Source organism: Janthinobacterium kochi (genome assembly GCF_051380715.1).
Lineage (GTDB): Bacteria > Pseudomonadota > Gammaproteobacteria > Burkholderiales > Burkholderiaceae_D > Janthinobacterium.
On record NZ_JBNYXO010000005.1, the window covers coordinates 111,527 to 296,968 of the forward strand.

Here is a 185,442-nt window from a genome sequence, read left to right on the forward strand (position 1 = left end):
CCCTGTGTCCCGACGTCATCGTGCTCGACGCCGATCTTGGCTGTGGCGGCGCCTGCGCCATCGATTATCTGCCGGAGCTGCTGGGCAATGGCGTGTCGCGCGCATTGCTGTTCAGCGGCACGCAGGACCAGGCCGAATGCGGGCGCGCCGTGCGCAGTGGCGCACGTGCGGTGGTGGGCAAGGAAACGCCGGTCAAACAAATGGTCGACGCCATCGCCCGCCTGCATCAAGGCGAATTGTGCCTGGATCCGGCACTGCTCGACAGCATGCTGGGAGTGCTGAACAAGCCGGAAGCGGTGCCCGATCCGGAAGAGCAGCGGATCGCCAGGCTGACGCTGAAGGAGCGCAAGATCGTTGCCATGATGGTGGAAGGAAATGGCGCGCTGAACCGCGCGATAGCCCAGCGCGCTTTTATTTCGGAGCAAACCTTGCGTAATCATCTGACATCGATCTACAGCAAGCTCGATGTCACCAACCGCCTGGAATTATATGTGTACGCCACGCGCAACCGGCTGGCCGAGTCCATGCCTGCGGAATAACAGTACATATGTCCTGGTTGTGAGCAAAAAATTAAGATGTTTTGTACTGCGCACAAAATGACTTTTCTCTGATTCGACTTAACGTTTGTTTATATAAAATACATGCATCAGAAATTGGCAAATAAAAACAAAGATAATGTTTTTATTTTCAGACTGTATTTTCAGTTTTTATCATGTTTAAAACTTGACCTGAAAGGGAATAATATGAATTTCATTAAAAACTTTATCGCCGAAGAAGATGGCGTGACTGCCATCGAATATGCGTTGATTGCTGCGCTGGTGGCTGCGGCGCTGGTAACGGCCGTCGGCTATTTCACCACCGGCCTCGATACCGCCTTTAAGGGAATCCAGCAGACGTTGGAGGGCAAGAAGCCCTAAGGCGCCTGCCCACCGCGCTGCACCCCGACAGGCCGGCTGCCCATGCGCACCGGCCTGTCGACTTCCCGCCCAACGATGCGCATGCAGTCATGCGCTCGGCTTGCATCAGGTACACGATGGACCCTCATTCTTTCTGGACGTTCAGCCCCGCCATAGTCTTGTGGGGGCTGCTGGCTGCGGCTGTCTGGCATGACGTGCGCTGCCGGCGCATCCCCAACCGGCTGGTGTTTTCCGGCGCCTTGCTTGGCGTGCTGCTCAACAGCCTGGCCTTGCCCGGGGTTGCGCCGGCCGGGCCGTGGCTGGCGCTGGGTGGCCTGGCCGTCGGCCTGGGCTTGCTGCTGCCCATGTATGCGATGAAGGCGCTGGGCGCAGGCGACGTCAAGCTGATGGCGATGGTGGGGGCGTTTCTGGGCCCCCGCTCCGTCGTGTTTGCCTTGCTGTGCAGCCTGCTCGCGGGCGGCGTGCTGGCGCTGGCCGTCGCCCTGTGCCAGGGCACGCTGCGCCAGGCGATCGCCAATGTCTGGCAATTGCTGCTGCAAGGCTGGCTGCGCGCCGCAGCAGGCGAGGTGCCGCAGGTCGGCGCGCCCGCCGCGCCGGGCGGCAACTTGCCGTACGCGATCGCCATTGCCGCCGGTACCGCCATCTGGCTGGCCCTGGCGGCCGGCGGCCATGCATGACGCTCCGGGCACTGATCTGGCCGCGTACGCCCGGAAAACCATGCTTCATCGCGAAGATAAACATCGAGAGGATAAAGAATGAGAAATAGCCGCGTTGCGAGCGTGCTGCTGCTGGCGTTGCTGATGGCGGGGGGCGCCGTGCTGGCGGCGGCGCGCTGGATGTCAGGACAAGGCGCGCCGGCCAGCCAGACGGTGATGGTCGCGCTGGTCGATATCGGTGTGGGCGCGAAGGTGACGCCGGCCATGCTGCGCCGCATGGACTGGCCGGCAGGCGCCTTGCCGCCCGGGACCTTTGGCGAGGCCGGCGCGCTGGACGGGCGCGTCACGCGCACCGCCGTCAGCATGGGCGAGCCTGTCCTGGAAAGTAAACTCGCGCCGCCCGGCGCCACGGGCGGCCTGTCGGCCATCGTGGCTGCCGGCAAGCGCGCCATGACCGTGCGCGTCAATGACGTGGTGGGCGTGGCCGGCTTCGCCCTGCCGGGCAATTTCGTCGACATTCTCGTGCATACGCAGGATGACCGCGCCAAACCGGCGGGTGGCGGGCCGCTGGCCATTTCCAAGATCGTGCTGGAACGCATTCTGGTGCTGGCAGTGGCGCAGGAGTCCGGCCGCGATGACAACAAGCCAAAGGTGGTCAATGCCGTGACCCTGGAGCTGACGCCGGAGCAGGTGGAAAAGCTGGACCTGGCGCGCAGCGTGGGCAGCCTGTCCCTGGTGCTGCGCAACCAGGTCGATCCGGCGCCCGTCAATACGGATGGCGCCACCAAGGAGTCGCTGCTGGAACTGAAGGCGCTGGCGCCTGCGGCCGCGCCGGTGCGCGCGGCGCGGCGCCAGACGGCCCCGTCCCGTGCCCCCGCACGCGACAGCATCACCGTCATCAAGGGCATGGATACCAGCGTCCAGCAATTTTAAATCAGCAGGCAAGCAAGGATGATCGATGAACAAATTTCGTAAGCACGCCTCGAGTACGGGCATGCGCCTGGCCCTGATGCTGGGCAGCGCGGCGGCTGGCCTGGCCTGGCCTGGCAGCGCCATCGCTGCGGCGCCAGGCAGGCAGGCCGTCATGTCGCCAGTCGCGGCGCCGGCCATGTCGCTGGGTGCCGATATCGCCCGCCTGGGCGCGCCCGTGCGCATTGCCGTGGGCAAGTCCACTTTGCGCAAGCTGAGCTTGCCGGTGTCGCAGATCGCCGTCAACGATCCGCGGGTGGCTGGCGCCAGGATGCTGGGCTCGTCCAGCCAGCTGTTCGTCTGGGGCCTGGCCCCGGGCAGCACCAACCTGATCCTGTGGGACCGGCAGCAGCGCCCCGTGATCGTCGATATTGAAGTCGAGATCGATGTCGAAGGCTTGCAGGCGCAGCTGGCCTATGTCTTCCCTGGCGAGAGCGCCGTCAAGGTGGGTGCGGCTGGTGGCAGCATCGTGCTGTCGGGGCAGGTGAGCGACAGCGTCAAGGCCAGCCAGATCCTGGAGATGGCGCAGGCCTATGCGCAGCGCGGCGCCGGAGAAGCAGCCGCACCTGCCGCTCCGGCCGACGGCGCCGCCAGTACGGGCGGCACCGTCAAGGTCATCAATATGCTGTCGATCGCGGCGCCGCAACAGGTCATGCTGGAAGTGAAAATCGCCGAAGTGTCGAAGACGCTGGTTGACCAGCTGGGCGCCAGCGTGGGCATCAGCGGCACGCGCGGCAACTGGACGTATGGCCTGTTGTCGAACCTGCTCAGCGGCAATCCCAGCCAGCTGGGCGCCTTGAACGGCAAGAATGGCAACGGGCTGACGCTCGATGCGCAAAAGCGCGACGGCCTGGTCAAGGTGCTGGCCGAACCGAACATCATGGCCATCAGTGGCCAGGAAGCCAGTTTCCTGGCGGGCGGCAAGATTTTCATTCCGGTCGCGCAAGACAGCACCAGCAACAAGATCACGCTGGAGGAAAAGGAATTCGGCATTGCCGTCAAGTTCACGCCTACCGTGCTGGAAGGCGGACGCATCAACCTGAAGGTGGCGCCGGAAGTGTCGGAGCTGAACCGCGAAGGCATCGGCATCACCACCGGCGGGGGCGCCGGTGCCAATGCGGTGCTGCCGGCCTTCACCACGCGGCGCACTACCACCACGGTGCAGCTGTTCGATGGCCAGAGCTTTGCCGTTGGCGGCTTGATCAAGAACAATGTGACGACCAATATCAAGGCATTGCCTTTCCTGGGCGAGATTCCGGTGCTGGGCGCCCTGTTCCGCAGCAGCGATTTCCAGACCGACCGCACCGAGCTGGTATTCATCATCACGCCGCACCTGGTCAAGCCGCTCGACAGCGCGCTCGACGGCGACATCGTGCTGCCGACCGATGCCTATGTGGCGCCCAGCCGCGGCGAGTTCTTCTTGCACGGAAAAATGGAAGGCGCCGCCACGCCACGGCCACGGCAGGAAGCAGCAGCGCAGACACCACCGGCTGGCCCGGACATTCACTAGGAGCACATCATGCAGCATTCCCTTTTCCTTCCCGTGCTGTTGGCCACCCTGGCCGCCAGCGGCTGCGCTTCCACCCCGAACCTGGATCGCCAGTTCGGCGACAGCGTCCAGCAGCTGCGTGCGCGGCAAGTGCTGTCGCCGCAGGCGGGCACGAACCGCGACCCTGTGGCCGGCATGGACGGCAAGGCCGCCCAGGCCGCCTACGCGGCGTATCAGAAAAGCTTTGCCGCGCCCGCGCCGCAAGCGGCCGCCTTTACCATCGGCGTCGGGGCGCGTCAGTGAGCCTGGCATCGTCTCCACAGAACAAGCAAGGCATATCGTGAAAATCGCCATCAATTCCAGGGATGAAAAAACGCTGTCCGAACTGGGCCGGCTGCTGCGTAGCCGCAACCGGCTCGACGAGATTAACGCAGGCGGCGAAACATTCGAGTCGCTGCAGGCGGCGCAGCCCCTGCCTGACGTGCTGATCTTCGACCGTCCATCGAACGACGGCGCCGACCTGGCCGCCATTGAGCGCCTCAGCAACCTGCATCCGCGCATGGCCTTCATCGTGCTTTGCCATCAGCAGCCGCCTGAATTCCTGCTGCAGGCCATGCGCGCAGGCGTGCGCGACGTGCTGCCGTTTCCTGCCACGCCGGCCACCCTGTATGCGGCGCTCGAACGCATCGAGGAAAAGCTGGAACGGCGCGAGCATGGCAATGGCAAGGTGCTGGCCTTCATCTCCTGCAAGGGCGGCAGCGGCGCCACCTTCATTGCCAGTAACCTCGGTTATGCGCTGGCCGCCGACGGCCAGCAGCGCGTTGCCCTGATCGACATGAACCTGCATTTTGGCGACGCCTCGCTTTTTGTTTCCGAGAACAAACCGCTGGCCACCTTGTCCGACGTCACGCGCGACATCCACCGGCTTGACCCTTCGTTTCTGGGGTCGAGCATGCTGCATATCCTGCCCAACTACAGCGTGCTGGCCGCGCCCGAGGACCCGGCTCACGCCAGCGAAGTGGCGCCCGAACACATCGACGCCATCATCAAGCAGGCTAGGCGCCAGTACGATTTCATCGTGCTCGACGTGGGCCGCAACCTCGATGCCGTCAGCGTGCGCGCGCTGGACCATGCCGACATGATCTTTCCCGTTTTGCAGACGACCTTGCCATATATCCGCGATGGCAAGCGACTACTGGGCATGTTCCGTTCGCTCGAATACGCCAAGGACAAGGTGCACATCATCGTCAACCGCCACGACAAGGGCGGCGAAATTCGCCTGCGTGACCTGGAAGCGGCCTATGGCACGGCGATCTACCGCACCGTGCCCAATCACTATGCTTCAGCCGCTGCCTCGGTCAATCAGGGCGTGCCGATTTTGCAGCTCGACAAAGCCAGCCCGATCACCCGCTCGCTGCAAGAGTTCGCCGCCAGCCTGGCCGGCGGCGCGCCCAGTACGGCGCGCCAGGGCTGGCTGGGCCGCGTCCTGCGACGCGCTTGATCCCCAACCCAGAACAGGAGCATTTCATGGCTAGTTCCCCCATCGCCGTCTTGTCCATCCGCGAACGGCTCGGCAGCGTCAAGATCGCCGCGCTCGCGCCGCAACGCACGGCAGCCATCGACAACCACGGCTACCGAGACCTCAAGCGGCGCATCCATGGGCTGCTGCTCGAACGGGTCGACCTGGAAAGCATGCAGCGCCTGTCGCAGGAGCGCATCCGCGAAGAGTTGCGCGGCCTGGTCGAGCACCTGCTGGACGAAGAGGCGGTGGTCATCAACGACGCCGAGCGCAAGAGCCTGACGCGCGACATCCAGCACGAGATGCTGGGCTTCGGGCCGCTCGAAACGCTGCTGTCGGATGCCAGCGTGTCGGACATCCTGGTCAATGGCCACAAGCAGGTTTATGTGGAGCGTGCCGGTCGCCTGGAACTGACTGACGTCAGCTTCGACGATGATGCTCACCTGATGAAAATTATCGACAAGATCGTCTCCAGGGTGGGGCGGCGCATCGATGAATCGAGCCCCATGGTCGATGCGCGCCTGCCAGATGGTTCGCGCGTCAACGCCATCATTCCGCCGCTGGCGATCGACGGCCCTGTGATGTCGATCCGGCGCTTCTCCGTCGACCCGCTGCGCCTGGCCGACCTGGTCGCTTACCACAGCATGACGGCCGAGATGGCCGAGGTGCTGCAGGGTCTCGGCAAGGCCAAGATGAATATTCTCATTTCCGGCGGCACGGGCAGCGGCAAGACCACCATGCTCAATGTGCTGTCCGGCTTTATCGGCCAGACCGAACGCATCGTGACGGTGGAGGACGCGGCCGAGCTGCAATTGCAGCAGCCGCACGTGGTGCGCCTGGAAACGCGCCCCGCCAATATCGAAGGCAAAGGGGAGGTGAGCCAGCGCGCGCTGGTGCGCAATGCGCTGCGGATGCGCCCGGACCGCATCATCCTGGGCGAGGTGCGCGGCGCCGAGGCGCTCGACATGCTGGGCGCGATGAACACGGGCCATGAAGGCTCGATGGCGACCATCCACGCCAACACGCCGCGCGACGCCATCACGCGGCTGGAAAACATGATCAGCATGGCGGCTGCCAACCTGCCCAGCAAGGCCATCCGGCAGCAAATCAGCTCGGCCGTATCGGTGGTGGTGCAAGTGTCGCGCCTGATCGATGGCAAACGCAAGGTGACGTCGATCCAGGAAATCACGGGCATGGAAGGGGAGGTTATCACGATGCAGGAAATCTTCAGTTTCAGGCAGACCGGCGTGGCCGAGGGCGGCGCGGTGGTGGGGTATTTCTCGGCCAGCGGCATCCGCCCGCGCTTCCTCGAGCGCCTGAACAGCTTTGGCATCGGCGTGTCGGGCGCCCTGTTCGAGCCCACTGCGGCGGGACGCTGACACACCATGCTTTCCTACCTTGTTTATCTGTTTCTCTTTCTGGCCGTCCTGTTGCTGGTGGCTGGCGTCTGGCTGGCGTGGCAAGCGGCGCGTGGGCCGGGCGCGGCGCGGGTGGCGCGGCGCCTGCAAGCCATGTATACGGCCAGCGGCGGCGAACAAGCCCTGTCGATCACCAAGCAGCGCCCGCTGAGCGCCAACCCGCTGCTGCAAGGCATGCTGGAAGGCTTGCCCGGCGCGCGGCGCCTCGATCAGTTACTGCTGCAGGCGGGCATGCGCTGGCCTGTGGCCACCTTCCTTGGCTATTGCGTGCTGGGTTGGACGGCGGGCTTGCTGCTGGCCAGCGCGCTGCCCCTGCCATGGTATGTGCGCCTGGGCATGAGCGTGGGCGGCGCCGCGCTGCCCTATCTGCTGGTGTGCCGCGCCAGGAGCAAGCGGCTGGTGCGCATCGAGCAGCAACTGCCGGACGCGCTCGACCTGATGGGCCGCGCCATGCGCGCAGGCCATGCCTTTCCCACCGCGCTGAAAATGGTGGGCGAGGAGATGACGGGGCCGTTGGCCGAAGAGTTTCGCGCGGTGTTCGACGAAGTCAGTTTCGGCGTCGCGATGGCCGATGCGCTGAGCAACCTGGCCGCGCGCGTGCCCAGCACGGACTTGCGCTATTTCGTCATCGCCGTGCTGATCCAGCGCGAAACGGGCGGCAACCTGACTGAATTGCTGAGCAGCATCAGCGCCATTATCCGCGACCGCCTGAAATTGCTGGGACAGGTGCGCGTGCTGTCGGCCGAAGGGCGCATGTCGGCCTGGGTGCTGGGCCTGCTGCCGTTTGGCGCGGCGCTGATGATGCACTTGATGAATCCGCAGTTTATTGCCGTGCTGTACACGGATGCGGGCGGGCGCAAGATGGTCGGCGTGTCGCTGGGCTTGCTGATGGTTGGCGTGCTCTGCATCAGAAAAATTATCAATATCCGGGTGTAATATGAAGGAAAAGATACGATGAGCAGCATGAGTGCGGCGCAGTTGGCTTTGTTGGGCCTGCTGTTCCTGATCGTTTTTGCGCTGGCCTTGCTGGTACTGCGCCTGTTCGCTGGCAGCGTGGTGCAGGAGCGGCTGCAGGCGCTGGGCGATGCCAGCGCCGCTGGCGATGGCGGGCGCCATGCCAGGCGGCGCTGGCTGGCGCATGCCGTCAGCCTGACTCGCCCGCTGGCCAGGCTGTCGCTGCCGGACGAGGGCTGGGAAAGTTCACCCATCCGTAGCCGCTTCGTGCATGCCGGCTGGCGCAGCCAGGCCGCGCCCGCTCTGTTTTACGCGGCCAAGACAGGCTTGTTCGTGGGCTTGCCGCTGCTGGCGTATTTTCTGCTGCGTCACGGCGGCCATAATATGCTGTTGTGGCTGGTCGCGGCGGCCGCCCTCGGCTATTACCTGCCCAATGTATGGTTGTCGCACTGCGTGAAACAGCGTCAGCGCGAAGTGTTCGAGACCTTTCCCGATGCGCTGGACCTGATGACGGTGTGTGTCGAAGCGGGGCTGGCGATGGATGCCGCACTGGCGCGCGTGGCGCAGGAAATCGGCCTGAAAAGCGCGGTCCTGGCCGAAGAGCTGCAACTGGTGACGCTGGAGCTGCGCGCCGGCAGCGCCAAGGAAAAGGCCTTGCGCAACCTGGCCCTGCGCACCGGAGTGGAAGATGTGGACGCGCTGGTGACCCTGCTGATCCAGGCCGAGCGCTTCGGCACGAGCATCGCCGCGTCGCTGCGCGTGCAGTCCGACCAGCTGCGCACCAAGCGGCGCCAGCGCGCCGAGGAAACGGCGGCCAGGATCGCCCTCAAGCTGCTGTTTCCGCTGATCTTCTTTATCTTCCCCTCGCTGATGGTGGTGCTGATGGGACCGGCGTTCCTGCAGATTTACCGCGTACTGCTGCCTGCCATGAGGGGTAGCTGAGGGCCGGGGCCAAAAAAAAGCTGCCGGAGTCATCTCCGGCAGCTTTCAGGTCAGTTCAGGTTGGCTGGCGATCAGGCGAAAGGCGTCAGCAAGGTGATCATCTGGCCAAAGATCTTCGGGCTGGCGGCGATGACGTCGCCCTTGTACAGGTAGTCCGATTCGCCGGAAAATTCACCGACGATGCCGCCCGATTCCGTGATCATCAGGGCACCGGCAGCGATATCCCAGGGCTTCAAGCCTTTTTCGTAGAAGCCGTCCAGGCGGCCGCAAGCGACGTAGGCCAGGTCCAGCGCGGCCGAGCCGGCGCGGCGTACGCCCTGGCTGCGTTCGCCCATGATCGCGTACATCTTCAGGTATTCGTCCAGCGCGCGGGCGCTGCCGGCCACGTAGCCGGTGCCCAGCAGGGCGTTCGAGATGCGGTCCAGCTTGGTGACGCGGATGCGTTTTTCGTTCAGGTAGGCGCCAGCGCCCTTGGTGGCCGTAAACAGGTCGTTGCGGACCGGGTCGTAGATGACGGCTTGCGTGACGACGCCGCGATGCGCGAGCGCGATCGAGATGCAGTATTGCGGGAAGCCGTGGATAAAGTTGGTGGTGCCATCGATCGGGTCGATGATCCATTGATATTCATTCTCGTCGTGCGAGTTGGCGGAAGCTCCCGATTCCTCAGCCAGGAACGCGTGGTCCGGGTAGGCTTTGGACAGCACCTCGATGATGGCTTGTTCGGCCGCCTGGTCGACGTCGGTGACGAAATCGTTATGTTGTTTTTCCGTGACGACGACGCGGTCGAGGTCAAATGAGGCGCGATTGATGACGGCGGCGCCGCGGCGGGCGGCTTTGATCGCCGTGTTGAGCATTGGGTGCATGTGAGCTTCCGTTAAAAGCACGCGACCGCCCATGGCCGCCTTGCGGCGCCGGTACGATAGAGTGCAAGAATGAATTAAAGAGCGGAGCGGTGCCGAAGTGGTTAAAATCCCGGCCTGGCGTCAGCGTTTTGTGACTCCGTTTCCCGAAATTTCCTGTATCGATACCGCGCAATAGCGCTATTTTAAATGAATCTGCCCGAAATCAACACGTCTCTTTTCAAACGCCTGCGATTTATTCTTGTCGAAACTAGTCGTCCTGGCAACATTGGCGGCGTCGCGCGCGCCATGAAAACGATGGGTTTTTCCGATCTGGTGCTGGTCAATCCCCGCTTTCCCGATGCCTTGACGGATGCGGAAGCGGTGGCCTTCGCCAGCGGCGCGCAGGACATTCTGTCTGGCGCGCGCATCGTCGGCTCGATCGCCGAAGCGCTCGAAGGCTGCAATTACGCGGCCGCCGTGTCGGCCAGGTTGCGCGAATTCTCGCCGCCCGTCACGGCCCCGCGCGCCATCGCGGCCCAGCTGGCCGCCAGCGCAGACTTGCACGCGGCCGTCATCTTCGGCAACGAGCGCTTTGGCTTGCCCAACGAAATCGTCGAGCAGTGCAATGTGCTGATCAACATTCCCGCCAACCCCGAGTATTCCTCGCTGAACCTGTCGCAGGCGGCGCAAGTCGTCGCCTATGAATGCCGCGTGGCGGCCCTCGGCGATGGACAGCTCGCCAGCCCCGTCGGTTTCCATGGCGACGCGGCCAGCCTGGCGCAGGTCGACGGCATGTACGATCACTTGCAGCAGGCGCTGGTGGCCATCGATTTCCTCGACGCCGACAACCCGAAAAAGCTCATGCCCCGTTTGAAACGCCTGTTTTCGCGCACGGGGCTGGAAACGGAAGAGGTCAACATCCTGCGCGGCATCGCCCGGCATATCCTGGCGATGAGCAAAAAAAGCCCATGATCGAGACCCGGCTGCTGCGTCAGTTCATCGCCGTCGCCGAGGAACTCAATTTCCGCCGCGCGGCCGAACGGCTGCACATGGCGCAGCCGCCCTTGTCGCAGGCGATCCTGCGCCTGGAAGAGGCGCTGGGCTACCCTGTTTTCGAGCGCACGAACCGCAAGGTCAGCTTGAGCCCGGCCGGCAGCGCTTTTCTTGCCACGGCGCGCCAGGTGCTGGCCAGCCTGGAAGAGGGCGTGGCGGCCACGCGCCGCGTGGCGCAGGGTATCGAGGGCCACTTGCGCCTCAGTTTCATCCACATCACGCCGTATGCCCACGTATTGCAAGCCTTGCGCGCTTTCCGCGCCGCTTCGCCGGCCGTGCAATTCACCTTGCGCGAAGCGTCGACGCAGCAACAGGTCGAGTGGCTGGAGCGGGGCGAGGTCGATATCGCCCTGCTGCGCACGCCCGGTCGCAGCACGCCGGGCTTGCGCTTCGAGCGCCTGTCCGGCGAAGACATCCTGGTGGCACTGCCGTCCGGCCACCGCTGTGCGGCGCAGGCGAGGGTGGATCTGGCGGACCTGACCGATGACGATTTCGTCGCCTCGCCGCGCGACCTGGGCCAGGGTTTCCACGATCAGCTGGCCAGCCTGTGCCTGCATGCGGGCTTCGTGCCGCACGTGGTGCAGCAGGCGCGCCGATTGCAGACGGTGCTGGGCCTGGTGGCGGCCGGTTTCGGCGTGGCTCTGCTGCCGGCCAGCCTGGCCGTGTCCATGCCAGCGGGCGTGGTCATGCTCCCGCTGCACGGCGCTGCGCCTGAAGCCTTGCGCCAGCTCGACCTGTACATGGCCTGGGACCCGCAGCGCACGTCTCCCGTGCGCGAGCGGCTGCTGGCGCAGCTGCGGCTGTCTGCCACTCAGTGAGACTTTGAGGGTCTCATTTCAAGATAAATAAGATATTTTACAGATGATGGCTCAGGGGCCAGCATGACGTTTTTGATTGTCAGGAACTGTCATGTCCACCATGTCCTCGCGCACAGTGCTGCCGTCCGCCACGCTGCCATTCTCCATTTATCTGCTCTCCCTGTGCAGCTTTGCCTTCGGTCTGTCCGAATTCATCGCCGCCGGCCTGTTGACCCCCATGGCGCGCGACTTGCACGCCAGCGTGGCAGCCGCCGGCGGCGCCATCGCCGCGTATGCGCTGGGGGCGGCCATCGGCGCGCCCATCTTGACGGCCATACTGGCGCGCCGGCCCACGCGCCAGGTCCTGGTGGCCAGCATGCTCGTGCTGGCGGCCGGCAGCGTGGCCATGGCGCAAGCGCCGGCACTGGGCGCGCTGCTGGGCGTGCGCTTTGCCGTGGGCCTCGCGCATGGCGTGTTCATGGCAGTCGCTTCCCATGCGGCCACCAGTTTGGTCGACCCGTCCCGCGCGGGACGGGCCCTGTCCATCGTCTGGCTGGGTTTGACCCTGGCGCTGGCCGGCGGCGTGCCGCTGGGGACGTGGCTGGGCGCCGTCTCGTCGTGGCGCTGGGTATTCGCCGCCATCGGCGTGCTGGCCCTGTGCGGCGGCGCCGGCTTGCGCTGCGCCATGCCGGCCGCGCGCCAGCAGGCGGTTGCCGCCTCGCCGCTGGCCAGCCTGCGCGCCATCGTGCAGCTGCCCCTGCTGCTGGCGGCCGGCGTGGCGGCGCTGGTCAGCGTGGCCACCTTCAGTTTTTTCACGTATATATCTCCCTTCCTGCTGCAGCTGGGCGGACTCGACGCGGGCTGGCTGGGCGTCGCCATGCTGTGTTTTGGTGCGTGCGCCATCGGCGGCAACCTGCTGGGCGGCTGGTGCGCGGATCGCGCTGCCGCATTGAGTTCCACCATGCTGGCCCTGGCCGCGCTGGCGCTCAATCTGCTGGGGTTTTATGTGCTGCGCACCCAGCCACAGGCCATGCTGGCCCTGTGTGGCACGCTGGGCTTGCTGTTCTTTGCCCTCGTCACCCTGTCGACCATGCGTTTGCTACGCTTGGCGCAGCGGCATTGCCCGGGCAGCGATGCCGTGGCGGCGGGCTTGAATATCGCCGCCTTCAATGCGGGCACGGCCGCTGGCGGTGCGCTGGGCGGCGCGCTGATCGTCGCCTTCGGCTTGCCCAGCATCGCCATCGGCGGCGCGCTGGCGGCGCTGCTGGCCATGCTGCTGTTATGGTTTGCGTCGAAAAAATAGACGCGACGCTCTAGGTTTTGCGTGCGGACAGCCAATGCCTTTGGCGTACACTGGCCTGCAAAAGGCCGTACAAAACAAGGGGAGACAGGGTGGTGGAGACATGCTGATGCGACGCAGATCGTTTCTGAAACTGGGCTTGCTCGGCGCCTGTGCGCTGGCCGCCGGCGGCGCCGCATACCGCGCGCTGCGGGGGCCGGCGGCGCCTGGCCGCTTCGCGCTCGATGGCGAGGCGCGCGCGGCGCTGGCGGCCATCGTGCCGGCCATGCTGGGCGAGGCCATGCCACAGGGGGCAGATGCGCGCAGCAAGGCGCTCGATGGCGCCATCGCCGGTGTGGACACGGCCATCCATGGCCTGCCCCTGGCGGCGCAGCAGGAGGTGCAGGACCTGTTTGGCCTGCTGGCGCTGGCGCCCGCGCGGCGCTTCGTCGCCGGCGTGCATGGCGGCTGGCCCGAGGCCGACCCGGCGCAGGTGGCCGCCTTCCTGCAGTCGTGGCGTACGCACCGCCTGGCCACCCTGCAGACGGCCTATCTGGCCCTGCATGACCTGATCCTCGGCGCCTGGTATGCCGATGCCGCCCACTGGGCCGCCATCGGCTATCCGGGACCGCTGCCCGAACTGAGCGCATAAGGCATCCATGAGCACATCCCCCATACCCGACCCCATCGCCATCGGCCTTGCAGCCGGCTGGAACGTCACCGACGCCAGCGCCCTGGCCGCCGACCGCACCCTGGAGGCCGATGTCGTCGTCATCGGCAGCGGCGCCGGTGGCGGCGTGACAGCGGAAATCCTCGCGCTGGCCGGCCTGAAAGTGCTGATCGTCGAAGAGGGCGGCTTGAAATCCTCGCAAGACTTCAAGATGCGCGAAGCGCAGGCCTATCCCACGTTGTACCAGGAATCGGCCGCGCGCAAGACGCGCGACAAGGCGATCAATATTTTGCAGGGGCGCACCGTAGGTGGTTCAACCACCGTCAACTGGACCTCGAGTTTTCGCACGCCGCCCGGCACCCTGGAATACTGGCACAAGCACTTCGGCCTGGCCGGTTACTCGGCAGACGCCATGGCGCCGTGGTTCGCCATGATGGAAAAACGCCTGCACGTGAGCGACTGGGCCGCGCCGCCCAACGAAAACAACGATTTATTGCGCCGTGGCGCCGCGGCGCTGGGCATCCCCACCGCCGCTATCCGGCGCAATGTGAACGGCTGCTGGAACCTCGGCTACTGCGGCATGGGCTGTCCGACCAACGCCAAGCAGTCGATGCTGGTGACGACGATCCCGTCGGCGCTGGCGCTGGGTGCGGGCCTGCTCGTGCATGCGCGCGCCGAGCATTTCGTCTTCAATGGCGAGCGCATCGACAGCCTGCAGGTCACCGCGCTGGACGCTGCCGGGCTGGCGCCCACCGGCGTGCGCCTCACGCTGCGTGCCAAACATTTTGTGCTGGCCGGCGGCGCCATCAACTCGCCGGCGCTGCTGCTGCGCTCGCAGGCACCCGACCCGCACGGCTTGCTGGGCCGGCGCACTTTCCTGCATCCGACGGTGATCTCGGCGGGCCTGTTCAAGCAGCGCGTCGACGCCTATGCGGGCGCGCCGCAGACGATTTATTCCGACCATTTCCTGCACACGGCACCCATCGATGGTCCCATCGGCTACAAGCTCGAAGCGCCGCCGTTGCACCCGCTGCTGATGGCCACCACCATGGGCGGCTTCGGCGATGAACATGCGCGCACCATGCGCGAGTTCCCCCATGCGCATGGCTTGCTGGCCCTGCTGCGCGATGGCTTTCACCATGAGGCGGCGGGCGGCAGCGTCTCCATCGACAGCTTTGGCGCGCCCGTGCTCGACTATCCGCTCACGCCTTTCATCTGGGATGGCGTGAGGCGCGCGCTGCTGTCGATGGCGGAAATCCAGTTCGCGGCCGGCGCGAAAAGCGTGTATCCAGTGCACGAGCTGGCCAGCCACTATACGAGCTGGGCGCAGGCGAAGCAGGCTATCGGCGATTTGCCGATGAAGGCCTTGCTGGCGCGCGTGGTGTCGGCCCACGTGATGGGCGGCTGCGCCATGTCGGACGATGCGCGCCTGGGCGTGACGGGGGCCGATGGCCGCTACCACGGCGTGCGCAACCTGTCGGTGCACGACGGCTCGCTGTTTCCCACGTCGATCGGCGCCAATCCGCAACTGACGATTTATGCGCTGGCCGCGCGCCTGGCCAGCGGCCTGGCGCAAGCGGTGACGGGCAAGCCCGCGCCCGTTCCCGTTTCTGCTGCGACGACGGCATGATCGCGCGCATTCTCAAGTGGCTGATGCTGCTGCAGGTGCTGGCCGTGCTGGGATTTGCCTGCCTGGCCATGCAGGCGTGGGGCGTTGCTTCGCCCGTCATGGCCCTGCTGCTGGCGGTCGCCATGCTTCTGGCCGTGCGCGCGCTGATCGTGGCGCGCAATTTCTGGCAGAGCCGGAGTTTTGGCAGCCCCGTGCCACAGGAATATCAGTTGGGTGTGCAGGGCGCCACGCGCCTGTTCCTGGGCGAGTTGCGCGCCACCCTGTGGACGTCGTCGTGGGGCATGCTGCGGCCGCGCCTGCATGCGCTGGACGCCGCCAAGCCGTCGCAGGGTTTGCCGGTGCTGCTGATCCACGGCTATGTGTGCAACCGTGGCTACTGGACGCAGCTGAGCGGCCAATTGGCGCGAGCCGGCATCGCGCATGACGCCGTCGACCTGGAACCGATCGGTGCCGACATCGAGGAGTTCGTGCCGCAAGTGGAACGGGCCATCGCGGCGCTGTGCGCCCGCACGGGCAGCAACCGCGTCACCATCGTCGCCCACAGCATGGGCGGTCTGGTGGCGCGCGCCTGGCTGCGCCAGCATGGCGCGGCCCGCGTGGCCCGCATCATCACCATCGGCACGCCGCACCACGGCACGGCGCTGGCCAACCTGGCGGCGGGGATGAATGCGCGGCAGATGAGCCGTATCCATGGCGCACCGAGCGGATGGCTGGCGCAGCTGGCCGCCAGCGAGACGCCGGAAACGCGCGCCCTGATCACCTCGATCTATTCGCATCACGACAATATCGTCGCGCCGCAATCGTCCGCCCAGCTGCCCGGCGCGCGCAATCTCGCCTTCGGCGGCATCGGCCACGTGGCGCTGGCTGGCGATGCGCGCGTGCTGCGTCTAGTGCTGGAAGAAATCACTATCAAGAACGAAGTCGCCCAGCCCCCTTCCGCGCCCCATTTCGCTTGACTCCTGTTGTGTTTTGTCTGCATGGCAAGACTGTCTCTTTTGACTCTGCTGTTGCCCGTGTTTAACAGCGCAAGGGGCAGAAAATGCTGTTTTCCACCAGCGTACTGTATTAAGCTAACGCCAGAAGACAACTGGCGGAAATTTGTTCCTGAGGCCGCTTGCGCCGTTCCGCAGGCATCCAGCGGGCAGCTATTTCTCAGGAAGTATGGCAAGATGTTGTAGGATTGTTATGTGGTCCGCGCAATCGGAAAGATGAACGCAGGCAGAAAATGAGTCCATGCAGTTTTTATTGGGGGCGCTAATTGTCCGCACGTATCCTGATTATCGAAGATAACGCCACCAATATGGAATTGATGGTGTACTTGCTGCGCGCCTTCGGGTACACGCCGCTGGCCGCCTATGACGGCGAAGAGGGCGTGCGCATGGCGCGCAGCGAATTGCCGGACTTGATCATCTGTGACGTGCATTTGCCCAAGCTCGATGGCTATGGCGTGGTGGCGGAACTGAAGAAAGACCCGCAACTGTGCAATATCCCGGCACTGGCCGTGACGGCGCTGGCCATGGTGGGCGACCGCGAACGCCTGCTCGAAGCGGGCTTCAATGGCTACATCGGCAAGCCTATCGAGCCGGACCTGTTCGTTGCCGAGCTGGAGTCTTTTTTACCCGGGGCGCCGTCGACGCCAGTTAAAAACGACATAGCTACGATATTGATCGTTGACGATCATGTGCTGAACCGCGAGTTCCTGACCGCGCTGCTGGGCTACGGCGGCCACCGCCTGCTGGAGGCGGCGAATGGCGCCGACGCGCTGGAAATCCTGCGCACCGAGCGGCCGGACCTGATCATCTCCGATATCCTCATGCCGAACATGGACGGCTACGAATTCGTCACGCGCGTACATGCCGATCCCGCGCTGACCGACGTGCCCATCATCTTTTATACGGCCACCTACCGCGAGCAGGAAGCGATCCTGCTGGCGCAGGCGTGTGGCGTGCGCTGGGTGCTGCCCAAGCCGTCCGACCCCGAGGTCATCGTGCGCACGGTCAACGAGGCGCTGGGACTGATGCCGGCGGCGCACGACGCGGGCGGCGATGTGGCGCCTCCCGCCACTGGCAAGCTGGCCGGCATCGAACACCAGGTCAGCGGCTACCTGGACGAAGTCGAGTCCAGCAGCCAGCAGATCTCGCAGCTGGCCAGCCAGCGCGAAGGCCATGCCGCCATGCCTGAAGACTTGGGCATCATGACGGAGCGCCTGTCGCGCTCTCTGTCGAGCCTGCAGGCAGTGAGCCTGCGCCTGACGGCCCTGATCGAGCTGGGCATCGAGCTGGGCGCCGAACGCGATCCGCGCGCCTTGATCGAGGCGGGCTGCAAGGTGGCGCAGAATATCTGCGTCTCCAAGTACGCCTGCATCGGCGTGCTGGAAGAGGGGGCCGAAAAGCTCAGCTATTTTTCTTCCTGTGGCACCGAGAAACACCTCGAGCGCATCGCCAGCGCGCCGCGCACGGGCATCCTGAACCGCTTGCTGGAACAGCGCCAGCCCTACCGGGTCAATGGCCTGAAAGGTAACCCCGGCGCACTGGGCCTTCCCGACACGCATCCGCCCGTGCACTCCTTCCTGGGCGTCGCCATCGCCTCGCGCGAGCGCAGCCACGGCTGGCTGTACCTGGTCGACAAGCTGGGGGCGAACGAGTTTTCCGAAGTCGACGAGCGGGTGGCCGCCACGGTGGCGGCGCAGATCGCCGTGGCCTACGACAACCTGCTGCTGTACGACGAGATCAAGCGCCACCACGAGCAGCTGACCCTGGACATGGCGGCGCGCATCCGTCTCGATGAAGACTTGCGCCGTTTCCGCCTGGCGATGGATGCCACGGCTGACGCGATTTTTCTTGTCGACCGTGCCGGCATGTGCTTCGTCGACGTCAACCAGACTGCCTGCCGCATGCTGGGCTTTGAACGCGAGGATTTCCTGCGCGTGGGGCCGGGGCGCGCGAACGAGGGCGAGACCAAGCTGGAAGAGCTGTACAACAAGCTGCTGGCGGGCGATCAGGGCGGTTCGATGACGGAATTGCAGCTGCAGCGCAAGGATGGTTCGCCACTGTCGGTGGAAGTGCAGCGGCGCACCCTGCGCTCGGGGCAGAGCTGGATTCTGGTGGCCGTGGCGCGCGACATCACCGAGCGCAAAGATGCCGAGCAGCGCCTGATGAAGCTGGCCCATTTCGACACCTTGACGGGCTTGCCGAACCGCAGCCAGTTTTATGCCTCGCTGACTCATTCGCTGTCCCAGGCGGCCGAACACCAGTGGGCCGTGGCCGTGCTGTTCATGGACATCGACCGCTTCAAGAATATCAACGATACCCTGGGCCACACCATCGGCGACGACCTGTTGCGCCAGTTTTCCAGCCGCCTCGTCGACTGCCTGCGCGTGCGCGATACCATCGGCCGCTTTGGCGGCGATGAATTTGCCACCATCCTGGTGCTGCCCGATGGCGCCCAGCATGCCGTGGGCGTGGTCGACAAGATCCGCGAAGCGATGCGCAAGCCCTTCGAGCTGCAGGGCCACGAGGTGACGGTGACGGTCAGCATCGGCATCTCCGTGTACCCCGACGATGGCGTCGATGCGGACACCCTGATTCAATATGCCGACACGGCCATGTACCGCGCCAAAGAGGCCGGGCGCGATGCCTTCCGCTTCTTCACGGCGGAAATGAATGTGCAATCGATGGCGCGGCTGGACATGGAAAATGCCCTGCGGCGCGCCATTGACAACCAGGAATTCGTGCTGTTCTTCCAGCCCAAGGTGAATATCATCTCGGGGCGCATCAGCGGCGCCGAGGCGCTGATACGCTGGCGCCGCCCCGGCCACGGCATGGTCTCGCCGGCCCTGTTCATCCCACTGCTGGAAGAAACGGGGCTGATCGTGCGCGTCGGTAACTGGGTGCTCGACGAAGCGTGCAAGAAGATCAGCGAGTGGGGCGCCAGCAGCATCGGCCCCGTGCACCTGTCCGTGAATGTGTCGGGCATTCAGTTTTTCGTCGGCGGCCTGGAAGAAGAGGTGCTCAAGGCGATCAGCAAGTACGATATTGCGCCCGAGCTGCTGGAGCTGGAGCTGACGGAAAGCTCGCTGATGTCGAACGCCGAGGAAACCATCGCCGTGTTGCGCAACCTGAAGGCGCTGGGCATCCAGATTTCCATCGACGATTTTGGCACCGGTTATTCCAGCCTGGCCTATCTGAAGCGCTTCCCCATCGACAAGCTGAAGATCGACATCGCCTTCGTGCGCGAAGTGACCAGCAATCCGGACGACGCGGCCATCGTGCTGGCCATCATCAGCATGGCGCACAGCATGAAGCTGGAGGTGATCGCCGAAGGCGTGGAAAACGATGCGCAGCTGGCCTATTTGCGGCGCCACGGCTGCGACGAGATGCAGGGCTATTATTTCAGCCGCCCCGTGCCGCAGGAAGAATTCGAGCAGATGCTGATGAAAGGCAAGCAGCTGCAGGCGCCCCAGGATGCGGGTATCGAAGAGCAGCAGACCTTGCTGATCGTCGACGACGATGTCTTCATGCTCGACGTGCTCAGCGACTTCCTGGCGCAGGACGGCTACCGCATCCTCACGGCGCAGACGGCCGCCGAGGGTTTCGACATCCTGGCGCGCCACAAGGTGCAGGTGATCCTGTGCGACCAGTGCATGCCGCTCATGAGCGGCACCGAATTCATGGAGCGGGTCAAGCACCTGTGCCCCGACACCTTCCGCATCATGCTGTCGGCTTTTGCCGACCTGACCCCCATCATGGCGGCCATCAACCGTGGCGCCATCGACCGCTTCTATACCAAGCCGTGGAAAGGCGCCGTGCTGCGCGAGAACATCCGCGAAGGCTTCCGCCTGCATAAGCTGCTGCATGGCCCGGTGAAAGCGGCCGCCTAGGCGCTTGCCACTGGGTGCGCTGGCGCACGTTTGGAAGCAGCTTTCTATCGAATTAGACTCCCGTCTCTAGTTTTGCTCTCTAGAATAAAAAGCATCCATGAAGTGGCATGGCCTTTCATATGACGGGAGCGGGCGATGGTGAAGAAATTGAAGGAGTTGACGCAAGACAAGGAATTGGCGAGCGCCGTGCGCTCGTCCGCGCAGCAGATCTGGCAAGCGGGCCTCGGTGCCTTCGCCAAGGCGCAGGAAGAAGGAGGGCGCGTGTTTTCCAAGTTGGTGCAGGAGGGCACGGAATTCCAGAAGCGCGCCGAAGACAAGGTGGCCGATGTCAGCGACAGCGTCAGCAAACTGGCCGATGGCGTGGGCAAGCAGGCCAGCGGCTCCTGGGACAAGTTGGAACAGGTGTTTGAAGAGCGCGTGGCGCGTGCCCTGGCCACCATCGGCGTGCCGATGCAAAACGATATCGCCGCGCTGCATGCCAAGATCGATGCCTTGAGCGTGCAGGTGGCAGCGCTGTCGGCCAAGGCCGCGCCGGCGCCCAAACCGAAGGCTGTGGCCAAGCCAGCCGTGAAGGCGGTGCCGAAAACCGCGCTGAAAGCAGCACCGAAGGCGGCCGTCACCAGGGTCCCGGCCAAGCCGGCAGCCAGGGCCGCGCCGCGCGCCGCAGCCAAGTCAGTGAGCAAGCCAGCGAGCAAGCCTGCTGCGAGAGCGGCGGCGAAGAAAAAAGCAGCGCCGGCCTGAGTTGGTGCAGCATGTCTCCAGCCTGCTCGCGCAGGCTTTTTTTTGCCTGTGTTTTTCGCCGGCGTCGTGGGGCCGAGTGTTTCATTGCGGCTATCTTAGGTGGTATGCTTGCGGCAGAATACAGAGAGATTGCCCGCCATGCTACAAAAAGCACCACGCCGTACCCGCGAACGCATCCTAGAGTTGTCGCTGCGCCTGTTCAATGAGTTTGGTGAGCCCAATATCACGACGACCGTGATTGCGGAAGAGATGAATATCTCGCCGGGGAACCTGTATTACCACTTTCGTAACAAGGACGACATCGTCAATTCGATCTTCGTCCAGTTCGAGGCGGAAATCGAACGCATCCTGACCGTGCCTGACGGGCGCCGTTCGAATATCGAGGATGTCTGGCTGTACCTGCACCTGATGTTCGAACTGATCTGGCGCTACCGCTTTTTCTATCGCGACCTCAATGATTTGCTGTCGCGCAACCGCAAGCTGGAACTGCACTTCAAGCTGATCCTGGCGCACAAGATCAAGGTGGCCACGCAGCTGTGCGAAGATTTGCGCAGCGAACAGTCGCTCGAAGCGTCGGACATGGAAGTGGCTGCGATGGCGACGAATATGGTGGTCGTTGCCACCTACTGGCTGTCGTACGAATATGTGCGCAACCCACGCAAGTACAGCGAGCAGCAGTCGATGTCCGATGCGCTGGCGCGTGGCTGCTACCAGGTGCTGTCTCTGATCGGGCCGTATTTGCGCAATGAAACGCATTTGCTGTTTCGCAAACTGTCGGAAGAGTATGTGACGAAACTCAAGAACGACTGACGCGGCTGCTGGCGCCACGTCGTCCATTACAGGAGAGATGTATGGCTTGGAAACAATTCCCCTATCCGGACGCAGCATATGTCTACACGCCGCAGACCCTGGAAGCGGCCTGGGCGCGCCTGCATGCGGGTGACGTGGAGCCTTTTCCCACGCACTCTGCTTTGGTGCAGGCCTGGCTGGCCTTCCATGCGGGCGACTTCGAGCGTGCCGTGAAGCTGGGCCTGGCCGTTGGCGTGCCCGGCTATGCGGTGGCGCACAAGGCGACCTGCATCTATGCCACGCACCTGGAAGTGAGCGACAGCCAGAAACTCGACATGTACGAAGAAGTGGCGGAGCGCTGCGAGCGCCAGCAGAACGAGCAGCCGGACAACCCGGCCGGCTACTACTGGCATGCCTACAGCCTGGGCCGCTATGCACTGGGCACCTCCGTCGTCAAGGCCCTGGCGCAGGGCATGGGCGCGCGCGTGCGCAACAGCCTGGACCGCACGATGACGGTGGCGCCCATGCATGCGGAAGCGCATATTGCGTTTGGGATTTATCATACGGAAATTATCGACAAGGTCGGCGCCATGATCGGCAGCCTGACCTACGGCGCCAACAAGGAAGACGGCTACCAGCATTTCAAGACGGCGCTGGCCCTGACGCCGTATTCGGCGCTGGCGCACAGCGAATATGCGCGCGCCTTGAACATGCTCGACGGGAAGAAAAAGCTGGCGGAAGCGCTGGCCCTGTATGAAAAGGCGGCCGACTGCGTGGCACTGGACGCCAAGGAACGCCTCGAGGTCGAGGCGGCGATCGATGAATTGAAAGAATAAGGACTACTGTGATCAAGGCTTTATGTGTGTACTGTGGCGCCAACGCGGGCGTCTCGCCGGACTATGCCGTGGCGGCGCGTGAACTGGCGCGCGTGCTGGTGGCGGAAAATATTTCACTGGTGTATGGCGGCGGCAAGGTTGGCCTGATGGGGGTGATCGCCGATGAAGTGTTGCGCCTGGGCGGCGAGGTGACGGGCGTGATCCCCACCCAGTTGGTCGAGCGCGAAGTGGGCCACACGGGCTTGACGCGCCAGTTCATCGTGAAGGACATGCATGAGCGCAAGGCGATGATGGCCAGCCTGTCCGATGCCTTCATCGCCATGCCCGGCGGCTATGGCACCCTGGAAGAGCTGTTCGAGATGCTCACCTGGGCCCAGCTGGGCTTGCACGCCAAGCCCATCGGCTTGCTCAATGTCGACCGTTTTTATGATGGCTTGCTGGCCTTCGTGGAAAACGGCAGAGAGCAGGGCTTCATCCGCCCGCAGCACGCGGCTTTCCTGAACGCCGATGCCGATCCTGCAGCGCTGGTGCAGCGCCTGAAGGAGTGCGCGCCCTAGCGCCGTCGATGCCATGCGATACAGCCATGCCCTGGAAAGTGCATGGCTTTTTTTATTTCCGCACGGGAAAATTGATTAAGCTCAACAAATCAATTAATAAAAATATGGCTACAATATTTCTTTTAATCCATGTTTTTTTGAAAATGAAGATGCATTTTATGCATGAGTGTGGTCTACTGGCATTGTTCAAAAGACAGGCATGTCGAACACCCAGCGCCGCGCCTGCCGCTACGACGCCTCGGTATTGCAAGTTGCCACAGCCACGCTACTTCATCATCTCGAAAGGATACTATTTTGAAACCTATGACCCTCTTGCGCGCGACTGCTGTCGCTGCCCTTCTCGCCGCTGGCGGCGCCCACGCGCAAACCACCACCATCGGCTTCGATGGGCTGGAACAGCCGGGCATCCTCGGTTCCGTCTTCAATTCCTATTCCGAAGGCGGCTACGATTTCGACAGCAGTTTCCTGGGTCTGTTGAGTTCTGCGCATCAAAGCAACTTTGCCTATGCGGGTTCGGCCGGCCTTGGCGCCACGTTCCTGTCGACAACAACGCTGAGCCGTACCGACGGCGCCGCCTTCTCGCTGAGCTCGATCAGCCTGGCGGACTTCGTGAGCTTGCCTGGCTCCTACGACGTGACGTTTGTCGGCCATCAGGTGGGCGGCAGCACGGTGACCCAGACCTTCAGTCTCGATGGCAGCCATACTTTCAGCGATTACACGTTTACGGGCTTCAACAATCTGCTGTCGGCATCGTGGAAGGAAGGCGCCTTGCACACTTTTCAGGTCGATAATATCGCCGCCAGCGTGAGCGCCGTGCCGGAACCGGCCACGTACGGCATGCTGCTGGGCGGCCTGGGCCTGCTGGCCTTCCTGCGCCGCCGCAAGAACGCCGCCTGAGCCTGAACATGGCGCCGGCCACGCCGGCGCATACGCGCATACGTTTAAGCCGCCAGTTTTACCAGGCGGCTATGCTGACAGGCTGACGCACGCGAGCATCGCCCCCGTGCAACTGCGGGAGGCCTGCGTTACGCGCGCGTCATGACCACAGGCGCTGACCCGACAGGTCGAGCTGCGTCAGGTACAGGCGCACGTCGAATTCGTACTGGTGGTATTGCGGTTCCATATACGCGCACAGCTTGTAGAACGCCTTGTCATGTTGCTTTTCTTTCACATGCGCCAGTTCGTGTACGGCGATCATGCGCAGGAATTCCAGCGGCACTTCCTTGAACATGGTGGCCACGCGGATTTCATGCTTGGCCTTGAGCTTGCCGCCTTGCACGCGCGAGATCGAGGTATGCAAGCCCAGCGCATGCTGGATCACATGGATCTTGCTGTCGAACGCCACCTTGTTGATGGGCTCGGCATTGCGCAGAAATTCATTTTTCAAGTCTTGCACGTACTGGTACAGCGCCTTGTCGTTGCGCACATCGTGCGCGTTCGGGTAGCGTTTTAACAGGACTTCGCCCAGCTTGTCTTGTGCGATCAGTTGTTGCACTTGCGCCTGCGTTTGTTCGGAATAGGCGCTCAGGTATTTCAGGGATGGCTGCATGCGGAGAAGGGCGGGGCGGGGCGCGGAGGTGTCAGTAAGGCGAGAATGTACCATACCGCCGCGCCCCACGCTGTGCCAACCCTTGCACGGGGCCGCCAGGGCCGCCCCGTGCCGCCGTCAAGCGGCGCGCGCAGGTCAGCCCTAGCCCTCGCCTTTGTCGTCCTCGTCCTTGCTGCCTTGCCGGCTCGCCTTGGCTTGCTGCTCTGCGCTGCCGCTGCGTGCCGTGCTACTGTTGCGGCTTTCATTGGCGCGCTGGGCCGATTGCCGGCTTTCGCCGCCCTTGCGGCCGATTTCCGCCATGTGTACACGGTTGCGGCTGACGGCTTCACCGCCTTTCTGCCCGGCCCGGCGTGCTTCTTCCGAGTCGAATTCATGCGCCGTGCCCTTTTGATGGGCTGCCTGACCGCCCTTGCTGGCAATTTCGCGTTGCTGCTCTTCGTTCATGGCGGCGAAACCACGTTTGCTCGTGCCTTTGGCACTGCCCGCTTCACCGACTTTCTGGCTGCTGCCAGCGCCTTTGCCCTGCTCATTGCTGTTAGCCATGTCGCTCTCCTTGCTGTCGAGTGGGAATCAGATGCTCAATGCGCCTGATCGGATTGCTTGCCGGTCTCGCGGCTGCGGCCCGCACCATCGTGGCGGCCCGTGGCGTGCATTTTTTCGATCATTTCACGCTGGCGCTGTGTGGCTTTTTCCGTTTCTTCGGCCGTCTTGCGCACCACTTCATCGGCGAAAGCCACGGCCGTACGGCTGGCTTCGGGCAGGTGGTTCTCTGCCGTGCGGTTCATCTCGACATGGGCGTTGGCGACGAGATTGCCGAGTTGCTGCTGGTACTGGCGCAGCTTGTTGCTGCCCGGCTGCAACTGGGCAGCGGCCAGCGACATGAACTCGCCCGCGTCGCGCGCGCACAGCAGTTGCTGGCTGGCGCTGTTCCATTCCTGCAGCAGGTCTTGCGCCAGTTGCAGATGCAGCTCGCCCAGTTGCTGCGCCGTATCGAACAGCTTGCGCGATAGTTCTGTGGCGAAATTGCACTGGGTCTCCAGGTGGGACTTCAGGGCGGGGCTGAGACTTTGGGGGATACTGTTGGTGAACATGTTCTACCTCAATGAAAATCTGGTCCGAGAAACACCCGGTGTACCGGATGCGACGTGTGCTGAAACAAGCAAAGAGATAGACGCCGGATGGCGTGCCAGGTTCCACGCCGGATGCCGGTTTGGTGCGAGAATGGCGTCTGGCAGGCGGAAAATCGCGATGACTTTGCGCCAGATCAAATGAACGTGAATCGGCTTGCCGTCGCGGGCAGCCATGCAGCTTGTGTGGAAAATGCCGGCTTACAGGCCCGGCCGTGCGACAATAGCTGGCTCGCGGCAGCGCAGCCGATGGCCGGTGCGCGTGGCTGAGCCGAGCATAGCCCACCTTTTTTGCCTTATCCCGCGACCATGACGCATCCCGAATACATCCTGACCCTGTCCTGCCTGGACCAGCGCGGCATCGTGCACCGCGTGTCCGGCTTCCTGGCCGAACACGGCTGCAACATTCTCGATTCCGCCCAGTTCGGCGACCAGCAATCCCAGCTGTTCTTCATGCGCGTGCATTTCGCGCTGGAAGACGGCGCCGTCAGCGACGCCCAGTTGCGCAGCGACTTTGCCGACCTGTCGCAAGTCATGCAGCTCAATGGCCAATTGCACGATGCGCGCGTCAAGCCGCGCGTGATGCTGATGGTGTCGAAGATCGGCCATTGCCTGAACGATTTGCTGTTCCGCTACAAGAGCGGCTTGCTGAACGTGGAAATTCCCGCCATCGTCTCGAACCACATGGAGTTCTACCAGCTGGCGGCCAGCTACAATATTCCCTTCCACCACCTGCCGCTGGCGGCCGGTGCGCCGGAAACGGCCAAGCTGGCGCAGGAAGCGAAGATCATCGAGCTGATAGACACACACAAGATCGACCTGGTGGTGCTGGCGCGCTACATGCAAATCCTGTCGCCCGGCCTGTGCCAGGCGCTCGACGGCCGCGCCATCAATATCCACCATTCCTTCCTGCCCAGCTTCAAGGGTGCCAAGCCGTATGCGCAGGCGCATCACCGCGGCGTCAAGCTGATCGGCGCGACGGCCCATTTCGTCACCGGCGACCTGGATGAAGGCCCGATCATCGAGCAGGATGTCGAGCGCGTCGACCATGCGATGGATGCCGACACCCTGACGGCCATCGGCCGCGACGTCGAGTGCGTGGTCCTGGCGCGCGCCGTGAAATGGTTCGTCGAGCACCGCATCCTGAAAAATGGCGACAAGACGGTAGTTTTCCGCTGATACCGCCACCCGTACAATATTGACATCCACTTTACCGAGACAGAAATACGATGGCCCTTAAAGCAACAATTTTCAAAGCCGATCTGCAGATCGCCGACATGGACCGCAATTACTACCAGGATCACGCGCTGACGCTGGCGCGCCACCCGTCCGAAACGGACGAGCGCATGATGGTGCGCCTGCTGGCGTTCGCCATCCATGCGGATGAAGCGCTGACCTTCACCAAGGGCTTGTTCGATACGGAAGAGCCTGACCTGTGGCAGAAAGACTTGACGGGCGCCATCCAGCTGTGGATCGAAGTGGGCCAGCCCGATGAAAAACGCATCCTGAAGGCTTGCGGCCGTTCGGAACAGGTGATCGTCTACAGCTATGGCGCAACCAGCCACATCTGGTGGAAGCAGATCGCCAACAAGCTGGAACGGGCGAAGAACTTGACCGTGATCAACCTGCCATCCGAGGCGGCGCAAGACATGAGCAAGCTGGCGCAGCGCAACATGCAGCTGCAATGCACGATCCAGGATGGCCAGATCTGGCTGACCGACAGCGTCAACACGGTCTTGATCGACCGTGAACCGGTGAAGCCGGCGCGCTGATTTTAATTGTTTGAAACGCAAAAAGCCCGGAGCGATCCGGGCTTTTGTCATTGCGGGCGTTCAATTGGGTGTGCTGCCAAGCCGTTTGATGCTGCTCGAACGCTGCATGCTGCGGCTGATGCGCGGGTCGCCGTAGTAGCTCACTTCGCCCGAGCCGCCGATGCTGATGGTCAAGTCATCCCTGGCCCACACTTGTGCCTCGCCCGAGCCGCCGATGCTCACCTGCACCTCGCGCGCGGCCAAGTGGCCTGCCTGGATATTGCCCGAGCCGCCGATCGATGCCGTCAGCTGCTCCGTCTTGCCGCTGGCCTTGAAGTTGCCGCTGCCGCCGATGGCCACGGACACCATGCGACTGTCGAGGTCGCGCGCGTTGATGGAGCCGGAGCCGCCCACGTCGAAGCGCAGCTTCTCGGCGCGCAAGCCCGTTGCCGTAATGTTGCCCGAGCCGCCCACGCTGACGCGCTCCACCTGGCGCGCCTGGATGACGATGGTCAGGCTGCTCTGGCGGAAGTTGGCGTTGCGTTTGGCGGGCCGGATGCGCAGGGTGCCGTTTTCCACCGCCGTCTCGATCAGCGGCAGGATATTGTCGTCGGCCTCGATGCTGACGCTGTCCGTGTTGCCGATGCGCAGTTCGACCGTACCCGGCACGTTCAGCGCCACGGCATGGAAACTGCCCACTTCGCGCGTCTGCTTTTGCAGCTTGCCGCTGCCCTGGATGCTGTTGCCGGAAATCCAGTCCAGCGGCGAGGCCAGCGCCGGCGCAGCCGGGATGGCCAGGGCGCAGGCGGCCAGCAGCAGGGTGGTCACGGCGCGGGCATGGCGGGGTTGGAAAATTGCGTGTGTCATTCTTGCTCCCTGTTTTGAATTGGACTGTGTGCATGGTATGCCAGCCGGTCACGCCTGCGTACCGCGCTGCGACAGACGGCAATGCTGACGGGACAGAATGCAGGAGGATGCGACTGGATGGCATGAGGTATCATGTCGGTGGGACATACGACGACCGGCACGCGCCGGGCACACTACTGGAATTACATGCTGATCATCACCATCAAACAGGGCAAGGAAAAGAGCTTGCTGGGCCAATCGTGGATTTACGCGTCCGCGATTGAAAAAGTCGAAGGCAAGCCGCAGGAAAAAATGAAGCCCGGCTCGACGGCCATCGTGCAGACCTCGGCCAAGCAATTCATCTCCCGCGCCGCCTACAATTCGAAGTCGCAGATTCGCGCGCGCATCTGGAGCTTCAAGGAAGACGAACCGGTCGACCACGCGCTGATCAAGCGCCGGGTCAAGGCCGCCATCGAGAAAAAGCTGCCGGCCATCAAGAAGGCGGGCGAGAACCAGCTGTTGACCCTGATCAAAGGCGAAGACGAGGGTTTGCCGGGTCTGGTGGTGCAGCTGTTTGGCGGCATGCAAGGCTATCTGATCTGCGAATTCAATGCCGGTGGCGTCGATGCGTGGAAAGTGGCCATCGTGCAATCGTTGATGGCGTCCACCGGTTGCGCTAACGTGTACGAGCGCTGCGACGACCTGATGCGCAAGGGCGAAGGCCTGCCCCTGATCGACGGCGCCCTGGCCGGCGAGGAGCCGCCCGATGAAGTCATGCTGACGGATAATGGCGTGCGCTATGCGCTCGATTTGAAGACGGGGCATAAAAGCAAGTTCCGTTGAGAACGGCTGCCTGACGTGAAAAAAACCGGCCCAGGCCGGTTTTTTCATGTCTGCTACTCCAGGGGCACGCTGCGGTATTTGTTTACTTCTAATGCATAAACCGCCGGCGCATCATTGCCCCACGAAGCGCGCAGATACGTCACCACGGCCGCCACCTCGGCGTCATCCATGACGGGGCCGAACGGCGGCATGCCATAGGGGCGCGGGTTGCCGCTGGTTCCCGGCGCAAAGCCGCCGTTGAGCACGAGGCGGATGGCGTTGACGGCCGAGTCCGTCGTCAGCGCGCGGTTGCCGGCCAGCGGCGGATAGCCGGGCGGCACGCCCTTGCCGTCGGCCTGGTGGCAACTCGCGCAATGCGCCTCATACAGCTTTGCGCCCAGGGCCAGTTGTTGCCTGGCTTGCTCCGACGTCTCGCGCGGCGCCCGTCGTGCGGGCTGCGCCGGGCCGGGCAAGCTTTTCAGGTAGACGGCCATCGCTTGCACGTCGGCCGTGCTCATGTGCTGCAAGCTTTGCCGCACCACCTCGGCCATGGGGCCGAACACGGTGGCGCGCGGCGAGACGCCCGTTTGCAGCAACTCCACGATATGCGCCGTGTCCCAGTCGCCCAGGCCCGCTTCCGCGTCCGACGTCAGCGACGGCGCGTACCAGCCCAGCACGGGGATCAGGCCGCCCGACAGGCCGTCGTCGCTGCCGCCCAGGGTGGTGCGGCTGCTATGGCAGGCGCTGCAGTGGCCCAGGCCTTGCACCAGGTAGGCGCCGCGGTTCCATTCCATGCTTTGCGTCGTGAGCGGCTGATACACGCCCGGCCTGAAGTACAGCGCGCGCCAGGCGGCCAGCGCGATTTGCTGGTTATAAGGGAAGCGCAGCGCGTGCGGCGCGTTTGCCTGCCTGTGCGGCGGCACGCTCTGGAAATACGCATACAGGGCGTCGCTGTCTTCGCGTTGCACCTTGGTGTAGCTGGTGTACGGAAAGGCCGGATACAGCAGCCGGCCATCTTTCGACTTGCCGTTGTGGATGGCGCGCCAGAAATCGTCGGCCGTCCAGCTGCCGATGCCCGTTTCCTTGTCGGCCGTGATGTTGGGCGAGAGCACCTTGCCGAACGGCGTTTGCAAGGCCCGACCGCCAGCGTACGGCACGCCGCCGCGTGTCGTGTGGCAGGCCATGCAGTCGCCCGCCTTGGCCAGGTAAGCGCCGCGCGCGACCAGCTGTTGCTGGCTCAGGGTGCTGGCAAGGGCGGGCGGACCGATGTCGTCGTCCGGGTACAGCAGGAATTTGGCGCTGCCGCCGGCGATCAGCACCAGACCGGCCGCGATCATCCATTTTTTCATGGCGCCACCTGCGCGCTGGAGCCCGGCACGCCGCCGCAGTGCAGCGGCAAGGGCAGGGCGATGTTGCTGGCGGGACGTGCGTCGGCGCTGGCCACTTGCGTGCCCAGCCAGGCGGAGACGGCGCCCACGTCCGCGTCCGACAGGCGCTGCGCTACTTGCGCCATGCAGTCGGGGGCATGGGCGCGGCGGATGCCATTCTTCCAGGCGCCCAGCTGGGCGTTGATATAGTCGCGCGGCAAGCCCAGCAAGCCGGGAATGGCGGGCGCCACGCCGGCCAGCTGCTGGCCATGGCAAGCGATACAGGCCGGGATTTTTTTCGCGCTATCGCCTTGCAGCACCAGCTGCTTGCCCCGCGCCAGGGCTGTCGTGCCGGCGCTGCTGGGCTGGGCCGGCGGCGCGGCGGGGTGCTGGGCCGCAAAATAGTCGGCGATCTCGCGCAGGTAATCATCCGGCAAGTGCTCGACCATGTAGTTCATCATCGGATACTGGCGCCTTCCCTCGCGGAAATTGAGCAGCTGGTTGTACAGGTAGCCGGCCGGCTTGCCGGCGATGCGGGGAAAGAAGGCGTCATGGCCTTCCTTTTGCGCATGGCAGGCGGTGCACGCCTTGATGCGCTGTTCCAGGCTGTCGTGGCCGGCTGGCAGTGTGGCCGGTGCGGCCGTTGCCATGCCGGGCAAGGCAACGGCCAGGGCCAGGGTCAGCACCGGCACGAGGGGGGAATGCAGTAGCATGGAAAGTCGCATGGGAAATGGCATGGGAAATAAGCTGTCTCGTCGGTCGGGATGGCGTGCCGGTGTTGCTGCCCGGATGTTGTTACCCTAGCATATACCGGGCACTGTCATTGTGACAGGATCAGTTGTGCAATAAAACTACGGATCAGTTTGAGGAGCAGGCTTGAAACGATATGAAGAATTGGCGGAAGAAGTCGCCGTCATGATCAGCACGCAGCTGTTGTTGCCTGGTGATAAATTGCCCTCCGTGCGCCAGCAGCATGCGCGCAGGGGCGTGAGCCCGTCAACGGTGTTCCAGGCATATTATTTGCTCGAAGCGCGCGGCATGATCGTCTCGCGGCCCCGCTCCGGTTATTACGTGGCGCCACAGCGCGCCGCGCTGGCGCCCGAGCCGGACAGCTCGCGTCCGCTCGACGCCAGCACCACCGTCGATGTCAGCGACCTCGTCTTCGAGGTGCTGGGCGCCGTGGGCGCGCGCGATATCGTGCCCTTTGGTTCAGCCTTTCCCAGCCCCCATCTGTTTCCGATGGAACGGCTGGCGCGGGCCGTGTCGGCCAGCATGCGCCGCCTCGACCCGTGGAGCACGGTCACGGACTTATCCCTGGGCAATGCGGAATTGCGCCGCCAGATCGCCCTGCGCTACCAGCTCGATGGCGTGCTCGTCTCCAGCGATGACATCGTCATCACGAATGGCGCGCTGGAAGCCCTGAACCTGTGCCTGCAAGCTGTCACGCGGCCTGGCGACACGGTGCTGATCGAGTCGCCCAGTTTCTATGCCTGTTTGCAGGCGCTCGAGCGGATGGAGCTCAAGGCCGTCGAGATCGCCACCAGCCCGCGCGACGGCGTCGACCTGGCGGCGTTGGAAGAGTTGCTGCAGCGCCACCAGCCCAAGGCGTGCTGGCTGATGACGAGTTTCCAGAATCCCCTGGGCAGCCTGATGCCGCCGGAAAAGAAGCGCGCGCTGGTGGAACTGCTGGCGCGCCATGGCGTGCCGCTGATCGAGGATGATGTGTATGGCGAGTTGTACTTTGGCAAGCAGCGTCCCGGCCTGACGAAAAGCCATGACAGCGCGGGGCTGGTGATGCATTGCAGTTCGTTTTCCAAGATCCTGGCGCCTGGTTTCCGGTTGGGCTGGGCCGTGGCGGGCCGCTACGCGCGCCAGGTCGAGCGTTTGAAACTGACCACCAGCCTGTCGGCGCCCATCCCGCTGCAGATGGCGCTGGCCGATTACCTGGCGCAGGGCGGCTACGACCGCCATTTGCGCCAACTCCGGCTGACCCTGGCGGCGCAGCAAAACACCATGCTGCAAGCCATCGCCGTGCATTTTCCGCCTGGCACGCGGGTCACGCGGCCGCAGGGCGGTTATTTTGTATGGGTGGAGATGCCTGCCGGCGTCGATGCGCTGGCCTTGCACCGCAGCGCGCTGGCGGCCGGCATCAGCATCGCGCCCGGCCCCATCTTTTCCGCCACGCGCGCGTTTCGCCATTGCATCCGCCTCAATTACGGCCACCCGTGGAGTCCGCAGCTGGAAGAGGCCATCGCCACGCTGGGGCGGCTGGCGCTGGCGGCGGCAAGCGGCGCATGAAAAAAGTCGGCTCTGTTCCCGGTAACTAGGGGAAATGCCGGAATCTTCCCGCTGCGCAGCTGTCTGACTCTGCATACTCGCCACGCAGGAGCGAATCCTGCGACCAGCCGAATGGAAGGCGACACTTGGAGCATTGCCCACATCTGATGGTGACATAGCCAAAAAAGTCCCTTGCGCCAGCAAGTGTTTCATTTCAAAAAGAAATATTGCTGTTATATTGATGTATCTATAACTAATGATGGGAATAATAATGGATAACACGCAGCCGGAAGTGACGCGTACGCAAGATACGACGATCGCCATCCTGTCTCACGTTGGCGGCCTGTTTACCAGCTGGGTGGCGCCGCTGATCATTTATTTGATCAAGAAAGATGATGCGGATAAATTTTCGGCCGAGAACGCACGCGAAGCGCTGAATTTCCAGATCACCCTGATCATCTGGTATTTCGCCTGTTTCATCCTGTCGTTCGTGTTGATCGGCCTGTTCATGTTCTGGGTGGTGGCGCTGGCCAACCTGGTGTGCTCGATCGTCGCGGCCGTCAAGGCCAGCAATGGCATCACCTACCGCTATCCCTTGACCTTGCGCCTCGTCAAATAAGGCAGCGCCGGCCGCCGGGTTTCATCCCGGGCGGCCGGGCAGCGCCAGCAATACTGCGGAAAGGCGCGCCAGCTCAGGCGGGTGCGGGCGGCGTGGCCGGCGGCGTGCTGGCGCGCGGCGCTTTTTGTGGCGCTACCTTGCCGCCGTCGGCGATCCAGCGGCGGTACACGCGCAGGGCGACTTGCGCATCGTCGGCCGCGTACAGGATCTGCTTTTCCGTCAGGCGCGACGTCGCCCAGTTGGTGGTGGAAATCTTTTTCGACTTCTGCAGGTGCAGGCCGAAGAACTTGGCCACGGCCGTCTTGGCGCCCAGGTCGTTGCGCTGGCCGCCGCGCAGGGCCACGGACAGGTCCAGCACTTGAGCTGGAACAATGCCCAGCTTGTTGCGCAGGCGCTTGACGTCGTCGGACAGGCCAAAGCCCACCTTCAGGGTGGTGGTCGATTCGAGGATGGCTTTCAGTTCGGCCAGGGGCGGCGTGGCGCCCACCTGGAACAGGTAGGCGATGTCGTCGGTGGCCAGCTGGATCAGGTGCGGCCCCGTGGAGGATTCGCCCTTGACGAACGTCGGCTTCGATTCCGTATCGAAGCCGATGGCGTCCGCTGCCAGCAGGGCGGCCATGGCTGCCCTGGCTTCGTCATTGGTGCGTACCAGCTTGACGTGCTCGAGTGCAATGCCTTGATAGGGGGGCAGTGGCGGTGCGGCAGCTGTGTCCATGAAACCGGATCAACCTTTGCGCGAGAATTTCGCGGTCAGCTGATTCAGTTTTTCCAGGCGCAAACGGTTCGCTTCTTCGGCGGCGGCCGCATCGCGCTCGGCTTTCTTGCGCTCGGCTTCCTTCTTGAAGCGCTGCTGCAAGACTTGCGTGGCGTGGTCGCGGTGCGTTTGCGTCACTTCCGCGCCGGCCGTGCCGTCGAGGTCGTAGCGGATCTTGGCTTTTTCCATCACGCGCAGGTAACGCAGCGAACCCGTGTGGATGCCCAGCGCCGTGCGCATCAGCTTGCGGTCCAGGTCCGGCAGGCGCGCCAGGATCTGCTTGTCGATACCGATCGACAAGGGCAGGCTATCGCGGAATGGCGGGAATTGCTCCTGGAACTGCTTGAGCAGGGCGCGCGCGGTCAGGCCGGCAGGTGCCGGCGTGGTCGCTGCGACCGGTGCCGCCGCTGGGGCTGCATCGACTGGCGTGTCAGGAGTGGTGGCTTGCTGGTCTGGCGTGGAGCTGGTCATCGACATCATTGGTTGGGCTATAAAAGGGGAGCATAGCACGCGCCACAGGCAAGTGCATTGTCTTTTTTGGCAACTTGCACTGAGATAAGCGGGGCCGTACTACAGTGCGCGCTGCGCGAAATGCGGGAAATGTGTATAATGTCGGCTTGCGCTGATGACTGGACCCCGTATTTGACGGTCTGGCTCAGGTGTGCAGGGGATAGGAGCAGTGCGGTGCAGGGCCATCATTATTGATATTTTTGATATCAGATATTTTGCTTATCAATTATCCAGATAACTGGCCTTCGTGCATAATCTTGCTCTCCGCTGTGTCTTCACTGAACAACAATAGATTCAAGCCCGTTCTGGTACGGGCTTTTTTTCATTCCGCAATGTACATCGCTTATTTATCTGATCCGGCTTCGGCCCCGCCGCTCTCGTTACGGGATGCGCGGGCTTTGAGCGCCCCGATAGACAGGCGCCGCTGCCTTTGACGGCAGCCGCAACAACACGCTCCATCGAGTCCGGTTTCGCAGGCTTAGGTGGAATCATTCACTTCGCGCCGACACCATCTGGTCTCGCATTAAGAGATATCTCATGAAGAATACGCCAAAAACTTTAACGTTGTCCGCCAAGGCGCCACGCCCAGCTGCGGCGCCACTTGCCGTACCCAAAACGACTTTATCTTACTTCATCGATAATGCGCAAGCGAATCCGGAAGCTACCGTGACGACGGCGCCCACCGTCGTCACCGTGGTAAAGAAAAGCCGTTCGCGCCTCGCTGCCGTACCACCGGCCGAGTCGGCTGCGGAAGCGCCCGTTGCCGCACCGGCTGCCGAAGCCGTTGCCGAGGTCGCCGAGGTCGCCGATACTGCACCGGCCAAGGCCCCAAGCGTGAAGATCGCCCCTGGCGCCAAGGCCCCGGCCGTGCCACGCAAGGTCAGCGAAAGCGCCGCCACGAATAAAGTGGTGACGGCAGCCCGTTCGAAAGTCGTGCGCGCCAAGCCCGAAGCGGCGCCCGTGACCATCATCACCGGCGCGCAAGTGGTCAGCAAGACCACGGACGCCGATGCCCTGGCCGCCATCGATACCTCGAATTACTTCCTGCCGACCGTCAAGGTACCCGGCCGCCGTGGCCGCAAGCCAAGCGAATTCACGCCGGAAAACGATGAAGTGGCAGCGCTCAACGCCGTCGAGCGCGCTGAACTGAAGGCCGTGTCGAAAGCGCGCGACCGCAAGGCCAAGGGCGGCCTGGCCGATGCGCTCGGCGATCCGGAAGCCTCGGCAGCAGACCTGGAACGCCGCCGCAAACAGATCACGGGCTTGATCAATATGGGCAAGGAACGCGGTTTCCTCACCTATGCCGAGATCAATGACCAATTGCCGGAAAACATCATCGATCCGGAAGCCATCGAGGGCATCATCGCCACTTTCAACGACATGGGCATCGCCGTCTACGAGCGCGCCCCTGACGCGGAAAGCTTGTTGTTGACCGACAACGTCGCCACCGTCACCAGCGACGATGAAGTGGAAGCGGCTGCCGCTACCGCCCTGTCGACCGTCGACTCCGATTTCGGCCGCACCACCGACCCCGTGCGCATGTACATGCGTGAAATGGGCGCCGTGGCGCTGCTGACGCGCGAAGGCGAGATCGAGATTGCCAAGCGCATCGAAGGCGGCTTGAAAGACATGATCCAGGCAATTTCCGCCTGCCCCACCACTATCGGCGAAATCGTTGCACTGTCGCAAAAAATCGCGCGCGACGAAATCAAGGTCGATGAAGTGGTCGACGGCTTTGTCGATTTGAACGAAAGCAATGCCCCGGCACCCGCCGCCGCTCCCGCGCCTGCCGCCGCCAGCGGTGACGACGATGAAGAGGAAGAAGAAGCCGAGGAAGAAGATGGCGACGCCAATGGCGGCGCGGCCGGTTTCTCCAGCGAGCAATTGGCGCAGCTGAAAAAGAATGCGTTGGAGAAATTCAACGTCATTTCGACGCAGTACGACAAGATGCGCAAGGCGCCCGAGGGCTACAACTCGAAAGCCTACATCAAGGCGCAGGAAGCCATCTCGCAGGAACTGCTGGGCATCCGCTTCACGGCCAAGGTCGTGGAAAAGCTGTGCGACACCCTGCGCGGCCAGATGGAAGAAGTGCGCCACATCGAGCGCGCCGTGCTGGAACTGTGCGTGAACAAATGCGGCATGCCGCGCGCCCATTTCATCAAGGTGTTCCCGGGCAATGAATGCGATCTGGAATGGGTCGACCGCGAAGTCGATTGCAAGTATCCGTACAGCGCCATCCTCAGCCGCAACGTGCCTGCCGTCAAGGAACTGCAAAAGAAGATGATCGACCTGCAAGCGCGCGTGGCCCTGCCGCTGGCTGACTTGCGCAAGATCAACAAGCAGATGGCTGCCGGCGAAAAGCGTGCGCGTCACGCAAAACGCGAAATGACGGTCGCCAACTTGCGTCTGGTCATCTCGATCGCCAAGAAATACATCAACCGCGGCTTGCAATTCCTCGATCTGATCCAGGAAGGCAACATCGGCTTGCTGAAGGCTGTCGATAAATTCGAATACCGTCGCGGCTACAAGTTCTCGACCTACGCTACCTGGTGGATCCGCCAGGCCATCACGCGTTCGATCGCCGACATGGCCCGCACCATCCGCGTGCCGGTGCACATGATCGAAACGATCAACAAGATGAACCGCATCTCGCGCCAGATCATGCAGGAAACGGGCAGCGAACCGGACTTGGCGACCCTGGCCGTCAAGATGGAAATGCCGGAAAACAAGGTGCGCGAAATCATGAAGATCGCGAAAGAGCCGATTTCCATGGAAACGCCGATGGGCGAAGATGGCGATTCGCAACTGGGCGACTTCATCGAAGACAACACCACCCTGGCGCCGCTGGACGCTGCACTGCATGCGTCGATGCGCAACGTGATCAAGGAAGTACTCGATTCGCTGACGCCGCGCGAAGCGAAAGTGCTGCGCATGCGTTACGGCGTGGAAATGTCGAACGACCACACGCTGGAAGAAGTGGGCAAGCAGTTCGACGTGACGCGCGAGCGCATCCGCCAGATCGAAGCGAAAGCCATGAGCAAGCTGCGCCAGCCTTCGCGTTCGGATAAATTGAAAACCTTCCTGACGCAAAACTAAGCGTATGGCAAGAAAAAAAGAGGCGCAAGCCTCTTTTTTTTCGTCTTGGAATTGTCCTAAGTAATCATCAGGAAATTATTGTGAATTTATGACGAACAGAACCGGATGCTATGCAAGGCGCCCGCTGCGACGCAGTGCGAGCACTGCTAGCAGCGGGTAACGCCGCAGAGCGCCGGATATGGAAGCCAGAAATCACAATAATTTATTGGGGGTTACTTAGGCTTCGATGGGCTGGCTTCTGGCGACGGGCAGGTGGATGGCCAGCGCCGTGCCCCGGCCCGCCTGGCTGTCGATGCGCAGTTCCCCGCCCAGCGCGTGGACACGTTCGCGTATGCTTTTCAGGCCGAAGGCGGCCCGCTTGCCGTGGTCGCCCGGCTGCATGCCGATGCCGTTGTCGCTGATGCGCAGCACGATGGCGTCCGTATCTTGCGCCAGCGCCACTTCCACCTCGCTGGCCTGAGCGTGGCGCACGATGTTCGACAGCGATTCCTGCAGCACGCGGAAGATGGCCGACGTCTGGCGCTGGTCCAGGCCCAGGTCTGGCGCCTCGCTGTCGAGCGTGAGCCGGTAGCGGATGGCGCTACGGCCCTCCATCTGGCGGATCAGCCATTCGGCCGCCGGGCCCAGTCCCAGCTCCAGGGTACTGGGATGCAAGTCATTGATGATGGTGCGCACCGAGCGGATGGTGGCGTCGATGGTGTCGAGCACGCGCTGCGCATGGCGGTGCAGGCGCGGGTGGGTCCTGGCCGTGCGCGCATGCAGCAGCGACACGTCGATGCGCAGTACCATCAGGTTCTGGCCCAGGTCGTCATGAATGTCGAGCGCGATGCGGCGCCTTTCCTCTTCCTTGATGGTCTGCTGGTGGTCGGTCAGTTCGCGCAGCTGGGCCAGGGTGCGCTGCAGGTTTTCCTCGTTGCGCTTGCTTTCCGTGATGTCGATGCCCATGGCGATGATCATTTGCGGCCGGCCTTGCGCATCAAACACGGGCTTCTTGTGCGTCTGCACCCGGCGATTTTCCTGCAACTGCGCGTTCCACACCAGTTCTTCGCGGATCACCACCTGACGGCTGGCAAACGCTTCCTGGTCCGCCGCGTGGAATCCCTGGGTCTGGTCCGCAGGAAAGTGCTGCAGGTCGCGTCCTTCGGCAATATCCTGGAATCGCACGCCCCATTGCTGCTCGCAGGCCTGGTTCATCAGCAGCATGCGCGAATCGGCATCCTTGAGGAACAGCGACAGGGGCATCATGGAAATGATGTCCTGCAGCCGCTCTTCGCTGCGCGCCAGGGCCGCTTCCGTTTGCGCGCGCATGGCGATTTCCGCAGACAGCTGGAGATTGACATCGAGCAACTGGGCCGTACGCAGGGCCACGCGGCTTTCCAGCTCCGCATGGGCCAGGCTCAACGCGTGCTCGGCCCGCTTGTGTTCCGTGATGTCGCTGGCCATCACCAGCGCGCCCGTCAAGGCGCCGCGCCGGTCGTACAGGCGGCGTCCGCTGAGCATCGCCCAGCGCTGTGTGCCGTCGCCATGGCGGTACTGCAGTTCTCCCATGCAGCTATCCTTCGCCGTCTGGCGCAGCGGACACAGGCGCAGCAAGGTGGCCTCGTCGTGGAATTCCGCCATGGAGTGGTTCAGCAACTGCTCGGCGGGGATGCCCAGCATGTCGCACAGGCGCTGGTTGACGTACAGGATGCGGCCGTGCGCGTCCGTTTGCCACATGCCGTCCTGCGCCGTTTCGCTCAGGTGCTGGTAGCGCATGAGGCTGGCGTCCAGCTGCAAACGCGTGCTGGCGAGGTGGGCGCGCAGCTTGCGCATCAGCCACATGGCCGTGCTGGCGGCGGCCAGCAGCAGCAGGGCCAGCCAGACATGCTCCCAGAAGTCGAGCTCCGGCCAGGCTGCGCCCGCCAGCCAGCCCAGAATGATCAGGATGAGTGCGGCGCATGCCGCACTCAGCGTTTCAATCGACCATTTGCTCATCCGCGTCCCTGGCGTCATGGTCGGCCGCTGCGGTGCGCATGGGGCCGGAGTAGGAAAGGTGTCAACCGCTAGTGTAATGCCAATTGTTGCTTTCTTGAGAATATTTTGCCATTGAACAAGCAAAAGGGCCGGCCCTTGCGGTGCCGGCCCCTGCCTGCCAAAGGCAGCCTGGCGCGATCAGCCCGTGTTGCGCAGGCCGGCCGCCACGCCGTTGATCGACAGCTGGATGCCACGGTGGACCCTTTCGTCGATCTTGCTTTCCGCCGACAGGGCGCGGTTGCGCTTGATCAACTCCACCTGCAAGTGGTTCAGCGGGTCGAGATAGGCGAAGCGGTTCTGGATCGAGCGCGCCAGCAGCGGGTTGCCCGCCAGGCGCTCGGTATTGCCAGTGATCAGGTCCAGGCAGCGCAAGGTGTTGCCATGCTCGTCCGTGATGCGTTTGTAGATGCGTTCGCGCAAGTCCTGGTCCGCCACCAGTTCCGCATAGCGCGAGGCAATCGCCAGATCCGTCTTGGCCAGTACCATGTCCATGTTCGACAGCAGGGTGGCAAAGAACGGCCATTCGGCGTACATGGCGCGCAGGGTGGCGATCTTGTCATCTTTCGCGGCGCCCGCGCCATCGTTGATCCACGCCTCGATGGCGCTGCCGAAGCCGAACCAGCCCGGCAGCAGCAAGCGGCACTGGCCCCAGGAAAAGCCCCAGGGAATGGCGCGCAAGTCTTCGATGCGCTGGTTGGCCTTGCGCGAGGCGGGGCGCGAACCGAGGTTCAGTTCGGCGATTTCCGCAATCGGCGTGGCCGAGAAGAAATACTCGGTAAAGCCCGGCGTTTCATATACGAGGTGGCGGTACGCGTGATAGGCGAGGTCCGACAGCTGCGCCATCACGGCTTCGAACTGCGCCAGCTGGCCGTTGCGGGCCGGATTGGCTTCCTGCGGCGCCAGGCTCGCTTCCAGGGTGGCGGCCACCAGCAACTCCAGGTTGCGCCGGCCGATTTCCGCGTTGGAAAACTTCGAGGCGATGATTTCGCCCTGTTCCGTCAGGCGGATCTGGCCGTTGACGGTGCCAGGCGGCTGGGCCAGGATGGCTTCGTAGCTGGGGCCGCCGCCGCGGCCCACCGTACCGCCGCGGCCATGGAACAGGCGCAGCTTGACGCCGGCCTTCCGGAAATCCGCCACCAATGCCAGTTCGGCCTTGTACAGTTCCCAGTTGGAGGTCAGGAAACCGCCATCCTTGTTCGAATCGGAATAGCCGAGCATGACTTCCTGCAATTGTCCCTGCTTGGCGATCAATTGCTTGACCAACGGCAAGGCCATGACCTCGCTCATGATGCCGGCCGCGCGCTGCAGGTCGGGTATCGTCTCGAACAGGGGGATGACCATCAGCTCGCACGTGCTGTCGCCGCCTGCCGCCTTCCAGTCGGTGCGCAGCAAGCCCGTTTCTTTTTGCAGCAGCAATACTTCCAGCAAGTCGGACACGGTTTCCGTGTGCGAAATGATGTAGTTGCGGATGGCCCGCGCGCCGTAGCGCTGGCGGATGTCGCGCGCCGCGCGCAGGATCGCCAGCTCGGAATCCGTTTCCGTGGCGTAGGCGATGTAGGGCGAGTACAGCAAACGCGGCTGGGCCAGTTCATTCAGTAGCAGCGCCTGCTTATCTTCCTCGGACAGGGCCGTGTAGTCGGCGGCCACGCCGCTTTTCGCGAACAGGTCGGCCAGCACCCGTTCGTGCACGTCGGAAGTCTGGCGCATGTCCAGCGACGCCAGGTGGAAGCCGAAGATGTCGGCCGCGCGCGCCAGGGTGGCCAGGCGCGGACGCACGAGGGCGATGCCGTGGTGCGATTCGAGCGAGGCGACGATGGTGCGCAAGTCGGCGACAAACGCGGCCGCGTCCGGATAGGCGGCGGCCGGCCCCACTTCCTTGCGCAGGATGTTGGTGGCGCCCAGCGCGCGGGCGGTGGCGGCCAGGCGCGCATAGATGCCGATCAGGGCACGGCGATACGGTTCGTCGCTGCGGTGCGGCGAGGCGTCCGGCGACTGGTCGGCCAGTGCTTGCAGTTCGGCGCTCACGCCCACCATCAGGGTCGAGACGGACAATTCCGCGCCCAGCGCGTGCACTTCGTCGAGGTAAAAGTCGAGGATGGTGGTGGCGTGGCGCGCCAGCGCGTGCTGCATGGTGCCCGCATTCACGTTGGGGTTGCCGTCGCGGTCACCGCCGATCCAGCTGCCCATCTGCACGTAGGCGGCGTTGATCGGTTCGATGGTGCCGTCGCCGTTCGGGTACTCGGCGGCGATGTCGTCCTCGATATCGTCATACAGGCCCGGCAGTTCGCGCAGGAAGGTGATGCGGTAGTAGGACAGGGCGTTTTCGATCTCGTCGGCCACGGTCAGCTTCGAGTAGCGCAGCATGCGCGTCTGCCACAGGGTGGAAACGCGCGAGCGCAGCAGCTGCATGTTGGCTTGCCGCTCTTTCGGCGTCTGCGGCACGTCGCGCTCGGCCAGCAGGCGGGCGATGTCGTGCTCGGCGTCGAGTATGCTCTTGCGCTGCACTTCCGTCGGGTGGGCCGTCAGCACGGGGGCGATCAGGGCGTCCTGGAAGAAGGTGTCGACCGTCTTGCGCGGCACGCCGGCGGCGCGCAGTTTTTTCAGCGCGAAGCTGACGCTGCCCTTTTGTGCCGGCGAGCCGGCCAGCAGGTGGGCGCGGCGGCGGCGGATGTGGTGCTGGTCTTCCGCAATGTTGGCCAGGTGCGAAAAGTAGGAAAAGGCGCGCACCACGGAAATCGTCTGTTCGCGGCTCAGTTCCTTGAGCATGGCATCGAGTTCCAGCGCGGCGCCCGCGTCCGCTTCGCGGCGGAAGCGCACGGACGTCTGGCGTATGGTTTCCACCACATGGAAGACGGCGTCGCCTTCCTGTTCGCGCAGCACGTCGCCCAGCAGGCGGCCCAGCAGGCGGATGTCTTCTTTCAGTGGCGCGTCCTTGTCGGAGGCGGCCGCTGGAACTATTTCTGGTGCTACTGCGTCATTGAGCATAATAAAGAACCAAAGTAAGTGTAAAAGCAAGGGAATGTGCATCGCACCGGGCGTTTGGCCGCAGAGGGGAGGGGGCGCATGATAAAATTTGTGGTCTTCAACATGGACGCTAGCCTGACTTGGCCTTCTAGGCCAAGGGATAACGATTATAGCGACGCCGGGTGCCTTTTCGATATAAATTGATATCGGACGGGCGAATTGGCAACGATAATGACAACGACAGCCACAGCGAAAGAACTTGTTTTGAAAGCATCCGAATTGACCCCGAACGAATTGAATATTCCTGCCCGCCTGGTGATCGCCACGCGCGAGAGCCGTCTTGCCATGTGGCAAGCTGAACACGTGCGTGCGCGCCTGGCCGCCCTGTATCCGCAGTGTAGCGTCGAAATTCTCGGCATGACCACACGCGGCGACCAGATTCTGGACCGCGCCCTGTCCAAGGTAGGCGGCAAGGGCCTGTTCGTCAAGGAGCTGGAAGTGGCGATGGAAGAAGGTCGCGCCGACCTGGCCGTGCATTCACTGAAAGACGTGCCGATGGAGTTGCCGGAGGGCTTTGCCCTGGCCGCCATCCTCGAGCGCGAAGACCCGCGCGACGCATTCGTGTCGAACGATTACGCCAGCCTGGCCGAGTTGCCGCACGGCGCCGTGGTCGGCACCAGCAGCCTGCGCCGCCAGTCGCTGATCGCCGCGCGCTATCCGCACCTGACGATCCTGCCCCTGCGCGGCAACCTCGATACGCGTTTGGGCAAGCTGGACCGTGGCGATTACGCCGCCATCATCCTGGCTGCCGCCGGCCTGAAACGCCTGGGCCTGGCGTCGCGCATCCGCGCCGTGCTGGCACCGGAAGATAGCTTGCCGGCCGCCGGCCAAGGCGCCATGGCGATCGAAATCCGCAGCGGGCGCGTCGACGGCGCCGACCTGGTGCGCCTGCTGGCGCCGCTGAACCACACGGCCACGGCGCAAGCCGTCACGGCCGAGCGCAAGGTATCGAAGATCTTCGGCGGCAGTTGCCAGATTCCGCTGGCCGCGTTCGCCACCGTCGAGGGCGAACAGATGCGTTTGCGCGCCATGGTCGCCACGCCGGACGGCGCGCGCATGGCCAGCGCCGACGTCAGTGGCCCGGCTAGCGCGCCGGAACTGTTGGGCGAGCAAGTCGCTGAATTGCTGCGCGGCCAGGACGCCGCCGGCATCCTCGCCTCGTGCGCCGTCACACCCGACAACCATGAAGGCCTGGCGCCGCATGCCTGACAGCGTGGTGATCACGCGGCCTGCGGCGCAAGCGGGGCCGCTGGCCGCCCGCATCGCGGCGCTGGGCTGGCCTGTGACCTTGCTGCCGCTGCTGGAAATCCACGCGCTCGATGGCGCGGAGGAATGCGCGCAGCTGCAAGCCGTGCTGGCGCGCCTGAGCGACTACGACCTGGTGGCGTTCGTCTCGCCCAACGCCATCGATTGCGTCTTTGCGCACTTGCCCGCCTGGCCGCCAGGCGTGCCGCTGGCCGTGGTGGGCGAGGGCAGCAAGATGGCCTTGGCCGCGCATGGCGTCACGCAGGCCAACGCCAGCATCACCAGCCCGTTTGACACGGCGCGCAGCGATTCCGAACATCTGTTGCTGGCGCTGGACTTGCCGGCCCTGCGCGGCAAGCGCGTGCTGATCGTGCGCGGCGACGGCGGACGCGACTACCTGGCTGACGGCTTGCGCGCGGCCGGCGCCGAAGTCGAGTTCGTCACAGCCTACCGCCGCAAGGTGCCAACGCTGACGCCGGCCTTGCGGGCGACCCTGGAAAAGCTGTTGCAGCATAATAATGACTGGATTATCACCAGCTCGGAAGCGTTGCGCGGTTTGCTGGCGCTGCTGGGTGAAATGGGCGATGGAAAGATGGTTGTTGCAAAAATGCAACAGCAGCATTTGATCGTGCCGCACGCGCGCATTGCACAAACGGCGGCGGCCTTGGGTTTTGCCCGTGTCACCTTGACAGGATCAGGCGACGCAGGAGTGCTCGCCGCGTTACAATCACGACCATGAACGAAATGCCTACACTCTCCGAACCGAATGCAACGCCTGGCAGCGCCGTGAAGACGGCGCCGCAGGCGGCCGACCAACCCGCTGGCCGCGCGCCGAGCTTGCTCGAACAGCTGCAAAAGCCCATGAGCATCGCCGTCATCGTGCTGGCCGTGCTGCTGGCTGCGCAAAGCTGGTCGACCAGCAAGCAGATCCGCAACCTGCGCGAAGAAGTGGCCAAGCGCTTGCAAAAGGGCGATGTCAGCAACGCCGAAACGGGCGTGCTGGCGCGCAACGTGCAAGAAGGCACGAAAGAGCTGGAAATCAAGGTGGGCGCGCTGGAAAACCGCCAGAGCGAAACACAAAGCCAGCAGCTGGCCCTGGAACAACTGTACAACGACTTGTCGAAGAACCGCGACGAGTGGGCACTGACGGAAATCGAGCAAGTGCTGTCGACGGCCAGCCAGCAGCTGCAGTTGGCCGGCAACGTGCCCGGCGCGCTGATCGCCCTGCAAAATGCCGACCGCAGCCTGTCGCGATCCGACAAGCCGCAATTCATCACCATCCGCCGCGCCATCGGGCGCGACATGGAGAAACTCAAGGCCCTGCCCAGCGTCGATTCGACGGGCGTGGCGCTGCGCCTCGATGCCGTGATCGCCCAGGTCGACTCCCTGCCGATGCTGTCCGACGAAACGCCGGCCTTGCCGGCCGCGCCGGAAAAGCCGGGCAAGGCCAAGGCCGGTGCCAAGCCCGTGCGCGATGCCAGCGGCAAGCTGGTAGGACCGCCGGCGCCGGAACCGTTGCTGCAAAAAGTGCGCGATGGCTTCAATACCTGGAGCGGCGACATGTGGGCCGACGTGCGTCAATTGATACGCATCCGCCGTGTCGATACGCCGGAAGCGCTGATGCTGTCGCCAACGCAATCGTATTTCTTGCGTGAAAACGTCAAGCTGCGCCTGCTCAATGCCCGCATGGCCTTGTTGTCGCGCAATGAAACCGCCTTCAGGAATGATTTGATCGCCGCGCAGGATGCGCTGGCCAAGTATTTCGACACCCGCGCCAAGAGTACGCAGACGGCGCAAGCCCTGCTGCGCCAGGTACAGGGCAGCAACCTGGCCATCGAAATGCCAACCTTGTCCGACAGTCTGGCGGCTGTGCGCAACTACAAAGCGAAGTCCTGAGCCCATGCGTCTATTTCTCTGGTTACTCGCCCTGATGGCCGCAGCGATCGGTATCGCCGTGACGGCCCGTTTCAATCCCGGCAACGTGGTGCTGTTCTATCCGCCATACCGCATCGACTTGTCGCTGAACTTCTTCCTGCTGCTGCAGGTCGTGCTGTTCGTGCTGCTGTACCTGCTGGTGCGCGCCGTGCGCGCCACCGTGCGCATGCCGGCCCAAGTGGCGGCCTACCGCCAGCGCAAGCGTGAGCGCGATGGCAACAAGGGCTTGCGCGAAGCTTTGAAAGCCCTGTTCGAAGGCCGTTTCGGCCATGCCGAGAAGGCGGCCTTGCGTGCCGCCGAGCTCGATGAAAACGCCGGCCTGGCCGCGTTGATCGGCGCGCGCGCCGCGCACCGCATGCGCCAGTCCGAACGCCGCGACAGCTGGCTGGCCCGCGTCGAAGGCGATGCCAGCCTGAAAACGGCCCGTTTGATGACGGTGACGGAATTGCTGGTCGACGACCACCAGCCGGAAGCGGCACTGGCCGCCGTGCGCGAACTCAATGCCAGCGGCACGCGCCATATCCATGCCTTGCAATGGTCGCTGAAAGCCGAGCAGCAGGCGAAGAACTGGCCGGAAGTGCTGCGCCTCGTGCGTTCGCTCGACAAGCACCGCGCCCTGCATCCGGCCCTGTCGTCGCGCCTGCGCGAGCTGGCCTACGACCATTTGCTGTCCGATCCTTCGCATGACGCCGAATCGCTGATGCGCGTCTGGTCCACCGTGCCCAGCGCGGACCGCGTCAAGCCGTACATCGCCTGCCGCGCCGCCACGGCCCTGAATGCGCGCGGCCTGCACGACGAAGCGCGCCTCGTGTGCGAAGAGTCGCTGGCCGCCGACTGGGACGAGCGTGTCGTGCGCGCCTACCGCGAAGCGGCGGCCCCGAGCGGCACGCCAGCCCTGCTGCTGCAGATCGAGCATTGCGAGCAATGGATGAAACAGCGTCCGCTGGATGCGGAACTGGCCCTGACTCTGGGTACCCTGTGCCTCAAGCAAAAACTATGGGGCAAGGCCCAGCGCCACCTGGAGCAAGCCCTGTCGGACGCCAGCGAGCCGCACATGGTGCGCGACGCCCACCTGAAGCTGGCGCAGATGCACGATGCCTTGCAGCAAACGGAACAGGCTGCCGCGCATTACCGGCAGTGCGCGCTGGCGACCATCCTGTAATGTGAGTATTCAGACGTAAAAAAGCCGTTCAGTGCAGACTGAACGGCTTTTTTTTATGCGCACTGCATGGCGCAGTGCGCTGCTGCCTTACTTCTTCGAGCTTTACTTCTTCGTTACTGCAGTGCCTTCCGGCAAGGCATACGCGACCAGGGTGTCGCTCATCTTCGTGCCCAGCGAACCATGGCCACCGGCCATGACGACGACGAACTGGCGTCCCGACTTGTTCGACACATAGCTCATCGGGGTGGCCTGGCCGCCGGCTGGCAAGCGGGCTTTCCAGAGTACTTTACCGTTGCTGACGTCATAGCCGCGGATGTAGTAGTCGAGCGTGCTGCTGAGGAAGGTCACGCCACCGCCCGTGGTGACCATGCCGCCCAGGCTGGGTACGCCCAGTGGCAGCGGAATCGGCACGGGGCCGCTATCGCGCGTGGTGCCGTTCTTGTGCATCCACACTTTTTTCATGGTGCGCAGGTCGACGGCGGCCACATAGCCCCACGGCGGTGCCTGGCATGGGAAGCCCAGCGGCGATAAAAAGGCCTTGATTTCCACGGCGAACGGTACGCCCGTCTGTGGCTGCAAGCCCATTTCGCCGCCCGTGCCGCCCTTGGCCGTCGTTTCGGCGCGTGGCACGAGTTTTTCCAGGAAGCCCATGTAGTCAGGGTTGACGATCAACAACTGGCGCACGGGATCGATGGCCGCGCCGCCCCATTCGAAGATGCCCAAGGGACCCGGCGAGATGACGGCGCCCTTGCCAGCCGTTTGCGGCGTGAACGGGCCTTCATAGCGGCGTTCCTTGAAGATGATGCGGCAGGCGAGCTGGTCGAACGGCGTGGTGCCCCACATGTCCGCTTCGCTGATATTGCGCTCTGGCAAGAAGGTCAGGGCCGAGAACGGCTGCGTGGGCGACAAGGTGTCGCCAGCGGCAGGATTGCTCGTCGGCACGGGTTTTTCCGGCGCCGGCACGACCAGGCTGCCATCGCGGCGGTCGATCACGTAGATGTCGCCGCGTTTCGTCGTGGCAACAACCGAGGGAACTTTGCCTTTCGGCGTGTCGATGTCGACCAGCGAAGGTTGTCCGCCGATATCCATGTCCCAGATATCGTGGTGCACGGTCTGGTAGACCCAGCGCACTTTACCGGTCGCCAGGTCCAGCGCGACGATGGCGCTGTTGAATTTCTCGCCATTCTTGTTGCGGTTGCCGCCCCAGGTGTCGGGGGTTTCATTGCCCATCGGAATGTACACCATGCCCAGCTTTTCATCGATGCTGGCCACGCCCCACGAGTTGGGCGAGTTGTTGGTGTAGTTCTTGCCTTCAGGGAAGGGCTTGGTATCTTCCGGCGTGGCCGGGTCCCAGTTCCACAGCAGCTTGCCGCTGACGGGATCGTAACCGCGGATCACGCCCGATGGCTCTTCCGTCGAATGGTTGTCCGTCACGCTGGCGGCGATCACGGCCACGTTTTGCGCCACGGCCGGTGGCGAGGTTGGCATCAGGAAACCGCGCTTGATCATGGCCATGTTTTTATACAGGTTGACGACGCCGTTGTTGCCAAAGCTCTTGCACGACTCGCCCGTATCGGCGTTGACGGCGATCATGGTGCCGTCCATGGTCGGCGCCAGGATGCGGCGCGGGCATTCCATGCTGGCAGCTTCGGGGGCGGGATTGTTTTTGGCGCGGCCCGCGTTGACGTCCCAGTAGGCCACGCCACGGCAGATCATGTGCTGGTAGCTGGCCGCATCGCGGTTGATCTTCGGATCGTGGCGCCAGATTTCCTTGCCCGTGTCCGGGTTCAGGGCGATGACGATATTGTGCGGCGTGCACAGGTACAGCATGTCATTGACCTTCAGCGGCGTGACTTCGTTGGCGATCTCGCCCGGGTCGTTTGGACCCTTGAAGTCGCCCGTGTGGTAGGTCCAGGCTTCTTTCAGGCCGGAAATATTGGCCGGCGTGATTTGCGCGGCGGGCGCGTAGCGGTCGCCATAGCCGGAGCGGCCATACGCGGACCAGTCGTTGTGCTCGACGCCGGGCGCGAAATCGCCGGTGGCGGTGGCGGCCATGTTTTCGGCCGGCACCTCGCCATGCAGGTCATGGTAGTCCTGGAACAGGGCGATGACGCCAGCGATGACGGTCAGGGCCACGGCGGCGCAGAGGGCCGTCTTGCCCGCTTGCGGCTGTTTCTCGGCGGCAGGCGGGGCCAGGCGGCGGCTGACGACGGGCAGCAGCAGCCAGACGGCGGCGACAAACCAGATGTCGAGGCGCGGCAGCAATTGCCACCAGTCGAATTTCACTTCAATCACGGACCAGATGAGGGTGGCGATCAGCAGCAGCGCCATGAACGCTTGCGCGCTGCGCTTGCCTTTGAAGACGAGCACGCCGGCAACGAGCATGCCGATGCCGGCCAGCAAGTAGTACCAGGAGCCGCCGAGCGTGGCCAGCCAGATGCCGCCGCCCAGCAGGGCGAGGCCGAACAGAACGAAAATAACGCCGGTGACCTTTAATAAAGGACCGGGCCGGAAAGAGGGAATCATCATATTCCTTTTTGCAAGGATTTATCGGTGGCGCGTTGATGCGCCATATTGAATTCAGGGAGAGCGTCGATTGCAGAATATACAAAGTTTGGAATCACCAGAATGTTGCAGTTTATCAGAATTGATGATTGTCTTCTGGTCGCGCCCTTTTTTGGCTGGGGCGCTATTTGAATCAAATACATGCTTCAAATAAGCGCAAATATTATGCTGGAAGAGTGGATTGCCGGGCTGCGTAGGCGTTCGGCGTAGCATATTGAAGCGCCTGCGTCATTATGCGAAGACATCGCGGGATTAATGATGGTGAAATTGTTGTTATAAATCGCTGCAATAAATGCAATTCGGCTTATAATAACCATACCTGCTGCAGGGTGATATTGAAATGAAAATACACAGCTATTCAAGGTATTATCTATGGACTGATCGTAGTATTACTTAAGTGTTTCTACTTATTGTTTCCGGCGGCCTGTTTATTCTTTCGCTGGCAGGCTGCGGGTACCAGCGGAGCGTGCATGCCACTGTTGTTGGCTTGTTGCGCAAAATGCCGGCGGGCCGCTGCTGCATCGCACAAGCTGCCTGTACTTCGCTATAATTACGCGGTTAAAACACCATCCGCTAATGAGGAACCCCCATGAGTTTGAATAACGTCTCTTCCGGCCGCGACTTGCCGAACGATTTCAACGTCGTCATCGAAATCCCGATGAACGCCGATCCGATCAAGTACGAAGTCGACAAGGAAAGCGGCGCGATTTTCGTCGATCGCTTCATGGGTACCGCCATGCACTACCCGTGCAACTACGGCTACGTGCCGAACACCCTGTCGCCGGACGGCGACCCGGTTGATGTGCTGGTCATCACCCCATTCCCGCTGATCCCGGGCGTAGTCGTGCGCTGCCGTCCTATCGGCGTGCTGAAAATGACCGATGAGTCGGGCGAAGACGCGAAAGTGCTGGCCGTGCCAGTCGACAAGGTCCTGTCGATCTACAGCCACTGGCAAAAGCCGGAAGATCTGAACGAACTGCGTTTGCGCCAGATCCAGCATTTCTTTGAGCACTACAAAGATCTGGAAAAAGGCAAATGGGTCAAGATCGACGGCTGGTATGGTCCTGACGTAGCCAAGGAAGAAATCCTGAACGGCGTCGCAGCCTACAAGGCAGATGCTGCAAAAGCATAAATAACGGGGCGCTACACTGCCGCTCACCGTTCAAAGCGCTCCCCGCCAGCCATGGCCGGGAGCGTTTTTTTATGCGCGAAACGGGCTGTGCTCGTTCAATTCATCGAGGTAGGCATCGATGCCGCCCCGTTCGCGTTCCAGGAAGCGCTGCACGGCGTCGGCAAAGGCCGGGTGCGCCAGCCAGTGGGCCGACCAGGTCTTTTGCGGCAGGAAGCCCCGTGCCATCTTGTGCTCGCCCTGGGCGCCCCCTTCGAAGGTGGCGATGCCGTTGGCGATGCAAAATTCCAGCGGCTGGTAGTAGGCCGTCTCGAAATGCAGGCAGGGCACGTGTTCGAGTGCGCCCCAGTAGCGGCCATACAGGGTGTCCTTTGTATAGATCACCAGCGAGGCGGCAATGGCCCGGCCTTCGCGCTCGGCAATCACCAATAAAATGTTCTGCGGCATGCTGGCACCGATGCGTAGGAAGAATTCCAGCGACAAATAGGGCGAAGACCGGTGTTCCGCATAGGTATTGCTGTAGCAGCGGTGGAACAGTTGCCAGTCGGCATCAACAGCATCCATCCCGCGCACCTGGCGCATGACGACGCCAGCATCGGCCACCTTGCGCCGCTCGGCGCGGATATTCTTGCGTTTCTTGTGTTCCAGGGTGGCGAGGAAGTGTTCGAAATCGGCGTAGCCGGGATTGAGCCAGTGAAATTGCACGCCACTACGCATCAGATAGCCGGCTTGCTCCAGCTGGCGCGCCTCGCTTTCCGGCGGGAACAGGATGTGGCAGGACGATACTTCGGCCGCTTGCTGTTGTACCTGCAGGAAGGCCAGCAGGGCGGCGCGTGCCGCGCCATCGCGGGCCAGCAAGCGCGCGCCGCTGACGGGCGTAAACGGTATTGCGGACAACAGTTTCGGGTAATATTCAAGGCCATGCTGCTGATAGGCCTCGGCCCAAGCCCAGTCGAATACGTATTCGCCATACGAGTGCATCTTCAGGTACAGGGGCAGGGCGGCGGCCAGGGTCTCGCCTTGCCACAGCACCAGGTAATTCGGTTGCCAGCCGGTGTCCGCGCTGGCGCAGCCGGACTCGTGCAGCGCATGCAAAAAGGCGTAGGAAAGGAAGGGATTGGCGTCCTGCTGGCTGGCCAGCAGTTCAGACCAGGCCGCTTCGCCAATTTCAGCCAGGGTAGAGACGATAGCCGTGCGATAATTCATTGTTGTAGTGTGCATTCATCACTCTCGGGGCGCCGCCGTCGGCCTGCGTGCCCCTGTCTTGTTTAATAGAACGAAATATCCATCATCATCATGACAGTCAAAGTCGCAATTGCTCAAATGAATAGTACGGTCGGCGATCTGGCCGGCAACCGTGCCAAGATCTTCGACCTTTCCCGCCGTGCCTTTGAAGCGGGCGCCGATATCGTGCTCACGCCGGAACTGTCGCTGGTCGGCTATCCACCCGAGGACTTATTACTGCGCAATGCATTCTACGCAAAAACGCAGGAAGCGTTTGCGGGACTGGCTGCCGACTTGGCCCAGTTCACCGATTTGCACGTGGTGGTGGGCTTGCCCCTGCAAGACGAGAAGGGCGTGCGCCACAATGCCGCCTCCGTGCTGTTGAACGGCGAAGTGCTGGGCACTTACCGCAAGCACGACTTGCCGAACACGACCGTGTTCGATGAAAAGCGCTACTTTACGTCGTCGTACCAGGCTTTCGTGTTTGGCGTGAAGGGCGTGCGTTTCGGCCTCAATATCTGCGAAGACACTTGGTTCGAGCATGCGCCCATGCGCGCCCGCGCGGCCGGCGCGCAAGTGCTGCTGGTGCCGAACGGCTCGCCCTACCACATGAACAAGCAGCATCTGCGCTATGAAACCATGCGCAAGAACGTCAGCGCGCAAGGCATGGCCCTTGTGTACGCCAACCTGGTCGGTGGCCAGGATGAGCTGATTTTCGATGGCGACTCGTTCGTCATGGATGCGGCCGGCACGATTTGCGCCCAGTTGCGCCATTTCGAGGAAGACTTGCAGCTCGTCGAGTTCGACGGCGCCAGGCCCGTGCCGCAGCCGCTGGCCGCGCCGTTGACGACGGAGGCGCAGGTGTACCAGGCGCTGGTGCTGGGCGTGCGCGATTATATCGTCAAGAATGGCTTCCCTGGCGTGCTGATCGGCATGTCGGGCGGCGTCGATTCCGCGCTGACCCTGGCCATTGCCGTCGATGCGCTGGGCGCTGACAAGGTGCGCGCCGTGATGATGCCGTCGCAATTTACGGCCGATATCTCGTGGATCGATTCGCGTGACATGGTAAAACGCCTCAATGTGCGCTACGATGAAATTCCGATCAAGCAAACCTTCGACGCTTTCCGCGCCACCCTGGCTGACGAGTTCGCGGGACTGGCGGAAGACGCGACGGAAGAAAACATCCAGGCGCGCATCCGCGGCACCCTGCTGATGGCCCTGTCGAACAAGCATGGCAGTATCGTGCTGACGACCGGTAACAAGAGCGAGATGGCGGTCGGCTATTGCACCCTGTACGGCGACATGGCGGGCGGCTTTGCCGTCATCAAGGATATCGCCAAGACGCTGGTGTATCGCCTGTGCGCCTGGCGCAACAGTGTGTCGGATGTGATTCCCGAGCGCATCCTGACGCGCGGACCGTCGGCCGAGTTGCGCGCCGACCAGCTGGACCAGGATTCGCTGCCGCCGTATGACGTACTCGACGGCATCATGCAGCTGTACATGGAAGAAAACCGGCCGATCGCCGAGATTATCGAGGCTGGCTACCCGCCGGCCGATGTGGCCCGGGTCACGCGCCTGATCAAGATCAATGAATACAAACGGCGCCAGTCGCCGGTGGGCATCCGCGTCACGCACCGTGGCTTCGGCCGCGACTGGCGTTATCCCATTACCTCCAAGTTCTACGAATAAGGAAGGGGACTCCGCCAACCCCGGTGTTGCGTGGTCCCGTTAAGCCAGCTAATGAAGAACTGACGATTATCAATAAGGAGAAAGCCATGAAACAGATTACCGCCATCATCAAACCATTCAAGCTCGACGAAGTACGCGAGGCCCTGGCCGATGTGAACGTGACGGGCTTGACCGTGACGGAAGTGAAGGGCTTTGGCCGCCAGAAGGGTCATACCGAGCTGTACCGTGGCGCCGAGTACGTGGTCGACTTCCTGCCGAAAGTCAAAGTCGAAGTGGTGGTGGACGACAGCGTGTCGGAACTGGTGGTCGATGCCATCATCAAGGCAGCCCGCACGGGCAAGATCGGCGATGGCAAGATCTTCGTGCGCGACGTGGAGCAAGTCATCCGCATCCGCACGGGTGAAACGGGTCCGGACGCGGTGTAAGTCTGGGTCAACAATGTTGTCGGATTACGGTCCTTCAGACCTAATCCGACCTACGTGTAGCAATGTGTGTCATGCCGTAGGTCGGGTTAGCGCGCCAGCGCGTAAGCCGACGCTGCTGAGCCACCAAAGCTGCCGGATTGCGCAGCAGCGCGCTTCACCGCCCCAGCCGCATGTCGAATTTCCAGCATATCAGGCGCAGAATCGTGATGCCGCTGGCGCTGGTCCACAGCGCGAAGTCGTGCTCGGCGCCGAAGTGCATCTGCAGCAGGTAGGCCCAGCAGCCGAAAAACGCGCAAATGGCGTACGGTTTGCCGTCGCGAAATACCATCGGCACTTCATTGCAGACGATGTCGCGCATCACGCCGCCAAAAATCCCCGTAATCACCCCCATCATCGACGCGATGAAGAGCGGCATGCCGGCGCGCGTCGCTTCGGCCACGCCCGCGATGGCGAACATGCCAAGGCCGATGGCGTCGGCAATGACGATCAGGCGTTCCGAGACGATCTGGCGCAAATGCTGGATCAAGGGCGCGGCCGTCAGGGCCAGTACGAAGATGAGAATCGCGTATTCCTGGTGCGAGACCCAGAACAGGGGCCGCTTGTCGAGCAGGATGTCGCGCAAGGTGCCGCCGCCAAACGCCGTAATGAATGCCACGACGAATACGCCGACGAGGTCCATGCGCTTGCGGCGCGCTTCGATGAAGCCGGAAAACGCGCCCACCAGGATGGCGATGACCTCGATGATCTTGATCAAGGAGCCAGGCGGCAATTGGGGTGGCATCATGGGCGGAGCGCTTGAGCAGGAAATAATTGTCACAGGTTAACATGACACGGCCCCGAATGGTGACAAACGGGGCCGTGTGCAGGGTGTAACTTGTGACTGAATTGTGTTTTCTTGCTGGCAAGCTCAGCGAATGGGTTGCAGCGCGGAAGAAAGCAATACCACCAGCGCGCCATCGCCCCCTTCCGAGCGGCGCGCCTGGCAAAAGGCGACGACTTCATCCTTTTGCACAAGCCAGCTATGCACCATCGACTTCAAGACCGGTTCCTGGCCTTTCGAGCCGAAACCCTTGCCGTGGATCACGCGCACGCAGCGCAGCTTGCGCCGCGTCGCCTGGTTCAAAAAGGCGCCGATGCCGTCGCGCGCCTCGTCGCGGCGCAAGCCATGCAAGTCCAGCTCATCCTGGATGGGCCAGTGGCCCTTGCGCATCTTTTTGACCACGTCTGGTCCCACGCCGGGGCGGGCGTAGTTCAGGGCCGGATCGTTTTCCAGGTAATGGTCGACCTCGAACAAGTCCGACAGCGACTCGCGCAGCACGGCCGCATCGTCCTCGTCCGGCGTCAGCTTGCGCGCCGGCTGCTGGGGCGCCATGGCTCCCGCCTTGGGCAGGCTGGGCACGTAGCGGTCCGACTCGGGCAGGCGCTTGACGCCGCCGATGCTGGCCTTGAACAGATTGCTTTCCACGGCCTGCACCTTGACCTGCTGGGCGCGCTCAGCCGCGGCTTGCGCGCGAGCGTCCGCCTGTTCCTTGAGCTGCTTGCTGACCGCTTTCAGGTCGGCGAAGTCTTTCATCGACGCCATGCGACGCTTACTCCTGGCCTTCCAGGTAGCGCTGGGCGTCCAGTGCTGCCATGCAACCCGTGCCGGCGCTGGTGATGGCCTGGCGGTAAATATGGTCTTGCACGTCGCCGGCGGCAAACACGCCCGGTGCGCTGGTGGCGGTGGCCATGCCTTCCAGGCCAGTTTTCGTTTTGATGTAGCCGTTGTGCATCTCCAACTGGCCTTCGAAGATGCCCGTGTTCGGCTTGTGGCCGATGGCGATGAACACGCCGTGCACGCTCAACGCTTCGACCTTGCCGTCGATGGTCGACTTGATGTTCAAGCCCGTCACGCCGCCTTCATTGCCCGTTACTTCGTCCAAAGTGTGGTTATATTTCAACACGATCTTGCCTTCGGCAACCTTGGCGTTCAGACGGTCGATCAAAATCGCTTCCGCGCGGAACTTGTCGCGGCGGTGGATCAGCGTGACTTTATTGGCGATGTTCGACAGGTACAGCGCTTCTTCGACGGCCGTATTGCCGCCGCCGACGACGGCCACTTCCTGGTTGCGGTAGAAAAAGCCATCGCAGGTGGCGCAGGCGGACACGCCCTTGCCCATGAATTGCGCTTCCGATGGCAGGCCCAGGTATTGCGCGGACGCGCCCGTGGCGATGATCAGCGTGTCGCACGTGTATTCGTGGCTGTCGCCCTTCAGGCGGATCGGTTTTTCGTTGAGGAAGGTGGTGTGGATGTGGTCAAACACGATTTCCGTATTGAAACGCTCGGCATGCTGCAGCAAGCGCTGCATCAGGTCCGGACCTTGCACGCCCATCGGATCGCCTGGCCAGTTTTCCACGTCCGTGGTGGTCATCAGCTGACCGCCTTGTTCCACGCCGGTGACCAGCATCGGGTTCAGGTTGGCGCGGGCGGCGTAGACGGCGGCGCTGTAGCCGGCTGGGCCGGAGCCGAGGATCAAAACGCGGGCGTGTTTGGTAGTGGTCATGGGAGGCTTCTCTATGAGTGGGGTCTATCCGAATTGGGGGCATACGCGCGAAGAACAAGGGTGTATTGCGCTTGCGCAAGCAATCCACGATTATAGACCAAGCCGCCTGTAGCGACGAATCGTGGGGCCGTCCGGGGCATATATGGCTTAGAATACTTCCTTATTATGGGAACTTCCCTTTCAGAAACATTTTTCACCTTGCAGCGCTTCCCAGAATGACTAAACCAGCCCAGGCCAATCAAAATAGCTACACCCGTAAACCGGTCGAACGCCGGCCCCTGCCGAACCGGCTGGTGCGGCTGCTGTCCGAGGCGCGCTGGTTCGCGCTGGCCGCGTTTGCCCTGTATTTTGTGCTGATACTGGCCAGCTTCAACAAGCTCGACCCTGGCTGGTCGCATGCGACCTCCGTTGACAAGGTGGCCAACCTGGGCGGCAAACTGGGCGCGACCTTCTCCGATTTGTTGCTGTATATCTTCGGCTTTTCCGCCTGGTGGTGGTGCATCTGGCTGCTGCGCACGGTGTGGAATGGCTATCGCCGCCTGAGCAAGCGCTTCCTGCTGGAAGAGGAAGAGGTGGAGCGCGAGCACCATGTCGAGATGCTGATCCGCATCGTCGGCTTCTCCATCATGCTGATCGGCAGCATGGGCCTGGAATACCTGCGCATGGCGAAAAGCCTGCACGTCCAGCTACCGCGCGAGCCGGGCGGCGTGCTGGGCCAGCTGGTGGGGCACTCGGCCCACGTGGCGTTCGGTTTCACGGGCGCTACCTTGCTGCTGTTGCTGCTGTTCGGCCTGGGTTTCAGCCTGTTCTTCCATGTGTCCTGGCTGCAAGTGGCCGAGCGCATCGGCGGCGCCATCGAAGATGCCTTCAACTGGTTCGTGCTGCGCTACCAGGACCGCGAAGACCGCCGCCAGGGCGAAGTGGCTGCCGTGCGCCGCGACGAAGTGGTGGTCATCGAACGGGCCAAGCATGTGGAAAAACACGTGGCCGCGCCGCCCGTCAAGATCGAGCCGCAAGTCGTCACCGTGGTGAAATCGGAGCGCGTGGAAAAGGAGCGCCAGGCGCACCTGTTTGAAACCCCGGGCGACGGCAAGCTGCCGCCTTTGTCACTGCTCGACGAAGCGCCGCCCGTGGTGGAAACGGTTTCCGTGGAAACGCTGGAATTTACGAGTCGCCTGATCGAAAAGAAATTGTCGGACTTTGGCGTGGATGCCAAGGTAGTGGTCGCTTACCCCGGCCCTGTCGTCACGCGTTACGAAATCGAGCCGGCCACGGGCGTCAAGGGTAGCCAGATCGTGGGCCTGGCGCGCGACCTCGCCCGTTCGCTGTCGCTGACCTCGATCAGGGTGGTAGAAACCATTCCCGGCAAGAACTATATGGCGCTGGAACTGCCGAACAGCAAGCGCCAGATCGTGCGCCTGACGGAAATCCTCGGCTCCAAGGTCTACAACGATGGCGTGTCCAGCCTGACGATTGCGCTGGGCAAGGATATCGCCGGCAAGCCCGTCGTGGCCGACCTGGCGAAGATGCCCCATTTGCTGGTGGCCGGTACCACCGGTTCTGGTAAATCGGTCGGCATCAATGCGACGATTTTGTCGCTGCTGTACAAGTCCGACCCGCTCGACGTGCGCCTGATCCTGATCGATCCGAAGATGCTGGAAATGTCCGTCTATGAAGGCATTCCGCATTTGCTCGCGCCCGTCGTCACCGACATGCGTCAGGCCGGTCACGCGTTGAATTGGGCCGTAAACGAGATGGAACGCCGCTACAAGCTGATGAGCAAGATGGGCGTGCGTAACCTGGCCGGCTATAACGCGAAGATTGCCGACGCGAAAAAGCGCGAAGAGCACATCCCGAATCCGTTCAGCTTGACGCCGGACTCGCCCGAGCCGCTGGAAAAACTGCCAACCATCGTCATCATCATCGACGAGCTGGCCGATTTGATGATGGTGGTGGGCAAGAAAGTCGAGGAATTGATCGCGCGTATCGCGCAAAAGGCGCGCGCCGCCGGTTTGCACTTGATTCTGGCCACGCAGCGCCCATCTGTAGACGTGATCACGGGCCTGATCAAGGCGAATATTCCCACGCGCATCGCCTTCCAGGTGTCGTCGAAGATCGACTCGCGCACGATTCTGGACCAGATGGGGGCGGAAGCCTTGCTGGGCATGGGCGATATGCTGTACATGCCGCCCGGCACCGGCTTGCCGATGCGCGTGCACGGCGCGTTTGTTTCCGATGAAGAAGTGCACCGCGTTGTCAGCTATTTGAAGCTGCAGGGCGAACCGAATTACATCGAGGGCATCCTCGAAGGCGGCACCCTGGAAGGCGATGGCGCCGAAGGCGGTGCGCCGGGCGAGGGCGGCGGCGAGGCCGATGCCCTGTACGACCAGGCGGTAGCGGTGGTGCTGAAAAACCGCCGCGCCTCGATTTCGCTGGTGCAGCGTCATTTGCGCATCGGCTACAACCGCGCCGCCCGTCTGCTCGAGCAGATGGAGCAGAGCGGGGTGGTATCAACCATGCAATCCAATGGCAACCGGGAAATCCTGGTGCCGGCGGCCAGTAGCGAACAAGGGTAAAACAGAATGAAGAACACGACTTTCGCAACAAAAATGATCATCGGCGCGGCCAGCGTCGCCTGCAGCCTGCTGTTCGCGGCCAGCGCCTCGGCCAGCGCGCTCGAGCAATTCAAGAGCTTTGCCGCCGGCACCAAGTCGGCCAAGGGCGAGTTCGTGCAGCGGCAAGTCAAGAAGGCGGACGCCAGCGGCAAGGCCAAAGTATCGACGCCGGCCAGCGGCACGTTCGAGTTTGCCCGTCCCGGCAAGTTCATCTGGACCTATCTGAAACCGTACGAGCAGCTGCTGCAAGCGGACGGCGACAAGCTGTATATCTATGACAAGGACTTGAGCCAGGTGACGGTGAAGAAACTGGGCGACGCGCTCGGTTCCTCGCCGGCCGCGATTTTGTTTGGCAGCAACGACCTGGAAAAGAATTTCACCTTGGCCGAAGCGGGTACGCGCGATGGCCTGGAATGGCTGAAAGCGACGCCGAAGGCCAAGGACACGACGTTTGATGAAATCACCATCGGCCTGCGCAATGGCGTGCCCGAAGCGATGGAATTGCGCGACTCGTTCGGGCAGACGTCGGTGCTGGCGTTCAAGAACTTCCAGAAAAATCCAGCCTTGTCTGCCAATCACTTTAAATTTGTCATGCCCAAGGGCGCGGATGTCATCAATAATTGATTATTGAACTCCTGTTGTTGACCGGCCTCGCAGCGATGCGGGGCCTTTGCATTCTTACATGGTAAATATTATGGCGGATCTTTTTTCCACCGCACCGCGCCAGCCGCTGGCCGAAGCCTTGCGGCCAGCTACCCTCAACGAGGTCATTGGCCAGACGCATCTGCTGGGCGTGGGCAAGCCGCTGCGCCTCGCTTTCGAGGCGGGCAAGGCCCATTCGATGATCTTGTGGGGGCCGCCCGGCGTGGGCAAGACCACCCTGGCGCGGCTGATGGCGAACGCCTTCGACAGCGAATTCATCGCCCTGTCGGCCGTGTTCGCGGGCGTAAAAGATATCCGCGCAGCCATGGACCAGGCCCGCCACAGCCTGGACCAGTTCGGCAAGCACACTCTGCTGTTCGTCGACGAAATCCACAGATTCAACAAGTCGCAGCAGGATGCCTTGCTACCCTTCGTCGAATCGGGCCTCGTGACCTTCATTGGCGCGACGACGGAAAACCCCAGCTTCGAGGTCAATTCGGCGCTGTTGTCGCGCGCGCAAGTGTATGTATTGAAATCGCTCAACGAAGACGAGATGAAGCTGCTGCTGGCCAAGGCGCAATCGACGGCGCTGACGCACCTGAGCTTCGACGAAGCGGCCGCCGACACCCTGATCGGCTACGCGGATGGCGATGCGCGCCGCTTTTTGAACTTGCTGGAACAGGCCGAGACGGCCGCCAGCTCGACGGGCACGACGAAGATCGACGCGGCCTTTGTCGACAATGCACTGACCTTGAATTCGCGCCGCTTCGACAAGGGCGGCGACAATTTCTATGACCAGATTTCCGCGCTGCACAAGTCCGTGCGCGGTTCGAACCCGGATGCAGCCCTGTACTGGTTTTGCCGCATGATCGATGGCGGCGCCGACCCGCGCTATTTGTCGCGGCGTATCGTGCGCATGGCCTGGGAAGATATCGGCCTGGCAGACCCGCGCGCGCTGACCATGGCCAACGACGCGGCGGCAACCTATGAACGCCTCGGGTCGCCCGAAGGCGAGCTGGCGCTGGGGCAAGCCGTGATTTACCTGGCGATTGCCGCGAAGAGCAATGCCGGCTACAACGCGTTCAACACGGCGATGGCTTTCGTCAAGAAAGATAAATCGAAGGAAGTGCCCGTGCACTTGCGCAATGCGCCGACGAAACTGATGAAGGAACTCGGTTACGGTCACGCCTATCGCTATGCGCATGATGAGCCGGACGCTTACGCGGCCGGCGAAACCTATTTCCCGGATGGCATGGCCGAGCCGGGCTGGTACCAGCCCGTACCGCGCGGCCTGGAAAGTAAAATAGCCGACAAGCTGGCCTGGCTGCGCGAGCTGGACAGGAAAGCAGGAAAACCAGCCGGCAAGGGCTGAGGCTACAGACCCAGCAGGCTAAAACCGTCGTCCTGCGGCGCGTAGCCGACCAACTGGCGCGTCGCTTCGATGGATAGCCGTTTGTAGCGGTTGTCCGACACGCCATGCACGACGTGGTAGCCGGCCGGCACGTCCGCTGCCACGCAGCGGGCCAGCAGCTGCACCACATCGCGTTCGCTGATGAAGGCGGCGATGTCGCGCGCGCTGTGCTGTTGACCTGGCGCAAAGCGGGCCACGTTGGCGATGCGCACGGCAATCGCCGTCATGCCATGCTGGTGCGCGAACGCCGAGGCCACGCCTTCGCCAAAGGCCTTGCTGGCGCCATACATGTTGGCGGGCCGCGCGGGCATGTGCTCATGCACTTGCATATCGAGCGGATAGCCCTCGATGGCTTGCGCGCTACTGGCAAACACCACTCTTTTTACTCCCTGCGCCTGCGCCGCGCGGAAGATGTTGTGCGCGCCGATGATGTTCGGCTGCAGCAATTGCGCATCGAAATCGGCGCTGGCGTGCGGCACGCCGGCCAAATGCAGCACCACGTCGATGCCGGCGCAGGCGGCCAGGCAGGCGGCATAGTCGCTGACATCGAGGGGCAAGGACGGGCAGGGCGCTGACGCCAGCCCGTCAGTGTGCAGGTCGGCCAGGCGCAGGGAGAATTGCCCGTGCCGGCGCTTCCAGAAAGCGGTGCCGATGATGCCGGCGGCGCCCGTGACGAGGATGCGCAGTGGTTCTTGAATCATGTATTCCTTGTATTGAGTGTGTGAGGCAGTGCCAGGTGCAGCCAGCGCAGCAGGGCGGGGCGGGGTGCGGCGCTCCCATGCACGCGGATGTGTCCGCTACCCACGGCTTCGACCAGCACCAGGCCATCATTCGGTATCGTGTAGCGTTCACCGCTGCGCAGCACGCAATCCTCGAACTGGGCATAGGCCGTGATCCACGCCATGCCAGACAGGCATTCGATGACCTTGGCGTGCGCTTTTTCCAGGCGCAGGGGGCGTTCGCCGCGTAATTCATGGTCGGTATGCATGGCATCGCTCCTGTTGTGCTGACAGAAACAGCTTAGGCGCTTGCGGTGAAGCATGACAGATGCAGGAAAACGAAATTGTGATGCATACAGTACATTTCGTCGTAGACTGTGCTTGTCAAAAAATCGGGCAACTGTATCTGTGCGTGCCGCGCGCGGCAGCCGCATACTGAAGGGATGAACATGAGCGCGCATTTGAATCTGTACGAGCACCTGGCCAACGAGCTGGGCGCCCTGATCGACTCGCGCGTGTTTGCGCCCGGCGACCGCCTGCCGTCGATCCGCCACCTGGCGCAGCAAAAGCGCATTTCCGTCAGCACGGTGATGCAAGCCTTGCGCCTGATGGAAGACCGGGGGCAAGTCGATGCGCGCCCCCAGTCCGGCTATTTCGTGCGCCACCGGGCGCCGCGCCGCCCATGCAGTGCCGACGCCCAGCATTTGAAGGAGCCGGCCTTTGTCGGCATCAACAATCTGCTGATGCGCGTGCTGAAGGATAACGAAACGGCGAATATCGTGCAGTTGGGCACGGCCTGGCCGCCGGACGAGATACTGCCCGTCAAACGCATGCAGCGCACCATCAGCGCGGTGGCGCGGCGCGAACCTGCTTTATTGAGCAAGGTCAGCTGCTACGACGTCAGCGAAGGCAATTTCTTGCGCCAGGTTGCGCGCCGCGCGCTGGACTGGGGCAAGCTGGACCCGCACGAGATCGTCGTGACGAATTCCTGCACGGAAGCGATCAGCCTGTGCCTGCGCGCCGTGGCCAAGCCGGGCGATACCATCGCCATCGAGTCGGCCACGTATTTCGTGCTGTTGCAGATGATCGAAAGCCTGGGCATGAAGGCGCTGGAAATCCCCACCGACCCGAAGACGGGGCCGTCGCTCGATGCGCTGGAGCTGGCCCTGCGCGCCGGCCTCGTGCAGGCGTGTTTGTTCGTGCCGAACGCGAATAACCCGCTCGGCTGCGTCATGCCCGAAGCACACAAGAAGCGGCTGGCGGGCCTGCTATCGGAATTCAATATCCCGCTGGTGGAAGACGATGTGTATGGCGACCTGTGCTTTGCCCCGCAGCGTCCCTGGCCCGTGAAAGCTTACGATACGAGCGGCAACGTTTTATTGTGCTCCTCGTTTTCCAAGGCGATTACGCCCGCTTCGCGCGTGGGTTACGTACTGGCTGGACGCTTCGCGCAGGAAGTCGCCCTGCTGAAGACCGTGTCGAGCGGCGCCACCAGTCATTTCTTCCAGGCGGTGCTGGCCGACTTTTTGGAGGGCAGCAGCTACGACCAGCAGCTGCGCAAGATGCGGCGCACCCTGGTGCAGCGCATCGCGCGCATGTCCGACGCCGTGGCGGCCAGCTTCCCGGCGGACTGCATGCTGTCCGAGCCGCAGGGCGGTTTCGTGCTGTGGGTGCAGATGCCGCTGCAAGTCGATGCGCTGGCCCTGCACGGCCAGGCCATCGCCGACGGCGTGGCGTATATGCCGGGCCAGCTGTTCTCGGCCTCGGGCAAGTTCGGCAATTATCTGCGGCTCAATTGCGGCAATGCCTGGACGCCGCGCATCGAGCAGGCTATTAGCCGGTTAGGGCGCCTCGTCAAGGAAGCCTTGTAACTATTCTCCACGCTTCAATCCCCGTTTTTCACCGTTCGCTCCCTGTTTTTTGCTGCTGGTCGCAAGCCGGTGGCGTCGTTCGTCGCCGTTGGCTAAAGTACCACCATACCAGCAGCAGTCAACGACGCAAACTAACCAGGAGTCACATCATGCACGCACTGAAAAACATGGAAATCACCTTTGTCGCCGCCGCCATCATCGCCATCGGCGCCAGCTTCGCCACCGCAGGCGCGAATACGCTGGAAGTGAGCGCCAGCAGCACCGTGATCGCCCAGGCTGCCGACAGCACGATGCCTGTCGTTACCGTCAGCGCCCGCCGCCTCACCGCTGCCGAAAAAGCCGCGTTTATTTAAGCACTAGGCTAAGCAATGAATGTAAAGCGGGCGCGAGTGCCCAGCCATGCTGCCATGACGATGGCCAGCCTTGTGCAAAACTCATAAAGAACTGAACGGGTCTTGGTACAATGAGTGCTTTCGATACATCGGCACCGCCATCCACCCATGATAGATATCCAACTTCTCCGTAAAGACATCGCCACCGTCGCAGAACGCCTGGCGACGCGCAAATTCCAGCTCGACGTGGCAGGTTTTACCGCCCTCGAAGCCGAACGCAAGGCGATCCAGACGCGCACCGAAGAGCTGCAGGGCAAGCGTAACGCGCTGTCCAAGCAAATCGGCATGTTGAAAGGCAAAGGGGAAGACACCTCGGCCGTGATGACGCTAGTGGCCGGCCTGGGCGATGAGCTGAAAGCCGATGAGGCGGCTCTGACCCTGGTGCAAGCCAAGCTGAGCGACTTCATCATGGCCGTGCCGAATTTGCCGCACGAATCGGCGCCGGTAGGCACGGACGAGTCGGGCAACGTGGAAGTGCGCAAGGTCGGCACGCCGCGCGCCTTCGATTTCGAGGTCAAGGATCACGTCGACGTGGGCGCCCCGCTGGGCCTCGATTTCGAAGTAGCCACCAAGCTGACCGGTTCGCGCTTCTCCGTCATGAAAGGTGGCATCGCCCGTCTGCATCGCGCGCTGGCGCAATTCATGCTCAATACGCACGTGGACGAGCACGGTTACACGGAATGCTATACCCCGTACATGGTCAACGCCGATTCGCTGCGCGGCACGGGCCAGCTGCCGAAATTTGAAGCCGATCTGTTCTCGGTGAAAAAGGGCGGCGCGGAAGGCGAGGGCGAGACCTTCTACCTGATCCCCACCTCGGAAGTGTCGCTGACCAACATCGCGCGCGACGAAATCCTGGCGCTCGATCAATTGCCACTGAAAATGACGGCCCACACGCCATGCTTCCGCTCGGAAGCGGGCAGCTATGGCCGCGACACGCGCGGCATGATCCGCCAGCACCAGTTCGACAAGGTGGAAATGGTGCAAGTTGTGCACCCGGACACGTCGTACCAGGTGCTCGATGAAATGGTTGGCCATGCGGAAAGCATCTTGCAACGCCTGGGCCTGCCATACCGTGTGATGTCGCTGTGCACGGGCGACATGGGTTTCGGCGCCACCAAGACGTTCGACCTGGAAGTGTGGCTGCCGGCGCAGAACACCTACCGCGAGATTTCCTCGTTGTCGAACTGCGAAGCCTTCCAGGCCCGCCGCATGCAGGCACGTTTCCGCAACGCTAGCGGCAAGCCGGAGCTGGCCCACACCCTGAACGGTTCGGGCCTGGCAGTGGGCCGCACTTTGGTGGCCGTGCTGGAAAACTACCAGCAGGCAGACGGCAGCGTCGAGATCCCGCCAGTGCTGCGCCCGTACATGGGCGGCCTGACGCATTTGAAGGCTTAAAATAGTCCTTTTCTTTTTGTCGCGGGCTGCTATAATCTTGCCTTCCCGCAGCAATGCGGGGAAAGACCGCAGTAAATGGAGAGGTGGCAGAGTGGTCGAATGTACTTGACTCGAAATCAAGCGTACGTTAAATCGTACCGTGGGTTCGAATCCCACCCTCTCCGCCAGAACAAATAGAGAAAGCTCCCGCAAGGGAGCTTTTTTTATTTGTGCCGGCGAAGAGGAGTACGCCCGCTGCGGGGCGTACGCGTGGGATTCGAAGCCCCGCGCATATTTGCGCGGGGCTCTCCGAATCGCCAAATTGGGTTTTACGCGTGCGCCAAGGCGGCAGGTTCAAAGACGAGGGCGTACTCGCGCGAGGCTCCCCGAATCGCCCAAATGGTTTTTGCTTTTCCAAAGCAAGATCAGCAACAAACCCCTACCCAACCCAACAACACCCATGCTAAAATAGCGCCTCGTTCAAACCGGCACGCCAGTTTGAACGAATAGACCGCAGTAAACGGAGAGGTGGCAGAGTGGTCGAATGTACTTGACTCGAAATCAAGCGTACGTTAAATCGTACCGTGGGTTCGAATCCCACCCTCTCCGCCAGAATACATAAAAAAAGCTCCCGAAAGGGAGCTTTTTTTATACCCACCACATATGCAAGCCACCAGCGCAACAAGGCAGGTAGAAAAACCGCCCAAAGCGCGCAGCGCAAGGCGTTTTTTCCTCCATTCAGGCAGTAACTGCCAGCGCCCCCGCCACCTTGATCTCCCCCAGCCATGGTAATCTACCCGATCCCCATCCTGCCCCCCATACCAAAGTAATGAGCAAAGCAATGAGCCGATTCTGGAGCAACATCGTCAGCGAGCTGACCCCCTACATCCCCGGCGAGCAGCCAAAACTGCCCGACCTGGTCAAACTCAACACGAATGAAAATCCCTACGGCCCGTCGCCGCAGGTGCTGGCCGCGCTGCGCGAAGCAGCCAACGACACCCTTCGGCTCTACCCCGACCCCTCAGCCAGCGAACTCAAGCAAACCCTGGCCGCCTACCACGGCTTGACCAGCGCGCAAGTGTTCGTCGGCAACGGTTCCGACGAAGTGCTCGCGCTGGCCTTCATGGCCTTGCTCAAGCACGATGCGCCGCTGCTGTTCCCCGACATCAGCTACAGCTTCTATCCCGTGTATTGCAAGCTGTACGGCATCGATTACCGCACGGTAGCGCTCGACGAGTCCATGCGCATCCGCCCGCAAGACTACCAGGGGCCATGCGGTGCCATCATCTTCCCGAATCCCAACGCGCCCACTGGCGTGGACTTGCCGCTGGCCGGCGTGGAAACCCTGCTGCGCGACCATCCCGACGCCGTGGTAGTGGTCGATGAAGCGTATGTGGATTTCGGCGGGGAAAGTGCAGTGGCCCTGGTCGAGCGTTATCCGAACTTGCTGGTGGTGCAGACGTTCTCGAAATCGCGCTCGCTGGCCGGCTTGCGCGTGGGCTGCGCCTTCGGGCATCCTGATCTGATCGAGGCGCTGGAAAGAGTGAAGAACAGTTTCAACTCGTATCCGCTGGACCGGCTGGCGCTGGCCGGCGCCGTGGCCTCGCTGTACGACGAAGCGTATTTCCAGCAGACGCGCCAGGCCGTCATCGCCAGCCGCGAACAGCTGACGGTGGAGCTGACGGCGCTGGGCTTCGAGGTGCTGCCCTCGGTGGCCAATTTCATCTTCGCCCGCCACCCGCAGCATGACGCGGCGCAACTGGCGGCCGGCTTGCGCGCCCGCTCCGTGATCGTGCGCCATTTCAATGCGCCGCGCATCAGCCAGTATTTGCGCATCAGCATCGGCAACGTGGACGAATGCGCCGCCTTGATGGCGGCGTTGCGCGCAGTGCTGTGACGCCATGCTGACCTTCGTGCCTGCCAGCCTGGCCGATGGCGAAGCGCTGGCCAGCTTGCGCGTGGCCGCCATGCGCGAAAGCCTGGAGCGCATCGGCCGCTTTGACCCGCAGCGGGCGCGCCAGCGCTTCCTCGCCACGTTCGATCCCGATTGCACCTGGCAGTTGCGCCATGGCGGCGCGCTGGCCGGCTTCTATGTGTTGCGCCCGCATGCGGACTATTTACTGCTCGACCACCTCTATCTGGCGCCGGCATGCCAACGGCAAGGCATGGGCGCGGCTGTGCTGGCGCGCGTGTTTGCCGAGGCCGATGCGGCCGGCAAGAGCGTGCGCGTGGGCGCCTTGCGCGGCAGCGAGGCGAACCGCTTCTATGTGCGTCATGGCTTCGTGCCGGATGGCGAGGAAGTGTTCGACCTGTATTATCGGCGCGCCCCCGCGCCTTGATGCTGCCGGCGGCGGCTGTTTGTGCAACAATAATCGGATTCATTCATCGACAGGACGGGCAAAATGGCAAAAGTGGCATTCATCGGTTTGGGCGTCATGGGTTTCCCCATGGCAGGTCACCTGGCGGCGGGCGGGCACGACGTCACCGTGTACAACCGCAACCCGGCCCGCGCGGCAGCCTGGCTGGCGCAGCACAAGGGCAACAGCGCCGCCACGCCGGCCGCCGCTGCAGCGGGTGCCGAGTTCGTCTTCACCTGCATCGGCAATGATAACGACCTGTATCAAGTCATCCTGGAAGAGGGTGGCTTGCTGTCCGCCATGGCGCCGGGCAGCATCCTGATCGACCATACGACGGCTTCCGCCGAAGCGGCGCGCACCATTCACGCGGCGGCGCAAGAGCAGGGCGTGTTCTTCCTCGACGCGCCCGTGTCCGGCGGCCAGGCGGGCGCGGAAAATGGCAAGCTGACGGTGATGGTGGGCGGCGATGCGCAAGCGTATGCACGCGCCGAACCCGTCATCACCCTGTTCTCGCGCGCCGTCACCTATATGGGGCCGTCCGGTTCCGGCCAGCTGACGAAGATGGTCAACCAGATCTGCATCGCGGGCCTGGTGCAGGCGCTCAGCGAAGGCATCGCCTTCGCGGAAAACGCGGGCCTGGACGCGGCGCTGGTCGTCGACGTGATTTCCAAGGGCGCGGCGCAGTCGTGGCAGCTGGAAAACCGGGGCAAGACCATGATAGAGCGCAAGTTCGACTTCGGTTTCGCCGTCGACCTGATGCGCAAGGACCTGGGCATCTGCCTCGCCGAAGCCAAGCGCAACGGCAGCGATTTGCCAGTAACGACATTGACGGACCAGTTCTATGGCGAAGTGCAGCAGGCGGGCGGCAACCGCTTTGATACGTCCAGCCTGATTACCCGTCTGAACAAAAAGTAATCTTTCAAGCACCAGCAACGGCGGCGCGTCCCTGCAAAGGGCCGCGCCGCTCGTCGTTTACGGCGCCGATATCATTAAAACGTCAGTTTCCGGAACATCCAGTTTCGATTTTCATGGAAAAGCATGGACTTCGCTAGCTCATGGTGTATTATTAAAAAACGAGATGAAATGTCCCAATTTTTAAAACATTATGAGCGGACCCGCATGAAAACCAACTCATCAGCGATAACACGCGTTGTCGACAAGAACATTCCCTACCTGTCTTCCGCCGTCGCCATCTGGCGTCCCCGCGCCGTGCTGCGCAGCTGGCCCGGCGTGGCCATCGCGCTGGTGATCGCCCTTTCGGCCACCTTTATTTCCAGTAATTACGGCGGCCCCCAGCTGCTGTACGCGCTGTTCTTTGGCCTGGCCTTCCACTTTCTCGCGTCCGACCCCACCTGCAAGCCCGGTATCGAGTTTTGCAGCAAGGTGTTGCTGCGCACGGGCGTGGCCCTGCTGGGCGCGCGCATCACTTTCAACCAGATCGCCTCGGTCGGCGTGACGCCCCTGCTGATCGTCGTCGGCGGGCTGATCGCCACCCTGGGCTTCGGCTACCTGCTGGCCAGGTGGCTGAAACGTCCGATCACGGAAGGCATTTTGTCGGGCGGCTCGGTCGCCATCTGCGGCGCCTCGGCCGCGCTGGCCATCTCGGCCGTGCTGCCGCAAACCAAGGAAAACGAAAAGTTCACCCTGCTGACGGTGGTGGGCGTGACGTCGCTGTCGACCCTGGCCATGATCGTCTACCCGCTGCTGGTCAAACTGCTGGGCTTTGACCCGACGGAAGCGGGCGTGTTCATCGGCGGCACCATCCACGACGTGGCGCAAGTGGTGGGCGCCGGCTATCTGGTCAGCAACCATACGGGCGACGTGGCCACCTTCGTGAAACTGACGCGCGTGGCTTGCCTCGTGCCCGTCGTGCTGGGCCTGTCGATCATGTTCAAGCGCAAGGATGGCAAGAGCGAAGTCGATGCGCCGCCGCTGGTGCCATTCTTCCTGATCGGCTTTGTCTGGCTGGTCATCACCAACAGCCTGGGCCTGATTCCGCAGGAAGTGAATGGCTGGATCAACAATGCCTCGCGTGCCTGCCTCGTCATCGCCATCGCCGCGCTGGGCGTGAAAACGTCGTTCCAGTCGCTGGCTTCGCTGGGCTGGCGTCCCGTGATCATGCTGGTGATGGAAACGGTGTGGATCGCCGCCTTCGTCGCCATTGCCGTGCTGCTGACGCGCTAAGCGAGTCGGGGCCGCGATGAAAATCCTTGTCCTCGGCGCCGGCGTGGTCGGCACGGCATCGGCCTGGTATTTGCGCCAGGCGGGCCACGACGTGCGCGTGCTCGAGCGCCAGGCAGGCGCCGCGCAGGAAACGAGCTTCGGTAACGGCGGGCAGATTTCCGTCTCGCACGCCGAGCCATGGGCCAATCCCGCCACCCTGCGCAAGGTGCTCACGTGGCTGGGCAAGGACGACGCGCCGCTGCTGTTCCGGCCCCGTCTCGATACGCTGCAATGGCAGTGGGCCTTGCACTACCTGCGCGAATGCCTGCCATCGCGCGTGTCGCGCAATATGCGCCAGATCGTCGCCCTGGCCGAGTACAGCCGCCAGAGCCTGCAAGCCTTGCGCCGCGAAACGGGCGTAGCCTACGACCACCTGGAACGGGGCATCCTGCATTTCTATACGGACCAGCAGGAGTTTGATAAATCGCAAACGGGCGCCGCGTTCTTGCGTGAACTGGGCTGCCCGCGCAACACCGTCAGCGCCGATGACGTGATCCGCATCGAGCCCGCCTTGGCCCATGCGCGGGACCGCATCGTCGGCGGTGACTTCACGGCCAGCGACGAGTCGGGCGACGTGCATCTATTTACCACGGCGCTGGCCGCGCGCGCAGCCAGGGCGGGCGTGGATTTTCAGTACAGCACGACGGTGACGCGCTTGCTGGCAGATGGTGGAAGAGTCACGGGCGTGGAATGCATCGATGCGCAAGGGCGCCACCGCCTCGAGCACGCGGATGCCGTGGTGGTTGCCATGGGCAGCTTTTCCACACCGCTGCTGCAGCCGCTGGGCATCCGCCTGATGCTGTATCCGGGCAAGGGCTACTCCGCCACCTATCCGATTGTCGATTCCGCTGCCGCACCGACCGTATCGCTGACGGACGATGGCCACAAGCTGGTGTTTTCGCGCCTGGGATCGCGCCTGCGCGTGGCGGGCACATGTGAGCTGAACGGCTACACGCGCGAACTGAACCCCGTGCGCTGCGCCGCCATCACGCGCCGTGTGCAAACGCTGTTTCCTCACGCCTGCGATTACAGCGACCCCGTCTACTGGGCCGGCCTGCGTCCCCTCACACCGTCGAACGTGCCGTATATCGGCGCCACGCGCTATCGTCAGCTCTATCTGAACACAGGCCACGGCACCCTGGGCTGGACCATGGGCTGCGGCGCGGGCAGGGCGCTGGCCGACCTCGTGTCCGGGCGGCGGCCGGAAGTCGATTTTGCGTTTTGCGGGGAAACCCAAGGAAAAAGGCTGGGGTCGGACCCTCAGGGTCCGACCCCGGATTTTGCTTCTGGTTTAAATGAATTGCACAGGAGATCACGATGAGAGACGACGCCACCCCCAGCCAGCCATCCGGCGGCCTGACACTGGCCGGCACCACCTACCAGTCGCGCCTGCTGGTGGGTACCGGTAAATACAAGGATTTCGAGGAAACGCGCCTCGCCATCGAGGAGAGCGGCGCCGAGATCGTCACGGTCACGATTCGCAGGGTCAACATCGGTCAGGAGAAGGGCGAGCCGAATCTGCTCGACTTCATCCCGCTGTCGCAATACACGATTTTGCCCAACACGGGCGGCTGCTACAACGCGCGCGACGCCGTCTATACCTTGCAGCTGGCGCGCGAGTTGCTGGGCGGGCACCCGCTGTGCAAGCTGGAAGTGCTCGGCGATGAAAAGACGCTGTTCCCGAACATGCCGGAAACATTAAAAGCGGCGGAGCAGCTGGTGAAGGATGGCTTCCAGGTGATGGTGTATTGCAGCGACGACCCCATCCAGGCGCGCATGCTGGAAGACCTCGGCTGCATCGCCGTCATGCCGCTGGCGTCCCTGATCGGCTCGGGCATGGGCATTTTGAATCCATGGAATCTGTCGCTGATCATCGAGCAAGCCCGTGTGCCCGTGCTGGTCGATGCGGGCGTGGGCACGGCGTCGGACGCGGCCATCGCCATGGAACTCGGTTGCGACGGCATCTTGATGAATACCGCTATCGCGGCGGCGCGCGAACCGATACGCATGGCGCGCGCCATGAAACTGGCAGTGCAGGGCGGACGCGAGGCTTACCTGGCCGGACGCATGCCCCGGAGAGCGGGCACCATGAGTGCTACGCCCTCGTCGCCGATGGCCGGGCTGATCGCCTGAGCCGCCGTATTACTGCATTTGCAGCACCGTTGTTGATTCCTGTTTGAAGCACGATAAAAACCACAATACCTGGAGATGACATGAAACACACACTCGTAGCGGCGGCCGTCCTGGCCACACTCTTCGCCGGCAGCGCCAGCGCCCAATCGTCCGTCACCGTGTACGGCTTGCTCGACGCGGGCCTGACGTCCGAACACGGCGGCGCGGAAGGCTCCGTCACCAAGCTGGCCACCGGCGTGCAGTCGGGCAGCCGCATCGGCTTCAAGGGCACGGAAGACCTGGGCAACAACTTGAAGGCTAATTTCTTGTTGGAAAATGGCCTCGACCTCGATACGGGCGCTTACCGCCAGGGCGCCCTGTTCGGGCGCAAGGCTTATGTGGGCCTGTCGGGCGGCTTCGGCGCCGTGAATATCGGCTTGCAGCACAACCCGCTGTTTACCGCGCTGGACAATATCGACCCCTTCGAGACGGGCATGACGGGCGCCTCGATCAACCTGATGAGCGCGGCCAGCCTGCGCACGAAAAACGCCATCATGTATGAAACGCCGAAGGTGAACGGCTTGTCGGCCGCCGTCATGGTTGGCCTCGGTGAAAAGCCGGACAGCAACACCCTGGGCCGCACCATCGACTTTTCCATCGACTACGCCAACGGTCCGCTGGTGCTGACCCTGGCGCATGACAAGCGCAAGGACACGCCGCTGAACACGGCAAAAGTGACCTTGCTGGGTGGCACCTACGACTTCGGCCCCGCCAAGCTGCATGCCGCGTATGAAACGGACAAGGACGATGCGGGCACGGATTTCCGCGACTACATGCTGGGTGTATCGGCCCCCGTGGGCGCGGCCGGCAGCGTGATGGCCTCGTACATCCGCAAGGATGACCGCACGAACCTACGCCGCGGCGGGCGCCAGCTGGCCATCGGCTATACCTATGCCTTGTCCAAGCGCACCAACCTGTACACCTCGTACGGCCGCATCAACAACGATGGCGCGGGCAGCAACTTCGTCGGCGACGCATCGAGCGGCGGCAGCGTACCCTTGCCTGGCCATAACTCGAGCGCCTTCACGGCCGGCATGCGTTTGAAGTTCTAAGCACGGCGATGCAGGGAGCGATGGCGGCTTGTCTGTTGCGGATAAGCCGCCATTGTTGTTTCAGGAGTGGACCTAAGTCACGGATTCCGGATTCAGGAATGAAACAGTCCGATTTTTCATGAATTTTCATTGACAGTCCATTTTGCAACCGTTAAATTGAATATGTATTTCAAATATCGGAACAAAATATACCGATTTTTCATAAAACTGTAAGGAGACTGAGCTATGACCGATTTGTCCGACCAAAAAGCCGCCGCCGCTGCCGCAGTGAACCCTCCTGCTCCAGTGGGCCCGCAAAAGATGACGCCTTCCGAAGCGTTCGTGGAAACCCTGGCCGCCAATGGCGTGACCGACATGTTCGGCATCATGGGCTCGGCCTTCATGGACCCGATGGATATCTTCGCCCCCGCCGGCATCCGTTTGATTCCCGTCGTGCACGAGCAGGGCGCCGGCCACATGGCCGACGGCTATGCCCGCGTCTCGGGCCGCCACGGCGTCGTCATCGGCCAGAACGGCCCCGGCATCAGCAATTGCGTGACGGCGATTGCCGCCGCCTACTGGGCGCACACCCCGGTCGTGATCATTACTCCTGAGACCGGCACGATGAGCATGGGCCTGGGCGGCTTTCAGGAAGCGAACCAGCTGCCGATGTTCGAGGAATTTACGAAATATCAAGGCCATGTGACCAATCCGGCCCGCATGGCGGAATTCACGGGCCGTTGTTTTGATCGCGCCATGTCGGAAATGGGTCCGACGCAACTGAACATCCCGCGCGACTATTTCTATGGCGAAATCAAGGCCGAAATCCCCAAACCGAACCGCCTGGACCGCGGTGCCGGCGGCGAACAAAGCCTCAACGATGCTGCAGAACTGCTGGCCAAGGCCAAGTTCCCCGTCATCATCTCGGGCGGCGGCGTGGTCATGGGCGAAGCGATTGAAGAGTGCAAGGCCCTGGCCGAGCGCCTCGGCGCGCCAGTGGTGAACAGCTATTTGCATAACGACTCGTTCCCCGCCAGCCATCCGCTGTGGTGCGGTCCGCTCGGTTACCAGGGTTCGAAAGCGGCCATGAAACTGATCGCCCAGGCCGACGTCGTCGTCGCCCTCGGTTCACGTTTGGGACCGTTCGGCACCTTGCCGCAGCACGGCATGGATTACTGGCCGAAAAACGCCAAGATCATCCAGATCGATGCGGACAACAAGATGCTGGGCCTGGTCAAAAAGATTTCGGTGGGCATCTGCGGCGATGCCAAGGCAGCCGCTAAAGCCATCCTGGCGCGCCTGGATGGCAAGAGCCTCGACTGCGACGCCACGCGCGACGCGCGCTATGCCACCGTGCAAGCCGAGAAGGCCGCGTGGGAAGAGGAATTGACCAACTGGACGCATGAAAAGGATGCGTACAGCCTGGACATGATCGAAGAGCAAAAGAAAGAGCCGGGCAGCTATCTGCACCCGCGCCAAGTCTTGCGCGAGCTGGAAAAAGCCATGCCGGAAGACGTGATGGTGTCGACCGACATCGGCAACATCAACTCCGTGGCGAACAGCTATCTGCGCTTTGAAAAGCCGCGCAGCTTCTTTGCAGCGATGAGCTTTGGCAATTGCGGTTATGCGTTTCCGACCATCATCGGCGCCAAGGTTGCCGCGCCGCACCGTCCAGCCGTGTCGTATGCGGGCGACGGCGCCTGGGGCATGAGCTTGATGGAAACGATGACCTGCGTGCGCCACAACATTCCCGTCACGGCCGTGGTGTTCCACAACCGCCAGTGGGGTGCGGAAAAGAAAAACCAGGTGGATTTCTACAACCGCCGCTTCGTCGCCGGTGAGCTCGACAACCAGAGCTTTGCCGAGATCGCGCGCGCCATGGGCGCCGAGGGCATCACGGTCGACAAGCTGGAAGACGTGGGTCCGGCCTTGAAAAAGGCGATCGACATGCAGATGAATGAAGGCAAGACCACCATCATCGAAATCATGTGCACGCGCGAGCTGGGCGACCCGTTCCGCCGCGATGCGTTGAGCAAACCGATCCGTCATCTGGATAAATACAAAGATTACGTTTGATTGCTGAGCCAGCGGCAAAAAGCCGGGGTCAGTCCCTGCGGGATTGGAACGCGCTCCATTGGAGCGCATTCCCCCGGCGGGTCTGACCCCGGAATTTAGCCTTGGCCCGGCGTAATCCGACACCACCCTGACCGATCCTTGTATGACCCCGGCAATCGCGCCGGGTTTTATGTGCCGGAATCATTGCTTCATATTTTCTACCTTATGCTGCCATGGTTCCGGCATTTTTTTACCGAATTGGAGTCGCCATGAAAGCCCTGCACCGCATCATCGCACAAGCCCGCGCCGTGCCGAAAAACATCGTCTTGTGCGAGGGCGACGACGCGCGCGTACTGCAGGCGGCAGCGCGGGCAGCTGCCGAAGGCCTGGCGCATATCACCCTCGTCGGCAAGCCGGCCGCCATCCTGGCCCTGGCGCGCGAACACGCGCTGGACCTCGATGCCGTGCGCCTGGTAGATCCGGCAGAGTCAAGCGAGTCGGAACACTATGCCCAGCAATTGTTTGTGCTGCGCCAAGCCAAGGGCATGACGGTGGAGCAGGCGAGGATCGCCGTGCAAGACCCGCTGTGCTACGCCAACCTGATGGTGCGCCTGGGCGACGCCGACGGCTGCGTGGCGGGGGCCGTGCACACGACGGCCGACGTGGTGCGCAGCGCCATCCAGATCATCGGCGTCGATCCGGCCTTCAAGCTGGTGTCGAGTTTTTTCCTGATGATGCTGTGCGAACCTTTCCATAGCCTCAAGGGCGGCTTCATCTTTTCCGATTGCGCCCTGGTGGTCGATCCGAAGGCGGAAGAATTGGCCGACATCGCCATGGCCGCCGCCGACAGCGCGCAAGCGTTGCTGATGGAAGAACCGCGGGTCGCCATGCTGTCGTTTTCCACCAGCGGCAGCGCTCACCACGCGGCCGTCGACAAGGTGCATGCGGCCACGGAACGGGTCAAGGCCCAGCGTCCGTTGCTGGCCATCGATGGCGACGTGCAGCTCGACGCGGCCATCGTGGCCGAGATTTCGCAGAGAAAAGTCAAGGATTCCGTCGTCAACGGTCGCGCGAATGTGCTGGTGTTCCCGAACTTGGACGCCGGCAATATCGGCTACAAACTGGCCGAACGCATGGGCGGCGCTGTCGCCATCGGCCCCTTGCTGCAAGGCTTGAAGAAGCCCGCCAACGATTTGTCGCGCGGCTGCAGCGCCGACGACGTCTACAACGTGATTGCGGTCACGGCCGTGCAGGCCCAGGGTGGACGCTGACTTCCTGTTCAGCTTACCCGTGCTGGCGCTGCTGGGCGTGGTGGCGGCGGGCACATACTTTCAGACTGTCACGGGCTTTGGCCTGGGCATGATCGTCATGGGCGTGGCAAGCGGCCTGGGCCTGGCGCCCGTGCCCGCGCTGGCGGCCCTCGTCAGTTTGTTATCGCTGGCCAATTGCCTGGTGGCTTTGCCGGGCGCCGTGCACCACCTGGACTGGCGCGCTATCCGCGCGGCCAGCATCGGCTTGCTGCCGGCCATGGCGGCCGGCGTCTTGCTGCTCGGCTACCTGGACCAGGCATATGCGCCCGTCCTGAAACTGTTGCTGGGCGCGGCCATCATGTATGGCGGCGTCAGTATCTTGCTGCAGGCGCCGCCGGGACCGGGGGCGGCCGACAAGCGCAGCTTCTTCATCAGCGGCGTGTGCGGCGGCCTGTTCTCGGGCCTGTTTTCGCTGGCCGGGCCACCGCTCGTGTACCAGTTTTATCGCCAAGAAATGAGTTTAAAGACCATCCGCTACAGCTTGATCTTCCTGTTCGCCATCAGCGCGGGCGGACGCTCGCTGATGGCGGGCAGCCAGGGTCAGCTCGACGCGAAAGTGTTACTTTTGTGCATGCTGGCCCTGCCCGTGGGCGTGCTGGCCACCATGGCCGGCAAGCGCTACCCGCCACCCATCGCCCAGCGCGGCATGCGCCGCATCGCGTTTGCCGTGCTGACCTTGATCGGCCTGTCGCTGATGGTGGCGGCGGTGCCGCAATTGCTGGGCTAATCGTGCGGCGCTTGCAAAATATGCACACAGCCTTTATATTCGCGGTTCTTTCTCGAACCTCTTCCTTATTGGAGCCAAAAGTGCCTCGCTTCTTCGCCATCACCTGCTAACGCTGACGAAATGCTCTTGCAGCATCGTTCGGCGCGTTGACGCCCCCGATTGCTGCGGCACTGCTCTTTCCGCACACGTATCCGTGACGCTAGTCTCGATCGTACACGCCCGAACACGTCGTCAGTATCCCTGACCCTGTATGGACACGCCCCGGTGAACGCGGCGTGGGACGCTATGTTTTTACAATCTTTACCCTTATTCAAATACCCGCGCACGCCGCACCTGGAAGGCTCGCGCCTGCAGGACGGCGACGACGGCTCGGACCAGATGCCCCTGAAAAAGCTGGCCGGCCAGTACGTCGTCATCGAGGAAAAAATCGATGGCGCCAACTCCGCCGTGTCGTTCAGCGATGCGGGCGAGGTGCTGCTGCAGTCGCGCGGCCACTACCTGGCGGGCGGCGGCAGCGAGCGCCAGTTCAACCTGCTCAAACCGTGGGCGCAGGCGCATGAACACGCCTTGCTGCATCTGCTGGAAGATCAGTATGTGCTGTTTGGCGAATGGTCGTACAGCAAGCATTCCGTGTTTTACGACCGGCTGCCCCATTACTTCAACGAGTTTGACGTGTATTGCCGGCGCAGCCAGATGTTTTTGTCGACGGCGCGCCGCCACGCCATGCTGGCCGGCTCGCCCGTGCTGTCCGTGCCCGTGCTGTATGCGGGCTTGATGCCGACGTCGCCGAAACAGCTGTGGCTGCTGCTGCGTCATTCGCTGGCCAAGTCCCGCCTGTGGCGCGACGCTTTTGAACAGGCGGTGGCGCGCGAACGCCTGCCGCTGGACCTGTGCTGGAAACAGACGGACAAGTCCGACCACGCGGAAGGCCTGTACCTGAAAGTGGAAGACGACGAGCAAGTGCTGGCCCGCTACAAGCTGGTGCGGCATGACTTTACGCAAACCATCCTCGACAGTGGCTCGCACCACAGCACGCGGCCCCTGATCCCCAACCAGCTGGCTGACGGCGTAGACCTGTACGCGCCGCAGCCGCTGGTCACGTGGGAAAGCCTGGGCTTGCACACCTGCCAGTCGCTCGATGAACTGGCTGCCTACTCAAGGAGTACAACATGATGCACTGGAAAACCCTGCAACAACTGGTGCCGCCAGCGGGCCAGTCGCCCGATTTCAACGCATGCCTGGCCGCTTTCCCGCAGCTGGAACTGGCCAAGACGACGCCGCAAAACCCCGTGTATCACGCGGAAGGCGATGTGTGGACGCATACCATGATGGTGGTGGAATCGCTGCTGGCCATGCCCGACTATCAGCAAGCCACGCGGACGGAACAGGAAATCGTGTTCCTCGCCGCCTTGCTGCACGACGTGGCCAAGTGCAGCACCACGGTGATCGACCCGGTGACAGGCGCCATCGGCCAGCCCGGCCACTCGCGCAAGGGCGCCCTCGATGCGCGCATCGCCCTGTGGGATTGCGACGTGCCGTTTGCCGTGCGCGAGGAAATCTGCCGCCTGATCAATGTGCACCAGGTGCCGTTTTTTGCGCTGGAAACATCGCGGCGCGGCGTCACGCCCGAATTTACCGTGCGCGAACTGTCGTGGCAAGTCGATATCCGCCTGCTGGCCATGCTGGCCGAGGCCGATATCCGCGGCCGGATCTGCCCGGACCCGCAGCGCATACTCGATGCCATCGAGCTGTTCCGTGAACTGGCGCGCGAGGAAGGCTGCTATGGCCAGCGCAGGGTCTTTGTCGACGACCACACGCGCGTCAAATACTTTCGCGGCGCCGAGGCGCATCCCGATTATCCCCTGTTCCAGGAAGCGGGATCGCACGTGATCGTCATGTCGGGCTTGCCCGCGTCGGGCAAGAATACGTGGGTGGACAAGCACCATCCGCGCCTGCCCGTCGTGTCGTTTGACGATGCGCGCATGGCCCTGGGCTTGAAGCACGGCAAGAACGAAGGCCAGGTGGGCGACTACGCGGAAGAGCGGGCGCGCGAGCTGTTGCGCCGTGGTGAACCGTTCGTGTGGAATGCCACGCATCTGTCCAAGCTGATGCGCGAAAAGACGCTCAACCTGCTCTATAAATACCACGCGCAGGTGGAGCTGGTTTACCTGGAGCAGCCGCGCAAGGAATTGCTGCGGCGCAACGGCCAGCGTGACACATCGCTCAGCAACAAGAAGCTGCAAGCGATGTTGTGGAACTGGGAAATCCCGCTGCCGATGGAAGCGCACGCCGTGCGCTACGAGCTGGCTTGACGGTCTAGCGTTTCTGTCCGTCCAGCAACTGCGCGATCTCGCTGAACAGCTCATTGTTCAGCGAGGCGGGCAGGGTGGTGGCCAGGCTGCGGCTGTAGTAGGCGCCCAGGTCCAGGCCCAGTCCCAGGCCGCAAATTTCCACGGCGCCCTGCGCTTCGCGGCGCGCCACCACTTGTTTTAAATGTTGCGCCAGATAAAACTCGTCGTTGGCCAGATTCGTGGCCGTATCCATCGGGCAACCGTCGGAGACGACGAGCAGGATGCGCCGCCGTTCCGGGCGCGCCAGCATGCGGCGACACGCCCAATCCACGGCTTCGCCGTCGACGCCTTCGCGGTACAAGTCCGCCTTCAGCAGGGCCGCGATGTCGGGCCGCGCGCGGCGCCAGCGCGTGTCGCCATCCTTGAAGACCATGTGCACGAGTTCATTCAGACGGCCCGGATTCGCCGGAGAGCGGGCGCGCATCCAGTCACGCCTGACTCTGCCCCCATTCCACGCACCCGTCGTAAAGCCCAGCAATTCCGTGGCAATCCCCGCCTGGTCCAGTGCGCGCAATACAATGTCGAGCAGCACGGCGACCGATTCCGCATGCGTCTTCATGGAGCCGGAGCAATCGACAAGGAAGGACACCAGGCAATCGGCTTGCGGCAGGAGTTGTTCCTTGCGAAACAGCCTGCGCTCGGACGGCGAGCTGATCAGCTGCGCCAGACGGCGGCCATCGATATAACCTTCTTCCTCGCCAAACGACCAGCCTTCGCGCTCGGGTACGGCCAGCAATTGCGTGAAACGCCGCGCCAGGCGGGCCGTGTTGATGCCCAGGCTGGCGATGCGCGCATCCATGCGTTCGCGGTAGTCGAGCAGCAGGGCGCGGCGCACCAGCTCGCCCGCTTTTTCTTCGCGGTCGTAGGCCGTAGAGTAAGCCTTGTAGGCGCCATCGCTGTCGCGCAAGGCGCGGCTCTCGCCCAAGGGAGCCGCATCGGGAAGGTTGTCGTTGTCGCTGTCGAAATCGAGCAACAGCTTGAAGGCTGTCTGCGCCTTGGCGTCCCCGGCCGCGTTTTGCTGGTCATCCTGGGGCGCCTGCGCTTCTTTCAGCATGGCATCGACGGCATGGGCGATGGCCAGCGCGTGGCGCGCAAAGGCGGCTTGGTCCGTGCGGTGGCGGCGCAGACCCGCCAGGTCGCCGCTCAATTGTGACGAGACTGACCAGCGCGTGGCTTCGATAAAATCTTCCGTCTTTTCCAGCACGGGCCGGGCTGTCAGTCGCGACCAGCACATCTGGAACACTGTATACAAGAGCAGGCCCGACGCGCCCTCGGCCAGGCCGGAATCGTAAAACGCGTGCGACCAGGCAGTAAAACGGTGACGCAGGTTGTGGATCACGCCTGCATGTTGATCTGGCGCAAGTGTTTCCACTCTTAATTGTTCCAGCAATTCGAAGACCAGGCGCGCCACGGGTTCGACCGGACACAGCGACTTGTGCAGGGCGGCATCCGTGTGCAGCAAACGCAGGGCCACGCTGTCGGCCGCGCCGCGCAGCGAGGGTAAATCCTGCAGCGCTGCATCGGTCTGCAGATGGGCTGCGTGAATGGGCAGCGGGCGGTGGCCATCGTGCAGGCGCCGGCCCCGGTAGCGTATCGTTGCTTGTCCGCTCAGAGCGCGGATGGCGCCCGCGCACAGTTCATCCGTTTCCTGCTGCTCGCGCGTGTAGGCGGCAGGCGCAGTTGCTTCCGCGTTCATGGCGCCGTCGCCAGCAATTCCTCGTTGAAACAGCGCTGGTAATACTCGGCCACCATGGGCCGCTCGGCCTCGTCGCATTTGTTGAGGAAGGACAGGCGGAAAGCCAGGGCCGGGTCGCGGAAGATCTGGCAATTCTCCGCCCAGGTGATCACCGTGCGCGGCGACATAAGGCAAGCCAGGTCGCCCGCCGCATAGCCGTGGCGCGTGAGGCTGGCCACGGCCACCATGCTGCTTGCCAGCTGGCGGCCCGCTGCATCGTTCATGGCAGGGACTCTGGCCAGCACGATTTCCGTTTCTTCCGCCTGCGGCAGATAGTTCAGGGTGGCAACGATGTTCCAGCGGTCGATCTGCGCGTGATTGAGCACTTGCGTGCCGTGGTACATGCCGTTCAGGTTGCCCAGGCCCACCGTGTTCGAGGTGGCGAACATACGGAAGTGGGGATGCGGCGTGATGACCCGGTTCTGGTCGAGCAGGGTGAACTTGCCGTCGCGTTCGAGGATGCGCTGGATGACGAACATCACGTCGGGGCGGCCCGCGTCGTACTCGTCGAAGATCAGGGCCACAGGGCGCTGCAAGGACCAGGGCACGATGCCTTCCTGGAATTCCGTCACTTGCTGCTGTTCGCGCAGCACGATGGCGTCCTTGCCGACCAGATCCAGGCGGCTGATGTGGCCGTCGAGGTTGACGCGCACGCAAGGCCAGTTCAGGCGCGCCGCCACCTGCTCGATATGCGTGGACTTGCCCGTGCCGTGCAAGCCTTGCACCATCACGCGGCGGTTATGCGTGAAGCCGGCCAGGATCGCCAAGGTCACATCCTGGTTGAAGCGGTAGGCGGGATCGATGTCGGGCACGTGCGCGTCGCGTTCCGTAAAGACGGGCACGAGCAGGTCGCTGTCGATATTGAACAGGCTGCGTACGGACTGCAAGGTTTGCGCCGCTGCGGCGGGGGGATGTTGGCGTGAATCTGGCACCTTGTTCTCCTGTGAAACCGCAGCATGGGCGCTACGGCGGTTATGAATGACCGGTTTGTAATGCGTCGTCGTCCCCGCCCGTCGTCGGCATGGTTTCCGATTCGATGGCGGCCAGGGCTTGCGCGGCGCGTTGCAATGCTGGCAAGAAATGTAAAGCCTTGTCGTGCGTCAAACGGATGATGGGCGCCTGGATCGCCACGGCCAGGTTCGAGCGGCCGTTCGGGTTGGGCACTAGCACGGCCACGCACAGCAGGCCGGGCAGGAATTCCTCGTCGTCCAGCGCGTAGCCGTTGCGGCGCACCAGTTCCAGTTCGCGTTCCAGCTTGACGGGGTCCGTTTCCGTCTTGTCCGTAAAGCGCGTCAATTCCATGTGGCCCAGCAGGCGGCGCCGTTGCACGGGCGTCATTTGCGCCAGGAACAGCTTGCCGCTCGACGAGCAGTGGGCCGGCACGCGCGAACCTGGATGCAGATAGAAGCGCAGTGGTGCCGCCGTTTCCACCCGGTCCAGGTACACCACTTCGCTGCCGCTGAAGGCCGTCAGGTTGCAGCTTTCGCCCACTTCCTCGACCAGCTGGCGCAAGACCATGCGGCGCGCGCCATGGAACGTGTTGTTAATCAAGAGGTTCGACGCCAGGCGACGCAGGCGCACGCCGGTGCTGTAGTGGCGGCCATCGCTTTCGCGCTGAAGCACGCCCACGCTTTCCAGCTGTTGCAGCATGCGGTGCAGGGTGGGCTTCGGCAGCCCTGTCTCTTCCACCAGCGCTTGCAGCGACAGCAACTGGTCTTTCTCGGCAATCACTTCCAGCAAGGCAAACAAACGCATCGTGGGCGTGTCGCCTTCCAGTTTTTCCGGCTCAAGTTTTGGGGATGAAATCATGTCCATGGTGGCCTCGGTTGGGTAGCTATGAGTGTTACTTCAGCTTATTTCATTTTCGAACTCAAATTGTACCGTTTCCTTGAAAATCTGTTTGACTTTTGATTCCCGAACGCTTAAATTGAATTGTATATCAAATTTCGGAACAAAATATACCGATTTTTGATAAATAAGTTGATCACTACACTGCAGTTCATTACAACAGACCAGGAGACACCCATGAATGACATGACCGAGCAAAAAGCCGCCGCAGCCGCGATACCTACCGGCCCGCAAAAGATGACGCCTTCCGAAGCGTTCGTGGAAACCCTGGCCGCCAATGGCGTGACCGACATGTTCGGCATCATGGGCTCGGCCTTCATGGACCCGATGGATATCTTCGCCCCCGCCGGCATCCGTTTGATTCCCGTCGTGCATGAGCAGGGCGCCGGCCACATGGCTGACGGCTACGCCCGCGTCTCGGGCCGCCATGGCGTGGTCATCGGCCAGAACGGCCCCGGCATCAGCAATTGCGTGACGGCGATTGCCGCCGCCTACTGGGCGCACACCCCGGTCGTGATCATTACTCCTGAGACCGGCACGATGAGCATGGGCCTGGGCGGCTTCCAGGAAGCGAACCAGCTGCCGATGTTCGAGGAATTTACGAAATATCAAGGCCATGTGACCAATCCGGCCCGCATGGCGGAATTTACGGGCCGCTGCTTTGACCGCGCCATGTCGGAAATGGGCCCAACGCAACTGAACATCCCGCGCGACTATTTCTATGGCGAAATCAAGGCCGAAATTCCCAAACCGAACCGCCTGGACCGTGGCGCCGGCGGCGAACAAAGCCTCAACGATGCTGCAGAACTGCTGGCGAAAGCCAGGTTCCCCGTGATCATCTCGGGCGGCGGCGTCGTCATGGGCGAAGCGATTGAAGAGTGCAAGGCCCTGGCCGAGCGCCTCGGCGCGCCAGTGGTGAACAGCTATTTGCATAACGACTCGTTCCCCGCCAGCCATCCGCTGTGGTGCGGTCCGCTCGGTTACCAGGGTTCCAAGGCGGCCATGAAACTGATCGCCCAGGCCGACGTCGTCGTCGCCCTCGGTTCACGTTTGGGACCGTTCGGCACCTTGCCGCAGCACGGCATGGATTACTGGCCGAAAAACGCCAAGATCATCCAGATCGATGCGGACAACAAGATGCTGGGCCTGGTCAAAAAGATTTCGGTGGGCATCTGCGGCGATGCCAAGGCAGCCGCTAAAGCCATCCTGGCGCGCCTGGATGGCAAGAGCCTCGACTGCGACGCCACGCGCGACGCGCGCTATGCCACCGTGCAAGCCGAGAAGGCCGCGTGGGAAGAGGAATTGACGAATTGGACGCATGAAAAGGATGCGTACAGCCTGGACATGATTGAAGAGCAAAAGAAAGAGCCGGGCAGCTATCTGCACCCGCGCCAAGTCTTGCGCGAGCTGGAAAAAGCCATGCCGGAAGACGTGATGGTGTCGACCGACATCGGCAACATCAACTCCGTGGCGAACAGCTATCTGCGCTTTGAAAAGCCGCGCAGTTTCTTTGCAGCGATGAGCTTTGGCAACTGCGGTTATGCGTTTCCGACCATCATCGGCGCCAAGGTTGCCGCGCCGCACCGTCCAGCCGTGTCGTATGCGGGCGACGGCGCCTGGGGCATGAGCTTGATGGAAACGATGACATGCGTGCGCCACAACATTCCCGTCACGGCCGTGGTGTTCCACAACCGCCAGTGGGGTGCGGAAAAGAAAAACCAGGTGGATTTCTACAACCGCCGCTTCGTTGCCGGTGAACTCGACAACCAGAGCTTTGCCGAGATCGCGCGCGCCATGGGCGCCGAAGGCATCACGGTCGACAAGCTGGAAGACGTGGGTCCGGCCTTGAAAAAGGCGATCGACATGCAGATGAATGAAGGCAAGACGACCATCATCGAAATCATGTGCACGCGCGAGCTGGGCGACCCGTTCCGCCGCGATGCGTTGAGCAAGCCGGTGCGTCATCTGGATAAATACAAGGACTATGTTTAAGTAAGCCAAGGTCGCAAATGCTGGGGTCGAACCCTGAGGGTTCGACCCCGGTACTTGCATCCGGGTTTGGTTGGGTTATGACGAAATTCTCACACATTGTCACTTCAATAGCGCAATTTCAATAAAGAATACAAGGCGTCCCGTTTTTTGGATTATTTGATTTGACAAGGCCAGGCTTAAGGCTTAAATTCAATAAAAGACAAAAAACGGAACGTAGCGTATCAAAAACGATTTACGGAGACCACCATGAACCACCCTGTACCGCACACCGACGCCGTGACTACTGATTTCCTGCAAGCGTTCGGCGATGCCTGGAACCGCCACGATATCGAGGCCCTGATGGCGGCGATGGCCGACGATTGCGCATTCCACGCCGTGGCCGGTCCTGACTTGCTGGGCAAGAGTTTCATCGGCCGCGATGCCGTGCGCGCCGGCTTCGAGCTGGCCTGGCAAACCTTCCCCGACGCCGCCTGGCTCAATCCGGAACACTTCGTCAGCGGCGAGCGCGGCGTGACGGAGTCGACCTTTGCCGGCACCAAGGCGGACGGCACGCGCATCGAAGCGCGCATGGTCGACATTTTTACTTTCCGCGATGGCAAGATCGCCGTGAAGAACGCCTTCCGCAAGGATCGCCCACCGGTCGCTACCGGCAACAAAGCCTGAGCCAGCACGTTCACCGGGAATGATCATGAACAAACCTGTCGACACCCCATCTGACGTACTGGGCAACAGCACCGCCGCCCGCACGCCTTACGATCCCGCCTTCGATCCGCTGGTGGCCCAGCGTCCCGGCCACGGCAATGCCTACGCGCCCACCTACTGGATCGGCACGGCCGGCGAGCCGCCCGCCGACGACGGCCCCATCACGCATGACATCGACGTCGATGTGGCCATCATCGGTTCCGGCTTCACGGGCCTGTCGTGCGCCATCTTCCTGGCCCAGGAACACGGCATCAAGGCCACCGTGCTGGAAGCGAACCGCGTCAGCTGGGGCTGCAGCACGCGCAACGGCGGCCAGGCGCAATGTACGACGGGCCGCCTGAAACGCTCGCAGTGGATAGACCGCTATGGGCTGGACACGGCCCTGAAACTGCACGTGGAAGTGTGCGACGCGATGGCAACGTTCAAGAAGATCACGGCCGAGATCGATTGCGAGCCGCAGCCGGGCGGCCACCTGTACATCGCCCACAAGGCGAAAGCCATGCCTGCGCTGGAAAAAGAAGCCAAGGTCATGCGCGAGATCTTCAAGTATGACGCCCGCATCCTCGACGCCGACACCGTCAGGCGCGAATTCGTCGACGACAAGGAAGCGGCCGGCGCGCTGCACGAGCCGGAAGGCATAGGCATCCATGCGGGCAAGCTGGCTTTCGGCTACCTGCGCAAGGCGCGCGCGCTTGGCGCCAAGGTGCACCCGTCCAGTCCCGTGATGGGCTGGGAAACGCGCAATGGCGTGCATTATCTGCAAACGCCGGGCGGCGTGGTGCGCGCCCGTGCCGTGGCCGTGGCCACGGGCGGCTACACCTCACCCCATCTGCATCCGCAAGTGAAAAACCGCTTGCTACCGATTTTGTCGAACTCGCTCGTCACGCGTCCGCTGACCCCCGCGGAAATCGAGGCGTGCAACTTCCGCACCCACCAGGTGATCACGGATACGCGCATCCTGCGCCACTACTACCGCTTGATGCCGGACAATCGCGTGCAGATCGGCAGCCGTAGCGCCATCACGGGCGCCGACGCGCCGGACGACAAGTACAAACAGTTTTTGATCAACGATCTGCACCGCAAGTTCCCCGCGCTGACCGGCATCGCCATCGATTATTCGTGGTGGGGCTGGGTCGACGTCAGTCACGACATGATGCCGCGCATCGTGCAACCGGACCCGAAGCAATCGATTTTCTATTCGCTCGGTTACGGCGGCAACGGCGTCATGTACTCGGCGCAGGCTGGGCGGCGCATGGCCGAGCGCATCGCGGGCAAGGCCAGCGACACGGGCTTGCCGATCTTCAATTCCAAATTGCCGTATCCCAACATGATGGAACTGGTCGAGTCGCAAGCGTTCGCCCCGTTCCGCCGCCTGGGCCAGCGCTTCCTGTACCGCTGGTATCACTTGAAGGATGAGGTTTTCTAAAAGCAGCACTGCAGTTCAAGTCGCCGCATGAGCTGGCATAGACCGGCCAGCGGCGCCTCCCGAAAGGGATGAGATTGCCCGCACGTTCACACATAACAATACACTTGGAGTGAGACATGAACACATACACGAGCAAAACGGTATTTTCAATGATGCGCCGCGCCGTCCTCGGCACCCTGGTGCTGGGCGTCGCCCTGGCGTCCAGCGGTACGGTCTTTGCGCAAGGCAAGGAAGTGACGATTGCCTACCAGGAAATCAACGGTCCCTTCCTGGTGGCGATTGCCAGCGGCGAAGTGGAAAAGACCACCGGCTATAAAATCAACTGGCGCAAGTTCGATTCGGGCGCCAAGGTGGCCACCGGCATGGCTTCCGGCGACGTGCAGATCGGCGTCATCGGTTCCAGCCCCCTGACGGCGGCGGTCAGCCGCGGCGTCGATCTGCAGCTGTTCTGGATCATCGACGACATCAATGAAGCCGAAGCGATGGTGGCCCGCAATGGCGCCGGCATCAGCAAGCCCACGGACTTGCGCGGCAAGAAGATCGCCGTGCCGTTTGTTTCCACCACGCACTTCCACACCATGTTCGCGCTGGAAACGTGGGGCATCAAGCCTGCGGAAGTGAAATTGCTGAACATGCAGCCGAACCAGATCGCCGCTGCCTGGGAACGGGGTGACATCGACGCCGCCTTCGTGTGGGACCCGGCCTTGAGCAAGCTTAAGCAAAACGGCAAGGTGCTCGTCACGTCCGGCGAACTGAGCAAGAAGGGCAAGGCCACGTTTGACGGCATGGCCGTCGAGCGCGCCTGGGGCGAAGCGAACGCGGACTTCATGGCCAAGTTCGTCAAGGTGATGGCGGCCTTTGATGCCGACTACCGCGCCAATCCGAAGGCGTGGACCATCGATTCCCCGCAAGTGAAAGCCAACGTCAAGCATTCGGGCGCGGCTGCCAAGGACGTGGCCGCTTCCGTGGCCCTGTACGCCTACCCATCGTTGCAGGAGCAGGCCTCGCCGGCCTGGCTCGGTGGCGGCGCGAAGGGCGGCGTGGCACAAGCTTTGCTGGCCACGGCGCAATTCTTGAAGGGCGAAGGCAAGATCGACACCCTGGCCACCGACTACAGCAAATATGTCACGCCCCGGTATGCACAGGCCGCCAGCCTGCTGAAGTAAACGTTGTGCGATGGCGCGCCTGCGGGCGCGCTGACTGAACAGATGCGTTGAACTGAAGTACTACATATGCGGGGACATCATGGAAAATCTGTACGTCAAGGATGTCAGCGTGATTTATCCGGGCAAGACGGCCGGTGAACGCGTACATGCCTTAAATAATATCAACCTGACCATCAATAGCGGCGACTTCGTCGTCGCGCTGGGCGCTTCGGGCTGCGGCAAGACCACCTTGCTGAGCCTGATGGCGGGCTTTATCGCCCCGTCCAAGGGCGAGATCATGTTGGGTGAGAACAAGGTGGAGGGACCGGGCGCCGACCGTGGCGTGGTGTTCCAGAAACATGCCTTGCTGCCATGGCTGAACGTAATGGAAAACGTGGAATTCGGCCTGAAGCTGCAAGGCGTGCCGAAAGCCGTGCGGCGCGAACAGGCGGCCAAAAACCTGGCGCTGGTGGGCTTGAAGGACTTTCACGACAATATGATTTATCAATTGTCGGGCGGCATGCAGCAGCGGGTGGGCATCGCCCGCGCCCTGACCAGCAATCCCGCCATGCTGCTGATGGATGAACCGATGGCGGCGCTCGACGCGCTGACGCGTGAAACCATCCAGGAATTGCTGCTCGCTATCTGGGCCAAGTCCAGCACCATGTTCTTCTTCATTACCCACAGCGTCGACGAGGCGCTGTTCCTGGCGAACCGGCTGATCGTCATGTCGCCCCGTCCGGGCCGCATCACGCACACGTATGAACTCGATTTCAACAAGCGCTTCCTCGAATGCCGCGATGCGCGCGCCGTGAAATCGAGCCCGGACTTCATCAAGATGCGCGAAACAGTGCTCAACATCATTTATGGCGACGAGCGCGCAGTCAACAAAGAGCTGGAGGTGTCCCATGCATAGCCCATCTGTCGTGGGATTTCCTCCCACCACCGCCAAGCGCGCCGGTTTCTTTGGCCGCCTGTTCGCTCCCCGCTGCGCCATGCCAGGCGAAGCGTTCGGCGCGCCGGGACAGGGCAATTCCAGCCGCATAGCCACCGTTACCGTCATCGCCGTGCTGTTGCTGTGGTTAGCCGTGACGGCCAGCGGCATGGTGAAACCCTTGTTTTTACCTTCGCCGCAAGCCGTGTACGAGAAATTCATCATGGCGGCCACGACCGGTTTCGGCGGCGCCACCCTGTGGGAACACACGGTGGCCAGCCTGGTGCGCGTGTTTGGCGCCTTTGGCCTGGCCTGCCTGCTGGCCATTCCCATCGGCGTGATGATGGGCGTCAACCGCGTGGCACGCGGCATCTTCGATCCCTTGATCGAGTTCTACCGTCCCTTGCCGCCGCTCGCTTACTTGCCACTGGTGATCATCTGGTTTGGCATCGGCGAGTTTTCGAAGGTCTACCTGATCTTCCTGGCCATCTTCGCGCCGATGGCGATCGCCGCCCGCGCCGGTGTCAGCTCGGTGTCGCTGGAGCAGATCCACGCGGCCTATTCGATGGGGGCCACGCGCTTCCAGGTCATCGTGCACGTAATTCTGCGTGCCGCCATCCCGGAAATTCTGACCGGCATGCGCATCGGCATCGGCGTGGGCTGGACCACCCTGGTGGCGGGCGAGATGGTGGCAGCCACGCGCGGCCTCGGCTACATGGTGCTGAGCGCCTCCGAGTTCCTGGCCAGTGATGTGGTGATCATGGGCATTATCGTGATCGGCTTCTTCGCTTTCCTGTTTGATTTGATGATGCGCTACCTCGAACGTACCCTCGTGCCATGGAAGGGCAAGGTGTAAGACGTTCCCGGGAGTGGCGCGCACGCCACAAGTGTTGCCGCCGCTCCTCTTTTTAAACCGCCATACCTCGTACGTATCCTCCAGCGCGCCTGTCTCTTGGCTGCCGCGCCGGGCCGCTGCATTTCCAGATTGACTTATGGCATGCAGCCAACCAGACTGATTTGATGATGTATCGATGCTGCTTGACGGTGTTGCCCAAATAAAACAAAGCCGCGCGGCAAGAACAGGCCGCAGCAGGCAGGGCGCACCGAGCTTCAGAGATTTTCAGGAGACAAAACATGATTAGCGAATCGCATAACAGTACCGGCTTGCAGCACTCGCTCAAGCAACGCCACATGAGCATGATCGCCATCGGCGGCGTGATCGGCGCCGGCCTCTTTGTCGGCAGCGGCGTGATCGCCAAGGCCGCCGGCCCGGCCGCCATCCTTTCCTTCTTGCTCACGGGCGGCCTGGTCGTCCTGATCATGCGCATGCTGGGTGAGCTGGCCTCGTCCCTGCCCGTGGTCGGCTCCTTCTACGAATACGCGCGCCTGGCCTTCGACGACAAGCCGAAAGTGTCGAAATTCCTCGGCTTCATGAGCGGCTGGATGTACTGGTATTTCTGGGTTGTTGTCGTCGCGCTGGAGGCCATCGCCGGCGCCAAGCTGGTCAACTTCTGGCTTCCCGAGGTGCCATCGTGGGCTATCAGCCTGGTGCTGCTGGTATCGATGACCATCCTGAACCTGTTTTCGGTGAAAGCGTTTGGCGAATTCGAATTCTGGTTCGCCTCGATCAAGGTCGTCGCCATCATCGTCTTCCTGTTCGTCGGCGCCCTGTTCATCACGGGCAGCTTGCCCAACAGCATCCCAAGCCTGGGCTTTTTGACCAGCAATGGCGGCTTCATGCCGCACGGCTGGGGCCCTGTATTGAGCGGCGCCGTGGCCGCCACGGCCTTTTATTCGGGCGCCGAGATCGTCACCATCGCCGCCGCCGAAACGTCGGACCCGGCCAAGGCCATCGCCCGCGCCACCAATTCCGTCATCACGCGCGTGCTGATGTTTTATGTGGGGTCCATGTTTGTCGTCGTCTGCATCGTACCCTGGGATTCGCCGGCCATCGCCACGCCGTTCGTCAGCGCCCTGACCGTGATGAACATCCCGTAAGCGGCCCACATCATGAATGCCATCATTTTGACGGCCGTGCTGTCGGCCTTGAATTCCAGCCTGTATGCCTCGTCGCGCATGATCTTTGCGCTGACGCGCCGCGGCGATGCGCCCACGGGCCTGGTCAAGCTGAGCAAAAACGGTGTGCCCATTCGCGCCATCCTGTTCAGCACCTTGTTCGCCTATTTCGCCATTGCCGTCTCGTATGTGTCGGCCGACCTGGTGTTCCCCTTCATCGTCAATTCCTACGGCATCCTGATCCTGTTTGTGTACCTGCTCATTGCGATATCTCAATTGCGTTTGCGCCGCCGCCTGGAACGCGAATGCCCGGAACGCATCAAGGTGCGCATGTGGCTGTTCCCCTACCTGACGTATTTCACCATCATCGCCATGCTGGTGATCCTGGGCGCCATGAGCGTGTCGTCCGATACGGAGCAGCGCGTGTCGTTCTGGTTCGGCCTGCTGAGCGTGGTCATCATGAGCGTCATGTACTACATCAAGAAGCTGGTCAACGATGACCGCAACGGCGGTGAAGCGGCCGACACCAAAGTGGAGCTCAAACATGTGTGATGCGATCTTGTTGCCTGCAGGCCGGCGCCGCTTCCTGCGCCAGCCGTCCGCCCCAGCTGGAAACGCCATTCAGCGTCTTCAATCAAGGCGCGATTACCCCCAACGACGCGTTTTTCGTGCGCTACCACTGGAGTGGCTTGCCCACCAGCATAGACGGTGACAGCTACCGTCTGCGCGTAGCCGGCCTCGTCAAAGCGCCTTTGGCGCTGTCGCTGGCGGAATTGAAACAGCTGGCCGAACCCGTCGACATGATGGCCGTGACGCAATGCTCGGGCATTAGCCGCGGCTTCTTTGCCCTGCGCGCGAATGGCGGGCAGCAGGGCAATGGTGCCATGGGCAATGCCCGCTGGACGGGCATCCCCCTGAAAACCGTGCAGGAAAAGGCCGGTATCGGGGCCAGTGCCGTGCAAGTGGCTTTGAATGGCCTGGAAACGTCGCCCGTGGCTGACGGTCTCGACTTTCAAACAGCCTTGTCCGTCGAGCACATCATGGCCGGCGACGTGCTGCTGGCCTGGGCCATGAATGGCGAAGACATTCCCTTCCTCACCGGCTACCCGCTGCGCCTGATCGTGCCGGGGTTCTATGGCACCTACTGGGTCAAGCACCTGAGCGACATCACAGTGCTCGACAAACCTTTCGACGGCTTCTGGATGAGCACGAGCTACCGCATCCCCGATAACGGTTCCGGTTTCATCGAGCCGGGTACAGCCGTGGACAAGACGACGCCCATCAACCGCCTCAACGTGCGCTCTTTCGTGACTAGTGTGCAGGATGGCGCGCAAGTCACGGCGGGGCGCGACCTGGCCCTGCGCGGCATCGCTTTCGATGGCGGCCAGAACTGGCAGGAAGCAAAGCTGGGCAAGGACCTGGGACGTTTCTCGTTCCGCGAGTGGACGATGGTCATGAAAGCGCCGCGCAAGGGCAAGCATGTGCTGATGGTGCGCGCCGTCAACCGCATCGGCCAGAGCCAGCCGATGAAAGCCCTGTGGAATCCCATGGGTTATATGCGCAACGTGGTGGAAACCACGCGCGTCCAGGCAGTCTGAGGAGAACCATATGAAAATCCTGTTTGCCGCGCTGGCACTGTCGGCGGCGGGCAGCGCGTGCGCGCTGGAAATCCATTTGCCGCCGGAAACGGCGACCTACAAACCCAGCGAATTGCCCGGCTACCAGCTGGTGCAGCGCAACTGCATGACGTGCCACGCTTCCCAGTATGCATCGAGCCAGCCGCCCGCGTCGCCGCGCGCCTACTGGGAAGCGACCGTCAAGAAGATGAAAAAGCCGTTCGGCGCCCAGTTTGACGACGCGGACATGCCAGCCATGGTCGATTCCCTGCTGAAAGCCTATGGCGCGGAGCGGGGCACAGCAGTACGTGCCGCGGCCGTGGCCAGGCTAGCCGCAGCGGCTGTCCCGGCCACCGGCGGCAAGGATGTCAAAACCTTGCTGGCGGCGCATGGTTGCATGGCATGCCATGCCCTCGACCAGAAAGTGGTCGGTCCGGGTTTTACCGAGGTGGCAGCCAGATACAAAGGCAAGGACAGTGTCGCTGCCGTGGCGGCCAACATCCGCAGCGGCGGCGCCGGCAAATGGGGCCCTGTGCCCATGCCGCCATTCAGCCAGCTGAGCGAAGCGGATGCGGCGAGCCTGGCGAAATACGTGCTGTCCAGGTAGCGCTTGGCCAGTTCAGCACGGTAACGCACGTCCGCCCGTCTTCCTCTCCACAGGCGCCGGTGTTCCCGGCGGAAATTCAACCAGCCGCCCCTCCCCGTACCGCATCGTCAAAAAAAATAATTCATCCATATCAATATTCCTATATTAGAAATTTATTTTTGCAAGTGTGTGACATACCAAGGCGCATAAAGAAAGTGTGTCGTGGAAGTCGTATCCTCGTATGGAAAAATAACATTGTTTTGTATTGCGGTAATGCCAATTTCCTGCTCATTTTCCAGACGTGGTGCGTGCGAGGAATAGCATGTAGATAGTGATAATATTGCAATATTGTTGCGTTAAGACAACGAATTTTTTCAATTGGAAGGCGCATTTTTATGGGTTTTTTGGGATTTCAGGGCTGTCGCTATTGAGGTCGTATCAATGTGTGAATGAGGCCATCAGATAGGTATTTTTTCGTCTGGCAAGGGGATAAAATGGATCAATGTTGCTGAGCGGAACTTGATTTCTCAGTTGCCATCAAATTTAACATTGATGTCAAAAAATAATCCCGTTTCAGCTTTTGTATTCCCTCGTTGGTGCAGCCGGAAGCGGTGTGTCTGGCGTGGGCGCGCCGCCAGAAAGGATGATCTTGAACACTAAATTACTTCCCCTGACCTTGCTGGTTCTGATCCAGTCCGCCTGGGCCGTCGATCCTCCCAGCGCAGGCAGCCAGTTGCAGCAGATTCCCATCGCGCCGCAATTGCCGAAAACGCCGCCAGCCATCCGTGTGCAGCAGGGCAGTGTGCCGGTGACCACGGTGGGCGACACCACGCGCATCACCGTGCAGCGCCTGCAGATCGAGGCGCCGCCCGTTTTCACCGAGAGTGAACTGGTCGCTGCCACGGGTTTTATCCCGCGCAGCGAGCTGACCTTGGGCGAGCTGCGCGCCATGGCATCCAACATCGCCAGCTATTACCAGAACCGTGGCTATTTCCTCGCGCAGGCGTATCTGCCCGCGCAAGACATCCACGATGGCGTCGTCGCCATTCACGTGCTGCCGGGGAAGTATGGCCAGGTGCAGTTGCGCAACCGGAGCAATCTGTCCGACGGCCTGGCGGGCGCCGTGCTGGCCGGACTCGACGGGCAAGTGATTTCCACGCCTCCGCTCGAGCGGCGCTTGCTGCTGCTGTCGGATTTGCCGGGCGTGCAGGTCAGCTCGACACTGGCGCCGGGGGCGTCCTTGGGCGCGTCCGACCTGATCGTCGACGTGCAGCCGGGCTCGCGTTTCAACGGCAGCATCGACGTCGATAACCAGGGCAACCGCTACACGGGCCGCAACCGCATCGGCGCCACCCTGAATATCAATGAACTGGCCGGTATCGGCGACGTGGCCACCATGCGCGCGTTCACCTCGGCCGATGGCTTGAACTATGGCCGCCTGGCCTACCAGGGGCAGGCCGGCTTGCTGCGCCTGGGCGGCGCCTACACGTATATGGACTACAAGCTGGGCAAGGAATTTGCCGTGCTCGACGCCAAGGGCACGGCGAAGATCGCCAGCGCCTACGGCAGTTATCCGCTGATTCGCTCGCGCAGCAACAACCTGTATGCGCAGCTCAGCTATGACAGCAAGACCTTCCAGGACCGCACGGAATCGACGGGCAGCGTCAACGACAAGAAAGCCAAGGTGTGGATGCTGAACCTGAATGGCGACGCCAAGGATGGCTGGGGCGGCGGTGGCGCCAGCACCTATTCCGTCACCTACACCACCGGCAAGATCGATATCGAGACGCCGGTAGCCTTGCTGATCGACCAGCTGACGGTGAAGAGCAACGGCCACTTCAACAAGCTCAGCTTCAACGCGGCGCGCGTGCAAAGCCTGGGCGGCGAGACGAGCTTGTTCGGCGTGATCAGCGGCCAGGCGGCGTCGAAAAACCTCGATGTGTCGGAAAAGATGGGGCTCGGCGGCGTGGGCGGCGTGCGCGCCTATCCGGGTGGCGAGGCGTATGGCGACCAAGGCTACGTGCTGAACCTGGAACTGCGCCAGAACGTCACGCCCTTTACGGCCTTTCCCGGCCAGCTGCAGGTGCTGGCGTTTGCCGACACGGGCACCGTCAAGCTGAATCGCGACGCCTGGAGCGCCGGCGAGAACCGCCGCACCCTGAGCGGCGCCGGCGTGGGCGTGGCGTGGACGGGCGCCAATGCGCTCGTCCTGAAGGCGTATTACGCGCACAAGCTGGGCAATGCCAAGGCGACCTCGGCACCGGATGCGGCGGGCCGTTTCTGGCTGCAAGCCATCAAATATTTCTAAATTACTACATCAATAAAAACATCAGGACATTGCCATGAACCGCATCTACCGCTCCATCTGGAACCAGGCCACCGGCGCTTACGCCGCCGTTTCCGAAAACGTCAAATCCGCCGGCAAGCGCTCGATGCCAGGATGCAGCGCGGGCGGGGCGCATTTCGCCTTGAAGAGCATGGCGGCGGCGCTGATGCTCGGTTACGGCTCGCTGGCCCTGGCGGGGCCGGCGGGCGGCACGGTAGTGGCGGGCCAGGCAACGATTAACGGCGCGCCGGGCGCCACGGTGATCAAGCAGGGCAGCCAGAACGCCGTCATCAACTGGGCCAGTTTCAATATCGGCAAGGGCGAGGCGGTGCAGTTCCAGCAGCCCAACAGCAACGCGGTGGCCCTGAACCGGGTGCTGGGCAGCGACGGCACGACTATCCTCGGCAACTTGTCGGCCAACGGCAAGGTGTTCATCGTCAACCCGAATGGCGTGCTGTTCGGCCAGGGCGCGTCCGTTAACACGGCGGGCCTGGTGGCGTCCACGCTGGATATTTCCAACGCCGACTTCATGGCCGGCAAGTACCAGTTTTCAGGCAATGGCACGGGCAAGGTCTTGAACCAGGGCAGCATCAACGCGCCGGGCGGCTATGTGGCCTTGCTGGGTGCCAATGTGTCGAACGAAGGCACGATCCAGGCACGCCTGGGTTCGGTGGCCCTGGCGGCGGGCCGCGCCATCACCCTGGACGTGGCCGGCGACGGCTTGCTGAACGTGGCGGTGGACCAGGGCGCCGTGGGCGCGCTGGTCAAGAACGGCGGCATGATCAAGGCCGATGGCGGCAGCGTGGTCTTGACGGCGCAAGCGGCGGGCGACCTGCTGAAAACCGTCGTCAACAACACGGGCGTGATCGAGGCGCACAGCATCGACACGCGCGGCGGCACGATCAAGTTGCTGGGCGACATGCAAAGCGGCACGGTGCTCGCGGCCGGCACGCTGGACGCCAGTGCGCCCGCTGGCGGCAATGGCGGCTTCATCGACACCTCGGCAGCGCACGTGAAGATCGACGATGCGCTGAAGGTGACGACGGCCGCACCACACGGCCTGTCCGGCACCTGGCTGATCGACCCGACCGACTTCAATATCGCCGTGTCCGGCGGCGACATGACGGGCGCCTTCCTGAGCAACTCCCTGAAATCGGGCAATGTGCAGATCCAGAGCGTCTCGGGCGGCAGCGGCACGCAAGGCAATATCAACGTCAACGATAACGTCAACTGGACAGCCAACAAGCTGACCCTGACGGCGCAAAACAATATCAACATCAACAAGGCCATGCGCGGCGCGGGCACGGCCAGCCTGGCGCTCGAATATGGCCAGAGCGCGGTCGCCGCCGGCAATCTGTCCACGTACAACGTCAAGGCGGAAGTCGATCTGCCATCGGGCGACAATTTCAGCACCAAGCTGGGCAGTAACGGCGGCGTGACCGTGTACCAGGTCATCAACAGCCTGGGCGCGTTCAACAGCACGACCGGCAACGATGTGCAAGGCATGCAAGGCAATCTGTCCGGCAACTATGTGCTGGGTAGCAATATCGACGCGCGCGGCACCTCCGGCTGGGATGGCGGCAAGGGGTTCGCGTCCATCGGCAGCGAGGCGACGCCATTCACGGGCACGCTCGATGGCCTGGGCCATGAAATCGTGGGATTGACGATCAACCGCCCTGAAGTGCCCGTAGGGATGTTCGGCAATATCGGCGCCGCCGCTGCTGTGCGCAACCTGAGCTTGAGCGGCGTGAGCGTTGCAGGATCGGCCGCCACCTATAGCAGCACCTATGCGGGCATAGGCGCGCTGGCTGCCGTCAACAACGGCAAGATCGATAATGTGTATAGCAGCGGCGCCGTGAGTGGCTCCGGTTACGTCAATCTGGGTGGCCTGGTCGGCATCAATGCCGGCACGATCAGCAATAGCCGCGTCTCCGGCACCGTGGTCTCGGCCGGTGATCCCGGACCGGGCGGCTATGGCGCTGCAGGCGGTTTTGTCGGCCTCAACGCTGCGGGCGGCTTGATCAAGAGCAGTTCCAGCTCCGCCACCACCAGCTCCACGCGCTACGTTGCTGCCGGGCTGGTTGTCAACAATTCCGGCACGATCAGCGATAGCTATGCAACGGGCACCGTTAACGCGGGAGCCAACTATGGCGGTGGCCTGGTCAGTTTTAACAATGCCACGATCACCAATAGCTATGCGACAGGCGCCATGAACGCCTCGGGCAGTGCCGGCGGCCTGGTAGGAATCAACAACGACGCCGGCGCCATCATCAGCAATAGCTATGCGACAGGCAAGGTGACTTCCACCGGCGGCTATGTCGGCGGCCTGGTGGGGCTGTTGCGCGGAACCTTGAACAACAGCTACGCGACGGGCGACGTGCAGACCACCGGGCTGGCAGGCGGCATCGTCGGCTATAACGTGGGCGGCACCATCACGAATGTGTATACCACAGGCAAGGTGACGGGCGGCGGCGCCAGCGTCGGCGCCATCGTCGGCGAGCACAATTCGGGCTCCGTCAACCGCGCCTATTTTGACAGCACGATTAATTCCGGCCTGAATGGCATCGGCCAAAGCTTCAATGGCGCCACCTCGAATGCGCAAGGGCTGAGCACGGCGCAGATGCTGGTATCGAGTAATTATGTGGGCTTCAATTTCACGACCACGGGCGGCGCGACGGGCAACAACTGGGTCCTCGTCAGCGGTGATGGCACGATCAATGGCGCGACTGCCGGCACCCGCCCCATGCTGGCGTCGGAGTGGTCGAATACCATCCATTCGGCGCACCAGCTGCAATTGATGACGATGAATAAATCGGCCAGCTACACCCTGGGCAGCAGCTTCAGCGCCGCCACGACGGCGGCCAATGGCAAGGATGTATGGGGAACGACAGGTTTCATTCCCGTCGGCACGGCGGCTTCGGCCTTCACGGGCAGCCTGGACGGCAGCGGCCATATCATTTCCAGCCTGAACATCGCCAAGGCAGGCGTGAGCGATGTGGGCCTGTTCGGCGCCATCGGCAGCGCGGGCACGGTGGCGAATGTGGGCCTGTCCGGCGGCAGCGTGGCGGGCGGCAGCAACGTGGGCGCCCTGGCCGGCAGCAATGCGGGCACGATCAGCGGCAGCTTTGCCTCCAGCGACGTGACGAGCACCTCCACCGGCGGCGGTCTGGTGGGCAGCAATACGGGCACGGTCGTCGATAGCTATGCCAGCGGCGCCGTAAGCGGCACCAGCGCCGTCGGCGGCCTGGTGGGTAGCAATGGCGGCAGCGTCGCCAACAGCTACGCGAACGGCAGCGTGAGCGGTTCCAGCAATGTGGGCGGCCTGGTGGGCGCCGGTGCGGGCAGCGTCACGGGTAGCTACTGGGACACGGTGAGCAGCGGCCAGGCGGCCAGCGCAGGCGGCACGGGCATGACGACGACGCTGTTGAAGAACTTGTCGAATTACACGGGTGCCGGCTGGGAACTGGCGCAGATGTGGGTGGTCTACGATGGACAGAGCGCGCCTTTCCTGCGTTCCTTCATGAAGCAGATCGCCGTGCGCGTGTCCTTCGACAGCAAGGTGTATGACGGCGTGGCCTATGCTGGCGGCAGCAACAGCGTCAGCTACTCGAACACGGTGGCAGGCGCCAGCCTGCTGGGCACGCCTGTGTATGCGGGCAATGCCGCTGGCGCCGTGAATGCGGGCACGTATGGCGTGTCGGCCAGCGGCCTGTACTCTTCCGGCGGCCAGGGCGGCTATGCGATCAGCTATATCGATGGCGGCCTGGTGATCACGCCGAAAGCCCTGACGGTGACGGGCGCGACGGCGGTGGACAAGACCTATGACGGCAACGCCACGGCGGCGATCACGGGCGGCGCCTTGAGCGGGCTGGTGAATGGCGAAACGCTGGTCTTGAACAGCGCCAGCGGCGTTTTCAATAACCAGAACGCGGGCAATGGCAAAGCTGTCACCATCACCGGCGGGAGCCTGGGCGATGGCACGGGCTTGGCCAGCAACTACACGGTCGGCAGTTCGTCGGCCGGAACGGCGAACATCACGCCGAAGGCCCTGACGGTGACGGGCGCGACGGCGGCGGACAAGACCTATGATGGCAGCGCCACGGCGGCGATCACGGGCGGCACCCTGGACGGTCTGGTCGGTGGGGAAACGCTGGTCTTGAACAGCGCCAGCGGCGTCTTCAATAACCAGAACGCGGGCAATGGCAAGGCCATCACCGTCACGGGTGCCAGCCTGGGCAACGGCTCGGGGCTGGCCAGCAACTACACGGTCGGCAGTTCGTCGGCCGGAACGGCGAACATCACGCCCAAGGCCCTGACGGTGACGGGCGCGACGGCGGCGGACAAGACCTATGACGGCAATACCACGGCGGCGATCACGGGCGGCGTCCTGAGCGGTTTGGTGAGTGGCGAAACGCTGGTCTTGAACAGCGCCAGCGGCGTCTTCAATAACCGTAACGCGGCCAATGGCAAAGTCGTCACCATCACCGGCGGGAGCCTGGGCGATGGCACGGGCCTGGCCAGCAACTACACGGTCGGCAGTTCGTCGGCCGGAACGGCCAGCATCACGCCGAAGGCCCTGACGGTGACGGGCGCGACGGCGGCGGACAAGACCTATGACGGCAGCGCCACGGCGGCGATCACGGGCGGCGCTCTGAGCGGCCTGGTGAGTGGCGAAACGCTGGTCTTGAACAGCGCCAGCGGCGTCTTCAATAACCAGAACGCGGGCAATGGCAAGGCCGTCACCGTCACGGGTGCCAGTCTGGGCGATGGCACGGGCTTGGCCAGCAACTACACGGTCGGCAGTTCGTCGGCCGGAACGGCCAGCATCACGCCCAAGGCCCTGACCTTGACGGGCTTGAGCGGCAACAATAAAGTTTACGACGGCACAGCCGGTGCGAACCTGACCGGCGGCACCTTGAATGGCCTGGTCAATGCGGAAACCCTGGGCTTTACCGTGCAGGGCGCCAGCTACAGCGACAAGAACGCGGGAACGGGCAAGACCATTACGATCGGCGGCGTGACCTTGAGCGATGGCAGCGGCCAGGCCGGCAACTATACGCTGAGTGCGCCTGGCGGCCTGACGGGCGATATCGCGAAGGCAACGATTACCAGCATCACCGGCTTGAGCGCCGATGACAAGGTCTATAACGGTAACTTCAGCGCCAGTCTTAGTGCCAGCTTGGCCGTGATCAATGGCAAGATTGCTGGCGATGACGTGCAGTTGTCCAGTGCGAACGGCATGTTCACGGACAAAAACGTGGGAACCAACAAAGCCGTCAATATCAGCAATATCACCTTGTCCGGCAGCGATCTGGTCAATTATGACTTCCTCAATAATACGGCCAGCGCCACGGCCAGTATCACGCCCAAGGCCGTCACGCTCTCCGGTGTGACTGCAGGCAATAAAGTCTACGATGGCACGACGGCGGCAGTCTTGTCGGGTGGTACCTTGAGCGGCATGGTCGCGGGTGAAACGCTGAACTTCATCGGCGGTGTCGGCACCTTCAGCGACAAGAATGCCGGCACGGGCAAGATGGTCACGATCAGCGGCACGACCTTGCAGGATGGCACTGGCCTGGCCAGCAACTACACGTTCGCCAGTCCGGGCAACGTGAACGCCGACATCAGCAAGGCCAACATCAGCGGCGTGACGAACGTGGGCGTCAACAACAAGACGTATGATGGCTCGGCCACGGCCACGCTGAATGGCACGGCAACCTTCAACGGCATCATCGGCGCCGACAGCCTGAGCGTCGCCGGCAATGGTGTGTTCAGCGACAAGAATGCCGGCACGGGCAAGGCCGTGGCTGTCAACGGCATCACCCTGACTGGCGTGGACGCGGGCAATTACAATTTGCTCGGCACGACGTCCAGCGGCGTGGCCGACATCGCCAAGGCCAGCATCGGCAGCGTGACGAACGTGGGCGTTGACAACAAGACCTATGATGGCTCGGCCATGGCCACGCTCAACGGCGCGGCGACCTTCAATGGCATGGTGAACGGCGACAGCCTGACGATGGCCGGCAGCGGCGCCTTCAGCGACAAGAATGCGGGCACGGGCAAGACCGTCAATGTCAGCGGCATCACCCTGGGCGGCGCGGATGCGGGCAACTACACGCTGGTCAGCGCGACGTCCAGCGGCGTGGCCGATATCACGCCGAAAGCCTTGACGGTGGCGGGCCAGGTGGCGGGCAACAAGGTCTACGACGGCAATACGGTGGCGCAACTCATCGGTGGCAGCCTGGCTGGCCTGGTGGGCAGCGAAACCCTGGCCATCGGCGGCCAGACGGCGGCGTTTGCCGACAAGAACGCGGGCAATGCGAAAGCCGTGACGGTCAGCGGCACGACCTTGCTCGACGGCTCCGGCTCGGCCAGCAACTACACGGTCAGCAACCCGACCGGCTTGACGGCCAGCATCACGCCGAAAGCCTTGACGGTGGCGGGCCAGGTGGCGGGCAACAAGGTCTATGACGGTAATGCGGTCGGGCAGCTGATCGGCGGCAGCCTGGTCGGCCTGGTGGGCGATGAAACCCTGGCCATCGGCGGCCAGACGGCGGCGTTTGCCGACAAGAACGCGGGCAATGCGAAAGCCGTGACGGTCAGCGGCACGACCTTGCTCGACGGCTCCGGCGCGGCCAGCAACTACACGGTCAGCAACCCGACCGGTTTGACGGCCAGCATCACGCCGAAAGCCTTGACGGTGACCGGCCAGGTGGCGGGCAACAAGGTCTACGACGGCAATACGGTGGCGCAACTCATCGGTGGCAGCCTGGCTGGCCTGGTGGGCAGCGAAACCCTGGCCATCGGCGGCCAGACGGCGGCGTTTGCCGACAAGAACGCGGGCAATGCGAAAGCCGTGACGGTCAGCGGCACGACCTTGCTCGACGGCTCCGGCTCGGCCAGCAACTACACGGTCAGCAACCCGACCGGTTTGACGGCCAGCATCACGCCAGCCTCCATCAGCGCCATTGCCGGTATCGTGGCGGCGAACAAGGTGTATGACGGCGGCACGGCGGCCAGCCTGAACGTGGCGGGCGCCAGTTTCAATGGCATGGTGGCCGGCGATGCCTTGAGCCTGGCCAGTGGTCCCGTGGTTGGCACGTTCAGCGACAAGAATGCAGCGGCCGGCAAGACCGTGACCATCAGCGGTCTGGGCCTGGCCGGCGCCGATGCGGGTAACTATGTGCTGGCAAGCAACCAGGCCAGCACCACGGCGGATATCACGCCAGCGACCTTGACGGTCAGCGCCAGCGGCGTCAACAAGGTGTATGACGCCACCACGAATGCCGTCGTCTCCCTGCGCGACAACCGTATCGGCAATGATCAGCTGAGTATTGCCAGCAACGGCGCCAGCTTCAGCGACAAGAATGCGGGCGTGGGCAAGACGGTGACGGTGGCGGGCATACGCCTGAGCGGCGCGGATGCGGGCAATTACGTGGTCAACGGCACCGCCAGCACCACGGCCACGATCTCGCAGGCGGCGCTGACGGTGAAAGTCGATAACGCTGAAAAAGACCAGGGACGCGCCAATCCCGATTTCCGCGCCAGCTACAGCGGCTTGCTCGGTGGCGATACGCTGGCGTCTGAAGTGAGCGGCAACCTGGCCTTCAGCACGCCGGCGACGACGGCTTCCGCTTCTGGCAACTATCTCGTATCGGCATCGGGCCAGGCGTCGAACAATTACGCCCTGAACTATGTTGACGGCGTGCTGAAAGTCAATCCGACGGAAGCGCTGCAAAGCGCTGTCGCGAATGTGATCGCGGCTGTCGCCGTGGCGCCATCGCAGGGCAATATGGTGCAGGCCGACATGATCGTCAGTGGCGAGACGGCGCCAGGCAAGCCTGGCGCCACGCAGGATGCGCCGCGCGAGGTAGAGAAGGGCGGCGCAGGCAGCGCGCCGGCGGTGCAGCTGGCCGGCAATGTCGTCAACAATGTCCTTCCGGGGCTGCGTCTGAGCGTGGTCGATAGCGGCTTGCGTTTGCCGGTCGAGGTTTCCGTCGGCACGCGCCAGGATAGCCAGTAAGGCACGCGGCGTCACCGCATGGTGGCGCCGGAGATGCCGCTTCGTGTTCCGAAGCGGCATTTTTTTATCGGTGCGTTGTTGCCGCGCTCTTATAATTGCTGCACCCACTCCTTCTGAATAGCAGCGCTGAACAGAAAGTACAATCGCATGACATCCCATTTCATCGGCGTGGCCGGCCTGCCACGCGCCGGTTCTACTTTGCTGTGCCAGTTGCTGGCGCAACATCCTGACCTGCATTGCGAAGGCAATAGCTCCCCGCTGTGCAACGCCTTGCTGGGCATGCGGCGCATGGTCAGCGACGACGCCTTTTTCCTGTCGCAGCTCGATAGCACCTTCGATGCCAGCTACGACCATCTGAAAACGGCCATGCAGGGCTTCTTGCGCGGCTGGTACCAGGATTGCGGCAAGCACGGTGTGGTCGACAAGAACCGCGCCTGGCTGCATTGCGTGGAAATGCTGCTGCAACTGGCGCCGGAAGCGAAAATCATCGTCTGCGTGCGCGAGCTGGGGCAAGTCTACGGCTCCATCGAAGCGCAGCACCAGCGCACCATCCTGCTCGACTTCGTCGACCACCTGGCCGATTTCGACCGCCTGGGCCGTGCCGACATGCTGTTTGCCAAGGACCGCACCATCGGCGCTCCTTTGAGCTCTCTGCATGCCGTGCTCGACCTGCCTGTCGAAGTGCAGCAGAAACTGTACTTCGTGCGTTTCGAAGACTTGATGGCGCGGCCGGTGGAGTGCATGTCGCACCTGTACGTGTGGCTGGGTCTGGCACCGTTCCAGATCGACCCGCACGATCTTGCCGTGGGCATCCAGGAGAGCGACAGCCATTACCGGATGAAATACACGCACCGCCAGCAGGCGACCATCAGCGCGCCCAGGCCGCATGCGATACCGCCCCGCATCCAGGCGCAGATCGAAGATGCGTATGGCTGGTTTTATGAGCTGTATTATCCGCGACACCAACGCGCGACAACGCCAGCGGCCTGAAAACACGTGCGGCAGTGCCAATACCACTTGCCGCACCGCTGCCGGCGCGGTATTGCCGTCAGTTGGCGCAAATCCTCCTTTTTTTCCTTCCCTGACTCTTCACCTGGCGCACCGTGGCCGGACCGCATGAAGTCACTGGTATTGTAAAAAACACCGTTGCATAAAACCACTTGACTACCAATTTCGGGCGTCGCATTCTCTGTGCAGAAAGCCGACGCTTCGCTGTGCTTTCTTTACGTACAACATAAAAAGCTACTTCGATAGTTTTCGTATAACGTTCAGGAGACATTGTGAAGACACGGCACATTAGCCGGCTGGCCTCGCCTTTGATGGCTGGCCTGCTGGGCAGCGCGCTGCTCGCTTGCGGCGGCAATTCCACCACCGAACCCCCATCGACCTTGCTGGCCGCCTCGGCCGCCAGCGACAGTTGCGCGGCCTGGAGCGCCAGCGCCGTCTATACGGCGGGGCAGTGCGCCGTCTACGACGGCAAGGTGTACCGGGCCAAATGGTGGGTGCAGGGCACGGCGCCGAGCAACGACCAATGGGGACCGTGGAGTCTCGATAGCAGCCCTCCCACCCCGACACCTACGCCCACTCCGACACCGACTCCCACGCCGACTCCCACGCCGACTCCAGGCGTGCCCACCAAGGCCCAGGCCGAGGCCAACGAGGCGGCGTTGACGAACAACGATTTCTTCCGCAAGGTCAAGGCCTCGATCCGCACCCTGGGCAACACGGCCGTCGAGGCCGTACAGCCTGGCCTGGCCGGCAATCCGCTCAACGTCAAGCGGGTCGAGCGCCTGCTGCCGGCGGCGAAGTGGGATTACTATTTTGCCTCGCGCGACGCCAGCTACACGTATCAACGTTTCCTGCAAGCCGTGGCGAAATTCCCCGCCGTGTGCGACGACTACGGCGACGGGCGCAATGCGGATGCCATCTGCCGCCACAGCCTTGCCACCATGTTTGCTCACTTCGGGCAAGAGACGGGCGACCATAACGCCAGCAGTCCGCTGCCGCAATGGCGCCAGGGCTTGAAGTATTTGCGCGAGCTGGGCTGCGACGAGACGGGCGCCGGCTGCGGCTACAACATCGAGTGCGCCGATCCCGTCTTCAACAAGGTGTGGACCTGCGGCAAGAACGCCGACGGCAGCTTCAAGAAGTATTTCGGCCGCGGCGCCAAGCAGCTGTCCTACAACTACAACTACGGTCCATTCTCGCAAGCCATGCATGACGGCGACCAGTCCGTGTTGCTGAAGAACCCGGACCTGGTGGCGTCGACCTGGCTGAACCTGGCGTCGGCCACGTTCTTCTTTGTCTATCCGCAACCGCCGAAGCCGTCGATGCTGCATGTGCTCGACGGCACGTGGGTGCCGAACGCGGCCGATACGACGGCGGGCGCGGGCAATAATTTCGCCACCACCATCATGATCATCAACGCCGAATGCGGGCAGGGCACGGAAAAGCAGGCAGCGCAAAACCGCATCGATTACTACAAGCAGTTTGCCGCCGACATGGGCTGGGATTATTCCGGCGAACAATTGTCTTGCGCCAACATGCAGCGCTTTACCCCGGCCAGTTCCGCTTCCTACAACATTTATTGGGAAAAGAACTGGAGCGCCGGTGGCGACAAGCAATGCCAGCTGGTCAGCTATCAAACCCCGTACAGCGCCTTACTGGCCGGGAACTACGTGAAATGCGTGGAAGCCAACTGGAATGTGAAGTTGCTGTAGCACTACATGCAGGACTAGCCGGCCAGGGATAACGGTTGACAAGAGCCCCTTCAGGGGCCTGCAACAGCTCTCGATGTATAACCATAACGGAGACAAACACCACATGAAATCGAATGCATTATTGATGGCCTTGCTCAGCGGCGTGCTCGTCGCTTGCGGCGGCGGCCAGGAAGGCACGACCGCCACGCCAAACACCTTGCTCGCCGCCGTCGAAGCGTGCGCCGTCTGGGATGCCGCCACCATCTACACGGGCGGCCAGTGCGTGCTTTACCAGGGCGTCACCTACAAGGCCAAGTGGTGGACGCAGGGCAATGTTCCCAGCGCTACCGACCAGTGGGGAGCATGGGCCGTGACGGATACCCCAACGCCAACGCCGACCCCAACACCGACGCCGACGCCAACGCCGACGCCGACCCCGACCCCGACCCCGACCCCCTGCCGTCCCGACGGCTTGATCTCGGCCGTGCCGAATGTGCCGTATTGCAAGGTGTACGACGCGAATGGCCGCGAAGTGCTGAGCAATGGCTTGAACCGGCGCATCGTCGGCTACTTTGCCAGCTGGCGCACGGGCGTCGATGGCAGCCCAACGTATCTCGTGAACAACCTGCCGTGGGATAAGATCACGCACCTGAACTATGCGTTCGCTTCCGTCGACCCGGCCACCTCGAAGATCGCCATCGGCAGCGGTGCCGCCAACCCCGACACGGGCCTGACCTGGCCGAACGTGCCTGCGGCGGCCATGGACCCGTCCCTGCCGTACAAGGGCCACTTCAACTTGCTGTCGCAATACAAGAAGAAGTATCCGGGCGTGAAATTGATGATTTCCGTGGGCGGCTGGGCCGGCAGCGGGGGCTTTTACACGGCCACGACGAATGCGGACGGCAGCGTGAACACGGCCGGCATCAATACCCTGGCCGATTCCATGGTGGCGTTCGTGCGCCAGTACAACTTCTTCGATGGCGTCGATGTCGATTACGAACACCCGACCACCAACAATGAAGCGGGCAATCCGAACGACTTCGCTGTCTCGAAACCACGGCTGGCGGGCCTGATGACGAGCTACAACGTGCTGTTGAAAGTGCTGCGCCAGAAGCTCGACGAAGCGGCCGTGCAGGACAATAAATACTATCTGCTCACCATCGCCGGTTCCGCCTCGGGCTGGGTCTTGCGTGGCGAGGAAAACATGTCCGGGTTGAAATACCTCGATTACGCCAGCCTGATGAGCTATGACTTGCACGGCGCATGGAACCAGTACGTGGGACCGAACGCGGCGCTGTTTGACGATGGCAACGATGGCGAATTGCGTGCCGGTAACGCCTACCAGTTCCAGAACATCGGCTACCTGAACACGGACTGGGCTTACCGCTACTACCGTGGAGCCATGCAGGCGGGGCGCATCAATATCGGCGTGCCGTTCTACACGCGGGGCTGGAAGGATGTGACGGGTGGCACCAACGGCCTGTGGGGCACGACGCCACTGATCAGCTCTACGGTCACCTGCGCCGGTACCAAGTCCTGCGGCACGGGCGCCACCGGCATCGACAACGTGTGGTACGACCTCGACTCGCAAGGCAAGCCGACGCCGGGCGGTGGCAACCCCATCTGGCATGCGTTGAACTTGCAAAACGGCATCGTGCCGAGCTACCTGGACGCGTATAAAGTCACCGACAAGGCGCTGGTGGGCACGTATGTGCCGCATTACAGCAGCACCATGGTGGCGCCGTGGTTGTGGAATGCGACCAAGAAAGTGTTCATTTCCACGGAAACCACGCAATCGATCGCGGCCAAGGCCCAGTACATCGTCAATAACCATATCGGCGGCGTAATGATCTGGGAAATGGCGGGCGACTATGCCTGGGATGCCACGCGCAATGGCGGCAAGGGCGAGTACTTCATGGGCACCACCCTGACGGACGTGCTGTACCAGGCCTTCCGCACGGCTGGCGTATATGGCAACAAGCGCGCCGAAATCGCCATGCCGGGCACGGCGGCCAATGTCAGCATCAGCCTCGGTGGCTGGAAGCTGGGTGACAATAACTTCCCCATCAACCCGGTCATGACGGTGAAGAACAACACCACGTCGACCTTGCCGGGCGGCACCGTGGTGGAGTTCGATTATCCCGTGTCGGCACCATCGGACATGAGCGACCAGTCCGGCTTCGGTTTGACGGTGATCAGTGCCGGCTACACGGGGCCGAACAATATCGGCGGCTTCACGAAGAACTACAACCGGGCACGCTTTGCGATTCCCGCCTGGCAATCGCTGGCGCCGGGCGGTTCCGTGGCGCTGACCCTGAACTACCGCTTGCCCATCTCGGGGCCGGCCAACTACACGGTCACCGTGGGCGGCACCAAGTATGCGCTGACGCAAGAGTACCCGGAATTGCCGGTGGCCTTGCCATAAGTTGCATCCGGTAGTGTAAACAGGGAAGGGCGGAACCGCAGTTCCGCCCTTTTTTTCGGGGGGCAGACCCCAGCCTTTGCTGCTGGGTTGTTTCAGCCTAAAACCACGTCTCTACCTGGAAACCATAGGAGGTGCCGCTGGTATTGTTGTTGTAGATCGGGCCGCCGTTGTTCGACGCATTGACCGAGGCGGTGGCCGCATCGTTCCATTTGCCGTACGTCACGAAAGCGCGCAGTTCAGGACGTGACCACAGGCCAGGACCGGCGGAGATCGTCGGTGCGATGGTCAGCTTGGTCAAACGCTTGGCCGGCAGGCCGCCCGCTTGCGTCACGCGGTCCGTGCCCAGTTCGCCCACCAGCTTGAAGTTGTCGGTGAAGGCGTACACAGGACGCACGCCGACCGAGGTCCAGGTCGAGGAACCGTTGGCGTTCGACTCGTCTTTTTGCCACAGGGCGACGAATTCCATGCCGAAGTTGGCCATCGGCTGGATCGCCATGTCATTGAAGACGCGCGTGCGCTTGCGGTCCGAACCGTAGCCGGTGTCGCCCGAGGCGCCGAACTGGCCGTTGCCCGCGCCACCGACACCAGGACCGACGCCGTACTGCACGCCGAAGGTGTTGCCGCCGCCGAAGACTTTCGCTTGACGGTGGAAGGCCGACAGCTGCCAGCCGTTATTGCGCTTGCCCAGGATGGCGTCATCCTTGCCTTCGCCGATGATGTAGGTCGCGGCCAGGTCCAGCGTGCCGTTGTTGTTGACAGGAATTTCACCGTAGATGAAGTTCTGGCGCACGGCCGATTTGGTGCCCAGGTAAGCACCCGGTACGCCGCTGCGCGTGCCTTTGTCGTCATCGCGCTGGGCGATATCGTTGTCCTTGAAGAAGGCATACGAAAATTTACCTGGGCCCGCAGGAATGCGGTCCAGGCCGGCGCCCGTGCCGTTCATGTTGATGTATTGCAGATCCAGCATGTGGATGTCAGGACGGTAGTAGAAGCGTTTGCCGATCCAGGCCGTGCCGCCGTTCAGGAAATCGAGTCCCTGCGCTTCGACATAGGCCTTGACGATGCCCAGCTTGTTGTCGCCGAAATCGGAATTCGGTGCGTAGGCGTTGACCCAGATGGTGGCCAGGTAGTTCACGCCGCCGGACTTGGCGACGGACTTGGTGTAGCCGAATTCCGTGTAGGCGTCGCACTCATTGCCCAGACGATACTTCATGGTGTTGCCACCCAGGCCGAAGCAGCCTTGCGAACCGCCACCGCCGGAGGTATTGCTGCCGGCGCCAGCGCGCAGGTAGCCATGGAAGCCTTCGGCATCACCTGGGTACATGGGGTCGGCAAGGGCGGAAGCGCTGGCGATGGCCAGGAGCAGGGCAGGTAAGGTTTTCAGTGCAGTGCGGTTCATGCGGTCTCCAGAAAGATGTAGGTGGTAGCGGCGGCGCCCCGGGAGGCGGCCACCGCACACGGTCTAATGCCGAAAATCAAGTCTAGCAGCGCTTTTTTGACCAGCCTGATACAAAACGAACAAGTGACGATACTTTCTTTCAAAGTGTTGTTTTTACTTAATATCGATACTCTGATGCATAGAGGGCCTGCAAAAGAGTATCGAATTGCGGTTTTGGAGTATCAGAAAGTATCAAAGTCCGGTGCTACATTGTGGTCGTGGTGCCAAGTACCTGAGCATTGCCAACGACAAAAAACACTGGAGACACACAATGAAACGTTCCGCCATTGCCGCGCTGATCGCCGGCTGCCTCAGCTCGTCCGCTTTTGCCGCCACCGACCTGGTCATTGCGACCGTCAACAACGGCCACATGATCGAAATGCAAAAGCTCAGCAAGTTCTTCGAGCAAGCCAATCCCGATATCAAGCTCAAATGGGTGACCCTGGAAGAGGGCGTCTTGCGCCAGCGCATGACCACCGATATCGCCACCAAGGGCGGCCAGTTCGACGTGATGACCATCGGCCTGTACGAAACCCCCATATGGGGCAAGAAAAACTGGCTGATCCCCATCAAGCCAGACGCCAAATACGATATCGACGACTTGTTGCCGGCCATCCGCGAGGGCCTCTCCGGCGATGGCAAGCTGTACGCGTCGCCGTTTTATGGTGAAAGCTCGATGATCATGTACCGCAGCGACCTGGTGAAAAAAGCCGGCATGACGATCGAAGACCGTCCTACCTGGAACCAGTTGCGCGACGTGGCGGCCAAGCTGCATGACCCGGCCAACGGCGTGTACGGCATCTGCCTGCGTGGCAAGCCGGGCTGGGGCGACAACATGGCGCTGATCACCACCATGGCCAATTCCTTCGGCGGCCAGCTGTTCGACATGCAGTGGAAACCGCAATTTACCAGCAAGCCGTGGAAAGACGCGGTCACCATGTATGTCGACTTGATGAAGAAATACGGCCCGCCGGGCGCAGCCGCCAACAGCTTCAATGAAAACCTGGCGCTGTTCAACCAGGGCAAGTGCGGCATCTGGATCGACGCGACGATTGCCGCCTCCTTCATCACGGACCCGAAGCAAAGCAAGGTGGCCGACAAGGTGGCGTTTGCCCAGTCGCCCGTGGGCGTGACGGAGCGGGGCGCCAACTGGCTGTGGATCTGGTCGCTCGCCATCCCAGCGAGCTCCAAGCACCCGAATGAAGCGCAGCGCTTCATCAACTGGGCCACGTCGCCCGACTACGTGAAATTGGTGGCCAAGGAAACCAGCTGGGCCAACGTGCCAACGGGCACGCGCAAATCGACGTATGCCAGCCCCGAATTCCAGAAAGCGGCGAAATTTGCCGCCGCCGAAGGCAAGGCCCTGGCCACCACGCGCGCCGTACAAAGCACCATGTTGCCGTCGCCGTACGTGGGCGTGCAATTCGCGTCCATCCCCGAATTCCAGGTGATCGGCGTGGCCGCTGGCCAGCAGATGGCGGCAGCGCTGCTGGGCAAGGTGACGGTGGACCAGGCGCTGGAATTGTCGCAGCAGACGGCTGAGCGGGAGATGCGTAAAGGTGGCTACTACAAGTAGGCCTGCTGCATAGTTTGCGTACCCCAATAGTGTAAAGCCGGGGTCAGTCCTTCGGATCGGAATGCGTCCCATTGGGCCGCATTCCCCCGCCGGGTCTGACCCCAGATTTCCCCTTGCCCCAAGAGAACATTATGAAACGCATTATCCCCCGGGCTTTGCTGACGCCGGCCGTGGTCGCCGTCTCCGTCATTTCCGTCATTCCGCTGCTGATTACCCTGTTTTACGCGTTCGTGCGCTATTCCATGCTCGATCCGAGCGGCCATCCTTTCCATGGGCTGGCCAACTTTCACTTTTTCTTTACCGATGCCTCGTTCCTGCCGGCCTTGCAGAACACGTTTACTTTGCTGTTTTCCGTCATGCTGATCACGGTGGTGCTGGGCACGGCGCTGGGACTGCTGATCAATGAAGCGTTCCCCGGGCGCGCCATCGTGCGCGTGCTGCTGATCTCGCCGTTTCTCGTCATGCCGGCCGTGAACGCCCTGATGTGGAAGAACATGCTGCTCAATCCGATTTACGGCCTGTTCGCGCAAATCAGTATCTTCTTTGGCGCCACGCCCGTCGACTGGCTGTCGGCCCACCCGCTGTTTTCCATCATCATGATGGTGTCTTGGCAATGGCTGCCGTTTGCCTGCCTGATCTTCATGACGGCCCTGCAATCGATGGACCGCGAACAGCTGGAAGCGGCCCGCATGGATGGCGCCACCTATTTGCAGCAGTTGCGCTACCTCTACATTCCCCACCTGGGCCGCGCCGTTTCGGTGGTGCTGATGATCGAGATGATCTTTTTGCTGTCGATCTTTGCGGAAATCTTCACCACCACGGGCGGCGGTCCCGGCTTTGATACGACCACCATCACCTTCATGATTTACCAGCAGGCACTGCTGTCCTATGACGTGGGGGCGGCCTCGGCCGGTGCCCTGTTCGCCGTGCTCATCGCCAACATCGCCGCCTTCTTCCTGATGCGCGTCATCGGCAAGAATCTGTCGAAATAAGGAGACCTTGATGCATAGCAAACTCAATTTGTATGGCCGCACGGCCGCCGCCTGGCTGTGCGCGCTGCTGCTGTTCTTTCCCATCTTCTGGCTGGGCCTGATGGCTTTCAAGACGGAAGGCCAAGCCATTTCTACGCCGCCGCTGCTGTTCTTCACGCCGACCTTCGACAGCTTCCGCGAAGTGCTGGCGCGCGACAATTACTTCGGTTACGCGTGGAACTCGCTGTTTACCAGCGTGGTCTCGACGGCCATTGGCCTCTTGATCGCCATTCCGGCCGCGTATTCGATGGCTTTCTTTCCCACGGGCGGCACCATCGGTTTGCTGAAATTCATGCTCAGTTCGCGCTACATGCCCGGCGTGGGCGCGCTGATGCCCATCTATATCTGCTACCAGTACTTCGGCTTGCTCGACACGCGCATCGGCCTGACCATCATGTTCATGCTGATGAATCTGCCCATCATGATCTGGCTGCTGTATACGAGCATGAAGGAGCTGCCGCGTGAAATCCTGGAAGCGTCGCGCATGGATGGCGCCACCGTGTGGGATGAATTCCGCCACGTCGTGCTGCCTCTGTCCGTGGGCGGCATCGCTTCCACGGCCCTCGTGTGCATGGTGTGGTCGTGGAATGAATCGTTCTGGTCGCTGAATCTGGGCGCCTCCAACGCGGGCACCCTGGCCTGGCTGATCGCCTCGTATTCCAGTCCGGAAGGACTCTTCTGGGCCAAATTGTCGGCCGCTTCCCTGATGGCGATCGTGCCCATCATGGCGCTGGGCTGGTTCTGCCAAAAACAACTGGTCCAGGGTATGACCTTTGGCGCAGTCAAGTAGCATCGAAAAACAAATCAGAAATGAGACAATCATGGCTTACCTTCAACTGAGCAATATCGAGAAATTCTTTGGCGAACACCGCGCTATCAAGGGCATCGACCTGGACATCCAACAAGGTGAATTCGTCGTCTTTGTGGGGCCGTCAGGTTGCGGAAAATCCACCTTGCTGCGCCTGATCGCGGGCCTGGAACCGATCGACGGCGGCAAGCTGTCACTCGACGGGCGCGATATCACGAATCTGCCGTCGTCCAAGCGCGACCTGGCGATGGTGTTCCAGTCGTATGCGCTGTATCCACACATGACGGTGTTCCAGAACATGTCGTTCGCGCTGAAACTGGCCGGCGTCGATCCGGCCATCATCCGCGAGAAAGTCGACAAGGCTGCCGCCATCCTCGACCTGGGAAAGTACCTGGAGCGCACGCCGAAAGAGCTGTCGGGCGGCCAGCGCCAGAGGGTGGCCATCGGCCGCGCCATCGTGCGCGACCCGAAAGTGTTTTTGTTCGATGAACCGCTGTCGAACCTGGACGCGGCCCTGCGCGTGCAGACGCGCATCGAGATCGCCAAGCTGCACCGCGAACTGGGCGCCACCACCATCTACGTCACCCACGACCAGGTCGAAGCGATGACCCTGGCCGACCGCGTGGTGGTGCTGCGCGATGGGCAGATCGAGCAGCATGGCTCGCCATTGGAACTGTATGACCATCCCGCCAACCGCTTTGTGGCGCAATTCATCGGCACGCCCAGCATGAACGTGGTGCCGGCCGACGCGGCGCCGCAGCTGCTGGCGCAGGCAGGCAGCGCGGCACAGGCGGACGGCTTCGTCGGCATCCGCCCGGAGCACGTGCACCTGGGCGCGGCGCAGCCGGGCAGCGTGCCCGTCACCGTCGACCTGGTGGAGTCCCTGGGCGTGGAAACCCTGACCTATGTGCGCCTACCGAACAATGTGCAGCTGGTCTCGCGCGGCGCGGAACGCAGCAGCCTGCAGCCGGGCCAGCAGACGCATCTGACGTTTGAGCCGGGCTTCGTCCATTATTTTGACCGCGCCGGCAAGACCTACGCGGCGGCGAAAGGAGCGCTGTAATGGACGCCATCGCATTGAACCAGGCGAATCTGGCAAAGCTGCCAGCCAACGTTGCCGTGCCCGCGTATGCGCGCGGCGCGCTCGTGGCCAGCATCGTGCATATCGGCGTGGGCGGTTTTTTTCGCGCCCACCAGGCCGTGTACCTCGACGATTTGCTGGCCTTGCCCGGAAACGAGCAATGGGGCTATTGCGGCGTGGGCTTGCTGGCGACCGACGCGGCCATGCGCGACGCCATGCAGGCGCAGGACGGGCTGTACACGGTGATCGAGCGCAGCGCGGCCGGCGACAGCGCGCGCATCATCGGCTGCATCGGCGAATACCTGTATGCGCCCGACGAGCCGCAAGCCGTGCTGGAAAAGCTTGCCGACCCTGGCACGCGCATCGTCGCGCTGACCATCACGGAGGGCGGCTACTACGTCAACCAGGGCACGGGCGAATTCGATGCGAACCACCCCGACATCGTGCATGAACTGGCGCACCCGCATGCGCCGCGCTGCTCGTTTGGCTACCTGGCCGCCGCCCTGGCTCTGCGCCACCAGCATGGCCTGGCGCCGTTTACCATCATGTCTTGCGATAACCTGCAAAACAATGGCGACGTAACGCGCAAGATGCTGCTGGCCTTTGTCGCCCTGCGCGACGGGGAACTGGCGCGCTGGCTGGCCACGCATGGCAGCTTCCCCAACAGCATGGTCGACCGCATCACGCCGGCCACCACGGATGAACACCGGGCGCTGGTGCGCGAGTCCTTTGGCGTCATCGACGCCTGGCCTGTCGTGTGCGAGCCGTTCCGCCAGTGGGTCATCGAAGATGCATTCCCGCAGGGCCGCCCGGCCTGGGAAAAGGTGGGCGCGCAGATGACGCACGACGTGCTGCCGTATGAAAAGATGAAGCTGCGTCTCTTGAATGCCAGCCACCAGGCCCTGTGCTACATCGGCATGCAGCTCGGCTACACGTTTGCGCATGAAGCGATGCTTGATACAGGCATCCGTCAGCTGGTACGGCGCATGATGGATGACGAAGTCACGCCCCTGCTCGATACCGTGGAAGGCATACATCTGGCCAGCTACAAGGACACCCTGATCGGGCGCTTTTCGAATCCGGCCGTGCGCGACCAGCTGGCGCGCATCGGCACGGAGGGTTCCGCGCGCATCCCGAAATTCGTGCTGCCGTCCGTGCGCGAAGCGCTGGCCCAGGGTGGCGCGGTCAAGCTGCTGGCCTTCACGGTGGCGTGCTGGTTCCGCTACCTGGAAGGCCACGACGAAGCGGGGCGCGAGATGCCGCTGAACGACCCGTATGCGGCGCGCCTGCGCGCGCTGGCGCTGCAGGGCGGCTCGGACGCCAAGGCGCTGCTGTCCCTGCGCGAACTGTTCGGCGACTTGAGCGACACGCCCGCGTTTACGCAGGCGGTGGGGCAGGCACTGGCCAGCCTGTACGGGCTGGGCGCGCGCGCCGCGCTGGAACAGGTCGTGGCCTGACGGGGAGGGCGCGCCATGCCACGCAAAGCCGATGCTGTCTTGCCGCAGATGGAGCTGGAACAGCAGCGCGACGCCACGCCCGGCTTCGAGCCGAAAGGCAGTTTCGGCTTCATCCGCTACCTGGAGCATGGCTATCCGAATGCGCTGGTGCGCTGGCATTACCACGACGAGTACGAGCTGCACCTGATCGTCGAGACGAGCGGCAAGGTCTTCGTGGGCGACTATATCGGCCAGTTTGCGCCCGGCCACCTGGTGCTGACGGGACCGCGCGTGCCGCACAACTGGGTCTCGCTCGACACGCCGCCCGAAGGCGTGGCGCTGCGCGACATGGTGCTTCAGTTTTCGCATGCGCCGCTGGCGTCGATGGCAGCCGCCATCCCGGAACTGAAAGGGATTTTCCCGCTGCTGCAGCGCGCACTGCATGGCGTGGAATTTTTCGCCGTCAGCGAGCAGTCGCTGCGGCGCTTCCGGCGCATCCGCGACAGCAGCGGCCTGCCGCGCTTCATCGAGTTTTTGACCTTGCTGGGGGAACTGGCGCAGACCAGCGATTATCAATTGCTGTCGACGGTGCCCATGCAGTCGAGCGACGACGACGTGGCCCTGGCGCGGATCAGTTCAGCCATCAACTTCATCGTGCACAATTACAGCAGCCAGTTTTCGCTGAAACAGCTGGCCGAGCAGGTGGACATGCCCGAGCGGACGTTTTCGCGCTTCTTTCGCAGCGCCACGGGCAACAGCTTCACGGACTTCGTCAACCGCCTGCGCATCAACAAGGCGTGCCAGCTGCTGATGGAGACGGAACGCTATGTCAGCAACATCTGCTACGAGGCGGGATTCAATAACGTGGCCAACTTCAACCGGCGTTTCCTGGAATTGAAGGGCATGACGCCGAAGGAGTTTCGCCAGCAGGCGCTGGGCCGTTTTGGTGGATGAGACTTTTTGAGGTACATTCGATGGCACGGGCGGGGACAGCCTGGGAGAGACAAGCATGGAACACCTGTGGCAGAAGGACAGCGAGCGCAAGGCGCCCGAGCTGGAACGGGAAAGCTACGACGGCATCATCAATTACCTGGAACATGGCTATCCCAGCTCGCGCGTGCGCTGGCACTGCCATGAAGAGTATGAGCTGCACCTGATCGTCGCCACCAGCGGGCGCTTGTTCGTGGGCGATTATATCGGCGAATTCTCGCCCGGCCACCTGGTGCTGACGGGCCCACGCCTGCCGCATAACTGGATTTCCAACGTGATGCCGGAAGGCGGCGTGGCCCTGCGCGACATGATCGTGCAGTTCGCCCACGCGCCGCTGGCCGGCGCTGCGCGCGTCGTCCCCGAATTGCGCGAGCTGCTGCCCCTGCTGGAGCGCTCCAGCTATGGCGTTGAGTTTTTCGAGATGGGCCACGAGGCCGAGCAGCACCTGGCGCGCATCCGCGTCACGCATGGCGCCGAGCGCTTCGCCGAATTCGTGCAATTAATGAGCAAATTGGCGCGCACGGCCAACTACCGCTTGCTGTCGAGCGCCTCGCTGCGCTCGTACGACGATGACGCCACCCTGGCCAAGGTTAATTCCGTCCTCAATTACATCACGGACAATTACCGCGAGCCGATTTCGGCGGAAATGCTGGCCGAGCAGGTGGGCATGTCGCTGAGTAAATTCTCGCGGTTTTTCCGCAAGGCGACGGGCAACAGCTTCACGGATTTCATCAGCCGCCTGCGCATCAACAAGGCCTGCCAGCTGCTGATGGATACCGATCATTATGTGTCGAACGTCTGCTACGACGTGGGTTTCCAGAACGTGGCCAATTTCAACCGCCGCTTCCTGCAGGTGAAGGGCGTCACGCCCAAGGAATTCCGGCGTCAGGCCGACGGCCGCTTTGGCGGCATCGGCGGGCCTGTTGCGGATACGCCACTGGCCTAGCCGCTGTCATTACCTTGTCACTTTGCCCAGTTACTCTCCACGGCTTCAATCCCACTTTAGCCGAGGAATGCATGAACGCTGCCGTAACGTCGACCCCGAAACTGACCCTGTTGGCCATCGCCGCCAGCCTGACCCTGGCCGCTTGCGGCGGCAGCGATAGTACGCCGGCGGAACCTTCCAAGCCCGTGGCGCAGACGGGCGTGTTCCTCGATGGCGCGGTGGAAGGACTCGATTACGTGGCCGGCAGCGCGGCCAAGGCCAGTACCAACGCCAAGGGCGAATTCATGTGCAACCCGGGCGATACGGTGGCCTTCAGCGTGGGCGGCCTGGCCCTGGGTTCGGCGCCATGTGGCGCCGTCGTCACGCCGCTGGCGCTGGCCGCCAGCACGAACGTGGCGGACGATAAGGTCGTCAACCGCCTGTTGGCCCTGCAACTGCTCGATGACGACAGCGATCCGTCGAACGGCATCAGGCTGACGCCCGAAGTGAAGGCGGCGCTGGCCAGCAAGACCTTGGACTTTGGTAGCGCGCCGGCCGTCTTCAACGCGGCCCTGGCCGCACACTTGAGCAGCGTGGGCGGGAAATTCGCCGGCCGCACGGTCGATGCCGAGCGCCGCGCCTTGGTGCGCGAGCATTTCGAAGACACCCTTGCCTCGAAAGCAGGCGCGCCCGTCAACGAGGCGCTGACGCAAGCCAATCCGGTTGGTGAAGTGAAAGTGACGGTGACGCGCTACCAGATTCAGGCGGCCGATAAATTCTACGTGCCGTACGAAGGCGCGAATGCCAAGGTCAAGGGCGAATTCCCGAACGGCTTCCTGCCGTCGTATGGCTCGGGCCTGGCTTACAAGGGCAAGAATGCAGCGGGCGACCTGGAATTCTATGGCTTGACGGACCGTGGCCCGAACGGCGACGGCCCGATCGTGCCCGACCCTTCGGGCAAGGGCACGATCGGCAGCAAGATCTTCCCGTCGCCCAGCTTCACGCCTTCGTTCGGCGTGATCACGGTGGGCAAGAATGGCGCCGTGCTGGCATCGAGCACGCCGATCAAGGTGTCGGCCACGGTCAACAGCTCGGGTTTGCCCGTGCCCGTGGGCGCGGTGGGCAATTCGGCCGAGATTCCCGTCATGGATGCGATGAAGTTCGACGCGACCGGCAAGGCGGTCTTCAACGCGGGCGGCCTCGATTCGGAAGCCATCGTCGTCGATGCGAAGCGCAATGCGCTGTGGGTCTCCGACGAATACGGCCCCTTCATCATCAAGATCGATGCCGCCACAGGCGTCATCCAGGCCAAGTACGAGCCGGGCAAGGGCTTGCCGGCGCTGTTCGCCAAGCGCCGCGCGAACCGCGGCATGGAAGGCATGACACTCGACACGAGCAATGACAAGCTGTACGCCTTCCTGCAAAGCCCCCTGTCCGATGGCACGGCGCCGTACTCGGTGACGAAGAAAAATGAACAGGTGGAGCGTTTTGCCCGCTTTACGCGCTGGATCGAATTCGACCCGACGACGGGCACCAGCGGCAAAATGTTCGCCTACCCCTTGAATGCGGCCGATTACCAGGATGGCCGCACGGGCAACGCCAAGCTGGGCGACATGGTGGCGCTGGGCGGCGGCAAGTTCCTCGTCATCGAGCAGGGCGCAGCACCTTCGGGCAAGGTCTTCAACAAATTGATGCTGGTCGAACTGAAGGGCGCCACCGATATCGCGGCCGCCGCCTTCAACGCGACGACCTCCGACCTGGAAAAGAGCAGCATGGGCGGCGCGGCCGTCAATGGCGCCGACTGGGCCGTCGTCACGCCGCTGAAGAAAACTCTGCTGCTGGACTTGAACGCCATCGGCTGGGCGGCGGAAAAGGCCGAAGGCCTGACCCTGATCGATGACTCCACCATCGCGCTGGCCAACGACAACGACTTCGGCCTGAAAACCAAGATCTTTGACGCGAATGGCGTGGAAGTCGATGGCGCCGACGTCACGAAGTGCACGGTCGACGCGAACGGCGTCATCGTCACCAGCAGCGCGGCCGGCTGCAATGCCGCCAACACCATCCGCGTGGCGCGCGGCGACGACCGCGAGCGTCCAAGCCGGCTGTGGATCGTGAAGTTTGCCAAGGCGCTCAGTAGCTATTAAACCCAACGGCAAAGAGCTGGGGTCAGTCGCTTCGCGATCGGAATACGTCCCACTGGGACGTATTCCCCCGACGGGTCTGACCCCTGATTTTGCTTTATTGGTTATTTTTTCGTGTAGGTATTCAACCAATCGAGCACCGTGTGATGCCACAGCAGCGAATTGGCCGGTTTCAGCACCCAGTGGTTTTCGTCCGGGAAGACCAGCAGCTTGCTCGGGATGCCACGGCGCTGCAGCGCCGTGAAGGTGCCCAGGCCTTGCGCGGTAGGGATGCGGAAATCCAGGTCGCCCTGCACTACCAGCATCGGCGTCTTCCAGTTCTTCACGAAGTTCACGGGGTTGAACTGTTCGTGCCTGGCCGGCGCGTCGTAGTAGGGGCCGCCATTTTCCCACTCGGTGAACCACAGTTCTTCCGTCGCGTAAGCCATGCCGCGGTTGTCGAACACGCCATCGTGGTTGACCAGGCACTTGAAGCCGTCCGGCCAGTTACCGGCGATCCAGTTCATCATGTAGCCGCCGTACGACGCGCCCAGCGCGCAGCTGCGCTCGCGGTCCAGCCATGGGAATTTTTTGGTGGCCGCTTCCAGGCCCTTCTGCAAGTCGAGCAGCGGCTTGCCGCCCCAGTCGCCGCTGATGGAATCCGTGAACTTCTGGCCATAGCCGGTGGAACCATGGAAGTCGATGAAGACGGTGGCGTAGCCGGCGCCCGCATACACTTGCGGATTCCAGCGGTAGCTCCAGCTGTTGCCAAAGCTGCCTTGCGGGCCGCCGTGGACGAGGAAGGCGACCGGATACTTTTCACCGGCCTTGGCATTCCATGGCTTCATCACGTGGCCATACACGGTCTCGCCATTCGCGCCGGCGAACGAGAACTGTTCATATTCGCCGAAGCGCACGTCGGCCAGGGCTGCCGCATTCTGCTTCGTCAGCTGGACCATCGGTGCGTTTTCCGACTTCGCGTCGAGTTTGCGCGTGTACAGCTGCGCGCCCGAGGCCAGGTTCGCTTGCGCCAGCACGATGGTATTGCCGCGCACGTCGAAGTCGCCCACGGCGCCCTTGCCCGTCAGCGCAGCGACCTTGCCGCTGGCCGCGTCGATGTGGAACAAGCGGTGCTGGCCCACGTCGTCGGCGGCGACCAGGAAAGCTTTGCTGTCGGGCGTCCAGCGGAAGTCGGCCACGGAGCGGTCCCAATCATCGGCCACGGTGCGCTTCTTGCCAGTGGCGACATCCATCAGCACCAGATGAAAACGGTCCGCTTCGAAGCCCGGCTTGGTCATGGCGACATAGGCCAGGGTGCGGCCATCTGGCGAGTAGGTGGCTTTCGCATCCCAGGCCGGATTGTCGGCGGTGAGATTGCGCGGCGCCTGGCCACCAGCGGCAGGAATCGTGTAGACGTCGAAGTTGGTTGACCACGATTCCGTGCGGCCAGCCACGCGCACGGAGAAGGCCACCGTCTTGCCGTCCGGGCTGAAATGGTATTCGCCATTGTCGCCGAACGGCTTCGATGGCGCGTCACCATCGAGGCTGCCGCTCAGGCTGACGGGCGCGGCGCTGACCTTGCCGCTGGCGTCGATCGGCGCCGAGTACAGCGCGTTGCGGCGGCCATCGGCCCAGGTATCCCAGTGGCGCACGAACATCTGCTCGTAGACCATGCCGGTCGCCTTGTTTTTGGCTTTTTCATCGAGGCGTTTTTTCGTGCAGGCGATGTCCGCGCAATCGAGGAAGACGCCCATGCTGAAGGCCAGGCGGTCGCCCTGCGGCGACAAGCGATAAGTGTCCACGTCCAGCGCCAGGTCGGTGACCTTGGCCGCTTCGCCGCCGTTCAGGGGCAGCTGCCACACTTGCGAGGAGCCGGAGCGGCTTGAGAGGAAGTAGATGGCGTCGCCGTTCGGCGACCATTGCGGGTCGCCGGCGCTGGCTTCGCCACGCGTAAGCTGGCGCGGCGCCGCGTTCGGTGCGCGCAGGTCGATCATCCACAGCTGCGTGTTGCCACGGTTTTTGTCCAGGTTGGTCGTGCGCACCGTGTAGACGACGCGCGTGGAGTCCGGCGACAGCACGGGGCTACCTACGCGTTCCATGGCAACCATGTCTTCCACGGTGAAACCGCGTGGCGCGGCCAGCGCCGGTTTTGCAGCAACGGCGGCGGTGGCCATGGCGGCACTGAATGCTCCCAAGAGCAGCAGACGTAAACTCATTCAAACTCCCGATTTTTATGACGACGTTATCGATATGGTATTGACGTGGCCGGCTGTACCGCCGGCAGCCCGACATCATAGCAATAAAGACGCGCTTGCTGCGGGAGTTGACCGCCGGTTAGCCGGCCGGAGTGGCCAGTTGGTCGAGCGCCACGTGGCCCAGGAAACCTCCCTGGCTGGCCGCTGGCAAGCCTGCCTCGATGGCATGGGCAAAGCGGATGCCGGGGTCTTGTTCCAGCGCGGCCAGCAGGCGCGCCACGCGCGGATAGTCGGCCAGGCGGGCCAGCTGCAGCGGTTCGGCCCAGCGCGCCGTGGCGGCCAGGTAGGCCTCGGAGATGGTCGGCGCGGCGTTGCTTGCCAGCCACCGGCGGCCAGCAAGCAGGTGCTCCAGGTGCGCCAGGCTTTTGTTGACCTTCTCGACGGCCATCTCGCGCCAGACGGCCGCGCGCGTATCGCCGGCGCTAGCGCGCGATGCCTGGAAGGCGGGCATGAAGGCGGCATGAAACGTCGTGTGCAGAAAGGAGAGCACGCTGTTCAGGCGGTCGTAAGCGGGCGTGCCTTGGGCAAAACCGAGGCCTTTGTGCGGTGCGCGGGCGGCCAGGTGCAGCAGAATCGCCATGCTTTCCAGCAGCGGCGCGCCCGCGTGCGTGAGCAGGGCCGGCGTCTGGCCCAGCGGATTGATGGCGAGAAAGGCGGGATGCTGCTTGCTGGCCGGGTCGCGTGCTTCCACGCGGGCCAGGCGATACGGCAAGCCGCTCCATTCGAGGGCGGCGATGGCGGCAAACGAGCAGCCGAACGGCACGCTGTAGATCAGGGTGGTTTCCAAGTCGAAACTCCAATGGGGTGAGGGAAGGGCAGTCTAAGGGCAATGGTTACTATTTGGAAGAAGGCAGAATAATGTGGTATAGGTACATTTTTTATACCAGGTGGGAAGCCAACCATGAAAGACAATGTCTCCGGCTGCGCCGTGGAAGAAGCCATGCGACTGCTGGGCGGGCGCTGGCGCATCGTGCTGCTCAGTTATCTGATGGCGGGACCGAAGCGCTTCAGCGAAATCCGCCGCGCCGTACCGAATATCTCGCAGCGCATGCTGACCCTGGACTTGCGCGCGCTGGAAGAGGCAGGCTTGCTGACGCGCACGATTTACGCGGCAGTGCCCGTCAAGGTCGAGTACCAACTGACGGAGGAGGGTCTGCGTCTGCGCGAGCTGGTCGAGATGCTGCGCGCCATTGGCTTGCGCCTGCGCGGACAGGCGGATGCGGGCGGCGCCTTTCTTGCGTCCGACGCTGGATAAATGTCTCTAGAGAAACAGCTGTTTTTATGCAAAGTGCTAGACTGCCGGCCTTAGCTCACTACTTTCGACACCCATGCGCCTGACTTCCTTCGCCCTGACCGCCGCCGCCCTGTTCGCCGCCTTGCCGGCCCATGCCGCTACCATGCCCACGCTGGAGCACATCCAGGCTGCCGTGCAGGCAGGCGTGGCCAAAACCCAAGCCAGGATGCAATCGGCTATGCCGGTACCGATCGCCGTCAAGGTTACCAGCCTGGCCGGCTGCCAGGAGTCGCAGGAAGTGCAAGGCGAGGTGGTGTGCCTGGTGAACATGAGTGCCGGCATGCGCGACGCCTTCATGGTTTTGCCGCTGCGTAACGATGGCGGTACCTGGATCGGCGTCGAGCGCAAGCACGCCAAGTTCGCGGGACCGTCGCCGGCCGAGGCGCAAACGATGATACGCGCCTGGGCCAAGGAAGAAGTGGCGCGCGATCCGGAAGCGGCCAAGGATGTGCAGATGCAGGAAGCGCAGAGCACCATGCAGGTCAAGGCCGTCAACGAGTGCGACGTCAAGCGCAAGACGGGCTACCTGGTATGCGATACGGAATTGAGCGTGCCGAGCCGTCCGGAAGGCATCAAGACGGAACTGACGTTCATTCTGGAAAACGCCAACTGGCGCTACGTGCCACGCTAAGCGGCAGGCAGTCCCCCTCTCCCCATGGCGCCAGCCCCACTTCGGGGCGCTTGGCGCTGGCGCACTTCCTTTCCTCGCATCATCCCCGTGCAGCGGCCCAAGCGGTTGCTGGCAGGCATTCGCTTCCATCATCGGCAGGAAGCATGCAATTCAATGAAGTCAGTATGGTTTAATTGATATATTTATTGATTTACCATTTGACATTAATGAAAGTGATAGAATTGGTGATTATTCTTGTTTTGTTGCGATTTCGCCATATAAAACAATTTATCTGGTTTAATCGTTTATTTTTTGGCGTATGATGGTTCTAACGCGCAAGTAAATGCCGCGATCTGAATGTCTGGGGAACCGCCTTGCTGAAAAAAATAACGAGTAGCGAACTGCAACTGGGAATGTATGTCGAGCGCCTGGGCCGCTCCTGGTTCGATACGCCTTTCTGGAGGCGTTCCTTCTTGCTCGATTCGCCAACTGACCTGGTGCGTATCCGCACGGCACGCCTTTGCGAGGTGTGGATCGACACGGCGCGCGGGCTGGCGCTGGCGCAACCCGCACCGGTATGCGCATCGTCCGCTGCCGTGGCGCCGCCAGTCGCCGATGCCGCGCCCACGCCCGCAGCCGATGCAGACGCGCCCCGCTCGCGCGACGAGGAACTGGCGCATGCCCGGCGCCTGATCGAACGTTCGCGCCAGGCCGTGCAGACGATGTTTGAGGAGGTGCGCATGGGCAAGGCCTTGTCTGCGGCTCAGGCCTACGAACTGGTCGACGATATCGCCGCGTCGGTGCTGCGTGGCGGCAACGTGCTGCTGAGTCTGGCGCGCCTGAAAACCGCCGATAACTATACGTATATGCATTCGGTGGCCGTGTGTGCGCTGATGACGGCGCTGGCCAAGGAGCTGGGCCTGGCGCCGGAGCAGGTGCGCTCGGCCGGCCTGGCGGGTTTGCTGCACGATATCGGCAAGATGGCCGTGCCGTCCAGCATCCTCAACAAGCCGGGCAGCCTGAGCGAAGCGGAATTTTCTTCCGTGCGTGCCCATCCGGCCGCCGGCCACCGCATGTTGCAGGAAGTGGACGAGATCGATCCGGTGGCGCTCGACGTGTGCCTGCACCACCATGAAAAACTCGATGGCAGCGGCTATCCCGAGGGGTTGTGCGGCGAGGAAATCAGCCTGTTTGCGCGCATGGGCGCGATCTGCGACGTGTACGACGCGATCACCTCGAACCGGCCGTACAAGCAGGGCTGGTGCCCGGCCGATTCGCTGCGCCGCATGGCCGCCTGGCGCGGCGCGCATCTCGATGCGCAACTGTTTGCCGCCTTCGTCAAATGCCTGGGCATCTATCCGCTGGGCACCCTGGTGCGGCTGCAATCGGAACGCCTGGCCGTGGTGGTGGGACGAGCGCCTGGCAAGCCGCTGACCTCGCCCACCTTGCGTGTATTCTTTTCCATCCGCGCCGGCACCTGCATCGTCCCGACCGTCATCGACCTGGCCGCGCCGGGTTGCCAGGAGCGCATTGTTTCCACGGAAAGCGCAGCCCAGTGGCGCTTGCAGGACATCGACCGCTACTGGGCCGGCGAACCTGCCGTGGCATAGCGGCTGCCACGGCTGGAATAAAGTATATTTTATTAATAATAAAATATTAAAATAAGGGTGTCAGTGCCGTGTCCCTTTCCTGGCTGGCGACCGTTCCTTGTCCGCATACCCGTCACCGTACGGGCTACTTCTGAGGATGTGACCATGCGACTCAATCTTCCCGTCACCGATACTGAAATCAAGCTGAGCGATACCGAGACCATCGTCTCGACTACCGACTTGCAAGGCAATATCACGTATGCGAACCCATACTTCATCGCCGTCAGCGGTTACAGTGCGGAAGAATTGATCGGTGCGCCGCAAAACATCTTGCGCCATCCGGACATGCCGGTCGAAGCGTTTGCCGATTTCTGGGCCACCATCCGCTTGGGGCGTTCGTGGAGCGGCATGGTCAAGAACCGCTGCAAGAATGGCGATTACTACTGGGTGCTGGCGAACGTGACACCGGTGGTCGAGGATGGCGTGGCTGTCGGCTACATGTCCGTGCGCACCAAACCGACGCGCCAGCAGGTGGCGCAGGCGTCCGCCCTGTACGCGCGCATCAAGGCAGGGCAGGCCGATGGTATCGTCATCAGCCAGGGCGCCGCCGTGCGCACGGGCTGGCTGGCCAGGCTTGCGCGCTTGCGCGACCTGCCGCTGGGCAAACGCATCGGCTGGAACCTGGGTTTGCTGACGGCGGTATTGGTGTTGCAGCTGGCGTGGGATGCGGGCGTGCTGCCGGCCAGCGCGGGCGGCTGGCTGACGGGCCTTTGCGTGGCGGCCTTGTGCGCGACCCTGTATTTCTGGCACAGCTTGCACCGCGCCGTGCTGCAACCGTTGCAGCGGGCGCGCCAGGCTTGCGACGTGATGGCGGGCGGCGACCTGACGGGCGAACTCGACACCACCCGGCGCGACGAGATGGGGCAGCTGCTGCGCTCGCTGCGCCAGTTGCGCGTGAACTTGCATTCCATCGTCGGCGATGTGCGCGGCAATTTCCTGCGCATCAGCATGGCCAGCCAGGAAATCGCCGCCGGCAATATGGATTTGTCGGGCCGCACGGAAGCGCAGGCGTCGGCCCTGCAGCAGACGGCGTCGAGCATGGAGCAGCTGGCGGCCACGGTGCAGCAAAACAGCGGCAACGCCGTGCAAGCGAGCGACATGGCGGGCAAGGTGCATGGCCTGGCCGGGCGCGGTGGCGAAATCGTCGGCCAGATGGTGACGATGATGGCGGACATTAACGCCTCTTCGAAGAAGATCGGCGACATTACGGGCATCATCGAAGGCATCGCCTTCCAGACCAATATCCTGGCCCTGAACGCGGCCGTCGAAGCGGCGCGCGCGGGCGACCAGGGGCGTGGTTTTGCCGTGGTGGCGGGCGAGGTGCGCAGCCTGGCCCAGCGCAGCGCGTCGGCCGCCACGGAAATCAAGCAATTGATCACGGCCTCGCTGGCACAAGTGCAGGCGGGCGCGAAGCTGGCGCAACAGGCGGGCGCCAGCAGCGCCGAAATGCTGGGCGCCGTGCAGGGCGTGCACGGCATCATGGAAGAGATCGCCTCTGCTTCGCGGGAACAAAGCCACGGCATCGGCCAGGTCAACATGGCCGTCACGCAGATGGATGAAGTCACGCAGCAGAACGCGGCGCTGGTCGAGGAATCGGCGGCCGCCTCGGCATCGCTGCAAGACCAGACCCTGCAACTGGAGCAGGCGATGGCACTGTTCAAGCTGGAACGGCGGCGCAGTGGCCAGGCAGGTACTGCCACGCCCCGGCGCGCACCGAGCGCCGCGCTACAGCAGGCGCTCTGACAGCGCCTTGAAGGGCACCTTGGGCACGAGAAAAGCGAATGGGCTGGACACGGGCGGCAACTGCCCCAGCAAGCCGCAGCTGGCACGCAAGGCTGTCAGCGCTTGCACTTGATCCACATCAACGGGCAAGTCGATTTCCCCGAAGACCAGCTTGTCGTTGCGCGGCACGTGCGCGATGGCCGCTTCCTGGCAAGCCAGGAAGGCAACGGCATCGTGCCAGTGGCCAAACAGCTGCTGCCAATCCCCGTCGAGGGTCTTGCCGCCAGCGATGTCGGCCTGCACGTCCAGGACAGGGGCGCTGCCGGCGCCGCTGGCAATGGTGCAGCGGGCTTGTGTGGCGGAAACGTCGAGTGTCATGGATTTCGCCAGGTGGGTCGGCAAGATATCGCTGAACAGCCGCGTACCCAGCGCATGCGGCAAGCTATCCATGATATTTTTCAGAAAATATACGCAGGGTACGTCCGGCGCGCCCGGCGGCGTGTGGTCCAGGTAGAAACGCCAGTTGCTTTGCAGCGGCGATGGCAGCAGCTTGCGTAACGGACCGGGCAGAGCCGGGCCGAAATGCCCGTGGCGATAGGTCAGCACGGTAAATGGCGTCTTGCCGCCGCGCTGCCACAAGGGCACGCCGGCAGGTAGCAATCGCTGCGCGGCAGCGGCGTCGACCAGCCAGCTCACGTAGACGACGTCGCGCACGTCGCTGTGCAGGGTCAGGAAGGGCAGGCGGGACAGGATAGCCTGGCGCATGTTGGCGAAATGCGTGCAATTGGCGAGCGCGGCAAACAGGCGCCCCGGCCAGCCCGCGCGCGGGTGGCGGTAAGAGTTGTCTTGCAATTGGGAAGTCTTTCGGATGCGGTGATGCAGGCGGACGGCGCCGCCTGCCGGATGCGTTACCTATTTATTGCATATGCCAGCCGTGGCTGACGACGATGGATTGGCCGCTCAGTGCCGTCGACGGGAAGGCCGCCAGGAAGACGGCTGTTTGCGCCACGTCCTGGGTGGTGGTGAATTCGCCGTCAATCGTGTCTTTCAGCATCACTTTCTTGATCACGTCTTCTTCGCTGATGTTCAGCTGGGCCGCCTGTTCGGGGATTTGCTTGTCGACCAGCGGCGTGCGCACGAAGCCGGGGCAGATGACGTTGGCGCGGATGCCGTCTTTCGCGCCTTCCTTGGCCACCACCTTGGCCAGGCCCAGCAAGCCGTGCTTGGCGGCCACGTAGGCGCTCTTGAAGGGCGAGCCTTCGTGCGAGTGCACGGAACCCATGTAGATGATGGCGCCGCCGCGGCCGGCCTTGATCATTTCGCGCATGCAGGCGCGCGTGGTGAGGAAGGCGCCGTCCATGTGAATGGCCAGCATCTTTTTCCATTGATCGAACGGGTAGTCGACGACGGGGCTGATGATCTGGATGCCCGCATTGCTGATCAGGATATCGACGCCGCCGAAGTGGGCCACGGCATCGGCCACGCCCTGGTCGACCTGCGCTTCGCTGGAGACATCCATGGCGACGGCAAACGCCTGGCCGCCCGATTGCTTGATTTCCTCGGCCGTCTTGCTGGCCGCTTCCAGGACCAGGTCGGCGATGACGACCTTGGCGCCTTGTTTCGCGTATTCAATGGCCATTTCCTTGCCGATACCACTGGCGGCGCCGGTAATCAGTGCGACTTTGTCTTTGAGTTGCATATTAATCCTTTGCATTGCGGGTTGGAGTGATCTTGGAAAACCTGACTGTGCCAGTATAGCCAGAAAACGTGCCGCGCATGCCCCGCGCACGCCTAAACGATTTGCTGCCTGTCAAGCATTTCCTGCAAGCGCCAGGCGCCGGGATTGGTGCCCGCCCAGACGCGGAATGCGTGGTTGAAGGCGCTTTGTTCCTGGTAGCCCAGCAGAAAGGCGATATCGACCAGGGACAAATCCGGCTCGCGCAAATAATCGCGCGCCAGGCCGTACCTGGCCTGGTCCAGCAGGGCCTGGAAGCTGGTGCCCGCGTCGGCCAGCTTGCGCTGCAGGGTGCGCGGCGTGACGGCCAGGGTGGCGGCAATGGTGGCCAGCCGGGCCGAACCCTGGCGCAAGCCTGCCACGATGGCCGCGTGCACTTGCGCGTCGATGCCGCCGCCAGTGTCCGTTTCGGCCTGGCGCTGTGCCAGCAATTGTTCCGCATGCTGGCACAGCACGGGGTACAGGCTGACGTCGGCGTTCGGCACGGGCCAGTCCAGCAATTGCGCGTCGAAGGTGGCTGTGTTGGCGTCCGCGCCGAAGGCGGGCAGGCTGCCCAGCACGCGCACGTATTCGTCGCGGTGCGCCGTATGGCGCAGCAAGTCGCCGCCGCCATCGTGGGTAAACGCCAGCCGGGCGGGCGGCAGCGGCATGCCCGCCAGCCAGTCGCCGCACACCTTGACGCCGGCAAAGACACTGTCGACCAAGTGCCGACTGGCGCCCGGATAGTGACTGGCCCAGCGGTAATGCGCGATGGCGCCATCGCGCTGCAGGGTCGAGCGGCCCAGGTCGTGCGCCAGCCGTTCATAGCGTGCCGTCTGTTCCAGCGCGTGGCCCACATTTTTGCAACTGAGCAAAATCAACCCATACGCGCTGTAGGTGCCCATGCGCACGCGCTGGCCCACGTGCAGGCCGAAATGCGCGTCGCCCGCCAGTTGCGCACCCGCATCGAGCAGGCGCACGTAGTCGCACGCGGCCAGGCTGGCCGCTGACGCTTTCAGGCTGTGCGGCGCCACGCCGGCCGCGCGCGCCAGGGTGGCGGCAGCGATGCCGTGCGCGCCGGCCGCTTCCAGCAGCGGCTGCAGATAGGCGCCCGCGACCCTGCCTTCCGCGTGGTGGCTGTCAGTGCCTGGCATGATGGAACAATGCGATTGTCATGAAAAACCAATACCCTTGGCCTGTGGCGGCATATGCTGTTGATCAGACAAGGACAGTATAGCAAGCCGCCGTGGCGCGCAACTGGCCAAACACAGGGGATGTCGATGCAACGCTGGAATGGCTGGGGGGACGAGTGCGTCACGTACGCGCTGAGCGCGGAGGCGCTGGCTTTTTTGGGTGAGCGCCTGGGGCCGGGCAGCGGCATGCTCGATGCCACCTTTGACGAGGCTTGCGCGCGGGTTCCCGCTTCGCGTCTGGCGCCGCATCCGCTGATCGATACCACGCCTGCCACGCGCGTGCGCCATGCGCTCGGTCAAAGCCTGCCCGACTGGTTCAAGCTGCGCCACGGCCGCATCGGCGCGGTGCCCGATGGCGTGGCCTTTCCCGACAGTGCGCTGCAGGTACGCCAGCTGCTCGCGTATGCGCGCCAGGCGTGCGTGGCCGTGATACCCCACGGTGGCGGCACCAGCGTGGCCGGGCACCTGACGGTGGCGGCGGGGTCGCGCCCTGTGCTGTCGCTCAGTCTCACCCGCCTGTGTGCGATGGGCCATCTGGACCGCGAGGCGCAGCTGGCCACGTTCGGCGCGGGCGTGTATGGCCCCGACCTGGAAGCGCAGTTGCGCGCGCATGGCTATACCCTGGGTCACTATCCGCAGTCGTTCGAATATTCCACCCTGGGCGGCTGGATCGCCACGCGCTCGTCGGGCCAGCAATCGCTGCGCTACGGCCGCATCGAGCAATTGTTTGCGGGCGGCGAGGTGGAAACGCCGTCCGGCACCCTGACGATTCCCACCTTTCCCGCCTCGGCGGCCGGCATCGACCTGCGCGAAATGGTGCTCGGTTCCGAAGGGCGGCTGGGCATCCTGACGCAGGCCACCGTGCGCATCTCGCCGCTGCCGCCCCATGAAGCATTCCACGCCGTGTTTTTCGCCGACTGGGGCCAGGCGCAGGCGGCCGTGCGGACGCTGGCCCAGTCGCGCCTGCCCCTGTGCATGCTGCGCCTGTCGAACGCGCTCGAAACGCAGACCATGCTGACCCTCGCCGGCCACAAGAAACTGGTGGGATTGCTGGAGCGTTACCTGTCCCTGCGCGGCTGCGCAGAAGGAAAATGCATGCTGATGGTAGGCGTCAGCGGGGAAACAAAACCGGCGCGCGCAGCCCTGCGCGGCGCCCTGGCGCTGGCGCGGCGGCACAAGGGCGTGCATGTGGGGCGGCACATGGGCGACAAGTGGAAACAGGGGCGCTTTCGCAACGTCTACCTGCGCAATGGCGCCTGGGAACACGGCTATGTCATCGACACGGTGGAAACGGCCGTCGACTGGCCGCGCGTCACGCTCATGATGGCGGCGCTGGAGCAGGCGGGCACCAAAGCGCTGGCCGCGCACGGCGAGCAGGTGCACGCCTACACGCATCTGTCGCATGTGTATGCGCAGGGCGCCAGCGTCTACACCACGTATGTGTACCGGCTGGCACCCACGTATGAAGAAAACATGGCGCGCTGGCGCAGCCTGAAGGATGCGGCCTGCGCCGCCATCGTGGCCAACGGCGGCACCATCAGCCACCAGCATGGCGTGGGCACGGACCACGCGCCGTGGCTGGCGGCCGAAAAGGGCGAGCTGGGCATCGCCGCCATGCGCGCGCTGTTGCGCCAGTTCGACCCGCAGGGCATGATGAACCCCGGCAAACTGCTGCCTGACGTCGGAGGCCCATTGTGAACAGGGCGGAGTTGCCTGGCGTCCTGGCGCGCGACTGGGATGTGCTGATCGTCGGCGGCGGCATCACGGGCGCCGGCATCCTGCTGGAAGCATCGCGGCGCGGCCTGACGGCGCTGCTGGTGGAGCAGCGCGATTTTGCCTGGGGCACGTCGAGCCGTTCATCGAAGCTGGTGCATGGCGGCTTGCGCTACCTCAAACAGGGTCAGTTCGCGCTGACGCGCGAGTCGGTGCATGAGCGGCAAGCCTTGCTGACGGATGCGGCCGGGCTGGTCGAGCCGCAGGGCTTTGCCTTTGGCGACTACGTCGGCAGGAAACCGGGGCGGCGCCAGTTCATGCTGGGGCTGGCCATCTATGACGTGATGGCGGGCCGGCGCGCGCGCCGCTATGTCGATGCCCCTGATTTTGCCATGCTGGCGCCGCATGTCAACCGTGATGGGCTGCGGGGCGGCATGCTGTACCAGGACGCCAAGACGGACGACGCGCGCCTGGTGCTGCGCGTGTTGCAGGAAGCGCGCCGCCATGGCGGCGTGGCCGTCAATTACCTGGGCGTGGAATCGCTGCTGCGAGAGGGGCAGCGGGTCGTTGGCGCCACCTTGATCGATGGCGTCGGTGGCGGAAAGCCAACGGTGCGCGCGCGCCTGGTGATCAACGCCACGGGCGCCTGGGCCGATGGCTTGCGCGGCCTGGTGGGGGAAAAGCCGAAGCTGCGGCCCCTGCGCGGCAGCCATCTGCTGCTGCCTGCCTGGCGCCTGCCGCTGGCGCAAGCCGTCAGCCTGATGCACCCGCAGGATGGCCGTCCCGTTTTCGCCTATCCGTGGGAGGGCGTGACCCTGGTGGGCACCACCGATGTCGACCACGGCGCCAGCCTGGACCTGGAACCGGCCATCACGCGCGGCGAACTCGCATATCTGATGACGGCGCTGCGCTGGCAGTTTCCGCAGCTGGCGCTGGGCGAAGACGACGTGCTGGCCACGTTTGCCGGCGTGCGTCCCGTCATCGACAGCGGCCAGCTTGACCCGTCGAAAGAAGCGCGCGAACATGCGCTATGGCTGGAAAACGGTTTGCTGACGGTGGCGGGCGGCAAGCTGACGACGTTTCGCGCGATCGCCCTCGACGCGCTGCGCTGCGCCGCGCCGCTGCTGCCGGGCTGGCAGGCGGATCTGCGCCCCTTGCCTATCTTTGACGCAACGCCGCCCCTGTCGGGCAAGGCCTTGCTGCTCGATGGCGAACAGCGCGCGCGCCTGCTGGGGCGTCATGGCGCGGCCGCGCAGGCGCTGTGCGATGCCGCGCACGAGGGCGAACTTGCCCCGATTCCCGGTACGCAGACTTTATGGGCGCAGCTGCGCTGGGGCGCGCGCAACGAGGACGTGCTGCACCTGGACGACCTGCTGCTGCGGCGCACGCGCCTCGGTTTGCAGCTGGCCGGCGGCGCGCTTGCTATCATGCCGCGCCTGCGCGCCATCTGCCAGCGTGAGCTGGGGTGGGATGACGTACGCTGGGATGCGGAGCAGGCGCGCTACCTGGCCCTGTGGCGCCGCCATTACAGCGTGCCGCAAGGCGAGTAAAGCCACGATAAAATATAAAAGAGGAGAGCATCATCGAGACCACCCTGTTTGGCCAGCCCCTGGCGCTGGGCGACGCCCGCATCACCTACGACAGCCTGTCGCCGCTGGACCTGCGCCAGCCCGTGGCTATCCTCGTCGACGACCTGGGCGAAGACCTGCTGCAAATCACGTGCGCGAATGGCGACATCGTCGACGTGGGCTGGTATCCGGCCTGGAATGCGCAGGGACGCTTGCGCGTGGTGGCCGTGCGCGGGCAGGACTGGGAAGCGCCCGTGTTCAGCGCGCAGCCGGAAAAAGATCCACAGGCGCTGCTGCAGGCGCTGCGCGCCGCACTGGCCAGCGTGGCATAAGCCATGGCCTCCGTAGCGGGCAATGGCCCATATATACTCGCCATCGACAATGGCACGCAAAGCGTGCGCGCGCTGCTGTTCGACAGGGACGGCAACCTGGCGGCCAAGGCGCAAGTCTTCCTCGAAGCGTATTACTCCGAGCACCCCGGCTGGGCCGAGCATGACGCCGATGGCTACTGGCAAGCCGTGTGCGAAGCGTGCCAGCAGCTGTGGTGTAGCACGGACATAGCCAAGTCCTCGGTGGCCGGCGTGGCCGTGACCACGCAGCGCGGCACGGTGGTCAACGTGGATGAACATGGCGCGGCCCTGCGCCCTGCCATCACCTGGCTGGACCAGCGCAGCACGCGCCAGATTCCCCGGTTGGCGCCGTGGTGGCGCGCCGCCTTCCGCGCCATGCGCCTCGAGGGCACGATCGCCTACTTCCGCCGCGAGGCCGAGATCAACTGGATCAGCGCGCACCAGCCCGACATCTGGCGCCGCACGCACAAGTTCCTGCTGCTATCGGGCTTTTTGAATCACCGCCTCTGTGGAAAGTATATCGATTCGACGGGATCGCAAGTGGCGTACATCCCGTTCGACTACAAGCGCCACGCCTGGGCCGGGCGCTTCGACTGGAAGTGGCAGGCGCTGGCGATTGAGCGGTCCATGCTGCCGGAGCTGGTGACGCCGGGCACGCGCATGGGCGCCATCACGGCCGCGGCTGCCGCAGCGACGGGCATCCCGGAGGGCACGCCCCTGCTGGCGGCGGCGGCCGACAAGGCTTGCGAAGTGCTGGGCGCCGGCTGCGTCGAACCGCATGTGGCGTGCCTCAGCTACGGCACCACGGCCACCATCAACACGACCAACCGCAACTACGTGGAAGTGACGCGCTTCATTCCGCCGTATCCGGCCGCCATGCCGGGTGCCTACAGCACGGAAGTGCAAATCTTCCGCGGCTACTGGATGGTCAACTGGTTCAAGGAGCAGTTCGGCGACCGCGAACGGGCGGCCGCCGCCGAAGATGGCAGGGGCTTCTCGGCCGAGGCGCTGTTTGACCGTCTGGTCGAGGCCGTGCCCCCAGGGTCCATGGGCCTGATGCTGCAGCCCTACTGGAGCCCGGGTATCAAGGTGCCTGGCCCGGAAGCGAAGGGGGCCATGATCGGCTTTGGCGACGTGCACACGCGCGCACACATGTACCGCGCTATCCTCGAAGGCCTCGCGTATGCGCTGCGGGAAGGCAAGGAGCGCATCGAGCGGCGCAGCGGCATGGTGATTACGGAGCTGCGCATCGCGGGCGGTGGCTCGCAAAGCGACGCTGCCATGCAGCTGACGGCCGACATCTTCGGCTTGCCCGCCGCGCGCGCCCACGTGTATGAGACTTCGGGTCTGGGCGCGGCCATCGCCGCTAGCGTGGGCCTGGGGTGGCATGCGGATTTCCCCTCCGCCGTGCAAGCCATGACGCGCAAGGGCAAGGTATTCCAGCCGCACCCCGGGCACAGCAAGGTCTATGAACAACTGTACCGGCGCGTGTACCAGAAGATGTATGCGCGGCTGCAGCCCCTGTATCGCGAGATCGCCGACATCACCGGCTATCCTGAAAAGTGAAGGTGAAGGTGAAGGCGGCTAGCGCAGGACGAGCGCCTTGACCGTTTCCCAGGCCGTGCCGCCCGAATGCGTGGCGCGCACCTGATTGCGTCCCCCTTCCTTGGCCACGTACAGGGCGCGGTCGGCGGCGACGAACAGCGCTTCGCGGTCGTCCAGCTGGTGCGGGTAGATGGTTGCCACGCCGATGCTGACGGTGATCCACGGTGAGGTGGCGGAGCGCGGATGCGGCAGTTGCAGTGCTTCGATGTGCATGCGGATGGCTTCGGCCAGATGCAGGGCGCTTTCGGCATCCGTGTCGGCGAACAGCAGGACGAATTCCTCGCCGCCGTAGCGGGCCGCCAGGTCGCCCGGGCGGGCGGCATGTGAGGCGATGGCTTGCGCCACCTGTTGCAGGCAGCTGTCGCCGGCCGGATGGCCCAGGCTGTCGTTGTACAGCTTGAAGTGGTCGACGTCGAGCACCACCAGCGACAGGGCGCCGCCGCAGCGCACGGCGCGTTGCCACTCTTTTTCCAGGAAGCTGTCGAAATGCCGGCGGTTGGCGATCTTTGTCAGCGGGTCGAGGTAGGCGGCGCGCTGCAAGGCGTCTTCCGACTGCTTGTGGTGCGTGATGTCGTGCAGCAGGCCGATATACAGGGGCTGGCGCAGATACATGGGCGTGAGCGTCAGGTCCATGCTCAGCGCCGTGCCGTTGCGGTGGCGGATTGCCACTTCGCGCGTGCCGTGGTTGTGCGCCGTCTCCGGATTGGCCGCGTACATGGCGAAGTAATCGAGATATTCCTGCGTCACCAGGGGGCTGAGCAGTTCAGCGATGGAGCGTCCGGTCAGTTCGTTTTCGCGATAGCCCAGGTACTGGTCGCAGGCAGGATTGGTGTACTGGATGCGCCCGTCCGCCTCGATGATCAGCAAGCCCTCGGCCATGCTGTTGACGATGGTGCGCAGGCGCTCGGCCTGTTCCTGCTGGTTTTCATTGTTGCTGCGGATGTGCAGCTGGGCGCGCACGCGCGCGCACACTTCGGCCATGCGTAGCGGCTTGCTGATGTAATCGATTGCGCCGCAGTCGAAGCCGGCCACCACGTCTTCCGTTTCCGTCTTGGCGCTCATGAAGATGACGGGAATGCGCTGCGTCAGCGGGTGCTGCTTGAGGCGGCGGCAGGTTTCGATGCCATCCATGTCCGGCATCAGCACGTCGAGCAGGATCAGGTCGGGATGGGCGCGCTGGGCGATCGCCAGCGCCCGCTCGCCGGACGTGGCGACATAGGTTTGATAGCCCTGTTCGTTCATCAGCTTGCGCAGCAGCTCAAGGTTGGCCGGCGCATCGTCGACAATCAAAATGGCGGCTTCATGCCGCTGGGAATGCTCCACATTGCCTGGACTCATTGCTTCCGGCCTTCTCGATGTACTCTGCGCTGCCAGTGTTTGCTGCATTTTCGGTGATGCTGACCGGGTTTAAATCGGATACAGCGGTCAAATCATACCGCTTTGCTAATTTTTTGGGTAAAAAATCGATGCTGCGCGAGGTGGTAAAATATTATATTTATGGCACTTTTAAAAATAAATAAACGAAGTTGCTATCGTAAAGGCGGTTTTTGGATGGAAAAGATGCGTGCCCGTTGGCGCTGGGCAGCTGGACACGCCCCGCGGCAGGCGGGGCGTGGAGGGGGAGTTACATTTTTGCGGCGATCAGTTTGCCCAGGATGGCGATGCCTTCGCGAATGCGTTCCGGCGGCACCGTCACGAACGACAGGCGCAGGGTGTGCGTTTCCGGCGTGTTTGCGTAGAACGGCGCGCCCGGCACGAAGGCGACCTTGTTGGCGATGGCTTCATCGAGCAGTTTCATGGCGTCGATGTGTTTCGGCAAGGTGACCCAGATGAACATGCCGCCTTCGGGTTTGGTCCAGGTGACGCCGGCCGGGAAGTGCTCTTCCAGCGCCGACAGCATGGCCTGGCACTGATTGCCGTACAGGCTGCGGATGCTGGGGATATGCCGGTCCAGGAAACCATCCTTGATGACTTCATGCACGACCATCTGCGTCAGCTGGGAGGTGTGCAGGTCGGCCGCCTGTTTGGCCAGTTCCAGGCGGCGCACCAGCGGCATCGGCGCCACCACGTAGCCGAGGCGGATGCCGGGCGTGAGCACCTTGGAGAATGAACCCATGTAGATGACACCGTCCGGATTCATGTTGATCATCTTCGGATAGGGCTCGCCGCTGTAGCTCAGGGCGCCGTACGGATCATCCTCGATCAGCGGCAGGCCGTGGCGGGCGCAGGTTTCCACCAGTTCCACGCGGCGCGCCACGGACAGGCTGCGGCCCGTCGGGTTCTGGAAGTTCGGCAGCGCGTACAAGAGGCGCGCGCCATCGGCGACGGGGTCGATCGACGACGGCACCAGGCCTTCGTCATCGGTATCGACGGAAACGAATTCGGGACGGTAGACGGAAAACGCCTGCAGCGCGCCCAGGTAGCTGGGGGTCTCCACCAATACGCGGCTGCCTTCGTCGATCAGGACCTTGCCCAGCAAGTCCAGCGCCTGTTGCGAGCCGGACGTCATCAGCACTTGCTCGGGCAGGATGGTGCTGCCATTGCTGGAAAGCGAGTCGGCGATCCACTGGCGCAGCGGCAGGTAGCCATCGGTGGGGCCGTATTGCAGGGCCACCTTGCCATTGTTCGACAGGACCTTGTCGAAGGCGGTTTTCATTTCTTCCACGGGGAAGGTGGCGGGCGAGGGCAGGCCGCCGGCAAACGAGATGATCTCGGGACGCTGCGTGATCTTCAGGATTTCGCGGATGAACGAGCTTTGCAGCTGTTCCGCGCGTTCGGCAAAGCGCCATTGGATCGGATTCGGATTTTCAATTTTCATACGAGTCTCACAGAAGATGCCGAGCTGCGCCGGCTGGATTTGTTGGCCCGCTTGTGGCGGTGCGTGCGCAAGCGGCGCCGGATAGGCGTCGCCATGGTGCTGGGGTATTGTACGGCTTGCACGCCGCTGTGCCCATCCGCATGCGCAAGGGCGTTGCAAATGGGCGTCAAGCGGGCCTATTTCAGCTTGCGTCCGATGGCCACCACGGCGATCACGGCGCCGGCAAACAGCAGGCTTTCACCCGTCAAGGGCTCGTGCAACAGCAGGGCCGCGCCCAGCAAGGTGAGGAAAGGCTGCAGCAACTGCGTCTGTCCCACGCGCGCCACGCCGCCCAGCGCCATGCCCCGGTACCAGAAAAAGAAGCCGATAAACATGGAAAACACGGAGATGTACGCAAAGCCCAGCCAGGCCGCGCCGCTGGCCTGCGCCATCAGCGCGCGCTGCGGCCAGGCGTTCCACAGCACCACAGGCAAGACAAAAGGCACGGCCAACAGCAGGGCCCAGGAAATCACATGCTGTCCCGGCATGGCTTGCGCCAGGCGTCCGCCTTCCGCATAGCCGAGTGCCGCCAGCAGCACGGCGGCAAAGATCAGCCAGTCGGCCAGGTGGAAGTTGCCGCCGCCCTGGCGCAGCGCAAACGCCACTACCAGCGCCGTGCCGAGCAGGGCCATCAGCCAGAAGCCCGGGGAAGGGCGTTCCTTGCCGCGCAGCACGGCAAACACGGCGGTGGCCAGTGGCAGGATGCCCACCAGCACGGCGCCGTGCGAGGCGGGCAGGCTGCGCATGGCGATCGACGTCAGCCAGGGAAAACCCAGCACGCAGCCCAGCGACACGAAGGCCAGCGGCAACCATTGTTCGCGGCGCGGCATTGGCGCGCGCTGCTGCCATAGCCACAGTCCGGCGAGACAGGCTGCCACCAGGGCGCGGCCCAGGGCGACAAAAGTCGGGTCGAGTTCGGCCACCGCCAGGCGCGTAAAGGGCAGGGTCAGGCTGAAGAGGGCGACGGCGATCAAGCCCAGCAACAACCCCTTGTGGTCATCGCTGAGGCGGGGCGGGTGAGTGGTAGAAGTGGCGGTGCTCATGTGTGAAGACATGGGTTTCCTGGTGCGTGCGGTAAGGGAAAGACGTGGATTTGTGTGATCCATGCTGCTATCCTAGGCGTGAATAGCAGTACAGTACAAATACACTTCCACACATAATTTCACATACTGTCATGGTCATATGAGCAATACACTCCATTTGCTGTCGCGCGCCTCGGGCGAAACCCTGATCGACCAGATTGCGCGCTCGCTGGCGGCGCGCATTGACGACAAGCTGCTGCGCGGCGGCGCGCGCATGCCTTCGATCCGCCAGTGCGCCGCCAGCTTGAGTGTGTCGTGCGCCACGGTGGTGGCCAGCTACGACAAGCTGGTGGCGCGCGGCTACCTCGAATCGCGGCGCGGCGCCGGCTTTTTCGTGCGCGAGCGCTCGCCGTTGAACACGCCGGCGCCGCCCGCTGGCGCGCAGGATGCGGCGGCGCAGACTATGGACGTGGTGTGGCTGATCCGAAACATGTTCCGCCGGACACCGGCCATCCCCGCGCCCGGCTCCGGCATGCTGCCCGCCGAGTGGCTCGACGGCGACCTGGTGGCGCGCGCCTTGCGCGACGTCAGCCGCCAGCCTGGCAGTTTGTTGCTGGGCTACGGCACGCCGCAGGGTTTCCTGCCGCTGCGCCAGCAGTTGCAACTGAAGCTGGCGGGGCTGGAAATCGCCTGCCCGCCCGAGCAGATCGTCACCACGGTGGGCGTGATGCAGGCGCTGGACCTGGTGGCGCGCGAGTTTGCCCGCCCTGGCGAGACCATCTTCGTCGACGATCCCGCGTACTGGCTGATGTTCGGCGCCTTTGCCGCCATGGGCATGAATGTCATCGGCATCCCACGCCTGGGGGACGGCCCCGATATCGCCGTGCTGGCCGAGCTGGCCGCCTTGCACCGTCCCAAGCTGTACGTGATCAACTCGGTGCTGCACAACCCCAGTTCGACCTCGCTGTCGGCGGCCAAGGCGTTCCAGGTGCTGCGCCTGGCCGAACAGCACGATTTCCTCGTCGTCGAAGACGATATCTATTGCGACATGCATCCCGGCGGCGAGGTGCAGCCGGCCACACGCCTGGCTGCGCTGGACCAGCTGCGCCGCGTGATTTACCTGGGCGGCTTTTCCAAGAGCCTGGCGGCGAACCTGCGCGTGGGCTTCATCGCCACCTCAAAGGAGCGGGCGCAGCGCCTGGCCGACCGCAAGATGCTCGCCACGCTCACCACCAGCGACATCGGCGAGCGCGTGGTGTATAAGATCCTTTCGCAGGGGCTGTACCGCAAGCATGCGGAGCGCCTGCGCACGCGGCTCGACAAGGTGCGCGAGGGGACTTACCGCAAGGTCGAACAGGCGGGTTTGCGCTTCGATCCTGCGCCGGCCGGCATGTTCGTGTGGGCGGACGCGGGCTGCGACACGAATCTGCTGGCCGAAAAGGCGCTGGCCGAGGGGCTGGTGCTGGCGCCGGGCAGCCTGTTTTCGCCGCGCCAGCTGCCGTCGACCTGCATGCGCCTGAACCTGGCCACCGTGCAGGACGAGCGCATCTGGACATTTTTGTCCCGCGCACTGGGGTAAACTGGGCATTCCAGGACATTCGACGGGGGCTCTTGAAATTGCTTGTACCATCCCCAACTCCGTAGCATCCGTCCCATCCACAAGACTATGAGGTAAAAATGGCTGTCTCCGAAAAGCAAACCCTGGGTTTTCAGACCGAAGTGAAGCAAATGCTGCACCTGATGATCCATTCCCTGTACTCGAACAAGGAAATCTTCCTGCGCGAATTGATCTCGAATGCGTCCGACGCGGCCGACAAATTGCGCTTCGAAGCGATCGATAACGATGCCCTGTACGGCAACGATCACGAATTGAAGATCAAGGTCAGCTTCGACAAGGATGCGCGCACCATCACCATTTCCGACAACGGCATCGGCATGACCCGTGACGAGGCGATCTCGCACCTGGGCACCATCGCCAAGTCGGGCACCAAGGAATTCTTCGGCAAGCTGTCGGGCGACCAGCAGCAGGACGCGGCCCTGATCGGCCAGTTCGGCGTGGGTTTCTATTCGGGCTTCATCGTCGCCGACAAGATCACCGTCGAAACGCGCCGCGCCGGCGTGGACGCTGCTGAAGGCGTGCGCTGGGAGTCAAGCGGTGAAGGCGATTACAGCATCGAAACCATCGAAAAAACGGGCCGTGGCACGGACATCATCCTGCACCTGCGCGAAGGCGAGGACGAATTGCTGTCGAGCTGGAAGATCAAGTCCATCATCCGCAAATACTCGGACCATATCTCGCTGCCGATCGTGATGCAGAAGGAAGAGTGGGACGAGGAGAAAAAAGAAACCGTCCTGAAAGACGAATTTGAAACCGTCAACCAGGCCAGCGCCCTGTGGGCCCGCAACAAGGCCGACATCACGCCGGAACAGTACGACGAATTCTACAAGCACGTCTCGCACGACTTCCAGTCGCCGTTGACGCACACGCATAACCGCGTCGAAGGGCGCAGCGAGTACACGCAGCTGCTGTACATCCCGGCCAAGGCACCGTTCGACATGTGGGATCGCAACAAGCGCGGCGGCATCAAGCTGTACGTCAAGCGCGTCTTCATCATGGACGATGCCGAGCAGCTGATGCCGACCTATTTGCGTTTCGTGCGCGGGGTGATCGACTCGTCCGACCTGCCGCTGAACGTGTCGCGTGAAATCCTGCAAGAGTCGCGCGACGTCAAGGTGATTCGCGAAGGCTCGACCAAGCGCGTGCTGGGCATGCTGGAAGAGCTGGCGAACGCCGACGAGCAGGACAAGAAAGACAAGTACGCCGTCTTCTGGAAGGAATTCGGCCAGGTGCTGAAAGAAGGCATCGGCGAAGACGCGGCCAACAAGGAACGCCTGGCCAAGCTGCTGCGCTTTGCCTCGACGGCCAACGACAGCGACGGGCAGATCACGTCGTTCGCCGACTACGTGGCGCGCATGAAGGAAGGCCAGGACAAGATCTATTACGTCACGGCCGACAATTACGCCGCCGCCAAGAACAGCCCGCACCTGGAAATCTTCCGCAAGAAGGGCGTCGAAGTGCTGTTGTTGACGGACCGCGTCGATGAATGGATGCTGTCCTTCCTGCAGGACTTCGAAGGCAAGGAACTGGTCTCCGTCGCCAAGGGCGGCCTGGACCTGGGCGCGCTGGAAGACGAAGCGGAAAAGAAAGAGCACGAAGAAACGGAAACCTCGTACGCCGACCTGGTGGGCAAGATGAAGACCGTGCTGGCCGACAAGGCCAAGGATGTGCGCGTGACGTTCCGTCTGACCGATTCGCCAGCCTGCCTGGTGGCCGATGAAAACGAATTGTCGGGCAACCTGCTGCGCATGCTCAAAGCTGCCGGCCAGAGCGCGCCGGAATCGAAGCCGATTTTGGAAATCAACCCGAACCACCCGCTGGTGACGCGTTTGAAGTACGAAGATGCGCAAGGCGGCAAGTTCGGCGACTGGGCCAACATCCTGTTCGACCAGGCCATGCTGGCCGAAGGCGGCTCGCTGGCCGACCCTGCCAGTTTTGTGAAACGCCTCAACGAATTGCTGCTCAATTCGGCGAAGTAATCGCCTTGCTGTCGAGGTAATCAAGCCGGCCCTTTCTGTGTGAAAGGGCCGGCTTTTTCTTTAAGGAGCTTCATGAAAATCCGCCTGATGGCGGGCCTGGGCGCACATGCGCTGGGCTGTCTGCTGTTTATTGTGTTGAGCTGGCTGGGTTTTTTCCTGTACACGCAGCTGTTCGGCAGCCTCGGCTCGCGCGGCGTGGCCGGTGGCCTGGGTTTGCTGTTGGTGTTTTACGTGTATGTGGGCACGAATCTGCTGCTGGCGCTGCTGCCGCCCGGCAGGGTGAAACCGCTGCTGTGTGGCCTGCTGGGCGCGGCGGTGCTCGCGTATCTGCTGCCCCAGCATCCGCTGCGGGCGATTTACTTCAGCGTGCTTGCGGGCGCCTTGAGCTGGCTGGCCGTGCTGGCCAGCGCGCACTTAACTGCACACTTAACCGACCGCCTGCGGGGCTGACAGGCAGTTGAGAAAGGCGGCGACCGCATCGGCTGCCGCTGCCGGCGCCGCCTGCAGCAGCATGTGCGGCGCGGCGATGTCGATCAGTTGCGCGCCAGGCGCCAGGTGTAGTATCTGCACGGCGTTCGCCGGCGGCACCAGGCGGTCGTGGCGGGCGCACAGGTACAGCACCGGCAGGCTGCCGCGCGCGAAGCTGCGCGAGGCGTCCGTATCCAGGATGGCGCGCAGGCGCTGGCGCAGCACGCTGGGTGGCACTTGTGCCAGCGCCGCTGCCAGTTCATCCTGCAGTTGCGGCGTGGCGCAGGGTGCCAGCAGCGCCTGGCGCAGGGCGAAGCCGGGCATGGCGCCAAAAGGGACGAGGTCCAGCAGGTGGCGCAGCGGCGCCAGCATCGGGCGCGGATTGCGCACAAACGAACAGCACAGAATCAAGGCGCGCATGCCGGGCGGTGGATTGGCGCGCAAAGCTGCCCCCAGCGGTCCCGAAAACGATTCGGCCAGCACGACGAAGGGGCGGCCCTGCGGCAAGCGCTCGCGCACGAACGCTTCCAGCGCCGTGTAGTCCAGCGGTGCTGCCGGATAGGCGATGGCCTGGGTATCGATGGCATTTTGCGCGCGCAAGGCGGTGTCAAAACGCTGGAATAGCCGGGCCGTGCCATCCATGCCGGGCAGGAGGACAAGCAAGGTTGAAGCAGGGGGAGAGATCGTCATTGCGCCCATCATAACAGCGGCACCGGCGCACGCGCCGTCCGCCAGCCGCATGGCATGGGCGCTGGTGCCATGCTAGAATCGCCAGCGCGCCATGCGTGGCCGCAATCGCGGCCAAATCCCCGACAGACAGAATCATGCATATCATTTTTTCGAATTACCGCACCCTGGGCGGCGTCTTGCTGGCAGCGGCTTGCGTCCTTTCCCAGCCCGCCGGCGCCACGGCGGCACCCTCGGCGCCGGCCGGCAAAAGCCTGTCTTCCCTGCTGGCCGGCGGTCCCTTGCCGCGCCTGAGCGAGGATGCGCAGGTGCGCGCGGCCCTGTTCGATTTCTTCGGCTACGCGCGTGGCAGCTACACGGAAGACGATGAACTGCTGCTGGCGCAAGCGCTCGAAGCGATCAGCGAAAAGCGCGACGCCACGCGCACCGCGCTGGCCGATGGCCGCCAGTTGCTGGCGTCGATGAATGACCGCAAGCAGGGCCGCGAACGGGGCGCCATGCTGCTCGACAAGCGCGGCGCCATCATCGCCTTTGGCCTGGTCAACGGGCATTGCCACCTGGAGGGCCAGCCACTGGTGAAAGTCTGCAATCCCGATCCGAATACGGTACTGACGGTGTTTCATCGCAAGGGTATGCTGGTCGGGGATGCGGCGCCCTTGCTGGCCTGGGCCCGGCAATTGCCGCCCATGCTGGCGCTGATCGCGGGCGACAAGGAAGCTGGCGCCGATGGGCAGAAGATCGCCAGCGTCGAGTATGTGCTGGCGCAACCGGCCTTGCCTGGCTGGAACCGCGCCCAGTTGCCGCCCGCCTATCCACCGGCGCTCTTGCCGCTGCTGCTCGATAAATCCACGGTGCTGACGTCGGCCGGCGCCGGTGTATTTGCCTATCCGCTCACGCTGAAGGGCAAGAAACAGAATAATGTGCTGGACCATGCCGAAGGCCGCCCGCCGCGCGACCTGGAAGTGGCGTTGCGCAGCTATGCCAGTTTCGATACGGTGGTCGAGCGCTACCGCCAGCTGGCCAAGGGCGCCAGGCTGCAGCGCAATGAACGCACGGCCTACCTCGATGGCAACATGGGGCAGGGCAGCTACCGCGTCTACATCCGCAACACGGGCGCGGACGGCGTGATGATCGACGTGGCATTGTGGCAGCGCAAGCTGGCGGCCGGCCGCTGATTTTAGCCAGGGCGCGCCTGTCCGTAGCCCAGTTGCGCCAGCTGCGCGGCGATGGCGTCGTCGCGTGTTTTCCTGCCGGTACGCAGGCGCACATGCGTCAGGGATGCGGGCAAGCCATGCGCCAGCAAGGCGTCGATGTCGAGCATGGTCTCGGATGCCGACAGCTGGCGCAGGGCGGGCAGGGCGGCCAGGCCGGGCAGGCTGTCGAGCGTCTTGCAGGTGTGCAGGTCGAGGCGTTCGAGCGCGCGATTGGGCCCCAGTGCGATCTGTCGCAGCTTGATCTGGTCTTCCACCCATAGCGCCTGCAGCAGGGGAAACCGGCCGATATCGCCCAGCGTTTCGAGGCCGCGCACGCGTATCACTGCCAGTTTCCTCAACAGCGGCGCCTCGATGTGCGCAAGCGATTCGCGGCCGCCCAGCTGCAACAGCAGCCGGTCCAGGCGGGTCATCTCTGAGATGAAATCCAGCGGCACCTTGTTCTTGATCCGGTACAGCGACAGCTCGTGCAGCGCCGGCAGGCCGGCCAGGGTGTCGATATGCTGGCTGTGGCCCTCGAGGACCAGGCTGGCCAGGTGCGCGTAGTGGCGCAGCGGAGCCAGGTCGATATTGTTCCTGGCCGACTCGCCCAGGTTCAGGTATTCGAGGCCGCGCAAATTGTCCAGCTGCAGGATGTCGGCTTGCGCCAGCTCGTACACGCCCAGGCTCAGGCGCTTCAGGTGGCGCAACTCGCCCAAGGTTTCCAGATACAGGGCGTTGCGGTGGCAGTCGATGGACAGGCTGGCCACATGCGGCAGCGCGCGCAGGATGCGGGCATCGAACACCCTCGGATCGTATCCGTAGATACGGATGGTCAGCGCCGTGCCGCAGCTGGCGGCCAGGGCGTCGAGGTCGGCCAGCAGCGGCCCCGGCTCGCCCAGGGTATTGAACTGCACCAGTACCTGCTGGCCGCTGGCGATGGCGGCGCGGATCGCCCCGGCGTCGATGCGCTCGGGGTTCTGGATGCACTGCGGCTGTCTTGTTTGGGTCATGGTCACAGTCCGATGGGGTAGTCCACCTGCCTGGGTGGCGGGCAGCCTTCCGGTCCCGGGAACGTCTGCTTGCCCGTGTCATCGTAGCGCTTGCCGCAATCGACGAGCACGCGTTTGTGGAAGGTGAAAATGCTGGCCACCTTGCCGTTCGGGTGGTAGCAGATATTGTCACCATCGCGGTCGGCCGAAGCGTAGCTGATCATGGTCTGGCCATTCACCGTGCGCGTGCTGTGGCCGCTGCGCGGCTCCGTGCATTTGAGCTGGCCGCTTTCATAATAGGCGTTGACGACGGAAGTGTCGGTGGCGCGGTCGACCAGCAGTTCGTCCTTGCGCTTGCCGTTCGGGTAGTTCGAATAACCTTCCTGGCGCTGGCCGTACTGGAAAGCGTAGTAATACTGCGGCTTGCCGTCCGGGTAGTACATGTGGTGATATTCGCACACATCGTCGCGCGTGCTTCCGTACTCTTTGAAGGTGCAGCGGTGGATGTCGTTGAGCAGCTGGCCGTCTGCATAGTATTCGCGCAGGTGCGTGAGCAGGCGGCCTTGGTCGATGACGGCCAGGCGTTCCGGCTTGCCGTTCGGGTAGTAGCGCGCATCGAGGCCCTGCTTCTTGCCCTTGTCCCACAGCGTATCGAGGCGCAGGATTTTTCCGCTGTCGTCGAACGCCTGTTCGCGCCCATCGAGCTGGCCGTTGCGGTAGGTGGCCGTGTAGACCACGTATTCCTTGCCGGCCGCGCCAAGATAGCGTGTACGGCTGCCATCGAGCACGCCCGCCTGGTAGTGGTCGCGCACGCGCAGCGCGCCTTGCGCATCCGTGTCGAGGGCCTCGCCCTGTTTTTTGCCTTTCACGAAAGTGACGCTTTGCGTGACCTTGTCCTTGAGCTTGAGCTTCCACGGGCCGTCGCGCAAGCCGTCGATGAAGTTGCCGTCGCCGTCTTGCGTGATCCACGCGCCATGGCGCGTGCCGTTCACGTAGTTGCCGCGCGTTTGCAGCTTGCCGCCCATGCTGCGCTCATGCGGGCCATTCAGCTGGCCGTCCGCGTAGGTGTCGAAACCCGTCACTTCGTCTTCATCGGCATAGTTGACGACCGTCCAGCGGCCTTCGCGCTTGCCGGCCCGGTACATGCCACTCTCGCTCTGCTTGGGATAGTTGAAGGACCACAGGCCTTCCTGCAGGCCGTTGACGTAATGGCCCTTTTCGCTGCCTTCGTGCATGCCCTCGCGTACCCACAGTCCCTGGCGCTTGCCCTTCACGTACTGGCCCCGTTCGACTACCGAGCCGTCATCCCAGGCCAGGCTGTAGATGACGGACGGGCCATCTTCGCTGCCAGTGAATTGCTGCGGCGCCGTTTCCCACGTCACTTGCCACAGGCGGTAATTTGGCAGGATACCGGCGCCCGCATCGCTGTACAGGGTGTAGCTGGCGGTGAGAAAACGCTCGCCTTTTTTCTGGAAGGTTTTCTTGTAGGTGATGGCGTCCTTGCCGCCGCCCGCCACGGGTTTTCCGTCATCGCTGTAGTAGCCGACGATGCTGCCTTGCGTATGGTCGATGGCGTCGACGTCCGTATTGCCGCTCTTGCCCCGCGCGACGCTGTAATCCATCGGCGCCAGTTTCGCCAGCGCCGCCTTGACCTGGCCCGCGTTGGAAGCGCTGCTTTGCGCCACGATACGGTTCAGTGCCGGCTGCAAGCCGTCCAGGCGCCGGTACTTGCCGGAGCTGCGGTGGTAGCGGTAGGCGCGCAAGCCGTTCTTGTCGCCCTGGCGGAACAGCACCAGCATGGTTTGCACGCTGTCGTCCGTTTCCTTGTCCAGTGAGGCGTAGAAGACGGAACGGATGACGGCGTTGCCGAACTGGTCGAGCAGCAAGGGTTTCGCGCTGCTGCCCTTGCATTCGCAGTAGTAGCCGTTGACGCCCTCTTTTTCCTTGAGGAAGGCGATGTCAAGCCCGCTGTCCTGCGAGGCATTGATGGCGGGATGGGCAAGGCTCTTGCCTTCGTAGAAGGGCGCGCCGTGGGCGAGGGCGGAGCAAAGCAGCAAGGGCAGAAGAACTGGCAAAAGCGGACGTTTCATCGTGAGGCTGGCGCCGGGGCGCCGCAATGGAAAGGCCACGATTCTGCCTGCGTTCTCTGATGTGGGCAAATGCGCTCGCGTATCGTGTGCGGCGCGCGCCCCGGTTCAGGCCTGGTGCGCGGCGCAAAAATCGAGCAGCAGTTGTTCGCCGTCCGGCCAGGGGCCGTAGCCGGCATCGCCATTGATATGCCCGGCGTCGCCGATCATGGTCAGTTCGCTGCCCCAGGCGGCGGCAAAGGCGCGTGCCCGCGCGAAGCTGACGTAGGGGTCATCGCCGCTGGCCACCACCAGGCTGGGAAACGGCAAGGCTTGCAGTGGCATCGGTGCAAAGCCTGTCGTGCCGGCGGGGTAGGATGGCGCTTCCACATCGCTGGGAGCGACGAGGAAGGCGCCGGCGATCCTGTGCGGCGAGCCGCTGGCCGCCCAATGGGCCACCAGCGCGCAGGCCAGGCTGTGCGCCGCCAGCACGGGCGGGCGTTCGCAGGCGGCGATGGCGCGGTCAAGCTCCATCACCCATTCGTCCTTGTCCGGCGTCTGCCATTCCCCATGCGGCACGCGCGACCATTGCGGGTGGCGCGCTTCCCAATGGGTTTGCCAGTGCTGCGGCCCGGAATTCCACAGGCCGGCCAGGGTCAGGACGAGAGGCGACATCATTGCTCCTTTTGAAATCAAAGCTCCGTGCGAAGGGCAAAGAGCTCCGGGAACAATACCACGTCGAGCATCTTGCGCAAATAGCTCACGCCCGCCGTGCCGCCCGTGCCCGTCTTGAAGCCGATGATGCGCTCCACCGTCGTCACATGGCGGAAGCGCCAGAAGCGGAAGGCCGTCTCCAGGTCCACCAGCTTTTCGGCCAGCTCGTACAGGGCCCAGTGTTTCGACGGGTCGCGGTAGACTTCCAGCCAGGCCGCTTTTACCGAGGCGTCGACGCTGGTCGGCAGGGTCCAGTCGGCGTTCAGCCGCTCGGCAGAGATGGGCAAGCCGCTGCGCGCCAGCAGCTTGATCGACTCATCGTAGACGGATGGCGCGCGCAGGGCGGCGTCGAGCACGGCATAGGTTTCTGGCGCCGTCGTATGCACGTTCAGCAGGGCCGCGTTCTTGTTGCCTAAAATGAATTCGATTTCGCGATACTGGAAGGACTGGAAGCCGGACGAAGCGCCCAGGTAGGGGCGGATGGCCGTGTATTCAGGCGGCGTCATGGTAGCCAGCACGTCCCACGCATGCACCAGTTGGTCCATGATGCGCGCCACACGGGCCAGCATTTTAAAAGCGGGGGCAAGGTCGCCGCTTTGCAGGTTGGCGCGCACGGCGTGCATTTCATGCAGCATCAGCTTCATCCACAATTCGCTGGTCTGGTGCTGCACGATGAACAGCATTTCGTTGTGGTTCGGCGACAGCGGATGCTGGGCCGTGAGGATGCGGTCCAGCGCCAGGTAGTTCCCGTAGCTCATCGATTCGCTGAAATCCATCTGCGCGCCATGCCATTCGGTACCTTGCTGGGCGCCCGCATGCATGGGGCAGCCGCTGCTGTTTTCTTTGCTCATGGTGTTCTCTTGGTCCAGGTTCAGGTGACGGCATCGCGCTTGGCGGCGATGTCATAGGCTAGTGTGTCGAGGATGTCGCGCAAGATTTCCACGGCATCCCACACGTCGGCAAAGCTGGTGTACAGGGGCGTGAAGCCGAAGCGCATGATGGCCGGTTCGCGGTAGTCGCCGATCACGCCGCGCGCGATCAGCGCCTGCATCACGGCATAGCCGTGCGGGTGCGTGAAGCTGACCTGGCTGCCGCGTCGCGCATGCTCGCGCGGCGTGACGAGGCCCAGCGGATGGCTGGCGCAGCGCTGTTCCACCAGCGCGATGAACAAATCGGTCAGGGCCAGCGACTTGCGGCGGATGGCTTCCATGCTCGTTTGCGCGAAGATCTCCAGGCCGCATTCGACCAGGGCCAGCGAGAGGATCGGCTGCGTGCCGCACAGGGCGCGGGCGATGCCATCGGCCGGGGTGTAGCCCGGGTCCATGGCGAACGGCGTGGCGTGGCCCCACCAGCCGGACAGCGGCTGGCGGAAGCGCGCCTGGTGCTTTGCCGGCACCCAGATGAAGGCGGGCGAGCCGGGGCCGCCATTCAGGTATTTGTAGGTGCAGCCGACGGCCAGGTCGGCGCCAGCGCCGTTCAGGTCGAGCGGCACGGCGCCGGCCGAATGAGCCAGGTCCCACAGCGCCAGCGCGCCCTGCGCGTGGCAATGGCTGCTGATGGCGGCCATGTCATGCTGGTAGCCGGTACGGTAGTTGACGTGAGTGAGCATGGTGACGGCGCAATCGGCATCGATGGCTTGCGCCAGTTCGTCCGGGCTGTCGACCAGGCGCAGCTGGTAGCCTCGGTCGAGCCAGGCGGCCAGGCCTTGCGCCATGTACAGGTCGGTGGGGAAGTTGCTGCGTTCGCTGACGATGATTCTGCGCGCGGCATGCGCGGGATCGCTGGCCTGCATCTGCAGGGCGGCGGCCAGGGCCTTGAACAGGTTGACGGAGGTGGTGTCGGTGATGACCACTTCGCCCGTGCCGGCGCCCAGCAGCGGTGCCAGGCGGTCACCCAGGCGCTTGGGCAAGTCGAACCAGCCAGCCGTATTCCAACTGCGGATCAGGTCCGTGCCCCATTCGGCCGCGATGACGTGCTGGGCACGGGCCATGGCCGCTTTCGGCCGGGCGCCCAGGGAATTGCCGTCGAGGTAAATCACGCCTTGCGGCAAATCGAATTGCTGGCGCAGGGGCGCCAGGGGATCGTCGAGATCGCGCGCGCTGCAGTCATGTCGAGAAATCATGGTGGCTTTCATGTTGATGCTTATCTTAATGGCACGATATTGTTTGAGGTCTAAAGTATTGTGCGGAAGCAGGCAGTGTAGCAAATCTCCGCCAACAAGCGGAATTTCCGCGCCGGACGGGGGCGGAAGGTTCCTGCCTGCGGGGCGTCAACGAAAAAAATCACAATTTTTAAAAATATTTTTCAAATCACCCTAAAGTTCTGCGATGCGCCGCCGTCAACGATTACATGAACGGTGTCAAACCGCTCAAAAAGAACGCGGGGCTGTTAAATATTTTTCGGAAAAGCCCTAAAGTTCCTGCCAAGGCAGCCGTTATCTAGGTAAGCAGACTTGATTTTGATCAAGTTGTTGTAAAAAAGTGATATTTTTTACAGGCCTGAAGTCGGGTAAATCTTGCCCCACGCCCACCTTCCACATCCGCGCCGTTACTGGCGTGCGACCATGATCGAGTAGTGTTTGTCAGACAAACACCTACGGTCCTGCCCGCCATTTCCCGACCAAAAATACAGTCCTTCGCCTCTGTTGCGTTTGATGTTGCTCCTGCAGAATGTATCTCACTGGCAACAAACAACGCCAGATGAATTCAACGGATTGAGGAGATGGAAATGACTGCTAACGACATGATGGCTGAGATTCGCGACGCTAACCTGAGCTACCTGATGCTGGCTCAGCAAATGATTCGTGCGGACAAGGTAACGGCCATCTTCCGTTTGGGCATTGCTGCCGAAATCGCTGAACTGATCGAAGGCATGAGCAATGCGCAGATCCTGAAGCTCGCTGGCGGCAACATGATGCTGGCCCGCTTCCGCTTCGACGACAGCGCCATCCTGGGCATGTTGACGAACTACAATAAAGACCGCTCGCTGGCCCAGTCGCATGCTGCCATTCTGATGGCCGGCCAGGGCGTCGAAGAAATCGCTTAATTCTGCAACCTTTTAGTCAGTATCAGTTAGTCAGTATCAGTCAGTCGCGGAGCACACAGCATGGCCAAGAAAAGTGTCGTATCGGAAGCGCAAGAAATCCAGCTGGCCATCGAGTTGATACAGCTGGGCGCGCGCCTGCAACTGCTGGAGACCGAAGTCTCGCTGTCTCGCGAACGCCTGCTGAACCTGTACAAGGAATTGAAGGGCGTCTCGCCGCCCAAGGGCATGCTGCCCTTTTCCACCGACTGGTTCCTCACCTGGCAGCCGAATATCCATTCCTCGTTGTTCATCAATATCCACAAATTCCTCGTCGACCACGCCGGCGCCACCGGCATCGAAGCCGTGATGAAGGCGTACAAGCTGTATCTGGAGCAGATGCCGCCGGAGGCCGGTGAAGAGCCGCAGCTGTCGCTGACGCGGGCCTGGACCCTGGTGCGTTTTTTCAGCAGCAAGATGCTGAACATGGCGCCCTGCGGCAAGTGCGGCGGCAAGTTTGTCGTCAACTGCCTCGACCTGAACGCCGATTATGTGTGCGGCCTGTGTCACATGCCTTCGCGTGCAGGCAAGACCAAGAAGGCGCGCGATGAAGCGGCCGCAGTCGCGTCGCCGAGTGTGACCGCCTGATACTGCCACCGCATCGTTCACGCCGGAGCCGGTCGCCATACCGGACTCCGGCTTTTTCATGGTGCTTTCGCTTACACTGGCGTTTTCCTCCTTTGACTAGCCCATGCTGCAACAAATCCTGCGCGCGCCCGCGCTCAAGGCCATCCTGATCCAGGTGCTGGCCTTTCCCTTGATGTTGCTATTGGTCTATGGTCTGGCGCACGCGGGCCTGGTCATGTCGTTGCCGGTCGTGGCCTTGCTGCAGGGCGTGCTGGCGGCGCTCATTACCTGGCGCGCGGGCCTGGCGCGCTGGTGGTGCGCCATCGGCCTGCTGTTTGCGCCGGCGCTGCTGGCGGCCAGCTTGTTGCACTGGCCCCCGGCCGTGTTCCTGGCGGCCTTTGTTTTCCTGCTGAGCCTGTATTGGTCCACGTTTCGCACGCAAGTGCCGTTTTACCCATCCGGGCCGAAGGTGTGGCGGGCGGTGGCCGAGCTGATCGCGGACCGTCCCGGCGTGCGCCTGATCGATATAGGCAGTGGTCTGGGCGGCCTGGTGCTGGACCTGGCGCGGCGCCGGCCCGATGGGCAGTTTTACGGCATCGAACTGGCGCCGCTGCCGTGGCTGGCAAGCCACCTGCGCGCGCGGCTGTCGGGGAGCCGCGCGCGCTTCCTGCGCGGCGACTACGAAGCGCTCGATTTCAGTCGCTACGACGCAGTCTTTGCTTACCTGTCGCCAGCGGCGATGGCGGCCCTGTGGAGCAAGGCGGAAAGGGAGATGTTGCCTGGTAGCATGCTTCTTAGTTACGAATTCCAGATTGCGGCACGCGAACCCGATAAGACCATCGCCGCCACAGAGGGTGGCCCTTTGCTTTACATATGGTGCTTTTAAGCAATTGTCTGCGTTATTTGCTTGCCCGGAGGGCAATCTCACGTTATTGTAGTTCCACACGGCATTTTCTCGAAATTGCATTGAAAAGCGGCGCATTTCAATTGACTTTCGGTCACTTTTTTTGCCGCTGTCTTCGTCGGCGGCGCAGCCGCCAGAGGGCAGGAACGGGTTTGAACATGCCGGGCACACAGTCTCGGCCATTATTGGGAGTCAGGGCACTTTGTTAGTCATAATCGGATACATCATCGTTTGCGCCTCGGTCTTTGGCGGCTTCGCAATGGCCGGCGGCCATCTGGCGGCGCTGTTCCAGCCGCTGGAGTTGCTGATGATCGGCGGCGCCGCCCTGGGTGCCTTCCTTGTTGGTAACAATAACAAGGCCATCAAGGCGACGATCGCCGCCTTGCCCAGCCTGTTCAAGGGTTCGCGCTATACCAAAGAGCTGTACATGGAACTGATGTCGCTGCTGTTCGAAGTGCTCAGCAAGGTGCGCAAGGAAGGCTTGATGTCGATCGAAGGCGATATCGACAAGCCCGAAGAGAGCCCCCTGTTTTCCAAGTATCCGGCTGTGCTGGCCGATCACCACATCGTCGAATTCATGACCGATTACCTGCGCCTGATGGTGTCGGGCAATATGGATGCCTTCCAGATCGAAAACCTGATGGACAACGAGATCGAGACGCACCATCACGAAGGCGCCGTGCCGGCCCACGTGATCGCCAAGGTGGGCGACGGCTTGCCCGCTTTCGGTATCGTCGCTGCCGTCATGGGCGTGGTGCATACGATGGAATCGGTGGGTCTCCCGCCGGCCGAACTGGGCATGCTGATCGCGCACGCGCTGGTCGGCACCTTCCTCGGCATCTTGTTGGCCTACGGTTTCGTGGGGCCGCTGGCCAGCCTGCTGGAGCAGAAGCTGGAAGAGTCGAGCAAGATGTTCCAGTGCGTCAAAGTGACCTTGCTGGCCAGCTTGAACGGCTATGCCCCGGCGCTGGCCGTGGAGTTCGGCCGCAAGGTCTTGTTCTCGACCGAGCGCCCGACGTTCAACGAGCTGGAAGACCACATCAAGAAATCGAAAACGAAGTAAGCAGTGAACATACGCCTGGACACCATGAGTCATTTGCAGCACACGGAAGGGGGACGCCATGGCCGATGAAGGCATGCGCCCGATTATCGTCAAGCGTATCAAGAAGACGGCTGGCGGACACCATGGCGGGGCGTGGAAAATCGCCTACGCCGACTTTGTCACGGCCATGATGGCCTTCTTCCTGCTGATGTGGCTGTTGGGTTCCACCTCGAAGGGCGACTTGAACGGCATTTCCGAATTCTTCAAGACGCCCCTGAAAGTGGCGATGGCAGGCGGTTCCGGCAGCGGCGAGAGCAATTCCGTGATCCCGGGCGGCGGCCAGGACCTGTCACGCCAGGATGGACAAGTGCGCAAGGCGCAGGAAGAGCAGCAGCGCAAGTCGTTTGACCTCAATTCCGCCAAGGCCGCGCTCGAACGCGAGGAAGGCCGGCGCCTGCAGGCGCTCAAGGCGCGCATTGAGGCGACCATCGATGCCAATCCCCTGCTGAAAAAATACAAGAACCAATTGCTGCTCGATATCACCAGTGAAGGCTTGCGCATCCAGATCGTCGACGAGCAGAATCGTCCGATGTTTGCGCTCGCCAATGCGAATCTGCAACCATATACCAAGGAAATCCTGCACGCCATCGGCTTCGTGCTCAATGAAGTACCGAATCGCATCGGCTTGTCCGGGCACACGGATTCGACGCCCTACATGAGCGATGCCGGCTACAGCAACTGGGAATTGTCGGCTGACCGCGCGAATGCGTCGCGGCGCGAACTGGTGATTGGCGGCATGAAGGAAGAAAAGGTATTGCGCGTGGTGGGACTGGGCTCGGCCGCCCATCTGGACAAGCTCGATCCCTTCAATCCGATCAACCGGCGCATCAGCATCATCGTCATGAACAAACGCACGGAAGAAAATGTTCTGCGTGACGGGTCGGCGATCGAGCTGCCGGTGACCGATGCCGCTTCCGCCGCTGTCGCTTCAGGGCTGGCTGCCGGTGCGCCGCCTGTGGCGGCGCCAGCTCCCAGCCCGGCAGCGGTGAAAAAATGACACGCAAGGCTGTCAACGCGTGGTGTATTGAAACAATGAGACCTTTATGACAAGAAAGAAAATACTTGGCTCGCATGTAAAACGCCTGCTGTCTGGCGTGTCGGACCATGGCCGCAAGCACTTGACGGAGGTGGAAACCGACCTGGTGCAGACCGGCATCTTGCTGGAAGAGGCGATCGAGAAGCTGTCCTTCAATTTCATGGCGATACACGCCGCCGTCGCTGCGCAGCAAGATACCATCGCCCTGCTGCTCGAAGGCGGTATTCCGGCCGAGCAGCAGCGGGAAAAACTGCTGGCATTGCAGGACGAAGTGGGAGGCTACGTGAATGCCGCCATCACCAGCCTGCAATTCCAGGACATGACCAGCCAGCTGATCGAGCGCACCTTGAAGCGCGTGACGGGCTTGCGCGAGTTCCTCGGTACCTTGGGCTCGCATGGTGCGGAGATGTTGCCGGAGAGCGACAATGAAGAAATTGTCGCCTTGCTGGGACGGGTCAGCATGGCGCTGGCGATTCAAAGCCTGGAGTTGCGCAGCGTGCTGCGCAAGGCTGTCAGTCAACAGCATTTGGAAAGTGGCGACATCGAGCTGTTCTAGCATGCCAGTGCGGAATGCTTGCGGTTACATGGATTGATTAATCAAATACTCGGGCAGGATGCCCGGAATAAGTGGGAGCAAAGATGGCCAAAACGATACTTGCAGTGGACGATTCCAGCTCATTGCGCCAGATGGTGGCGTTCAGTCTGAAAGCCGCCGGTTACCAGGTGGTGGAGGCCGTCGATGGCCAGGACGGACTGGAAAAAGCCAAGCTGCAAACCGTGGACCTGGTATTGACGGACCAGAACATGCCGCGCATGGATGGCCTGGAGCTGATCAAGCTGCTGCGCGAACTGCCGACGTACCAGAAGGTGCCCATCCTGATGCTGACGACGGAGTCGTCGGACGAAATGAAGTCGAAAGGACGTGCCGCCGGCGCCAATGGCTGGCTGGTCAAGCCCTTCGATCCGCAACGCCTGATTGAAGTGGTCAAGAAGGTGATCGGCTGATGCCAGCCGCGCAGCGCAACGATGCAAATGACGGAGTCACCCTATGACCATCGATATTAGCCAGTTTTTCCAGGTCTTTTTCGATGAGGCCGAAGAACTGCTGGCTGAAAAAGAACGGCTGCTGCTGGCCGTCGATATTGCGGCGCCCGACGCCGAAGACCTGAATGCCATTTTCCGCACTGCCCATTCGATCAAGGGCGGCGCATCGACGTTCGGCCTCTCCGACATGAGCGAGGTGACGCATATCCTCGAGTCGCTGCTCGACCGCATCCGTCAGGGCCAGATGGCCCTGACGGCGGAGCACGTCGACGCCTTTTTGGCGGCCAAGGATATCCTCAAGATGCAGCTCGACGGCCATCGCCTGGGCAGCGCCGTCGACCAGGATGCCGTGGCCAATGTGCGCATGATGCTGCAGTCGTTCTCGCAGGACGTACCCGTGGCCGCGCTCACGCCTGTCGCGCCGGCCTTCCATACGGCGGAAAAGGCAGCCGTCAGCCATGCCGGCGGCCAGCGCTACCGCCTGGAGCTGCCGAAGATGGAAGAGCGCGAAGTCGATGCGCTGGCCGCCGAACTGGGCTTGCTGGGCGATGTCGCCGTGTCCACCCTGGCCGACGCACGTAAGGTGCTGGAAGTGACGACACACGAAAGCCTGGACGATATCCTGGCCATCTGCTCGTTCGTGCTCAATCCCGACGACATGGTGATCACGCAAGCGCCGCCATTGACGCCAGGCGAAGCCGAAGCGGCCCGCGCGGCGCAGGAAAAAGCCCAGGGCTATGGTTTCTTCGACCCGCTGCCAGGGGCGCCTGCCGCTCAGGGCGCGACGAACCCCGGCTATGGCTTCTTCCAGCCGCTCGAGGACATCCGCGCCGCCGCCGGTGTGCAGAGCGACACCGAACAGGGCTATGGTTTCTTCCAGCCTTTGGACCAGATCCGCGCCGATGCCGCCAAGGCGGGTAACGCCGGCGCTGCCGGCGTGCCGGCCGTGGCGAGCGCTGTGACCGAGGTCGAGCAGGAAAAGAAACCGGTCAAGAAAGAGGGCGAGAAGGCCGGTACCGAATCGTCGTCGATCCGCGTCTCGATTGAAAAAGTCGACCAGCTGATCAACCTGGTGGGCGAACTGGTGATCACGCAGGCGATGATCGAGCAGCGCGCCGGTGCGCTTGACCCGATGCTGCACGAGAAACTGCTCGACAGCGTCAGCCACCTGACGCGCAATACGCGCGACTTGCAGGAAGCGGTGATGTCGATTCGCATGATGCCGATGGATTTCGTCTTTTCGCGCTTCCCGCGCATGGTGCGCGACCTGGCGACCAAGTTGGGCAAGAAGGTCGATTTCATCACCAATGGCGCCGCCACGGAACTGGACAAGGGCCTTATCGAGCGCATCGTCGATCCGCTGACGCACCTGGTGCGCAACAGCATCGACCACGGCGTGGAAATGCCGGCCGCCCGCGTGGCCGCCGGCAAGACCGAAGCCGGCCGTTTGTTCCTCTCGGCCAGCCACCAGGGTGGCAATATCATCATCGAAGTATCCGATGATGGCGCGGGGCTGAACCGCGAGCGCATCCTGGCCAAGGCGCAGCAGCAGGGACTGGACGTGTCCGAGACGATGAGCGACGCCGAAGTGTGGCAGCTGATCTTCGCGCCCGGCTTTTCCACCGCCGAAGCGGTCACCGACGTGTCGGGCCGCGGCGTGGGCATGGATGTCGTCAAGCGCAATATCAGCGCCATGGGCGGCGTGGTCGATATCCGTTCGGCGAAGGGTTTCGGCACGACAATTTCCATCTCGCTGCCGCTGACACTGGCCATCCTGGACGGCATGTCGATCCGCGTCGGCGACGAAGTGTATATTTTACCGCTGGGCTTTGTCATCGAATCGCTGCAGCCAGCCGTTGAGGATATCAAGGACATCAGTGGCAAGGGGCAGGTGGTGAAAGTGCGCGGCGAATACTTGCCGCTGATACCGCTGTACCAGATGTTCGATATCACACCGCGCTTTACCAGTCCCTCGGAAGGCATCTGCGTGATTCTCGAGACGGAAGGGCGCAAGGCGGCCCTGTTTGTCGACGACCTGGTGGGACAACAGCAGGTCGTGGTGAAAAACCTCGAATCGAATTACCGCAAGGTGGTGGGCATTTCCGGCGCCACCATCCTGGGCGATGGCGGCGTGTCGCTGATTCTCGATGTCGCTGCCCTGATCCGTTCCTCGCGCCAATTGGCCGACGAGTCCATTTTTTCGTAATACCGATAGATAAAGATAGGAAAACGCACCATGTCAGATACTCAACAAACATCCGGAAGCAATGCGGGCGACGGCAAGGACATCGCCGGCCGTGAATTCCTGGCCTTTACCCTGGGCTCCGAAGAGTACGGCATCGATATCCTGAAGGTCCAGGAAATCCGTGGGTACGAAGCGGTCACCCGCATCGCCAACGCGCCTGAATTCATCAAGGGCGTGATCAACCTGCGCGGCATCATCATTCCCGTGGTCGACATGCGCATCAAGTTCAACCTGGGCACGCCCGTGTACGACCAGTTCACGGTGGTAATCATCCTGAACATCGGCGGTCGCATCGTCGGCATGGTGGTCGACAGCGTCTCCGACGTCACTACCCTGACGCCGGAGCAGGTGAAACCGGCGCCGGAAATGGGCACCGCCTTCTCGACCGACTACATGATCGGCCTGGGTACCATCGATGAGCGCATGCTGATCCTGGTCGATATCGACAAACTGATGTCGAGCAGCGAGATGGGCCTGATCGACAAGCTGGCGGCGTAAGCAGCCCGATGGAAGCATGGCGGCGCCCGGTGCGCCGCCGTTTTGCCACGCAAAGTATCACTACAGATATGCATGTACCGGCGCGAGCAGAGGCGCGCCGGCAGGCTGCAAGGTCCGACAGAGACCCGGCCATAACACGGCGCCGTCCGGTTGAACGGGCGCCGTTCACATAAATATTGGAGACTGTAATGAGTTTGCGCGATTTCAAGATAGGCACCCGGCTGGGGATAGGTTTTGGCAGCATCCTCGCCATCCTGGTGGTGGTGATCGTTTCGGCGAATGCACTGAATTACCGTAACAAGGCCCAATTGCTCACGGGCCTGGAGCTGGCCAGCGAAAAGAATACGCAGGCGTCGCTGATGAAAAGCGCGATGCTGGAAACCGGTATCGCCATGCGCAATATCGGCCTGCAAGGCGATGTGGGCCTGATGCAGGTGGAAGAGGGCAAGGTGCGCGAGCAGCGCAAGCTGTACGACGGCGCGCGCGGCAAGCTGTCCAGCCTGGGCCTGTCCGAGGGCGAGAAGGCGCTGCTGGCCAATATCGCCAAGGTCGACGGCGAAGTCGATGCCGCCTTCAAGGAAGCGATGGGGCAGGTGCTGGCGTTTAACAGCGAGGGCGCGGCGAAGGTCATTGCTACCCGCATCGACCCCTTGAACAAGACGACCCTGGCCGATATCAACAAGCTGCTCGACTTGCAGCATGTGGCGCAGCAAAGCTTCATGGATGACTCGCTGGCGGCCGATGCGCGCCTGATGACAGTACTCTTCATCCTGGGCGGCGCGGCGGTGGCGATCGGCGCCTGGTGCGCCATCTTCATCACGCGCTCGATCACGGTGCCGCTGTCCGGTGCCGTGGCGGTAGCGCAAAAGGTGGCAGCCGGCGAGCTGACATCGCGCGTGGTGGTCGAAGGCAAGGATGAAACGAGCGCGTTGCAGCAAGCGCTCAAGGACATGAACGAGAGCCTGGTGCAGACGGTCAGCGACGTGCGCAATGGAACGGACACGATTACCGTGGCGTCGCGCGAGATCGCCAGCGGCAATGCGGACCTGTCGGCACGTACGGAAACGCAGGCCAGTTCGCTCGAAGAGACGGCATCGTCGATGGAAGAGCTGACGTCGACCGTGAAGCAGAACGCGGACAACGCGCGCCAGGCCAACCAGCTGGCCGTGTCGGCATCGTCGGTGGCGGAGCAGGGCGGCAAGGTGGTGGCGCAAGTGGTCGATACCATGGGTTCCATCAAGGATAGTTCGCGCAAGATCGTCGATATTATCGGCGTCATCGACGGCATTGCGTTCCAGACGAATATCCTGGCGTTGAATGCGGCCGTCGAAGCGGCGCGCGCAGGCGAGCAGGGACGCGGCTTTGCGGTGGTGGCGTCGGAAGTGCGGAATTTGGCGCAAAGGTCCGCTGGCGCAGCGAAAGAGATCAAGGGCCTGATCGGCGACTCGGTCGACAAGGTCGATGCCGGCAGCCGCCTGGTGGACGAGGCGGGGCAGACCATGGGCCTGATCGTCACGTCGATCCGGCAGGTGGCCGACATCATGGGCGAGATCACGGCGGCAACGCAGGAACAGAGCCATGGCATCGAGGAAGTCAACCAGGCCATCGCGCAGATGGACCAGATGACGCAGCAAAATGCGGCGCTGGTCGAGGAAGCGGCGGCCGCCGCCGAGAGCATGCAGGAGCAGGCGCAGAAACTGGCCGACGCCGTCAGCATCTTCAAGCTCGATGGTGAGAGCGCCGTGCAGGCGGCCATGCCCGCGCCCGTGCCGGTGAAAGCGGCGGCACGGCCGACACCGGCAGTGGCGGCAACGACACGGCGGTTGGCAACGACGGCGCAGGCCGGCGCGCCACCGTCCGCGAAAAAGCTGGCGGCGGCCGGCGGCGACGATTGGGAAGAGTTCTGACGCCAACCCGGTCCCGCTAGTTATACTTGCAAAGGCATTGGTCAGAGTAGTCATAGAGAGGTAAAAACAAAATGCCGCAAACTAAAACGGATTCGGTCAAGGAATTTGATTTCACAGGCAAGGACTTCGAACGGGTCCGCGCCATGATTTACAAGCGGGCCGGTATCGCGCTGGCCGACAGCAAGCAGGAGATGGTCTACAGCCGCCTGGCCAGGCGCCTGCGCGCGACCGGCATCTCCTCGTTCGTCCGTTACCTGGACGACCTGGAAGCGGGTCGCATGGGCGACGAGTGGGAAGCGTTCACGAATGCGCTGACGACCAACCTGACGTCGTTCTTCCGCGAGGCGCATCACTTCCCGCTGCTGGCCGAGCATGTGAAAAAATTGAGCGGGCCGATCACCATCTGGTGTTCGGCCAGTTCCACCGGTGAGGAGCCGTACTCGATCGCCATGACGGTGTGCGAGGCGTTCAATACGCTCACGCCACCGGTGACCATCGTCGCCACGGACATCGACACGAATGTGCTGGCCACGGCCGCCAATGGCGTCTACAACCTGGACCGGCTCGAGAAGATGCCGGCCGACCGTGCGCGGCGCTTTTTCTTGCGCGGCAAGGGTGATCGCGAGGGGCAGGTGCGGGTGCGCCCGGAACTGCGCCAGATGATCACGTTCAAGCCGCTCAACCTGCTGGCCGACAGCTGGCCATTGACGGGACAGTTCGACGTCATCTTCTGCCGTAACGTGATGATTTATTTTGACAAGGCGACGCAGCGCAAGATCCTGTCGCGCTTTGTGCCATTGATGAAGCCAGATGCCCTGCTGTTTGCGGGCCATTCGGAGAATTTCCTGTACGTGTCGGATTCATTGAAGCTGCGCGGTAAAACAGTCTATGAGCTCGACCAGCCTCGGGGCGCCGCGCCCAAGGCATCGTCGCATCGTACATGAGAGTGAAATATGAGCCTGGAATCCAAAGAGCAATTTGCCACTAACGTCTATTACGACAGGACGTTCAATTGTGACGCCGCCAAGATCTTGCCTGGTGAGTATTACTTTACCAACAAGGACATGCTGATCGTCACCGTGCTCGGCTCCTGCGTCTCGGCCTGCATCCGCGACCGTGTCACGGGCCTGGGCGGCATGAACCACTTCATGCTGCCCGACGGCGGCAGCGATCCGAATAGCCCGATTTCAGCATCGATGCGCTATGGTACTTACGCCATGGAGATCCTGATCAACGATTTGCTGAAGGCCGGCGCGCGGCGCGAGAACATGGAAGCGAAAGTGTTTGGCGGCGGCGCCGTGCTGCGCGGCTTTACGGCGATCAACGTCGGTGAACGCAATGCGGCCTTCGTCATCAATTACCTGAAGGCGGAAAAAATGCGCGTGGTGGCCGAGGACTTGAATGACATCCACCCGCGCAAGGTGTATTTTTTCCCCCGCAGCGGCAAGGTGCTGGTGAAAAAGCTGATGCAGACGCATAACGACACCCTGGTGCGCCGTGAACTCGACTACGCAAGCCGTCTCAAGGTTGCGCCCGTGGGTGGCGAGATCGAGCTGTTCTAGTAACACCGGACCAAACCTGCTGCGCGTCGTGTTTTGCGGCTTGCGACGGTTTTGACGGATGTGCTAATTTGATAAAGAATAAGGGCCGCAAGGCCTGGAAGGATATTTTATGAAGATCAAAGTATTGATCGTGGATGATTCGGCGCTGATTCGCAGTGTCATGACGGAAATCGTGAATAGCCAGCCCGACATGGAAGTGGTGGGGGCGGCGCCCGATCCGCTGGTGGCGCGCGAGATGATCAAACAGACCAACCCCGACGTGCTGACCCTCGATGTCGAGATGCCGAAGATGGATGGCCTCGACTTCCTGGAAAAACTGATGCGCTTGCGTCCGATGCCGGTGCTGATGGTGTCGTCGCTGACCGAGCGCGGTTCGGAAATCACTATGCGCGCGCTGGAGCTGGGCGCCGTCGATTTTGTCACCAAGCCAAAGATTTCCATCCAGAGCGGCATGCGCGAGTACACCGACATGATCGCCGACAAGATCCGCGCCGCCTCGAAGGCGCGCATCCGCGCGCGCACTCTGCCGTCGGCCGGCGACAGGGTGGCCGCACCGCTGCCTGCGCTGCGCAGCCCCTTGACGTCGAGCGAAAAGCTGATCATCGTGGGCGCCTCCACGGGCGGCACGGAAGCGATCCGCGAATTTTTGATGCAGATGCCGTCCGATTGCCCCGGCATCCTGATCACGCAGCACATGCCGGAAGGCTTTACGCGTTCGTTTGCGCGCCGCCTCGATTCGCTGTGCAAGATATCGGTGCAGGAAGCGGCAGGCGGCGAACGCGTGCTCCCCGGCCACGCCTACATCGCGCCCGGCCATTCGCACCTGACCCTGACGCGCAGCGGCGCCAACTACATGACCAAGATCGACCAGGGCGAACCGGTGAACCGCCACCGCCCCTCGGTCGATGTGCTGTTCCGTTCGGCCGCGCAATCGGCCGGTAAAAATGCCGTCGGCGTGATCCTCACCGGCATGGGCAAGGATGGCGCACAAGGCATGTTGGAGATGAAGGCCGCAGGAGCGTATAATTTTGCGCAGGATGAAGCCAGTTGCGTGGTGTTTGGCATGCCGCGCGAGGCGATCGCCATCGGTGCTACGCATGAGGTCGGCGCTCTGACGGCGCTGCCCGGCATGGTGCTGGGGCACCTGGCTGCGCATGGCATGCGTGCTTTGCGCGTGTAAGCCACGTTTTGTATGATCTGGGGCAAGTTTGTTCGCCTAAAAGCAACGAAAATGCTATCCTACGACTTGCTGCCGTAGTGTCGACCATAATGTCGGCATTCATGTCGATATTATTAACAAACCGCTACAGAAACAACGGAGTTATTCATGGCTGATCCAAAGATGAAATTTTTAGTCGTTGACGATTTTTCGACGATGCGCCGCATTGTCCGGAATCTGTTGAAGGAACTGGGTTATGCCAACGTCGACGAGGCGGAAGACGGCGTGATGGGCCTGGCCAAGCTGCGCGCGGAATCCTACGATTTCGTCGTCTCGGACTGGAACATGCCTAATATGGACGGCCTGACGATGCTGCAGCATATCCGCGCCGATCCCGCACTGGCCAAGCTGCCCGTGCTGATGGTCACCGCCGAAGCGAAAAAAGAAAACATCATCGCCGCCGCGCAAGCTGGCGCCAGCGGTTATGTCGTCAAACCGTTCACGGCCGCGACCCTCGATGAGAAACTGAACAAGATTTTCGAGAAGCTGGAAAAAGCCGGCGCCTGATCCAGGCTTGACCGTTATCAAGAAAAACGCTGCCCGTGCAAACCGGCAGCGTTTTTTTCGTCCCTTGTTTCGTAAGCTGTCTTCCTGGCGCTTCGCCGCCGCTGTGATCTCAATGTCGACGGCATTATCCTGCCTGAGTAGGGTGAGGTCCGTATGCGGATGGAAGGGCACCCCGATGCAGCCATATTGGCGCAGCTGTCGGATCGGTTGCCGCGACGATCGAAGACGGCATGGTCCGCGAAGCCGTCCGTTGTGCGCACGCGCGGCGAAAATTCCACGACCACCGTGGCACGGCGGCGGCGATCCTGTACACGCTCAAGACGTTTCCGCGCGGATGCTGACCTGGCTCCCGATGCCGGATTTTTTTACATTGTTTCCGGACTGGCGCGTTGAGCTAAATAAATACGCTGAAAAATCAAGCTACTGCGGCGCGTGGCACATGATTTGCATGGTTGGGCCTGGCGCCACTTCGATGCCATGCAGCCCGTCCGGAGGATTTATGCCCCGCAATGTTCCCATCAAAGCCAGCCTGTTTTCCTGGGCCAGGCAGATCTTGCGCGCCTTCATCTTGCTGTGCTGGCTGTGCGCGGCATCGCTCGCCTGCGCGGAAGAGCCGCCACTGCTGATTAAAGTGATGCCGCTGGGTGATTCGCTGACGGCTGGCTATCCCTTGAGGCCAGAGCGCAGCTACCGGCTGAAGCTGCTCACCGACCTGCTCGCGGCCGCCAAGAAAATCGACTACGTCGGCGCCGGCCATGACTCCTCCGACCCGCCCAACTACCTTGCCCATCAAGGCGCGGTGGGCGCCACGGTTGACAATATCACCGGAACGGCTGCATGGAACACCTACAATCCTGCCATCATCCTGCTGATGGCCGGCACCAACGATTTCAGGCAGGTCGACGTCGGCTCCGGTCTCGGCGCGCTGGGCCGGCCCGCCCTGGCCGGCGCGCTTGACACGCTGATCAAGAAAATCAACAAGGACTATCAGGACCGCGGACAGAAGGTGGAGATCTTTGTCTCGTCCATCCCGCCGATGGGCTATCCCCTCGAAGGCTCCGGGCCAACGGTAACGCATACCCTTCTCAATTACCTGAAATCACAAGGACTCGCCTTTGACATAGTCAGCGGCCAAACCGGCGCGGTCGATCAGGCGAGGTTCACCAGCGCGGTGGACGCTTTCATTGCCCGCAGGAAACTGAACCCTAACCTGGGCAATATCTTCCGCGCGGCCGATGCGGACGGCGATGTCGTCCTGACGGCGACCGAGTACGAGGTTGCGCTCCGCTTGCTGGGCGAATTTATTCTGAACAAATACATCAACGAATACAACAACAATGTCCGCACGCTGGCAATGCAGCACAACAACACCCATTTTGTGGACGCCGGCTCGCAATTGACGCTGGCGGACTTCACGGACGGCACCCATCCGGCCACCCAACAGGGCTACGACAAGCTGGCGCCCGCCTGGCTCGCTTCCCTGCAGGCATTTTTCGAGAGCAATACGCACTACTGGATCAATGGCAACGGTTTCTGGGAAGAAGGCAATAACTGGTCCGAAACCCCGGACGGGCCGGGTGGCACCGTCCAACCGACGCGCGGCACGGTGTATCTGCTGCAGCATGACGATATCGACCGGACCGTGATACGCGACAGCGAAGCCGCGCCGGCCCAACTGCTCGACCTCAGGATCGATGCCACCGGCACCGGCAACATGACGCTGCGCGTACAGGCGGACCTGGAAGCAATGCTGAGCGTCGTCGGCATGGCCGGCATGGGCCGGCTGGACCAGACCGACGGCACCATGATCACACCGACCCTGCTGCTCGGTGCGGAAGCGGGCAGCTCCGGCACCTACGTGCTCGACGGGCTGGACACCACGCTCAGGTCCGAGGTGGAGGACATCGGGTTTAACGGCAGCGGCAGCTTTACGCAGGAAAATGGCAGCAACGACGTGCTGCGTCGCTTGACCCTGGGCTACAACGCTGGCGGTTTCGGCAGCTACACCTTGAACGAGGGCACCCTGTCAAGCAACGAAGAATGGGTGGGCATGGACGGCACTGGCGTGTTCATCCAGAATGGCGGCACCCACCGGATCGAAGCCAAGACGCCGATCGCCAGCGGGTTCGAGGGCACTCTATCGATCGCCAGCGGCAATAGCGGCTACACGCTGACCCGCGGCGCCCTGAGTGCGCTCTTTATCTACAACAACGGCACCTTCGACTATACCGGCGGCGCATTGGAAGCCCAGTTCGTCAACAACGGCGTGTTGCGGCTACGGGGCATACGCCACATCAACGGCGATCTGTTCCTGCCGTTGAACGGCCTGATCCAGGTGCCGGACGCCTTTGCCAGCGCGACCCCGACGCGGCTCGAGGTCGCGGGCGGCGCGGAACTGGAGGGCGAGATCTACGTGACGCTGGCTCCCGGCGTCACGCTCCGGCCGGGCGACAGCACCGAAATCCTACGCGCGGGCGGTGGTATCTCGCCAGTGCCGGGCGTGCTACGCCTGCCCCTGCTTCCCGGCAAGCTCATCTTGCGCGGAGAGTTAGTCGAGCAGAACCACGCGCTGCGCATCACGGTCGGCGAAGTCAGCTGTGCCGACGTTGCGCTGGTCCGTCTCAGGCTGGGACAGCGCGGCCCCCGGGTGAACGGCGACGTCAACAACGATGGTGTGGTCGACGTGCGGGACCTGGCCATTCTGGCACGCAAGCTGCCGGCCGGCGCCGCTTGCTCGTTTTGATCCGGACCGAACTTGAACCTGAAGAGGAGTACAGCATGGCCACCCGACTGACATCGATTTGCCTCTGGGCCTTGGGCGCCTTGCTGGCCTGTACCGTCCAGGCCAGCGCCGCCCCCATCATCGACATCGAGCCCGAGACCCTGTTCGTGTCACATGACCAAAGCTTTGGCGTCAACATCGTGATCCATGACGCCACCGACCTGTTCGCCTTTCAGTTCGACCTGTCGTTCGATCCCAGGCTGCTATCGGCTACCAGCGTCGCCGAAGGCGGCCTGCTGTCCATCGGCGGCCCCACCATTTTCTTTCCCGGCACGATAGACAATGTGGCGGGACGCATCTCGTTCACGCTGGGCACGCTGACCGACAGCTTGCCCGGCGTGAGCGGCAGCGGCGCTCTGGCGGGCATCGAGTTCCGGTCGCGCAACGCCAGCGGCATCGCGACGCTCAAGCTGTCGGACATCATCCTGCTCGATTCGACCCTGGCCGACATCGACTTCGTTGCGCCGTTGCCCGCGCCGATCGCCGTGGTTCCGGAACCGGGCACGCTGGCGCTGCTGGCGCCCATGCTGCTGGGCATGGCCTGGGTGCTGCGGCGCCGCCATCCGCGCCTGTCGCCACAGGGGTAATGCGCGCAGTCCTACACACGCGCAACACTTCGCGGGTGACCAGCCAGGCTTCGCTCAGAGACACCGCGGCGTCGGAGATTACCCTGACGCTAGAAAGGGCAGTCAGCTGCGCCAGCGACTTGAGGAAGTCGGCCGGAATGCCCTTCAGCAGCGGTGTGTCGACCGAGCCCGGAGCCATCACGTTGACGCGGATGCCGGCGGCTGCATGCCCGATCGCCAGGTCGGAAGAGGTGGCGTCGATGCCGTCCTGGTGATCATCGCTACCGATGCGGAGTGATCCGTTGAAAATCTGTGTCCGCAATCGAAATCTAGTACGGTGAGCATCGCAGGTGGCAACGCGCGACGCGCAGTCGGTTTGGCTGGTGCTATACCAGCCCGCCATTCGCACGCAGCGTTTGTCCATTCATCCAGCGGCTATCCGGCCCAGTCAGGAATGCCACGGCTGCGGCGATATATGATGCCAGCGTTGTTGATCAGAACGTCGACGCCGCCGTGGGCCGCGTCGGCCGCATCGAACAGCGCCTGCACGTCACCCGCATCGGCTACGATGGCCGCGCCGATGCCGCGCGAAGCGCCCGTGACGATGGCGACCTTGGCCGGTATAGCTGCTGTGTTCACGGATGGTCTCCTGTCGTGGTGGGAGGCCCGTATGCTGTCGCTGCGAGCCGGCGCAGCCATTGCGATCTCTATTGGTGCAGGGAAAATGCTGGCAACCATAGTTTCAGCGCAAATTACATTAACAATGATGCCTGGCCTGCCTGGTATGGAAAGACAAGATCCTGCTGGTTACAGGAAATTTCGTAAAGGAATGAAATATTTCCTAAAATTAACTTTACACGTCAAATAATTTGGCCCATGATCGCTGCAGTATTCGACCTTTGTCCCCGACCCCGACAAGAAGGAGCGCACGATGCGCCGAGCACCTGTATTATTTTTCGCCCTGAGCACAGCCCTGTTAACGGCGTGTGGCGTGAGCCTGGAACAAACCGCCGTTGCGCCTGTCGCGTCTGTCGAGATGCAGGAGCCGGCTGCGCAGTGGCCTGCCGAAGGCGATGGCCGGCATGCCTATCTGCACCGCGTGGGTGGCCATGATTATGTCAGCCTGAGCCAACATGGCCCGCAGGGCGGCTTGCCGATACTCACGGGGGTGCAGCGCGGTGCGCACGCCATCCGCCTGCTGGCAGCCGATCCGGCCCAGGCTCGGGCCATCCTGCGCAGCCTGAGGCTGCCTGCGCACCAGCGCAAGCTGTGGGCGGGAGAGGAAATCGTGCTCGACGCGGCCAGCTATGACATGTTGCAAACGGCACGCGGCAGCAACAAGCCGCTGTTTGCCGAGCTCAAGCTGGTAGGAATGGAAAAGTAGAGAAAGAAACGGGGCCGAATGGCCCCGCTGTGACTGCGTTTAGATTTCCAGGTTGTCGATCAGGCGGGTCTGTCCCAGCTTGGCGGCGGCCAGCACCACCAGCGGTTCCCCGGCGGCCAACTCCGCAGCGCTCGGCGCTTGCAGGTCGGCGCGCTTGCGCACGGCGATGTAGTCCGATTTCCAGCCGCGGCCATCGAGCAGCTGCATGGCTGCCTGTTCCAGTTCGTCCACGGCCAGGTTGCCCTTGCGCACTTCCTCGGCGACAAAATTGAGTCCCTTGAACAGCTCCGGCGCTTCCGCCCGTTCGCTTTCCGACAGGTACATATTGCGCGACGACAAAGCCAGGCCATCGTCGGCCCGATACGTTTCGGCGGCGATGATTTCCGTCGGCAGCGCGAATTGGCGCGCCATGTTGCGGATGATCATCAGTTGCTGGTAATCCTTCTTGCCGAACACGGCCACTCGTGGACCAACGCAGGAAAACAGCTTGGTGACGACGGTGCACACGCCTTCGAAGAAGCCGGGGCGAAATTCCCCTTCCAGGGTATTGCCCAGGTCATCGGGGGGGCGCACGCGGTATTCCTGCGGCTCCGGATACAGTTCCTTTTCCGTCGGTGCGAACAGCACGTACACGCCTTCCTTTTCCAGCTTGGCGATGTCGGCCGCCATGGTGCGCGGATATTTTTCGAAGTCTTCGTTTGGCCCGAATTGCAGGCGGTTCACGAAGATCGAGGCGACGACAGGGTCGCCATGCTTGCGCGCCAAGCGCATCAGCGACAGATGGCCTTCATGCAGGTTGCCCATGGTGGGGACGAACGCCGTGCGCAGCTGTCCGCTGAGCTGGTCGCGCAATTCTTCGATGTCGGAAATAATTTTCATGGATTGCTTTCGCTAAAACCCCGTTGTACGGTGGTCAGTGACAAAGGGAAGGGATCAGGCGGGCGAATACGCCAGCCGGACGTAGATGGGGGCAAACGGTTCTGCCTGCGTGATTTCGATCAGGGTTTCCTTGGCCAGTTCCAGCAGGGCCACGAAGTTGACCACCACCACGGGCACGCCGCCGGCAATGTCGAACAGCTCGCTGAACTCGACGAAGCGCGACGATTGCAAATGGCGCAGGATGCTCGACATGTGCTCACGCACGGACAGTTCCTGGCGGCTGATGCGGTGGTGCTGGGTCAGCTTGGCGCGTTTCAGGACGTCGAGCCACGCCTGCTGCAAGTCCACCGGTTCCACCTCGGGCCAGGTGGGCGTCAGGCTTTGCTCGATGAAAATCTGCGTGCGCACGAAATCGCGCTCGAACTGGGGAATGGCATTCAAGTCGTAGGCGGCCAGCTTGATTTGCTCGTACTCGAGCAGGCGGCGCACCAGTTCGGCACGGGGGTCGCCGCCATCTTCCTCGACGTCGCTCTTGCGCGATGGCAAGAGCATGCGCGACTTGATCTCGATCAGCATGGCCGCCATCAGCAGGTACTCGGCGGCCAGTTCCAGGTTGCGCACGCGGATCTGGTCGACATATTTCAGATATTGCAGGGTCACCTGCGCCATCGGAATATCGAGAATGTTGAAGTTTTGCTTGCGGATCAGGTAGAGCAGCAAGTCGAGCGGGCCTTCGAAGGCTTCGAGGAAGATTTCCAGCGCGTCCGGCGGAATGTACAAATCCGTCGGCATGCGCAGCATCGGCTCGCCATACAGGCGGGCGATGCCCAGCGGGTCGGCGGCGGGCGCCGCGTCCGTGCTTGCAGATGCTGCAGGGTCGCCGCTGCCGTCGCCATCAGCGACAGGTTCGGGCAACGCGATGACTGCGCCGGCGCCGGAAGCGTCGGCTTCCGGCGTGACTACAGACTCTTCAGGCAACATCGTGCCGCTTCCAGATCTTAGTTCTTGTTCTGGTAAACGTAAGCCTGTTGCTTGACGGCCGATGCCAGCTGGCGTTCCTGCTCATCGATGCTGACGGCTGGCTTGTCCCACAGCAGGGCGCGGCCCGCTTGCTGGCCCGCTTCCATGCCAGGATTCTTGGCCTTCAGTTCGGCGATGAACAAGGTGTGGTCGGATACGTAGTTGTTGTGTTTTGCAGGCAGTTTCATATTCTCTTCTGAGTGTCTTATAGGTAAGGTCAGCCGGCCGTATTTTACCGCGCCGTGCCGCTTGGCGGGTTGTTGTATCGGCAAGTCCGGGCGCGAAATTGCTAAAAATCAATAACGCAACAAACGCCGCATCACCATCGGCGCCGGTTCGGCGGGGTTGGCGTGCGAATATTCCAGTTCTTCGGCCAGGTCGAATTCGAAGGCCGCATAAAAATCGATCAACTTGCGCTGGTCGCGCCGCACCGCCAGGCGCAATTCCTCTGCCTGGCACGACAGGCCGTGATGAATGATGGCTTCCAGCAAGTGCTGCGAGACGTGGCTACCCCGGTAGGCGGGCAGCACGCCCATGCGTGAAATCTTCCAGATGGCCGGGTCGCTGTCGAGCGGCATCCAGCGCAGCGAACCGGCTGGAATGTCGTCGATCAGCAACAGAAAGCCGCCGCCGTGGCGCAGTTGCTCTTCCACCTGCTGTGCCGTTTCGTGATGCCCGCTGGACGAGGCCGCGACCTTGCCGGCCCAGGCAGCGCGGGTCAGATCGGCCATCAGTTGTGCATCGGCATTTGTTGCTTCGCGCACCACGATATTCATCATCGGTCCTTGTGGTGGCTTAGCGTATGCGCATGCCAGGTTCGGCGCCCGGCCACGGGTTCAGGATGTAGATGCCCGGATTCGCCTTCTCGTCGGCGGCGGACGCTGCCATGACCATGCCTTCGGAAATGCCGAACTTCATCTTGCGCGGCGCCAAGTTGGCCACCAGCACTGTCAGCTTGCCGACCAGCTCTTCCGGCTGGTACGCCGAACGGATGCCGGAGAACACATTGCGCAGGCGGCCTTCGCCCGCGTCCAGGGTCAGGCGCAGCAGCTTGTCGGAGCCGTCCACCAGTTCGCAGTTGACGATTTTGGCGATGCGCAAGTCGACCTTGAGGAAGTCATCGATCTTGATTTCGGGCGCCAGTTCTTCGATGGCGGCAGCGGCCGGCGCAACGGATGCGGCGTCGTTGGCGGCGTCGCTAGCGGGCGCGGCAATGGCGGCGACAGCTTGCGGTGCGTCAAACAGCGCTTCGATCATCTTCGCATCCATGCGCGTCATTAAATGGCTGTAGGCGCCGATGGTACGGCCCAGCATGCTGTTCGAGACGGCGTCGCCGAATACTTGCGTATCCGCCCAGGTAAATTGCTCGTCGTTGAGGAAGGAGGCCACGTTCTTGGCCACGCCCGGCAGGACTGGCGACAGCAGGATCGTCAACTGGCGGAAGAGGATCAGGGCCGTGGTGCACACGTCGTGCAGCTCGGCTGTCTTGTCCGCATCCTTGGCCAGGATCCATGGCTTGTTTTCATCGACATACTGGTTAGTGATGTCGGCGATTTCCATGATTTCGCGCAAGGCCTTGCCGAATTCGCGGTTTTCAAAGTGCGCAGCGATGCTGGCCTGGCGCTCGACGATGACGCCGTTGACGTCCACCGTCAGCGCGCGGTTGATCCAGCTTTGCGCGCCTTCGGACAGGGCGCTCGCCAGCTTGCCGTCGAAACGCTTGGCGATGAAGCCGGCGCAGCGGCTGGCGATGTTCACGTATTTGCCGATCAGGTCGCTGTTCACGCGGGCGACAAAATCTTCGCCGTTGAAGTCCAGGTCTTCCACTTTCGAATTCAGCTTGAAGGCGATGTAATAGCGCAGCCATTCCGGGTTCATGCCCAGGTCCAGGTAGCGCAGCGGCGAAATGCCCGTGCCGCGCGACTTCGACATTTTCTCGTTGTTGACCGTCAGGAAGCCGTGGACGTTGACTTTCAGTTTGTCGATGACCGGGTGGCCGGCAAATTTCAGCATGGCGGGCCAGAACAGCAAATGGAAGGAAACGATATCCTTGCCGATGAAGTGAATTTGTTCCGTGGCAGGATCGTTCAGCAGGGCGTCGAAATCGAGGCCTTTCTTGTCGCAATAGTTTTTCAGGCTGGCCAGGTAGCCGACGGGCGCGTCCATCCACACATAGAAGAACTTGCCCGGCGCATCGGGAATCGGGATGCCGAAGTAGGGCGCATCGCGCGAGATATCCCAGTCGGCCAGCTTTTCGCCCGCTTCGCCCAGCCATTCGCTGACCTTGTTGACCATTTCAGGCTGCAAGCGGCCTGGCGTATTGAGCCAGCTTTTCAGGAATTCGAAGCAGCGCGGATCGGACAGCTTGAAGAAATACTGTTCCGACGGCTTCATCACGGGCGTCGCGTTGGTGAACACCGAGAACGGATTGACCAGGTCGGTCGGCTGGTAAGCGGCACCGCATACTTCGCAATTGTCGCCGTACTGGTTCTTGGCGCCGCATTTCGGGCATTCGCCCTTGATGTTGCGGTCGGCCAGGAACATGCCTTTGACCGGGTCGAAGAAACGGTCGACGGTTTTCGTGACGATCAGGCCCGTATCGCGCAGCTTGCGGTAGATCGATTGCGACAGGTCGACGTTTTCCGGCGAATCGGTCGAATACCAGTTGTCGAAGGCGATATGGAAGCCATCGAGGTACTGGGCACGGCCGGCGGCGATGTTGGCGACGAATTGCTGCGGCGTGATGCCTTCCTTTTCGGCGGCGATCATGATGGGCGTGCCATGCGTATCGTCGGCGCCCACAAAGTGCACTTCACGGCCGGCTGCGCCATCGCGTTGCATTCGCTGGAACCGGACCCAGATATCAGCCTGGATGTATTCCATGATGTGGCCAATGTGAAAAGCGGCGTTTGCGTAAGGCAGGGCAGTGGTGACGAACAGCTTGCGAGTCATGATTGATGCACTTTTGGGATGGATAATAGGGCATTTTAACAGCGGAAAGGCAATATGAGCAGATGCAGCGCTGGCAAGTGATGCTTTTGTCTTGATCGCGCCTGGCGATTTTGCGCTAGACTGCGCGTATTGCACATATGTAGTACACACGGAGATTTACATGAGCATCACAGTAGAAGACGTCAAGGCCGCGCTGGCCCAGGTTATTGATCCAAATACACATAAAGATTTCGTTTCCAGCAAAACCGTCAAGAATCTGAAGGTCGATGGCAATGACATTTCCCTCGACATCGAGCTGGGCTACCCCGCCAAAAGCCAGATCGACCTGATCCGCAAATCCGTGCTGGCCGCCCTGCGCGTGCTGCCGGGCGTGGGCAACGTCAGCGTGGGAGTGTCGTCGAAAATCATTTCGCACACGGTGCAGCGCGGCTTGAAGCCGATGAGCAATGTGAAAAACATCATTGCGGTCGCTTCCGGCAAGGGCGGCGTGGGTAAATCGACCACGGCCGTCAACCTGGCCCTGGCCCTGGCAGCCGAAGGCGCCACCGTCGGCATGCTGGACGCCGATATCTATGGCCCGTCGCAGCCGATGATGCTGGGCATCAGCGGCCAGCCGAAGACCCTCGATGGCAAGAGTATGGAGCCGATGGAAAACCACGGCCTGCAAGTGTCGTCGATCGGCTTCATGATCGATCCGGACGAACCGATGGTGTGGCGCGGCCCGATGGTCACGCAAGCCTTGCAGCAACTGCTGGACCAGACCAACTGGCGTGACCTCGACTACCTGATCGTCGACATGCCGCCAGGCACGGGCGACATTCAATTGACCTTGTCGCAGAAAGTGCCCGTCACCGGCGCCGTGATTGTCACCACGCCGCAGGACATCGCTTTGCTGGACGCGCGCAAGGGCCTCAAAATGTTCGAGAAAGTCGGCATTCCGATTTTGGGCGTGGTGGAAAACATGAGCACGCACATCTGCTCGAACTGCGGCCATGCGGAAGAAATCTTTGGCGCCGGCGGCGGCGCGAAAATGTGCGCCGACTTCGGCGTGGAATTCCTCGGCGCCTTGCCGCTGACCATGGCGATTCGCCAGCAGACCGATTCGGGCACGCCCACCGTCGTGGCCGAGCCCGATGGCCCCGTCGCCGCCATCTACAAGCAGATCGCCCGCACCATCGCCATCAAGGTGGCGGAAAAGGCGAAGGATATGACCAGCAAGTTCCCGAGTATCGTTATTAAAAACGACTGATTTAACCCAAGGCTGAGACTGGGGTCGAACCCTCAGGGTTCGACCCCGGCCCTTCATGGGTTAACAATCCGGCGCCATGGTCGTCAGTAATATGGTTTCATGCAGTCCGCGTTGTTATTAAACAAGAGGAGACATCATGCACCTGAACACTGTATTCCTGCGCGAAGCCGCAGCCGTGGTTGCCGGCAGCCTGCTGGCCGCCAGCGCTTTCGCCCAATCCGTCTCGTTCGTGGAGCCGGCTGATGGCGCCACCGTCAGCAGCCCGTTCAAGGTGAAATTTGCCGTCAGCGGCATGGACGTCAAGCCGGCCGGCGACATGACGGTCAAGACGGGCCACCATCATTTGCTCATCAATATGGGGCCGATGAAGGCGGGCGAGATGATACCCATGGATGATAAACATTTGCATTTCGGCAAAGGTCAAACGGAAACGGACGTCACCTTGCCGCCGGGCCAGTACACCCTGACCATGCAGTTCGCCAACGGCGCGCACCAGTCGTATGGGCCGGAGTTGAGCAAAAGCATCAAGGTGACGGTCAAGTAATCGCGCATATTGATTCATGTCGGCATCAGGCCGGGTCCCAGCGATGGAACCCGGCCTTTTTCTTGTTATTGCTTTTTGTCATTATTACGTCATATAGTCGGCGTATGCTGCCCGATGGCCTAACTTTGGATGAGTGCATATGAGCAAGAATTTCTCCCTTTCCCGGCAACTGGCGCGGGCGCTGCTGCTGGTGGCCAGCGTGGCGGCATGCCAGGCGCATGCCGCCAAGGCGCTTCCTGCCACTGCGGCGCAACCGAAGCTGGTGGTGGTATTGGTCGTGGACGGCTTGCCGCAAGAACAGGTGACGCGCTACCGCGACCAGTTCGGCCAGGGCGGATTGCGCCGCTTGCTGGAGCAGGGCGCGTGGTTCAGCGATGCGCACCAGGCGCACGGCATCACGGTCACCGCCATCGGCCACTCGGCCGTGCTGTCGGGCGCCTACCCGTACCAGCATGGCGTGATCGGCAATAACTGGATCGATCCCGTCACAAAAAAATCCGTGTACTGCACCGAGGATGGCAATTTCCATTACATCGGCGAAGACACGCAGCCCGATGACGGCACGGCGCCGACCAAGCTGCGCGTGAGCACCCTGGGCGACGAACTGCGCTATTCCACGGGCGACCAGGCCAAGGTCGTCACCGTATCGGGCAAGGACCGCGGCGCCATCCTGCTGGCCGGGAAAACGGGCACGGCCTATATGTACATGGAAAAGACGGGCAACTTCGCCAGCAGCACTTATTATATGCAGCAGCATCCGCAATGGGTGCAGCGCTACCAGGCCAGCAAGCCGCAGGACCGCTACTATGGCAAGAGCTGGACGCCGCTGCTGGCCGATTCTGCCTATGCGCGCGACGCCCGTGATGATCTGGTGGCGGCCAAGCCGGGCACGCGCAACACCTTCCCGTTTGCGTACTACAGCGACAGCGGCAAGCTCGATGGCGAGTACTACAGCCGCTTGAAGTCCGGCCCCTTCCTCGATGAACTGACGCTGGAATTTGCCCGCGCCGCCATCGATGGCGAAAACCTGGGCCGCAACCCGGCCGGCGTGCCCGATATCCTGGGCGTGAGCCTGTCCGCGCACGATTACGTGAACCATGCATACGGCCCGGAAAGCAAGATGTCGCACGACCACCTGCAGCGCCTGGACCGCATGCTGGCCGGCTTCTTTGCCGACCTGGATAAAAAAGTCGGCATGGACAATGTGCTGGTGGTGCTGACGGCCGATCATGGCTTTGCCAACGTGCCGGAATTTTCCGAAACGCGGGGCTTCTCGGCCAAGCGCATCGATGGCGCCAAACTGGTTGATGCCTTGAACCGGCACCTGGCGACAAACCTGGGCATCGATAAACTGGTGACGACGTCGTCGCTGCCGAATATCTACCTCGATTACGCGCTGGCGGAAAAGAGCGGCGTCCATCGCGCTGCGCTGGAAGACGCGGCGGCCCGCTTCCTTCTGCAGCAGGACGGCCTGGCACAGGTCTACACGCGCACGCAGATGGAAACGGGGGCGGTGGCCACGCGCATGGACACCCTGATGCGCCGCGCCTGGAACCGCCAGCTGTCGGGCGACCTGATGGTCGTCACAAAGCCGGCCTGGTACTTCGGCAAGGGCGCTGGCGGCACCTCGCACGGCACGCCGTACACGTACGACACCAACGTGCCGCTGATGGTCTTCGGTCCTCGCTGGATCAAGCCGGGCGCCTATGGCCAGTACGCGGAAGTGGTCGATATCGCGCCTACGCTTGCCCATGTGCTGCGCATACGCCAGCCGTCGGCGTCGGAAGGTAGGGTGTTGACGGAGGTGGTGCGGTAAGGCGAGTTGGCACTTGCTTGGGGTCAGACCCGGCGGGTCTGACCCCGGTAAGTGTTACAGCAGCCAGTCTATCGGCAGCACCGACAGAATCGCCACCCCCATGCGTTTCCACACGCTGGTGCCCGGCTCCGTGTCGTAGCGCGTGATGCCGCCGCTGGCGTTGCGGGCGATCCAGTACAGCGCGCCATCGTCGCCTAGCAGCACCTGGTAGGCGCGCTGCGGGATGGTGGTGCGCATGGCTAGGCCCAGCTGGCTGGCCAGCGCGGGGCTGTCGATGACGAGGCCCATTTCCGTGTTTAAGTCGATCGAGCGTGGGTCGAAGTTGAACGAGCCGACAAAGATGCGCCGGTCATCGACGGCAAAGGTCTTCGCATGCAGGCTCGAGGCGGAGCTGCCGAGGTGGCCAGGCTGCGCGCGCGCCTCGCCCGCTTCCCACGAGCGGCGTGATTCATACAGCAGTACGCCCGCTTCCAGCAGCGGTTTTCTCCACTTCGCATAGCCCGCATGCACGGCCGCCACGTCGGTCGCTTCCAGCGCATTCGTCAGGATGCGCACGCCCACGCCTTTTTGTGCCAGGTCGGCAAAGGCTTGCGTGCCGGACTTGCCGGGCACGAAATACGGCGATACCAGGTCCACTTCCTTTTCCGGCACGCCCAGCAGGTTTTGCAGGTTTTCCGCCACGCCCGTACCTGGCCTGGCCTTGTCCAGCACCTTGGCCGGGTCGTCGCTGACCACGCGCGTTCTTGCCCATTCGAAGGGCAGGGTGCGTTCCATCATCAGTTTGACGAAGGGCGAGGTGCGCAGCGCCTGCACGTATTCCTCGGCCGCCTTGGTATCGTCGATGCGGTCTGCCTCGGCGGCGATGGTGGCCGCGTCGCCGTCGACCGGGCTGGTCAGCAGCAGCCTGGCCGGGTAGGCCGAGGTGCTGTTCCAGTAGCGGTCGAAATCCTGCGAGACCTCGTCGACGACGGGGCCGACGGCCAGCACGTCAAGGTCGGCAAACAGCACGTCACCGGCCGCGCCAAAATATTCATCGCCCACATTGCGCCCGCCGACGATGGTGGCCTGGTTATCGGCCGTGAACGATTTGTTGTGCATGCGCCGGTTGAGGCGGGAAAAATCCGTGGCAAAGGCCAGCGCGCGCGGCGCGCGGGGCACGAAGGGATTGAACAGGCGGATTTGCAGATTTTGCTGCTTGCCCAGCATGGTCAGGGTCTGGTCCAGGCCCGCCGTATTGTTATCGTCGAGCAGCAGGCGCACGCGCACGCCCCGTTCGGCCGCCTGGCGCAGGGCGTCGAACAGCAGGGTGCCGGTGATGTCCTTGTGCCAGATGTAGTACTGCACGTCCAGGCTGCGCTGGGCGGCGGCGGCCAGCAGGGCGCGCGCGGCAAAGGCATCGCGCCCGTCGACGAGCGGGTAAATGCCGGACACGCCGGGATGCTGCGCCACCAGCGGCGCAATGGCCGTGGCTAATTTGGTCTGCGCCGTATCCGTGATGACGCTGGAGGGCATGCGACCTTCCAGCGAAGGCAGCGCGGCGCAGCCGGCAAGGACGGCGCATAGCAGCAGGGGCAGCAGCCGCCGGGTGGCGCTGCGGAAGGGGAGTACTTGGGCGGGCATGGCGGGCTTTCATCGAATTGCCCCGATGTTAGCAGATGCGCATGCCCGCACGCGGGTGCGGTTTTAGAGTTGTTCCAGCGCGATCAGCTCGGCCACCGTCTGGCGGCGGCGGATCAAACGGGATTGCTCCCCATCGACCAGGTATTCGGCCGCATGCGGTCGGCTGTTGTAGTTCGACGACATCGACGCGCCATACGCGCCCGCACCTTCGAAGACGACATAGTCGCCCACCTGCGCTGCGGGCAGAAGGCGTGTTTCGACCACGCCGCCATCGCGCTGGGTGAAGACGTCGCCCGATTCGCACAGGGGGCCGCCGACCACGGTGGCGCATGCGGGGCTGGCGTCCAGCGCGCGGCCGTCGTGCGCGATGACCGACATTTCATGGTAGCTGCCGTACATGGCGGGGCGCATCAGTTCATTGAAGCCCGTATCGAGCAAGGTGAAGTGGTTGCCGCCCATTTGCTTGGTGGCGCGCACTTCGGCCACCAGCAGGCCCGCGTCGGCCACGAGGAAGCGGCCCGGTTCGATTTCCAGGTGCACGGCGTGGCCCAGATGCGCCTCGATCTGCTTGCGCGCCGCATCCCACAGCTGGAAGTAGTGGTCGGTGTCGACCGGCTGCTCGCCTTCGCGGTAAGGCACGGACAGGCCGCCGCCCGTGGAAATGGCTTCCAGGTCGTGGCCCATGTTTTTCACCAGGTCGACCATGGTGCCGCAGACGGTTTCCAGGTGGCTGTAGTCGACGCCCGAGCCGATGTGCATGTGCAGGCCCACCAGGTGCAGGCCATGCGCGCGGATGACGGCCAGCGCCTCCGGCAGCTCCTCATGCCAGATACCGTGCTTGCTGTTTTCGCCGCCCGTATTGGTCTTGTTGCTGTGGCCATGGCCATAGCCTGGATTGATGCGCAGCCAGACGCGGTGGCCGGGCGACACGGGGCCCAGTTGGCGCAGCATGTCGACGGAGCCGCAATTGACTTCGATCTTCGCCGCCGCCACGCGCGCCAGGGTAGCGCGGTCGAACAGGTCGCAGGTGAATACCACTCCGGCCGCGCCATGGGTTTGCGCCGGCGTAAAGCCCGCCTGCAGCGCGCGCTCGATCTCGCCCAGCGACACGGCATCCACGTGCACACCCGCTTCGCGCATCAAGGTCAGTAAATGGATATTCGAATTGGCCTTTTGCGCGAAGCGCACGGTGTCGAATTGTGCCAGCTGGGCGATGCGCGCGCGGACGGTGGCGGCGTCATACACCCACAATGGCGTGCCGTGTTCCTGGGCGAGTTGGGCGAGGGTGGCGTCTGGCACTGGTTTCATGGTGGTTGTCTTTGTCATGTTATGGGTGGCGTCGGATTTCGCGGGCCTTGCCCGCTAATCCGACCTACGATGCTGACCATGATGCGGGTTTTCTTTGTAAACATAAAATATCCATTTAGGTCTACCTTATTCATTTATGATATGGGCATGACTATCTCCTTGCGCCATATCGAAGTCTTTCGCGCCATCATGACGACGGGCAGCGTGACGGCGGCCGCCGCCATGTTGCACACCTCGCAGCCGACCGTCAGCCGCGAGCTGGCGCGCCTCGAACATTTGACGGGCTTGACCCTGTTCGAGCGCGAGCGGGGGCGGCTGCGCCCCACAGCCCAGGCGCTGCAACTGTTCGAGGAAGTGCAGCGCGCGTATTTCGGCCTGGAGCGCATCGTCAGTACGGCGGCGGCCCTGCGCCAGTTCGACCAGGGGCAGTTGTCGATCGCCTGCCTGCCCGTGTTTTCCCAGTCGCTGCTGCCGCAGGCGTGCAAGCGCTTCGTGGCCGATTTTCCGAAGGTGAGCATCAGCATCACGCCGCAGGAATCGCCGCTGCTGGAAGAGTGGCTGTCGGCGCAGCGCCACGACATCGGCCTGACGGAAGTGGACAATGCGCCACCGGGCACCGCGCTCGCCACCTTGATGTCCGTCGATGAAGTGTGCGTGCTGCCCGATGGTCATGCGCTCGCCGGCAAGGCCGTGCTGCAGCCGGCGGATTTCGCGGGCCAGCCTTTCATCAGCCTGGCCGCCGTCGACCCTTACCGCCAGCAGATCGACGCCATCTTCGCGCAGGCGGGCGTGGAGCGGCGTATGGCGCTCGACACGCACAGCGCCGCCTCCGTGTGCGCGATGGTGCGCGAAGGCGTGGGCCTGGCCATCGTCAATCCGCTCACGGCCCTTGATTATGCGGGGCAGGGCTTGCAGATCCGCCGCTTCGGCGTGTCCTTGCCGTTCACCGTGAATCTGGTCAAGCCTTTGCACCGGCCCTTGTCGCAACTGGTCGCCCTGTTCGAGCAGGCGCTGCATGCGCAGGCTGAGGAAGTAAAAAGGCGCTTGCTGCAGCTGTGACGGCGCTTGTGGAGCGGCGGCGGTCAACAGAGTAAAATGGCGTTTTACTTATTCAAGCCTGATTACCTCGATGACCACAACCGCTACTCCCGTCCGTACCCGTTTCGCTCCCAGCCCGACCGGCTATCTGCACCTGGGCGGCGCCCGCACCGCTTTATACAGCTGGGCGTATGCCCGCCACTTCGGTGGTACCTTCGTGCTGCGCATCGAAGACACGGACGTGGAGCGTTCCACGCCGGAAGCCGTGCAAGCCATCGTCGAAGGCATGAAGTGGCTGGGCCTGGACCACGACGAAGGCCCGTTCTACCAGATGGCCCGCATGGACCGCTACCGCGAAGTGGTGGCGCAGATGCTGGCAGAGGGTACGGCTTACCACTGCTACTCGTCGCCGGAAGAAGTCGAAGCGATGCGCGAGCGCATGCGCGCCGCCGGCGAAAAACCACGCTACGACGGCACCTGGCGCCCGGAACCGGGCAAGACCCTGCCGGCCATCCCTGCCGACCGCAAGCCCGTCGTGCGCTTCAAGAATCCGCTCGATGGCGACGTGACGTGGGACGATGTCGTCAAGGGCACGATCACGATTTCGAATCGCGAGCTGGACGACCTGGTGATCGCCCGCCCGGACGGCACACCAACGTACAACTTCTGCGTGGCAGTCGATGACTGGGACATGCAGATCACCCATGTGATCCGCGGCGACGATCATGTCAACAATACCCCGCGCCAGATCAACATCCTGCGCGCCATCGGCGCTCCGCTGCCGCTGTACGGCCACCTGCCGATGATTTTGGGTGCGGACGGCGAGAAGCTGTCGAAGCGCCACGGCGCCGTCAGCGTGATGGATTACCCGGCGCAGGGCTTCCTGCCGGAAGCGATGCTGAACTACCTGGCGCGCCTGGGCTGGAGCCATGGCGACGACGAAGTGTTTTCGACCGAGCAGTTCTGCGAGTGGTTCAACCTGAATCACCTGTCGAAATCGGCGGCCCAGTTCAACAATGAAAAACTGGCCTGGCTGAACAATCACTATATCAAGCAGGCCGACAACGCCCGTCTGGCCGACCTGGCGCGTCCGCAAATGGTCGCTGCCGGTGCCGTCTTCGAAGGCGCGCCGGACCTGGCGCAAGTGCTGGGCATGATGAAAGAGCGCGCCAACACCATCAATGAACTGGCAGCGGCCTCGATGCTGTTCTTCCGCGCGCCGCAACCGGAAGCAGAGTTGGTAACGCAGCACATCACGGATGCCATCAAGCCCGTGCTGGCGCAGTTTGCCGAGCGCATCGCCACCGTGGAGTGGAGCAAGGAAGCCGTGGCCGCCATGATCAAGGAAGTACTGGCGGCCAACACCATCAAGATGCCGCTGCTGGCCATGCCCTTGCGCCTGATTTTGACGGGCCAGCTGCAGACGCCGGCCATCGACCAGGTGGTGGTGATCTTCGGCCGCGACACCGTGCTGGCGCGCCTGGCAAAGTGGCTGTAATCGCCGCAATGAAATACGCGTAGAAATATGCGTAGAAACAGCGTGCGGAAACCGTCCCTATGAAAAGTTGCTCATAGACGAAAAAGGGTATTTGCAGAGTGAAACTTCTTTGCTATACTCTTGTTTCTGCACCAACGGGGGTATAGCTCAGCTGGGAGAGCGCTTGCATGGCATGCAAGAGGTCAGCGGTTCGATCCCGCTTACCTCCACCAGCAGCAAAATCGCAGTCAGGTTTTGTTAGTTGTGGAAGTGGTGCAGTTGTTGTTTAGTAGTTCCGCGGTCCCCATCGTCTAGAGGCCTAGGACATCACCCTTTCACGGTGAGTACAGGGGTTCGAATCCCCTTGGGGACGCCAGGTTTTGTGGTATAGTAGTGGCAGTTGTTTGTACTGATTGTTGTAAGTTCAGGCCCGTAAAAAGCGGAATCTGGATGGAAAGCAAGTAGTGGAACAAAGTCGCCAAGTGCGGCTTTTATTATTTCTGCGCCCGGGGGGTATAGCTCAGCTGGGAGAGCGCTTGCATGGCATGCAAGAGGTCAGCGGTTCGATCCCGCTTACCTCCACCAATAGCGCAGAAGTAAAGTAGCAAAATGTAGTGCCAAGGTCCCCATCGTCTAGAGGCCTAGGACATCACCCTTTCACGGTGAGTACAGGGGTTCGAATCCCCTTGGGGACGCCAGTTCAGTCTGGTGTTTTAGTAGTAAAGAAGTAGCAGTGTTTCTGCGCCCGGGGGGTATAGCTCAGCTGGGAGAGCGCTTGCATGGCATGCAAGAGGTCAGCGGTTCGATCCCGCTTACCTCCACCAACAGCGCAGAAATCACATGATAATCAAAGTCGCCTTGAGCGGCTTTTTTTATTTGCGTCAGCGATTTCTTCGCTAGGGGGAATATGGCTAAGCTGTTAGCGCGCTTGCATGGCGTGCAAGAGGTCAGCGCTTAGCTCCCGCCTTACCTTCACCACCAGCGCAGAAATCACATGATAATCAAAGTCGCCTTGAGCGGCTTTTTTTATTTGCGTCAGCGATTTCTTCGCTAGGGGGAATATGGCTAAGCTGTTAGCGCGCTTGCATGGCGTGCAAGAGGTCAGCGCTTAGCTCCCGCCTTACCT

General features: G+C 62.6%; 153 protein-coding genes, 7 tRNA genes and 1 pseudogene (1 of these 161 running past the window's edge). 117 read left to right on the forward strand and 44 right to left on the reverse strand.

Going from position 1 to position 185,442, the window contains the following annotated elements; all coding sequences use genetic code 11:
- The 10 genes from ACQ4WL_RS13190 to ACQ4WL_RS13235 all read left to right on the forward strand — a co-directional run.
- Positions 1–539: the 3' portion of a LuxR C-terminal-related transcriptional regulator gene (locus ACQ4WL_RS13190; protein WP_436510187.1), read on the forward strand. Its footprint begins 151 nt before the window's first position; 539 of the gene's 690 nt are visible here — the last part of the coding sequence; its start codon lies beyond the left edge, outside the window; the stop codon is at positions 537–539.
- Between the two features lie 204 nt (positions 540–743).
- The gene (locus ACQ4WL_RS13195; protein ID WP_298412109.1) at positions 744–917 is read left to right on the forward strand and encodes a Flp family type IVb pilin; all 174 of its coding nucleotides are present in this window, start codon (positions 744–746) and stop codon (positions 915–917) included.
- Positions 918–1,033: 116 nt separating this feature from the next.
- Positions 1,034–1,594, forward strand: coding sequence for an A24 family peptidase (locus ACQ4WL_RS13200; protein WP_436510188.1), 561 nt, complete (start codon positions 1,034–1,036; stop codon positions 1,592–1,594).
- Between the two features lie 78 nt (positions 1,595–1,672).
- The gene (gene cpaB / locus ACQ4WL_RS13205; RefSeq protein WP_436510189.1) at positions 1,673–2,506 is read left to right on the forward strand and encodes a Flp pilus assembly protein CpaB; all 834 of its coding nucleotides are present in this window, start codon (positions 1,673–1,675) and stop codon (positions 2,504–2,506) included.
- A gap of 25 nt (positions 2,507–2,531) precedes the next feature.
- On the forward strand, positions 2,532–4,052 hold the full coding sequence (locus ACQ4WL_RS13210) for a type II and III secretion system protein family protein (protein WP_436510190.1): 1,521 nt from the start codon (positions 2,532–2,534) through the stop codon (positions 4,050–4,052).
- Between the two features lie 9 nt (positions 4,053–4,061).
- Positions 4,062–4,334, forward strand: coding sequence for a hypothetical protein (locus ACQ4WL_RS13215; RefSeq protein ID WP_436510191.1), 273 nt, complete (start codon positions 4,062–4,064; stop codon positions 4,332–4,334).
- Between the two features lie 37 nt (positions 4,335–4,371).
- Complete coding sequence (locus ACQ4WL_RS13220; RefSeq protein WP_436510192.1) at positions 4,372–5,532, forward strand: CpaE/TadZ family protein; 1,161 nt, start codon at positions 4,372–4,374, stop codon at positions 5,530–5,532.
- A 50-nt stretch (positions 5,533–5,582) separates the two neighbouring features.
- The gene (locus tag ACQ4WL_RS13225) at positions 5,583–6,929 is read left to right on the forward strand and encodes a TadA family conjugal transfer-associated ATPase (RefSeq protein WP_436510411.1); all 1,347 of its coding nucleotides are present in this window, start codon (positions 5,583–5,585) and stop codon (positions 6,927–6,929) included.
- Positions 6,930–6,935: 6 nt separating this feature from the next.
- Complete coding sequence (locus ACQ4WL_RS13230) at positions 6,936–7,904, forward strand: type II secretion system F family protein (protein ID WP_436510193.1); 969 nt, start codon at positions 6,936–6,938, stop codon at positions 7,902–7,904.
- An 18-nt stretch (positions 7,905–7,922) separates the two neighbouring features.
- Complete coding sequence (locus ACQ4WL_RS13235) at positions 7,923–8,864, forward strand: type II secretion system F family protein (RefSeq protein ID WP_436510194.1); 942 nt, start codon at positions 7,923–7,925, stop codon at positions 8,862–8,864.
- A gap of 71 nt (positions 8,865–8,935) precedes the next feature.
- Here ACQ4WL_RS13235 and ACQ4WL_RS13240 read toward each other — a convergent pair whose 3' ends face one another.
- The gene (locus tag ACQ4WL_RS13240; protein ID WP_035826389.1) at positions 8,936–9,718 is read right to left on the reverse strand and encodes an inositol monophosphatase family protein; all 783 of its coding nucleotides are present in this window, start codon (positions 9,716–9,718) and stop codon (positions 8,936–8,938) included.
- 195 nt (positions 9,719–9,913) lie between these two features.
- Here ACQ4WL_RS13240 and ACQ4WL_RS13245 point away from each other — a divergent pair, with 195 nt between their 5' ends.
- The 12 genes from ACQ4WL_RS13245 (at position 9,914) to ACQ4WL_RS13300 (ending at position 23,834) form a co-directional block, all read left to right on the forward strand.
- Positions 9,914–10,678 (forward strand): RNA methyltransferase, encoded by a 765-nt coding sequence (locus ACQ4WL_RS13245; protein WP_436510195.1) that lies wholly within the window; start codon positions 9,914–9,916, stop codon positions 10,676–10,678.
- A complete protein-coding gene (locus ACQ4WL_RS13250; RefSeq protein WP_436510196.1) occupies positions 10,675–11,577 on the forward strand; it encodes a LysR substrate-binding domain-containing protein in 903 nt (300 codons plus the stop codon). Before ACQ4WL_RS13245 ends, ACQ4WL_RS13250 begins: the two co-directional genes overlap by 4 nt.
- Positions 11,578–11,668: 91 nt before the next feature.
- Positions 11,669–12,859, forward strand: a complete 1,191-nt coding sequence (locus ACQ4WL_RS13255) for an MFS transporter (RefSeq protein ID WP_436510197.1) — start codon at positions 11,669–11,671, stop codon at positions 12,857–12,859.
- A gap of 100 nt (positions 12,860–12,959) precedes the next feature.
- Positions 12,960–13,487, forward strand: a complete 528-nt coding sequence (locus tag ACQ4WL_RS13260; protein ID WP_436510198.1) for a hypothetical protein — start codon at positions 12,960–12,962, stop codon at positions 13,485–13,487.
- 7 nt (positions 13,488–13,494) lie between these two features.
- Positions 13,495–15,135 (forward strand): GMC family oxidoreductase, encoded by a 1,641-nt coding sequence (locus tag ACQ4WL_RS13265; RefSeq protein ID WP_436510199.1) that lies wholly within the window; start codon positions 13,495–13,497, stop codon positions 15,133–15,135.
- Positions 15,132–16,091, forward strand: a complete 960-nt coding sequence (locus ACQ4WL_RS13270; protein ID WP_436510200.1) for an alpha/beta hydrolase — start codon at positions 15,132–15,134, stop codon at positions 16,089–16,091. The genes ACQ4WL_RS13265 and ACQ4WL_RS13270 overlap by 4 nt, the downstream gene beginning before the upstream one ends.
- 302 nt (positions 16,092–16,393) lie before the next feature.
- The gene (locus ACQ4WL_RS13275) at positions 16,394–20,014 is read left to right on the forward strand and encodes an EAL domain-containing protein (protein WP_436510201.1); all 3,621 of its coding nucleotides are present in this window, start codon (positions 16,394–16,396) and stop codon (positions 20,012–20,014) included.
- Positions 20,015–20,149: 135 nt separating this feature from the next.
- Complete coding sequence (locus tag ACQ4WL_RS13280; RefSeq protein ID WP_436510202.1) at positions 20,150–20,755, forward strand: phasin family protein; 606 nt, start codon at positions 20,150–20,152, stop codon at positions 20,753–20,755.
- Between the two features lie 138 nt (positions 20,756–20,893).
- Positions 20,894–21,565, forward strand: a complete 672-nt coding sequence (locus tag ACQ4WL_RS13285; RefSeq protein WP_034758777.1) for a TetR/AcrR family transcriptional regulator — start codon at positions 20,894–20,896, stop codon at positions 21,563–21,565.
- Between the two features lie 41 nt (positions 21,566–21,606).
- Complete coding sequence (locus ACQ4WL_RS13290) at positions 21,607–22,380, forward strand: tetratricopeptide repeat protein (RefSeq protein ID WP_436510203.1); 774 nt, start codon at positions 21,607–21,609, stop codon at positions 22,378–22,380.
- Positions 22,381–22,391: 11 nt separating this feature from the next.
- Positions 22,392–22,937, forward strand: a complete 546-nt coding sequence (locus ACQ4WL_RS13295; protein WP_436510412.1) for an LOG family protein — start codon at positions 22,392–22,394, stop codon at positions 22,935–22,937.
- Between the two features lie 294 nt (positions 22,938–23,231).
- The gene (locus ACQ4WL_RS13300; protein WP_436510204.1) at positions 23,232–23,834 is read left to right on the forward strand and encodes a PEP-CTERM sorting domain-containing protein; all 603 of its coding nucleotides are present in this window, start codon (positions 23,232–23,234) and stop codon (positions 23,832–23,834) included.
- A 139-nt stretch (positions 23,835–23,973) separates the two neighbouring features.
- Here the strand turns inward: ACQ4WL_RS13300 and ACQ4WL_RS13305 are convergent, their stop codons facing one another.
- The 3 genes from ACQ4WL_RS13305 to ACQ4WL_RS13315 all read right to left on the reverse strand — a co-directional run bounded on the left by ACQ4WL_RS13305 (position 23,974) and on the right by ACQ4WL_RS13315 (position 25,577).
- A complete protein-coding gene (locus ACQ4WL_RS13305; protein WP_096234633.1) occupies positions 23,974–24,486 on the reverse strand; it encodes a YgjP-like metallopeptidase domain-containing protein in 513 nt (170 codons plus the stop codon).
- 141 nt (positions 24,487–24,627) lie between these two features.
- Positions 24,628–25,029: a KGG domain-containing protein gene (locus tag ACQ4WL_RS13310; protein ID WP_436510205.1), complete on the reverse strand. Its 402-nt coding sequence runs from the start codon at positions 25,027–25,029 to the stop codon at positions 24,628–24,630.
- A 35-nt stretch (positions 25,030–25,064) separates the two neighbouring features.
- Positions 25,065–25,577: a phasin family protein gene (locus ACQ4WL_RS13315; protein WP_436510206.1), complete on the reverse strand. Its 513-nt coding sequence runs from the start codon at positions 25,575–25,577 to the stop codon at positions 25,065–25,067.
- A 345-nt stretch (positions 25,578–25,922) separates the two neighbouring features.
- Here ACQ4WL_RS13315 and purU point away from each other — a divergent pair, with 345 nt between their 5' ends.
- Both purU and ACQ4WL_RS13325 read left to right on the forward strand, forming a co-directional pair.
- Positions 25,923–26,792, forward strand: coding sequence for a formyltetrahydrofolate deformylase (gene purU, locus ACQ4WL_RS13320; RefSeq protein WP_436510207.1), 870 nt, complete (start codon positions 25,923–25,925; stop codon positions 26,790–26,792).
- 50 nt (positions 26,793–26,842) lie between these two features.
- Complete coding sequence (locus tag ACQ4WL_RS13325; protein ID WP_034758748.1) at positions 26,843–27,385, forward strand: YaeQ family protein; 543 nt, start codon at positions 26,843–26,845, stop codon at positions 27,383–27,385.
- Positions 27,386–27,445: 60 nt separating this feature from the next.
- On the opposite strand, the gene ACQ4WL_RS13330 is transcribed toward ACQ4WL_RS13325, so the two are convergent.
- Positions 27,446–28,231: a head GIN domain-containing protein gene (locus tag ACQ4WL_RS13330; protein WP_436510208.1), complete on the reverse strand. Its 786-nt coding sequence runs from the start codon at positions 28,229–28,231 to the stop codon at positions 27,446–27,448.
- A 186-nt stretch (positions 28,232–28,417) separates the two neighbouring features.
- On the opposite strand from ACQ4WL_RS13330, the gene ACQ4WL_RS13335 reads away from it, so the two are divergent.
- Positions 28,418–29,053, forward strand: coding sequence for a class I SAM-dependent rRNA methyltransferase (locus ACQ4WL_RS13335; protein WP_436510413.1), 636 nt, complete (start codon positions 28,418–28,420; stop codon positions 29,051–29,053).
- Between the two features lie 53 nt (positions 29,054–29,106).
- On the opposite strand, the gene ACQ4WL_RS13340 is transcribed toward ACQ4WL_RS13335, so the two are convergent.
- Both ACQ4WL_RS13340 and ACQ4WL_RS13345 read right to left on the reverse strand, forming a co-directional pair.
- The gene (locus ACQ4WL_RS13340) at positions 29,107–30,381 is read right to left on the reverse strand and encodes a c-type cytochrome (RefSeq protein WP_436510209.1); all 1,275 of its coding nucleotides are present in this window, start codon (positions 30,379–30,381) and stop codon (positions 29,107–29,109) included.
- Complete coding sequence (locus ACQ4WL_RS13345) at positions 30,378–31,112, reverse strand: c-type cytochrome (protein ID WP_436510210.1); 735 nt, start codon at positions 31,110–31,112, stop codon at positions 30,378–30,380. The genes ACQ4WL_RS13340 and ACQ4WL_RS13345 overlap by 4 nt, the downstream gene beginning before the upstream one ends.
- A 163-nt stretch (positions 31,113–31,275) precedes the next feature.
- On the opposite strand from ACQ4WL_RS13345, the gene ACQ4WL_RS13350 reads away from it, so the two are divergent.
- Entirely contained in the window at positions 31,276–32,697 is a 1,422-nt protein-coding gene (locus tag ACQ4WL_RS13350) for an aminotransferase-like domain-containing protein (protein WP_436510211.1), read from the forward strand.
- 250 nt (positions 32,698–32,947) lie between these two features.
- Positions 32,948–33,295 carry a DUF4870 domain-containing protein gene (locus ACQ4WL_RS13355; RefSeq protein ID WP_436510212.1) on the forward strand — a complete coding sequence of 116 codons (348 nt, stop codon included), beginning with the start codon at positions 32,948–32,950 and terminating at the stop codon, positions 33,293–33,295.
- Positions 33,296–33,368: 73 nt separating this feature from the next.
- On the opposite strand, the gene ACQ4WL_RS13360 is transcribed toward ACQ4WL_RS13355, so the two are convergent.
- Both ACQ4WL_RS13360 and ACQ4WL_RS13365 read right to left on the reverse strand, forming a co-directional pair.
- Positions 33,369–34,010: a 3'-5' exonuclease gene (locus ACQ4WL_RS13360; RefSeq protein ID WP_436510213.1), complete on the reverse strand. Its 642-nt coding sequence runs from the start codon at positions 34,008–34,010 to the stop codon at positions 33,369–33,371.
- 9 nt (positions 34,011–34,019) lie between these two features.
- Positions 34,020–34,529 carry a ProQ/FINO family protein gene (locus ACQ4WL_RS13365; protein WP_436510214.1) on the reverse strand — a complete coding sequence of 170 codons (510 nt, stop codon included), beginning with the start codon at positions 34,527–34,529 and terminating at the stop codon, positions 34,020–34,022.
- 567 nt (positions 34,530–35,096) lie between these two features.
- Between ACQ4WL_RS13365 and rpoD the strand changes: the two genes are divergently transcribed.
- Positions 35,097–37,655: an RNA polymerase sigma factor RpoD gene (rpoD, locus tag ACQ4WL_RS13370; RefSeq protein WP_436510215.1), complete on the forward strand. Its 2,559-nt coding sequence runs from the start codon at positions 35,097–35,099 to the stop codon at positions 37,653–37,655.
- A gap of 216 nt (positions 37,656–37,871) precedes the next feature.
- Here rpoD and ACQ4WL_RS13375 read toward each other — a convergent pair whose 3' ends face one another.
- Together ACQ4WL_RS13375 and ppc are read right to left on the reverse strand one after the other, a co-directional pair.
- Positions 37,872–39,629 (reverse strand): PAS domain-containing sensor histidine kinase, encoded by a 1,758-nt coding sequence (locus tag ACQ4WL_RS13375; protein ID WP_436510216.1) that lies wholly within the window; start codon positions 39,627–39,629, stop codon positions 37,872–37,874.
- Positions 39,630–39,806: 177 nt separating this feature from the next.
- On the reverse strand, positions 39,807–42,653 hold the full coding sequence (ppc, locus tag ACQ4WL_RS13380; protein WP_436510217.1) for a phosphoenolpyruvate carboxylase: 2,847 nt from the start codon (positions 42,651–42,653) through the stop codon (positions 39,807–39,809).
- 243 nt (positions 42,654–42,896) lie between these two features.
- Between ppc and hemC the strand changes: the two genes are divergently transcribed.
- From hemC to ACQ4WL_RS13400, 4 genes are read left to right on the forward strand one after another with little or no spacing between them, the layout of a single operon-like run.
- Positions 42,897–43,901, forward strand: coding sequence for a hydroxymethylbilane synthase (gene hemC, locus ACQ4WL_RS13385; protein WP_436510218.1), 1,005 nt, complete (start codon positions 42,897–42,899; stop codon positions 43,899–43,901).
- Positions 43,876–44,676: a uroporphyrinogen-III synthase gene (locus tag ACQ4WL_RS13390; protein WP_436510219.1), complete on the forward strand. Its 801-nt coding sequence runs from the start codon at positions 43,876–43,878 to the stop codon at positions 44,674–44,676. Before hemC ends, ACQ4WL_RS13390 begins: the two co-directional genes overlap by 26 nt.
- Entirely contained in the window at positions 44,673–45,833 is a 1,161-nt protein-coding gene (locus ACQ4WL_RS13395; protein WP_436510220.1) for a uroporphyrinogen-III C-methyltransferase, read from the forward strand. Before ACQ4WL_RS13390 ends, ACQ4WL_RS13395 begins: the two co-directional genes overlap by 4 nt.
- A 4-nt stretch (positions 45,834–45,837) precedes the next feature.
- Positions 45,838–47,034 carry a heme biosynthesis protein HemY gene (locus ACQ4WL_RS13400; RefSeq protein ID WP_131689139.1) on the forward strand — a complete coding sequence of 399 codons (1,197 nt, stop codon included), beginning with the start codon at positions 45,838–45,840 and terminating at the stop codon, positions 47,032–47,034.
- A 102-nt stretch (positions 47,035–47,136) separates the two neighbouring features.
- Here the strand turns inward: ACQ4WL_RS13400 and ACQ4WL_RS13405 are convergent, their stop codons facing one another.
- On the reverse strand, positions 47,137–49,563 hold the full coding sequence (locus ACQ4WL_RS13405) for a membrane-bound PQQ-dependent dehydrogenase, glucose/quinate/shikimate family (protein ID WP_436510221.1): 2,427 nt from the start codon (positions 49,561–49,563) through the stop codon (positions 47,137–47,139).
- Positions 49,564–50,188: 625 nt separating this feature from the next.
- Between ACQ4WL_RS13405 and ppa the strand changes: the two genes are divergently transcribed.
- Positions 50,189–50,731, forward strand: coding sequence for an inorganic diphosphatase (gene ppa / locus ACQ4WL_RS13410; RefSeq protein ID WP_071078556.1), 543 nt, complete (start codon positions 50,189–50,191; stop codon positions 50,729–50,731).
- 69 nt (positions 50,732–50,800) lie between these two features.
- On the opposite strand, the gene ACQ4WL_RS13415 is transcribed toward ppa, so the two are convergent.
- A complete protein-coding gene (locus ACQ4WL_RS13415) occupies positions 50,801–51,934 on the reverse strand; it encodes a GNAT family N-acetyltransferase (protein ID WP_436510414.1) in 1,134 nt (377 codons plus the stop codon).
- A 90-nt stretch (positions 51,935–52,024) separates the two neighbouring features.
- Here ACQ4WL_RS13415 and ACQ4WL_RS13420 point away from each other — a divergent pair, with 90 nt between their 5' ends.
- Both ACQ4WL_RS13420 and ACQ4WL_RS13425 read left to right on the forward strand, forming a co-directional pair.
- Positions 52,025–53,641 carry an NAD+ synthase gene (locus ACQ4WL_RS13420; RefSeq protein WP_436510222.1) on the forward strand — a complete coding sequence of 539 codons (1,617 nt, stop codon included), beginning with the start codon at positions 52,025–52,027 and terminating at the stop codon, positions 53,639–53,641.
- Positions 53,642–53,727: 86 nt separating this feature from the next.
- A complete protein-coding gene (locus tag ACQ4WL_RS13425) occupies positions 53,728–54,066 on the forward strand; it encodes a P-II family nitrogen regulator (RefSeq protein ID WP_034758685.1) in 339 nt (112 codons plus the stop codon).
- Between the two features lie 154 nt (positions 54,067–54,220).
- Here the strand turns inward: ACQ4WL_RS13425 and ACQ4WL_RS13430 are convergent, their stop codons facing one another.
- From ACQ4WL_RS13430 to trxB, 3 genes are all read right to left on the reverse strand, one after another.
- Positions 54,221–54,850 (reverse strand): trimeric intracellular cation channel family protein, encoded by a 630-nt coding sequence (locus tag ACQ4WL_RS13430; protein ID WP_034758680.1) that lies wholly within the window; start codon positions 54,848–54,850, stop codon positions 54,221–54,223.
- 123 nt (positions 54,851–54,973) lie between these two features.
- The gene (locus tag ACQ4WL_RS13435; protein WP_436510223.1) at positions 54,974–55,648 is read right to left on the reverse strand and encodes a Smr/MutS family protein; all 675 of its coding nucleotides are present in this window, start codon (positions 55,646–55,648) and stop codon (positions 54,974–54,976) included.
- Between the two features lie 7 nt (positions 55,649–55,655).
- Positions 55,656–56,609 carry a thioredoxin-disulfide reductase gene (gene trxB / locus ACQ4WL_RS13440; protein ID WP_101480433.1) on the reverse strand — a complete coding sequence of 318 codons (954 nt, stop codon included), beginning with the start codon at positions 56,607–56,609 and terminating at the stop codon, positions 55,656–55,658.
- 215 nt (positions 56,610–56,824) lie between these two features.
- On the opposite strand from trxB, the gene ACQ4WL_RS13445 reads away from it, so the two are divergent.
- The 3 genes from ACQ4WL_RS13445 (at position 56,825) to ACQ4WL_RS13455 (ending at position 61,238) form a co-directional block, all read left to right on the forward strand.
- On the forward strand, positions 56,825–59,185 hold the full coding sequence (locus ACQ4WL_RS13445; protein ID WP_436510224.1) for a DNA translocase FtsK: 2,361 nt from the start codon (positions 56,825–56,827) through the stop codon (positions 59,183–59,185).
- A 6-nt stretch (positions 59,186–59,191) separates the two neighbouring features.
- Positions 59,192–59,848, forward strand: a complete 657-nt coding sequence (gene lolA / locus ACQ4WL_RS13450; RefSeq protein ID WP_257224860.1) for an outer membrane lipoprotein chaperone LolA — start codon at positions 59,192–59,194, stop codon at positions 59,846–59,848.
- A gap of 70 nt (positions 59,849–59,918) precedes the next feature.
- Entirely contained in the window at positions 59,919–61,238 is a 1,320-nt protein-coding gene (locus ACQ4WL_RS13455) for a replication-associated recombination protein A (RefSeq protein ID WP_436510225.1), read from the forward strand.
- A gap of 2 nt (positions 61,239–61,240) precedes the next feature.
- Here the strand turns inward: ACQ4WL_RS13455 and ACQ4WL_RS13460 are convergent, their stop codons facing one another.
- Positions 61,241–61,978: an NAD-dependent epimerase/dehydratase family protein gene (locus ACQ4WL_RS13460; RefSeq protein WP_436510226.1), complete on the reverse strand. Its 738-nt coding sequence runs from the start codon at positions 61,976–61,978 to the stop codon at positions 61,241–61,243.
- Positions 61,975–62,265 (reverse strand): DUF2917 domain-containing protein, encoded by a 291-nt coding sequence (locus tag ACQ4WL_RS13465; protein WP_436510227.1) that lies wholly within the window; start codon positions 62,263–62,265, stop codon positions 61,975–61,977. The genes ACQ4WL_RS13460 and ACQ4WL_RS13465 overlap by 4 nt, the downstream gene beginning before the upstream one ends.
- A 180-nt stretch (positions 62,266–62,445) precedes the next feature.
- Between ACQ4WL_RS13465 and ACQ4WL_RS13470 the strand changes: the two genes are divergently transcribed.
- From ACQ4WL_RS13470 to ACQ4WL_RS13550, 17 genes are all read left to right on the forward strand, one after another.
- Entirely contained in the window at positions 62,446–63,867 is a 1,422-nt protein-coding gene (locus tag ACQ4WL_RS13470) for an aminotransferase-like domain-containing protein (protein ID WP_436510228.1), read from the forward strand.
- 149 nt (positions 63,868–64,016) lie between these two features.
- A complete protein-coding gene (locus ACQ4WL_RS13475; protein ID WP_128139947.1) occupies positions 64,017–64,220 on the forward strand; it encodes a hypothetical protein in 204 nt (67 codons plus the stop codon).
- A gap of 147 nt (positions 64,221–64,367) precedes the next feature.
- Complete coding sequence (gene serS, locus ACQ4WL_RS13480; RefSeq protein WP_436510229.1) at positions 64,368–65,657, forward strand: serine--tRNA ligase; 1,290 nt, start codon at positions 64,368–64,370, stop codon at positions 65,655–65,657.
- Between the two features lie 77 nt (positions 65,658–65,734).
- Positions 65,735–65,824, forward strand: a tRNA-Ser gene (locus tag ACQ4WL_RS13485).
- A 334-nt stretch (positions 65,825–66,158) separates the two neighbouring features.
- Positions 66,159–66,248 (forward strand) — tRNA-Ser (locus ACQ4WL_RS13490).
- Positions 66,249–66,477: 229 nt separating this feature from the next.
- Positions 66,478–67,533 carry a histidinol-phosphate transaminase gene (gene hisC / locus ACQ4WL_RS13495; RefSeq protein WP_436510230.1) on the forward strand — a complete coding sequence of 352 codons (1,056 nt, stop codon included), beginning with the start codon at positions 66,478–66,480 and terminating at the stop codon, positions 67,531–67,533.
- A 4-nt stretch (positions 67,534–67,537) separates the two neighbouring features.
- Entirely contained in the window at positions 67,538–67,975 is a 438-nt protein-coding gene (locus ACQ4WL_RS13500; protein WP_436510231.1) for a GNAT family N-acetyltransferase, read from the forward strand.
- Positions 67,976–68,038: 63 nt separating this feature from the next.
- A complete protein-coding gene (locus ACQ4WL_RS13505) occupies positions 68,039–68,908 on the forward strand; it encodes an NAD(P)-dependent oxidoreductase (protein WP_436510232.1) in 870 nt (289 codons plus the stop codon).
- A 204-nt stretch (positions 68,909–69,112) separates the two neighbouring features.
- On the forward strand, positions 69,113–70,177 hold the full coding sequence (locus tag ACQ4WL_RS13510; protein WP_092718840.1) for a YeiH family protein: 1,065 nt from the start codon (positions 69,113–69,115) through the stop codon (positions 70,175–70,177).
- A 16-nt stretch (positions 70,178–70,193) separates the two neighbouring features.
- The gene (locus ACQ4WL_RS13515) at positions 70,194–71,537 is read left to right on the forward strand and encodes a D-amino acid dehydrogenase (protein WP_436510233.1); all 1,344 of its coding nucleotides are present in this window, start codon (positions 70,194–70,196) and stop codon (positions 71,535–71,537) included.
- Positions 71,534–72,349, forward strand: coding sequence for a thiazole synthase (locus ACQ4WL_RS13520; RefSeq protein ID WP_436510234.1), 816 nt, complete (start codon positions 71,534–71,536; stop codon positions 72,347–72,349). Before ACQ4WL_RS13515 ends, ACQ4WL_RS13520 begins: the two co-directional genes overlap by 4 nt.
- Positions 72,350–72,429: 80 nt before the next feature.
- Positions 72,430–73,440, forward strand: coding sequence for a porin (locus ACQ4WL_RS13525; protein ID WP_436510235.1), 1,011 nt, complete (start codon positions 72,430–72,432; stop codon positions 73,438–73,440).
- Between the two features lie 300 nt (positions 73,441–73,740).
- A complete protein-coding gene (gene xsc / locus ACQ4WL_RS13530; protein WP_436510415.1) occupies positions 73,741–75,495 on the forward strand; it encodes a sulfoacetaldehyde acetyltransferase in 1,755 nt (584 codons plus the stop codon).
- Between the two features lie 248 nt (positions 75,496–75,743).
- Complete coding sequence (gene pta / locus ACQ4WL_RS13535; RefSeq protein ID WP_436510236.1) at positions 75,744–76,745, forward strand: phosphate acetyltransferase; 1,002 nt, start codon at positions 75,744–75,746, stop codon at positions 76,743–76,745.
- A complete protein-coding gene (locus ACQ4WL_RS13540; RefSeq protein ID WP_436510237.1) occupies positions 76,735–77,511 on the forward strand; it encodes a TSUP family transporter in 777 nt (258 codons plus the stop codon). The genes pta and ACQ4WL_RS13540 overlap by 11 nt, the downstream gene beginning before the upstream one ends.
- A gap of 285 nt (positions 77,512–77,796) precedes the next feature.
- Positions 77,797–78,684, forward strand: a complete 888-nt coding sequence (locus ACQ4WL_RS13545; RefSeq protein ID WP_436510238.1) for an RNA ligase family protein — start codon at positions 77,797–77,799, stop codon at positions 78,682–78,684.
- On the forward strand, positions 78,681–79,823 hold the full coding sequence (locus tag ACQ4WL_RS13550) for an AAA family ATPase (protein ID WP_436510239.1): 1,143 nt from the start codon (positions 78,681–78,683) through the stop codon (positions 79,821–79,823). Before ACQ4WL_RS13545 ends, ACQ4WL_RS13550 begins: the two co-directional genes overlap by 4 nt.
- A 4-nt stretch (positions 79,824–79,827) precedes the next feature.
- Here ACQ4WL_RS13550 and ACQ4WL_RS13555 read toward each other — a convergent pair whose 3' ends face one another.
- The 3 genes from ACQ4WL_RS13555 to ACQ4WL_RS13565 are packed head-to-tail and all read right to left on the reverse strand — an operon-like array spanning position 79,828 to position 83,406.
- Positions 79,828–81,558: a cobaltochelatase CobT-related protein gene (locus tag ACQ4WL_RS13555; protein ID WP_436510240.1), complete on the reverse strand. Its 1,731-nt coding sequence runs from the start codon at positions 81,556–81,558 to the stop codon at positions 79,828–79,830.
- Entirely contained in the window at positions 81,555–82,529 is a 975-nt protein-coding gene (locus ACQ4WL_RS13560) for an AAA family ATPase (RefSeq protein WP_436510241.1), read from the reverse strand. Before ACQ4WL_RS13560 ends, ACQ4WL_RS13555 begins: the two co-directional genes overlap by 4 nt.
- Positions 82,530–82,569: 40 nt before the next feature.
- Positions 82,570–83,406 carry an IclR family transcriptional regulator gene (locus ACQ4WL_RS13565; protein ID WP_374106902.1) on the reverse strand — a complete coding sequence of 279 codons (837 nt, stop codon included), beginning with the start codon at positions 83,404–83,406 and terminating at the stop codon, positions 82,570–82,572.
- Positions 83,407–83,631: 225 nt separating this feature from the next.
- On the opposite strand from ACQ4WL_RS13565, the gene xsc (ACQ4WL_RS13570) reads away from it, so the two are divergent.
- The 14 genes and pseudogenes from xsc (ACQ4WL_RS13570) (at position 83,632) to ACQ4WL_RS13635 (ending at position 109,335) form a co-directional block, all read left to right on the forward strand.
- Positions 83,632–85,437 carry a sulfoacetaldehyde acetyltransferase gene (gene xsc, locus ACQ4WL_RS13570; RefSeq protein ID WP_436510416.1) on the forward strand — a complete coding sequence of 602 codons (1,806 nt, stop codon included), beginning with the start codon at positions 83,632–83,634 and terminating at the stop codon, positions 85,435–85,437.
- A gap of 246 nt (positions 85,438–85,683) precedes the next feature.
- Complete coding sequence (locus ACQ4WL_RS13575; RefSeq protein ID WP_436510242.1) at positions 85,684–86,100, forward strand: nuclear transport factor 2 family protein; 417 nt, start codon at positions 85,684–85,686, stop codon at positions 86,098–86,100.
- 25 nt (positions 86,101–86,125) lie between these two features.
- Positions 86,126–87,565, forward strand: a complete 1,440-nt coding sequence (locus ACQ4WL_RS13580; protein ID WP_436510243.1) for an NAD(P)/FAD-dependent oxidoreductase — start codon at positions 86,126–86,128, stop codon at positions 87,563–87,565.
- A 116-nt stretch (positions 87,566–87,681) separates the two neighbouring features.
- Positions 87,682–88,731: a taurine ABC transporter substrate-binding protein gene (gene tauA, locus ACQ4WL_RS13585; protein WP_436510244.1), complete on the forward strand. Its 1,050-nt coding sequence runs from the start codon at positions 87,682–87,684 to the stop codon at positions 88,729–88,731.
- A gap of 79 nt (positions 88,732–88,810) precedes the next feature.
- The gene (locus ACQ4WL_RS13590) at positions 88,811–89,626 is read left to right on the forward strand and encodes a taurine ABC transporter ATP-binding protein (RefSeq protein ID WP_436510245.1); all 816 of its coding nucleotides are present in this window, start codon (positions 88,811–88,813) and stop codon (positions 89,624–89,626) included.
- Between the two features lie 79 nt (positions 89,627–89,705).
- Complete coding sequence (locus ACQ4WL_RS13595; protein WP_426072549.1) at positions 89,706–90,500, forward strand: ABC transporter permease subunit; 795 nt, start codon at positions 89,706–89,708, stop codon at positions 90,498–90,500.
- A 278-nt stretch (positions 90,501–90,778) separates the two neighbouring features.
- A pseudogene (locus tag ACQ4WL_RS13600) lies at positions 90,779–92,212 on the forward strand (amino acid permease).
- Complete coding sequence (locus tag ACQ4WL_RS13605) at positions 92,212–93,258, forward strand: molybdopterin-dependent oxidoreductase (protein WP_436510417.1); 1,047 nt, start codon at positions 92,212–92,214, stop codon at positions 93,256–93,258. The pseudogene ACQ4WL_RS13600 and the gene ACQ4WL_RS13605 overlap by 1 nt, the downstream one beginning before the upstream one ends.
- Before the next feature lie 10 nt (positions 93,259–93,268).
- The gene (gene sorB / locus ACQ4WL_RS13610; RefSeq protein WP_436510246.1) at positions 93,269–93,883 is read left to right on the forward strand and encodes a SorB family sulfite dehydrogenase c-type cytochrome subunit; all 615 of its coding nucleotides are present in this window, start codon (positions 93,269–93,271) and stop codon (positions 93,881–93,883) included.
- A 622-nt stretch (positions 93,884–94,505) separates the two neighbouring features.
- The gene (locus ACQ4WL_RS13615) at positions 94,506–96,170 is read left to right on the forward strand and encodes a ShlB/FhaC/HecB family hemolysin secretion/activation protein (protein ID WP_436510247.1); all 1,665 of its coding nucleotides are present in this window, start codon (positions 94,506–94,508) and stop codon (positions 96,168–96,170) included.
- Positions 96,171–96,204: 34 nt separating this feature from the next.
- On the forward strand, positions 96,205–104,211 hold the full coding sequence (locus ACQ4WL_RS13620) for a YDG domain-containing protein (protein ID WP_436510248.1): 8,007 nt from the start codon (positions 96,205–96,207) through the stop codon (positions 104,209–104,211).
- A 147-nt stretch (positions 104,212–104,358) separates the two neighbouring features.
- A complete protein-coding gene (locus ACQ4WL_RS13625; protein WP_436510249.1) occupies positions 104,359–105,201 on the forward strand; it encodes a sulfotransferase family protein in 843 nt (280 codons plus the stop codon).
- A 290-nt stretch (positions 105,202–105,491) separates the two neighbouring features.
- Entirely contained in the window at positions 105,492–106,931 is a 1,440-nt protein-coding gene (locus ACQ4WL_RS13630) for a glycoside hydrolase family 19 protein (RefSeq protein ID WP_436510250.1), read from the forward strand.
- Between the two features lie 103 nt (positions 106,932–107,034).
- Positions 107,035–109,335, forward strand: coding sequence for a chitinase C-terminal domain-containing protein (locus ACQ4WL_RS13635; protein WP_436510251.1), 2,301 nt, complete (start codon positions 107,035–107,037; stop codon positions 109,333–109,335).
- A 97-nt stretch (positions 109,336–109,432) separates the two neighbouring features.
- Here the strand turns inward: ACQ4WL_RS13635 and ACQ4WL_RS13640 are convergent, their stop codons facing one another.
- Positions 109,433–110,734 carry a maltoporin gene (locus ACQ4WL_RS13640; RefSeq protein WP_436510252.1) on the reverse strand — a complete coding sequence of 434 codons (1,302 nt, stop codon included), beginning with the start codon at positions 110,732–110,734 and terminating at the stop codon, positions 109,433–109,435.
- 310 nt (positions 110,735–111,044) lie between these two features.
- On the opposite strand from ACQ4WL_RS13640, the gene ACQ4WL_RS13645 reads away from it, so the two are divergent.
- The 8 genes from ACQ4WL_RS13645 (at position 111,045) to ACQ4WL_RS13680 (ending at position 120,767) form a co-directional block, all read left to right on the forward strand.
- Positions 111,045–112,349 (forward strand): ABC transporter substrate-binding protein, encoded by a 1,305-nt coding sequence (locus ACQ4WL_RS13645; RefSeq protein ID WP_436510253.1) that lies wholly within the window; start codon positions 111,045–111,047, stop codon positions 112,347–112,349.
- Between the two features lie 131 nt (positions 112,350–112,480).
- Positions 112,481–113,341 (forward strand): carbohydrate ABC transporter permease, encoded by an 861-nt coding sequence (locus ACQ4WL_RS13650; protein ID WP_436510254.1) that lies wholly within the window; start codon positions 112,481–112,483, stop codon positions 113,339–113,341.
- A gap of 10 nt (positions 113,342–113,351) precedes the next feature.
- Positions 113,352–114,170, forward strand: a complete 819-nt coding sequence (locus ACQ4WL_RS13655; RefSeq protein ID WP_436510255.1) for a carbohydrate ABC transporter permease — start codon at positions 113,352–113,354, stop codon at positions 114,168–114,170.
- Between the two features lie 31 nt (positions 114,171–114,201).
- Positions 114,202–115,251, forward strand: coding sequence for an ABC transporter ATP-binding protein (locus ACQ4WL_RS13660; RefSeq protein ID WP_436510256.1), 1,050 nt, complete (start codon positions 114,202–114,204; stop codon positions 115,249–115,251).
- Complete coding sequence (locus ACQ4WL_RS13665; protein WP_436510257.1) at positions 115,251–116,726, forward strand: mannitol dehydrogenase family protein; 1,476 nt, start codon at positions 115,251–115,253, stop codon at positions 116,724–116,726. Before ACQ4WL_RS13660 ends, ACQ4WL_RS13665 begins: the two co-directional genes overlap by 1 nt.
- A gap of 15 nt (positions 116,727–116,741) precedes the next feature.
- Complete coding sequence (locus tag ACQ4WL_RS13670) at positions 116,742–117,659, forward strand: helix-turn-helix domain-containing protein (RefSeq protein WP_436510258.1); 918 nt, start codon at positions 116,742–116,744, stop codon at positions 117,657–117,659.
- A gap of 55 nt (positions 117,660–117,714) precedes the next feature.
- A complete protein-coding gene (locus ACQ4WL_RS13675; RefSeq protein ID WP_436510259.1) occupies positions 117,715–118,641 on the forward strand; it encodes a helix-turn-helix domain-containing protein in 927 nt (308 codons plus the stop codon).
- A gap of 71 nt (positions 118,642–118,712) precedes the next feature.
- Positions 118,713–120,767: an esterase-like activity of phytase family protein gene (locus ACQ4WL_RS13680; protein ID WP_436510260.1), complete on the forward strand. Its 2,055-nt coding sequence runs from the start codon at positions 118,713–118,715 to the stop codon at positions 120,765–120,767.
- A gap of 101 nt (positions 120,768–120,868) precedes the next feature.
- Here ACQ4WL_RS13680 and ACQ4WL_RS13685 read toward each other — a convergent pair whose 3' ends face one another.
- Positions 120,869–122,959 (reverse strand): S9 family peptidase, encoded by a 2,091-nt coding sequence (locus ACQ4WL_RS13685; protein WP_436510261.1) that lies wholly within the window; start codon positions 122,957–122,959, stop codon positions 120,869–120,871.
- Between the two features lie 118 nt (positions 122,960–123,077).
- Positions 123,078–123,785: a glutathione S-transferase family protein gene (locus ACQ4WL_RS13690; protein WP_436510262.1), complete on the reverse strand. Its 708-nt coding sequence runs from the start codon at positions 123,783–123,785 to the stop codon at positions 123,078–123,080.
- 114 nt (positions 123,786–123,899) lie between these two features.
- On the opposite strand from ACQ4WL_RS13690, the gene ACQ4WL_RS13695 reads away from it, so the two are divergent.
- From ACQ4WL_RS13695 to ACQ4WL_RS13710, 4 genes are all read left to right on the forward strand, one after another.
- Positions 123,900–124,253 carry a winged helix-turn-helix transcriptional regulator gene (locus ACQ4WL_RS13695; protein WP_436510263.1) on the forward strand — a complete coding sequence of 118 codons (354 nt, stop codon included), beginning with the start codon at positions 123,900–123,902 and terminating at the stop codon, positions 124,251–124,253.
- Positions 124,254–124,326: 73 nt separating this feature from the next.
- Positions 124,327–124,923 (forward strand): hypothetical protein, encoded by a 597-nt coding sequence (locus ACQ4WL_RS13700; protein WP_436510264.1) that lies wholly within the window; start codon positions 124,327–124,329, stop codon positions 124,921–124,923.
- 353 nt (positions 124,924–125,276) lie between these two features.
- Entirely contained in the window at positions 125,277–126,512 is a 1,236-nt protein-coding gene (locus tag ACQ4WL_RS13705) for an HD-GYP domain-containing protein (protein ID WP_436510265.1), read from the forward strand.
- A gap of 144 nt (positions 126,513–126,656) precedes the next feature.
- Positions 126,657–128,294, forward strand: coding sequence for a methyl-accepting chemotaxis protein (locus ACQ4WL_RS13710; protein WP_436510266.1), 1,638 nt, complete (start codon positions 126,657–126,659; stop codon positions 128,292–128,294).
- On the opposite strand, the gene ACQ4WL_RS13715 is transcribed toward ACQ4WL_RS13710, so the two are convergent.
- From ACQ4WL_RS13715 to ACQ4WL_RS13725, 3 genes are all read right to left on the reverse strand, one after another.
- Positions 128,277–129,125 (reverse strand): DUF2071 domain-containing protein, encoded by an 849-nt coding sequence (locus ACQ4WL_RS13715; protein ID WP_436510267.1) that lies wholly within the window; start codon positions 129,123–129,125, stop codon positions 128,277–128,279. The two genes, ACQ4WL_RS13710 and ACQ4WL_RS13715, sit on opposite strands and share 18 nt — an antisense overlap.
- Before the next feature lie 64 nt (positions 129,126–129,189).
- Complete coding sequence (locus ACQ4WL_RS13720; RefSeq protein WP_436510268.1) at positions 129,190–129,972, reverse strand: 3-hydroxybutyrate dehydrogenase; 783 nt, start codon at positions 129,970–129,972, stop codon at positions 129,190–129,192.
- A 92-nt stretch (positions 129,973–130,064) separates the two neighbouring features.
- A complete protein-coding gene (locus ACQ4WL_RS13725; RefSeq protein ID WP_436510269.1) occupies positions 130,065–131,141 on the reverse strand; it encodes an AraC family transcriptional regulator in 1,077 nt (358 codons plus the stop codon).
- Positions 131,142–131,267: 126 nt separating this feature from the next.
- Here ACQ4WL_RS13725 and ACQ4WL_RS13730 point away from each other — a divergent pair, with 126 nt between their 5' ends.
- The 4 genes from ACQ4WL_RS13730 to ACQ4WL_RS13745 all read left to right on the forward strand — a co-directional run bounded on the left by ACQ4WL_RS13730 (position 131,268) and on the right by ACQ4WL_RS13745 (position 136,377).
- A complete protein-coding gene (locus ACQ4WL_RS13730) occupies positions 131,268–132,878 on the forward strand; it encodes an FAD-binding oxidoreductase (protein WP_436510270.1) in 1,611 nt (536 codons plus the stop codon).
- Positions 132,875–134,443, forward strand: coding sequence for a glycerol-3-phosphate dehydrogenase/oxidase (locus tag ACQ4WL_RS13735; RefSeq protein ID WP_436510271.1), 1,569 nt, complete (start codon positions 132,875–132,877; stop codon positions 134,441–134,443). The genes ACQ4WL_RS13730 and ACQ4WL_RS13735 overlap by 4 nt, the downstream gene beginning before the upstream one ends.
- A 122-nt stretch (positions 134,444–134,565) precedes the next feature.
- Positions 134,566–134,793, forward strand: coding sequence for a hypothetical protein (locus ACQ4WL_RS13740; RefSeq protein ID WP_436510272.1), 228 nt, complete (start codon positions 134,566–134,568; stop codon positions 134,791–134,793).
- 3 nt (positions 134,794–134,796) lie between these two features.
- Positions 134,797–136,377, forward strand: a complete 1,581-nt coding sequence (locus tag ACQ4WL_RS13745; protein WP_436510273.1) for an FGGY-family carbohydrate kinase — start codon at positions 134,797–134,799, stop codon at positions 136,375–136,377.
- 18 nt (positions 136,378–136,395) lie between these two features.
- Here ACQ4WL_RS13745 and ACQ4WL_RS13750 read toward each other — a convergent pair whose 3' ends face one another.
- The 3 genes from ACQ4WL_RS13750 to ACQ4WL_RS13760 all read right to left on the reverse strand — a co-directional run bounded on the left by ACQ4WL_RS13750 (position 136,396) and on the right by ACQ4WL_RS13760 (position 140,328).
- Positions 136,396–137,754, reverse strand: a complete 1,359-nt coding sequence (locus tag ACQ4WL_RS13750) for a diguanylate cyclase domain-containing protein (protein WP_436510274.1) — start codon at positions 137,752–137,754, stop codon at positions 136,396–136,398.
- 286 nt (positions 137,755–138,040) lie between these two features.
- Entirely contained in the window at positions 138,041–139,234 is a 1,194-nt protein-coding gene (locus ACQ4WL_RS13755; RefSeq protein ID WP_436510275.1) for an aminotransferase-like domain-containing protein, read from the reverse strand.
- A 176-nt stretch (positions 139,235–139,410) separates the two neighbouring features.
- On the reverse strand, positions 139,411–140,328 hold the full coding sequence (locus ACQ4WL_RS13760; protein WP_436510276.1) for a DMT family transporter: 918 nt from the start codon (positions 140,326–140,328) through the stop codon (positions 139,411–139,413).
- Positions 140,329–140,455: 127 nt separating this feature from the next.
- On the opposite strand from ACQ4WL_RS13760, the gene ACQ4WL_RS13765 reads away from it, so the two are divergent.
- From ACQ4WL_RS13765 to ACQ4WL_RS13775, 3 genes are all read left to right on the forward strand, one after another.
- Complete coding sequence (locus ACQ4WL_RS13765) at positions 140,456–141,874, forward strand: aminotransferase-like domain-containing protein (RefSeq protein ID WP_436510277.1); 1,419 nt, start codon at positions 140,456–140,458, stop codon at positions 141,872–141,874.
- 98 nt (positions 141,875–141,972) lie between these two features.
- Positions 141,973–143,892 (forward strand): molecular chaperone HtpG, encoded by a 1,920-nt coding sequence (htpG, locus tag ACQ4WL_RS13770; RefSeq protein WP_436510278.1) that lies wholly within the window; start codon positions 141,973–141,975, stop codon positions 143,890–143,892.
- Positions 143,893–143,964: 72 nt separating this feature from the next.
- Positions 143,965–144,342, forward strand: a complete 378-nt coding sequence (locus tag ACQ4WL_RS13775; RefSeq protein WP_436510279.1) for a hypothetical protein — start codon at positions 143,965–143,967, stop codon at positions 144,340–144,342.
- Here the strand turns inward: ACQ4WL_RS13775 and ACQ4WL_RS13780 are convergent.
- Positions 144,319–145,050, reverse strand: coding sequence for an alpha/beta fold hydrolase (locus tag ACQ4WL_RS13780; RefSeq protein WP_436510280.1), 732 nt, complete (start codon positions 145,048–145,050; stop codon positions 144,319–144,321). The two genes, ACQ4WL_RS13775 and ACQ4WL_RS13780, sit on opposite strands and share 24 nt — an antisense overlap.
- A 134-nt stretch (positions 145,051–145,184) precedes the next feature.
- On the opposite strand from ACQ4WL_RS13780, the gene ACQ4WL_RS13785 reads away from it, so the two are divergent.
- Positions 145,185–146,222 (forward strand): hypothetical protein, encoded by a 1,038-nt coding sequence (locus ACQ4WL_RS13785; protein ID WP_436510281.1) that lies wholly within the window; start codon positions 145,185–145,187, stop codon positions 146,220–146,222.
- 2 nt (positions 146,223–146,224) lie between these two features.
- On the opposite strand, the gene ACQ4WL_RS13790 is transcribed toward ACQ4WL_RS13785, so the two are convergent.
- The 5 genes from ACQ4WL_RS13790 to kynU all read right to left on the reverse strand — a co-directional run bounded on the left by ACQ4WL_RS13790 (position 146,225) and on the right by kynU (position 152,131).
- Positions 146,225–147,250, reverse strand: coding sequence for a leucine-rich repeat domain-containing protein (locus tag ACQ4WL_RS13790; RefSeq protein WP_436510282.1), 1,026 nt, complete (start codon positions 147,248–147,250; stop codon positions 146,225–146,227).
- Between the two features lie 2 nt (positions 147,251–147,252).
- Positions 147,253–149,319, reverse strand: coding sequence for a hypothetical protein (locus ACQ4WL_RS13795; RefSeq protein WP_436510283.1), 2,067 nt, complete (start codon positions 149,317–149,319; stop codon positions 147,253–147,255).
- 105 nt (positions 149,320–149,424) lie between these two features.
- Positions 149,425–149,970, reverse strand: a complete 546-nt coding sequence (locus tag ACQ4WL_RS13800) for an RBBP9/YdeN family alpha/beta hydrolase (protein WP_436510284.1) — start codon at positions 149,968–149,970, stop codon at positions 149,425–149,427.
- Between the two features lie 17 nt (positions 149,971–149,987).
- A complete protein-coding gene (gene kynA, locus ACQ4WL_RS13805; protein ID WP_436510285.1) occupies positions 149,988–150,860 on the reverse strand; it encodes a tryptophan 2,3-dioxygenase in 873 nt (290 codons plus the stop codon).
- A 20-nt stretch (positions 150,861–150,880) separates the two neighbouring features.
- Positions 150,881–152,131, reverse strand: coding sequence for a kynureninase (gene kynU / locus ACQ4WL_RS13810; protein WP_436510286.1), 1,251 nt, complete (start codon positions 152,129–152,131; stop codon positions 150,881–150,883).
- A 605-nt stretch (positions 152,132–152,736) separates the two neighbouring features.
- Between kynU and flhD the strand changes: the two genes are divergently transcribed.
- From flhD to ACQ4WL_RS13890, 16 genes are all read left to right on the forward strand, one after another.
- On the forward strand, positions 152,737–153,054 hold the full coding sequence (flhD, locus tag ACQ4WL_RS13815) for a flagellar transcriptional regulator FlhD (RefSeq protein ID WP_034758381.1): 318 nt from the start codon (positions 152,737–152,739) through the stop codon (positions 153,052–153,054).
- A gap of 60 nt (positions 153,055–153,114) precedes the next feature.
- A complete protein-coding gene (gene flhC, locus ACQ4WL_RS13820) occupies positions 153,115–153,678 on the forward strand; it encodes a flagellar transcriptional regulator FlhC (RefSeq protein ID WP_436510287.1) in 564 nt (187 codons plus the stop codon).
- 103 nt (positions 153,679–153,781) lie between these two features.
- Positions 153,782–154,543, forward strand: a complete 762-nt coding sequence (locus ACQ4WL_RS13825; RefSeq protein ID WP_436510288.1) for a class I SAM-dependent methyltransferase — start codon at positions 153,782–153,784, stop codon at positions 154,541–154,543.
- Between the two features lie 220 nt (positions 154,544–154,763).
- A complete protein-coding gene (gene motA, locus ACQ4WL_RS13830; protein WP_128139895.1) occupies positions 154,764–155,624 on the forward strand; it encodes a flagellar motor stator protein MotA in 861 nt (286 codons plus the stop codon).
- A gap of 58 nt (positions 155,625–155,682) precedes the next feature.
- Positions 155,683–156,660: a flagellar motor protein MotB gene (motB, locus tag ACQ4WL_RS13835; RefSeq protein WP_436510289.1), complete on the forward strand. Its 978-nt coding sequence runs from the start codon at positions 155,683–155,685 to the stop codon at positions 156,658–156,660.
- A 46-nt stretch (positions 156,661–156,706) separates the two neighbouring features.
- Positions 156,707–157,255 carry a chemotaxis protein gene (locus tag ACQ4WL_RS13840; RefSeq protein ID WP_152257165.1) on the forward strand — a complete coding sequence of 183 codons (549 nt, stop codon included), beginning with the start codon at positions 156,707–156,709 and terminating at the stop codon, positions 157,253–157,255.
- Between the two features lie 83 nt (positions 157,256–157,338).
- Complete coding sequence (locus ACQ4WL_RS13845; RefSeq protein ID WP_034758362.1) at positions 157,339–157,704, forward strand: response regulator; 366 nt, start codon at positions 157,339–157,341, stop codon at positions 157,702–157,704.
- Between the two features lie 43 nt (positions 157,705–157,747).
- Positions 157,748–159,949 carry a chemotaxis protein CheA gene (cheA, locus tag ACQ4WL_RS13850; protein WP_436510290.1) on the forward strand — a complete coding sequence of 734 codons (2,202 nt, stop codon included), beginning with the start codon at positions 157,748–157,750 and terminating at the stop codon, positions 159,947–159,949.
- 30 nt (positions 159,950–159,979) lie between these two features.
- On the forward strand, positions 159,980–160,486 hold the full coding sequence (locus ACQ4WL_RS13855) for a chemotaxis protein CheW (protein WP_034758356.1): 507 nt from the start codon (positions 159,980–159,982) through the stop codon (positions 160,484–160,486).
- 188 nt (positions 160,487–160,674) lie between these two features.
- Positions 160,675–162,393 carry a methyl-accepting chemotaxis protein gene (locus ACQ4WL_RS13860; RefSeq protein WP_436510291.1) on the forward strand — a complete coding sequence of 573 codons (1,719 nt, stop codon included), beginning with the start codon at positions 160,675–160,677 and terminating at the stop codon, positions 162,391–162,393.
- 71 nt (positions 162,394–162,464) lie between these two features.
- Positions 162,465–163,337, forward strand: coding sequence for a CheR family methyltransferase (locus ACQ4WL_RS13865; protein ID WP_436510292.1), 873 nt, complete (start codon positions 162,465–162,467; stop codon positions 163,335–163,337).
- Between the two features lie 9 nt (positions 163,338–163,346).
- Positions 163,347–163,955, forward strand: coding sequence for a chemoreceptor glutamine deamidase CheD (cheD, locus tag ACQ4WL_RS13870; RefSeq protein ID WP_071078257.1), 609 nt, complete (start codon positions 163,347–163,349; stop codon positions 163,953–163,955).
- 109 nt (positions 163,956–164,064) lie between these two features.
- The gene (locus tag ACQ4WL_RS13875) at positions 164,065–165,135 is read left to right on the forward strand and encodes a protein-glutamate methylesterase/protein-glutamine glutaminase (protein ID WP_071078256.1); all 1,071 of its coding nucleotides are present in this window, start codon (positions 164,065–164,067) and stop codon (positions 165,133–165,135) included.
- Positions 165,136–165,282: 147 nt separating this feature from the next.
- Positions 165,283–165,681: a chemotaxis response regulator CheY gene (gene cheY / locus ACQ4WL_RS13880; protein WP_010396677.1), complete on the forward strand. Its 399-nt coding sequence runs from the start codon at positions 165,283–165,285 to the stop codon at positions 165,679–165,681.
- Positions 165,682–166,180: 499 nt separating this feature from the next.
- On the forward strand, positions 166,181–168,424 hold the full coding sequence (locus ACQ4WL_RS13885; protein ID WP_436510293.1) for an SGNH/GDSL hydrolase family protein: 2,244 nt from the start codon (positions 166,181–166,183) through the stop codon (positions 168,422–168,424).
- 35 nt (positions 168,425–168,459) lie between these two features.
- Complete coding sequence (locus ACQ4WL_RS13890; RefSeq protein ID WP_436510294.1) at positions 168,460–169,050, forward strand: cohesin domain-containing protein; 591 nt, start codon at positions 168,460–168,462, stop codon at positions 169,048–169,050.
- 414 nt (positions 169,051–169,464) lie between these two features.
- Here the strand turns inward: ACQ4WL_RS13890 and ACQ4WL_RS13895 are convergent, their stop codons facing one another.
- Entirely contained in the window at positions 169,465–169,668 is a 204-nt protein-coding gene (locus ACQ4WL_RS13895) for a hypothetical protein (protein ID WP_436510424.1), read from the reverse strand.
- Between the two features lie 31 nt (positions 169,669–169,699).
- On the opposite strand from ACQ4WL_RS13895, the gene ACQ4WL_RS13900 reads away from it, so the two are divergent.
- Entirely contained in the window at positions 169,700–169,897 is a 198-nt protein-coding gene (locus ACQ4WL_RS13900; RefSeq protein WP_436510295.1) for a hypothetical protein, read from the forward strand.
- A gap of 123 nt (positions 169,898–170,020) precedes the next feature.
- Complete coding sequence (locus ACQ4WL_RS13905) at positions 170,021–170,413, forward strand: hypothetical protein (RefSeq protein WP_436510296.1); 393 nt, start codon at positions 170,021–170,023, stop codon at positions 170,411–170,413.
- Positions 170,414–170,452: 39 nt separating this feature from the next.
- On the opposite strand, the gene panC is transcribed toward ACQ4WL_RS13905, so the two are convergent.
- From panC to metG, 5 genes are all read right to left on the reverse strand, one after another.
- Positions 170,453–171,292, reverse strand: a complete 840-nt coding sequence (gene panC, locus ACQ4WL_RS13910) for a pantoate--beta-alanine ligase (RefSeq protein WP_436510297.1) — start codon at positions 171,290–171,292, stop codon at positions 170,453–170,455.
- Between the two features lie 54 nt (positions 171,293–171,346).
- Entirely contained in the window at positions 171,347–172,273 is a 927-nt protein-coding gene (locus ACQ4WL_RS13915; RefSeq protein ID WP_436510298.1) for a segregation and condensation protein A, read from the reverse strand.
- Positions 172,274–172,290: 17 nt separating this feature from the next.
- On the reverse strand, positions 172,291–172,500 hold the full coding sequence (locus ACQ4WL_RS13920) for a DUF3460 family protein (protein ID WP_034778041.1): 210 nt from the start codon (positions 172,498–172,500) through the stop codon (positions 172,291–172,293).
- Positions 172,501–172,608: 108 nt separating this feature from the next.
- Positions 172,609–173,088: a GNAT family N-acetyltransferase gene (locus ACQ4WL_RS13925; protein ID WP_071078250.1), complete on the reverse strand. Its 480-nt coding sequence runs from the start codon at positions 173,086–173,088 to the stop codon at positions 172,609–172,611.
- Positions 173,089–173,107: 19 nt separating this feature from the next.
- On the reverse strand, positions 173,108–175,264 hold the full coding sequence (gene metG / locus ACQ4WL_RS13930) for a methionine--tRNA ligase (protein ID WP_436510299.1): 2,157 nt from the start codon (positions 175,262–175,264) through the stop codon (positions 173,108–173,110).
- A 160-nt stretch (positions 175,265–175,424) separates the two neighbouring features.
- Here metG and apbC point away from each other — a divergent pair, with 160 nt between their 5' ends.
- The 3 genes from apbC to ACQ4WL_RS13945 all read left to right on the forward strand — a co-directional run bounded on the left by apbC (position 175,425) and on the right by ACQ4WL_RS13945 (position 178,873).
- Entirely contained in the window at positions 175,425–176,513 is a 1,089-nt protein-coding gene (gene apbC / locus ACQ4WL_RS13935) for an iron-sulfur cluster carrier protein ApbC (protein WP_141172498.1), read from the forward strand.
- Positions 176,514–176,649: 136 nt separating this feature from the next.
- Complete coding sequence (locus tag ACQ4WL_RS13940) at positions 176,650–177,057, forward strand: DUF4399 domain-containing protein (protein WP_436510300.1); 408 nt, start codon at positions 176,650–176,652, stop codon at positions 177,055–177,057.
- Positions 177,058–177,196: 139 nt separating this feature from the next.
- The gene (locus ACQ4WL_RS13945; protein WP_436510301.1) at positions 177,197–178,873 is read left to right on the forward strand and encodes an alkaline phosphatase family protein; all 1,677 of its coding nucleotides are present in this window, start codon (positions 177,197–177,199) and stop codon (positions 178,871–178,873) included.
- A 54-nt stretch (positions 178,874–178,927) separates the two neighbouring features.
- Here ACQ4WL_RS13945 and ACQ4WL_RS13950 read toward each other — a convergent pair whose 3' ends face one another.
- Together ACQ4WL_RS13950 and lysA are read right to left on the reverse strand one after the other, a co-directional pair.
- A complete protein-coding gene (locus ACQ4WL_RS13950; RefSeq protein WP_436510302.1) occupies positions 178,928–180,493 on the reverse strand; it encodes a phospholipase D family protein in 1,566 nt (521 codons plus the stop codon).
- Between the two features lie 63 nt (positions 180,494–180,556).
- A complete protein-coding gene (gene lysA / locus ACQ4WL_RS13955) occupies positions 180,557–181,801 on the reverse strand; it encodes a diaminopimelate decarboxylase (protein WP_436510303.1) in 1,245 nt (414 codons plus the stop codon).
- A 147-nt stretch (positions 181,802–181,948) separates the two neighbouring features.
- On the opposite strand from lysA, the gene ACQ4WL_RS13960 reads away from it, so the two are divergent.
- The 7 genes from ACQ4WL_RS13960 (at position 181,949) to ACQ4WL_RS13990 (ending at position 185,140) form a co-directional block, all read left to right on the forward strand.
- A complete protein-coding gene (locus ACQ4WL_RS13960) occupies positions 181,949–182,860 on the forward strand; it encodes a LysR family transcriptional regulator (RefSeq protein ID WP_436510304.1) in 912 nt (303 codons plus the stop codon).
- 70 nt (positions 182,861–182,930) lie between these two features.
- Positions 182,931–184,337, forward strand: coding sequence for a glutamate--tRNA ligase (gene gltX, locus ACQ4WL_RS13965; RefSeq protein WP_436510305.1), 1,407 nt, complete (start codon positions 182,931–182,933; stop codon positions 184,335–184,337).
- Positions 184,338–184,473: 136 nt separating this feature from the next.
- Positions 184,474–184,549: transfer RNA gene (locus tag ACQ4WL_RS13970), tRNA-Ala, on the forward strand.
- A gap of 67 nt (positions 184,550–184,616) precedes the next feature.
- Positions 184,617–184,692 (forward strand) — tRNA-Glu (locus tag ACQ4WL_RS13975).
- Between the two features lie 133 nt (positions 184,693–184,825).
- Positions 184,826–184,901 (forward strand) — tRNA-Ala (locus tag ACQ4WL_RS13980).
- 37 nt (positions 184,902–184,938) lie between these two features.
- Positions 184,939–185,014: transfer RNA gene (locus ACQ4WL_RS13985), tRNA-Glu, on the forward strand.
- A gap of 50 nt (positions 185,015–185,064) precedes the next feature.
- A tRNA-Ala gene (locus ACQ4WL_RS13990) sits at positions 185,065–185,140 on the forward strand.
- The last annotated feature ends 302 nt before the right edge of the window (positions 185,141–185,442 follow it).

Excerpts from the sequence above, each read along its gene's own strand:
- ACQ4WL_RS13195 (WP_298412109.1), top strand. The coding sequence starts at position 744 with ATGAATTTCATTAAAAACTTTATCGCCGAAGAAGATGGCGTGACTGCC.
- ACQ4WL_RS13200 (WP_436510188.1), top strand. The coding sequence starts at position 1,034 with ATGGACCCTCATTCTTTCTGGACGTTCAGCCCCGCCATAGTCTTGTGG.
- cpaB (WP_436510189.1), top strand. The coding sequence starts at position 1,673 with ATGAGAAATAGCCGCGTTGCGAGCGTGCTGCTGCTGGCGTTGCTGATG.
- ACQ4WL_RS13210 (WP_436510190.1), top strand. The coding sequence starts at position 2,532 with ATGAACAAATTTCGTAAGCACGCCTCGAGTACGGGCATGCGCCTGGCC.
- ACQ4WL_RS13215 (WP_436510191.1), top strand. The coding sequence starts at position 4,062 with ATGCAGCATTCCCTTTTCCTTCCCGTGCTGTTGGCCACCCTGGCCGCC.
- ACQ4WL_RS13230 (WP_436510193.1), top strand. The coding sequence starts at position 6,936 with ATGCTTTCCTACCTTGTTTATCTGTTTCTCTTTCTGGCCGTCCTGTTG.
- ACQ4WL_RS13235 (WP_436510194.1), top strand. The coding sequence starts at position 7,923 with ATGAGCAGCATGAGTGCGGCGCAGTTGGCTTTGTTGGGCCTGCTGTTC.
- ACQ4WL_RS13240 (WP_035826389.1), bottom strand. The coding sequence starts at position 9,718 with ATGCTCAACACGGCGATCAAAGCCGCCCGCCGCGGCGCCGCCGTCATC.
- ACQ4WL_RS13245 (WP_436510195.1), top strand. The coding sequence starts at position 9,914 with ATGAATCTGCCCGAAATCAACACGTCTCTTTTCAAACGCCTGCGATTT.
- ACQ4WL_RS13250 (WP_436510196.1), top strand. The coding sequence starts at position 10,675 with ATGATCGAGACCCGGCTGCTGCGTCAGTTCATCGCCGTCGCCGAGGAA.
- ACQ4WL_RS13255 (WP_436510197.1), top strand. The coding sequence starts at position 11,669 with ATGTCCACCATGTCCTCGCGCACAGTGCTGCCGTCCGCCACGCTGCCA.
- ACQ4WL_RS13260 (WP_436510198.1), top strand. The coding sequence starts at position 12,960 with ATGCTGATGCGACGCAGATCGTTTCTGAAACTGGGCTTGCTCGGCGCC.
- ACQ4WL_RS13265 (WP_436510199.1), top strand. The coding sequence starts at position 13,495 with ATGAGCACATCCCCCATACCCGACCCCATCGCCATCGGCCTTGCAGCC.
- ACQ4WL_RS13270 (WP_436510200.1), top strand. The coding sequence starts at position 15,132 with ATGATCGCGCGCATTCTCAAGTGGCTGATGCTGCTGCAGGTGCTGGCC.
- ACQ4WL_RS13280 (WP_436510202.1), top strand. The coding sequence starts at position 20,150 with ATGGTGAAGAAATTGAAGGAGTTGACGCAAGACAAGGAATTGGCGAGC.
- ACQ4WL_RS13285 (WP_034758777.1), top strand. The coding sequence starts at position 20,894 with ATGCTACAAAAAGCACCACGCCGTACCCGCGAACGCATCCTAGAGTTG.
- ACQ4WL_RS13290 (WP_436510203.1), top strand. The coding sequence starts at position 21,607 with ATGGCTTGGAAACAATTCCCCTATCCGGACGCAGCATATGTCTACACG.
- ACQ4WL_RS13305 (WP_096234633.1), bottom strand. The coding sequence starts at position 24,486 with ATGCAGCCATCCCTGAAATACCTGAGCGCCTATTCCGAACAAACGCAG.
- ACQ4WL_RS13310 (WP_436510205.1), bottom strand. The coding sequence starts at position 25,029 with ATGGCTAACAGCAATGAGCAGGGCAAAGGCGCTGGCAGCAGCCAGAAA.
- ACQ4WL_RS13315 (WP_436510206.1), bottom strand. The coding sequence starts at position 25,577 with ATGTTCACCAACAGTATCCCCCAAAGTCTCAGCCCCGCCCTGAAGTCC.
- purU (WP_436510207.1), top strand. The coding sequence starts at position 25,923 with ATGACGCATCCCGAATACATCCTGACCCTGTCCTGCCTGGACCAGCGC.
- ACQ4WL_RS13325 (WP_034758748.1), top strand. The coding sequence starts at position 26,843 with ATGGCCCTTAAAGCAACAATTTTCAAAGCCGATCTGCAGATCGCCGAC.
- ACQ4WL_RS13330 (WP_436510208.1), bottom strand. The coding sequence starts at position 28,231 with ATGACACACGCAATTTTCCAACCCCGCCATGCCCGCGCCGTGACCACC.
- ACQ4WL_RS13335 (WP_436510413.1), top strand. The coding sequence starts at position 28,418 with ATGCTGATCATCACCATCAAACAGGGCAAGGAAAAGAGCTTGCTGGGC.
- ACQ4WL_RS13340 (WP_436510209.1), bottom strand. The coding sequence starts at position 30,381 with ATGAAAAAATGGATGATCGCGGCCGGTCTGGTGCTGATCGCCGGCGGC.
- ACQ4WL_RS13345 (WP_436510210.1), bottom strand. The coding sequence starts at position 31,112 with ATGCTACTGCATTCCCCCCTCGTGCCGGTGCTGACCCTGGCCCTGGCC.
- ACQ4WL_RS13355 (WP_436510212.1), top strand. The coding sequence starts at position 32,948 with ATGGATAACACGCAGCCGGAAGTGACGCGTACGCAAGATACGACGATC.
- ACQ4WL_RS13360 (WP_436510213.1), bottom strand. The coding sequence starts at position 34,010 with ATGGACACAGCTGCCGCACCGCCACTGCCCCCCTATCAAGGCATTGCA.
- ACQ4WL_RS13365 (WP_436510214.1), bottom strand. The coding sequence starts at position 34,529 with ATGATGTCGATGACCAGCTCCACGCCAGACCAGCAAGCCACCACTCCT.
- rpoD (WP_436510215.1), top strand. The coding sequence starts at position 35,097 with ATGAAGAATACGCCAAAAACTTTAACGTTGTCCGCCAAGGCGCCACGC.
- ACQ4WL_RS13375 (WP_436510216.1), bottom strand. The coding sequence starts at position 39,629 with ATGAGCAAATGGTCGATTGAAACGCTGAGTGCGGCATGCGCCGCACTC.
- ppc (WP_436510217.1), bottom strand. The coding sequence starts at position 42,653 with ATGCTCAATGACGCAGTAGCACCAGAAATAGTTCCAGCGGCCGCCTCC.
- ACQ4WL_RS13390 (WP_436510219.1), top strand. The coding sequence starts at position 43,876 with ATGAAGGCCTGGCGCCGCATGCCTGACAGCGTGGTGATCACGCGGCCT.
- ACQ4WL_RS13395 (WP_436510220.1), top strand. The coding sequence starts at position 44,673 with ATGAACGAAATGCCTACACTCTCCGAACCGAATGCAACGCCTGGCAGC.
- ACQ4WL_RS13400 (WP_131689139.1), top strand. The coding sequence starts at position 45,838 with ATGCGTCTATTTCTCTGGTTACTCGCCCTGATGGCCGCAGCGATCGGT.
- ACQ4WL_RS13405 (WP_436510221.1), bottom strand. The coding sequence starts at position 49,563 with ATGATGATTCCCTCTTTCCGGCCCGGTCCTTTATTAAAGGTCACCGGC.
- ppa (WP_071078556.1), top strand. The coding sequence starts at position 50,189 with ATGAGTTTGAATAACGTCTCTTCCGGCCGCGACTTGCCGAACGATTTC.
- ACQ4WL_RS13415 (WP_436510414.1), bottom strand. The coding sequence starts at position 51,934 with ATGAATTATCGCACGGCTATCGTCTCTACCCTGGCTGAAATTGGCGAA.
- ACQ4WL_RS13420 (WP_436510222.1), top strand. The coding sequence starts at position 52,025 with ATGACAGTCAAAGTCGCAATTGCTCAAATGAATAGTACGGTCGGCGAT.
- ACQ4WL_RS13425 (WP_034758685.1), top strand. The coding sequence starts at position 53,728 with ATGAAACAGATTACCGCCATCATCAAACCATTCAAGCTCGACGAAGTA.
- ACQ4WL_RS13430 (WP_034758680.1), bottom strand. The coding sequence starts at position 54,850 with ATGATGCCACCCCAATTGCCGCCTGGCTCCTTGATCAAGATCATCGAG.
- ACQ4WL_RS13435 (WP_436510223.1), bottom strand. The coding sequence starts at position 55,648 with ATGGCGTCGATGAAAGACTTCGCCGACCTGAAAGCGGTCAGCAAGCAG.
- trxB (WP_101480433.1), bottom strand. The coding sequence starts at position 56,609 with ATGACCACTACCAAACACGCCCGCGTTTTGATCCTCGGCTCCGGCCCA.
- ACQ4WL_RS13445 (WP_436510224.1), top strand. The coding sequence starts at position 56,825 with ATGACTAAACCAGCCCAGGCCAATCAAAATAGCTACACCCGTAAACCG.
- lolA (WP_257224860.1), top strand. The coding sequence starts at position 59,192 with ATGAAGAACACGACTTTCGCAACAAAAATGATCATCGGCGCGGCCAGC.
- ACQ4WL_RS13455 (WP_436510225.1), top strand. The coding sequence starts at position 59,919 with ATGGCGGATCTTTTTTCCACCGCACCGCGCCAGCCGCTGGCCGAAGCC.
- ACQ4WL_RS13460 (WP_436510226.1), bottom strand. The coding sequence starts at position 61,978 with ATGATTCAAGAACCACTGCGCATCCTCGTCACGGGCGCCGCCGGCATC.
- ACQ4WL_RS13465 (WP_436510227.1), bottom strand. The coding sequence starts at position 62,265 with ATGCATACCGACCATGAATTACGCGGCGAACGCCCCCTGCGCCTGGAA.
- ACQ4WL_RS13470 (WP_436510228.1), top strand. The coding sequence starts at position 62,446 with ATGAGCGCGCATTTGAATCTGTACGAGCACCTGGCCAACGAGCTGGGC.
- ACQ4WL_RS13475 (WP_128139947.1), top strand. The coding sequence starts at position 64,017 with ATGCACGCACTGAAAAACATGGAAATCACCTTTGTCGCCGCCGCCATC.
- serS (WP_436510229.1), top strand. The coding sequence starts at position 64,368 with ATGATAGATATCCAACTTCTCCGTAAAGACATCGCCACCGTCGCAGAA.
- hisC (WP_436510230.1), top strand. The coding sequence starts at position 66,478 with ATGAGCCGATTCTGGAGCAACATCGTCAGCGAGCTGACCCCCTACATC.
- ACQ4WL_RS13500 (WP_436510231.1), top strand. The coding sequence starts at position 67,538 with ATGCTGACCTTCGTGCCTGCCAGCCTGGCCGATGGCGAAGCGCTGGCC.
- ACQ4WL_RS13505 (WP_436510232.1), top strand. The coding sequence starts at position 68,039 with ATGGCAAAAGTGGCATTCATCGGTTTGGGCGTCATGGGTTTCCCCATG.
- ACQ4WL_RS13510 (WP_092718840.1), top strand. The coding sequence starts at position 69,113 with ATGAAAACCAACTCATCAGCGATAACACGCGTTGTCGACAAGAACATT.
- ACQ4WL_RS13515 (WP_436510233.1), top strand. The coding sequence starts at position 70,194 with ATGAAAATCCTTGTCCTCGGCGCCGGCGTGGTCGGCACGGCATCGGCC.
- ACQ4WL_RS13520 (WP_436510234.1), top strand. The coding sequence starts at position 71,534 with ATGAGAGACGACGCCACCCCCAGCCAGCCATCCGGCGGCCTGACACTG.
- ACQ4WL_RS13525 (WP_436510235.1), top strand. The coding sequence starts at position 72,430 with ATGAAACACACACTCGTAGCGGCGGCCGTCCTGGCCACACTCTTCGCC.
- xsc (WP_436510415.1), top strand. The coding sequence starts at position 73,741 with ATGACGCCTTCCGAAGCGTTCGTGGAAACCCTGGCCGCCAATGGCGTG.
- pta (WP_436510236.1), top strand. The coding sequence starts at position 75,744 with ATGAAAGCCCTGCACCGCATCATCGCACAAGCCCGCGCCGTGCCGAAA.
- ACQ4WL_RS13545 (WP_436510238.1), top strand. The coding sequence starts at position 77,797 with ATGTTTTTACAATCTTTACCCTTATTCAAATACCCGCGCACGCCGCAC.
- ACQ4WL_RS13550 (WP_436510239.1), top strand. The coding sequence starts at position 78,681 with ATGATGCACTGGAAAACCCTGCAACAACTGGTGCCGCCAGCGGGCCAG.
- ACQ4WL_RS13555 (WP_436510240.1), bottom strand. The coding sequence starts at position 81,558 with ATGAACGCGGAAGCAACTGCGCCTGCCGCCTACACGCGCGAGCAGCAG.
- ACQ4WL_RS13565 (WP_374106902.1), bottom strand. The coding sequence starts at position 83,406 with ATGATTTCATCCCCAAAACTTGAGCCGGAAAAACTGGAAGGCGACACG.
- xsc (WP_436510416.1), top strand. The coding sequence starts at position 83,632 with ATGACCGAGCAAAAAGCCGCCGCAGCCGCGATACCTACCGGCCCGCAA.
- ACQ4WL_RS13575 (WP_436510242.1), top strand. The coding sequence starts at position 85,684 with ATGAACCACCCTGTACCGCACACCGACGCCGTGACTACTGATTTCCTG.
- ACQ4WL_RS13580 (WP_436510243.1), top strand. The coding sequence starts at position 86,126 with ATGAACAAACCTGTCGACACCCCATCTGACGTACTGGGCAACAGCACC.
- tauA (WP_436510244.1), top strand. The coding sequence starts at position 87,682 with ATGAACACATACACGAGCAAAACGGTATTTTCAATGATGCGCCGCGCC.
- ACQ4WL_RS13590 (WP_436510245.1), top strand. The coding sequence starts at position 88,811 with ATGGAAAATCTGTACGTCAAGGATGTCAGCGTGATTTATCCGGGCAAG.
- ACQ4WL_RS13595 (WP_426072549.1), top strand. The coding sequence starts at position 89,706 with ATGCCAGGCGAAGCGTTCGGCGCGCCGGGACAGGGCAATTCCAGCCGC.
- ACQ4WL_RS13605 (WP_436510417.1), top strand. The coding sequence starts at position 92,212 with ATGCGATCTTGTTGCCTGCAGGCCGGCGCCGCTTCCTGCGCCAGCCGT.
- sorB (WP_436510246.1), top strand. The coding sequence starts at position 93,269 with ATGAAAATCCTGTTTGCCGCGCTGGCACTGTCGGCGGCGGGCAGCGCG.
- ACQ4WL_RS13615 (WP_436510247.1), top strand. The coding sequence starts at position 94,506 with ATGATCTTGAACACTAAATTACTTCCCCTGACCTTGCTGGTTCTGATC.
- ACQ4WL_RS13620 (WP_436510248.1), top strand. The coding sequence starts at position 96,205 with ATGAACCGCATCTACCGCTCCATCTGGAACCAGGCCACCGGCGCTTAC.
- ACQ4WL_RS13625 (WP_436510249.1), top strand. The coding sequence starts at position 104,359 with ATGACATCCCATTTCATCGGCGTGGCCGGCCTGCCACGCGCCGGTTCT.
- ACQ4WL_RS13635 (WP_436510251.1), top strand. The coding sequence starts at position 107,035 with ATGAAATCGAATGCATTATTGATGGCCTTGCTCAGCGGCGTGCTCGTC.
- ACQ4WL_RS13640 (WP_436510252.1), bottom strand. The coding sequence starts at position 110,734 with ATGAACCGCACTGCACTGAAAACCTTACCTGCCCTGCTCCTGGCCATC.
- ACQ4WL_RS13645 (WP_436510253.1), top strand. The coding sequence starts at position 111,045 with ATGAAACGTTCCGCCATTGCCGCGCTGATCGCCGGCTGCCTCAGCTCG.
- ACQ4WL_RS13650 (WP_436510254.1), top strand. The coding sequence starts at position 112,481 with ATGAAACGCATTATCCCCCGGGCTTTGCTGACGCCGGCCGTGGTCGCC.
- ACQ4WL_RS13655 (WP_436510255.1), top strand. The coding sequence starts at position 113,352 with ATGCATAGCAAACTCAATTTGTATGGCCGCACGGCCGCCGCCTGGCTG.
- ACQ4WL_RS13660 (WP_436510256.1), top strand. The coding sequence starts at position 114,202 with ATGGCTTACCTTCAACTGAGCAATATCGAGAAATTCTTTGGCGAACAC.
- ACQ4WL_RS13665 (WP_436510257.1), top strand. The coding sequence starts at position 115,251 with ATGGACGCCATCGCATTGAACCAGGCGAATCTGGCAAAGCTGCCAGCC.
- ACQ4WL_RS13670 (WP_436510258.1), top strand. The coding sequence starts at position 116,742 with ATGCCACGCAAAGCCGATGCTGTCTTGCCGCAGATGGAGCTGGAACAG.
- ACQ4WL_RS13675 (WP_436510259.1), top strand. The coding sequence starts at position 117,715 with ATGGAACACCTGTGGCAGAAGGACAGCGAGCGCAAGGCGCCCGAGCTG.
- ACQ4WL_RS13680 (WP_436510260.1), top strand. The coding sequence starts at position 118,713 with ATGAACGCTGCCGTAACGTCGACCCCGAAACTGACCCTGTTGGCCATC.
- ACQ4WL_RS13685 (WP_436510261.1), bottom strand. The coding sequence starts at position 122,959 with ATGAGTTTACGTCTGCTGCTCTTGGGAGCATTCAGTGCCGCCATGGCC.
- ACQ4WL_RS13695 (WP_436510263.1), top strand. The coding sequence starts at position 123,900 with ATGAAAGACAATGTCTCCGGCTGCGCCGTGGAAGAAGCCATGCGACTG.
- ACQ4WL_RS13700 (WP_436510264.1), top strand. The coding sequence starts at position 124,327 with ATGCGCCTGACTTCCTTCGCCCTGACCGCCGCCGCCCTGTTCGCCGCC.
- ACQ4WL_RS13710 (WP_436510266.1), top strand. The coding sequence starts at position 126,657 with ATGCGACTCAATCTTCCCGTCACCGATACTGAAATCAAGCTGAGCGAT.
- ACQ4WL_RS13720 (WP_436510268.1), bottom strand. The coding sequence starts at position 129,972 with ATGCAACTCAAAGACAAAGTCGCACTGATTACCGGCGCCGCCAGTGGT.
- ACQ4WL_RS13725 (WP_436510269.1), bottom strand. The coding sequence starts at position 131,141 with ATGCCAGGCACTGACAGCCACCACGCGGAAGGCAGGGTCGCGGGCGCC.
- ACQ4WL_RS13730 (WP_436510270.1), top strand. The coding sequence starts at position 131,268 with ATGCAACGCTGGAATGGCTGGGGGGACGAGTGCGTCACGTACGCGCTG.
- ACQ4WL_RS13745 (WP_436510273.1), top strand. The coding sequence starts at position 134,797 with ATGGCCTCCGTAGCGGGCAATGGCCCATATATACTCGCCATCGACAAT.
- ACQ4WL_RS13750 (WP_436510274.1), bottom strand. The coding sequence starts at position 137,754 with ATGAGTCCAGGCAATGTGGAGCATTCCCAGCGGCATGAAGCCGCCATT.
- ACQ4WL_RS13755 (WP_436510275.1), bottom strand. The coding sequence starts at position 139,234 with ATGAAAATTGAAAATCCGAATCCGATCCAATGGCGCTTTGCCGAACGC.
- ACQ4WL_RS13760 (WP_436510276.1), bottom strand. The coding sequence starts at position 140,328 with ATGTCTTCACACATGAGCACCGCCACTTCTACCACTCACCCGCCCCGC.
- ACQ4WL_RS13765 (WP_436510277.1), top strand. The coding sequence starts at position 140,456 with ATGAGCAATACACTCCATTTGCTGTCGCGCGCCTCGGGCGAAACCCTG.
- htpG (WP_436510278.1), top strand. The coding sequence starts at position 141,973 with ATGGCTGTCTCCGAAAAGCAAACCCTGGGTTTTCAGACCGAAGTGAAG.
- ACQ4WL_RS13775 (WP_436510279.1), top strand. The coding sequence starts at position 143,965 with ATGAAAATCCGCCTGATGGCGGGCCTGGGCGCACATGCGCTGGGCTGT.
- ACQ4WL_RS13780 (WP_436510280.1), bottom strand. The coding sequence starts at position 145,050 with ATGACGATCTCTCCCCCTGCTTCAACCTTGCTTGTCCTCCTGCCCGGC.
- ACQ4WL_RS13785 (WP_436510281.1), top strand. The coding sequence starts at position 145,185 with ATGCATATCATTTTTTCGAATTACCGCACCCTGGGCGGCGTCTTGCTG.
- ACQ4WL_RS13790 (WP_436510282.1), bottom strand. The coding sequence starts at position 147,250 with ATGACCCAAACAAGACAGCCGCAGTGCATCCAGAACCCCGAGCGCATC.
- ACQ4WL_RS13795 (WP_436510283.1), bottom strand. The coding sequence starts at position 149,319 with ATGAAACGTCCGCTTTTGCCAGTTCTTCTGCCCTTGCTGCTTTGCTCC.
- ACQ4WL_RS13800 (WP_436510284.1), bottom strand. The coding sequence starts at position 149,970 with ATGTCGCCTCTCGTCCTGACCCTGGCCGGCCTGTGGAATTCCGGGCCG.
- kynA (WP_436510285.1), bottom strand. The coding sequence starts at position 150,860 with ATGAGCAAAGAAAACAGCAGCGGCTGCCCCATGCATGCGGGCGCCCAG.
- kynU (WP_436510286.1), bottom strand. The coding sequence starts at position 152,131 with ATGATTTCTCGACATGACTGCAGCGCGCGCGATCTCGACGATCCCCTG.
- flhD (WP_034758381.1), top strand. The coding sequence starts at position 152,737 with ATGACTGCTAACGACATGATGGCTGAGATTCGCGACGCTAACCTGAGC.
- flhC (WP_436510287.1), top strand. The coding sequence starts at position 153,115 with ATGGCCAAGAAAAGTGTCGTATCGGAAGCGCAAGAAATCCAGCTGGCC.
- ACQ4WL_RS13825 (WP_436510288.1), top strand. The coding sequence starts at position 153,782 with ATGCTGCAACAAATCCTGCGCGCGCCCGCGCTCAAGGCCATCCTGATC.
- motB (WP_436510289.1), top strand. The coding sequence starts at position 155,683 with ATGGCCGATGAAGGCATGCGCCCGATTATCGTCAAGCGTATCAAGAAG.
- ACQ4WL_RS13840 (WP_152257165.1), top strand. The coding sequence starts at position 156,707 with ATGACAAGAAAGAAAATACTTGGCTCGCATGTAAAACGCCTGCTGTCT.
- ACQ4WL_RS13845 (WP_034758362.1), top strand. The coding sequence starts at position 157,339 with ATGGCCAAAACGATACTTGCAGTGGACGATTCCAGCTCATTGCGCCAG.
- cheA (WP_436510290.1), top strand. The coding sequence starts at position 157,748 with ATGACCATCGATATTAGCCAGTTTTTCCAGGTCTTTTTCGATGAGGCC.
- ACQ4WL_RS13855 (WP_034758356.1), top strand. The coding sequence starts at position 159,980 with ATGTCAGATACTCAACAAACATCCGGAAGCAATGCGGGCGACGGCAAG.
- ACQ4WL_RS13860 (WP_436510291.1), top strand. The coding sequence starts at position 160,675 with ATGAGTTTGCGCGATTTCAAGATAGGCACCCGGCTGGGGATAGGTTTT.
- ACQ4WL_RS13865 (WP_436510292.1), top strand. The coding sequence starts at position 162,465 with ATGCCGCAAACTAAAACGGATTCGGTCAAGGAATTTGATTTCACAGGC.
- cheD (WP_071078257.1), top strand. The coding sequence starts at position 163,347 with ATGAGCCTGGAATCCAAAGAGCAATTTGCCACTAACGTCTATTACGAC.
- ACQ4WL_RS13875 (WP_071078256.1), top strand. The coding sequence starts at position 164,065 with ATGAAGATCAAAGTATTGATCGTGGATGATTCGGCGCTGATTCGCAGT.
- cheY (WP_010396677.1), top strand. The coding sequence starts at position 165,283 with ATGGCTGATCCAAAGATGAAATTTTTAGTCGTTGACGATTTTTCGACG.
- ACQ4WL_RS13885 (WP_436510293.1), top strand. The coding sequence starts at position 166,181 with ATGCCCCGCAATGTTCCCATCAAAGCCAGCCTGTTTTCCTGGGCCAGG.
- ACQ4WL_RS13890 (WP_436510294.1), top strand. The coding sequence starts at position 168,460 with ATGGCCACCCGACTGACATCGATTTGCCTCTGGGCCTTGGGCGCCTTG.
- ACQ4WL_RS13900 (WP_436510295.1), top strand. The coding sequence starts at position 169,700 with ATGCTGTCGCTGCGAGCCGGCGCAGCCATTGCGATCTCTATTGGTGCA.
- panC (WP_436510297.1), bottom strand. The coding sequence starts at position 171,292 with ATGAAAATTATTTCCGACATCGAAGAATTGCGCGACCAGCTCAGCGGA.
- ACQ4WL_RS13915 (WP_436510298.1), bottom strand. The coding sequence starts at position 172,273 with ATGTTGCCTGAAGAGTCTGTAGTCACGCCGGAAGCCGACGCTTCCGGC.
- ACQ4WL_RS13920 (WP_034778041.1), bottom strand. The coding sequence starts at position 172,500 with ATGAAACTGCCTGCAAAACACAACAACTACGTATCCGACCACACCTTG.
- ACQ4WL_RS13925 (WP_071078250.1), bottom strand. The coding sequence starts at position 173,088 with ATGAATATCGTGGTGCGCGAAGCAACAAATGCCGATGCACAACTGATG.
- metG (WP_436510299.1), bottom strand. The coding sequence starts at position 175,264 with ATGACTCGCAAGCTGTTCGTCACCACTGCCCTGCCTTACGCAAACGCC.
- apbC (WP_141172498.1), top strand. The coding sequence starts at position 175,425 with ATGAGCATCACAGTAGAAGACGTCAAGGCCGCGCTGGCCCAGGTTATT.
- ACQ4WL_RS13940 (WP_436510300.1), top strand. The coding sequence starts at position 176,650 with ATGCACCTGAACACTGTATTCCTGCGCGAAGCCGCAGCCGTGGTTGCC.
- ACQ4WL_RS13945 (WP_436510301.1), top strand. The coding sequence starts at position 177,197 with ATGAGCAAGAATTTCTCCCTTTCCCGGCAACTGGCGCGGGCGCTGCTG.
- ACQ4WL_RS13950 (WP_436510302.1), bottom strand. The coding sequence starts at position 180,493 with ATGCCCGCCCAAGTACTCCCCTTCCGCAGCGCCACCCGGCGGCTGCTG.
- lysA (WP_436510303.1), bottom strand. The coding sequence starts at position 181,801 with ATGAAACCAGTGCCAGACGCCACCCTCGCCCAACTCGCCCAGGAACAC.
- ACQ4WL_RS13960 (WP_436510304.1), top strand. The coding sequence starts at position 181,949 with ATGACTATCTCCTTGCGCCATATCGAAGTCTTTCGCGCCATCATGACG.
- gltX (WP_436510305.1), top strand. The coding sequence starts at position 182,931 with ATGACCACAACCGCTACTCCCGTCCGTACCCGTTTCGCTCCCAGCCCG.